The 229,223-nt window shown below is 67.9% G+C and carries 195 protein-coding genes, 1 tRNA gene and 47 pseudogenes (1 of these 243 running past the window's edge); 106 read left to right on the top strand and 137 right to left on the bottom strand.

Going from position 1 to position 229,223, the window contains the following annotated elements; genetic code table 11:
- On the top strand, positions 1–617 hold the 3' end of the coding sequence (locus OG395_RS01190) for a VCBS repeat-containing protein (protein ID WP_327241206.1). Its footprint begins 841 nt before the window's first position; only the last 617 of its 1,458 coding nucleotides appear in the window; its start codon lies off the left edge, out of view; the stop codon is at positions 615–617.
- Positions 618–622: 5 nt separating this feature from the next.
- Here OG395_RS01190 and OG395_RS01185 read toward each other — a convergent pair.
- Positions 623–811, bottom strand: a pseudogene (locus OG395_RS01185) (alpha/beta fold hydrolase); the annotation flags it as partial.
- A gap of 67 nt (positions 812–878) precedes the next feature.
- On the opposite strand from OG395_RS01185, the pseudogene OG395_RS01180 reads away from it, so the two are divergent.
- Positions 879–1,199: pseudogene (locus OG395_RS01180) on the top strand (transposase); the annotation flags it as partial.
- Positions 1,200–1,417: 218 nt separating this feature from the next.
- Positions 1,418–1,642, top strand: coding sequence for a hypothetical protein (locus tag OG395_RS01175; protein WP_327241205.1), 225 nt, complete (start codon positions 1,418–1,420; stop codon positions 1,640–1,642).
- Here OG395_RS01175 and OG395_RS01170 read toward each other — a convergent pair.
- Positions 1,639–3,267, bottom strand: coding sequence for a transposase (locus OG395_RS01170; protein ID WP_327241178.1), 1,629 nt, complete (start codon positions 3,265–3,267; stop codon positions 1,639–1,641). The genes OG395_RS01175 and OG395_RS01170 overlap by 4 nt on opposite strands.
- Positions 3,260–3,838, bottom strand: coding sequence for an IS607 family transposase (locus OG395_RS01165; protein WP_327241179.1), 579 nt, complete (start codon positions 3,836–3,838; stop codon positions 3,260–3,262). The genes OG395_RS01170 and OG395_RS01165 overlap by 8 nt, the downstream gene beginning before the upstream one ends.
- Positions 3,839–3,931: 93 nt before the next feature.
- On the opposite strand from OG395_RS01165, the gene OG395_RS01160 reads away from it, so the two are divergent.
- The 4 genes and pseudogenes from OG395_RS01160 to OG395_RS01145 all read left to right on the top strand — a co-directional run bounded on the left by OG395_RS01160 (position 3,932) and on the right by OG395_RS01145 (position 7,654).
- Positions 3,932–4,192 (top strand): hypothetical protein, encoded by a 261-nt coding sequence (locus tag OG395_RS01160; protein WP_327241204.1) that lies wholly within the window; start codon positions 3,932–3,934, stop codon positions 4,190–4,192.
- A gap of 143 nt (positions 4,193–4,335) precedes the next feature.
- Positions 4,336–5,724: pseudogene (locus OG395_RS01155) on the top strand (Helicase associated domain protein); the annotation flags it as partial.
- Between the two features lie 113 nt (positions 5,725–5,837).
- Positions 5,838–6,881 carry an IS630 family transposase gene (locus OG395_RS01150; RefSeq protein ID WP_327244963.1) on the top strand — a complete coding sequence of 348 codons (1,044 nt, stop codon included), beginning with the start codon at positions 5,838–5,840 and terminating at the stop codon, positions 6,879–6,881.
- 41 nt (positions 6,882–6,922) lie between these two features.
- Entirely contained in the window at positions 6,923–7,654 is a 732-nt protein-coding gene (locus OG395_RS01145) for a helicase associated domain-containing protein (protein WP_442818492.1), read from the top strand.
- Positions 7,655–7,763: 109 nt separating this feature from the next.
- Here OG395_RS01145 and OG395_RS01140 read toward each other — a convergent pair whose 3' ends face one another.
- On the bottom strand, positions 7,764–9,383 hold the full coding sequence (locus OG395_RS01140) for an IS1634 family transposase (protein WP_327241203.1): 1,620 nt from the start codon (positions 9,381–9,383) through the stop codon (positions 7,764–7,766).
- A 201-nt stretch (positions 9,384–9,584) separates the two neighbouring features.
- Here OG395_RS01140 and OG395_RS01135 point away from each other — a divergent pair, with 201 nt between their 5' ends.
- Both OG395_RS01135 and OG395_RS01130 read left to right on the top strand, forming a co-directional pair.
- Complete coding sequence (locus OG395_RS01135) at positions 9,585–10,088, top strand: hypothetical protein (RefSeq protein WP_327241202.1); 504 nt, start codon at positions 9,585–9,587, stop codon at positions 10,086–10,088.
- A gap of 431 nt (positions 10,089–10,519) precedes the next feature.
- Complete coding sequence (locus tag OG395_RS01130) at positions 10,520–10,942, top strand: YjbQ family protein (protein ID WP_327241201.1); 423 nt, start codon at positions 10,520–10,522, stop codon at positions 10,940–10,942.
- A 77-nt stretch (positions 10,943–11,019) separates the two neighbouring features.
- Here OG395_RS01130 and OG395_RS01125 read toward each other — a convergent pair whose 3' ends face one another.
- From OG395_RS01125 to OG395_RS01095, 7 genes are all read right to left on the bottom strand, one after another.
- Complete coding sequence (locus OG395_RS01125; RefSeq protein ID WP_327241200.1) at positions 11,020–11,148, bottom strand: hypothetical protein; 129 nt, start codon at positions 11,146–11,148, stop codon at positions 11,020–11,022.
- 87 nt (positions 11,149–11,235) lie between these two features.
- The gene (locus OG395_RS01120; RefSeq protein WP_373302700.1) at positions 11,236–11,451 is read right to left on the bottom strand and encodes a hypothetical protein; all 216 of its coding nucleotides are present in this window, start codon (positions 11,449–11,451) and stop codon (positions 11,236–11,238) included.
- 387 nt (positions 11,452–11,838) lie between these two features.
- Positions 11,839–12,507 (bottom strand): hypothetical protein, encoded by a 669-nt coding sequence (locus OG395_RS01115; RefSeq protein WP_327241199.1) that lies wholly within the window; start codon positions 12,505–12,507, stop codon positions 11,839–11,841.
- 191 nt (positions 12,508–12,698) lie between these two features.
- Positions 12,699–13,229: a hypothetical protein gene (locus tag OG395_RS01110; RefSeq protein WP_327241198.1), complete on the bottom strand. Its 531-nt coding sequence runs from the start codon at positions 13,227–13,229 to the stop codon at positions 12,699–12,701.
- A gap of 76 nt (positions 13,230–13,305) precedes the next feature.
- Positions 13,306–13,971 carry a nitroreductase gene (locus tag OG395_RS01105; RefSeq protein WP_327241197.1) on the bottom strand — a complete coding sequence of 222 codons (666 nt, stop codon included), beginning with the start codon at positions 13,969–13,971 and terminating at the stop codon, positions 13,306–13,308.
- A 19-nt stretch (positions 13,972–13,990) separates the two neighbouring features.
- A complete protein-coding gene (locus OG395_RS01100; RefSeq protein WP_327241196.1) occupies positions 13,991–15,736 on the bottom strand; it encodes a sensor histidine kinase in 1,746 nt (581 codons plus the stop codon).
- A gap of 123 nt (positions 15,737–15,859) precedes the next feature.
- Positions 15,860–16,351, bottom strand: coding sequence for a hypothetical protein (locus OG395_RS01095; protein WP_327241195.1), 492 nt, complete (start codon positions 16,349–16,351; stop codon positions 15,860–15,862).
- An 893-nt stretch (positions 16,352–17,244) separates the two neighbouring features.
- Here OG395_RS01095 and OG395_RS01090 point away from each other — a divergent pair.
- Positions 17,245–18,936 carry a zinc ribbon domain-containing protein gene (locus OG395_RS01090; RefSeq protein WP_327241194.1) on the top strand — a complete coding sequence of 564 codons (1,692 nt, stop codon included), beginning with the start codon at positions 17,245–17,247 and terminating at the stop codon, positions 18,934–18,936.
- Positions 18,937–18,941: 5 nt separating this feature from the next.
- Here OG395_RS01090 and OG395_RS01085 read toward each other — a convergent pair.
- A pseudogene (locus OG395_RS01085) lies at positions 18,942–19,169 on the bottom strand (ABC transporter permease); the annotation flags it as partial.
- Entirely contained in the window at positions 19,166–20,137 is a 972-nt protein-coding gene (locus OG395_RS01080) for an ATP-binding cassette domain-containing protein (RefSeq protein WP_327241193.1), read from the bottom strand. The gene OG395_RS01080 and the pseudogene OG395_RS01085, both read right to left, overlap by 4 nt.
- 308 nt (positions 20,138–20,445) lie before the next feature.
- Between OG395_RS01080 and OG395_RS01075 the strand changes: the two genes are divergently transcribed.
- From OG395_RS01075 to OG395_RS01055, 5 genes and pseudogenes are all read left to right on the top strand, one after another.
- Complete coding sequence (locus OG395_RS01075; RefSeq protein WP_327249220.1) at positions 20,446–21,084, top strand: response regulator transcription factor; 639 nt, start codon at positions 20,446–20,448, stop codon at positions 21,082–21,084.
- Between the two features lie 345 nt (positions 21,085–21,429).
- Positions 21,430–22,008, top strand: a complete 579-nt coding sequence (locus OG395_RS01070; RefSeq protein WP_327241192.1) for an AAA family ATPase — start codon at positions 21,430–21,432, stop codon at positions 22,006–22,008.
- Positions 21,995–22,366, top strand: a pseudogene (locus tag OG395_RS01065) (transposase); the annotation flags it as partial. The gene OG395_RS01070 and the pseudogene OG395_RS01065, both read left to right, overlap by 14 nt.
- A gap of 2 nt (positions 22,367–22,368) precedes the next feature.
- Positions 22,369–24,008, top strand: a pseudogene (locus OG395_RS01060) (Helicase associated domain protein); the annotation flags it as partial.
- A gap of 341 nt (positions 24,009–24,349) precedes the next feature.
- Positions 24,350–25,489, top strand: coding sequence for a serine hydrolase domain-containing protein (locus tag OG395_RS01055; protein ID WP_327241191.1), 1,140 nt, complete (start codon positions 24,350–24,352; stop codon positions 25,487–25,489).
- A 49-nt stretch (positions 25,490–25,538) separates the two neighbouring features.
- Here OG395_RS01055 and OG395_RS01050 read toward each other — a convergent pair whose 3' ends face one another.
- Complete coding sequence (locus OG395_RS01050; protein WP_327241190.1) at positions 25,539–25,691, bottom strand: hypothetical protein; 153 nt, start codon at positions 25,689–25,691, stop codon at positions 25,539–25,541.
- A gap of 38 nt (positions 25,692–25,729) precedes the next feature.
- On the opposite strand from OG395_RS01050, the gene OG395_RS01045 reads away from it, so the two are divergent.
- The 5 genes from OG395_RS01045 (at position 25,730) to OG395_RS01030 (ending at position 27,651) form a co-directional block, all read left to right on the top strand.
- Complete coding sequence (locus OG395_RS01045) at positions 25,730–25,984, top strand: hypothetical protein (protein WP_327241189.1); 255 nt, start codon at positions 25,730–25,732, stop codon at positions 25,982–25,984.
- A gap of 36 nt (positions 25,985–26,020) precedes the next feature.
- Complete coding sequence (locus tag OG395_RS01040; RefSeq protein ID WP_327241188.1) at positions 26,021–26,803, top strand: MmyB family transcriptional regulator; 783 nt, start codon at positions 26,021–26,023, stop codon at positions 26,801–26,803.
- A 245-nt stretch (positions 26,804–27,048) separates the two neighbouring features.
- On the top strand, positions 27,049–27,186 hold the full coding sequence (locus OG395_RS57945) for a transposase (RefSeq protein WP_442818491.1): 138 nt from the start codon (positions 27,049–27,051) through the stop codon (positions 27,184–27,186).
- A gap of 114 nt (positions 27,187–27,300) precedes the next feature.
- A complete protein-coding gene (locus tag OG395_RS01035) occupies positions 27,301–27,420 on the top strand; it encodes a DUF6126 family protein (protein ID WP_442818725.1) in 120 nt (39 codons plus the stop codon).
- 60 nt (positions 27,421–27,480) lie between these two features.
- A complete protein-coding gene (locus OG395_RS01030) occupies positions 27,481–27,651 on the top strand; it encodes a hypothetical protein (protein WP_327241186.1) in 171 nt (56 codons plus the stop codon).
- 70 nt (positions 27,652–27,721) lie between these two features.
- On the opposite strand, the gene OG395_RS01025 is transcribed toward OG395_RS01030, so the two are convergent.
- The 7 genes from OG395_RS01025 to OG395_RS00995 all read right to left on the bottom strand — a co-directional run bounded on the left by OG395_RS01025 (position 27,722) and on the right by OG395_RS00995 (position 32,138).
- The gene (locus tag OG395_RS01025; RefSeq protein WP_327241185.1) at positions 27,722–28,090 is read right to left on the bottom strand and encodes an ArsR/SmtB family transcription factor; all 369 of its coding nucleotides are present in this window, start codon (positions 28,088–28,090) and stop codon (positions 27,722–27,724) included.
- A gap of 274 nt (positions 28,091–28,364) precedes the next feature.
- The gene (locus OG395_RS01020) at positions 28,365–28,721 is read right to left on the bottom strand and encodes a zinc ribbon domain-containing protein YjdM (protein ID WP_327249218.1); all 357 of its coding nucleotides are present in this window, start codon (positions 28,719–28,721) and stop codon (positions 28,365–28,367) included.
- A gap of 5 nt (positions 28,722–28,726) precedes the next feature.
- Entirely contained in the window at positions 28,727–29,176 is a 450-nt protein-coding gene (locus OG395_RS01015; RefSeq protein ID WP_327241184.1) for an STAS domain-containing protein, read from the bottom strand.
- Positions 29,177–29,225: 49 nt separating this feature from the next.
- Complete coding sequence (locus OG395_RS01010; protein WP_442818490.1) at positions 29,226–29,597, bottom strand: ATP-binding protein; 372 nt, start codon at positions 29,595–29,597, stop codon at positions 29,226–29,228.
- 50 nt (positions 29,598–29,647) lie between these two features.
- Positions 29,648–30,064, bottom strand: a complete 417-nt coding sequence (locus tag OG395_RS01005; RefSeq protein WP_327241182.1) for a pyridoxamine 5'-phosphate oxidase family protein — start codon at positions 30,062–30,064, stop codon at positions 29,648–29,650.
- Complete coding sequence (locus tag OG395_RS01000) at positions 30,064–31,728, bottom strand: SulP family inorganic anion transporter (RefSeq protein ID WP_442818724.1); 1,665 nt, start codon at positions 31,726–31,728, stop codon at positions 30,064–30,066. The genes OG395_RS01005 and OG395_RS01000 overlap by 1 nt, the downstream gene beginning before the upstream one ends.
- Positions 31,729–31,796: 68 nt before the next feature.
- The gene (locus OG395_RS00995) at positions 31,797–32,138 is read right to left on the bottom strand and encodes an ArsR/SmtB family transcription factor (protein ID WP_327241180.1); all 342 of its coding nucleotides are present in this window, start codon (positions 32,136–32,138) and stop codon (positions 31,797–31,799) included.
- Positions 32,139–32,494: 356 nt separating this feature from the next.
- On the opposite strand from OG395_RS00995, the gene OG395_RS00990 reads away from it, so the two are divergent.
- Together OG395_RS00990 and OG395_RS00985 are read left to right on the top strand one after the other, a co-directional pair.
- Positions 32,495–33,073, top strand: a complete 579-nt coding sequence (locus OG395_RS00990) for an IS607 family transposase (RefSeq protein WP_327241179.1) — start codon at positions 32,495–32,497, stop codon at positions 33,071–33,073.
- Positions 33,066–34,694 (top strand): transposase, encoded by a 1,629-nt coding sequence (locus tag OG395_RS00985; protein ID WP_327241178.1) that lies wholly within the window; start codon positions 33,066–33,068, stop codon positions 34,692–34,694. Before OG395_RS00990 ends, OG395_RS00985 begins: the two co-directional genes overlap by 8 nt.
- A 160-nt stretch (positions 34,695–34,854) precedes the next feature.
- On the opposite strand, the gene tnpA is transcribed toward OG395_RS00985, so the two are convergent.
- Positions 34,855–35,283 carry an IS200/IS605 family transposase gene (gene tnpA, locus OG395_RS00980; RefSeq protein ID WP_327241177.1) on the bottom strand — a complete coding sequence of 143 codons (429 nt, stop codon included), beginning with the start codon at positions 35,281–35,283 and terminating at the stop codon, positions 34,855–34,857.
- A 50-nt stretch (positions 35,284–35,333) separates the two neighbouring features.
- Between tnpA and OG395_RS00975 the strand changes: the two genes are divergently transcribed.
- From OG395_RS00975 to OG395_RS00965, 3 genes and pseudogenes are all read left to right on the top strand, one after another.
- Positions 35,334–36,533 carry an RNA-guided endonuclease InsQ/TnpB family protein gene (locus OG395_RS00975; protein ID WP_327241176.1) on the top strand — a complete coding sequence of 400 codons (1,200 nt, stop codon included), beginning with the start codon at positions 35,334–35,336 and terminating at the stop codon, positions 36,531–36,533.
- A 710-nt stretch (positions 36,534–37,243) separates the two neighbouring features.
- A pseudogene (locus OG395_RS00970) lies at positions 37,244–37,875 on the top strand (reverse transcriptase domain-containing protein); the annotation flags it as partial.
- A 33-nt stretch (positions 37,876–37,908) separates the two neighbouring features.
- Entirely contained in the window at positions 37,909–38,418 is a 510-nt protein-coding gene (locus OG395_RS00965; protein WP_442818723.1) for a group II intron maturase-specific domain-containing protein, read from the top strand.
- Between the two features lie 2 nt (positions 38,419–38,420).
- On the opposite strand, the gene OG395_RS00960 is transcribed toward OG395_RS00965, so the two are convergent.
- The 5 genes and pseudogenes from OG395_RS00960 to OG395_RS00940 all read right to left on the bottom strand — a co-directional run.
- Positions 38,421–38,684: a hypothetical protein gene (locus tag OG395_RS00960; RefSeq protein ID WP_327249217.1), complete on the bottom strand. Its 264-nt coding sequence runs from the start codon at positions 38,682–38,684 to the stop codon at positions 38,421–38,423.
- Positions 38,642–39,217: a hypothetical protein gene (locus tag OG395_RS00955; protein ID WP_327249750.1), complete on the bottom strand. Its 576-nt coding sequence runs from the start codon at positions 39,215–39,217 to the stop codon at positions 38,642–38,644. Before OG395_RS00955 ends, OG395_RS00960 begins: the two co-directional genes overlap by 43 nt.
- 43 nt (positions 39,218–39,260) lie before the next feature.
- Positions 39,261–40,193, bottom strand: coding sequence for a helicase associated domain-containing protein (locus OG395_RS00950; RefSeq protein ID WP_327241173.1), 933 nt, complete (start codon positions 40,191–40,193; stop codon positions 39,261–39,263).
- Between the two features lie 820 nt (positions 40,194–41,013).
- Positions 41,014–41,283: a hypothetical protein gene (locus OG395_RS00945; protein ID WP_327241172.1), complete on the bottom strand. Its 270-nt coding sequence runs from the start codon at positions 41,281–41,283 to the stop codon at positions 41,014–41,016.
- 1,021 nt (positions 41,284–42,304) lie between these two features.
- Positions 42,305–42,547, bottom strand: a pseudogene (locus OG395_RS00940) (transposase); the annotation flags it as partial.
- A gap of 308 nt (positions 42,548–42,855) precedes the next feature.
- On the opposite strand from OG395_RS00940, the gene OG395_RS00935 reads away from it, so the two are divergent.
- The gene (locus tag OG395_RS00935) at positions 42,856–43,395 is read left to right on the top strand and encodes an effector-associated constant component EACC1 (protein ID WP_327241171.1); all 540 of its coding nucleotides are present in this window, start codon (positions 42,856–42,858) and stop codon (positions 43,393–43,395) included.
- A gap of 2 nt (positions 43,396–43,397) precedes the next feature.
- Positions 43,398–47,891, top strand: coding sequence for a caspase, EACC1-associated type (locus tag OG395_RS00930; RefSeq protein ID WP_327241170.1), 4,494 nt, complete (start codon positions 43,398–43,400; stop codon positions 47,889–47,891).
- A 293-nt stretch (positions 47,892–48,184) separates the two neighbouring features.
- On the opposite strand, the pseudogene OG395_RS00925 reads toward OG395_RS00930, so the two are convergent.
- From OG395_RS00925 to OG395_RS00910, 4 genes and pseudogenes are all read right to left on the bottom strand, one after another.
- A pseudogene (locus OG395_RS00925) lies at positions 48,185–48,604 on the bottom strand (transposase domain-containing protein); the annotation flags it as partial.
- Between the two features lie 160 nt (positions 48,605–48,764).
- Positions 48,765–49,252, bottom strand: a pseudogene (locus OG395_RS00920) (IS6 family transposase); the annotation flags it as partial.
- A 16-nt stretch (positions 49,253–49,268) separates the two neighbouring features.
- Positions 49,269–50,465, bottom strand: coding sequence for an IS110 family transposase (locus tag OG395_RS00915; RefSeq protein WP_327241169.1), 1,197 nt, complete (start codon positions 50,463–50,465; stop codon positions 49,269–49,271).
- A gap of 226 nt (positions 50,466–50,691) precedes the next feature.
- Positions 50,692–50,922: pseudogene (locus OG395_RS00910) on the bottom strand (IS6 family transposase); the annotation flags it as partial.
- A gap of 284 nt (positions 50,923–51,206) precedes the next feature.
- On the opposite strand from OG395_RS00910, the gene OG395_RS00905 reads away from it, so the two are divergent.
- Both OG395_RS00905 and OG395_RS00900 read left to right on the top strand, forming a co-directional pair.
- Positions 51,207–52,049, top strand: coding sequence for an IS5 family transposase (locus OG395_RS00905; RefSeq protein WP_327241168.1), 843 nt, complete (start codon positions 51,207–51,209; stop codon positions 52,047–52,049).
- Between the two features lie 454 nt (positions 52,050–52,503).
- Positions 52,504–54,789: a SpoIIE family protein phosphatase gene (locus OG395_RS00900; protein WP_327249216.1), complete on the top strand. Its 2,286-nt coding sequence runs from the start codon at positions 52,504–52,506 to the stop codon at positions 54,787–54,789.
- Between the two features lie 133 nt (positions 54,790–54,922).
- Here the strand turns inward: OG395_RS00900 and OG395_RS00895 are convergent.
- Positions 54,923–55,192 (bottom strand): annotated as a pseudogene (locus OG395_RS00895) (transposase); the annotation flags it as partial.
- 113 nt (positions 55,193–55,305) lie between these two features.
- Positions 55,306–56,745, bottom strand: coding sequence for an NF041680 family putative transposase (locus tag OG395_RS00890; RefSeq protein ID WP_327241167.1), 1,440 nt, complete (start codon positions 56,743–56,745; stop codon positions 55,306–55,308).
- Positions 56,746–56,902: 157 nt separating this feature from the next.
- On the opposite strand from OG395_RS00890, the gene OG395_RS00885 reads away from it, so the two are divergent.
- On the top strand, positions 56,903–57,484 hold the full coding sequence (locus OG395_RS00885; RefSeq protein WP_327241166.1) for a Uma2 family endonuclease: 582 nt from the start codon (positions 56,903–56,905) through the stop codon (positions 57,482–57,484).
- Positions 57,485–57,539: 55 nt separating this feature from the next.
- Here OG395_RS00885 and OG395_RS00880 read toward each other — a convergent pair whose 3' ends face one another.
- Positions 57,540–58,802, bottom strand: coding sequence for an IS110 family transposase (locus OG395_RS00880; protein WP_327241165.1), 1,263 nt, complete (start codon positions 58,800–58,802; stop codon positions 57,540–57,542).
- A 310-nt stretch (positions 58,803–59,112) separates the two neighbouring features.
- Between OG395_RS00880 and OG395_RS00875 the strand changes: the two are divergent.
- Positions 59,113–59,382 (top strand): annotated as a pseudogene (locus OG395_RS00875) (DUF6192 family protein); the annotation flags it as partial.
- A 10-nt stretch (positions 59,383–59,392) separates the two neighbouring features.
- Positions 59,393–59,549 (top strand): annotated as a pseudogene (locus OG395_RS00870) (RacP protein); the annotation flags it as partial.
- Between the two features lie 50 nt (positions 59,550–59,599).
- Here the strand turns inward: OG395_RS00870 and OG395_RS00865 are convergent.
- Both OG395_RS00865 and OG395_RS00860 read right to left on the bottom strand, forming a co-directional pair.
- Positions 59,600–59,983 (bottom strand): hypothetical protein, encoded by a 384-nt coding sequence (locus tag OG395_RS00865; RefSeq protein WP_327241164.1) that lies wholly within the window; start codon positions 59,981–59,983, stop codon positions 59,600–59,602.
- Between the two features lie 118 nt (positions 59,984–60,101).
- Positions 60,102–60,296, bottom strand: a pseudogene (locus OG395_RS00860) (transposase); the annotation flags it as partial.
- Between the two features lie 47 nt (positions 60,297–60,343).
- Here OG395_RS00860 and OG395_RS00855 point away from each other — a divergent pair.
- The gene (locus OG395_RS00855; RefSeq protein ID WP_327241163.1) at positions 60,344–60,940 is read left to right on the top strand and encodes a hypothetical protein; all 597 of its coding nucleotides are present in this window, start codon (positions 60,344–60,346) and stop codon (positions 60,938–60,940) included.
- A gap of 136 nt (positions 60,941–61,076) precedes the next feature.
- Here the strand turns inward: OG395_RS00855 and OG395_RS00850 are convergent.
- Positions 61,077–61,238, bottom strand: a pseudogene (locus OG395_RS00850) (DUF4259 domain-containing protein); the annotation flags it as partial.
- Positions 61,239–61,400: 162 nt separating this feature from the next.
- Between OG395_RS00850 and OG395_RS00845 the strand changes: the two are divergent.
- Together OG395_RS00845 and OG395_RS57940 are read left to right on the top strand one after the other, a co-directional pair.
- Positions 61,401–61,826 (top strand): annotated as a pseudogene (locus OG395_RS00845) (transposase); the annotation flags it as partial.
- A gap of 218 nt (positions 61,827–62,044) precedes the next feature.
- Positions 62,045–62,311: pseudogene (locus OG395_RS57940) on the top strand (IS110 family transposase); the annotation flags it as partial.
- Positions 62,312–62,359: 48 nt separating this feature from the next.
- Here OG395_RS57940 and OG395_RS00840 read toward each other — a convergent pair.
- The 3 genes and pseudogenes from OG395_RS00840 to OG395_RS00830 all read right to left on the bottom strand — a co-directional run.
- Positions 62,360–62,844 (bottom strand): annotated as a pseudogene (locus tag OG395_RS00840) (transposase); the annotation flags it as partial.
- 151 nt (positions 62,845–62,995) lie between these two features.
- Positions 62,996–63,334, bottom strand: coding sequence for a TetR/AcrR family transcriptional regulator C-terminal domain-containing protein (locus OG395_RS00835; protein ID WP_327241162.1), 339 nt, complete (start codon positions 63,332–63,334; stop codon positions 62,996–62,998).
- 68 nt (positions 63,335–63,402) lie between these two features.
- A complete protein-coding gene (locus OG395_RS00830; RefSeq protein WP_327241161.1) occupies positions 63,403–63,549 on the bottom strand; it encodes a hypothetical protein in 147 nt (48 codons plus the stop codon).
- 36 nt (positions 63,550–63,585) lie between these two features.
- On the opposite strand from OG395_RS00830, the pseudogene OG395_RS00825 reads away from it, so the two are divergent.
- A pseudogene (locus OG395_RS00825) lies at positions 63,586–63,900 on the top strand (transposase family protein); the annotation flags it as partial.
- 295 nt (positions 63,901–64,195) lie between these two features.
- Positions 64,196–64,606: pseudogene (locus tag OG395_RS00820) on the top strand (ISAs1 family transposase); the annotation flags it as partial.
- A gap of 280 nt (positions 64,607–64,886) precedes the next feature.
- Here the strand turns inward: OG395_RS00820 and OG395_RS00815 are convergent.
- Positions 64,887–65,972 (bottom strand): helix-turn-helix domain-containing protein, encoded by a 1,086-nt coding sequence (locus tag OG395_RS00815; protein ID WP_327241159.1) that lies wholly within the window; start codon positions 65,970–65,972, stop codon positions 64,887–64,889.
- 102 nt (positions 65,973–66,074) lie between these two features.
- Here OG395_RS00815 and OG395_RS00810 point away from each other — a divergent pair, with 102 nt between their 5' ends.
- Positions 66,075–67,319, top strand: a complete 1,245-nt coding sequence (locus tag OG395_RS00810; protein ID WP_327241158.1) for an MFS transporter — start codon at positions 66,075–66,077, stop codon at positions 67,317–67,319.
- Here OG395_RS00810 and OG395_RS00805 read toward each other — a convergent pair.
- From OG395_RS00805 to OG395_RS00795, 3 genes and pseudogenes are all read right to left on the bottom strand, one after another.
- Positions 67,282–67,613, bottom strand: a pseudogene (locus tag OG395_RS00805) (site-specific integrase); the annotation flags it as partial. The gene OG395_RS00810 and the pseudogene OG395_RS00805 overlap by 38 nt on opposite strands.
- A gap of 279 nt (positions 67,614–67,892) precedes the next feature.
- A complete protein-coding gene (locus OG395_RS00800; RefSeq protein WP_327241157.1) occupies positions 67,893–68,270 on the bottom strand; it encodes an integrase core domain-containing protein in 378 nt (125 codons plus the stop codon).
- A gap of 27 nt (positions 68,271–68,297) precedes the next feature.
- Positions 68,298–68,954 (bottom strand): hypothetical protein, encoded by a 657-nt coding sequence (locus OG395_RS00795; protein ID WP_327241156.1) that lies wholly within the window; start codon positions 68,952–68,954, stop codon positions 68,298–68,300.
- A 143-nt stretch (positions 68,955–69,097) separates the two neighbouring features.
- Here OG395_RS00795 and OG395_RS00790 point away from each other — a divergent pair, with 143 nt between their 5' ends.
- A complete protein-coding gene (locus OG395_RS00790; RefSeq protein ID WP_442818489.1) occupies positions 69,098–70,417 on the top strand; it encodes an IS256 family transposase in 1,320 nt (439 codons plus the stop codon).
- A 137-nt stretch (positions 70,418–70,554) separates the two neighbouring features.
- Here the strand turns inward: OG395_RS00790 and OG395_RS00785 are convergent.
- Together OG395_RS00785 and OG395_RS00780 are read right to left on the bottom strand one after the other, a co-directional pair.
- Positions 70,555–72,159 (bottom strand): annotated as a pseudogene (locus tag OG395_RS00785) (DUF4158 domain-containing protein); the annotation flags it as partial.
- A gap of 316 nt (positions 72,160–72,475) precedes the next feature.
- Positions 72,476–73,093 carry a TetR/AcrR family transcriptional regulator gene (locus OG395_RS00780; RefSeq protein ID WP_327241154.1) on the bottom strand — a complete coding sequence of 206 codons (618 nt, stop codon included), beginning with the start codon at positions 73,091–73,093 and terminating at the stop codon, positions 72,476–72,478.
- A gap of 154 nt (positions 73,094–73,247) precedes the next feature.
- On the opposite strand from OG395_RS00780, the gene OG395_RS00775 reads away from it, so the two are divergent.
- Complete coding sequence (locus OG395_RS00775) at positions 73,248–74,108, top strand: enoyl-CoA hydratase/isomerase family protein (RefSeq protein WP_078641296.1); 861 nt, start codon at positions 73,248–73,250, stop codon at positions 74,106–74,108.
- 294 nt (positions 74,109–74,402) lie between these two features.
- Positions 74,403–74,513 (top strand): annotated as a pseudogene (locus tag OG395_RS57935) (IS5/IS1182 family transposase); the annotation flags it as partial.
- A gap of 359 nt (positions 74,514–74,872) precedes the next feature.
- Here the strand turns inward: OG395_RS57935 and OG395_RS00770 are convergent.
- Positions 74,873–75,493, bottom strand: coding sequence for a plasmid pRiA4b ORF-3 family protein (locus tag OG395_RS00770; RefSeq protein ID WP_327241116.1), 621 nt, complete (start codon positions 75,491–75,493; stop codon positions 74,873–74,875).
- A 104-nt stretch (positions 75,494–75,597) separates the two neighbouring features.
- Between OG395_RS00770 and OG395_RS00765 the strand changes: the two genes are divergently transcribed.
- On the top strand, positions 75,598–76,656 hold the full coding sequence (locus tag OG395_RS00765; RefSeq protein WP_327241115.1) for an IS630 family transposase: 1,059 nt from the start codon (positions 75,598–75,600) through the stop codon (positions 76,654–76,656).
- An 11-nt stretch (positions 76,657–76,667) separates the two neighbouring features.
- On the opposite strand, the gene OG395_RS00760 is transcribed toward OG395_RS00765, so the two are convergent.
- Both OG395_RS00760 and OG395_RS00755 read right to left on the bottom strand, forming a co-directional pair.
- Positions 76,668–77,153, bottom strand: coding sequence for a hypothetical protein (locus OG395_RS00760; RefSeq protein WP_327241153.1), 486 nt, complete (start codon positions 77,151–77,153; stop codon positions 76,668–76,670).
- 142 nt (positions 77,154–77,295) lie between these two features.
- Positions 77,296–77,871 (bottom strand): hypothetical protein, encoded by a 576-nt coding sequence (locus OG395_RS00755; RefSeq protein WP_327241152.1) that lies wholly within the window; start codon positions 77,869–77,871, stop codon positions 77,296–77,298.
- 392 nt (positions 77,872–78,263) lie between these two features.
- Between OG395_RS00755 and OG395_RS00750 the strand changes: the two are divergent.
- Positions 78,264–78,419 (top strand): annotated as a pseudogene (locus OG395_RS00750) (sugar ABC transporter permease); the annotation flags it as partial.
- A gap of 78 nt (positions 78,420–78,497) precedes the next feature.
- Here the strand turns inward: OG395_RS00750 and OG395_RS00745 are convergent.
- From OG395_RS00745 to OG395_RS00735, 3 genes are all read right to left on the bottom strand, one after another.
- Positions 78,498–79,073: an amidohydrolase family protein gene (locus OG395_RS00745; RefSeq protein WP_327241151.1), complete on the bottom strand. Its 576-nt coding sequence runs from the start codon at positions 79,071–79,073 to the stop codon at positions 78,498–78,500.
- Positions 79,074–79,143: 70 nt separating this feature from the next.
- Positions 79,144–79,716, bottom strand: a complete 573-nt coding sequence (locus OG395_RS00740) for a hypothetical protein (RefSeq protein WP_327241150.1) — start codon at positions 79,714–79,716, stop codon at positions 79,144–79,146.
- A gap of 13 nt (positions 79,717–79,729) precedes the next feature.
- The gene (locus OG395_RS00735; RefSeq protein WP_327241149.1) at positions 79,730–81,904 is read right to left on the bottom strand and encodes a DUF3289 family protein; all 2,175 of its coding nucleotides are present in this window, start codon (positions 81,902–81,904) and stop codon (positions 79,730–79,732) included.
- A gap of 154 nt (positions 81,905–82,058) precedes the next feature.
- On the opposite strand from OG395_RS00735, the gene OG395_RS00730 reads away from it, so the two are divergent.
- The 7 genes and pseudogenes from OG395_RS00730 to OG395_RS00700 all read left to right on the top strand — a co-directional run.
- A complete protein-coding gene (locus tag OG395_RS00730) occupies positions 82,059–82,808 on the top strand; it encodes a carbohydrate ABC transporter permease (protein WP_327241148.1) in 750 nt (249 codons plus the stop codon).
- A gap of 386 nt (positions 82,809–83,194) precedes the next feature.
- A complete protein-coding gene (locus tag OG395_RS00725) occupies positions 83,195–84,007 on the top strand; it encodes a phytanoyl-CoA dioxygenase family protein (RefSeq protein ID WP_327241147.1) in 813 nt (270 codons plus the stop codon).
- A gap of 330 nt (positions 84,008–84,337) precedes the next feature.
- Positions 84,338–85,111: pseudogene (locus OG395_RS00720) on the top strand (AraC family transcriptional regulator); the annotation flags it as partial.
- A gap of 90 nt (positions 85,112–85,201) precedes the next feature.
- A complete protein-coding gene (locus tag OG395_RS00715; protein WP_327249214.1) occupies positions 85,202–86,287 on the top strand; it encodes an integrase core domain-containing protein in 1,086 nt (361 codons plus the stop codon).
- Positions 86,288–86,755: 468 nt separating this feature from the next.
- Complete coding sequence (locus OG395_RS00710) at positions 86,756–87,706, top strand: endonuclease/exonuclease/phosphatase family protein (RefSeq protein WP_327241146.1); 951 nt, start codon at positions 86,756–86,758, stop codon at positions 87,704–87,706.
- 132 nt (positions 87,707–87,838) lie between these two features.
- The gene (locus OG395_RS00705) at positions 87,839–89,881 is read left to right on the top strand and encodes an alkaline phosphatase family protein (protein WP_327241145.1); all 2,043 of its coding nucleotides are present in this window, start codon (positions 87,839–87,841) and stop codon (positions 89,879–89,881) included.
- Between the two features lie 489 nt (positions 89,882–90,370).
- Positions 90,371–91,558: pseudogene (locus OG395_RS00700) on the top strand (IS110 family transposase); the annotation flags it as partial.
- Here OG395_RS00700 and OG395_RS00695 read toward each other — a convergent pair.
- The 4 genes and pseudogenes from OG395_RS00695 to OG395_RS00680 form a co-directional block, all read right to left on the bottom strand.
- Positions 91,509–93,395, bottom strand: a complete 1,887-nt coding sequence (locus OG395_RS00695) for an NACHT domain-containing protein (RefSeq protein ID WP_442818488.1) — start codon at positions 93,393–93,395, stop codon at positions 91,509–91,511. The pseudogene OG395_RS00700 and the gene OG395_RS00695 overlap by 50 nt on opposite strands.
- Positions 93,396–93,832: 437 nt before the next feature.
- Positions 93,833–94,996, bottom strand: coding sequence for an ISAs1 family transposase (locus tag OG395_RS00690; RefSeq protein ID WP_327241144.1), 1,164 nt, complete (start codon positions 94,994–94,996; stop codon positions 93,833–93,835).
- 631 nt (positions 94,997–95,627) lie between these two features.
- On the bottom strand, positions 95,628–97,253 hold the full coding sequence (locus OG395_RS00685; RefSeq protein WP_327241143.1) for a hypothetical protein: 1,626 nt from the start codon (positions 97,251–97,253) through the stop codon (positions 95,628–95,630).
- Positions 97,254–97,578: 325 nt separating this feature from the next.
- Positions 97,579–97,838 (bottom strand): annotated as a pseudogene (locus tag OG395_RS00680) (IS6 family transposase); the annotation flags it as partial.
- A 37-nt stretch (positions 97,839–97,875) separates the two neighbouring features.
- Between OG395_RS00680 and OG395_RS00675 the strand changes: the two are divergent.
- Positions 97,876–98,595, top strand: a complete 720-nt coding sequence (locus OG395_RS00675; RefSeq protein WP_327241142.1) for an IS6 family transposase — start codon at positions 97,876–97,878, stop codon at positions 98,593–98,595.
- 148 nt (positions 98,596–98,743) lie between these two features.
- Here OG395_RS00675 and OG395_RS00670 read toward each other — a convergent pair whose 3' ends face one another.
- From OG395_RS00670 to OG395_RS00660, 3 genes are all read right to left on the bottom strand, one after another.
- Positions 98,744–99,751, bottom strand: a complete 1,008-nt coding sequence (locus tag OG395_RS00670) for a DNA-directed RNA polymerase subunit alpha (protein ID WP_327241141.1) — start codon at positions 99,749–99,751, stop codon at positions 98,744–98,746.
- Positions 99,752–99,912: 161 nt separating this feature from the next.
- A complete protein-coding gene (locus OG395_RS00665) occupies positions 99,913–100,275 on the bottom strand; it encodes a hypothetical protein (protein ID WP_327241140.1) in 363 nt (120 codons plus the stop codon).
- A gap of 207 nt (positions 100,276–100,482) precedes the next feature.
- Positions 100,483–101,274, bottom strand: a complete 792-nt coding sequence (locus tag OG395_RS00660) for an FCD domain-containing protein (RefSeq protein ID WP_327241139.1) — start codon at positions 101,272–101,274, stop codon at positions 100,483–100,485.
- A 248-nt stretch (positions 101,275–101,522) separates the two neighbouring features.
- Here OG395_RS00660 and OG395_RS00655 point away from each other — a divergent pair, with 248 nt between their 5' ends.
- From OG395_RS00655 to OG395_RS00640, 4 genes are all read left to right on the top strand, one after another.
- Positions 101,523–102,881 carry an MFS transporter gene (locus tag OG395_RS00655; protein ID WP_327241138.1) on the top strand — a complete coding sequence of 453 codons (1,359 nt, stop codon included), beginning with the start codon at positions 101,523–101,525 and terminating at the stop codon, positions 102,879–102,881.
- A gap of 21 nt (positions 102,882–102,902) precedes the next feature.
- The gene (locus OG395_RS00650) at positions 102,903–103,910 is read left to right on the top strand and encodes an arginase family protein (RefSeq protein ID WP_327241137.1); all 1,008 of its coding nucleotides are present in this window, start codon (positions 102,903–102,905) and stop codon (positions 103,908–103,910) included.
- Between the two features lie 286 nt (positions 103,911–104,196).
- Entirely contained in the window at positions 104,197–104,358 is a 162-nt protein-coding gene (locus OG395_RS00645) for a hypothetical protein (protein WP_327241136.1), read from the top strand.
- Positions 104,359–104,648: 290 nt separating this feature from the next.
- Positions 104,649–106,130, top strand: coding sequence for an aspartate ammonia-lyase (locus OG395_RS00640; RefSeq protein ID WP_327241135.1), 1,482 nt, complete (start codon positions 104,649–104,651; stop codon positions 106,128–106,130).
- 200 nt (positions 106,131–106,330) lie between these two features.
- Here OG395_RS00640 and OG395_RS00635 read toward each other — a convergent pair whose 3' ends face one another.
- Entirely contained in the window at positions 106,331–107,410 is a 1,080-nt protein-coding gene (locus OG395_RS00635) for a hypothetical protein (RefSeq protein ID WP_327241134.1), read from the bottom strand.
- 614 nt (positions 107,411–108,024) lie between these two features.
- Between OG395_RS00635 and OG395_RS00630 the strand changes: the two genes are divergently transcribed.
- Genes OG395_RS00630 through OG395_RS00620 form a run of 3 tightly spaced genes read left to right on the top strand, consistent with a single transcriptional unit; the run spans position 108,025 to position 109,621 of the window.
- Positions 108,025–108,186, top strand: coding sequence for a hypothetical protein (locus OG395_RS00630; RefSeq protein WP_327241133.1), 162 nt, complete (start codon positions 108,025–108,027; stop codon positions 108,184–108,186).
- Entirely contained in the window at positions 108,183–108,752 is a 570-nt protein-coding gene (locus OG395_RS00625) for an RNA polymerase sigma factor (RefSeq protein ID WP_327241132.1), read from the top strand. The genes OG395_RS00630 and OG395_RS00625 overlap by 4 nt, the downstream gene beginning before the upstream one ends.
- On the top strand, positions 108,749–109,621 hold the full coding sequence (locus OG395_RS00620) for a hypothetical protein (protein ID WP_327241131.1): 873 nt from the start codon (positions 108,749–108,751) through the stop codon (positions 109,619–109,621). The genes OG395_RS00625 and OG395_RS00620 overlap by 4 nt, the downstream gene beginning before the upstream one ends.
- Positions 109,622–110,108: 487 nt before the next feature.
- Here the strand turns inward: OG395_RS00620 and OG395_RS00615 are convergent, their stop codons facing one another.
- The 5 genes from OG395_RS00615 to OG395_RS00595 all read right to left on the bottom strand — a co-directional run bounded on the left by OG395_RS00615 (position 110,109) and on the right by OG395_RS00595 (position 113,680).
- A complete protein-coding gene (locus tag OG395_RS00615) occupies positions 110,109–111,086 on the bottom strand; it encodes a transposase family protein (RefSeq protein WP_327241130.1) in 978 nt (325 codons plus the stop codon).
- A gap of 75 nt (positions 111,087–111,161) precedes the next feature.
- On the bottom strand, positions 111,162–111,539 hold the full coding sequence (locus OG395_RS00610) for a nuclear transport factor 2 family protein (protein WP_327241129.1): 378 nt from the start codon (positions 111,537–111,539) through the stop codon (positions 111,162–111,164).
- 274 nt (positions 111,540–111,813) lie between these two features.
- Positions 111,814–112,287, bottom strand: coding sequence for a lamin tail domain-containing protein (locus OG395_RS00605; RefSeq protein WP_327241128.1), 474 nt, complete (start codon positions 112,285–112,287; stop codon positions 111,814–111,816).
- 396 nt (positions 112,288–112,683) lie between these two features.
- Positions 112,684–112,845 (bottom strand): hypothetical protein, encoded by a 162-nt coding sequence (locus OG395_RS00600; protein WP_327241127.1) that lies wholly within the window; start codon positions 112,843–112,845, stop codon positions 112,684–112,686.
- 409 nt (positions 112,846–113,254) lie between these two features.
- Positions 113,255–113,680, bottom strand: a complete 426-nt coding sequence (locus tag OG395_RS00595; RefSeq protein ID WP_175262200.1) for a winged helix-turn-helix transcriptional regulator — start codon at positions 113,678–113,680, stop codon at positions 113,255–113,257.
- 139 nt (positions 113,681–113,819) lie between these two features.
- Here OG395_RS00595 and OG395_RS00590 point away from each other — a divergent pair, with 139 nt between their 5' ends.
- The gene (locus OG395_RS00590) at positions 113,820–114,695 is read left to right on the top strand and encodes an aldo/keto reductase family oxidoreductase (protein ID WP_327241126.1); all 876 of its coding nucleotides are present in this window, start codon (positions 113,820–113,822) and stop codon (positions 114,693–114,695) included.
- Positions 114,696–114,836: 141 nt separating this feature from the next.
- On the opposite strand, the gene OG395_RS00585 is transcribed toward OG395_RS00590, so the two are convergent.
- Positions 114,837–115,238 (bottom strand): hypothetical protein, encoded by a 402-nt coding sequence (locus OG395_RS00585; protein ID WP_327241125.1) that lies wholly within the window; start codon positions 115,236–115,238, stop codon positions 114,837–114,839.
- Between the two features lie 591 nt (positions 115,239–115,829).
- On the opposite strand from OG395_RS00585, the gene OG395_RS00580 reads away from it, so the two are divergent.
- Positions 115,830–117,080: an IS110 family transposase gene (locus OG395_RS00580; RefSeq protein WP_327241124.1), complete on the top strand. Its 1,251-nt coding sequence runs from the start codon at positions 115,830–115,832 to the stop codon at positions 117,078–117,080.
- A 76-nt stretch (positions 117,081–117,156) separates the two neighbouring features.
- On the opposite strand, the gene OG395_RS00575 is transcribed toward OG395_RS00580, so the two are convergent.
- From OG395_RS00575 to OG395_RS00565, 3 genes and pseudogenes are all read right to left on the bottom strand, one after another.
- A complete protein-coding gene (locus tag OG395_RS00575) occupies positions 117,157–118,167 on the bottom strand; it encodes an SRPBCC family protein (RefSeq protein WP_327241123.1) in 1,011 nt (336 codons plus the stop codon).
- Positions 118,168–118,173: 6 nt separating this feature from the next.
- Entirely contained in the window at positions 118,174–118,911 is a 738-nt protein-coding gene (locus OG395_RS00570; RefSeq protein ID WP_327249213.1) for a histone protein, read from the bottom strand.
- Between the two features lie 7 nt (positions 118,912–118,918).
- A pseudogene (locus OG395_RS00565) lies at positions 118,919–119,162 on the bottom strand (gas vesicle protein GvpG).
- 508 nt (positions 119,163–119,670) lie between these two features.
- On the opposite strand from OG395_RS00565, the pseudogene OG395_RS00560 reads away from it, so the two are divergent.
- Positions 119,671–120,071: pseudogene (locus OG395_RS00560) on the top strand (IS30 family transposase); the annotation flags it as partial.
- 91 nt (positions 120,072–120,162) lie between these two features.
- On the opposite strand, the gene OG395_RS00555 reads toward OG395_RS00560, so the two are convergent.
- The 4 genes from OG395_RS00555 to OG395_RS00540 form a co-directional block, all read right to left on the bottom strand.
- Positions 120,163–120,609, bottom strand: coding sequence for an SRPBCC family protein (locus tag OG395_RS00555; protein WP_327241122.1), 447 nt, complete (start codon positions 120,607–120,609; stop codon positions 120,163–120,165).
- Positions 120,610–120,769: 160 nt separating this feature from the next.
- Positions 120,770–120,925, bottom strand: coding sequence for a DUF6131 family protein (locus OG395_RS00550; protein WP_266749788.1), 156 nt, complete (start codon positions 120,923–120,925; stop codon positions 120,770–120,772).
- A gap of 735 nt (positions 120,926–121,660) precedes the next feature.
- A complete protein-coding gene (locus OG395_RS00545) occupies positions 121,661–121,894 on the bottom strand; it encodes a hypothetical protein (protein ID WP_327241121.1) in 234 nt (77 codons plus the stop codon).
- A gap of 219 nt (positions 121,895–122,113) precedes the next feature.
- A complete protein-coding gene (locus OG395_RS00540; protein ID WP_327241120.1) occupies positions 122,114–122,716 on the bottom strand; it encodes a hypothetical protein in 603 nt (200 codons plus the stop codon).
- Positions 122,717–123,009: 293 nt separating this feature from the next.
- Between OG395_RS00540 and OG395_RS00535 the strand changes: the two genes are divergently transcribed.
- From OG395_RS00535 to OG395_RS00525, 3 genes are all read left to right on the top strand, one after another.
- Positions 123,010–123,561, top strand: coding sequence for a hypothetical protein (locus tag OG395_RS00535; protein WP_327241119.1), 552 nt, complete (start codon positions 123,010–123,012; stop codon positions 123,559–123,561).
- 73 nt (positions 123,562–123,634) lie between these two features.
- On the top strand, positions 123,635–124,114 hold the full coding sequence (locus tag OG395_RS00530) for a hypothetical protein (protein WP_327241118.1): 480 nt from the start codon (positions 123,635–123,637) through the stop codon (positions 124,112–124,114).
- 56 nt (positions 124,115–124,170) lie between these two features.
- On the top strand, positions 124,171–124,587 hold the full coding sequence (locus tag OG395_RS00525) for a CBS domain-containing protein (RefSeq protein WP_327241117.1): 417 nt from the start codon (positions 124,171–124,173) through the stop codon (positions 124,585–124,587).
- 488 nt (positions 124,588–125,075) lie between these two features.
- Here the strand turns inward: OG395_RS00525 and OG395_RS00520 are convergent, their stop codons facing one another.
- Positions 125,076–125,696: a plasmid pRiA4b ORF-3 family protein gene (locus tag OG395_RS00520; RefSeq protein ID WP_327241116.1), complete on the bottom strand. Its 621-nt coding sequence runs from the start codon at positions 125,694–125,696 to the stop codon at positions 125,076–125,078.
- A 104-nt stretch (positions 125,697–125,800) separates the two neighbouring features.
- Between OG395_RS00520 and OG395_RS00515 the strand changes: the two genes are divergently transcribed.
- On the top strand, positions 125,801–126,859 hold the full coding sequence (locus tag OG395_RS00515; RefSeq protein WP_327241115.1) for an IS630 family transposase: 1,059 nt from the start codon (positions 125,801–125,803) through the stop codon (positions 126,857–126,859).
- A 173-nt stretch (positions 126,860–127,032) separates the two neighbouring features.
- Here the strand turns inward: OG395_RS00515 and OG395_RS00510 are convergent.
- Positions 127,033–128,209, bottom strand: a pseudogene (locus OG395_RS00510) (IS701 family transposase).
- Positions 128,210–128,411: 202 nt separating this feature from the next.
- On the opposite strand from OG395_RS00510, the gene OG395_RS00505 reads away from it, so the two are divergent.
- Complete coding sequence (locus OG395_RS00505) at positions 128,412–129,809, top strand: IS1380 family transposase (protein ID WP_327241114.1); 1,398 nt, start codon at positions 128,412–128,414, stop codon at positions 129,807–129,809.
- 45 nt (positions 129,810–129,854) lie between these two features.
- Complete coding sequence (locus tag OG395_RS57930; RefSeq protein ID WP_442818487.1) at positions 129,855–130,655, top strand: transposase; 801 nt, start codon at positions 129,855–129,857, stop codon at positions 130,653–130,655.
- Here OG395_RS57930 and OG395_RS00495 read toward each other — a convergent pair.
- From OG395_RS00495 to OG395_RS00445, 11 genes are all read right to left on the bottom strand, one after another.
- The gene (locus OG395_RS00495) at positions 130,632–131,807 is read right to left on the bottom strand and encodes an ABC transporter substrate-binding protein (RefSeq protein ID WP_326793525.1); all 1,176 of its coding nucleotides are present in this window, start codon (positions 131,805–131,807) and stop codon (positions 130,632–130,634) included. The two genes, OG395_RS57930 and OG395_RS00495, sit on opposite strands and share 24 nt — an antisense overlap.
- A 53-nt stretch (positions 131,808–131,860) precedes the next feature.
- Positions 131,861–132,838 (bottom strand): branched-chain amino acid ABC transporter permease, encoded by a 978-nt coding sequence (locus OG395_RS00490; RefSeq protein ID WP_326793524.1) that lies wholly within the window; start codon positions 132,836–132,838, stop codon positions 131,861–131,863.
- On the bottom strand, positions 132,835–133,716 hold the full coding sequence (locus OG395_RS00485; RefSeq protein WP_326793523.1) for a branched-chain amino acid ABC transporter permease: 882 nt from the start codon (positions 133,714–133,716) through the stop codon (positions 132,835–132,837). The genes OG395_RS00490 and OG395_RS00485 overlap by 4 nt, the downstream gene beginning before the upstream one ends.
- Complete coding sequence (locus tag OG395_RS00480; protein WP_326793522.1) at positions 133,713–134,474, bottom strand: ABC transporter ATP-binding protein; 762 nt, start codon at positions 134,472–134,474, stop codon at positions 133,713–133,715. Before OG395_RS00480 ends, OG395_RS00485 begins: the two co-directional genes overlap by 4 nt.
- Positions 134,471–135,265, bottom strand: coding sequence for an ABC transporter ATP-binding protein (locus tag OG395_RS00475; protein ID WP_326793521.1), 795 nt, complete (start codon positions 135,263–135,265; stop codon positions 134,471–134,473). The genes OG395_RS00480 and OG395_RS00475 overlap by 4 nt, the downstream gene beginning before the upstream one ends.
- Positions 135,214–135,558, bottom strand: coding sequence for a hypothetical protein (locus OG395_RS00470; RefSeq protein WP_326793520.1), 345 nt, complete (start codon positions 135,556–135,558; stop codon positions 135,214–135,216). The genes OG395_RS00475 and OG395_RS00470 overlap by 52 nt, the downstream gene beginning before the upstream one ends.
- 161 nt (positions 135,559–135,719) lie before the next feature.
- Positions 135,720–136,412, bottom strand: a complete 693-nt coding sequence (locus OG395_RS00465) for a GntR family transcriptional regulator (RefSeq protein WP_326793519.1) — start codon at positions 136,410–136,412, stop codon at positions 135,720–135,722.
- Between the two features lie 45 nt (positions 136,413–136,457).
- Positions 136,458–137,441 (bottom strand): cyclase family protein, encoded by a 984-nt coding sequence (locus OG395_RS00460; protein WP_326793518.1) that lies wholly within the window; start codon positions 137,439–137,441, stop codon positions 136,458–136,460.
- A 76-nt stretch (positions 137,442–137,517) separates the two neighbouring features.
- A complete protein-coding gene (locus tag OG395_RS00455) occupies positions 137,518–138,393 on the bottom strand; it encodes a 3-hydroxybutyryl-CoA dehydrogenase (protein WP_326793517.1) in 876 nt (291 codons plus the stop codon).
- Complete coding sequence (locus OG395_RS00450; protein ID WP_326793516.1) at positions 138,390–139,553, bottom strand: CaiB/BaiF CoA transferase family protein; 1,164 nt, start codon at positions 139,551–139,553, stop codon at positions 138,390–138,392. The genes OG395_RS00455 and OG395_RS00450 overlap by 4 nt, the downstream gene beginning before the upstream one ends.
- Entirely contained in the window at positions 139,550–140,332 is a 783-nt protein-coding gene (locus OG395_RS00445) for an enoyl-CoA hydratase/isomerase family protein (RefSeq protein ID WP_326793515.1), read from the bottom strand. The genes OG395_RS00450 and OG395_RS00445 overlap by 4 nt, the downstream gene beginning before the upstream one ends.
- 333 nt (positions 140,333–140,665) lie before the next feature.
- On the opposite strand from OG395_RS00445, the gene OG395_RS00440 reads away from it, so the two are divergent.
- From OG395_RS00440 to OG395_RS00415, 7 genes are all read left to right on the top strand, one after another.
- Positions 140,666–141,691, top strand: coding sequence for a dihydrodipicolinate synthase family protein (locus OG395_RS00440; RefSeq protein ID WP_326793514.1), 1,026 nt, complete (start codon positions 140,666–140,668; stop codon positions 141,689–141,691).
- Positions 141,692–141,693: 2 nt separating this feature from the next.
- Complete coding sequence (locus OG395_RS00435) at positions 141,694–142,677, top strand: ornithine cyclodeaminase family protein (protein WP_327241113.1); 984 nt, start codon at positions 141,694–141,696, stop codon at positions 142,675–142,677.
- Positions 142,674–144,089 (top strand): NAD-dependent succinate-semialdehyde dehydrogenase, encoded by a 1,416-nt coding sequence (locus tag OG395_RS00430; protein ID WP_327241112.1) that lies wholly within the window; start codon positions 142,674–142,676, stop codon positions 144,087–144,089. The genes OG395_RS00435 and OG395_RS00430 overlap by 4 nt, the downstream gene beginning before the upstream one ends.
- 18 nt (positions 144,090–144,107) lie before the next feature.
- Positions 144,108–145,022, top strand: a complete 915-nt coding sequence (locus OG395_RS00425; protein ID WP_326793511.1) for a VOC family protein — start codon at positions 144,108–144,110, stop codon at positions 145,020–145,022.
- The gene (locus OG395_RS00420; RefSeq protein ID WP_327241111.1) at positions 145,019–145,744 is read left to right on the top strand and encodes a GntR family transcriptional regulator; all 726 of its coding nucleotides are present in this window, start codon (positions 145,019–145,021) and stop codon (positions 145,742–145,744) included. The genes OG395_RS00425 and OG395_RS00420 overlap by 4 nt, the downstream gene beginning before the upstream one ends.
- A gap of 62 nt (positions 145,745–145,806) precedes the next feature.
- Positions 145,807–146,073 (top strand): SAV_6107 family HEPN domain-containing protein, encoded by a 267-nt coding sequence (locus OG395_RS57925; protein ID WP_442818722.1) that lies wholly within the window; start codon positions 145,807–145,809, stop codon positions 146,071–146,073.
- Entirely contained in the window at positions 146,070–146,243 is a 174-nt protein-coding gene (locus OG395_RS00415; RefSeq protein WP_326793509.1) for a hypothetical protein, read from the top strand. The genes OG395_RS57925 and OG395_RS00415 overlap by 4 nt, the downstream gene beginning before the upstream one ends.
- Before the next feature lie 74 nt (positions 146,244–146,317).
- Here OG395_RS00415 and OG395_RS00410 read toward each other — a convergent pair whose 3' ends face one another.
- Positions 146,318–147,469, bottom strand: a complete 1,152-nt coding sequence (locus tag OG395_RS00410) for an ISAs1 family transposase (RefSeq protein WP_327241110.1) — start codon at positions 147,467–147,469, stop codon at positions 146,318–146,320.
- Positions 147,470–148,024: 555 nt separating this feature from the next.
- On the opposite strand from OG395_RS00410, the gene OG395_RS00405 reads away from it, so the two are divergent.
- Both OG395_RS00405 and OG395_RS00400 read left to right on the top strand, forming a co-directional pair.
- A complete protein-coding gene (locus OG395_RS00405) occupies positions 148,025–148,531 on the top strand; it encodes a zeta toxin family protein (protein WP_327241109.1) in 507 nt (168 codons plus the stop codon).
- Between the two features lie 94 nt (positions 148,532–148,625).
- Positions 148,626–149,048, top strand: a complete 423-nt coding sequence (locus tag OG395_RS00400; protein ID WP_327241108.1) for a DUF4277 domain-containing protein — start codon at positions 148,626–148,628, stop codon at positions 149,046–149,048.
- Here OG395_RS00400 and OG395_RS00395 read toward each other — a convergent pair.
- Positions 149,015–149,239, bottom strand: a pseudogene (locus OG395_RS00395) (barstar family protein); the annotation flags it as partial. The gene OG395_RS00400 and the pseudogene OG395_RS00395 overlap by 34 nt on opposite strands.
- A gap of 564 nt (positions 149,240–149,803) precedes the next feature.
- Between OG395_RS00395 and OG395_RS00390 the strand changes: the two are divergent.
- The 3 genes from OG395_RS00390 to ltrA all read left to right on the top strand — a co-directional run bounded on the left by OG395_RS00390 (position 149,804) and on the right by ltrA (position 154,913).
- Positions 149,804–151,195: a Mucin-2 gene (locus OG395_RS00390; protein ID WP_327241107.1), complete on the top strand. Its 1,392-nt coding sequence runs from the start codon at positions 149,804–149,806 to the stop codon at positions 151,193–151,195.
- A gap of 217 nt (positions 151,196–151,412) precedes the next feature.
- Positions 151,413–152,810 (top strand): IS1380 family transposase, encoded by a 1,398-nt coding sequence (locus OG395_RS00385; protein WP_327241106.1) that lies wholly within the window; start codon positions 151,413–151,415, stop codon positions 152,808–152,810.
- Between the two features lie 708 nt (positions 152,811–153,518).
- Positions 153,519–154,913, top strand: coding sequence for a group II intron reverse transcriptase/maturase (ltrA, locus tag OG395_RS00380; protein ID WP_327241105.1), 1,395 nt, complete (start codon positions 153,519–153,521; stop codon positions 154,911–154,913).
- 625 nt (positions 154,914–155,538) lie between these two features.
- On the opposite strand, the gene OG395_RS00375 is transcribed toward ltrA, so the two are convergent.
- The 8 genes and pseudogenes from OG395_RS00375 to OG395_RS00340 all read right to left on the bottom strand — a co-directional run bounded on the left by OG395_RS00375 (position 155,539) and on the right by OG395_RS00340 (position 164,510).
- Positions 155,539–156,345 carry a hypothetical protein gene (locus tag OG395_RS00375; RefSeq protein ID WP_327241104.1) on the bottom strand — a complete coding sequence of 269 codons (807 nt, stop codon included), beginning with the start codon at positions 156,343–156,345 and terminating at the stop codon, positions 155,539–155,541.
- Between the two features lie 246 nt (positions 156,346–156,591).
- Positions 156,592–157,092, bottom strand: a complete 501-nt coding sequence (locus tag OG395_RS00370; RefSeq protein WP_327241103.1) for a hypothetical protein — start codon at positions 157,090–157,092, stop codon at positions 156,592–156,594.
- A gap of 52 nt (positions 157,093–157,144) precedes the next feature.
- Positions 157,145–158,848 carry a Mucin-19 gene (locus OG395_RS00365; RefSeq protein WP_327241102.1) on the bottom strand — a complete coding sequence of 568 codons (1,704 nt, stop codon included), beginning with the start codon at positions 158,846–158,848 and terminating at the stop codon, positions 157,145–157,147.
- Positions 158,845–159,111, bottom strand: coding sequence for a hypothetical protein (locus OG395_RS00360; protein WP_327241101.1), 267 nt, complete (start codon positions 159,109–159,111; stop codon positions 158,845–158,847). Before OG395_RS00360 ends, OG395_RS00365 begins: the two co-directional genes overlap by 4 nt.
- A 1,002-nt stretch (positions 159,112–160,113) precedes the next feature.
- Positions 160,114–160,778 (bottom strand): annotated as a pseudogene (gene cas6e / locus OG395_RS00355) (type I-E CRISPR-associated protein Cas6/Cse3/CasE).
- A gap of 55 nt (positions 160,779–160,833) precedes the next feature.
- Positions 160,834–161,721, bottom strand: a complete 888-nt coding sequence (locus tag OG395_RS00350) for a hypothetical protein (protein WP_327241100.1) — start codon at positions 161,719–161,721, stop codon at positions 160,834–160,836.
- On the bottom strand, positions 161,718–162,854 hold the full coding sequence (locus OG395_RS00345) for a tyrosine-type recombinase/integrase (RefSeq protein WP_327241099.1): 1,137 nt from the start codon (positions 162,852–162,854) through the stop codon (positions 161,718–161,720). The genes OG395_RS00350 and OG395_RS00345 overlap by 4 nt, the downstream gene beginning before the upstream one ends.
- Before the next feature lie 450 nt (positions 162,855–163,304).
- Positions 163,305–164,510, bottom strand: coding sequence for a DUF4241 domain-containing protein (locus OG395_RS00340; RefSeq protein WP_327241098.1), 1,206 nt, complete (start codon positions 164,508–164,510; stop codon positions 163,305–163,307).
- A gap of 463 nt (positions 164,511–164,973) precedes the next feature.
- Here OG395_RS00340 and OG395_RS00335 point away from each other — a divergent pair, with 463 nt between their 5' ends.
- Both OG395_RS00335 and OG395_RS00330 read left to right on the top strand, forming a co-directional pair.
- On the top strand, positions 164,974–165,357 hold the full coding sequence (locus OG395_RS00335; RefSeq protein ID WP_327241097.1) for a hypothetical protein: 384 nt from the start codon (positions 164,974–164,976) through the stop codon (positions 165,355–165,357).
- A gap of 20 nt (positions 165,358–165,377) precedes the next feature.
- Complete coding sequence (locus tag OG395_RS00330; RefSeq protein ID WP_327241096.1) at positions 165,378–166,385, top strand: IS3 family transposase; 1,008 nt, start codon at positions 165,378–165,380, stop codon at positions 166,383–166,385.
- A 13-nt stretch (positions 166,386–166,398) separates the two neighbouring features.
- On the opposite strand, the gene OG395_RS00325 is transcribed toward OG395_RS00330, so the two are convergent.
- Together OG395_RS00325 and OG395_RS00320 are read right to left on the bottom strand one after the other, a co-directional pair.
- Positions 166,399–166,569: a hypothetical protein gene (locus tag OG395_RS00325; RefSeq protein ID WP_327241095.1), complete on the bottom strand. Its 171-nt coding sequence runs from the start codon at positions 166,567–166,569 to the stop codon at positions 166,399–166,401.
- A 174-nt stretch (positions 166,570–166,743) separates the two neighbouring features.
- Positions 166,744–167,142 (bottom strand): peptidase inhibitor family I36 protein, encoded by a 399-nt coding sequence (locus OG395_RS00320; RefSeq protein ID WP_327241094.1) that lies wholly within the window; start codon positions 167,140–167,142, stop codon positions 166,744–166,746.
- 96 nt (positions 167,143–167,238) lie between these two features.
- On the opposite strand from OG395_RS00320, the gene OG395_RS00315 reads away from it, so the two are divergent.
- Positions 167,239–167,709, top strand: coding sequence for a helix-turn-helix domain-containing protein (locus OG395_RS00315; RefSeq protein ID WP_327241093.1), 471 nt, complete (start codon positions 167,239–167,241; stop codon positions 167,707–167,709).
- Positions 167,598–168,246 (top strand): annotated as a pseudogene (locus tag OG395_RS00310) (IS630 family transposase); the annotation flags it as partial. The gene OG395_RS00315 and the pseudogene OG395_RS00310, both read left to right, overlap by 112 nt.
- 271 nt (positions 168,247–168,517) lie before the next feature.
- Here OG395_RS00310 and OG395_RS00305 read toward each other — a convergent pair.
- The 4 genes from OG395_RS00305 to OG395_RS00290 all read right to left on the bottom strand — a co-directional run bounded on the left by OG395_RS00305 (position 168,518) and on the right by OG395_RS00290 (position 171,902).
- On the bottom strand, positions 168,518–169,780 hold the full coding sequence (locus OG395_RS00305) for an IS701 family transposase (protein WP_442818486.1): 1,263 nt from the start codon (positions 169,778–169,780) through the stop codon (positions 168,518–168,520).
- A gap of 220 nt (positions 169,781–170,000) precedes the next feature.
- Positions 170,001–170,123, bottom strand: a complete 123-nt coding sequence (locus OG395_RS00300) for a hypothetical protein (RefSeq protein ID WP_327241090.1) — start codon at positions 170,121–170,123, stop codon at positions 170,001–170,003.
- A gap of 85 nt (positions 170,124–170,208) precedes the next feature.
- Positions 170,209–170,880 (bottom strand): hypothetical protein, encoded by a 672-nt coding sequence (locus OG395_RS00295; RefSeq protein ID WP_327241089.1) that lies wholly within the window; start codon positions 170,878–170,880, stop codon positions 170,209–170,211.
- Between the two features lie 35 nt (positions 170,881–170,915).
- Positions 170,916–171,902 carry an AlbA family DNA-binding domain-containing protein gene (locus OG395_RS00290; RefSeq protein ID WP_327241088.1) on the bottom strand — a complete coding sequence of 329 codons (987 nt, stop codon included), beginning with the start codon at positions 171,900–171,902 and terminating at the stop codon, positions 170,916–170,918.
- A gap of 311 nt (positions 171,903–172,213) precedes the next feature.
- On the opposite strand from OG395_RS00290, the gene OG395_RS00285 reads away from it, so the two are divergent.
- Positions 172,214–173,059 carry a DUF6414 family protein gene (locus tag OG395_RS00285; protein WP_327241087.1) on the top strand — a complete coding sequence of 282 codons (846 nt, stop codon included), beginning with the start codon at positions 172,214–172,216 and terminating at the stop codon, positions 173,057–173,059.
- Between the two features lie 81 nt (positions 173,060–173,140).
- On the opposite strand, the pseudogene OG395_RS00280 reads toward OG395_RS00285, so the two are convergent.
- The 3 genes and pseudogenes from OG395_RS00280 to OG395_RS00265 form a co-directional block, all read right to left on the bottom strand.
- Positions 173,141–174,337 (bottom strand): annotated as a pseudogene (locus tag OG395_RS00280) (helicase associated domain-containing protein); the annotation flags it as partial.
- 688 nt (positions 174,338–175,025) lie between these two features.
- Entirely contained in the window at positions 175,026–175,424 is a 399-nt protein-coding gene (locus OG395_RS00270) for a DUF6233 domain-containing protein (RefSeq protein ID WP_327241086.1), read from the bottom strand.
- 2 nt (positions 175,425–175,426) lie between these two features.
- Positions 175,427–175,771: a hypothetical protein gene (locus OG395_RS00265; protein WP_327241085.1), complete on the bottom strand. Its 345-nt coding sequence runs from the start codon at positions 175,769–175,771 to the stop codon at positions 175,427–175,429.
- A 546-nt stretch (positions 175,772–176,317) separates the two neighbouring features.
- Between OG395_RS00265 and OG395_RS00260 the strand changes: the two genes are divergently transcribed.
- The 4 genes and pseudogenes from OG395_RS00260 (at position 176,318) to OG395_RS00245 (ending at position 178,473) form a co-directional block, all read left to right on the top strand.
- Positions 176,318–176,572 carry a type II toxin-antitoxin system Phd/YefM family antitoxin gene (locus tag OG395_RS00260; protein WP_327241084.1) on the top strand — a complete coding sequence of 85 codons (255 nt, stop codon included), beginning with the start codon at positions 176,318–176,320 and terminating at the stop codon, positions 176,570–176,572.
- Positions 176,569–176,820 carry a type II toxin-antitoxin system RelE family toxin gene (locus OG395_RS00255; protein ID WP_327241083.1) on the top strand — a complete coding sequence of 84 codons (252 nt, stop codon included), beginning with the start codon at positions 176,569–176,571 and terminating at the stop codon, positions 176,818–176,820. The genes OG395_RS00260 and OG395_RS00255 overlap by 4 nt, the downstream gene beginning before the upstream one ends.
- 57 nt (positions 176,821–176,877) lie before the next feature.
- Positions 176,878–177,747 (top strand): annotated as a pseudogene (mobF, locus tag OG395_RS00250) (MobF family relaxase); the annotation flags it as partial.
- Between the two features lie 159 nt (positions 177,748–177,906).
- The gene (locus OG395_RS00245; protein WP_442818721.1) at positions 177,907–178,473 is read left to right on the top strand and encodes an AMIN-like domain-containing (lipo)protein; all 567 of its coding nucleotides are present in this window, start codon (positions 177,907–177,909) and stop codon (positions 178,471–178,473) included.
- A gap of 320 nt (positions 178,474–178,793) precedes the next feature.
- On the opposite strand, the gene OG395_RS00240 is transcribed toward OG395_RS00245, so the two are convergent.
- Complete coding sequence (locus OG395_RS00240) at positions 178,794–179,564, bottom strand: hypothetical protein (RefSeq protein WP_327241082.1); 771 nt, start codon at positions 179,562–179,564, stop codon at positions 178,794–178,796.
- Positions 179,565–179,636: 72 nt separating this feature from the next.
- Entirely contained in the window at positions 179,637–179,843 is a 207-nt protein-coding gene (locus tag OG395_RS00235; protein ID WP_327241081.1) for a hypothetical protein, read from the bottom strand.
- Positions 179,844–179,865: 22 nt separating this feature from the next.
- Here OG395_RS00235 and OG395_RS00230 point away from each other — a divergent pair.
- Positions 179,866–180,956: pseudogene (locus tag OG395_RS00230) on the top strand (integrase core domain-containing protein).
- A gap of 55 nt (positions 180,957–181,011) precedes the next feature.
- Here the strand turns inward: OG395_RS00230 and OG395_RS00225 are convergent.
- Entirely contained in the window at positions 181,012–182,718 is a 1,707-nt protein-coding gene (locus tag OG395_RS00225; protein ID WP_327249211.1) for an IS1182 family transposase, read from the bottom strand.
- A gap of 483 nt (positions 182,719–183,201) precedes the next feature.
- On the opposite strand from OG395_RS00225, the gene OG395_RS00220 reads away from it, so the two are divergent.
- On the top strand, positions 183,202–183,489 hold the full coding sequence (locus tag OG395_RS00220; RefSeq protein ID WP_327241080.1) for a hypothetical protein: 288 nt from the start codon (positions 183,202–183,204) through the stop codon (positions 183,487–183,489).
- Positions 183,490–183,638: 149 nt separating this feature from the next.
- Here OG395_RS00220 and OG395_RS00215 read toward each other — a convergent pair whose 3' ends face one another.
- Positions 183,639–185,942, bottom strand: a complete 2,304-nt coding sequence (locus tag OG395_RS00215; RefSeq protein ID WP_327241079.1) for a hypothetical protein — start codon at positions 185,940–185,942, stop codon at positions 183,639–183,641.
- A gap of 3 nt (positions 185,943–185,945) precedes the next feature.
- Positions 185,946–186,017 (bottom strand) — tRNA-Gln (locus OG395_RS00210).
- A gap of 202 nt (positions 186,018–186,219) precedes the next feature.
- Here OG395_RS00210 and OG395_RS00205 point away from each other — a divergent pair.
- Positions 186,220–187,503 carry an IS701 family transposase gene (locus OG395_RS00205; protein WP_327241078.1) on the top strand — a complete coding sequence of 428 codons (1,284 nt, stop codon included), beginning with the start codon at positions 186,220–186,222 and terminating at the stop codon, positions 187,501–187,503.
- A 7-nt stretch (positions 187,504–187,510) separates the two neighbouring features.
- Here the strand turns inward: OG395_RS00205 and OG395_RS00200 are convergent.
- Positions 187,511–187,837, bottom strand: a pseudogene (locus OG395_RS00200) (DDE-type integrase/transposase/recombinase); the annotation flags it as partial.
- Between OG395_RS00200 and OG395_RS00195 the strand changes: the two are divergent.
- Positions 187,818–188,651 (top strand): annotated as a pseudogene (locus OG395_RS00195) (IS256 family transposase); the annotation flags it as partial. The pseudogenes OG395_RS00200 and OG395_RS00195 sit on opposite strands and share 20 nt — an antisense overlap.
- A 636-nt stretch (positions 188,652–189,287) precedes the next feature.
- Positions 189,288–189,824: pseudogene (locus OG395_RS00190) on the top strand (GNAT family N-acetyltransferase); the annotation flags it as partial.
- 423 nt (positions 189,825–190,247) lie between these two features.
- Here the strand turns inward: OG395_RS00190 and OG395_RS00185 are convergent.
- Positions 190,248–190,916 (bottom strand): hypothetical protein, encoded by a 669-nt coding sequence (locus OG395_RS00185; RefSeq protein ID WP_327241077.1) that lies wholly within the window; start codon positions 190,914–190,916, stop codon positions 190,248–190,250.
- 379 nt (positions 190,917–191,295) lie between these two features.
- Positions 191,296–191,424, bottom strand: coding sequence for a hypothetical protein (locus tag OG395_RS00180; RefSeq protein WP_257548903.1), 129 nt, complete (start codon positions 191,422–191,424; stop codon positions 191,296–191,298).
- Between the two features lie 5 nt (positions 191,425–191,429).
- On the opposite strand from OG395_RS00180, the gene OG395_RS00175 reads away from it, so the two are divergent.
- Positions 191,430–192,014: a DinB family protein gene (locus OG395_RS00175; protein ID WP_089014494.1), complete on the top strand. Its 585-nt coding sequence runs from the start codon at positions 191,430–191,432 to the stop codon at positions 192,012–192,014.
- Positions 192,015–192,165: 151 nt separating this feature from the next.
- Here OG395_RS00175 and OG395_RS00170 read toward each other — a convergent pair whose 3' ends face one another.
- The 6 genes and pseudogenes from OG395_RS00170 to OG395_RS00145 form a co-directional block, all read right to left on the bottom strand.
- Complete coding sequence (locus tag OG395_RS00170) at positions 192,166–193,602, bottom strand: IS1380 family transposase (RefSeq protein WP_442818720.1); 1,437 nt, start codon at positions 193,600–193,602, stop codon at positions 192,166–192,168.
- Positions 193,603–193,692: 90 nt separating this feature from the next.
- Positions 193,693–194,220 carry a GNAT family N-acetyltransferase gene (locus OG395_RS00165; RefSeq protein ID WP_327241075.1) on the bottom strand — a complete coding sequence of 176 codons (528 nt, stop codon included), beginning with the start codon at positions 194,218–194,220 and terminating at the stop codon, positions 193,693–193,695.
- Positions 194,221–194,656: 436 nt separating this feature from the next.
- Positions 194,657–195,064, bottom strand: a pseudogene (locus OG395_RS00160) (IS701 family transposase); the annotation flags it as partial.
- 60 nt (positions 195,065–195,124) lie between these two features.
- Positions 195,125–196,208, bottom strand: a pseudogene (locus tag OG395_RS00155) (integrase core domain-containing protein).
- A gap of 148 nt (positions 196,209–196,356) precedes the next feature.
- Positions 196,357–197,351: pseudogene (locus tag OG395_RS00150) on the bottom strand (IS5 family transposase).
- Positions 197,352–197,486: 135 nt separating this feature from the next.
- Complete coding sequence (locus OG395_RS00145; RefSeq protein ID WP_266993456.1) at positions 197,487–198,440, bottom strand: helix-turn-helix transcriptional regulator; 954 nt, start codon at positions 198,438–198,440, stop codon at positions 197,487–197,489.
- Between the two features lie 72 nt (positions 198,441–198,512).
- Here OG395_RS00145 and OG395_RS00140 point away from each other — a divergent pair, with 72 nt between their 5' ends.
- The 3 genes from OG395_RS00140 (at position 198,513) to OG395_RS00130 (ending at position 201,123) form a co-directional block, all read left to right on the top strand.
- The gene (locus OG395_RS00140) at positions 198,513–199,661 is read left to right on the top strand and encodes an epoxide hydrolase family protein (protein ID WP_266993700.1); all 1,149 of its coding nucleotides are present in this window, start codon (positions 198,513–198,515) and stop codon (positions 199,659–199,661) included.
- A gap of 82 nt (positions 199,662–199,743) precedes the next feature.
- Positions 199,744–200,910, top strand: a complete 1,167-nt coding sequence (locus tag OG395_RS00135) for a winged helix DNA-binding domain-containing protein (protein ID WP_266993458.1) — start codon at positions 199,744–199,746, stop codon at positions 200,908–200,910.
- Positions 200,911–201,000: 90 nt separating this feature from the next.
- Positions 201,001–201,123 (top strand): hypothetical protein, encoded by a 123-nt coding sequence (locus OG395_RS00130; protein ID WP_266993460.1) that lies wholly within the window; start codon positions 201,001–201,003, stop codon positions 201,121–201,123.
- A gap of 57 nt (positions 201,124–201,180) precedes the next feature.
- Here the strand turns inward: OG395_RS00130 and OG395_RS00125 are convergent, their stop codons facing one another.
- On the bottom strand, positions 201,181–201,600 hold the full coding sequence (locus tag OG395_RS00125; RefSeq protein WP_266993462.1) for an SRPBCC family protein: 420 nt from the start codon (positions 201,598–201,600) through the stop codon (positions 201,181–201,183).
- A 26-nt stretch (positions 201,601–201,626) separates the two neighbouring features.
- The gene (locus OG395_RS00120) at positions 201,627–201,989 is read right to left on the bottom strand and encodes a VOC family protein (protein WP_266993464.1); all 363 of its coding nucleotides are present in this window, start codon (positions 201,987–201,989) and stop codon (positions 201,627–201,629) included.
- Between the two features lie 127 nt (positions 201,990–202,116).
- Between OG395_RS00120 and OG395_RS00115 the strand changes: the two genes are divergently transcribed.
- Positions 202,117–202,938, top strand: a complete 822-nt coding sequence (locus OG395_RS00115; protein ID WP_266993466.1) for a helix-turn-helix domain-containing protein — start codon at positions 202,117–202,119, stop codon at positions 202,936–202,938.
- A gap of 191 nt (positions 202,939–203,129) precedes the next feature.
- Here OG395_RS00115 and OG395_RS00110 read toward each other — a convergent pair whose 3' ends face one another.
- The 6 genes and pseudogenes from OG395_RS00110 to OG395_RS57920 all read right to left on the bottom strand — a co-directional run.
- Complete coding sequence (locus OG395_RS00110) at positions 203,130–204,362, bottom strand: tyrosine-type recombinase/integrase (RefSeq protein ID WP_327241074.1); 1,233 nt, start codon at positions 204,360–204,362, stop codon at positions 203,130–203,132.
- Between the two features lie 264 nt (positions 204,363–204,626).
- Positions 204,627–205,088 (bottom strand): hypothetical protein, encoded by a 462-nt coding sequence (locus OG395_RS00105; protein ID WP_327241073.1) that lies wholly within the window; start codon positions 205,086–205,088, stop codon positions 204,627–204,629.
- A 74-nt stretch (positions 205,089–205,162) separates the two neighbouring features.
- Complete coding sequence (locus tag OG395_RS00100; protein WP_327241072.1) at positions 205,163–207,625, bottom strand: tyrosine-type recombinase/integrase; 2,463 nt, start codon at positions 207,623–207,625, stop codon at positions 205,163–205,165.
- Complete coding sequence (locus OG395_RS00095) at positions 207,622–208,818, bottom strand: tyrosine-type recombinase/integrase (RefSeq protein WP_327241071.1); 1,197 nt, start codon at positions 208,816–208,818, stop codon at positions 207,622–207,624. The genes OG395_RS00100 and OG395_RS00095 overlap by 4 nt, the downstream gene beginning before the upstream one ends.
- Positions 208,757–209,404, bottom strand: a complete 648-nt coding sequence (locus OG395_RS00090) for a Tn3 family transposase (protein WP_442818719.1) — start codon at positions 209,402–209,404, stop codon at positions 208,757–208,759. Before OG395_RS00090 ends, OG395_RS00095 begins: the two co-directional genes overlap by 62 nt.
- Positions 209,381–209,698, bottom strand: a pseudogene (locus OG395_RS57920) (helix-turn-helix domain-containing protein); the annotation flags it as partial. The pseudogene OG395_RS57920 and the gene OG395_RS00090, both read right to left, overlap by 24 nt.
- Positions 209,699–209,783: 85 nt before the next feature.
- Between OG395_RS57920 and OG395_RS57915 the strand changes: the two are divergent.
- Both OG395_RS57915 and OG395_RS00085 read left to right on the top strand, forming a co-directional pair.
- Positions 209,784–209,880 (top strand): annotated as a pseudogene (locus tag OG395_RS57915) (helix-turn-helix domain-containing protein); the annotation flags it as partial.
- A gap of 241 nt (positions 209,881–210,121) precedes the next feature.
- The gene (locus tag OG395_RS00085; protein WP_327241070.1) at positions 210,122–210,499 is read left to right on the top strand and encodes a transposase; all 378 of its coding nucleotides are present in this window, start codon (positions 210,122–210,124) and stop codon (positions 210,497–210,499) included.
- A gap of 759 nt (positions 210,500–211,258) precedes the next feature.
- Here the strand turns inward: OG395_RS00085 and OG395_RS00080 are convergent.
- Together OG395_RS00080 and OG395_RS00075 are read right to left on the bottom strand one after the other, a co-directional pair.
- Positions 211,259–211,729, bottom strand: a complete 471-nt coding sequence (locus OG395_RS00080; protein WP_327241069.1) for an NUDIX hydrolase — start codon at positions 211,727–211,729, stop codon at positions 211,259–211,261.
- A 124-nt stretch (positions 211,730–211,853) separates the two neighbouring features.
- Positions 211,854–212,108, bottom strand: coding sequence for an ATP-binding protein (locus OG395_RS00075; protein ID WP_327249209.1), 255 nt, complete (start codon positions 212,106–212,108; stop codon positions 211,854–211,856).
- A 20-nt stretch (positions 212,109–212,128) separates the two neighbouring features.
- Here OG395_RS00075 and OG395_RS00070 point away from each other — a divergent pair.
- Positions 212,129–212,395 (top strand): annotated as a pseudogene (locus OG395_RS00070) (ATP-binding protein); the annotation flags it as partial.
- Between the two features lie 14 nt (positions 212,396–212,409).
- Here OG395_RS00070 and OG395_RS00065 read toward each other — a convergent pair.
- Entirely contained in the window at positions 212,410–212,865 is a 456-nt protein-coding gene (locus OG395_RS00065) for a hypothetical protein (protein ID WP_327241068.1), read from the bottom strand.
- A 256-nt stretch (positions 212,866–213,121) separates the two neighbouring features.
- On the opposite strand from OG395_RS00065, the gene OG395_RS00060 reads away from it, so the two are divergent.
- Entirely contained in the window at positions 213,122–213,985 is an 864-nt protein-coding gene (locus tag OG395_RS00060) for a hypothetical protein (protein WP_327241067.1), read from the top strand.
- Positions 213,986–215,430: 1,445 nt separating this feature from the next.
- Here OG395_RS00060 and OG395_RS00055 read toward each other — a convergent pair.
- Positions 215,431–216,909, bottom strand: a complete 1,479-nt coding sequence (locus OG395_RS00055) for an ISKra4 family transposase (protein WP_442818718.1) — start codon at positions 216,907–216,909, stop codon at positions 215,431–215,433.
- A 44-nt stretch (positions 216,910–216,953) separates the two neighbouring features.
- A complete protein-coding gene (locus OG395_RS00050) occupies positions 216,954–217,457 on the bottom strand; it encodes a hypothetical protein (protein WP_327241065.1) in 504 nt (167 codons plus the stop codon).
- Positions 217,458–217,780: 323 nt separating this feature from the next.
- Here OG395_RS00050 and OG395_RS00045 point away from each other — a divergent pair, with 323 nt between their 5' ends.
- Positions 217,781–218,716 carry an SMI1/KNR4 family protein gene (locus OG395_RS00045; protein ID WP_327241064.1) on the top strand — a complete coding sequence of 312 codons (936 nt, stop codon included), beginning with the start codon at positions 217,781–217,783 and terminating at the stop codon, positions 218,714–218,716.
- 71 nt (positions 218,717–218,787) lie between these two features.
- On the opposite strand, the gene OG395_RS00040 is transcribed toward OG395_RS00045, so the two are convergent.
- Entirely contained in the window at positions 218,788–220,587 is a 1,800-nt protein-coding gene (locus OG395_RS00040; RefSeq protein WP_327241063.1) for a hypothetical protein, read from the bottom strand.
- Between the two features lie 327 nt (positions 220,588–220,914).
- Between OG395_RS00040 and OG395_RS00035 the strand changes: the two genes are divergently transcribed.
- A complete protein-coding gene (locus OG395_RS00035) occupies positions 220,915–221,289 on the top strand; it encodes a hypothetical protein (RefSeq protein WP_327241062.1) in 375 nt (124 codons plus the stop codon).
- 293 nt (positions 221,290–221,582) lie between these two features.
- On the opposite strand, the gene OG395_RS00030 is transcribed toward OG395_RS00035, so the two are convergent.
- Entirely contained in the window at positions 221,583–222,338 is a 756-nt protein-coding gene (locus OG395_RS00030; RefSeq protein WP_327241061.1) for a hypothetical protein, read from the bottom strand.
- A 455-nt stretch (positions 222,339–222,793) separates the two neighbouring features.
- On the opposite strand from OG395_RS00030, the gene OG395_RS00025 reads away from it, so the two are divergent.
- Positions 222,794–224,128 (top strand): hypothetical protein, encoded by a 1,335-nt coding sequence (locus tag OG395_RS00025; RefSeq protein WP_327241060.1) that lies wholly within the window; start codon positions 222,794–222,796, stop codon positions 224,126–224,128.
- Positions 224,129–224,163: 35 nt separating this feature from the next.
- Here OG395_RS00025 and OG395_RS00020 read toward each other — a convergent pair whose 3' ends face one another.
- A complete protein-coding gene (locus tag OG395_RS00020) occupies positions 224,164–224,703 on the bottom strand; it encodes a helicase associated domain-containing protein (protein WP_327241059.1) in 540 nt (179 codons plus the stop codon).
- A 37-nt stretch (positions 224,704–224,740) separates the two neighbouring features.
- Here OG395_RS00020 and OG395_RS00015 point away from each other — a divergent pair, with 37 nt between their 5' ends.
- A complete protein-coding gene (locus OG395_RS00015; RefSeq protein ID WP_327241058.1) occupies positions 224,741–225,376 on the top strand; it encodes a hypothetical protein in 636 nt (211 codons plus the stop codon).
- 139 nt (positions 225,377–225,515) lie between these two features.
- Here OG395_RS00015 and OG395_RS00010 read toward each other — a convergent pair.
- Positions 225,516–226,020: pseudogene (locus tag OG395_RS00010) on the bottom strand (IS5 family transposase); the annotation flags it as partial.
- 207 nt (positions 226,021–226,227) lie between these two features.
- Complete coding sequence (locus OG395_RS00005; protein ID WP_327241057.1) at positions 226,228–228,678, bottom strand: DEAD/DEAH box helicase; 2,451 nt, start codon at positions 228,676–228,678, stop codon at positions 226,228–226,230.
- Between the last annotated feature and the right edge of the window lie 545 nt (positions 228,679–229,223).

Here is a 229,223-nt window from a genome sequence, read left to right as displayed (position 1 = left end):
GATTCGCCGATCTCGTGGTCGGCGACCCGGACGAACCCGAAGTCGCCGGGGTCGACGGCGCGCTGGGCGGTCGCATCCTGGTCTGGTACGGCTCGGCGCTCGGCATCGCGGCCGACGCGGCACCCGTTCAGATCACGCAGAACACTGCTGGCGTCCCCGGCGGGAGTGAGAAGTACGACGCCTTCGGCGGCGCTTTGGCGGTGGCCGACCTTAACCGTGACGGGCTTGCCGACATCGTGGTCGGGGCGCCGTACGAATCCATTGGCAAGGTCGGCCGGGCCGGGCAGGTGACCGTCATCCCCGGACGGCGCACGGGCGCCCTCGGCACCGGGGCGTACGCTTTCAATCAGGACACAGCAAGTGTCCCCGGAGGCTCAGAGGTCGACGACTTCTTCGGTACAACGGTCGCCGCGGGTGACGTGAACAAGGACGGCAAAGCCGAGTTGTTCGTCGGAGCGGCCGACGAGAACAACTCCACGGGCGCCGTTTGGGTCCTCCCCGGCGGCACCTCCGGACCAACAGCCGCGGGCAGTCGCATGTTCACCGCGTCCTCCGTCGGACTCACCCAGCAAAACGGCACCCTCCTGGGCGGCAATGGGCTGCTTTGGGTGATATGACACTTCGGGCCTCCTGGGCCGGCCTCGACAAGGGCGATCGCGCGGATGAGGTCGGGGTGCCTGGCGGCTGTGAGCAAGGCGGTGTGGCCGCCCGGCGATTGGCCGACCAGGGCAGGCTGGTGCAGTTCGAGCTGATGAATCACGGCGACGACGTCACCGACGTACGCAGCCCGGGAGACATCGCGCACCGACCGCGAGCAGGGCGTGGCAGAGTTCCGAGTCGCCCTCGACAGGATCGTCCTGCACCCCGCCTGAAACCCCGCCCTGGAGGGTGAGATCACCGATCACCTCGGGTACGAGAAGCACGACACCGAGGGCCGTAACAGCGGCAACAGCAGGAACGGAACCCGGGCGAAGACCGTGTTGACTGACGTCGGCCCGGTCGAGGTGAAGGTCCCCCGGGACGTGGCCGGCACGTTCGAGCCGCAGATCGTCAAGAAGCGGCAGCGGCGCCTGACCGGCGTGGACGAGATGGTGCTGTCGCTGTCCGCGAAGGGGCTCACGCACGGGGAGATCTCCGCGCACCTGGCCGAGGTTTACGGCGCGGAGATCTCCAAACAGACCATCTCGACGATCACCGACAGTGATAGTGGTATCCGGGTTCCCGGTGGTCGTGACTCGATCACTGACTGACGTCCTGCTGGGCTGTCTTCGCCTTGGTCTGTCCGGCTGCCGGGGCCCGTTCCCGAGGCCCCGGCCGGGTGGATCATGACCTTATAGGAGCCTGGCCAAAGGCCCCATCACTGTCCTGTCTGCCCCGCCCGGCCGGAGCCACCTCCGGTCAGGAAGGCATCTCCAGCATGACAGGAACGGACACCGAAGCCGTCGTCGAACACGTGGTGATCGGCGGAGTGGACTCCCACGCCGACACCATCCACGTCGCCGTGGTGACTGACCGCGGCGGGCAGCTCGCGGACGCCGAGTTCCCCACAACGGCCGCTGGATACACGGGCAAGGCGAGCTGGCCCGACTCGGACACCCCATCGCCGCATCCACGCGTGCAAAGGTTCGGCGACCGTTCCTAAACAGTGTCCAGGAGTGAGCCTTGTACCCACGTCCCGGAACTGCGCGCATCCCGAACGGTTTTGGATGCGCTGGTCCCCCGCGTTCTCGTTGTCCCTGTCCGGTGACGCGCATCGTGTGCACGCTCCGCGACGGGGCGGCGGGTTTCCTCACGCCCTCGGTCACCATGATCGGCCTGGAGGGTCCGATGCCCAGCACCATCACTCTGGTGATGCTGGGGCGGTGCCGTCCGTCGCCGGATCGGGTGCCCGAGGGCGCGTCTGCCAATGGCCACCGAGGCGGCGTCATGGCGAGTCATGCTGATCAGGGGCTTGCGCCAGTGCTGGTCGCCCCACATCGAGGTGTATGCCGGGTCGACGGCGACGATCGCGATGCCGTGTTCGGCGGCCATGGAGACGATGCGGGCCTTGAGCTTGCCGGTAGGCATACCGCAGATGAGTTGCCGGAACCGCTTCTTGCGGCCGTGCTTCTCGCGGGTCTTCTCGGCGGCGAAGTCCAGGTTTTCGATGCCGATCGCCTGCGCGCCGGTCTGCTTGGTCCAGTGCAGGAGGCGGGTGAGAGCGTGCCGGATCTGGGCGTCGCGGTGGTCGGCGGTGCCGGACAGGTCGTAGTGGAAGCGGCGCGGGTCGCCGACCGGGTTGCCGTGCCGGTCGAGCCGGTAGGCGGCGAAGTGGTCGGCGTTCGTGTCGACGCCGACCATGCCCTTGGCGCGGGCGGTGGCCGGCGGCATCGTCTGCACGGCGGGCCTGGTCCACGAAGCGGTGAGATACCAGCGGCCCCGCTCAACGTGGTAGTGGATGCGGTAGGCGACGGCACGGTTGGCCTCGGTGCGGTCGCGCCACTCGTCCCCACGGTGCGCGAACGCGACCTTGGAGGCAAGAACGTACCGGCCATGCTTACTGTTGGCCAGGTGGGCGAGCGGGGCGGGCATCTTGATCGACACTTCGCCGTCAGGAGTGACGCGGATCGTCTCGTTCCCGAAGCGTTTTCCGGACTCGCCGTCCGCGGCGAGGAACCAGCGCTCAGCCTCCCAACGCTGACGCCACTCGCGCTCGGTGAGCTGCGCGGCCTGAAGGTTGTGCCGGTTCTTGAGCAGCCGCCGGCCGCCGCGAACGACACGGACATGTCCGGTCTTCCAGTCGTCGCGGGCCACGTCGAGGCGGTGTTCCAGGGTGGCCAGGCGGCGGGACTTGTGGAACCACTCGCCCTTGGACCGGTACCCGCCCGGCCCCCGCTTGCTGCCTTTCTCCCCGATCGGGAGGGACAGGCGGTGTCGCAGCGTGCGGATACCGGCCTCAAGGTTCTGGACATGGGCGAGCAGGCAGCGTCGGGCCAGGCCGTACTGGTCATGCGTGGCCTTCGTGATCGCACCCGCGATACGCGACGACGACTGCTCGGTCAGGTCACGCTTGCGGGACGCCCACGCGTCGTTGTCGTGCTTGTGCCCGGCTTCGCAACGGGCCTTGAGATCGAGACAGGCCAGGCGGCCCTGGTGCTCGCCGACCAGACGCAACACCTTCTCGTCCTTTGGCGCGAGGTGCTTGAGGCGGTCGCGTAACGCCACACCGGACGGGCCGACAGCAACGAACGGCAAGTCGATGGTGCGGAGCTGCTTCTTGTCAGCCATCGGCAGCCGCCGCTTCCAGTGCCTTCCTGGCACGGTTCTTCGCACTGCGGCGGCCGTACAGGCGAGCACAGAACGAGGTCAGAACCTCCACCATGTCGCGCACCAGGTCGTCTTCGACCTCGCCGTCATCCAGCACAACGAGTCGACGGCCGGTTGCAGCCAGAGCGGCCTCAACGAGTTCGACGTTCATACGGCCCAACCGGTCTTTGCGCTCCACCACTACCGTGGTCACCGCCGGGTCGGCCAGCAGGCGACGGGCCTTGGCGCGGGCGCCGTTCATGCCCGAAGCGATCTCGGATTCGACGCGCACGACCTTATGCCCGGCCTTCGCGGCCCATGCCGACAAGCGTGCGGTCTGCCGCTCCAGATCGGCCTTCTGGTCATGGAAGGAGACACGGGCGTACAGGCCCACGCCACCGGTCACGGACGGTGAGGTGTTCGCGTCGATGTTCACCAGGATCGTGCGCGGCCCCACTCGCTCCGCAGGGACCGGCAGCGTGCCCTCACGGAACCAGCGGTACGCAGTACGCGGGGCGACCCCCTGTGCGCGTGCCCATTCCGTCAGGTTCATACACCAGATCATACGACACTCGTGACACCTGAAGGACACTCATGGACACTTAGTCGAGAGCAGTTCCTGACCCCCCGCCCACTGGGGAACAGAGTGCCCCTCGCCCATCTGCGCCGCTCCGGCGCCTTCCACCCCCCACAGAGCTACCGCTATCTCACCCCCGAGGCCCTGCGCAGCCTCGTGGACGGGCACGAGACCGCCAACGAACTCCTCGACCGTCTCGCCGTGCCGCAGACGCCCAGCGATGCTGGCCTCACCGCTCTTCCACCCTCCCCCCGGACGGCCCGCCCTTCGCGTGCGTCCGACGGCATGCGATCCGCCACCGTCCTTCTCACCGCCGCACCTTCACACTGAGGGCCCTTAAGGAACAGCGGGCTCACCGCCTTACACAGGTACGGCATGAGAGTCAGGGCGAATAGGCGTCCCCACGTCCCCAACCTCGCGAACATGTACGGCACGTGAAATGCCAGCTCAACAACACTTCTCACACGACCTCGCTCAGTAAAACGGACGAAGCCCACGGGACCGCCGGAGACCTCGGCCGGCCCTGGGCCGCGATCCACGACAACGCCCGCATCCCTGCCGACTTCAGGTTGTACCTGACCGCGACCCTGCGGATCCTGGCCGCGCCGCGCCCCCAGAAGGGCGTCGGCGGCGAGGAGCTGGAGATCGCCTCCATGCTCAGTGATCTGGCAGGCCCGTACGGCGAATGGATTTTCGAGCTCGGGCTCGCGGAGAGCATCGAGCGGGGTATTTTGGCAGGTTTTGAGATTGATGTTCTAGAAGTTCGGGATCCGGACCCGGTCCTCGGACTGTCCGAGGAAGCGCTGAGGGGGCGTCGGCTCGCGCTGCTCCAGGCCGCGCTCCTGGAGCATGCCACGCGCCACAACCTCAAGACCGTGATGACCTTCCACCAGCGGGTGGAGGAGGCCGCCGCGTTCGCTACGAGGCTGCCGGAGACGACGGCCGAGCTGTATGCGGCCGAGGCGTCCGACGCCGCGATCGCCAACGCGGAGCGCCTGCCCGCCTCGACGATCGACGCCGAGTTCTACGAGCTGGAGCCTGGCCGCCATGTCCCGCCGGACCGGGTGTGGTCGGCATGGCTGTGCGGCGACCACCTCGTCTCCGAACGGCGCGAGACCCTGAAGCAGTTCGCCAACGGTGTGGACGCTGACGGCCGGCGGGTCCACCGCGCCTTCCTCGCGAGCGTTCGCGTCCTCGGCGAAGGCGTCGACATCGTGGGCGAGCGGGGCGTGGAGGCCGTGTGCTTCGCCGACACCCGCGGCTCGCAGGTGGAGATCGTGCAGAACATCGGCCGCGCGCTCCGCCCGAACCCGGACGGCACCACCAAGGTCGCGCGCATCATCGTGCCGGTCTTCCTTCAGCCGGGCGAGGACCCGAAGGACATGGTCGCCTCCGCCTCGTTCGCGCCCCTTGTGGCCGTGCTCCAAGGCCTACGCAGTCACTCGGAGCGCATGGTCGACCAGCTCGCGTCGCAGGCGCTGTCGCGCCAGCCGCGGGCCAAGCTGCACCACCTGGTCCGCGACGAGGACGGGCAAATCGTCCGGGCCGGCAACGCAGCCGCAAGCGAGGGACAGGAACACAAGGACGGGACTGATGCGGCAGCCGAGTCGGCGCTGCTGCACTTCTCCTCCCCCCGCGACGCGGCCACCATCGCGGCGTTCCTACGCATCCGGGTGTACCGGCCCAAATCACTGGTGTGGCTGGAGGGCTACCAAGCCCTTATCCGCTGGCGGGCCGACAACGGCATCGAGGGCCTGTATGCCGTGCCCTATGACGTCGAGACGACGGTGGGCGCCACGAAGGCATTCCCACTGGGGCGCTGGGTGCACCAGCAGCGCAAAGCGCTGCGGGCCGGAGAGCTAGTGTCCTGCGCCGGTAGTTGATCGTTAGTTGTTGTGTGACTTCTGCAGCTGGTACATCCATTCCTCGTCGTGGTCCGAAGCTGGAACCGTTACTGCTGTCCGCCGAGGAGCGGATGGCACTGGAGCGGTGGACGCGTCGGGCTACGACGGCTCAGGCGTTGGCCCTGCGGGCCCGGATCGTGCTCGCGTGTGCCGGGCCCGAGGTCCCGCCGATCGTCGTGGTCGCCCGCGAATTGCGGGTGACCGCGGACACGGTCCGCAAGTGGCGGCGGCGGTTTCTGGCCGAGCGGCTGGATGGCCTGGTGGACGAGCCACGGCCGGGCCGGCCACCCACCATCGGCGTCGATCAGGTGGAGGCGGTCGTGGTCGCGACGCTGGAGGAGATCCCGAAGAACGCCACGCACTGGTCGCGGAAGTCGATGGCCGACCGCAGCGGCCTGTCGAAGTCGAGCGTCGGCCGGATCTGGCGGAAGTTCCAGCTCAAGCCACACCTGACGGACACGTTCAAGCTCTCGACAGACCCCTTGTTCGTGGAGAAGGTCTACGACGTCGTAGGTCTGTACTTCAACCCGCCCGAGGGCGCGGTGGTGCTGTCGGTGGACGAGAAGTCCCAGATCCAGGCGTTGGACCGGTCTCAGCCGGTGCTGCCGATGATGCCTGGAATGCCCGAGCGGCGGACTCATGACTACGTGCGTAACGGTCTGACCACCTTGTTCGCGGCCTTCGACGTCGCCACCGGCGAGGTGATCAGCTCCCTGCACCGGCGGCACCGGGCGGCGGAGTTCAAGAAGTTCCTGATCAAGATCGACAAGCAGGTGCCCGCGCATCTGGCGGTCCACCTGATCGTCGACAACTACGGCACCCACAAGACCCCGGCGATCAGAACATGGCTGGCCAAACACCCCCGGTTCCAACTGCACTTCACCCCGACCGGCTCCTCATGGATCAACCAGGTCGAGCGGTGGTTCGGCTTCCTGGCCGACCAGATGATCCGCCGAGGCGCGCACAAGAACGTGCAGGCCCTCGAAGCCGACATCCGCCGCTGGGTCAAGAACTGGAACGAGGACCCCACGCCGTTCATCTGGACCAAGACCGCCGAAGAAATCCTCGACTCCCTCGCCCACTTCTGCCGACGGATCTCCGGCGCAGGACACTAGACGACCACCGCAAGAAGCTGCTGGACGCGGACGACGCCGGCATGGTGTGGGAACCCGGGGAGGAGGCGTGGGAGGCCAAGCTCGCGATGCTGCGCTCCTACCGGCACGCGCACGGGCACCTCGCCCCCCGCCAGGACACGGTCTGGGGCGAAGGCGAAGGCGAGCAGGTAGCCATCGGACAACTGCTCGCCAACCTCCGCCGCACTGACGGCCTCGGCAAAATCCCCAAACGCGCCACCGCGCGGGCCGCGCAGCTCGCCGAAATCGACCCCGACTGGAACTGCCCCTGGCCACTGGACTGGCAACGCCACTACAAGGTGCTCGCCCACCTGGCCCAAGACGAACCCCACGGCCTCCTGCCCGACATCCAGCCCGGCGTTCTCTTCGAGGGCGACGACCTCGGACGATGGCTCGCGCGGCAAAGGGAAGCGAGCACCTGGGCGCAGCTGTCCACCGAGCAGCAGGAGCGGCTGTCCGGGCTGGGTATCAAACCCTCTGAGCGCCCCACTGCGGCCCCAGCCTCCAAGGGTGCGGCGAAGGGTCAGAGCAAGGCGTCAGCGGCCTTCCAGAGGGGCGTCGCGGCCCTCGCCCAGTACATCGCCCGCGAAGGCACCACTGCGGTCAAACGGCCCCACCGCGAGACGATCGTCCTCGACGGCCAGGAGCACGAGCTCGCGCTCGGCATCTGGTACGCCAACCAGAAACAACGCCGGAACAAGCTCACTGCCCCGCAGCGCACCGCCCTCACCGAACTCGGAGTGGAGTGGACGTAGCGCCCGACGACGAGGGGCCAGCCGGAACAGCCCGCGGCTGGCCCCGAGGGGCTTCTGGCACTGGTCGAGTCTTCGCCGGCTGCTAGGCGGTGACTTCGCACATGGGGATTTAGGTCTCCAGCCAGCGGGGTCTGGTTTCATCGATGCCGAGGAGTTCGAGCAGGTGTGCTTGGACTCCTTGGCTGATGAGGATGGTGGGCGGGTCGGTGGCGGTGCCGGGGCGGAGCATGAGGCTGTCGAGGTGGTAGAGGATCATGCGTCCGGTGGGGCGGACCCTGCGGTTGTCGGGGTAGAGGCCGCTCATAGTCTGCTCGGGGCCCAGGGCCTGGCGTACTTGGCGTTCGATCAGGCAGAACACCAGCAGCGCGAGGCAGATCACACTGATCAGGGCGGCGATGCGTCGATTGTGTTCCAGGAAGACCGGCGCGACCGCGAGCGGGCCCTTGAAGTCGCTGTAGCGGCGTTCGACTACGCCTTGGCCCTTGTAGCGCCGTAAGGCCTCGGCGGCGTCGGCCTGCTCGGGAGTGAGTCGGGTGACCAGGGCGTACCAGCCGTCGGCGGCGGCCTGCGCGTCCAGGACGTCCTGGTCGAAGTGCCAGGTCAGCGACGGGCGGCCGTCGGTATCGGTGGTGACGGTGGTGCGCAGGCAGCTCGCCACGCGGCGGGTCTTGGCGATCACGCCGATCCGGGCCTCGACCTTGGCGGCGGTGTTGTAGTAGCGGCCGCCGGCGGAACACTGCAGTTTGTCCAGGTCCTCCGCCGCCCTGGCCAGGCGTTTGGCACGGGCGGCCTGCTGGCCTTTGGCGTTGCCGGTGGAGTGGACCAGGATCCGCCGCAAGGTATGTACGGGATCACGCTTGCGGGGCCCGGCCATGACGTGGACGTCTTCCAGAACCCGGTAGGACTCCCGCTGATCGGCGGGGGTATTCCGCTCGCGGTCGCGGTCGTTGACGTAGCCGACCAGCTGAGCGGAGTCCACGTCCAAGGCGGCGTAGACCTCGTCCTTGACCTGGGCGGCCGGGAGCGGGGCGATGAAGTCGACCTTCGCGTCCAGCAGCGCGGTGATGTTCGGGTACGACACGAGCTTGGAGTCCGCGACCAGCAGGAAGTCCTTGCGGTCGGCGATCTTCCGCAGGGCCTTCATCGCGCCGACGACCTGGGCGACCTCGCCCGCGCCGCCGTCGTAGACCCGGTGGAAGAGCGGGATGCCGCCGTCGCGGCTGACGGCCAGCCCGGCCTGGATCTGCTTCAGGTCCACTCGCCGGTCCTTGGGGTGACCGTACCTGACCTGCGGGAAGCCTTCTTCCTGGTCCTCGTAGGCACCGAACAGCGACAGCGAGGTCATGTCCCAGTGAATCTGAGTGACATCGACGCCGAACTCCGTGATGGCCTGCGCGCCGACCGAGCCGGTGATCTCCTCCAGATTCGGCGCGATCGCGTCCAGCGCACGGACGAGCCGATCATCGTTGAGCAGCCCAGGCTCTACGCCGAAGACTTCCTCCACGGCCCACTTCCGTGCCCAGTCCTCCACCCGGACCATCGACGTGGGCGAGGACAGACGGTTGGCGACCAGCACCTCGATGACCTGCCCGTGGGTCAGATGCGCCACGTCCCGCACCGGGCACAGTTCGTCGATGATCCCGGCCACGTCCAGCCGGCGCAGAAACTCGGCAGAGGCAGGCAGAGCGCCCAGACGCCTCTCCACCACAGAGGTCAACTCCACCGCCATGCGGGGACGCTGGACCCGGGAACGACGTGTACGAGATATCGGCACATCCCACTCAACGAACCACACCCGTCCAGGTACCGGCCACATGACCGGATCATCCGATCCGGTCATGTGCGGAGGATGGGGCTAGGCGCTGTTTCTCGGATCAGGTTCGGAGCCAGATCATGAGGGCTGCGAGTGTGACGGTGCCGAGGCGCGTACGTGCCGCGGCTTCCTCCGACCGCCTACACGCTGCTGCTGCACATGATGACCGAGCAGGAGACCGGTGGCCTCGTGGTCGCCACACACGACGAACTCGCCACTGGACTCGCTATGGAACGCGGCATGATCAGCCGGGCCATGCCGCACCTGGTCGCCGCCCGGCTGATCACTGTGGTCCGCCGCGGCCGTTTCCAGCTCCACCCGATGATCGCCGCCTTCAACGACCCGCGCGAGCAGCAGCGCGCCATCAAGGCCCTGCCCAAGGACATGCGACTGGACGCCGGCGACTTCGAGGACGAGTACGAACGCCGTTTCTGCAGGAGAAGGCCTGCAAGGCCGAGGCGAAGGCCAAGGGCAACGTCACGCCCATCACCAAACTCAAGCGCGTTCCCTGACCAGCCAGCCGAAGTGAGACGGCGCTGCAGCAACTGTGCAGCGCCGTTTCTCGTGCTTGGGGAACACGTCAGAGGACGGTGCCGTGCAGGATACGGCGGTCACCGGTGAGGGCGTAGCGGCGGGCCGTGATGCCGTTCTCCAGGTTCTCGCAGCTTGCTTCGCGTAGTGGGCGTTCCGAGCCGTGCAGATGCGGCTCGGTAAGGAATCTCGCCGTTCTTTAGAACTGGTGTGGGAGCGCATCACAAGTTGGGGACGCTGTCCCTCAGTCGGACGACTGGGGGCGATGTGGGGTACACAGCCGTGCATCCGAGGTGGGGACGATTGGACGCGTCGCTTGACGACCTCGGCTGCGGACACGACTGGGCGGATATTCACCGTGTCCGGGGAGCGGAGTTGACGTGTCCGGAGTGCGGTGGCCGGGTCTTCGCCCGGATATCTCACTACCGCGCCCGGCGAGCACGTGCCCCTACCGGCGGAGTCCCGGAGGAACAACCCATCCAGCCCTTAGTGCTTTGCTCCGCGATGGGTACCGGTGAAGTATGACCGGCACCTTCACCACCCGCACCATCAACATTGCAACCGGCGGCACTGAGACCATGCACGACCTGACCAACGCATGCTCCGCGTTCCTCCGGGAGGTCGCTCATGGGCGAAACGGACTGCTGAACGTTTTCACCCCCCACGCGACATCCGGCCTGGCGATCATCGAGACCGGCGCGGGCAGTGACGATGACCTGTTGGCAGCCCTCCGCGAAATTCTTCCCGCGGACGACCGTTGGCGAGCCCGCCACGGTCGTCCAGGCCACGGCAGTGAGCACGTGCTCCCGGCACTGGTACCACCACACGCCACGCTGCCCGTAGTCAATGGTGAGCTGGAGCTGGGGGCCTCGCAGTCCGTTGTACTGGTGAACTCCAACCGGGAGAGCCCCGAACGCCAAGTCCGGCTGTCCTTCCTCGGCTGACCACACCACCCACGCGGTCCTGCGGCAGGCGGCGAGGGCGAATCCGGCCAGCAATGCGGCCGTGTCGCGGAGGCCGATCAGGTAGGGAGCTGCGGCGCGGTCATCTTGCGGAGCAGCGGCACCCTTGTCCCGCCCGGGTCGTGCAAATGCTGCGCTGCGCCACGAACCACCATCCCAGCCACCACCACGACGATCAGCAGCACCATGCAGCAGCCGCAGGTGACCTCTGACAAGTGATCTTGACCGATTGCCAGGCGACTTTGACCGCCCGGTTCAGGCCGCTTCGTCCGTTCCTACTCGCCGTCGCTGGTGGTCCGGTTCAGACTCCGGCGCCGGTTCTTCTCGGAGCGACGCACCAGCTCGCTCGCGGCGAGCGTCACGGTCGCCACGCCGCGGACCCAGCGGGGCCCGCCGCGCTCCGCCCACACCACACACGCACACCCGCCGGCGGCGAGCACCAAGACGCCGAGCAGCACCAGGCCGACCATGTTCCCCACCTCTGCGTTCATTCGTACGGTCCCGCTGATCATCTCAGGCCGGGAAGGGGCCCAACGGGATGTCCGACCAAAACGACACCTGGCTCACGGAGGACCATCGGTCAAGATCAGGTGGCAGGGAACTGCTGGTCGTCAAAATCTCCTGGCAAACGGCCAAGATCACTTGTCAGAGGACAGCAGGCCCTGGCCGACGGCTGCTCTCACAGCTATCACACCTCACAGAGCAGCGCGCCTACCTGGGGAAATGGGCTGCGAGACTCACAGATTTCAAAGCGCGCGGGGGCGGCCGGCGCACACCTACGATTCCTGTCTCACTGGACGCGACCGCGCATCTGACCTGCCGCACGGGCGCGCGAAGCGATCTCAGCCGCGACGGTCAGGGGGACGGGAGCGTGCTTCTCAGGAGTGGGGTGTCATTCCTTGCGGGTCGCTCTGCGGGGCGTACGTCTTCATTGCCTTGTCTGTCATGAGTGCTGAGATCCGGAGCCATTCCTGGTGTTCCACTTCGGCGGTGCGGAGCCATTCCTCGGCTCGGTAGCTGTCCAGTGCCTGCCCGGCGATGTCGCGCTGGTATTCCTGTGCGTCCTCAGCGGCGCGAGCGACGTCCTGGACCGTCATCCCGGTGGCCTGTGCCTGTACCCGGGCGCGGTAGAACCGGGCGGTGCTGGAGGCGAGGGGGACGGGTTCTTCGAGGGGATGCAGCCAGACGGCGGGCAGGACGGTGTAGGTGATGGCGGCGGGGAGGGTGACCTCGTTGCCGTCGGTGTCGGTGACGAAGCCGTCGATCTCGTACTCGGGGCCGGCGGGGAGGTCCAGAAGTTCGATCTGGTCGGCGGTGAGGCGCAGGGTGACCCGGTTGGTGGTGGCCTCGTAGCCGTCGACGGTGGCGCCCTCGGGGTCGATACCGGTGACGGTGAGGTCGAAGCGGTCGCCGCGGCGCAGGTTCAGTCGCATGTCGGCGGCGAAGTCGGCATGGGTGCGGGGGATATGGTGGCGGAGGGTCGGCGGCAGTCGCTGGGGGACCTTGACCTGGTAGGTCTCGCCGATCTGGATGTCCTGGACGCGCATGACGGCCTCCTGCCCCCTCTCCAGCCTCCCCCGGGGCATCCCGAACCGCCAAGGCCGGGGCGGGGAAGCGCCGCGTGGCGGCCCGGTAGAGCCCGCGGTCGGAACGTAGGAGAGTGCAGCCGCGAGCTCCGTCTCACACCCTCACAGCCTTGCTGCGCAACGTGTCTACCTGCGCAAATGCGGTGTGAGGCTCACAATCTCCGCGTCTTCTGGGGGTTCAGGCGCTCCTTTCGCGGGCGTGGCAGAGCCGGAACGGGGCCGCCGGGGAGGAGACCCTTGCGGCGCATGGCCTGGTCGCGGCTGCGGCACCAGGTGGTGCAGTACTTGCGGGGGCGGCGGGTGGCCTCGGGCAGCGGCTGGGCACAGGTGGGGCAGTGGCCGGCCTCGATGACCGGGGCCAGGTTCTGGAGCAGCCGCCGGACACGGTCTTCGTCTTCCGGGGTGTACGGCTCAGCGTCGGCCCGGCAGCCGGCGAGGAGTTCGGCGAAGACGGAGCGCAGTGCAGCAAGCTCGCGGCGGCAGGTGCCAAGGAGGTCGAGGTAGCCCTCCACCGGCCAGGTGGCCAGGACGGCGGAACGGGAGAGGTAGAAGCCGACGGTGTCGATCCGGTAGTGGTCGGCGGTGTCGAGCAGGAGGTAGCCGAGCAGTTGCCAGGCGCTCGCCTTGGGGAAGCGGTGCGGGTGCTTGTCGCTCTTGAAGTCGATGAGGAGTCCGTCGACCACGAGGTCGGCGTCGGCGAGTACGAGGACATAGAGACGGTCGCGCCTGCTGATCCTGCGGATCTTGACCGCCTGATGGTCACATTCCGATGAAGCTCACTGTTTCCGTCATGTCCGCCCGCCCAGTGCGCAGCCGTGGCGCGCCTTCCTTCTCGAATCCCACCGAGACACCGCAGAACAGCACGAGCCCGTCGTCGGCCCCGACCATCTGGCTGACGGTCTTGCGATACATCGTCCACATCACCTGGGGGCAGCTGTGCAACCCTTCCGCCCTCAGCAACAGCATGACCGTCTGCAAATACATCCCCGCGTCCGCCCACTGCCCAGGGCCCATCGTCCGGTCGAGGTAGCAGAACAGCACGACCGGCGCCCCGAACGCCTCCGAGTTCAAGGCGGCGATCTTCATGGGCCTGTCGGGGTCGTCGCGCTCGATGCCCAACGCTTCGTACCGCTGGGCGGCTGCGGCGGCGAAGCGGTCCATATACGGCGAGGCCAGTTCGGCCGGGTACATCGGATGCTCCCGCTCGTCGCCCGGGTCGCCCGCCAGTGCCCTGGCCGTCGCGCGCCTCTTCAGTTCAGCCAGGGGCTCGCCGGCCACGACATAGGCATGCCACGGCTGGAGGTTCCCACTCGACGGAGCCCGCGTCGCTGCAGTCAGCACTCGTTCGAGAACCTCTCGGGGTACCGGCTCGTCGCTGAACGCCCGCACGGCCCGGCGGCCGTCCACGGCTTCATACACATCCACGTGGTTCTCGTCCTCTCGCTCAACGTAGCTCGACCTGCTGGTCGGTAATGATCTTCACCAGTCCTGGATCGCTGCGGTTCAGCTCCTCCTCGACGGTGCGGAAGGTGGCCACGGGGCTGTCGGTCGGCTTGCGGGCACGGTGTCCTTCGTCGCCAGCGTGTTGCCTGACCAGCAGAGCCGGTAGAGGTCGACCTCGGTCAACAGGTCGCGGCCGGATCGGTAGAACTCGCAACGGAGACCGGGCGGTTGAGGTGCGGAACGGGCGTGGTCGGGCGGGTAGGGGTAGGCGTGGGCCGGCAGCAAGGAAGCGAGTTCGGCGCGGGGCCGGCCGGTGGTCAGCTCGTCGAACCGGGACGGCGGCAGCACGCTGGTTGTCAACTGCCAGGCCAGGTAGACGGCTGAGGGTACGAAGAAGGCGGCTGCGACGACAGGAGCCGCGAAGGCGGCGACGGGCGGCATTCCGTACGGAGGCGAGCCGTTTGACGGACTCCGGTACGACGGTGTCCGTACCCGGGTGAGCGGATCCTGCGTGCGGCCCGCAGGGTGCGGGCGCCGTCTCCGGTTGCGGCGTCGGCGTTCCCGGGCAGGCCGCGACCTGGTGCGGGAGGACGGCGGTGACGCGGAATCCACCCTGGTATGGGCCGGTCCACAAGGAGCCGCCGAGTACCGTCACCCGTTCCCTGAGCCCCGTCAGGCCCCGGCCACCGGCGCCGATCATCGGGCCTTCGGCCGCGAACGCCGGCCGGTCGGCCGGCGGAGCGGCGTTCACGACGTTCACGCGGGTACGGTCGGCCTCGTGTGAGATCCGCACCCGGATCTCGCCGTCCGGCGCGTGCTTCACCGCGTTGGTGAGTGCCTCCTGCACCGCCCGGTAGATACCCCGTTGGACCAGGGCGGACAGTATGGGCATCGCCCCGTGCTGCTCCCAGCGCACCGGCACTCCGGAGGCGGCCGCCCGCCCGAGGAGGTCCTCGACGGTGTCGGTGACGGGCAGGCCCGTTCCGGGTTCCGTTCCGGCCGGGTCGTGCAGGACCGCGACGGTCTCGCGCAGTTGCTCCACGGCGTCCGCGATCGTCCCGCGCAGCTCGGCGAGGTCGGTGCGGTCGCGGTCGGTGAGGTCGGGAGAGAGTTCCAGGGCGCCAGCGCACAGGGCGACCAGGCTCAGCGCGTGCCCGAGAGAGTCGTGCATGTCGGCCGCGATGTCCGCGCGTTCGGTCAGCCGCGCCCGTTCCGCGACCAGGTGCTGGCGCTCCTCCAGGCTCCGGGCCAGCCGCCAGCCCTCCCGTACGAGTTCGCGTCGGCCGCGCCAGTGCCGTCCGGCCAGCCAGGGCAGCAGGAGAGCGGCGGGCAGCACAGTCAGCGCGTAGAACCACCACACGGCCTGCGTCCGCAGCACCGCGCACGTCGCGAGATCGACGGCAAGGCAGCTGGCCAGCACCAGGAGCGGGCGCCGTGCCGCGGCGACCCGGGCCCCCAGCAGACAACTCAGGGCGGCCAGCGAGAGAACGTGGGCGTTGGCGGGGGTCGCGGAGTCGGCCATGCCCAGCGCGCACAGCCCGTTGACCAGGACGACCGCGGTCCCCGGCCGGCGGCGGGACAGCGGCACGGCCACCGCCAGGACGGCCAACGGGAGACACAGGTCCTGGACCGGCGAGGGTGCAACGCCCGCGTCCCTGAACCCGTAGCCGGTGGCAGCGGCGAGCACGCTCCACAGGGCCACGTCACCGCACACGAGTCTGGCCGGGGGCATGTGTATGTACGGCATGGTGCGTCGACCGTCCTTCTGGTGGATGTCCTCACCTTTCCGAGTCGATTCTGCGGGACGGGCCCGGACGTCCGGCGCGAAAGCGGGCCCGGCGAGGGCTTCGGGCCGCCACCGGCGTCGGAGTCAGGCGTCCCGTCGACGCAGCACGTACAGGCCGATCAGGTGCGCGGTCGCGGCCCACGCCGCCACGATCAGGACCCCCGTCACCGGCCCGTACGGTGTCTCGGCGGCGGGGCGCATGAAGTGGTCCCCTGCGCCGTGCGGCAGCTGGTCGTTGAGGTCCGCGAGCGTCGGGCCTCCCAGGCCCAGGAGGATGCTGGGCAGCGCCCACAGAAGGGTGACGAGGATCGAAAGCGCGCCTGCCGGATGACGCGTGGCGAACGCCACCCCGACGCTCAGCACAGCGACCAACGCCTCGTAGAGACCGACCGCGAGGACCTGACGGAGGCTCGGGCCGGCCGCGAAGGAGGCCCGTCCGTCGAACCCCACCCAGGCCACCGCCGCGCCCACGACGGCGAACGTGGTGCCGGCGACGAACGCCACCACGGCCGCCACCAGTGCCTTCGCGGCGTGGACCCGGTGCCGCCGAGGAACTGACAGGAGGGAAGCCCGCACGCTGCCCGTCGCGTACTCGGAGGTGACCGCGACCGTGGCCAGGACGACGACGGTGAACTGGACGAGGACGGCGGAGGAGGCCGCCGCGTTCCCGACAGGGTCTTCAACTGTTGGGGGTTTGGCTTAAGCAGGCTGGTTGATGCTGCTTCGCGTTATTGGGACGGTTCCTCGGACTCTCCCACCCGTTTCCTCCTTCCTGGTAACGGTTTCCGCTGTTGTTGTGAGGGGGGTTCCTCCTTCTCTGCGTCGTGGGACGTCGACGATCTTGGTTTCCCCGTGCATTGCGGTGCCCCGGGGTGCGGAGGGCTCGGGCGGATCGACGGGACACGGTAAGGCCGTGTCCTTGTGTGAGGGTCGTTCGTTAGTCCGATCAAAGCGCCGGGGGTGGCCGCTTCGGGGGACTGACCGGGATCGTGCGGAAAAGGAAGGGGGGATGGGTGTGGCCAAGTTGATGGCGACGGCCACCTGTACCGCCTTCCGTGGTGTCCTGGAGAGCAGCGGTGAGCGGGTCGGGCAGGGCTTGCTGTTCGAACGGGTGGGGTTTTGGGCCCGGTTGAGTCAGGAGCTGACCGGTGCTCTGGTGGCTTCGCGGTGGGACGAGGACTCCCTGGACGTGCTGGCCGCCGGGGTCGACGAGCGGGGCGAGGCGCTGCCGTCCAAGGGGTGGATGGCGATGCGCCGCCTGGACTGGCCGCAGGCCGTCACACTCCCGGCCGGGGTGTATGTGTCGGACCGGGTGCGCCGCGGTGCCGAGGAGTACGCGGCCAGGACTCTGCGCCTGGCCCTGCACCGGCGCACCATCGTGACCGCGATCCTGGCCACCTGGCCCACCGATCCGAGGCGGCGCACCGAGGCGGAGTGGGCGGCGCTGCGGAAGCTGCTGCCCGCCGGACGTGAGCGGTGCCGAAATCCGCAACCGCACCCGCCAGATCCGTGCGTACGTGACCGAGCACGGGTACCTGCCCGCCGGATTGTGCGTGCTGGAGGGACCACCGCAGGTCGGCGAGTTGGTGCTGCTTGCCGCGATGGACCGCCAGCAGGTCACCCTGGCCAGGGTGGACGAGACCACCGCCCGTTTGCGTCTCAAGCTTCCGCTGTGTGCGGCTCCCGCCTCGGGCCGTGACTGGGCCTGGCACGGGATCGACATCCGCCTGCCCGGCACCGTCACCACGGACGCGGTGCTGCACACCCCCACCCTGCGCCCCACCCGGGCCGGAAGGATCGCGGTGGACCTGCCGCACTCCCGGCCCGCCCCGGCCACCAAAGCGAGCGGGCATACCGTGGCACTCGGCTTCGACTGGGGTGTGGGCACCCTGCTCACCGGCACGCTCGGCCGCCTGACCGGCAAAGGACAGACCCGGCGGGTTCTCACCGACGGGCGGCCCCTGATCTTCGACGCCACCACCGTCAGCGCCGCCCTGCACCGGCTGCGCGGCGTCCGCGAGCACCTCGCCGCCAAGCGCGATCACCACCGGGCCCTCGCGGATGGCCTCGGCTCCCCGCACCTTCGCTGGGGCGAACACCTCGATCGGGCCCGGGTGCTGGAGGTCGAGCACGGGCGGGTGTGTGCCCGGATCCGGCACCTGAACGACGCACTGGCCCGGGCGGCGGCCCGCTGGGCCGTCGACCAGGCGGCAGCGCTCGGCGCGAGCGTCATCTACCTCGAAGACCTGGCCACCCTGGAGGCGCGTGGCCACCGGCGTGGCAATGCCCGCCTGTCGGGGCAGGTGCGCGGCACCGTGGCCCAGGCGATGCGGCACCTGGCCGCGAAGGCGGGCATCGCGGTGGTCACCGTCCCGGCCCGCGGCACCTCCAGGCTGTGCCCCGGCTGCCTGGCCACCCTGACCCACCACCCCGCCCCCGACCGGCTGGCCGAACGCGGCTGGAAATGGGCGCACTGCACCCGGTGCGGGCTGTCCATGGACCGCGACCATGCCGCCGCCCGCCGGATCGTCTCCCGCGGCCTGCTCGCCCAGACCCACACCACCACCGACCCCACCACCCACACCCGCACCATCCGCACCACCGTCGACGGCACCGTGACCCCGGTCCGCCGCCCGAAGAAGACCACCCACCGCATGCGCCGCCAACACCAAGCACAGACGGCCCCGCCCCGCCCGCACGGGCCGAAGACCACCCCGGGCAAGGGTCACCCCACCCCCAGCAGACCCACCGGCCCTGGTGGCCGAGACACCCGGCACGCCGCCCAAGGGCAGGCCCCGGGCCCGAAGACTTCCCGCCGTATGCCCGACGCGCGTACGGTCCCCGCCACCACCCCCACCGGGATGGTCCAGCGTCCGGCGGGGCATGACACCACGACACCCACCCCCACCGGGCCGGTGCCAGGTCATGGAGTACCCGCCCACGCCCGGCCGGAGGAAGACCTTCCTCCACCCGGACGCACGCGGCTCTCACGCAGAACCTGTCGACGACGCACCCGCGCCGCCGAGCGGACCGGCTTCCACCACCTGCACGCCACCGCAGTCCACCCCCTCACCCCAAGGATCGGACCACCGGACGGCAACCGCACACGGCCACGCCGCGCCCGAAAAGCCCGGAAACCACAGGCACACACAGAGTTCTAGAGACGCTGCACCGGATGCTCGTTGATGCGGGCGATCGAAGCGCAGTAGTAGGTGAAAACACCGGTGATCGCAAGGCCCGCCAGAAGACAGAGCCAGGCGGCTCGGACGGACCACAGTTTGGTCCACTCGGCGGCGACGGCCCCGGCGAAACCTCCGGGTGCGCCCCAGCCAGGAGTCTCAGGGACGGCGTGTGGCGGGTCCGCGCGCCTGACGGGTGTCGTCGGGATGGTCACGGTCGTCCCCCTTCATTCGGCGCCGCGAGCGCAGCAGTCGTGTCCGCGGCGCTGCTGCCCGTCGTGTACTCGACGCTGCGTGCGGTCAGGTCCATGTACGCCTGCTCCAGCGAGACCCGAACGTCGCTCAGCTGGTGCAACCGGACTCGGCAGTGGTGGGCCAGGTCACCGATCTCGGCGGCGGTGCGGCCCTCGACGGTGAGTTCGCCGGACCCGGAGGACTCGACGCTCACCCCGTCAGCCGCCATCAGACGCCGCACCAGCGTCGCTCTCTCCTCGGCGTCGGGCACCACGGCGCGCGCCGACGCGGGAGAGGCAGCAGCCAGGAACTCGGTCATGGAGGTATCGCTCAGCAGCCGCCCGCGTCCGATGACGATGAGATGGTCGGCCGTCAGCTGCATCTCGCTCATCAGATGGCTAGAGAGGAACACGGTGCGTCCCTCCGCCGCCTGGTCCCGGACGAGCCCGCGAATCCACCGCACGCCGTCCGGGTCGAGGCCGTTGACCGGCTCGTCCAGGACGAGCACCGGCGGATCGCCGAGCAGGGCACCCGCCACCCCGAGCCGCCCGCTCATGCCGAGCAAGTACGTGCCCGCAGGCCGACGGGCCGCCTTGGCCAGGCCCACCCGCTCCAGCACCTCGTCCACGCGGCGCAGCGGGATGCCGTTCGACCGGGCCTGGGTGACCAGATGCGTGCGGCCGGAACGGGCCGGGTGGACGGCCCGGGCATCCAGCATCGCGCCGACCGAGCACAGCGGCCTGCGCAGGTCCGCGTAGGGGCGCCCGGCGATCAGGGCCTGCCCGCGCGTGGGATGGTCCAGGCCGAGAATCATGCGCATGGTGGTGGACTTCCCGGCCCCGTTGGGGCCGAGGAAGCCGGTCACGCGGCCGGCCCGGACATCGAATGTCAGCTCGTCCACGGCGAGGGTGTCGCCGTAGCGTTTGGTCAGTCCTCGGAGGGTGATCACGGAATTCCTTCGTGTCGGTTACGGACCGCGGAGTACAGCTCGCGAAAGGTGACGGCGGCGGTGACGGGGGCGCACATCGACGTGCGGTCGGCCCGGAGCGGCTGTCCCGTTTCCCGTACGGAAGCGACGCTAGGAGTCCGCGGCGCCCGCTCCCACCGGTCGAACGGCAGCGGCGTCCTGCCTTTCGTCAGGGGTGCCCTCCGCCCCTGGGCGGATCTGCGGCACTCGACGTCCGCACGGCGGCGCACCGGCCGTAGGCTCGCTGCGTGGAAGAGACGACACCCGGCAGTCGGCCGGTCCGGGTCCTTATGGCCGACGACGAGGCGATGGTCCGAGCCGGGGTGCTGGCCGTCCTGGCCAGGGACCCGCACGTCGAAGTGGTCGCCGAGGCGAGCAACGGGCACGAGGCCCTCGCGCTCACCCGCCGGCACCGGCCGGACGTGGTCCTGTTGGACATCCAGATGCCCGGCATGGACGGGCTGACGGCGGTCGCGCGGCTCCACCAGGAGCTGGCCACGGTCGGTGTGATCATGCTGACCACCTTCGGCCAGGACGAGTACATCACCCGCGCCCTGGAAGAAGGCGCCGACGGCTTCCTGCTGAAGGCCGACGACCCGAGGGAACTCCTCAACGGCGTACGGGCGGTGAGCGCCGGTGGCGCCTACCTGTCCCCCAGAGTCGCTGGCCGCGTCATCACCGGGATGCGCGCCCACCGGGCGGCACACCCCCACCGCTCGCTGGAGCGGCTCACGGAACGGGAGCGCCAGGTACTGGCCGGACTCGGGGCTGGGCAGTCCAACGCAGAGATCGCGAGCAGTCTGCACCTGGTCGAAGGCACGGTGAAGGCCCACGTCAGCGCGGTGCTCTCGAAGCTGGGCGCGCGCAACCGAGTGGAGGCGGCCACCGTCGCGTACGAGGCCGGCCTGGCGCCGTCACGCCGCGCCTGACCCGGTGTCAGCGTTCCCCACTGCCGATCCGTCTGAGCTGTTCAGTGCTTCCAGCGACTGTTCTGCCCGGACTGACGACGGGACAGGTTGAGCTGAGGAAGGCGCGGGAGACAGCGACGCAGAAACGGACCCTGTGATCAGCACGTCACGACGTGCCCTCGACCGCTCCCGAGGTATGAGGGAGGGCCGCGGGGGCGATCTGTACGCGGACGTACGCCGCCAGCCGGACCCGGCCGACTAGGCCGTGTATCGGAAGTGGATCAAGTGGTCGACGGCCCGGGGCTATGGGGCGGTGTGGTCATCTACCCTCTCAAGGCCTTGATCGCTGCCACACGGAGGATTCTCATGAACTTGCATCCGGTATCCATCGACCGCGAGCCGGCTGCCGGTGCTGTCCTGCTCACCGGCATTCCCGGGAGCGGTAAGTCCACGGTGGCCGCTGCGCTGGCTGCCCGGCTTGGGATGTCGGCCCATGTTGAGGTGGATGCCCTCCAGCAGATGATCGTCAGCGGTGGCCAATGGCCCTCAACGACCGCGAACGCGGAAGCCGACCGGCAGATCTTCCTGCGGGCCCGCAACGCGTGTCTTCTGGCTGACAGCTTCGTAAGAGCGGGCTTCATCCCCGTGCTCGACGACGTCGTGGTCCGCCGTTCCCACCTTGACTTCTATCGCACGACGCTCACGACCAAGCCGCTCCACATCGTCATCCTGGCTCCAGGCCCGGCCACCGCGTGGCACCGCAACCAAGCGCGGCAGAAGGCCTTGGCTACTGATTGGGCGCCCCTGGACGCGGCGATGCGCGCAGAGCTCAAGCAGGAAGGAACCTGGATCGACAACGCGGCGCAGACACCCGAAGAAACGGTCGAGGCGGTCCTGTCCATGACCGGCCTGGCATCCACTTCCACGATGGATCAAGCTCCGTGATGATCACCGGTCGACGCGTGGAGATCTGACGGATACACAGTGGGTGCGGCTGGAGACGTTGTTGCCCATGAACAAGAAGCCAGGCCGACCGGCGATATGGACGCGGCGACAGCTGATCGACGGCATACGGTGGCGGACCCGGACCGGGACACCGTGGCGGGATGTCCCGGAGCGATACGGCCCCTGGGGCCGGGTGTACGACCTATTCCGCCGCTGGCAGCGGGACGGCACCTGGAAGCAGATATTCACCGACCTGCAGGTCCAGGCCGATGCGAAGCACCTGATCACCTGGGACATCAACGTCGACTCCACCGTCTGCCGGGCCCACCAGCATGCCGCCAGGGCGAGGAAAAGGGGGATCTGCCGAAGTCGTCGATCGATGCGGAGTTCTACGAGCTAGAGGCCGGCCGCCACGTACCCCCGGACCGGGTGTGGTCGGCCTGGCTGTGCGGCGACCACCTCGTCAGCGAACGGCGCGAGGTCCTGCGGCAGTTCGCCAACGGCATCGACGCGGCCGGGCGCCGGGCGCACCGCGCCTTCCTCGCAAGCGTTCGCGTGCTCGGGGAAGGCGTCGACATCACCGGCGAGCGGGGCGTTGAGGCGGTCTGCTTCGCCGACACTCGCGGCTCGCAGGTGGAGATCGTGCAGAACATCGGCCGCGCGCTCCGGCTCAACCGGGACGGAACCACGAAGGTGGCCAGGATCATCGTGCCGGTGTTCCTGGAGCCGGGCGAGGACCCGACCGACATGGTCGCCAGCGCCTCGTTCCACCCCCTTGTAGCGGTGCTCCAGGGCCTCCGCTCGCACGATGAACGACTCCGTCGAGCAACTCGCCTCCCGCGCACTCACCAGCGGACAGCGCAAGGTACACATCCGGCGCGACGAGGAAGGACGGATCGTCGGGACCGGCGGCGAGGGTGACGGCGAGGACCAGGAGCAGGACGACACGCAGGCCGCCGCCGAGGCGGCGCTGCTGCACTTCTCCAGCCCGCGCGACGCGGCGACCATCGCCGCGTTCCTGCGCACCCGGGTCTACCGGCCCGAGAGCCTGGTGTGGCTGGAGGGCTACCAGGCACTCCTCCGCTGGCGGGCCGAGAACGAAATCACCGGCCTGCACGCCGTCCCCTACGACACGGAGACCGAGGTCGGCGTCACCAAGGACTTCCCCCTCGGGAGGTGGGTCCACCAGCAGCGAAAGGCGCTACGGGCGGGCGAGCTGGAGCAGCGGCGCAAAACCCTGCTCGACTTGCCGGAGGCCGGGATGGTCTGGGAGCCCGGCGAAGAGGCGTGGGAGGCCAAGCTCGCCGCGCTGCGGTCCTACCGGCGGGCCACCGGACACCTCGCGCCCCGGCAGGACGCGGTCTGGGGCGAGGGCCAGGCAATGGTGCCGGTCGGACAGTACATGGCCAACCTCCGCCGGAAGGGCGCGAAGAACGGCCTGGGCAAGCACCCGGAACGGGCCGCCGCGCGCGGCGCAGCTCACGGCGATCGACCCGGACTGGGCCTGCCCGTGGCCGCTGGACTGGCAGCGGCACTACCGCGTCCTGGCAGACCTGGTTGACGCCGACGGCCAGCTGCCCGACATCGCCCCCGGCGTGCTGATGGACGGCGACGACATCGGTAAGTGGCTCCAGCAGCAGGCGCAGCCGGGCACCTGGGCGCGGCTTCTGCCCGAGTAGCAGGAGCGGCTGACCACGCTGGGTGTCAGGCCCGCCCATGCGCCGCCTCCCGCCCCGGCGGCCGGGCGTGCGGCGAAGGGCCCGAGCAAGGCGCAGCAGGCGTTCCAGCGGGGCCTGGCGGCGCTCGCGCAGTGGGTGGAGCGGGAGGGCGCGGGCCGGTCGGTGCCGCGCGGCCACAGCGAGGAAATCGCGGTCGACGGCGAGGCGAAGCCGGTGGTCGTGAAGCTGGGCGTATGGGTCTCCAACACCAAGACCCGGCGGGACAAGCTCAGCGCGGAGCAGCTGGACGCACTACGGGAACTGGTCGTTGAGTGGGCATGACCGTCTGCGGGCCGGTGAGGCGCGGCCGAGCCCTCACAGGTGCAAGACGCCAGGGGGTACTCAACCTTGCCGTACCACTGCCAGTTACTACTCGGGGGCGGTCCCGTGCAACGTGCGACCGGCACGGGACCGCCAAGCCCTGCCGTCCTGTCCGAGCCGGGCACTGAAAACCGTACGAAGACACGCTGCCGAGCGCACCCTCAACAGCGCGCAGGAGCGGCCTTCGATACCGCGTATGCCAGCGCGAAGCCAGCGACCGCCGGAACGGTTCCGGTCGCAACCGCGTTGAAGTCGGCGGGCGACCGTGATCGCGGTCCCCCGGGTCGGAGGGAGGAGGGCCTGTGCACACCAGCACAGTGCCGGACAACCCGGCGCAGCGGCGCGTCGGGGAAGTCCTGGCGGAGCTGACGGGATCGGGCGCGGAGGCCGGGGTGCAGGTGGCGGCCTGGTGCGACGGCGAGTTGGTGGTCGACGCGTGGGCGGGGACGGCCGACGTCGCCGAGGGGCGGCCGATGGGGCCGGACACCTTGGTGCCTGCCTGGTCGACCGGCAAGGGCGTGGCGGCGGCCCTGGTCGCGGTGCTGGTGGACCAGGGGGTGCTGGCGTACGACGCGCCGGTGGCGCGGTACTGGCCGCGGTTCGGCGCGGCGGGGAAGGAGCGGATCACCCTGGGGCAGGTGCTCGGTCATATGGCCGGGTTGCCCGGACTGTCGGCGGACGTGACCCCGGAGCGGTTGCTCGACCTGCCGGCCATGGCCGACTGGATCGCCGGGCAGCGGCCGCGGTGGGAGCCCGGTAGTGCGTTCGGTTACCACGCCTGGACTTACGGGGTGCTGCTGGCCGAGATCCTGCGCCGCGCTACCGGCCGGACCTGCGACCAGCTGCTGCGCGAAGAGCTGGCCGGTCCGCTCGGGATCGGTGACGAGCTGCTCTTCCACGTCCCTGAGCACCTGGCGTCGCGGGTGGCCACCTGTTACGACGGCGGCTGGGCAGCGCGGCTGGAGCGGATACCACCCGAGGCGCCGTTCTTCGACTGCGTCCCCCACGGGGTGCTGCCGGTGGCGGAGTTGGGTAACCGCGACGATTTCCGGCGTACGGCACTGCCTGCAAACGGGATCATGACCGCGCGCGCAGCCGCCCGTCTGTACGCGGTGCTGGCCTGCGGCGGTGAGCTGGAGGGTGTACGGCTGCTGTCGGCGGCGACCTTGAAGGAGGCGACCACGGGGTGGGCGAGCGGGGTGGACAGGATGATGGGCACCACCTGCACGATGGGCGGCGGCTTCGTGATCGGGGACAGCGGAGCGAAGCCGGTGCGCCCGGCGGGCGGCTTCGGCCACAGCGGGTCGGGCGGCAGCACGGCCTTCGCCGACCCGGCGCATCGGTTCTCCTTCGCTCTGATCAAGAACCGGATGACCACGCCCGGCCTGGACGCGCGGCTGACAAGCGAGATCCGTACGGCGCTCGGCATCGCGAGCAACTGAGTACCCGCGGGCAGCGGGAACCACGAGATCGTCGCCGGCTCTCGCACGTCTACAACGGCCCGACGATGCTGACCGGGCGCTGGTGGCCGCGCTGGGCGAGCTCGAAGCCGATCCTGTCGGTACCGCGCCGGGAAGGTTCGGGTTCGATGAACCGGAGCTCGCTCTCCACCAGGCAGAAGCCGATCTCGTTCTCGGACGTCATCAACAGGCCCGTACCCGTGCCGAAGCGTCCGCAGCAGCGTGCCCGAACGGTACGGCGGCTGGGCGGCTGCCACCCTCGTCCTCGCACAGAGCGAAGCTCTCGGCCAGCCCCAGTACGCCGTCCAACGCGCCCTTCACGTTTTGGACCACGTCCCCGCTGCCCGGCTCCGCTCCACAACCCGCACCCGCCTCCACAAACTTGCCACAGCGCTCCCCGCCGGACACGCAGCCGACCTCACCGAACGGCTCGGTACTCTCCCCGTAGCCATCGACCACCACGGACACGCCCTCTGAGTCCCTCAGCGACGTTCAGCTCGGCATATCCGCTTTGTGCCCATCCGCGTGTTCGGCAAGAGCGTCGAGCGCGCCGGCGGTGAGCTCTCGATGACGACGGCAACGACGAGTGAGCCCGGCTCAGCGCTCCAGTTCGCCAGGCATGGTGCTCAGCCCGGCACGAGCCGACGGAAGCGGCGCAGTGGCAGTCATCCGACGGGCCAAGTCAACGAGGTGCTGACGCAGGTCAGTATGCTCGTCGGCCGTGGAGCCCGGCTGCACCGGCGCGACGTCCGCCCCAGCATCCTCGGCCTGCTCGAGCGGCTGCCGCAGACGGCCGGCTTCGTGATGTCCGCCGCGTTCGAGGTCCTCGCGTGGAACGACCTCGCGGCCGCGCTCATGGAGGACTTCGCCCCGCTCGACCCGAAGCACCGCAATCTCGCACGCCGGGCCTTCCTCGGGCCGCAGGGCGCCGGTGCGGCGCTGTACGGGGTCTCCGACGCCGCCGAGTTCCGGCTGAGCGTCGTGATGCAGCTCCGCGCCACCCTCGCCCGCTACCCGGCGGATCCCGCAGTGAGCGGCCTCGTCGACGAACTCCGCGACGCCAGCCCCGACTTCGCCCGGCTCTGGGAACGCCACGACGTGCAGGCCGCGCCGATGCTCACCAAGACCTTCCGCCACCCGGCCGTCGGGGAGATCACTGTCAACTGCGACGTGCTCACCCTCACGGACCGCGATCAGTGCCTCGTGCTCTACAGCGCGCCGCCGGGATCCCCCAGCGCCGAGGCCCTGGCCTTGCTGAACGTCCTGGGAACAGAGGCCACTCACTACCTGCCGTAGCGCAACAGCCAGCCACCGTGAGCACCATCGCCGACAGGGCGACTTCCTGATCCGGTCGGCCGGGGTCTCCTCGTCCGACACCGCTACCGGGAGGTGTGCGCCGAATTCGGCCGACGTCTGCCTGGCCTGGGTCTCACCCCCAGGGGCTCTTTGACGAACATCTGGGTCACACCCCCACTGAAGCTTCCCCTTGATCGTGGACACCTGGAGACCGGGACGCGAGAGCCCAGAGGAAGCAGTGCCAGGTGGGAAGCAAGTACACGAATCGGTACTCGGACGAGTATAAGCGGGACGCGATCGAGCTCGTCCGTTCGTCGGGACGGACAGTGACCGAGGTCGCCCGGAGCTCGGGATCAGTTCGGAGTCTCTGCGGGGCTGGGTGAAGAAGGCCCGCGCCGCTCAGGACACCGGATCAGTCCCCGCCGGGCGGGGAGGGAAGGCACACCGTGAGCAACGACAGCAAGGATCAGGCCGCCCGGCAGGAGGGCGGGCGGGACATCGAGTCGTGGAAAGAGAAGGGCGTCGTCCTGCGGGCGTTCTTCTATATCTTCGGCACACACCTGTTCGCGGGATTCATCTGGCTGCTGTTCTATGTGGACCAGCACGCCGACAAGTGAGCGCTGCGACACTGGAGTTGATCAAAAGGACATACTGCCGCCGATGATCACCGTGGTGAGGTGCGAGGACTCGAGCGCATCCTGAGCGGCTACGAGCAGAGCCTGGACCGTGAGCGCCAGACGGCGGGACTGGTCTGGCCTCTGGAGTCGGCCCTTCTCTTCACCGGTCTGAAGGCCATGGCTCTGCCCTGTACGCTCCACCACGCCTGGTGGGACGACTGGCTCCTGTAACTGACTGGGCGCAGCAGGGAGCGGCCGTCTCCCCGCCGCCCAGAGCGCGGAAGAAGATTCCGGCCGCCGTTCACTGAGGCGCTGACCTGCGCCGCTGGGGCACGGTGTCAGGTTCGGCGGCCTTGAGGTCCGCCAGCAGTTCGGCCTGGCCCGTCAGCACGCCGGACAGGATGGTTCGCGCCACCCGCAACAGCTCCGCCACCTGCGGGTTGGTCAGCGAGTAATAGACGGCGGAGCCCTCACGGCGGGAGACGATCAGGTTGGCCCGGCGCAGGACGGCCAGCTGCTGAGAGAGGTGGGCCGCCTCTACACCGATCTCGGACAGCATCTCGGAGACCGCGTGCTCGCGCTGACTGAGGAGTTCCAGCACGCGGATGCGCACCGGGTGTCCAAGGGTTTTGAAGAATTCCGCTTTCAGCTGGTACAGCGGCGCGCTCACCGACGGGTCCCCGCTGCACGCCGGGCCGCCGGACGGCCGGGCCGCCGGATGGGCGCTGTCGTGCGAGTACCGTGCATCGCATCCACCTCAGAAGTCTTCGCCATGGGGACATCATCGCGCCCTCACGCCACGGTCGTGACCTCGGGAATTGTCAAGATTAGCAATGCCGAAAGGCGCGAATGGGAGGTTCGGTGCCCGGTTCCGGGCTGCCCGGATCGCACGGAGCAGCGCGGCGGCGCATCGCTTGTCCGCCGCCGCGTGCCGAGGCGCCCGGTCAGGCTTTCTTGACCACGCTGGACTTGAGCTGCATGGGGCCGAACCCGTCGATCTTGCAGTCGATGTCGTGGCCGTCCACACCGTCCACCAGGCGGATATTGCGTACCTTGGTGCCGGCCTTGATTCCGCTCGGGCTGCCCTTGACCTTCAAGGTCTTGGTCACCGTCACCGTGTCGCCGTCGGCGAGTACGTTGCCGACTGCGTCCCTGATCATCCCGTCGTCCTCGGTGCCGCCGGCCGGTTCGGCGGACGCGGGCGACCACTCATGGCCGCATTCGGGGCAGACCAGGAGCGCGCCCATCTCGTAGGTGTACACGCTGGAGCACTGGGGGCACGGCGGCAGCGTCTCGGTCACATCGCTCATGGTGATTCCTTGCTTGATCGTTCCTGTACATCTCTTACATCAGGCCCCTGGGGTGCCGAACTGCGCCCGGGCCGCGCATCGCTGCGCCACTGCCGCTGCTCCCCAGTCACCGTCTGGTGAGCTGTGAGGGCAGCGTGCAGGTCTGCGTGTACGGGGATCGGTGGCTGCGCGGGGTCGGGGACAAGGGAACCGTCCGCGGGGATCGCTGCCAGCTCCAGGCTCCGGCCCGCGTCGGCGAGCTGTCGGGCGGCCTGGGCGACTGCCACCTGCCCGCCGGTTGACCAGCCGCGCAGTTCGGTCAGGTCCAGGATGACAGGACCGGTGCCACGGGCCAGCACCCAGCCGACCGCACCGGTGAACCGGGCGACGGCTTCGGGGCCCAGGTATCCGGCCAGGGAGAGAACGCCCAGGTCGGGGTGGGTGGTGTAGCGCCACTCAATGGTCATCCGCTGCTGCCTCGGTCTTTCGTGCGGGAATCTTTCCTGCGGGGATCTTTCACAGGGGGAGGGTGATCCAGATGCTTTTGCCCTTGCCGTCCGCGTCGCCCCTGATGACGGCGGTGCCGCCCAGGCCGAGGGTGAGCTCCATGACGGTGTCCAGCCCGCCGCTGGTCGCCCTGGTGCTCGCCGAGAAGAGCAGGGGTTGATAGGGGTGCCGGTCGTGCACGGCGAACGCGAACGTGTCCGGACCGGCCGCGTAGATCACGGTGAGGTTCGGGGACAGCACGGCGGCGTGCTGGACGCTGTTGGTGACTAGCTCGGACAGGATCAGCAGCGCGGGATCGACCGTGGGGTGACGCCTGCTGACGCCCCACTCGGTCAGGACCTGTTCGGTGGTCTCACGCGCGATCCGCACCGCGGAGCCCATCGTGGGCAGGGTCAGTACGTGCCGCCACGGAAGCGTTTCGAGCCGGCCACTCACCGGGCGGCCTCGGCGTGGGCCAGGCGGAAACCTGCGACGGTCTGCGGGCGGATGCGCACGAGGGTGTCGTGCGGCCCGTCCGTCCAGCCGTGCAGGGTGCGGCGGTAGTGGCCTGCCTCGTCCGGATCGGTGATGACCTCGGCAGGGCCGGTCACGGTCACCGTCCAGCCGATGCCGCCTGCCACCTTGATTTCGTGCGCGTGATAGGTGAGCGACGAACGGGAGGCCAGGGCCGCGGCCTGAGCGGGCGTGCGGACGATCAGGCGCCCGTACTCAAGTACGTGGAAGGCCGGGCGGAGCACGGGAACCTCGCCCCGGACGTACACCAGCTGTCCCTGGGCCGCGCTTTCGAGCAACCACAGCGCCTCGGTACCTGGCAGCTCGATCATGCGACCGGAGACGGGCGTGGTCATCAGGGAGCCTCTTCGGTGACGAGTGCGGAGACAGGTGCGGTGACGGGTGCGGCGGGCAGGAGCCCGGCCTGGTGCAGGTGGGCGCGGGCCCCGGCGATCGCCTCCGGTGTGGTGGCGTACTCACGGCCCTCCCGGCGCAGCAGGTCCAGCGCGCCGACCGATTCGAGGGCGCGTCGCTGGCCGGGGCGTATCCCGGAGGTCAGTACGGCGATGCCGCGCCGGTTCAGCTTCTCGACGGCGTCCTTGAGCACCAGGGCCCCGGTGGCATCCATCGTCGTGATCCGCGACATCCGAAGGATCACGACGCGGACGTCGGCGACCTCGGAGAGCTCCAGGAGGAAGCGGTGGGCACCGGCGAAGAACATCGGCCCGTCGATGCGGTAGGCGACGATGTGCTCTGCCAGCAGCGCGTGTTCCTCCTGGCTGTGCTCGCCCTGCAGATCAGCCGTGAAGTCGACCTGGTCCATTCGGGCCTGGTTGGCAACCGCCCTCAGCGCCAGGGCACCCGCGACGACCAGGCCGATGATGACCGCGTAGACGAGGTCCAGGGCAAGCGTGGCCACGGCGGTCAGCACCAGCACGATCGCGTCCGAGCGGGTCGCCCGGACCATCGCCCGCAGTGCGCCGACCTCGACCATGCGGATCGCGGTGGCCAGCAGCACCCCGGCGAGAGCTGCGAGGGGGATCTTGGAGACGAGCGGGGCGGCGGCGAAGACGATGACCGCGAGGACGGCGGCGTGGGTGAGGGCGGCGAGGCGGGATGCCGCGCCGGTGCGGACGTTGACGGCGGTACGGGCGATCGCCGCGGTGGCGGGGACGCCGCCGAACAGAGGAGCGGCCAGGTTCGCGATGCCCTGTCCGAACAGTTCCTTGTCCGGGTCGTGCTTCTGGCCCACCGTCATGCCGTCCGCGACCGTGGCCGACAGCAGCGACTCCAACGCTGCGAGCGCGGCGACCGCTACGGCCGGGGCAAGCAGCGAGCCAAGTGCGGACAGATCGAGGAAGGCCAGCGACGGCGCGGGCAGACCGGACGGCAGGTCGCCGATCGGAGCCGCCGCGTCCAGGTGGAAGAGCTGAGCGGCCAACGTCGCAGCGACGACCCCGACGATCGAGAACGGGATCGTTGGCCGCCACCGGGCACCGAGCAGCATCACGGCCGCCACAGCGAGGGCCAGGGCAGCCGCGGTCCAGTTCGGATTGCGTACGAACTCCTCGACGGCCCGCCAGGTCACCACCAGGACCGTGTCGCCGTCGGGTTTGACGACCCCGAGGGCGTTCGGGACCTGCTGCAAGCCGATCACGCACGCGATGCCGAGGGTGAAGCCCTCCACCACCGGCGCCGGGATGTACCGCATGTACCGGCCGGCCTTCAGCAGGGCCAGCGCGATCAGCAGCACGCCAGCCATCAGCCCGACCGTCAGCACCCCGCCCGGCCCGTGCTGGGCAACGATCGGCACCAGCACCACCGTCATCGCACCGGTCGGCCCGGAAACCTGGAGGTTGGAACCGCCGAACAGCGCTGCGAGCGCACCGGCGACGACGGCGGTGGCCAATCCGGCCTCGGCACCCAGCCCGGAGGAGACCCCGAAGCCGAGCGCGAGCGGCAACGCGACGATCGCCACGGTGAGGCCGGCGAGCAGGTCACGGCGCGGATTGCGGGCCATGACGGCGAAGTCCGCACGGGCAGGCAGCAGAGACCGCACCCGGTCCCACGACCGGGCAAGCGACCCGCTCACCGCGCCGAACCCTCGGCTTCCCGTAGCTCCACGAGAAGCTCGTTCTGCCCGGCCAGCATCTCCGTCAGGATCCGCCGCGCCGCCCGCATCAACTCCGCGACGTCCCCGCCCGCCAGCTCGTACACCACCGTCGAGCCCTCACGGACGGAGGAGACGATGCCCGAGCGGCGCAGCACCGCCAGCTGCTGAGACAGCGCCGAGGGCTCCACCTCGATCGCCGCCAGCAACTCACGGACCGGCATCGGACCGTCCTGCAACAGCTCCAGAACTCGTATGCGGACGGGGTGCCCGAGCATCCGGAAGAACTCGGCCTTGGCCTGATACAGCGGAACCGCCACGGTCGCGGACCCCTTTCGCCACCCCGACGGCCCGGGGCTTCGCTTCGTGCTGCGCCCACGGCTACCTACCGACACAACCAACACAGCATGTAGTGAATTGCCGAATTTCGCAATTCGTAGATTCGTTGAGAAAGCTCGGCTGCGCGAGGAAGGGACCGCTGGTGTCGCAGCGCCATGCAGTGTCCTGTACCTGAAGGAACTGGGCACGCCGAAGCTCCAGCCTCAGGACACCCTGTTTACCGAGCTCGCCTGACCTAACCGCGCTCTCGATCTGTGCCGGGCGGGGTCAGGAACTGCTCTCGACTAAGTGTCCATGAGTGTCCTTCAGGTGTCACGAGTGTCGTATGATCTGGTGTATGAACCTGACGGAATGGGCACGCGCACAGGGGGTCGCCCCGCGTACTGCGTACCGCTGGTTCCGTGAGGGCACGCTGCCGGTCCCTGCGGAGCGAGTGGGGCCGCGCACGATCCTGGTGAACATCGACGCGAACACCTCACCGTCCGTGACCGGTGGCGTGGGCCTGTACGCCCGTGTCTCCTTCCATGACCAGAAGGCCGATCTGGAGCGGCAGACCGCACGCTTGTCGGCATGGGCCGCGAAGGCCGGGCATAAGGTCGTGCGCGTCGAATCCGAGATCGCTTCGGGCATGAACGGCGCCCGCGCCAAGGCCCGTCGCCTGCTGGCCGACCCGGCGGTGACCACGGTAGTGGTGGAGCGCAAAGACCGGTTGGGCCGTATGAACGTCGAACTCGTTGAGGCCGCTCTGGCTGCAACCGGCCGTCGACTCGTTGTGCTGGATGACGGCGAGGTCGAAGACGACCTGGTGCGCGACATGGTGGAGGTTCTGACCTCGTTCTGTGCTCGCCTGTACGGCCGCCGCAGTGCGAAGAACCGTGCCAGGAAGGCACTGGAAGCGGCGGCTGCCGATGGCTGACAAGAAGCAGCTCCGCACCATCGACTTGCCGTTCGTTGCTGTCGGCCCGTCCGGTGTGGCGTTACGCGACCGCCTCAAGCACCTCGCGCCAAAGGACGAGAAGGTGTTGCGTCTGGTCGGCGAGCACCAGGGCCGCCTGGCCTGTCTCGATCTCAAGGCCCGTTGCGAAGCCGGGCACAAGCACGACAACGACGCGTGGGCGTCCCGCAAGCGTGACCTGACCGAGCAGTCGTCGTCGCGTATCGCGGGTGCGATCACGAAGGCCACGCATGACCAGTACGGCCTGGCCCGACGCTGCCTGCTCGCCCATGTCCAGAACCTTGAGGCCGGTATCCGCACGCTGCGACACCGCCTGTCCCTCCCGATCGGGGAGAAAGGCAGCAAGCGGGGGCCGGGCGGGTACCGGTCCAAGGGCGAGTGGTTCCACAAGTCCCGCCGCCTGGCCACCCTGGAACACCGCCTCGACGTGGCCCGCGACGACTGGAAGACCGGACATGTCCGTGTCGTTCGCGGCGGCCGGCGGCTGCTCAAGAACCGGCACAACCTTCAGGCCGCGCAGCTCACCGAGCGCGAGTGGCGTCAGCGTTGGGAGGCTGAGCGCTGGTTCCTCGCCGCGGACGGCGAGTCCGGAAAACGCTTCGGGAACGAGACGATCCGCGTCACTCCTGACGGCGAAGTGTCGATCAAGATGCCCGCCCCGCTCGCCCACCTGGCCAACAGTAAGCATGGCCGGTACGTTCTTGCCTCCAAGGTCGCGTTCGCGCACCGTGGGGACGAGTGGCGCGACCGCACCGAGGCCAACCGTGCCGTCGCCTACCGCATCCACTACCACGTTGAGCGGGGCCGCTGGTATCTCACCGCTTCGTGGACCAGGCCCGCCGTGCAGACGATGCCGCCGGCCACCGCCCGCGCCAAGGGCATGGTCGGCGTCGACACGAACGCCGACCACTTCGCCGCCTACCGGCTCGACCGGCACGGCAACCCGGTCGGCGACCCGCGCCGCTTCCACTACGACCTGTCCGGCACCGCCGACCACCGCGACGCCCAGATCCGGCACGCCCTCACCCGCCTCCTGCACTGGACCAAGCAGACCGGCGCGCAGGCGATCGGCATCGAAAACCTGGACTTCGCCGCCGAGAAGACCCGCGAGAAGCACGGCCGCAAGAAGCGGTTCCGGCAACTCATCTGCGGTATGCCTACCGGCAAGCTCAAGGCCCGCATCGTCTCCATGGCCGCCGAACACGGCATCGCGATCGTCGCCGTCGACCCGGCATACACCTCGATGTGGGGCGACCAGCACTGGCGCAAGCCCCTGATCAGCATGACTCGCCATGACGCCGCCTCGGTGGCCATTGGCAGACGCGCCCTCGGGCACCCGATCCGGCGACGGACGGCACCGCCCCAGCATCACCAGAGTGATGGTGCTGGGCATCGGACCCTCCAGGCCGATCATGGTGACCGAGGGCGTGAGGAAACCCGCCGCCCCGTCGCGGAGCGTGCACACGATGCGCGTCACCGGACAGGGACAACGAGAACGCGGGGGACCAGCGCATCCAAAACCGTTCGGGATGCGCGCAGTTCCGGGACGTGGGTACAAGGCTCACTCCTGGACACTGTTTAGGAACGGTGTCTAGGAGGAGGGCGGAGGCCTGGACGGCGCCGTCCATCCGTCTTCTTCGGAGGGAATCCCCGTCTTCAGGCGGGGAGGGAATCCGATCCTGAACCCTGCGGCGCGGAGCGCCGCAGTTTCGCTCCGGAGTGCCTCGCCCGCGGAGCCGCGCTCAGTCGGGCCGCTTCTGGTTCTCGATGTAGTCCTTCACCATCTGGAGTGGTGCGCCGCCGCATGATCCGGCGAAGTAGGAGCCGGACCAGAAGCGGCCGTGCATGGTTGCGCGGTTGATGCGGTCGGGGAACTCGGCGCGCAGGTAGCGTGAGCTGACGCCCTTGAGGCTGTTGACCAGGCTGGAGAGGGCGACTTTCGGGGGGTAGTGCACGAGCAGGTGCACGTGGCCTTCTTCGCCGTTGAACTCGATCAGGTCGGTCCCGAAGTCGGTACAGACGTTCCGCATGATCTCCTCGCAGCGCGTCAGCATCTCGTCATTGAAGACGTTGCACCGATATTTGGTGACGAACACCAAATGTGCGTGAAGGTTGTAAACTACGTGACGGCCGCGCCGCACATCGGGGTTGGGTTCCCAGCGTGGTGACATGCACCAAGTCTAGTGCGGTCGATGGAATCGACGCGGAGGAGGCGGGCTGGATGATCCGTGCATACAAGTTCCTCCTGCGGCCCACCGCCCGGCAGGAACAAGCGCTCGGTGAGATGCTCCGCGATCACGGTTCCCTCTATAACGGGGCATTGCAGGAACGCCGCGACGCCTACCGGCACGCCTCGAAGACGACGGTCCGATACGGGCAGCAGTCCGTGCAGCTCAAGGAGATCCGGGCATGCGACCCGGAGCGTCAGGGCCGCTGGTCGTTCTCCTCGCAGCAGGCCACCCTGCGCCGGCTGGACAAGGCGTTCGCCGCGTTCTTCCGGCGCATCAAGGCCGGGGACAAGCCGGGCTGTCCGCGCTTTAGGGGGATCGGCCGCTTCGACACGGTGGACTTCCCCAAGGACGGTGACGGCTGCCGGTGGGATGCCACCGCGCATGACCCGGTCACCCGCGTCCGCTTTCAGGGCGTCGGGCACGTCAAGGTGCACCGGCATCGGCCGGTGGTCGGCCATGTCAAGACGGTCTCGGTCAAGCGTGAGGGCAAGCGCTGGTATGTGGTCCTGACCGCTGAGCGGCCCCGGCCCGAGCCGCTGCCCGCGACCGGCAGCGTGGTCGGCATCGACCTGGGCATTGCCAACTTCCTCGCCGACTCGAACGGCGAGTTCGTGCCCAACCCGCGTCACGGGCGAAAGGCCGCAGCGAAGCTCGAAGCAGCTCAGCAGGCACTGAGCAGGTGCAAGCGCGGAAGCAAGCGCCGCCGCAAGGCGGTAGAGGCTGTGGCACGTCTGCACCGCAAGGTGCGGTGCCAGCGCCTCGACCACGCCCACAAGACCGCCCTCGGCCTCGTGCGGGAACACGACCTCATCGCGCACGAAGACCTCAAGATCCGCAACATGAGCAAGGCCCCCGAACCGAAGCCCGACCCCGACCAGCCGGGCAGCTTCCTGCCCAACGGGGCAGCGGCCAAGGCCGGACTGAACCGCTCGATATCGGATGCCGGATGGGGGGTGTTCCTCGCGATCCTGAATGCCAAGGCTGAGAGCGCCGGGCGGGAAGTGATCGCCGTGGACCCCCGCAACACCTCCCGGCGATGCCCCGAATGCGGGCACACCGCCAAGGAGAACCGGCCCACCCAGGAGAAGTTCCACTGCGTCGCCTGCGGCCACACCGCGCACGCGGACACAGTCGGAGCACTCAACGTCCTACGGGCCGGGCTGGTCCGTCGCGAAGCCCAACCGGCATAGCGAGAAGCCACCCCGTTCACGGGGTGGAGGAGTCAGTACGCCCGACATGGGCAGCAGCTAAAGGGTGAAAGTCCCGATGAGAAGAGGTGAGACTAACTCGCTAGCCGAACGGCAAGGGCGTCATCGCGAGGTGGGGTCCGAAGGAAGCCGGAGGCAAAACCGGGTACCGATGTACAAGAACCGCATTTGAGGCTAGGCGTCTTGGGCAAGGTGGCTGACTGCATCGAAGCCCGTTCTCACCAAGAAAGACGCAGAGTATATGCGGCGGCGATCCGGGGAAAGTTGCTGTTCTTATTCGGGGAGGTCTGCCCGGGTGTCACCTGTAACGGTGTGTCGGCCGCGATTGTGACGACCGATGCCAGCAATGGCACTGGTTTGCCGGACAGAAGTCAGCAGAGGTCATAGTACCGAGACGGGAAGGCAGTAGGCCGACAAGGACTCGGGAAGGGCCGAACGTTTAGCGGATTGGAAGAAGGGTGTCTGCTCGCGCAGGTCACGATGACCGCCGTAAATCTGCCCCGGCAGACCCTGGGGTGACGGGGTCGGTGCATACGACCGCCCAGCCCAAGGGGCGCAGTGACCAGCCGGCGCTACACGCGGACAACAATCACCGCGAGGTCTCCCTCTGGGAGACGGTGTTCTCGAAGGAGAACCTTCTCGCGGCGCTCAGGCGCGTCGAAGCAAACCGGGGTGCCCCCGGCGTTGATGGGATGACGACGGATGAACTCCGGCCATGGATCGCCCAGAACTGGCCCAAGGTATGGGCTGAGCTCGATGCGGGGACATATAAGCCCGCTCCTGTCCGTCGGGTGACCATCCCTAAGCCGAATGGTGGGGAGCGGATGCTAGGTGTCCCACGGGTGCTGGATCGCTTGATCCAGCAGGCAATTGCGCAGGCCCTCGTGCCCGTCTTCGATCCCCACTTCTCTGGGGCGTCGTTCGGGTTCCGACCAGGGCGTTCGGCCCACCAAGCCGTAAGGGTTGGTCGCCGGGCCGTCCAGGACAGAAACCGTTGGGCCGTGGACCTGGACCTCGACAAGTTCTTCGACCGAGTGAATCACGATGCGCTTATGGCGCGGGTGGCTCGCCGGGTGAGGGACAGAAAGGTCCTGAAGTTGATTCGGCGGTACCTGGAAGCCGGGATTATGAGCGACGGCGTGATGGTGAGGAACGAGGAAGGGACCCCGCAGGGTTCCCCTTGTCCCCGTTGCTGTCGAACATCATGCTGGACGACCTTGACCGCGAACTCTTCAAACGCGGACACCGGTTCGTGAGGTACGCGGACGATGTGATGATTTTCGTCCGGTCCGAGCGAGCGGCGCAGCGGACCCTCGCCTCGGTCACGGCCTTCATTGAGAAGACCTTGAAACTGAGGGTGAATCGTGAGAAGTCGAAGGCGTGCCCCATCTGGTGGACGTCACTCCTGGGATTCGGGTACTACCTCGCCAAAGGGCAGGTGAAGATCCGGGTGGACCGGAAGGCCGTGAGACGGCTAAAGTCCACCGTTCGGCGAGTCACCTCCCGGACGTGGGGCGTATCGATGGCCCACAGGATGGACAAACTCAACCGTTTCTCGGTCGGCTGGGTGGCCTACTTCAGTCTCTCCGACAGCCTTCGGGTTTTCGAGGAGATTGATCACTGGACCCGCCGCAGGCTACGGCAGGCCCAGTGGGTGCAGTGGAAGACCAGTCAGCGCAAGAACTCCATGCTCCAGAAGCTCGGTTACGAATTTGGAGACCAGGAGCAAGGCGTTGCAGTGCAACGCAAGCGATACTGGCGGGCCTCCCACCTGAAACCACTGGAAATCGCTATGAATAAAGCCTATTGGGATGCGCAGGGCTACAAGTCGTTCAAGGGCTCGTGGTCCCGCCTGAAGCTCGCCTGAGATCAGCTGGACGAACCGCCGGATGCGGGCCCGCATGTCCGGTGGTGTGGGGGGCGGGCCGGGCAAACCGGCCCGCCTACCCGATCGTAGGCGGTGTACTCGGCGCGGCTGATGCCACAGGCTGCGCGGTGCCGGCGCCATACCTGGGCGGGTGTGGCGGTATCCACGCCGGTGAGGCGGGCCGTTCCCGTCAGGGCCATGACGGGGGAGGTGGCGTAGATGATCACGGGGGTTCCGGGCGGGACGGCGACACGCTGCCGCCGCAGTTCGACTGTCTTCTCACCGTTGAGGATGGCCGTGGCGAACCGCGGGTGGAGCGAGAGCAGCAGGGCTCGTTGGGGTGCGTTCGCCGCGGCTGGTGGCCTTCCTCGTACAGGGAGTGGAACAGGTCGGGCGAGATCTTGAGGACCGACTGTACGTTGATGCGCTGTCCGTAACGAGCGCCGAGCTGCACAAGTCGCTTGTAGGTAACGGCATATGGGAAGAGGCTGGTGTCGGAGAACCGCAGTGCCATTGCCTGCCCGTGCGCGTCGCAGGATTCCATGATGTCGCTGCGCCGGTATACGCCGAGGTGTTTGAACTGCCGGTACAGCTGATGGCCGCTGTCGCTCACGCACTGATCCAGCCGGGAGCAGCCGATCACGGCGGACAGGCTGTGCGTCTTGTCGGTGCTGGCGTACCAGAGGATGCGGGCGGGCGCCGTCTCGCCCCGGGAGCGCGGGGGACGGTAGTAGACGTGTTCGCGGCTGAGTCCCAGCCGGTCGTCGCGGGACAGAATGCCCGCGGGAATCCCGAACAACTCATAAGCTCATTTGGGGCGGATGGGGACAAGGAAGGTTCCGTCAGGCAGCCCATTCCACTCCCAATCCGGCGAGTGTGCGGAATTGCTCGGCGTCGAGCTTGTCGCGGCGGGCTTTTTGGTTGCCGATCCAGACGCCGGTGCGGTGCTCCGTGCCGTCGGGGAGTTCTTCGACGTGGCCCCGGCCGGGCATCGTGCCCTCTCTCTCGATGTACTGCTGGAGGGCTGTGACGCCTCGTGTGAAGGCGTCGGAGCCCTTCGCTGCGCCAGCCTTCTCAGTGACCCGTGCTGCGGTCTTCTGGGGTCGTGCAGCCGGTTTCACGCCCGCCTCGCCCAGCCGCCGCCGCTGCTCCTCGTTGAGGCGTGTCCAGTCCCGTCGCTGCCGGATCAGCCAGCGTCCGATGTCGTCTCCGTGGTGGGTGACGCCGGGCACGATCTCCTTGAGGCCGGCACCGCTCGCGAGGAGGGCGGTGAGGCCGGTGTAGTGGCGTTGCCAGTCAACAGTCCACCCGAGCTGTCCCGGATTCCAGTCCGGGTCGATGGCGGTGAGTTGCTCGGCGCGCCGTGCTGCGCGTTCGGGGTTTTTGCCGAGTCCGTCGGGTCGTCGGAGGTTGGTGAGCCATTGTCCGACGGGTTTGTCGAGGGCGGTGGCGTGGCGGGGCGCGGCCAGCGTGCCGGCCTCTGCGTAGTACGCGCGGGCCGCGGCGAGGTTTTCGGCGAATGCCGTGTCGGCGGTGTCCCAGATCATGCCGAGTTCTTCGAGCTCGTCGGTCCGGGTGCTGGGCATGGTGCCGGCCCGGTAGGCGCGCCGTTGGTCGGACAGGCACCTGCCCAGTGGGTAGGCGCCTTCCTGGTGTTCGTAGGGCACGTCCAGCGAGCCCTCGCGGTCGAAGTAGCGGCGGGCGGTGTCGTAGCCGCGGGTCCAGTCCTGGCGTTCGGTGTCGAGGATCTGGAACTTGATCCACTTCGCGATCATGACGGGGTCTCTGGGGGCGGCGAACCGGAGCAGCAGCCGTGACTCTTCCTCACCGTCTTCCGGCTCCGGGCCGATGGTGCGATCTCTTGGTTTCGTGGCAGTGGTGTGAGAGACAGTGGGCTTTGGTGTGTTGGTGCTGGGCGGTGGCTGTTTCGGGGTATGGGGTCACTGTCGTGGATGTGAGAGATCGGTGTGGGATTGCTGTCCTGGGCGTTTATCGCAGGTGGGGTGATGCTGTCTCAGTTTCGTGAGTTCTGATCCATGGCCGGCCGGGGGGTTGGTGTGATCGTGGGGTGGATCAGGAAGTACAGCCACCAGCCTCGGAGGGGTCGGGCTCGGCGTTGCCGGTGGTGTCGGTTCGGGCGTTGCGGGGGCCGGCGGTGCGGCGTTTGCTGGCTCTGCGTCGGGAGGGGAATCTCACCACCCGGCATGTCAGATCGGCGGCGGATGCGTTGGGTGTGCGGGAGCGTGCGGTGTGGCGGTGGCTGGCCGCCGCCGAGCAGGATGAGTCTGCGGCCGCGGCGCCGGGGGAGCGGACCCGGTACTACGGGCGGTTCACGGTCACCCCGGAGGTCCGGGCTCTGCTCGGGCTGTGGAGGGGCAACGTTGCCGCTGTCCACCGTGAGCTGACCGCTCGCGCGGCCAGGGGCGAGGGTGAACCTCCGCCGTCGATTCCGACGCTGCACCGCGCGATTCGTCGGGATCTGTCGCTGGGGGAGCGGGCAGGGCTCGCGGGTGGGGAGCGTGAGGCCCGCAGGCACGATGTGTTTCTGTCCCGGCCGCGGGGGCGGCGGAACCAGGTGTGGGAGGCTGATCACGTTCAGGCCCCGGTCCTGGTCGATGTCGAGGGCACCGCCCTGCGGCCGTGGATCACCTGGTTCGTGGACTGCGCGACGAACGCGATCATGGGTGTTGCGGTCACGCCCGGGTCCCCGTCCCGGGAGTCGGTGCTGACCGCGCTGCGCGCGGCGGTGGTGCGCGAGAGGCCGTTCGGGCCGCAGGGCGGGCTGCCGGAGCGGGTGCGGGTGGATCGGGGCAAGGACTTCTTGTCGAGGACGGTGACTGCCGCGTTCAACGCTCTCGACGTCACGGTTGAGGACCTCCCGGCCTACACCCCGCACCTGAAACCTCTGTCATCACACTGCACCTCATCGGGTCGTTGCGGAGTATTCGGGGTCGAGGACGCTGCGGCGTGGTCGGCCGATGACGGGCCGAACGAGTTCGGGGCCGGGCAGCGGGTAGACGTACTCGCCTTTGTCGTTGGCCAGGACGCCGGTGATGATGCCGTCCCGTCGCCAGTGCTTGACGGTCTGGAAGTGGATTCCGAGGTGGCGGGCGAGTTCGGAGACGGTCAGCATGCCGGCATCGAGGAGGCGTTGGCGGTGGCTGCGTAGTTTGTAGGCATTGCGCAGGTGGACGATCATGCCGCGGGTGAACGGGCGGTTCATGCCGCTGGGCAGGCCGCGTTCGTTGAGGATCGCCGCGCTCTGGCCGTCGGTGTGTTCTTCGAGGAGTTCGTCGAGTGCGGCGATGACGGCGGGGTCGGTCTGCCGCAGTTCCCAGCCGGTCAGTGGCCGGGGCAGGGTGAGCCGGTGGCTCTGGCCGCCGTGCAGGACGACACCGACACTGATGTGGTCGGTCTTGGTGAGGGTGACGTCGGTGACCAGGAGCCGGATCATGCGCTTGCGTTCCCGCATCGGGGTGGCCGGGTCGTTCCAGAGCCGGGGAAAGTCGGCGGCCAGCGCGGTGATCCTGGCACGGGTCTGGGGCGAGAGTGGGCCGATCGCGGTGTTCTTCGCGCGCTCGTACTCCTTGGTGGCTTCGGCGAGTTCACGCAGGGAAGCGTTCCAGTCGGCCTCCAGCGTGTCGGCGACCAGCCGGTTGGCGGGATCGACAGCCAGGTAGCGGCGCCTGGCGAGGTCGGCGCGGTAACGGGCGCGTTCGACGCAGGCGGCGCGGAGCTGGTCGGCTTCCTCGACGCGGCCGGCGAGCTCGTCGCTCACCCGCAGTGCGACCTCGAGGGTGAGCGGGGTGAGGGTGTCGGCAACGAGTTCCTTGATGCCGTCCATCAGAGCGGGGCGCGGTTCCTGGTGCGCTCCGGGGCCCGCCGTGCCCTTGCCGCCGAGCAGGGCGACAGGTCTGCGGCGGGGCCGGCCGATGCGGCCCGCGATGGACGGGATTCCGTCGACCAGGGCGAGGGTCTGAGTGACGTCGTTGACGTTCGCCGCAGTCGTGATGACCTTCAGCGGGGTGCCGCGCCCGTCGCAGATCAGGTGGTGTTTACTGCCCGTCTTCCGTCGGTCGACCGGCGACGGGCCGGTGTCGGCGCCCCCTTTCTTCGCGTGGGAACCATCGTCTTGCCGCCTGACCTCCAGCAGCTGCCATGAGAAAGCGTCCGGGATGAAGAACAGTCCGATTGTCCCCAAGCCGATCACCGTCACGCTCATCAGACCCGACGACACGGTGGGGTCGTCCACCGACTGACCGTCAGCGCCCCGGTGCGGGAGATCCGCCCCGATGACGGCAGGGACCGCATCCTCCTAACGACACCCGTCACGGGGGCGTGCGAGCAGGCCACCGCAGGGTGTTGCGATCACGACGTCGAACGGCCGGGGAACACCTGGTGGGCCTCGCCGGGTGTCGCTATTCTTGCCGAATCTGCATGCAACACCCCCACCGCGGAGGGGATTTGAGAATCACCTTGGAGGCCGGTGGGCCCGCCGAGACAGAGGATCTGCGCCGGTGGCTGAGGCGCGACCCAGCGCTTCGCAGCGCTGTCGGCCAGGCACCGCCCGGGGCGCCCGCCCCGGACAGCATGAGCGGAGGTGCGGCCGAGCTCGTCCCCGTTCTGCTGGCGCCCGGCGGGCTCACCGCAGCCGTGGCTGCGGCCGTTGTCGCCTGGCTGCAGAGCAGACGCGGGAACCAGACCGTCACGATTACCCGGCCGGATGGGACACAGGTCACGGTCACGTCCGAGGGGGTGGCGGGGCTGACGCCTCAGGGGACCGCCGATGTGGCGCAGCGGGTGGCCGAGATGCTCCAGCAGCCGCACCCGGCCACGGCTGACGGGCCTGAGGGCCACCAGCCGGGCCCTGTCCCGCAGGCGCACGAAGCGGACGGGCGTGAGGGGCGGCAGCCGCCATCCGCCCCGCGGACGGATGGCCCTGACGACCAGCAGCCGCCTGTGGCGAATCGCACCTAGGCATGGCCGTCGGACGGGGGGACCTGAGCGGCGTCAACTGCCACGCGATCGTGGTCGGTACAGGGTGTTACGGCGGTAGTGGCCAAGGAGCGCTGTCGGACCTGCCGAGCGCAGCGCGCTCGGCGCGGGCGGTCGCCGCAGCACTGGAAGAGAAATGCGGTCTCAACGGTCGGGTCACCGCGATCATCGACCCGCGGGGGCCGACCGAGGTGCTCGCGGCCGTCCAGGCCGCCATCGACGCCTCGGAGGGCGGCGTCGTCCTCTTCTGCTTCGTAGGCCACGGTCTGGTCGGACCTGGACAGCAGTTGTACCTTGCCACGTCGGATACCTCCTCGGCCGTCGACACTGTGCACGCCGTCCCCTTCGACCAGGTGAGCAAGCGACTCGCCGACGCCGCGGCGAGTACCGTCGTCGTCCTCGACTGCTGCTTCTCCGGTCTCGCACAGGTCGCGCCGCGGGAGTCGTATCGCGAGGTCTTGGCCTCAGCCCGTCCGGAGGGCAGCTTTCTGCTGGCCTCGGCCACGCACTACGCCGCTTCGTTTGCACCACCGAATGCGGAACACACGCTCTTCAGTGGGGAGTTGCTCCGACTGCTGACGGAGGGCGATCCGGGCGGTCCAAACTGGTTCACCCTCCTCGACGTCTACCGCATCCTCGACCACCGCTTCCAGGGCAGCGCCGCACGCCCGCACTCCGACGGTGTCGGACGGGCCTCCGATCTCGTCCTCGCCCGCAATCCCGGCAGGCGCGTCCACGACGACACCGCTGCGCCGGAGACAGAGCAGGGCGGCGGCCCGTGCCCTTACCCAGGAATACGCCCATTCCTGCCGGAGCAGCACCATCTCTTCTTCGGACGGGAGGAGCTGACGCGCAGCCTGGTACGCCGGGTGACCGCCGGCCCCCACCCGAGCCCGGTCGTCCTGGTGGGTGCGTCGGGAGCCGGAAAGTCCTCTCTGCTCCGAGCCGGACTCATAGCCGGTCTGGAGACCGAGCGGGTCCTCCTGCTGCTGGGACCCGGCGCGCGGCCGTTCCGTTCGCTCGTGGAAAGCTGGGCGACGGCAATCGGGCGGCCGTTTGCCGAGGTGGAGAAGGACCTGGCCACCGGACGGTTCAGCCCCCTCGGGCCGGACGTCCTGGTGATCGACCAGCTTGAGGAGATCTTCACCGAGTGCCAGGACCCGGAGGAGCGGGAGCTCTTCGTCCGCGCACTCGCCGCAGCGGGAACCGACGGTCCCCGCATCGTGCTCGGCCTTCGCGCCGACTTCTACGACCAGGTCCTGAACGACACACGGCTCGACGCGATCGTCAGGTCCGGACAGTTCACCGTCTCCGCCATGTCCGACACTGAACTGCGAGCGGCCATCGAACGCCCCGCAGCACAAGCCGGGCTGCGTCTGGAGGACGGCCTGTCGGACCACATCCTGCGCGAACTGCGGCAGGAGCGCGCCGCCGAAGGGGACGCCGTCCCGCTGCCGTTCCTCGCCCACGCTCTGCGCCAGACCTGGGCCGGGCGCCGCGGCACCACGTTGACCTTCACCGCCTTTCAGACCGCCGGCGGGATCCGCACAGCCGTGGCCCGGACGGCCGACGAGGTCCATGACGGGCTCGGCGCCGACGACCGGAACCGACTGCGGGAACTACTGCTGCGCATGATTTTGGTGGTCGACGACAGAGGCCGTGCCGTGCGCCGCCGCGTCCCCGTGGCCGAGCTCGACCAGGATGCCGATCTGCTCGGACTGCTGACCGCGGCACGGCTCGTCGTCGTGGACCAGGACGAAGCGCAACTCTGCCACGACTCCCTGCTCCATGCCTGGCCACGGCTTCAGGACTGGATCATTGAGAACCGGGCCGGACTACTCGTCCGCCGGAGACTCGGTGACGCCGCCGACGGCTGGCACGAGGCGGGACGCCCGGAGAGCGGCCTGTACGGAGGCGACCAATTGGCGTCCGTGCGCGCGCAACTCGCCGGTAACGTCGGTGCGCTCCACATGCGACGCGTCGAGCACGACTTCCTCGACGCGAGCCACCGCGCCGAACACCACAGGACGAAGCTGCGCCGGATCGTCGTCTCCGTCGTCACCGTACTGGCCCTGCTCGCGACCACCCTCGCCGTACTGGCCCGCGGCGCTCAGCAGGATGCGGAGGGCCGCGAGACGATCCTGATCGCCAACGAGATCGCGGCCCAGGCGGACGCCATGCGCGCGCGCGATCCGCAGACCGCGCTACGGCTCAGCCTCGCGGCGTACCGCACAGCAGATACCCCCGACACCCGGTCGAGCCTCTACGCCGCCTATCTGACAGAAGCACCGGTCGATATCCCCGGCGGACATCGCGCGGCAGTGCTCAACCTCGCGTTCAGCCAGGACGGGGATGTGCTGGCAACCAGCCAGGCCGGCGGGCAGATACAGCTCTGGGACCTTTCCCACCGGAACATACCGGTCAAGGCGGGGGCCCTGAAGCTACATGGCAGCGCCGCCATCGCCTTCCACCCGCGCTCCCGTCTGCTGGCGGCACAGACGGCCACGGACCTCACCCTCTGGGACGTCAGCGAACCCGAGCGGCCCGAGCGGCTGTCCGAACGGGAGATCCCGAAAGGCATGACGTACGCCCTCAGGTTCGCGCCGGACGGCCGCACGCTGGCGGCGGGGGGTGACCAGGGGCGGCTTCGAATGTGGGATGTGTCGAATCCGACGGCTCCTGCACTCAGGACGGACCGGTCGGTAGCTGCCGAAGCACTGATGTCACTGGCGTTCCGCCGCGACGGCCTGATGGTCACGGGCAACGGCATCAGCGGGACGGGCAGGGCCGAGCGGCCCGCGGAGGTGAGATTGTGGGACGTACGGGATCCTGCGGATGCCCGGCTGCTGGACACCGCCGAGGCCCCCTCCGTGATGGCGGTGGCCGCTCATCCGACGCGGAATCTGCTGGTCGCGACCGGCGCGAAGGGTGTGATGGCCTGGTGGAGGGTGGAGAGTGGCCATCGGCTCGTACGCGCCGAGCCCGATGCCCGGGACAATACCTGGGGTTACCCCGACCTGCCTTCGCTGAGCTTCCGTCCCGACGGGGAGCGGTTGGCCGCCGCAGGCAATTCGGCTCAGGGAGGCGCCCTGATCCGTGCGACGGTAGCGACCGATTTCGAGCTTTTCAGCTACTCGGCCGAACAGGGGACGGCCCCCTCGGCTGAGCCGGCCCAGTCGGTGGCCTACAGCCCCGACGGGGACCAGCTCGCGGTGGGCGACGTGGCGGGCAACGTACGCGTGTGGCCGCAGCGCACCCCCGCGCCCCGGGTCCGAGGGACCATGACCACACCGGACCCAGGCGCCAGCCCAATCAACGGCGACGGCACGCTCATGGTGGTCGCCGCGCCGGCAAAGACCTTCCAGGTCTGGGACCTCCGCTCCGCGGACACGGCCAAGGGAAGGGATCCGCGCGTGCGGTTCACCCTGCCCAAGGGGTGGGAGGCCCGGTACTTCCTTCCAGGGACCGACCGCTCCGTGCTGCTGGCCCACCGCTGGACGGAAAGCACGGGGGACCACGCGTTCCGGTTGTGGGACTTCGGCGGCGACGAGAACAAGCCTCCGGTACCGGGTGAGGAAATCCATCTGCAGGCGGAGGACGTACGGACGGCCGTCTCCGCGGACGGTGGCCTCCTGGTCCTCGGCGACTGGTTCACCGCAACGGTGCGTGTATGGGACATTCGGGACCCCCTCCGACCGGTGCGCGGCGGGACCATGACCGCCGCGCAGATCGCGGAACCGCAGAGCATGTTCTTCATGGGCGACCGGGGATTCGCCATCGTCGACCGGGGCGAGCCGGGGCAGGGCAGACCGAGTGATCTGCGCATCTGGGACCTCACCGACCCCGCCCGACCGTTCAAGGTCCGTCTCCTCCCGGGCGCTGCCACGGGACAAGCGGTCTACGTGCCCTCGTCGCATCTGCTGATGCACGACGCACTTCCCGAGCGGACCCAACTGTGGGACATGCGCGACATCCGCAGGCCCCGGAAGGCCGACTTGCTGCCCGCCGCATCCGGCGGCTATCTACCGGTCGGAAAAGGCGTCCTGGCGACGACGCTCACCGACGGAACCGTGCAGTTTTGGGACGTAGGGAACCCGTACCAGGCCCGTAAGACTGGTGCGATGCGCTTCGACACCCGCCTTGAGGACATCAGATTGTCGCCCGACGGGAAGCGGGTCCTCACCAGTTCCCCCTACCGCGTCTGGGATTCCGGGGCAGGTGGCATGTGGCACACCCCCGCCATCGCCACCCTGGCAGACATGCAGGACGTGAGGCTGCTGCCTGGGAACAACCCGTTCGCAGCCGTGGTCCCGCACAATTCTCGGGAAGGACGAGTCGCGTCGGGACTCACCTATCTGATCGACCTCGACACCGACCGGATCTACGAGTGGCTGTGCACCACCCACCCTCTCAACGTCGACAAGGGCCTGTGGAAAGCCCTGATCCCGCACCTGGACCGCCGGCGGTCCTGCGATTGACTGACGATTGTGGAACGTTGGCCCGATTGCTCAGTAGGGTCGGGGACTGGCGCGGTGGCCTGTGAGGGCTCCGTTTCCAGCCCCCGCCCGTCAAACCGTGCATGCGCTTCTCGCGCACACGGCTTACCGACATCGTTCACCGGCTGGCGTGCACCGCCACCCTGCGCACGTTTCCAGACAGGCGAAAGGCTCCGAGCCTGGCGAACCACGCGCCGTCGTGTCGCTTGCCCCACTTTCTGCCCGGGATGCCGCGCTTGCGATTGTCGAAGATCGCGAGACGCTCGTGGACGTAGCCGATACGGGCCGAACCGTACCCCTGGCGTGGTCGGCTGGGCCAACGGCCCGGCCAGCACCTCGAACAAGGCCCGCACCGGCGCGCTGCCGAGTCTGCGGCGCAGATCACGTAGCGCTTTCGTGCTCGGGCAGACGATCGGCATCCCCAACAAGCCGGCGGTCAGCTTGTCCCAGACCAGTCGATAGCCGATCTCGGGGAACAGGCACATCGCCAGGAGGAAGTAGACGCCGACCCGCGAAGGCAGATCACGCAGCCGCCGCTGCACGGTCCTGGTCTCGGACAAGACCGCGTCGACGAGCTCGAACGGCATGATCGGCGTCAGTTCTCCCAGATGGCCGGGCGCGAACCGGCCCGCGGCCACAGTCACCGTACGGGTGATGGCCGTCAGCGCCGACGGCGAGACACAATGAACAGGCAACGGAGCTCCTTGCGGTACAAGCTGTCTTGGACGACTGCCTGTACCAACGAGCTCCGTTGCTCTGTGTCAGAAGTCCTTCAACTGGCGCTGTCAAATTGTTGAGTATGTCGGTGTGTGACGGCGCGTTGGGGCATGGTGGGCTTGCGGTCCGGGCCTGTGGTCAGGCCGTGGTGGGCCGGCTGGCAGCTTGGGTGATCTGGTCCCAGATCGCGAAGCGGACGGTCATCTCGGCTCGGTGGTCGGAGGCTGTCATCAGGTGGCGGTGAGGGCGGAAGTGGGGCGAGATGCCGCTGAACGCGGCCAGGAACCGCTGGGCCCCGCCTACGGAACGGAATCCCTTCATCGCGCGTTCACGCTGCCGCGTGGGCTGGTGGGAGTTCTCCGCCCGGTTGTTCAGGCCCTTGTGGGAGCGGTGTTCCACCGAGGGCATGACCTCGCGGTGCGCCGCGCTGTAGGAGCGGAGTTTGTCGGTGACGACCACCCTCGGCACCGTACGGGTCTTCGTCATCAGACGGCGGAAGAAGCGCCTGGCCGCGCCTTGTCCCGCCGGCTCTGGACGAGGATGTCGAGGACGTTGCCATTCTGGTCGACGGCCCGCCACAGATACTTCAGCTCGCCGTTGACCTTGATGAAGACCTCGTCCAGGTGCTTCCCAATGCTGATGTCAAGCCGTCGCTGTCACTGAGGGTGTGACCTGGTAGCACCGTCGGTCACGAATCAGGGCCCACAGGACGTTGACGCGACGGCGTGCGAGCGCGAGGACGGCCTGGACGTGGCGTTTCCCCTCGGCGCGCTTGCGGTCGTAAAACTTCCGTGAGTTGGGGTCTCGTTGGACGCTGACCAGCGCGGAGATGTAGAAGACGCGCTGCAGACGACGGTGGTATCTCGTCGGTCGGTGGTCGTTACCGCTGACCTGGCCGGAGTCGCGTGGGGCGGGGGCCGTTCCGGCGAAGGCCGCGAGCCGGTCGGCCGTGGGGAAGGCGTCCAGGCTGCCGCCGACGGCAACGAGGAACTCGGCACCGAGGATCGTGCCGATGCCGGGCATGGACTGGATCACGTCGGCCAGTTCGTGTTCGCGAAACCGGCCCTCGATGAGTTTGTCGGTCTCGGTGATCTTCTCGTTGAGGGTCATCACCTCCTTGGCGAGGGTGTGCACCATCGTCGCGATGGCCTTCTCACCCACGACGGCGGTGTGCTGGCGCTCGGCGGCTTCAACCACCTTCTCGGCGAGGGAAGCAGCGTTGCAGACCTTGCGGTTGCGCAGCCAAGCGGTCAGCCGCCGGCTGCCCACGCGGCGGATCGCTGCCGGTGTCTGGTAACCGGTCAGCAGCACCATCGGGCCGATGTTACCGAGGTCGAGGGCCCGTTCCAGGGCCGGGAACATGCTGTTCAGCAGGGCCCCCAGCCGGTTGGTGGTGCGGGTGCGGTCGGCGACCAGATCGACGCGGTGGTCGGTCAGCAGCCGCAGCTCGAGTGTGGCTTCGTCGCTGGGGCGGATCGGCTGCAGGTCGCGGCGCATCCGTGCCTGGTCGGCGATCACGCGGGCGTCACGGGCGTCCGTCTTGCCCTGGCCTCGGTAGCTGTCGGTGGCCCGGTTGACCGCGATACCGGGGATGTAGACGAGCTCCTGGCCATGGTTGACCAGCAGGGCGATCAGCAGGCCGGGCTCGCCGCCGGTCATGTCCAGCGCCCAGGTCGTCTTGCCGCCGTCGGCGAGGTCCAGGACGTCACCGATCAGCTTCAGCAGTTCCGGCTCGTCGTTGGCCACCCGACGCGACAGCAGCGTGTCGCCCTCGCTGTCCAGGACCAGGCAGTGGTGGTGGGTCTTGCCGCAGTCGGTCCCCGCCCATATCCGGCTCATCGTGCTCCATTCGGTCGTACTTGCCTTGCGTACCACGGACGACCTCGCCGGCATTGCTCTACACAGCGACTTGTTCGCACTTCCCAATCGGCGGCCGAGTCGTCGTGGGGAGCCAGGCGGCCAAGCACCTGAAGCCACGAACGGCAGCCACTTGTCAGCCACACCCAGCTCCCCTGGGTGTCCTCACCCTACGAACGGGAGGATCAACCCGTTCAAGAAGGTAGAGCCACTTGTCCCCGGGCCTCGGCCGCCGGCGGCGCAGTCCGGCGGCGTAGGCCTGCCCAAACTTGGCGCACCAGCGGCGGACCGTCTCATAGGAGACGAGCACGCCGCGCTCGAGCATCAGCTCTTCGACCTCGCGGTAGGACAGAGGGAAGCGGAAGTACCGCCACACGCAGTGGGAGATCGCCTCGACCGGGTACCGGCGGCCCTTGTACGACGGCGGCGCGGACGACACGAGTGAACCCCTCCCCGGCACGATCAACTCCAAGATCATCCCAGGCCGGTCAACTAACGTGACAACGCCCCGCGAAGGCCACGGCACCGCCGCCGCATGGTGGCCCTGCGCCCCCGCCACAGCCGACCCCGTCGCCGCTCTCGTCGCGGCCCGCACCGCCGCCACGCGGAACTGACGGATTAAGAGCTCGCGCAGATAGGCGGCGTGGGCAGCCCCGGCAACAAGGTGGGCACAGGTCCCGGTGATCATGGAGTTGCGACGCTCTGTGACCACTGGGGAGATCTGTGCCCGTCCTTCCATCATGGCTGACCGACCCGCTCTGGGATCAATTCGCGGCACTGCTGCCCAAGCGCCCTGCGGTCGATCCGGCCCACCCGCTGGGTTGCCACCGCAGCCGTATCAGCGACCGGATCGTGTTCGACAAGCTGCTCCAGCTCCTGCGGTTCGGCTGCTCCTACCAGGCGGTCTCCGACACGACCTGCTCGGCGACCACGATCCGCAACCGCCGCAACGAGTGGATCCGGCTCGGCGTCTTCGCCCGGCTCAAACAGATCGCGCTTGAGTCCTACGACCGGATCGTCGGGCTCGTGCTCGACCAGATCGCCGTCGACGGCTCCATCACCAAGGCCCCCGGCGGCGGAGAAGCGGCCGGGCGCTCGCCGGTCGACCGCGGCAAACAGGGCCTGAAGCGCTCCGGCATGACGGATGGCTATGGGATCCCGCTCGGCAGGGTCCTCGCCGGAGCGAACCGCCATGACTCTCCGCTGCTGGCTCCGACCCTGGACCTGCTGGTGGACCTGGGGCCGCTGCCCGAGGCCATCACCGTGCACCTGGACGCCGGCTACGACTCGGACAAGACCCGCGCCGAACTCGCCGCGCGCAGTCTGCACGGCCGCATCGCGCACAAGGGCGAGAAGGCGCCCATCCAGGCGAGCCAGCGGTGGCACGTCGAGCGCACCCACGCCTGGCAGAACGCCTTCCACCGGCTCGCCCGATGCTACGAACGCCGCGTCGCGGTCATCGACGCGTTCTTCGACCTCGCCGATACGATCATCACCGTCCGTAGCCTGCTCCGCAGGGCGTGGACGACCCACCGCTGGGACAACCGTCCGAACCGCCGCCCATGAGCGAGTGCCGATCTACGCAGCGTCTAAGTGCAGCAGTTTGGGCATCTTGATGCCGACATGATCGGTACGTATGCCTGCCGACGTATAGGTACGGCCGCCACCGCCCTGGTGGACGTGTGCAGCACGTCGTCACGGCAGTAGAGCATATTTTCCCTATATGGGCGACGATCGGTATATGGGTGACGATCGGTGTGGCTGGTGCGGAGCTCCACTGCCGGAGTCGGCAGGCCCGGGTCGGCGGTATTGCCGTCAGGCGCATCGGCAGGCGGCCTGGCGGGCCAGGCGTCGCTGGCAGGCGGCGGCGGAGGCGCGGCAGGCGCTGGTGTTCGCGGAAGCGGATCTCCTGACGCAGGTGCAGGCCGCAACCCAGCAGGCGAGCGACTCGCGCCCGGGGCGAGGAGCGGAGGGCTGCCATGTTGCCGCCGTGGCGGAGGTGCCCGGGCTGGCCGGGCAGATGGTGCGCTGTGCGGTGTTGGCGGACCGACGAACCGGGGCGAGCTGGGCGCAGATCGGTGCTGGCCTGGGCATCAGCGCGGAGGCGGCCAGATGTCGCTTCAGGCGCCTGGAGGGATCCCTTCCTGGTGCCGCTCGGGAGGGTGAGAGCACGAGGGACCTTGCCGGCTTCGGCACTGGCACAGGCTCGGGCACGCATCTACTCTGCGCTGCTTTGGAACAGTTCATGCGGGAGACAGGCGCTTCCGGGGGCCTGGTATACCTGCTGCCGCCGGGTGAGCGGGTGCTGCGACTTGCGGTGCTGAGGGGGGTTCCCCGGCAGATCGCCGCGCACTGGACGCAGGTGCCGCTGACGGCCCGCACCCCGGCGACCGACGCCGTGCGCGAGCGGCGTCTGGTGTGGATAGGCGGCCAGGAAGAGATGGCGCGGCACTACCCGCAGATGGCGCTCGCGCTGCCCTACCCCTTCTCGGCGGCCGCTGCCCCGATCACCACCGGCACCACAGTCTGGGGCGCCCTGGTGGTGCGGTGGCCCAGCTCGCATCCATCGCCGCTGACCCGACACGAACGCAACGCGGTCCGTACCTCCTGCCGCCGCCTGGGCCTTCTCCTGCGGCAGGCCGCCGACAGCGGCCACCCGCTGCTGCCCGGGTCCGAGCCGCAGGTCCTGGCCCCCCTGCGTGCCCGCGCTCGCGGGCCAACCCAGGAGGCGGCAGCGGCGGACTTCGCCGAGCGCCTGCCCGGAGGATGCTGCACCTTGGACCTTGACGGCCGGATCACCTTCATCACAACCACCGCCGCCGACCTCCTCGGCGCCAGCGCCGCCGACCTGCTGGGCGTCCTGCCACGGCAGGTCCTGCCGTGGCTGGACGACCCAGTCGTCGAAGACCGCTACCGGGCCGCGGTGCTCAGCCAGGAGGCCACCTGCTTCACCGCCCTGCGCCCACCGGACCGGTGGCTTGCCTTCCACCTCTACCCGGACGTCTCCGGCATCAGCGTCCGCATCGCCCCGGCCTCCCCGTCCCCTGCCTCGGAGACGTCAGAGGTTCTGCACCCCGCACCGTCGGCCGCACCGGGCCGGTCGACCGCCCACCACCTCCTGATGCACCTCGCCGCCACGCTGACCGAGGCCGTCGGGGTCATGGACGTGATCGCCCGGATCGACGACCTGGTCCCGACCGCCTTCGAGGCCCAAGCCCTCGCCCTGATGATCGCCGAGGAGGGCCGGCTGCGGATCATCGGCTACCGCGGCTACCCCGCCGAACTCATGGACCGCTTCGACGGCACCCCCCTGGCCTCCAACACCCCTGCCGTGCGTGTCCTGACCAGCGGCGTCCCCAGCTTCTACGCCACCTTCGCGGACCTCAAGCGCGCTCATCCCCCCGCCGTCCTGCAGGACGGCAAGGCCGCCTGGGCCTTCCTGCCCCTGATCACCTCCGGCCGCCCCGTCGGCTCGCTGGTCCTCGCGTACGACCGGCCGCATTCCTTCACGCCCGAGGAACGAGCCGTCCTCACCTCGACCGCCGGGCTGATCGCCCAGGCCCTGGACCGCGCCCGCCTCTACGACGCCAATAAGGCGCTCGCCCACAGCTTGCAAGCCAGCCTGCTGCCCCAAGCACTGCCCCGCGTCCCCGGCCTGGACGTGGCTACCCGCTACCTCCCCACCGCTCACGGCATCGACGTCGGCGGGGACTTCTACGACCTCATCCATCTCGACACCGACCTCGCCGCCGCAGCAATCGGCGACGTCCAAGGCCACAACGTGAACGCCGCCGCCCTCATGGGGCAGGTCCGCACCGCCGTCCACGCCACCGCCGGCGCATCGCCCGGCCAAGTCCTCGCCCGCACCAACCGCCTGCTCACCGACCTCGACCCCGGCCTGTTCACCAGTTGCCTCTACGTCCAGCTCGACCTGGCACGCCACCGCGCCTGCCTGGCCACCGCCGGCCACCCGCCCCCACTCCTGCGCCACCCCGACCTACACACTGAGATCCTCACGCTGACGCCCGGGCTCCTGCTCGGCATCGACCCCGCCGCCGACTACCCGGAGACCGACATCCCCCTACCGCCCGGGGCCGTGCTCGCCCTGTACACCGACGGACTCGTCGAAACCCCCGGCATCGACATCGACGACGCCACCGCCGACCTCGCCGCCCAGCTCGCACAGGCCCGGGGCCAGACCCTGGACGCCCTCGCCGACACACTCATTCACCACGCCCAACGGTCCGCCCCCCGCAACGACGACATCGCCCTGCTCCTCATCCGGCCTCAACAACACGGCCGCTGACACCACGGCCCGCCCAGCTCGGCGGGGCTCCTGTCCCCGCCACGTCGACGCCGCCGGACTCGGTGAAGCATGCCTCCCTTTCCGAGCCCACCGCCGATCGGAGCCGGTGGACGGCGCTCTGCCAGGTGTGCGCGATCTGTTTGAGCCGGGCGAAGACGCCGAGCCGGATCCACTCGTTGCGGCGGTTGCGGATCGTGGTCGCCGAGCAGGTCGTGTCGGAGACCGCCTGGTAGGAGCAGCCGAACCGCAGGAGCTGGAGCAGCTTGTCGAACACGATCCGGTCGCTGATACGGCTGCGGTGGCAACCCAGCGGGTGGGCCGGATCGACCGCAGGGCGCTTGGGCAGCAGTGCCGCGAATTGATCCCAGAGCGGGTCGGTCAGCCATGATGGAAGGACGGGCACAGATCTCCCCAGTGGTCACAGAGCGTCGCAACTCCATGATCACCGGGACCTGTGCCCACCTTGTTGCCGGGGCTGCCCACGCCGCCTATCTGCGCGAGCTCTAAGCTTGATCTTTAAGCCTCCTCCTCGGCTCCGCCGCATCGGGGTGTGTCCGCTTTACGTTGTTTCTTGCCGACTGGGTGGCGGGGTGCGGGGGTGGAGGTGCGGCCCTTGGGGCGGCCGGGCCCGGGGTGGGTGGCTTTCGGCGTGCTGGCCGGGGTGCCCAGGATCCGCCGGATGCGTGGATAGCCTCGCCGGACCCGGCCGGGGGTCAGCTGATCCGGCGGCAGCGGCTTCTCCCAGGGCCGGCGCAGGTCCTCGGCCAGGGGGCGGGCGAGGCGGAGCTGGGCGTAGGCGGAGAGGATCAGCCACACCCACCGGTCGGCCTGCTCGGGAGTGCGTAGGCGGGGGCGGGTGAGGCCGAGGGTCTGCTTGAAGAAGCGGAATGTGTGCTCGATGTCGAATCTCCTGAGGAAGATCCGCCAGAGGCGGTCGACGTCGTGCGCGGTGGCGTCGGGGTCGCTGTGCCACAGCCATAGCGGCTTGGGGTCGCGGTTTCCGGGTAAGTGCTCGATGGCCAGATGGACCAACGTGCCCTCGACGAGGGGTAGTTCGCCTTCATGGTCGGCCCAGGAGCCGCGCCGGTCCGGCTTGGGGTGCATCCGGCCCCAGCAGCGGGCGAGGACCTGGCCGAAGCGGTCGTGGACGCCGGCCGACTCCTGGACCGGGGCCAGGTGGGTGGCGGGGTCGGCGAGGCGGAACTGTGCTCCGTGGCGGGGCGGGCGTCCGGGGTTGGTTCCGCGGCGCTTGCCAGCCGGTGCATACATCACCCGGTCCGCGCGGATGCGGCCCAGCAGCCGCACCGGTTCTTCGCGCAGCAGCCAGGTCAGGCGCACGAGGTCGTAGCCGGAGTCCAGGACGAACAGGACCGGCGGGTCGCCCGGTCGCCATTGCCCGGCCCGCTGCAGGCGGGCGCGCAGGTCACGGATCTGAGTCGCGGTGACCTCGGTGGGATCGTCCTCGGGCCCCAGCCGGACTGCGTCCAGCGGCCCTGTCCACGAGGAGCGGCCACCGCCCAGGGCCGCGGCCACCTGGTAGGGCCAGCCCGGGATGGTCTGGCGAACCCCGTCGCAGCGACACGGACGGTGGCAGTGCAGGCGCTCCGGCGAGCACTCGGCGTCCGGACGCGGCCATGGAGTGACGTCCAGCGCGATCGACAGCTGCCGGTCCGCCCCGCGCGGCAGCTCAAGGCCTGCCAGCGCCATCCGCAGGCGGGACACGGCGATGTGGCCCTGGGCCAGCGCGTCGTACATCGCCCCGTGCCCACGCCGGTGCACTGCCTCCAGCGACAACTCCGGCAGCGAGACCACCGGCCCGCCGGCACACAGCACCGCGTCCGCCAGCTCGAACAGAGCATCCGCCCGCAGGGTCAGGCACTCGTAGAACTCGCGGCGAAACCGAGATAACCCGGTCAATGCCTCGACGCGCGCAGCGTCGTCTTGCAGACTGTCCATCACGGCCTTTGGGTTGATCGACTGTCGACTTCAGCGAGAAGACACGATCACGCAAAGGCCGCCCAGCTGTCAGGCGAACGACGAACCCCACCAAGACACGATCTTGGTGGGGTTAATAGTCAAGCTAAGCTGACCAGAGCGCCCGAAGGAGGACACGATGACGACCGCATGGGACGCGCTCCCGCCCTGGATGCTGCCGCCCCGGCCGAGTGGGTGGGAGGCCGATGACCTCGACAACGCACCCGCCCTCCCGCGACACACCGAGCTGATCGATGGAGCGCTGATCTTCATGATGTCCCCGCAGCGGTCCTGGCACGCCCGCGTCGTCACCCGGCTTACGACCGCATTGGACGATCAGGCTCCCGAGGGATTCGAGATCGACCGGGAAATGACGATCAAGCTGAACGAGAAGAACCGGCCCGAGCCCGACGTCCTTGCTGTCACGGTCCCATACGACCCGAACCGCACGCGCTACCTCCCCGACCAGGTAGCCCTCGCCATCGAAGTCGTCTCGGATGAGTCCGCCGACCGTGACCGGTCGCTGAAGCCGTTCAAGTACGCGCAGGCGGGTATTCCGCACTACTGGCGTGTCGAGGAGGAAAACGGCCTCCCCGTCATCCACACGTACGAGCTGGACAACACCACCCGCGCCTACGTCGCCACCGGTATTAACCGCGATCGCATAAAGACAGCAGTCCCTTTCGGTATCGAACTCGACTTGCTCCGTCTCGTTCGCTGATCACAGTGGCGTTTGGCATCCTGTGGGACTCTGGTCCGAAAATAACGTCTGAGCATCAGCCCGGTAGGTGGGTTGAGGTGGCCTCGATGGGTTCGAAGCGGACGGTAAGGCCGAGGGCGTTGGCCTGGCGGGTGATCCGGCGCAGGGCGCGTTCGGGGTCGTGTTTGGCGTAGTAGTCACCGCCGAGGTCGTGGAAGGCGGTGTCCTGGGTGAGCATGTGCCAGACCGCGGTCAGGGTCGAGTGTTCGAGTGCGACCAGGGCTTTCTTCTTGCCGAGGCGGGGCATGAGGCGCATGTAGCGGGCGCCGAGGTAGGTGGTGTCGCGGGTGCGGGAGGCGGCCATGGCTGCGGTGCCCAGGGCGGCGCCCAGCCAGCGGTTGCCGTGGCGTCTGCGGCCGGACTTGTGCTTGCCGGCGGACTCGTGGTGGCCGGGACAGACCCCGGCCCAGGAGGCCAGGTGTCCGGCGGTGCGGAAGCGGGACATGTCGCCGCCGGTCTCGGCGATGAGCACCTCGGCGGTGGTGCGGCCGACTCCGGGAATGGTTTCCAGCAGTTCAAGCTGGCGGGCGAAAGGGCGCATCTCCTCCTCGATCCGCGTGGACAGCTCGGCGATGGCCGCCTTGAGCTGGTCGATGCGTTCCAGGTGCAGACGGCACAGGAAGGCGTGGTGCTCGCCGAAGTTGCCGGTCAGCGCCTCGACCAGGGCGGGGATCTTGGGCCGCATGCGGGCCTTGGCCATCTGGGCCAGGGCGTGGACGTCGCGTTCGCCGTCGATGAGCGCGGTCAGCATCGCCCGCCCGGAGACGCCGAGGATGTCGATGGCCACCGCGGAGAGCTTGATGCCGGCGTCCTCCAGTTCCTTCTCCAGCCGCTGGGCCTCGCGGCCGAGTTCCGCGGCGAGGGTGGAGCGGTAGCGGGTCAGGTCGCGCAGGTGCCGGATCGGCTCCGGGGGCACGAACGATGCCTTCAGCAGGCCGCACTCGCCCAGCTGGCACAGCCAGGCCGCGTCGGCGACATCGGTTTTGCGCCCGGGCAGGCCCTTGGCGTGTGCGGCGTTGACCAGGATCACGTTCAGGCAGTCTTCGAGGAGGTAGAACGCCCCGCGCCAGTAGTCGCCGGTTGCTTCCATGACCACCAGGGTGACCTGTTCGGAGATCAGCCAGTCACGCAGCTCCAGGAGCGCGTTGGTGGTGGTGGCGAACGTGCGGGTCTCTTGTCGGCGCGAGCGTCGCCCGCTCGGGCTGGGGGTGCGTACGCACGCTTTTAGGTCCTTCTTGCCGATGTCCAAAGCGGCGCACCGCTCGTGCAACACGTCCATGAACCCCTCCCGGGCGACGAGGCGCCGTCCGGAGGGGCCACAGGGCTGAAGAGTCTGGTCCGCGTGCTGCAGCAACAATTGACGGTCCCTGTCAGCGGCCCCCAACGCCATACTGACGCGCGAGCTCGATGGCATCACAGATAGATCGGCGTCCCGGACGGACACGGGCCCATTTTCCCGCCTCCACGGAGGCCCGCGCAGCGGGCCTGGATTACTGACGCGTAAATAACTGCAGGTAGGAGCTGTCTTGGGCAGGGCCTTGCGCCCGGTCGGGACCTCGTCCGCCGGGTTTCGTTCCCGCTCGTTCATCCACTTCGACCGGACCAGCCCCGTCGCCCCCGTAGTCCGCCAGATCGACCGGACCGTTGAGTTCCTCGACCTGGTTTCTGCCTGCCACTCCTTCGTCGCGGCCGCAGGCCGCACCGTCCCCGGCCTGCGGGACCGGCAGCTGGGCGAGGACGAGCGCGCCATCGTGCACGAGAACGTCGCCAGGGTGAGGGCCACGCTGGACTGGATCGAGACCGCGGTCGACACCGGCAAGGTCGACGTCGACGGCGAGTTGGCCCGTCTCCTGGCCGGCCCCAAGCCATGCCCCCAGGCGCCGGGGCCAGGCTGCTCGGCGGCGCGCCGACACACTCCGCTTCATCCTCTTCGAGGCCCGCCCCGCCGGGCTGCTGGGCCGCTGCCGGTGAACTCACACCCAGCCAGGTGCGGGCAGGGCTGGCCTGCCTGCGCGACATCATCGCGGGCCCGGCCCTCACCCCGACTGAGCTGGCAGAAGCCGCCTGAGCCGGGAATTACGCAGGTCGTCGGGCCCTCTCAAACGCGGCCCGGACTTCTGCGAAGCGTTCTTCGCTCTGCACCTTGCCGGCGGCCATGTCGCTGAGCGCATACGCAGTGGTCTTGAACCCGTCAGTGTGATGGAACTCGGCACCCCAGTTGCCGAGCGTCACATGTGTGACCTGCTGCAAGGGCAACCGCTGAGTACCCCACGGGTTCACGGCGACAACCAGCTCCGGACCAATCTCCAGCCGGACTCGCAGTATCACCCACCAGAAGAAACAGCAGGCACCGACCGCCAGGCCCGTCCACAACCCTGCCCGTGTGAAGCCCACCCACGTCGGTGCAAGCACCCACCAGAACCAGCACCGAGCGGCTGCCACCACGACAACAGCCGACATGACATACGCCGCGGGGCGAGCACCCCCGCCGACGCGCCACACCGCGACCTCATCCCCACCCCGGTCTCCCATGGCGACATTGTGGCTCTCACCGCCCACGATGGCCCCGTTATTTCGTGGTGATCGTCGCCTTGGACACCTCCGCGCCGTAGACCTCGGCGAGGTGCGCGGAGATCTCCCCGTGAGTCAGGCCCTTCGCGGACAGCGACAGCACCATCTCGTCCACGCCGGTCAGACGCCGCTGGCGCTTCTTGACGATCTGCGGCTCAAAGGTGCCGGCCACGTCTCGCGGGACCTTCACCTCGACCGGTCCGGGCATGTCATGGGAAGATCCAGTTCGACGGACAAGGGGTGGAGCGTATGGGGCTTGACTACAGCTACAAGATCTTTGTGCCTGCCAAGAACGTCGCCAGGGCGCTGCTCGAGCTCACCAAGCTGGCGCCGCCAACCCGTCGAGTGACGCCGCTTACGGTCACCATGCCCGGCGGTGACCGGGTCGTCGTCCCGTTCACGTCCAACTTCAAGAGCGAGCCGGTGGATTGCTCCACAAGCGGCAGGCTTGAACTCGACACCTCAATCATGTTCGGCGTCGACGACGCGGTGCGCGAGTTCTGCGGGGACCGTGACTCCGAACCCGACGAGTTCGGGAGAGTTCAGATTGGGTACGTCTACCTCACGCTGCGGTTCGCGCCCGCGCCACACCCTCGCTTCGCGTCGCTAAAGTTCACCGCAGCCACGTCGGGGATGAGTCGGCTGTTTGAGCGATCCGCAAGCATCGGAGCCGTGTTTACCGGCCTCACCGCCGCCAGCGGCGGAGTGTGCTGTCTACTCGACACCGAGAGCGACACCTTCCAAATATGCTGGCTGAACGGTCAGCCGATCCAAGACACGGTTCCCGGCCCTCGCTTCGCCAACTACCGCGATCTTGTGACAGTTTGGCCCGGCCAAGACCAGTGAGGAAGCATCTCACCAGAGGCCCTTGGACTGCTGGCCGAACGCGGAGGAACCCGCCGCGTTCGAAACGCAATGAGACGCCGACCCTGGCACAGGGACCAGCCCAACTGACTTGATCCACAGGTCTTGACTATTACTCCACCGCCTCTTCCGCTTCCGCGAGGTAGCCAGTGGCGTCGATTGTCCGGATGAGAACGCCTCGGATCAGGGCCTCGCGTGCCTCGGGCTCGGCGTCGTCGAGAGCGCTGGCGAAGTCCGCAGCTGTGTCGTTGTCGAAAGGACCAGTATCCCAGGTGCCCATGCTGATCTCCTTGCGTAGCTTCGCCGGGATCCTCGCATCAGGCTCGACAGGGTCTGTACGGTCAACGGTGGATCTTCGAACAGGAAGTGACACCTGATGACAGACGTGATCGTCTCGGCTGAGGCCGTGCAGGAAGTGCAGCCCCTGGGGGTGCCGGACGCCATGGACGACCAGCTGATCGGCCAGCTGGTGGACCGGGCGAAGGCCAGCGGGATCAAACTGACCGGTGAGGGCGGGCTGCTGCAGCAGCTGACGAAGAGGATCCTCGAGTCCGCCCTCGAAGGTGAGATCACCGACCATCTCGGGCACGAGAAGCACGAGAGGGCCGTCGGCGGCAACACCCGTAACGGCACCCGCTCCAAGACCGTGGTGACCGAGGTTGGGCCGGTGGACATCGAAGTCCCCCGCGATCGTGAGGGCAGCTTCGAGCCGCAGATCGTCAAGAAGCGACAGCGTCGGCTGACCGGAGTGGACGAGATGGTGCTCTCGCTGTCCGCCCGTGGCCTGACCCATGGGGAGATATCCGCCCACCTGGCGGAGGTCTATGGCGCCGAGGTTTCCAAGACGACCATTTCCATGATCACGGACAGTGATAGTGGTATCCGGGTTCCCGGTGGTCGTGACTCGATCACTGACTGACGTCCTGCTGGGCTGTCTTCGCCTTGGTCTGTCCGGCTGCCGGGGCCCGTTCCCGAGGCCCCGGCCGGGTGGATCATGACCTTATAGGAGCCTGGCCAAAGGCCCCATCACTGTCCTGTCTGCCCCGCCCGGCCGGAGCCATCTCCGGTCAGGAAGGCATCTCCAGCATGACAGGAACGGACACCGAAGCCGTCGTCGAACACGTGGTGATCGGCGGAGTGGACTCCCACGCCGACACCATCCACGTCGCCGTGGTGACTGACCGCGGCGGGCAGCTCGCCGACGCTGAGTTCCCCACAACGGCCGCTGGATACACGGCTGCTATCGCGTTCATGGCCGCTCATGGCACTGTCGTCTCCGTCGGGGTGGAAGGCACATCGTCCTACGGCTCGGGGTTCACGCGAGCGGCCCGCAAGGCCGGCCTGACCGTGATCGAGGTCAACCGGCCGGACAAGGCCGAGCGCCGCAGGATCGGCAAGTCCGATCCCATCGACGGTGGTCTTGGAGACCTCCGTGCCGTAGACCTCGGCCAGGTGGGCGGAGATCTCGCCGTGGGTAAGGCCCTTCGCGGACAGGGACAGGACCATCTCGTCCACGCCGCCCAGGCGCCGCTGGCGCTTCTTGACCAGCTGCGGTTCGAACGTGCCCGCCCGGTCCTGCGGCACCGTGATCTCCACCGGGCCGACCTCGGTGGTCACGGTCTTGGACCGGTGGCCGTTGCGGCAATTCTCCCGGCCGCCCTCGACCCGTTCACCGGGCTCGTGTCCGAGGTGGTCGGTCAGCTCACCCTCCAGCGCGGACTCCAGCACCTTGCGCGTCAGCTCCGCCAGAAGGCCGCCCTCGCCGTTCAGCTTCACTCCGCCGGCCTGGGCCCGGGCCACCAGTTCGGCAACCAGACCGTCATCCACACATCCAGCGCACCCACGGCGGCCTCCCCGGCCTTGATGTCACTCATCACGTCAGTCATCAACTGTCGCTTCCAGCTCGGGAGTTACACCGGTTACCGTACAGACCCCCCGCATGAGACTGAGCACTACAGATGGCGGATGAGCACTGGATCTGTCGGGCTGTGCATTTGAGTTGGTGTGACTGAGCTCCTCAGTCGGCGGCTGAGCGCTTCAGGTGGCGAGTGGACACCCTGGAGACGATGCCCAAGCAGGGTTCATACGGTGATGCGCCAGGCCGTCCAGAAGGGCCTGGAGGCCGAACTCGAAGGTCCTGTCGGGGGCAGCGGCATATTCGGCGGCCGCCTGGGTGTCCAGCCGGGCGCGCAGGCGCGGGTAGTGCATGGCGATCTCCTGCGCCTTGGTCATGGCGTCCTGGAACTGTGCTTCGGTGGTGACGCGGCCCTGGTTGAGTCTCCGGGTGAGTGCGGCGGTCGCGGCGGCGCTAGCCGCGTGGCCGAGGACGTAGGTGAAGACGGCGGCCGCGGCCTGCAGGGGGTGGGCAGCGGCCACCGGACCAGGGGTTGATACACCGTCACGGTGTGGGCAGTCTGCTCCTCCCACGACACCCGCAGGAGCCGTCACCCGGTGCGTGCCGTCGGTGCGCACGAACCTCTGGGGGCGTTCAGTCGCGCCGGTACCAGGGCTTCGGCGTAGTCGACGGGCATCCGGTTCATGACGGTCTGGTCGGCCGGGGAGAGCGGAACAGGCACGGCCTCCAAGATCATGGAGTTCTCGACGCCCCGTGACCTGTCTGGAAGACCGTGCCTGCCGAAGCATCATCGCTGATCCCGCCTGCCCTTGACCAACTTCGCGAGCATCCCGAGGCCGCGCCGGAAGAAGTGCCCGGACTGCTGGACCGCCTCACCCAGGTGCCCGATCCGCGTGATCCCCGCGGAGTGCGCCACGCGCTGGTCGGCGTTCTTGCCCTGGCCGCCTGCGCGGTGCTGGCCGGGGCAACGTCGCTGCTGGCGGTCGGCGAATGGATCGCCGACGCTCCGCCCCACGTGCTGGAACAAGTCGGCATGCGACTCGATCCCTTGTTCCCCAAACGGTCTCTGCCTGCGGAAACAACGGTTCGACGACTGCTGGCCCGGATCGACGGCGACACGCTGGACCTGGCGGTCGGCCGCTGGCTCGCCGACCGCCGCAACCGAGCCGAGGGCCGGCTGCGCGGCCTGGCGGTCGACGGCAAGAGCCTGCGCGGAGCGGCCAGGGCCAACGGCCGCAGGATCCACCTGCTCGCAGCCCTGGAGCACACCACCGGCCTGGTCCTGGCCCAGCTGGACGTGCAGGAGAAGACGAACGAAATCACCTGCTTCCAGCCGCTGTTGGAGACCCGACCTGGCCGGGGTGGTCGTCACCAGCGACGCCATGCACACCCAGCGCGAGCACGCCGACTACATCCTCGGTCGCGAAGCCCACTACATCGTGATCGTCAAGGGCAACCAGAAGAAGCTCCGCAAGCAGCTCAAATCCCTTCCGTGGACAGAGATCCCGCTGCAGGGCCGGGTGAGGGGCACCGGCCACGGACGCTCGGAGATCCGACGGATCAAGGTGGCCACGGTCAACGGCCTGCTCTTCCCCGGAGCCCGGCAAGCCGTCCAGGTCAAGCGCCGCCGCACCGACCGCAAGACCGGCAAGACCACCATCAGGACCGTCTACGCCGTCACCAGCCTCACCGCCGAGCACGCCAACCCCGCCCAGCTTGCCACCCTGATCCGTGACCACTGGCAGATCGAGGCCCTGCACCACGTCAGAGACACCACGTTCGCCGAAGACGCCTCGCAGCTGCGAACCGGCAACGCGCCCCGCGCGATGGCCACCTGGCGCAACCTCGCCATAGGCGCCCTGCGGCTGGCCGGCGCGACCAACATCGCCGCCGCTCTGCGACACAACGCCCGCAACGCGGACCGCCCGCTCGCCCTGCTCGGGCTCAAGTGATCACGAAACGGACGCCCGCCGACTACGCCGAAGCCCTGGCGCCGGTACTGCTCGGCGGCCTGCCGAGTCGGATGATGCTGCGAAGGCGGTGGTCGCCCGCGTTCTGATAGTCGGAAGCTACTCAGCGCAGTACGGCCGACAGGAGGTCGGTGCCCAACGCCGCCAGATCGGGCAGATTGAGGGTGTAACGGACGTAACGACCGTGCCGCCGAGCCGTGAGCAGGCCCGCGCGGCGCAGGACGGCAAGGTGGCGGGACACCTCCGGGGGCGAGAGTTCCCAGAAGTGGGACAGCTCGCCGGTGGTGTGCGGGCCGCGGGCCAGAGTGCGCAGCAGCCGCAGCCGTACCGGATGCGCGAGCGCCTCCAGCCGGAGGGTGACCGTCTCCAGAGAGACCGGATCAGCCGGACTCAGCTCGGCGACAGGGTACTGCACCACCGGATGCCACCCGGGCGCGTGGACCGCCACCAGGTGCGGGCGGCCGAAGACGCTGGGGATGAAGGTGACCCCGGCGCCACGGGCGGCGGTCGCCTTGTCCTGCACCTTGTCCACGATGATGCAGTCGCCGTCCGGTGCCAGGGTGACCGCGCCGGAGACCGAGGCGAGTGCCGCCCCGACGCCGTGGCGCCTGAGCAGTTCGTTCTTCAGTCGCAGATCGGTGGCGAGCTGCACCGCGACGCCCGCCCAGGCGCCGTCGAAGAAGGCTCCGACGCATTCTTCGAGGGTGTGGCGCACCCGCGCTCGCACCGCGGCCGGGTCCGCGAGCAGCCGTTCCGCGAAGGCCTCCTGCGGCGCGCCGCGGGCCTGGGCCACGTCCAGGGCCCGCTCGCGCGCTGTCGTGTCGGTGAGCGGCGACGCCCCGGGGAAATGGACCCGGTTGCTGCCGCACGTGGTGACGAGCGCGGCGGTCACATACGTCTCGTCGTCGATCCGGTCCACGTCGTCCAGCTCCTCGGCGAGGGTCGGCCGGGGCCGCGCGGGGATCAGGAAGTCTGCCTGTGAGGAACGCCAGAGGAACTCCGCCTCCCTGAGCCGCTCGGCCAGTTCCGGCCGCAGCCCGGCCCAGACGTCCGCGGCCCAGCCGGCGAACTGCGGATGGTGACCGGGTTCGGCCAGCACGTGCAGCATCGCGGTCAGCTCGGCCAGCGGGGAGGCGGCGAACCGCACTCGCTCGGACGGCAGACCGCTGATGTCGATCCTCAGCGTCATCCCCTCATCATCACCGCCCGGACAACCTGGCGACGGCGTCGATTGACGATGTGCGTCAACCGACGTGCCCTGCCCCAGCGGCCGAACGCACCGTCTGACGCCATGGCAACCATCACCAGAATCCAGCCCCGCGCCCTCGTCCGCGCCTCAGGAGGCCCCCGCTATGCCGTCGCCCTGGCCGTGGACGCGCTAGGCACCGGCCTGCTGCGGCCCTTTCTACTGCTCTACGGCGTGACGGTACTGAGGCTGTCCGCTCCGGTCACCGGCACCGCCATGACGGTCGGCATCGTCGCGGGTCTGGTGTGCATGCCCGCAGTGGGCCGATGGCTGGACCGCGGCGCACGCAGCACGGTCGTGGCGGCGTCGATGCTGGTGCGGGTGCTGGGCGTGGCGCTGCTGCTGGCCGCCCCAGCGGGGCACGTCTGGCTTTTCGCGACGGCGGCACTCTTCCTCGGCATCGGCAACCAGGCATGGCCGGCCGCCCACGCCGCGCTCGTGGCCACGGTCGCCCACGGCCGAGAACGCGACACCGCCCTCGCAGGGGCCCGCGCCCTGCGCAACGCCGCCCTGGGCGTCGGAGCACTCCTTGCCACCGTATGCCTGGCGGGCGGCACCACCGCACTGCGGGCGCTGGCAGCTGTCACTGCGCTCGCCTACCTTGCCGCAGCCGCCTTGGCGTGGTCGGTCCACGTGCACGCACATCCAGCGGAGGCCGCCCCGGCCAAGGACCGGGACGATGAGCCCGCACCCCGGATGCTCGCGCTACTTGTCGCCAATGTGGTCTACGTCTTCTGCCTCAACGTCCCCGAGATCGCGCTCCCTCTGGTCCTGGTGACGCAGCTCCACGCGTCCCCGGCGTGGCCGGCAGCCGTCTTCGTGGCCAACACGGCGCTGGTCGTCACCCTGCAGGTGCCGGTCACCGTCCTCATGTCCCGCTTCTCCCGGCGGACCGTGCTGGCCCTCTCTGGCGTGGTGCTGGCCGCGTCCTACCTCGGCTTCCTCGCGGCCACCTCACTGGGACACGGCTGGGGTACCCCGGCCATCGCCACGGTGTCCGTGGTCTGCACGGTCGGCGAGATCATCTACGCCGGCAGCGCCACCGCGCTCGTCACCGCACTCGCCCCGGCCCATGTCCTGGGCCGCACCCTCGCTCGCTTCCAGCTCTCCACGGGCTTCGGCCTCGCCGTCTCCCCGGCGGTCATCACCACGCTCGCACCCCACGGCCCAGCCGCCCTCTGGGGCAGCCTCGCCGCCGCGACACTCCTCTCCGCTGGCGCCGTTGCCACCGAGAAGGATCAAGGAACGCGGCTCAGCGGTTGCTGCCCCCGGGAGCGAGCAGGCTTGTGAGCTCGGCAATCGCCTCGCCTCTGGTGACGGTTTGACGTAGCGGCGGACGTTCTCCGCTCTCTTGTGCCGGGACTTCGCCATCAGCATCAACAGGGACGCGCCCTGCTCGCCGAGGTAGGTCAGCGAGGAGTGGCGGTACTCGTGCAGATCCCAGCCTGTGCCCGGCCCCCGAAGTGCGGTGTGCTCGTCCAGCAGGGCGCGCGCCTGGCCGTAGGAGAGCCGGGCAAGCCCGGTGTCCGGGCATATGCCGCGCGGGCTGACGACCTTGCCAGGCCCGGGGCGGCGATGGGCGACATCGTGGAGGCGGCGTGGAAGGTGCAGGCGGCTTTTCGCCGGAGCCATGCACCCCGTTCAATGCGGTGGCGGTTTCGGGTCCAGGGCGTTGCCGACGGTGCATCCGCCGGGCATCCGCTGGATCCGGGGCGGCACCCACACCTCGGTGGCGCCGGGGCTCACGCGGGCAAGAAGGCAGTCCTGCGCGTCGAAGCCGTTGCTGTCCCGCTCGAAAATACGATTCGGTGCTGTGAGCTGCGGTGGTGTCGTTTGGTCAGGCGGCGCGGTGATACTGGTTGATCAATCCTTTGAGGATGGGTTGTCGCCGGATCTGGTGGGTCTGGAGGTCGGTGATGGCGGCCGGGTTGGACGGTTGGTCGCTGTCCGGGGTAGCTGCTGGCGGGATTGGTGGGGACGGTGTCCGTTGTAGTGCTGGATGTACTCGGTCAGTGCTTTCACGGCGTGGGTCTCGTTGTAGATGAGCATGCGGTCGAGGAGCTCGCGGCGGAGGGTGCCCACGACTCGCTCGCAGATCGCGTTCGCTTTGGGTGTCCGTGGTGGGCTGAGCGGAATCTCCACGCTGTCGGCCTCGAGGACGGCGTCGAAGGCGTGGGTGTACTTGCTGTCCCGGTCCCGGAGGAGGAATCGCAGCGAGTCGATGGGGCGGTCCGGGATCACGGCGGGGTTCCTGGCCTGCTGGACGGTTCATTGCGCGGTGGGATGGGCGGTGACGCCGGCGAGGTGGAGGCGCCGGGTGCCGTGCTCGATGACGACCAGGGCGTAGAGGCGCTTGAGTGACACGGTGTCGAGGTGGAGGAAGTCGGCGGCGATGATGCCGTGGGCCTGGGCGGTGAGGAACTGGCGCCAGGTCGGCCCGGAGCGCTGCGGGGCGGGGTCGATGCCGGCGGCATGCAGGATCTCCCAGACTGTGGACGGGGCGATCGCGTAGCCCAGGCGGGCGAGTTCGCCCTGAATCCGGCGGTGGTGGCCCCAGGTGCTGTTCTCGCGGGCCAGGCGCAGAATGAGCTGCTTGACGGCGGGCGCGGTGGAGGGTCGGCCGGGGCGGCGGCGTTGGATGAACGCCCACTTGCGGGCGAGGAGTTGACGGTGCCAGGCCAGCAATGTGGTGGGGGTGACCGCGAAGACCTGGCGCCGGCGTTCGCGCGGGATCAGCCGGGAGAATGCGGCGAGCCAGATCCGGTCGGCGAGCTCGTAGCAGACCCGGGCGGTCTGCCGGCGCAGCACCGCGTTCTCATGCCGGAGCGCGAGAACTTCCGCATCCTTGGCCATACGGCTGCGCAGTACGGCAGCGGGCACGGTGATCAGATTCCGGACGAGCGTGGCGACGACCGACAGCGACATCCGCAGATCGTCGCAGGCCAGTCGAGGCCTTGTCGCCAGGATCAGCAAAGAGGGTGTTCACTCCTATGTGTAAGTGATGGTCTTGCTGGGTGCTGGTCGGGCCCGTCCTGACCTGGAGTTTGTGACACACAGTGAGTGACTTGATGAACGAGATCAGCCCGCAGGCCGCGCCCATGGACAGCCGTGAGGAGGCCGCCCGACGCCTGGCGGGGGCACTGTCGCCTGCGGCGATCGACCGGATGCTGGCGGACGCGGAGGAGGCCGGGGTCGGCATCGACGGGGCCGGCGGGCTGCTGCAGCAGATGATGAAGGCGGTCCTGGAGCGGGCTCTGCAGGTCGAGATGGCCGACCACCTGGGCTACGAGGCCGGCGACCCGGCCGGTCGGGGCAGCGGGAACTCCCGCAACGGCAGCTTCCCCAAGACACTCACCACGACGGCGGGGCCGGTCACGGTGGACGTGCCCAGGGACCGCAAGGCCGCCTTCGAGCCGGTCATCGTGCCCAAGGGGCGACGGCGCCTGGCCCAGGTCGACGACATGATCCTGTCCCTCTACGCCCGCGGCATGACCACCCGCGACATCACCGCGCATCTGAAGGAGGTCTACGGCTCCGAGGTCTCCCCGGCCCTGGTCTCCAAGATCACTGATGTGGTGGCCGATGAGATAACTGCCTGGCAGAACAGGCCAGTTGACGAGGTCTATCCCATCCTCTATATCGACGCACTCAGCGTGAAGGTCCGCGACGGCGGCATGGTCACCAACAAGTCCGCCCACCTGGTCATCGGCGTCGACGTCGACGGCATCAAGAACGTCCTGGGCATCTGGATCCAGGACACCGAAGGCTCGAAGTTCTGGCTGAACGTGCTCAGCCAGCTGAAGAACCGCGGCCTGCGCGATGCGCTGATCGTGTGCTGCGACGGCCTGACCGGCCTGCCCGAGGCCATCAACACCGTCTGGGACAAAGCCCTGGTCCAGACCTGTGTGACCCACCTGATCCGGGCGTCGATGAAGTACGTCTCCTACAGCGACCGCAAGAAGGTCGCCGCCGCCCTCAAACCCATCTACACGGCCGCGACCGAGTCCGAGGCGCTGTCCGCCCTGGACGAGCTGAGGGCGAACTACGGCAAGAACTACCCTGGTTTGATTGCCAGTTGGGAGCGGGCCTGGGAGGATTTCATCCCCTTCCTCGCCTTCGACCGCGACATCCGTCGAGTGATCTACACCACCAACGCGATCGAATCCCTGAACTACCAGCTCCGCAAGATCACCAAGACCCGCGGCCACTTCCCCTCCGACGACGCCGCCATCAAGCTCCTCTACCTCGGCATCCGCCGCATCGAGGGCCGGCACATCGACGGCGACGGCCCCATCCCCCAAGGCCGCGTCCGGGGCACCGGCACCCTCGGCTGGAAGCGCGCCATGAACCACTTCATGCTCGCCTTCCCTGACCGCCTCCCCCTCTGACCCCAGCAAGATCACCCTCAGTAACCACCCCACGGGCCCGACCAGCAAGAACACGCATCACGACATACACAAAGGAATTGACAACCTCTCAGCAAACGTGCAGGCCACAGCCGCGAAATCGTATTTTCGAGCGGGACAGGCAGGCCCAGGGATGCCAGCACGGTGGGCTTGGCCTGCTCCCATGCCCCGCCGGCCAGCAGCTTCGCCCTCGGGTCGCCCCACTTAGAGGAGTTCTTCGCGAAGATCTCCCGCCTGCGCAGCATGCGGTGGAACTGCTCCAGCACGCAGAACACGTACGCCTTCCAGTCCACGCACCCCGGCTCAAGGTTCGGCGCGGCCAGTACCAGCCGCCGCCAGGACCCGGCCAACAGCTCGGTGTCGATCTCGGCAGGTCCCACCTTCTTGCGGCCCATCAGCTCCGGCAGCGACTTCAGCGCGGCCAGCACCGGGGCGCCCTCCGGAGTCGCGCCGAAGTCCACGACCTTGATCAGGAGCTTCAGGAACGGCCGCACCGTGCCGAACCGGGTAACCAGCATCGCCCGCCATGCCTGGTCCGCATCGGAGTCCAGCGGCGGCGTCAGCTCGAACAGTGCGGCGATCGCGGCGGCCAACTCGCTGCGTGGCACCACCGCCTCGATCTGCTCCCACATCGCCGCCAACGTTTCCACTTTCGGGGCGCTGATCTCGCCGGTGTCGGTGTCGACCTGCTCGGAGGTGGTGTCGAAGACGACCTGGAACGCGGTCGCCAGTTTCGCCCCGGCCCGCTCGACCCTCGGCAGGGTCTTCATCTTTTCCTTGGCCGTCTCCCGCTCGGCCCTGGCCAGCAGCTTGGTGGCGATCAACACCTCCAGGAGATCCAGGGCGTCATCGACCGCCCGCGTCGTCAGGTGCACCGCGGTGGCCAGCAGGGTCGCCAGCCGGCGCGCGTCGTTGTGGCGCTTGAGCAGCGTTGCCTTGCCATCCACCCCGTACCGCGACAGCTCAGCCAGCCGGCGCGGCGGTATCCCCGACACGTCCAGCTCACCCATGCCCAGGTCGGCGATCTCCTCCGCCCGATCCAGCGACCACTTCATCTGCGGACCCGACACCCGCACCGGCCCGCGCCGCAGCCGGTCCAGCTCCGAGACCCGCGAACCGGCCGGCACCGTCAGCAGCGAGTCCAGCACCGCCCGCTGCCCGGTGTTCAGCAGCCCGTAGAGGGTGTCCCACAGTCGCTGGTTCGCCGCCTCCCGGACATTACCTACCAGCCTTGACAGGCGGCTCGCCCCGGGAAGAAGCACCCTGCGCTCGCGCAGCCACCCGGCCGCCGCGTCGAACAACGCCTTCGGCCCGTCCCCGGTCGTCCAGGCCCGCGCATCGAGCCACTCACCCAGTTCGGCCGAGACCTCGGTGAAGTCCCGCCAGCCCCCGGCTTCCTGGATCTCCCCGGCGTGGCTGCGGGCCGTCCCGTCCCGCTCGCCGTACTCCTTCAGGCACGAAGGGTCCTCGATCTCCAGCTGCTCGGCCAGATACTCGGCCACCTCCGCCGGCACCTGCCGCGGATCCGGCATGAACCGGCCCAAGTAGCGCACGCTCGTGAGCTGGACCGCGTATCCGAGCCGATTGTGTGCACGCCGCTTGGCCTGCGCCACATCCCGGTCCGCGTCGTCCAGGAAGAAGTACCGCTCCAACTCCGCACGGGACCGCGCCCCGACAAACGCCCCGTACCCAGCCTGCTCACCCGACAGAAACTCGACCGCCACAACAACTCTCCGAAGATCGACTACAGCGACCCGCGAAGGCTCCGGTACGCAATCACACCAGGTCAAAGCGCCAATCAACGCCCGGAGGGCTTAGCGCACGATCTGACACAGATGTTCCTCAAGCCCCAGATAGGCGCTATGGGGGCCTCGGCGGCCCCGCACGGCTGCGCGTGGACACCGTCCGCTTCGGCCGGATCGACACCCCACTCCTGCACTCGCGGCCGGAGCTGGACTCCGACGACGCGATCACCGCCGCCGGATCGACCACTCCTTTCGGCCGCTTCGGCACCGCCGAGGAAGCCGCCGCCTCGGCCCTTTACAACGGAGCGTCCGTCTGCTGGCATGCCGGGGTCGAGAAGGCGGCGAACGCAGCGTCCAGCAGTTTGCCGAGGTCCTCTTGGCCGTCGCTCGCACTCCATTGCCCGAGGACGATCCACAAGATTTCGAGCGCCGCCGCTACGCGAACGTTGGCGATGACCAATGACCCGTCGGTCGAGGAGGTTGTCTTCTGCAGTCGGGCGACGATCTCTGGTCGCCATTCAGCCTGCTTCTCGCGGAGGCGTGCGCACAGGGCTGGGGTCTGCTCGATGAGGCCGAGGATCGTCACGAGTTCCTGGACGTCGCGCACGAGGAACCTCACGGCTGACTCCAGGGCGTTGCGCAGCCTGCTCCAATCGTCCTGGTTGGCCCGCTCGGCATCGAGCGCGTCAGTGATGACGTCACCGACAGGGTCGAAGACGAACAGGACCACGTCTTCCTTGGTGCCGAAGTAGCGCAGGAAGGTGCTCCGCGACACTCCGGCGGCTTCGGAGAGGTCGGTGAAGGTGACCTGGTTGAAGCCGGTGAGGCAGAACCGGTTGAACGCGACGCGGGCCAGCTCTGCTCGCACCGCGTGGCGGCTGATCTCACGGGTACCGACTGGCGCTGCGCTCATGGGGACGAGTGTACTCCGACACACTCGTTTGCTTCTTTGGATACAGGTTTCTAACCTGATACTCAGTGTCAGTTGCGATGCTGAGATTCGCGACGCTGTCCCCAGCCGGCGGCCCGGTCACGGGCCGTCCCTTACTGCGAAATGGAGCCACCTCATGAGCTACGAAGACCTTCCCGCCCTGACGATCGACGTCTCGGACGGGGTCGCGACGGTGACAATCGATCACCCGCCGCTCAATCTGATGGACGCGGTCCTCCTGCCGTCACTCCGGGCATTCGTCGCGCGTGTGCGGGACGACGCCGACGTCCGCGTCATTGTCTTCGAGAGTGCTGACCCGGAGTTCTTCGTTGCGCACGGTGACATGGCCTACCTCACCGACCCTGACGCGCTGCCTGCAGCCACTCGCGCTGCGATCGCGGCCGCGCCGGGCTCGACCGTCCCGGAAGGCCTGAACATCCTCCAGGCGATGAGCGAGGAGGTCCGCTCGCTGCCGCAGGTCACCATCGGCAAGCTGGCGGGCTTCGCGCGCGGCGCGGGCAACGAGTTCTTCATGTACCTGGACATGCGATTCGCGGCGATCGGCAAGTCGGGGCAGGGGCAGCCGGAGTCCTTGATGGGGATCCTCCCCGGAGGCGGCGGCACGGTGAACATGACGCGCCTGGCAGGAAGGGCCCGCGCGCTGGAGCTCATCCTCGGCGCCGAACTCGTGGGCGCGGAGCTCGCGGAACGGTACGGCCTGATCAACCGTGCCCTGCCCGCCGCAGAACTCGATTCCTTCGTCGACACCCTCGCCCGACGGATCGCCGGCCTCCGGCCGGAGGTGATCTCCATCACGAAGGCTGCGGTCGACGCGGTCGCGCAGCCGATTCCGCGTGCGGCGTACGCCGTTGAGAACGAGGGCCTGTTCGCGGCGTTCGGCGATGAGGTCACCGAGCTCGCCCACAAGCTGCTCGCCGCTGGTATCCAGACCCGCGAGGGCGAACGGGACCACGAGCGCATCGCCAACAGCATCTGAGTGCCCAAGCTCTCGCCATCCGTGCAGAGGCTCCGTAGGAAGAGTTCCTCAGCCATTGCCGGCACGCGCGTTGTCGAGTGGTCAGGTCGACCACCCTGGTTCGCCGGGCCTGTCGGGAACACGACCGGCTGAAGCGCCGGAAACGGCGGGCAGGGGAGTGGATAGCGCAAAGCCGTAAGCTTGACAACGCTGTTCGGCCGCGCGGATAGGCGCGGTTGGGAAGGTAGGTAGCCGAGCGGGCACAGGTCTCGTTGATCACGGAGTTGTGACGCTCTGTGATCACCGAGGAGACCTGTGCCTGCGCTTCCATCATGGCTGACCGAGCCGCTCTGGGACCAATTCGCGGTCCTGCTGCCCGGACCCCCGCCGGCCCAGCCCGGACAGCGCCCGCTTCCGCAACACCGCCCGGCACCAGTACGACTGGCAGGACCAGGCCGCGAACAACGTGTTGCACCTGCTCGACGCTGAGGGCAACACCCTGGCCCGAGCCGAGTACGACGGCCCTGTGTGGATGCCCGGCGACCCGGACGCCGACGCGGAGGCGACGCCGGACCCGGCTTAGCGCACGATCCGGCATGGCCGTTCCCCGCGTCCCGCCTAGCGGGGCAGGCGGCCCAGTACGGCACGGAACCTCTCCCGTCCTGCCGTGACGCTCGCGTCCCACAGACCTCCTGCATCACTAGTGCAGCGCCGCACTGATCCTGCGAGGGTCAGGATCGCCCCTGCCGTGGTGGCTGGGGCGATCGATGCTGCATGGTGGAGCGTCAGTTCTCGATCAGGATGGCTGCGAAGCCGGACAGTGCGCTGTTGACCTCTGCCAGGTCGAAGGCGGCGGGGTCGAACTGGTCTGCGGTGTCGAGGCCGAGCCATTCGAGCCGTTCGTCGTGTTCTTCGTGGCCGGGGTCGGCGAGGATCTCGATGAGGTACTCGTATCCCCACATCCCGCCGCAGTCCTCGGGCGGGCAGGCACGGCGGCCGGTGAGGCAGCGTGGGTAGGGGGTACCCGCTTCGGCGTCGGTGATGGCCTCGACGAGGATGTCGTGCTCCCAGTCGTCGCCGAAGTCGTAGGTGTAGCTGAGCTTGTCGCCGACGCTCGGGGCGACCTGGTCAAGTCGCTTGGATGCCGCGCTGCGGATCCCCAACTCACGGTCGGCGACTCCATAGCGGTCCTGCGGGGTCTCGAAGGCCCACATGTGGTAGCCCTCCCAGCCGAAGGCCGCCTGGATGAGGTGGTGAAGCTGCTGCAGCGTGGTGCCCGACGGCACTTCCAGGCGGCGCCAGACCGGGGGCCGGGAGCCACGCAGGGTGACCTTGATCTTGTGGACGACCTTTCCGGGTGCCGTCCGGGAGCGGGAGATCGGCTTCGCGCGCCTGGTATTCGCCATGGCCGTCATCCTGCCACCGGCCCCCTTCCCGCGAGGCCGTCCGCCGCTGACCCCGTTCGTCCGCGCGACAATGACCGCCGCTCGTCGAATCCAGGGGTGGGGTCATGCCAGCGCACAGCCCGTTCACGGTGGTCTGGGACAAGAGCCAGCGCGCGGTTCTGGAGCAGTTGGCCCGCTCGCGCACCGCGCCGCTGCGGCGCATCCAGCGAGCCGAGGTCGCCCTGGCCGCCGCCGACGGTGTCTCCAACGCGGCCATCGCTCGCAGCCACCGGTTACACATCGCCACCGTGCGACGCTGGCGCAAGCGGTTCCACCACGAGGGCATGGCCGCTCTGGACGACCGCAGGAGGCCGGGCCGCCCGCGTCGGTACGGGCCCGAGGTGCACCTTGCGATCGTCGCCACGGTCACCTCCGCCAAACCGGCCCCCGACAGTCAATGGACCCACAAGTCGATCGCCAAGTCCCTTGCTGCCCACGAGATCTCCGCCTCCCAGGTCGGGCGGATCCTGGCCGACCTGGACCTCAAACCCCACCTCGTCCGCGGCTGGCTCACCCGCCCCGACGACCCGGACTTCCACGTCAAGGCCGCCGAGGTGTGCGCCCTCTACCTGCATCGCCCGCCCGGGTCGGTCGTGCTCAGCGTGGACGAGAAGACCGCCATGCAGGCCCGCTCGCGTCGCCACCCCACCAGGCCCGTACGGCCCGGCCATGCCGAGCGCCGCGAGTTCGAGTACCGACGCCACGGCACCGCGTCCATCGTCGCGGCCCTGGACGTGCACAGCGGACAGGTCTTGGTCGAGGACATCGCCCGCAACGACTCCGTCACCTTCATCCGGTTCCTGCGACTGCTGGACGGGAGTATCGACCCTGCCCTGGCGATCCATCTGGTCCTCGACAACGGATCGTCACACGTCTCGAAGGCCACGCGGGCCTGGCTCGCGGCCCACCCGAGGTTCACCGTCCACCACACGCCCAAGCACGCCTCATGGTTGAACCAGGTCGAGATCTTCTTCTCGATCCTGGCCCGCCGACTGCTGCGACGAGGCGAGTTCACCTCACGCCAGGACCTCATCGACCAGATCCGCGAGTTCACCCTCGCCTACGACAAGGAAGCCCGCCCCTTCCGATGGACCTACGACGGCACCCCACTCAAGGCCACCTGACCCCCGCAGGATCAGTGCGGCGCTGCACTAGTCAGCAACAAGGACTGGAGCCGTTGCTCCTCGGCAAGAAGGCTGGCCCCCGCCACGTTCTGGTCCAGCATCCCCATCGCGGTGAGCGCCACATGGCCGCAGGACACCGCGTCATCAGCGTCTCCCGTGCCATGGGCTAGCAGGGCATACCGCAAGGTGAGGACAGCGAAGAAGGCGTAGGTGTCGGCGACATCGGTGATCCCCTCCTCGTTCGGCTGAAGCTCCGGGAACTGCTCCAGCAGGCGTACGCGCTCGGCGGTGTCGGCGAGCGGCCGGTCGGCATGCCAGAGGTCGCGTACGGACTCCGCGTAGAAGTCCAGGTCGGATTCCCGCCCCGGTGTGTTCGCTCGCAAGCCCATGAACAGTGGTGCCATGCGTTCGGTGCAGGCGGCGACGTACAGGCAGATCGTCTCGCTGCCCCCGTCACGAAGCACCTCCATGACGGCCCTCTCTACCAGCTTGGCCACGTCCCGCCCTCCCGTTCGAACAGATCGCCAGATTACATAGCGGCCTGAGCGCCCAAGCTTGACGAGTTAAAGCCCTGAGGTGTCTGTCCGGTCCTCGCCAACCGCGAACGGGTGGGCGAGGACCAGGCAGAGCGGCCGGAGGTCAGCGCTGGTGGAGCGGGTGGATGTTGTCGGGGGTGTCGTCGGTGGGCGGGGTGGCCTGGGCGGGGATGCGGATCTCGATCTGGGGCTGGAAGGCCGGGGAGGTCGGGGGGAAGTTGTGGATGACGGGGCGCAGGCTCAGGCCGCGCAGGGCGCGGGTGGAGGCGAGGGTCCAGGCGAGGACGGCGAATCCGGTGGCGATGGTGCGGTCGTCGGCCGGGGTGGCGCCCCACACTGCGGCGATGCTGGCCGCGCCCCACACGGTCCAGGTGATGCGGGCGCCGGTGCTGCCGATGAGGCCGCCGATCAGGCCGAACAGGCCCGTCAGCTGCCAGAAGGTGTAGACGGCGGATCCGCTATCGGTGAGGCCGGCGGTGTGCTGGGCGATGTAGGAGCGGATCGGGTTGTCGACCACACCCCAGAAATCGTCTGAGCCGCTGGTGCCAACCTGCGTGGCGGGAACCGCGTCGGCCAGGCGGTGAAGGGCGGCATCGAAGATGTCGCCCGCGGTGTCCAGCAGGATGATGACCGCGCACACTCCGGCGAGAACCAGCAGCGCCTTGATCCAGTTGGCCATGCCGTGCCACCCGGCCTGCGGGACCTGCCGCAGCTCCTCCCACCGTCAGGCCGACGGGTTCGCGGATTCCTGGAGGAGAAATCCAGGGAACCGGAGGGAGGTTCCTCCTCTTGAGGCAGAGTAGCCCGTGGGTTTGGCTTCGTTCACTTCAACCGAAAGAGCGGCAGCATCCCTGCGCTGCCCACCCGGCTCGTCGGCCTGCTTCGCAGATCGGCGCGATCGTTCCGCGGAAAAGAAGCCGCGCTGTCTGCCGCAGAGCTGACACCATCCGGTGTCATGGCAGATGACAGCACTAAGAGCTGGTCTCATTTGGTGTGATCGTCGCTACGCTGCGGGGCATGGACCTGGTTCAGCGGCTGGTGCCGGATGAGTTATGGGAGCTGTTCCAGCGGGTCGTGGACACCTACCTCTACTTCCACGGCGTCGTCGATGGCGACTGGGGCATGTCCACCGCGGCCGGCCTGATGAAGGGCGTCATCGGCTTCGTCCTCATCTACCTCGCGAACAAGGTCGCACACCGCCTCGGCGAGCAGGGGGTCTATCGATGAGCACCGCTTCCTTTACGGCTCTGCTGCGCCGCGACCGCCGCCACGCCGAGCGCCCGGTCTGGATGGAGCGCCCGAGCGTTACGGCGCAGGGGCTGAAGTTCCGGTCATCGTCGTGATGACGTCGGCGCCGAGCGAGGCGTTGTGCGCGATGCGGGCGCGAATGTCGTCGTCGGTGGTGACCTCGCCGCCCAGGAAGCCGCAGTTGCCGCCGTGCGAGGTCAGGGGGGCGGTCGCGGTGAGGATGCGGGGGCCGGGGAGGGCGCCGGAGGTGATGGCGGAGCGGAGGGAGGCCGCGAGGGCGTCGCGGTCGCCGAGGTCGCGCAGCGTCGTCACTCCGGCTGTCAGGAGCTGCCGGGCGCGTTCCGCCATGCCTGCGGAGAGCTCTGCCGGGGTGGCCTGCGCCGTCGTGCCGATGGGGTCGGGGCCGGAGTCGAAGGCGAGGTGGACGTGGCAGTCCGTCATGCTGGGCAGCACCGTCGCGCCCGGGCAGCGCAGGCGGGGCACTTGGGGGTCCACCGTCGCGTCCAGCTCGGCGGCGGGGCCGACGGCGGATACGGCGCCGGTGCTCTCGTCGACGAGCACGGCGCCGTCGGCGGTCACCCGGTCCGCGGGGCCTGCGATGACACGGTCGGCGGTGATCAGTAACGTGTTCACGGGGGTGGGGGTCTCCTCTCGTGCCTGCTGCTTCCCTGCTGCTTCCCGGCGAAGCGTTCCGCGAGCCCTCCTACGGGAACTGCTTCTCCTCGCGGCCGATGTCGTCGATCGGGCCGAGGATCGTCCAGCCGGGCCCGAGGGGGCGGGTGGAGCGGAAGCCGTGGGCGTCCGCGTACTCCTCGGCCTCCTCCGCGGTGTCCTCGGGGGCGCGCATGATCGTGTAGCGCGGGGGGTCCTCGTGGTAGAAGCGGTAGAACGTGCGGCCCTCGTCCTTGGGCTGGTAGAGGATCACGCTGACGCCCCAGAGGGCGTCGTACACCTTCTGGTCGCGCGGGGGCGTCGTCGTGCACGTGTCGGAGGGGCGGCCGGGCTCGCGGACGCAGGTCCGGTACCGGCTCCAGTCGATGCGTTCGGCGCGGGGGTGTTCCGCGATCAGCTTCCGCATCCGGGCGTCGGCCCGGGCGAAGGCGCCCTCGCGGCGGTCGTACTCCTGCTGCAGCCGGTTGAAGCGCTGCTCGTCGAAGCCGCTGCCGAAGTGGGCCTCCAGGCCCGCGAGGACGGCGACCCGCCAGGCCAGGTACCCGGCCGTCACGACGAGCAGCGTGACGACCAGGACCCGGCCCGGCGAGCGCCTGTGGGGCATCAGGTCGGCGAGGTCAGAACGTGCCGCTGATGGGGATCTCGATGTCCGCCTGCGCGATCGGCGGGGGGTACTTCCCGTCGAACCGGTCATAGTGCTGGAGCGTAAACCAGTCGATGAAGCCGTACTCCGTGATCTCGTCGTCCGGGTCGAGACCGAAGTGGTCGTAGGAGTGGAAGACGAGCTTGCCGGAGAAGGCGTTGCCCTCGACCTTGTAGTCCTTCAGCGCGATCGTGTGGCCTTGGAACTGGTGGATCGCGATGGAGAGGGCGCGCTGGTTGGCGTCCCAGAGCGAGAAGTCGTACACCGGGTACTTCACGTCCTGGCGGAGGAACTCCTGGAAGAGGAGGTTCTTGGAGAGGTCCTCCTGGACCTTGAGCTGATCGGTGCGGCCCTTGTTGTCGATGAGGGACTGCTTGATGATCTGGCCGGCCTTGTCGGTGTACGTCTTCTCCTGTGGTGAGGCGCCGACGGCGCGGGAGAGGGCCGTGCCGGAGCCGCGGTAGAGGTAGCGGCCGGGGTCGAAGTTGTCGTCGACGGTGACCGTGCCCGCGCTCTGGCCGCCGCGGCCGTAGCGGAAGGCGTTGCGGAGGTCGTCGACGGACTGGGCGTAGTCGGCGTCGGCGCCGAGCTTGCCGAAGTTCATGATGTCGTTGAACTCGGCCCACATCCAGGACTCGGGCGTGATGCGGGCGACCCAGAACTCCCAGCCGAGGTCGGTGAGTTCGTCGAAGTTGTAGTCGTTGAAGGTGAGGTCGTCGGCGACGCGCGGGTCGGCCGGGACGGGCGGCTGCTGGGGGTCGGGGGCCTTGCGGCGGCCCTCGCGGAAGGACGACTGGTGGATCAGCATGTCGGTCGGGGGCGGGTCGCCCGGGTCACCCGGGTCTCCGCCGTCGCCGGGGCCGTCGGAGAGGATTCGCTTGCCAGGGGCCTTGGGGCCTGCCTTGTCGAAGGCGTGGCTGTCGAGGACGACGTACTTGGCGGAGCCGTCGGCCGTGGCGGTGGCCGTGATCGTGCTGCCGCTGCGCTGCTGGCCCGACTGCTTGACGAGGTGGCGGGCCTTCTCGTCGTAGCGGTAGAGGGCCGGTGCGGTGCCCTCCGTACGGTCGGGGTCCAGGCGGAAGGTGAGCCTTGCGGCGCCGTCCGCGGGGGCGGAGACCTGGAAGCCGTTGCCGAGGTAGCCCGGAGTGGACTCCGGGAACTCCCGCTGCTTGGCAGGGAGCCTGGTGACCTGGAAGCCGCCGACCTGCTTGGCGCGCAGGCCTTTGAGCGTGGCCTCGGCGGCGGTGGCGCCGCCGTCCGCGCGGCGGGTCACGTCGAAGGCGGAGTTCTTAGCGCGGGGGGAGGCGTTGAGCCTCGTCTCCTCGCCGTCCTGGACGCCGTCGCCGTCGGTGTCGGCCTTGGTGGGCTCCGTGCGGAGCTTCAGCTCGCGGGCGTCCGCGAGGCCGTCCTGGTCGGTGTCGGCGCGGGTGGGCGTGGTGCGGAGCTTGAGCTCGCGGGCGGTCGTGAGGCCGTCCTTGTCGGGGTCCTCGGCGCCGTCCTTGGTGCCGTCGCCGTCGGTGTCGGCCTTGAGCGGGCTGCTGAAGCGGTAGCCGAGCTCGGCGAAGTCGGAGAGGCCGTCGCCGTCGGTGTCCTCGGACTTGGGGTCGAGCTTGGCGCGCACCTCCAGGTCGTCGGGGAGGCGGTCGCCGTCGGTGTCCTCCGTCGGCGAGATGCCGTGCTTGGCGAAGGACGCCCAGGTCGGGGTATCGGCCTTGGCGCCGGGCTCGGCGCGGTACCAGACGGTCTCGGTCCTGCCCGGCTGGAGGGTGTTCGTGGGGCCGACGCCCTGGAGCGTCGTGCGCGCGTCCTGGGGGGCGGCGAGCTTCGCGGCGGAGGTGTCCGTGATGCGGTCAGAGAGCTCGAAGGTCAGCGACCATTTGGAGACGGGGTGATCGGAGACGTTCTCGAGCTGGAGCCGGGCGACGTACGAGCCCTCCGTCGCTCTGCCGCGGAGGGCGGCCGGGACCTGGCTCCACGCCGCGTCGCCGGGGGCGACCTGGCGGTAGGAGACGTCGACCGTGTTGTCGCGGTAGAGCGTCGCCCCGTCGGTGGCCGCGCCGTCGCCGGGGGTTCCCGCGGCGGCGGGCACGGCCGTGCCGAGGAGAAGGAGTAAGGCCGCGCCGAGGGGCACGGCGGCGCTTCTGTTCATGGGGCCTCCCATGTCTGAAGCCATGTCTGAAGACATGCCTGTTGTCTCGAAGCTGCCGTTGTGTCACGGCAGTTCGGAATCGAACGGGGAAGCTAGCAGACGTGGGGGATGGTTCCCAAGGTGTGGTGGAGGCGAAATTGAGACGTTTGGGAGATTGGTAAGCCCTGTTCCGCTTGTGTTCCTGCTCTGCCTGGGCACCAGCCTGGCGACCAAGGAGGAGCTCGCGGCCAACGGCGGCTACGTGCTCTTCCCGAGCAATCCGACCTTCGAGTCCTACAACGTGGTCCTCTCCGGCGGCGTGGTCACGCGGGCCGCGGTGGTCAGCGTCGTCATCACCCTGGTCGGCACGGCGCTCAGCCTGCTCTGCACGGTGGCCCTGGCGTACGGGCTGTCGCGGCCGGGCACGGTGGCGGGCAAGCCGCTGCTGATGATCGTCCTCGGGACCTTCCTCTTCACCCCCGGCATCATCCCCAACTACCTGGTCATCCAGGAGCTGGGCATGATCGACACATACGGGGCGCTGATCGCCCCGATCATGCTCAACGCCTTCAACATCGTGGTCGTACGGGCCTTCTTCCAGGGCATCCCGGACGAGCTCCACGAGGCTCGTGGCCGCCAAGGACCGGCCGGGCTTTCTGCGAGTGGAGCGGTACGAGGAGCCACAGGTCCGCGGCGTGCTGCCGGGCGGAAACTGGAGGCTGCGGAAGGAGAACGACGCGTCCCGTCTCGGGCGCCCGGTCATCGCGTTCTTGGTCTACGACAAGTACGTCCGGCCCGTATCCAACCTCCCCTCTCCCACAGGCCGACGGCGGGTCACCTCGGCAACGCATCACCTTTTCGAGACGGACTGATCAAGCCTTCCTGTCTGATCACGGCGTCCCTGCTGAGTGACCTCTCGCAGTGAAGATTGAGCGATTCTCACTGAAGGTTGAGTGGTTGGTTGGGGGCTTCGCGGTTCGAGTGTGACTGCGCCCTTCAGCTGGTCTCTGAGCAGTTGGCCCGTCTGAGTGCCGGGCGTGGCCGACGAGAAGTGGCAACCGGCTGCTGCTCTTCAAAGGGAGAGCGAGCCGGGCCGACCGCTGCCGCTCGGCTTTCCGGGCTGCCTCGTGCACCCGACTTGATCGGGCAGGAGGACGCGGAGTGTTTGCCCGTCGTCGGCAATGTGGTCCTGTGACCGCAGGGCGGTTGCCTCCGGCCTCAGAGGGGCAAGAAGGGGCTCGGTGAACACCCGACAAAGGCGGTGCGGAGAATGTCGGGTGATCGGGACCGGTGTCGCCGCACGATGGGGGCATGGATGACACGACCTTGGTATCCCGCTTCCTCCGTGACGGCTTCGTGAAGTTGGAGGGCGCCGTCGCGCCGCGCGTGGCCGCGGACTGCGCGCGGCTGCTGTGGCGAGAGACGGGATGCGACCCGGACGATCCAGCGACGTGGACGCAGCCCGTGCACTGGGTGGCCGGCATGGCGCAGGGGCCGTTCGCCGCCGCGCCCAACTCCCCGTCCCTGCAGCGCGCGTACGACCTGCTCGTCGGCGCGGGATGCTGGGAGCCGCGCTACTCGCTGGGCACGTTCCCACTGCGCTTCCCGCACGAGGAGGAGCCGGACGACGCGGGCTGGCACATCGAGGGGAGCTATCTGCCGGAGGGCGAGAGCTGGTACTTCACAAATCTGCGCTCCCGGGGCCGGGCGTTGCTGATGCTGTTCCTGTTCAGCGAGGTCGGTGAGGAGGACGCCCCGACCCGGATCCGGGTCGGCTCACACCTCGACGTGCCGAAGGTGCTGGAGAAGTACGGGGAGGACGGGGCGAGCGGGCTGGCCCTTGCGCCCGATCTGGTGGCGGCGTCCGACCACCGGCCACTCGCCCTGGCCACCGGGTCCCCGGGCGACGTCTTCCTGTGCCATCCGTTCCTGGTGCACGCGGCGCAACCGCACCATGGGGTGCGGCCGCGCTTCATGGCCCAGCCGCCGCTGATGCCGGCCGCGCCGTACGAACTGGAGCGGGCCGACGGCGCGTACTCACCCGTGGAGATCGCGATCCGTCGGGGCCTGGGACAGGACACGCCCGGTCCGGACGGGGACGGCGCCGACTGCAGCGCCGGGTAGACATGCTTCATCCGTTCCTGGAACCGGGCGGAGAACCAGTGCCCGGGCAGCGGCACATCCGGCAGCGCCGTGCCAGCCGTTATTGGCCATCGGGCAAGTGCTGTCCACAACACACCGGCCTCACGACGACATGCCGGACAAGATCACAGGAAGAGACCGAACACCGTCACCCGAAGGACGGTGAGATCCACAGAGCAGGTCTCACCAACTCCCCGAGTACCAACGGCCGAAATAAAGAGCGCCGTCAATGTCGGGTCCGGCATGGTGGGCGCTGCCTGGCGTGGTGGTCGTCAAGAGGAAGGAGACCGGGCATGCTGGAGCGGCTGAACCATGGAGCACATCGAGCGCCATCTCGACCAGTCCGTCGAGGTGGCGGAGCTGGCACGCATCGCGGCCACCTCGGAGTACCACCTGCGTCGGATGTTCTCCGCGCTCGCGGGCATACCGCTGTCGGAGTACATCCGGCGCCGTCGGCTCACCCTCGCGGGCGCCGAAGTACTCGCGGGACGTGAGACGCTGCTGGAGATCGCGGTGCGCTATGGCTACAGCTCCGGCGAGGCGTTCGCGCGGGCGTTCCGTGCCATGCACGGCATCGGACCGGGCGAGGCCCGGCGTACCGGCGCCGCGCTCAACTCCCAGTCCCGGATGGCCTTCCGCCTCACCATCGAAGGGAGTAGCAGTATGCGATACCGCGTTGTGGGCAAGGCGGACTTCACCGTCGTCGGGCTCAAGACCCGGGTACCGCTGGTGCATGCGGGGCCGAACCAGGCGATCACGGACTTTGTCCGCGGGATCGACCCGCAAACCCTGGAGCGCCTGGAGAAACTGTCGGACCAGGAGCCGCACGGCATCGTCGCGGTCTGCGACGACCTGGACCCCAGCCGCGCCGAGGGCACCGAACTCGACTACCACCACGGTGTGATCACCTCCGCGGCCGCTCCGGAGGACACGACCACGTTGGCCGTCCCGGCCGGCACCTGGGCAGTCTTCACCACCTCCGGGCCGGCGCCGCAGGCCATCCAGGAGCTGTGGCGGGACGTGTTCACCGAGTGGTTCCCGTCGAACCCGTACCGCACCCGCACCGGCCCTGAGATCCTGCGCACCCTGTCCCGCTCGGAAACACGATTCTGGGGCCTGACCTGGAAGTTCCCAGATCACAGGACTGGCCGGCACAGCATCTGCGACGATCCTTCGATGCCGCTATCCGTCGTCACCGCGCTGGTCCGGAATCTGATCACGGTGCCCGCTGCCGTACTGCGCAGCCGCGTAGCGAAGGATGCGGAGGTGATGGCGTTGCGGCACGAGAAAGCGGTGCTGCGCCGCCAGATCGCCCGGGTTCGCTACGAGCCCGCCGACCGGATCTGGCTCGCCGTGCTCTCCCGGCTGGTCCCACGCGAGCGCTGGCGTCAGGTGTTCGCGGTCACCCCTACCACGCTGCTGGCCTGGCACCGGCGCTTCGTCGCCCGGAAGTGGACGCATCCTCAGCGCAGCCGCCCAGGACGGCCTTCCACCGCGCCCACCGTCAAGCAACTCATCCTGCGCCTGGCGAAGGAGAACCACGCCTGGGGCCACCGCCGGATCCAAGGCGAACTCGCCCGCCTCGGCTACTCGATCGCCCCGTCCACGGTCTGGGAGATCCTGCGCGCCGCCGGCATCGATCCCGCTCCGCAGCGCTCCGGCCCGCCCTGGCGTGAATTCCTCACCGCCCAGGCCCACGGCATCCTCGCTGCCGACTTCCTGCACCTCGACACCATCTCCCTCAAGCGCCTGTACGCCCTGGTCTTCATTGAGCACGACACCAGACGAATCCACCTCGCCGGTGTCACCGCGCACCCGACCGCCCAGTGGACCGTTCAACAGGCGAGGAACCTCGCCATGGCACTGGACCGCCGCATGGATTCCCTGCGCTTCCTTCTCCGCGACCGGGACAGTAGGTACACCAGCGCCTTTGACGCCGTCTTCGAGGCCGACGACGTGGAGGTCCTACTCAGTCCACCGCGGGCACCCAAAGCGAACGCGATCTGCGAGAGAGCCGTAGGCACCCTGCGCCGCGAGGTCCTCGACCGCGTGCTGATCTACAACGAGGCCCATTCCGTAAAGGTGCTGACCGAGTACATCCAGCACTACAACCAGCACCGGCCGCACCAGTCCCGACGGCAACTATCCCCCGATAGCGCCGAACCACCCGCCCCGGCCACCGTCACCGATCTCCAGAACCACCGGATCCGACGAGAATCAATCCTCGGAGGATTGATCAACCAGTATCACCGCGCCGCCTGACCGAGCGACATCTCCACAGCTCACTGCACCGAATCGTATTTTCGGACGGGACAGGGTCGGGAACTGGCCGAGGAGAAGGTGACGGATCTGTCGCGTCTGACGTTGCCGGACCTGATCCTGCTGTCCGCCCGGGCCCGCGGACGCCTCCGCACCGCTCAACTTTGAAGACCCCCTTACGGGCCTTCCTGGCCACGACCAACGGCGGGCGGCATGCCGGCTGCTTGTCAGGTCTTCGCCGACCGCCCGGTGACAGCGGGACCTGGCCCACCGGCGGCGCAGCCGTCGTGCAGCGGTCAATGAGTGCGCCTTGATGCGTGATCTGATGCGCAGTCATGACTTAAAAGCGACTGTATCAAACATGTTCACGCACATTTTGTTTCATGGTCTCTCTTCCCGGACAAGCTCCGCGGGGCGCGCACGCGCCACCAGCCCTACGACTAGGGCTTTCCCACCCCCAGCGGAGAAACCTTGAAAACGATCAAATCCCTCCTCGCGGCGATAGGCTGCGCTGTGCTCGCACTGACCGGTGTGTTGATCGCGCCGTCGTCCGCGAGCGCCGACACCGTGACACGGGTGACGGCGCCGCAGTTGCGGTTCACCAGCTACAACATCTGCGGCAACATGTGCGGCAACCCGAACCACTACGACAACCAGCGCCGCATCGACCAGGTGGTCGCCGAGACGTCGGCGGATGTGTGGGGCGCGGACCAGATCTTCCTGTCGGAGGTGTGCCGCTCGCAGTACGACGCGATCCTGGCCAAGCTCGCCCCCAAGGGGTTCAGCGGCCTGTACACCGCGACGCTGTCGGGCTATCCGACGATCTGCCACGGCAGCGACTACGGAATGGCGGCCTTCGTCAAGGGGCCGGCGCTGGAGACCACCGTCCTGGACCTGACCCAGGGCGGCGAGTCGGAGCCGATCAAGAACCCCTGCATCAAGTCCCGGCTGCAGGGCCGGATCACCTGGTCCTGCTCGATCCACCTGTACTGGTCGGCCTCGCCGACGCTGCGCGACGCCGAGGCGCGTGAGCTCGCCGCGCAGGCCAAGGCATGGGAAGACGCGGGCATCCCGGTGGTGCTGGGCGGGGACTTCAACGCCCCGCCCGCCAGCACCATGGCCTCGTATTTCTACGAGCCCGCCCTGGGTGGCGGCGCCAAGGGAACCATGATCGAGGTCGACGAGACCGACCGCGACTACTTCACCCCCGCCTGCCTCTCGGCGGAGGTGTCTCAGTGCCGCTCGGGTCAGGACAGCAAGGACGGCGGCAAGATCGACTACGTCTTCCTCAGCGCCAAGTACTTCGCCAACCCCAAGGCCGACGTGCTGCCGATGGACACCAAGGTCTCCGACCACAAGCTGCTGCGCGGTGCAGCAACCTGGAAGCACAGCGGCCAGACCACCGGCAGCCTGTCCAGCTAGGCAGTCGGCGATGCCCTGGATCAGCACGCGGGCAGCGGATACGCCTCAGGCGAGCTGATCTTCTAGACACGCGGTCACGACGAGATTGTCACACCGCTCGAACCCCAGTCGCACTAACAAGGAAGCACCAGCATGCGCATTCCGCGCCCAAGCATCCGTGGCCTGATGGCCTCGGCCCTGCTGGCATGTATCGCCCTTCCGGGTACGGTCTCCGCGGCCGCGGCGACCCCGGACGCCGGGTCTTCGGACACCAAGACTTCGGTTGTCGTGGGATCCACCGCGGTTCCCAAGCCTGACCACGTGGTCATGGTGATGATGGAGAACAAGGGCTACGACGACATCCTCCGGAACCCGTCCACCAAACCTCAGGACCAGGTGCCGTACATCAAGTCCCTGGAGGCCCAGGGCGCGTCGTTCACCAATTCGTACGGTGTCACGCACCCGAGCCTGCCCAACTACTATGCGCTGCTGTCCGCCTCGGACATCGTGAAGTCCAGCGACTGGCCGGAGCCGCAGTCCGTCGACACCGACAACCTGCCCAACCAGCTGACCACTCACGGGTACAGCTTCGCGGACTACGCCAACCAGGGCCTCCCCACCCAGTGGCTCCGCTACAAGAACATCCCGGGCGTACCGGGCAACCTGAACCCGATGGACAAGCGGCAGGAGGAGTTCCCGACCACGCCGGACGGGTTCGCCAAGCTGCCCACCGTCTCCTTCTACGTGGGCAACGGCCAGCAGAGCATGCACGACGGCTCCCTCGCGCAGGGTGACGCCTTCGTCAAGAACACCTTCGAGTCGTACATCCAGTGGGCCAAGACGCACAACAGCCTGTTCGTGCTGACCTGGGACGAGGACGACTTCACCCCGGCCAACCACATCCCGACGATCATGGTCGGGCCGATGGCCAGGGCCGGCGAGTACAGCGAGAAGATCAACCACTACAACGTCCTGCGCACACTGCTGGACATGTACGGCCTGGACCACATCAACCACACGGCCGACGCAAACGTCTCGACGATCACCGACGTGTGGGACACGTCGAAGACCGAGCGCCTGCGCGGCATGGCCGGGCGATGCCTGGAGAACCACCAGACCGACCCGGCCAAGGCGGGCGCGCTCGGCCTGTGGCCCTGTGAAGCCGCCGCCAACCAGCAGTGGATCAGGCACGCGGACGGCACGATCCGCCAGTCCGACAAGTGCCTGACCGCCACCGCGGACGGGAAGACCGGACTCGCCGACTGCGACGGCACGCCCGCGCAGACCTGGCGGCCCAAGGCCAACGGTTCCCTGCTCAACCCGGCGTCCGGCCGCTGCCTGACCGTCCCCGGCTCCGACATCGCCAACGGAACCCCCGCGGAACTCCGGAACTGCGACGGCAAGCTCCACCAAAGGTGGGAGGTGCCCGGCTTCATGGGGGTGCACCACTCGCTCACGGTCGACACGCCCTCGGTCTTCAAGCCCGGCTCCGCCGTCACCGTGACGACCACCTACACCAACGACAGCAGCCCGGCAGCGCTTTCGGACGCCTCCGTCAGCCTCACCGTGCCCAGCGGCTGGACGGCCGAGGCCACCTCGCCCGCCACGTTCACCACGGTCAAGCCCGACCAGTCGGTGAAGACCACCTGGGCGGTCACCGCTCCCGCGGACGCAAAGCCCAGTGCCTACACACTGTCCGCACAGGCCACCTACAAGAACGCCAAGAGCACCGACAAGGGCACCGGCACCACGTCCCACCCGGCGATAGTCCCCCAAAGCCAGATGCGGGTGGTCGAGGTGGACAGCGAGGAGACCGTCGGGGAGGACGGCCGCGCAGCGAATGTCCTGGACGGTGACCCGGCCACCTTCTGGCACACCCGCTGGTCGGGAGCAGCCGACCCGCTGCCTCACCACATCGTGCTCGACCTCGGTGAAGAGCTCGACGTCACCGGCCTGCGTTACCTGCCCCGCCAGAACAGCGCCAACGGCCGGATAGCCGGATACGAGGTCTGGGTGAGCACGGACCGCACCGCGTGGACCAAGGTCACTACCGGGACCTTCGCGAACACCACGGCCGAGCAGACCGTCACTTTGAACGGCACGCCGGCCCGCTACCTCAAGCTCGTCGCCACGTCCTCTCACGCTGGACCGTTTACTACGGCCGCCGAGCTGAACGTCACCCGAGCAGTGCGCTGACCACCTGGAAGGGCCGGTCCGCCGCACGCGGCGGGGCGGCCCCTCCGACGATCTCAGGTCATTCCTCGGCGGTTGGAGTCCGTACGGTCCCAACAACGTGACAACCCCCGCCCGGCTTCCCTGATGGCGATATCTGAATCTCCCCGCCCGGTGCTCGCGGCGGCCTCGGAGTTGCTCGGCTTGATTCCCAGGCAGGTCAGCGCGGACCTGGGCAACGTTCCCCCCGTTATGTTTTTCGCGGTCCTGCAACGGGACCGCTGGCCTCCGGGCCCGGCATGACTGTTGCCCCCTGTCGAACGGATGACCTGGGGGTGGTGTCACCGGGCCTGGAGGTGTCGTCACAGACGCTGATGAGAGGTCCGGCCACCGCCCGGTCCGGCGCAACGCCGGACGGCTTGCGGGCGGCAGGTCTGCATAACGTGGATGCGCGAGCACGACACCAACGCCGAGGCCGGCACCGTGAACACCCCTTGGGGAGAGGGAATGACGATGTTCGACACGACCGAGGTGGGCGTCTTCCTGGGGCTGGACGTCGGCAAGAGCGCCCATCACGGGCACGGGCTGACCCCGGCGGGGAAGAAGGTCTTCGACAAGCCGCTGCCCAACAGCGAACCGAAACTGCGGGCCGTATTCGACAAGCTGGCCGCGAAGTTCGGCACCGTGCTGGTGATCGTGGACCAGCCCGCCTCCATCGGCGCCCTCCCGCTGACCGTCGCCCGGGACGCCGGCTGCAAGGTCGCTTACCTGCCCGGCCTGGCCATGCGGCGGATCGCCGACCTCTACCCGGGCGAGGCCAAAACCGACGCGAAAGACGCCGCGGTCATCGCGGACGCCGCCCGCACCATGCCGCACACCCTGCGCTCCCTGGAACTGACCGACGAGATCACCGCCGAACTGACCGTCCTGACCGGCTTCGACCAGGACCTCGCGGCCGAGGCAACCCGCACGTCCAACCGGATACGCGGCCTGCTCACCCAGTTCCACCCCAGCCTCGAACGCGTCCTGGGCCCGCGCCTGGACCACCAGGCCGTCACCTGGCTGCTGGAACGCTACGGGTCCCCGGCATCGCTGCGGAAGGCGGGCCGCCGTCGACTCGTCGAAGTGATCCGGCCCAAGGCGCCACGCATGGCCCAGCGGCTGATCGACGACGTCTTCGACGCCCTGGACGAGCGGACCGTCATCGTCCCCGGCACCGGCACCCTGGACACCGTGATCCCGTCCCTGGCCCACTCGCTGGGAGTCGTCCACGAACAGCGTCGGGCCCTGGAAACGCAGATCAGCACCCTGCTGGCGGCCCACCCTCTTTCCCAGGTCCTGACCTCGATGCCCGGCGTCGGCGTCAGGACCGCCGCAGTCCTGCTGACCACCGTCGGCGACGGCACCAGCTTCCCCACCGCCGCCCACCTCGCCTCCTACGCAGGACTTGCCCCCACCACCAGACAATCCGGCACCTCGATCCACGGCGAACACGCGCCACGAGGAGGAAACCGGCAGCTCAAACGCGCCATGTTCCTCTCCGCCTTCGCCTGCATGAACGCCGATCCCGCCTCCCGCACCTACTACGACAAACAACGCGCCCGCGGAAAGACCCACACCCAGGCCCTCCTCCGCCTCGCACGCCAACGCATCAGCGTCCTGTTCGCCATGCTCCGCGACGGAACCGGGTCCGTTCCTCGACGCGCGCGTGTCCGACCGCCATGCGTACCACGTCGTCCCACTGGTCGTCGTGGGCGTTGCGGACCAGGACGCCGAAGTCGCGGGCTTCTACCGCCGCTTTTGCGCCCAGGTAGTCCTGGAAGGTGCGGTGCACGAAGTCGACGTAGCCGGGGACTGGTTCGCGTAGCAAGCCGCTGCGGATCAACAGGTGGGAGAAGACCTGGCCGGCGTCGCCCTGTTCCCGTACCTGTGGCATGGCGGCCAGCCACTCGTCCAGCATCGCGACGACCTCGTCCTGGGCGGCCTCCGCTTGGCCGTTACGGATCAGCCAGTACGCCAGCCGCTGGAGCAGCGCCGTCAGCTCGTCCCGGGAGAGCGACACGCCCTCTACCGAGGTGATCTCCCGCTCCGTGTCCCGGCGGACCAGCAGCATGTCCAGCGCCGCGTCGTACAACTCCTTGCGGGCCCGGGGCAGCTGCATGCGCCGGTCGCGGTTCAGCGCGCACAGCAGTGCGCACATCAGCGGGTTGGTCGCCAGCCGGCCCAGGTCACGGCGCGTCGTCACTGCCTGGTTCAGGCTCGCCTCGTAGCGGTCCAGCGACTCGAGCTCGGCGTCCGGAGGACACTCCTGGCGGACCGCGTCGTGCCAGTGCCGGATGAACCCCCGGACGTCGTCCCGCTCCATCGGCTGCAGCGTGTGCACGGTGAAGCCCTGCGCTGCCAGCCAGTCCTCCGGCACAGCGGACGGACGTGTGGTCACTACGTACCGTGTCTGCGGGAACGCGGTGATCAGTGACTTCAGCCATTGCTCCGTGCGGTTGCGCAACCGGGGCGGCACCTCGTCGACACCGTCCACGAGCACCAGCGCCCGGCCGCGGGCGAGGAGTTCTTCAACCCAGCCCCGAGGCGCTCGTAACGGTACGCCTGACACCGTCAGGAAGTCCTCCGGCATGGGCAGTCCCTCTGGGGTGTTGAAGGACCTCAGCCGCAGCACGAACGGTACGCACCGGTTCCAGTCCGCCAGCTCCGGGCCGAAGCTCTGCCGAGCCGCGTTCAGTGCCAGCCACTGCACCAGCGTCGACTTCCCCGACCCGGCCGGTCCTCGCAGCACCAGCCGGTCACAGCCGGCGAGAGCCTGTTCCACCTTCACGGGGGTCCGCGTGGCGCCTGGGACACCGAGTCCTTCGCGGTGCGGCTCATAAGCACGCTCGTTGTTCACCGCCAGGCTGATGTACGCGGTGTCCAGCGGCCATTCGGCACGGCGTCGGCCGCCCAGGGTGACCCCGAACAGTTCCAGGCGGCAGTGCGTGCTGGCGACGAAGTCGGCGTACTGCTGCTCGAAGCCGAGCGCGGCACTCTCCGCTGGTCCCGGAACGACCTGTGCCCGTATCAACGCCCCGGTCCGCCGTGTGTGCTCCACCGCCGCTCGCGCCGGGAACGTCGGATGGGCCGTGAGCTGTTCCACCAGGTGCGCACAGCACAGCCGAAGCAGTTCCTCGTACAGGTCGCGGGCGCGGTCCGCCAGGTCCGCCACAGGCCGCCGCAGCTCGTTGACCAGGCGCTCCGGATCGAGGTCCGTGGCGAACAACCGTTCCGCGTCGAGCGGGCCCGCGGCGGCGAACGTGTCCTGGACAGCAGCTACCGCCGCCAGCCTCTCGTGCTCCGGTACCGAGGCGTACCCGGACACGATGCGTTGCTCGAGGACCCGCGCCAGCTTCTCCGGCCCCGCCGGCTTCGGCAGCGGCCGTACCGGATCGGTCACTAGACCCGCCCCCGGCTTCGGCGTCAGCATCGACTTCGCGACTGTCTGGACCACCGTCGACGCCAGCCGGACGACCACCGCTTCGAGCCCGTGCATTCCCCGACCTCCCCGTTATCCCGCAGACGGAATCGTAGGCAGATGACCGGCATCGATTGGCGAGATCGCCAGGATGCGGATCGCCCTGCCGACCGGGCGGCCTCTTGGACATCCGAACTCGGTGTACTACGCCCACTTCACGCCCAGCGTCGCCGCGACCGAACAGCCGGGCCACCCCGCTGCGGATCCCGTTCTGCGCGTCCGTTCCCGCGGCTTGCACGACCGCGCCGCCACCAGCGGCCGCCGCAGCGATGAGTCCCTCGATCAACACCGCATTCCCCCACATCACCAGAAAGACCACCAGCCTAGTTCGCCCACCCCGCTGCCGACCCCAGGTTCGTAGCACCTGGGTACACCGCCCAGTCGTATCCGAGGTTGGCGAGCTGCGTGCAGCACCAAGAGAAGTGGGTCAAGCAGGGCTGCCGCAAAGTCGCATTTCATGAGGAAAGCTGCTGGTCAGCGGGCACTCCGAAGAGGTCGAGTGGGGCCTTGTGCGGTGCCAGTGCGAGGCGTCGTTGCGCGTCGGCGATGGAACTACCGGTCCAGCGCAGGAAGTTGATGGTGATCGATCTCAACGTGGAGACGTTTTGCGGGCCGTGGCCAGTGCGGATCCGCGCGGCGTCCTCGCCGAAGGTCACATCCCGCACATAGTGGATCTTGTTTTCCACTCCCCAGTGGCCCCTCGCGTACCGCGCGACGACCTCGGGAGCCGCCCGTTGCGAGGTGAGGTCGGTGATCAGGTAGACGATCTCGCGGGTCCGTTTCCCCGACGCCTCCACGGTGCGGTGTCGGACGACACGGGCGACCTGCCGCACATAAGGGAAGGCCAGATCGCCCCAGGTCACCACCTTGGTCACCCGAGTCTCCAGCCGGCCATGCCCTCGCCCGCTCTCCTTGTGCACGGCCGTCACCTCGTGCCACGGGATCGAGCGGCACGTCTCCCACAAGGTCGGCTGGTTCCGCTTCACGGTAAGAACGAAGTGCGCGCCCATCTCTTCCACCAGCACCTTCGCGGTCTCCGCCTGGGTGTGCAGGGCATCGGCCGTGACCACCACACCCCGCAGGTCCAGGACGCTGAGCAGCGGGGTCAGGGCCGGGATCTCGTTGCTTTTGTCCGCGACTCGCTGCTGAGCAACCAGCGTGCCGTCCTGAGCCATCGCGCCGATCAGCATCACCGCGCTCTCCGTTCCCCGCCGTGATCCCCGCAGGGCCTTGCCGTCCGCCGCCACCGTTTCCAGGGCCACCTCCCGCACCCGCAAGAGAACCTCCAGCTCACCCGGCCTCACCGCCGACAGCACCCTCCGCAACGTGTCCGCCCCCGGCGCCCTCACCAGCCCGAACGCGCCGACGGGCACCAGCCCCAGCCGCAACTTCTCCTGCGGCTCCGCGGCAGCGGCCCACTGCGCCATTGCCCGCCAGGACCCGAAACCCGCCGCCGTCGCGCACAACGCGATCACGAGCAGGACCGACAACGGGAAACGACGCCCCCGTGCCTTGCGCGGATCGCTCACCTCGCCGAGCCGCTGCCACAACGCCACCTGCGCCGACACCAGCGACAGCGACTCCGACCGGGGCACGGACGTGACAGACTGACGTTTCACCGAAGCTCCGTTGGGTCAGGGCGACTTGCGAGGTCACCCACCCCAACGGAGCTTCGGTCTTTCCAGGCACGGGCCTCTCACCAGCGGAAACGCGTACACGCAGGACTTTGCGGCAGCCCTGGTGGGTCAAGGCGTGGAACAAGGTCATTTCCTCCAGGATGATGGGCGTCACCGAAAAACTGTATGGAGTAGCCGCTGAGATTAGTGTCGATTCCGCTGTAGCCGCATCCGTGGCCAGGGAACTGACTGCTTAAATGCAATTCTGAGCTCCTATAAGAATGTCTCGGAACGTGAATGCGTTCCGAGACATTCTTATAGGAGAGGGGCGAACAACCAGGACGGAGGGGGAGCGGATCGTTCGTGTCCGATTTCTTCTATGCCCGTGTGTCACGGCCCCTTGGATGTGCTGCCCGAACTGCTGCGCCGGTGAAAGCGGTGGCAGGGGCCGTTGTCAACCTGAGCGCCGAGCAGGCCACACCCGCTCAGCTCGCGAACATGATCCGCTCGCACTGGCAGATCGAGGCCCTGCGCCACGCGATTCTTGGGCCAAGAGCCGATCGGTCACTCCTCTCGCTACGCGCCGTCGCTGATCGTTGCGAGACCAGATCTGGTGAGAAACGATGGGTGCGGGTTACGGCTTGACGTACTTCAATGGGCGAACGTACAGGTCGCCTTGGATTGCCCAGAGCTTCGCCTTTTGCATCGTGATCCTCATTGCGTAGAAGGACTCACGATTGAGATTCATGACGGATGAATTGTGCCAGGTGAGTTGGTGCCACCCATTGCCGAGATCTCGGAGTGTGCTGTTGTCGGCTTCGAAGCCGTTTTGGACGACGGTGCCTCCCTGGTTCATCAGGTCCACTTTGACCCAGCCGCCGTCTTCGATGTCGACGAGCAGCTCGACGTTCTCGCCGAAGAAGTTGAAGCCTTGCGATGTGAGGGAGGAGGGTCTGTTCCCTGTTCGGCTGCCGTAGCAAGCGAACTTGTCCTTCTCGATATAGCCCCTACCGAGTGCGGACTCGCGCCAGCCGGTGTGCTGGCCCTTCCCGCCCATGTAGTAGAAGTACAGCTTGTCTTCGATCTCTACGGGGACCGAGGAGAATATGACGCTGCTGTCGAAGTCGCCGCGCGGGTACTTCCCCATGCCCTTGCCACGCGGAATGAATGTGCTGTCCTCGGGTGCGACGTTGTTCCACTCAGTTAGATTGATGGACCACTGCAGTGCCTGGTCGACGGTGTCGTAGTGCGGAAGCGTGGTGTCGCCGTCGCGGTACAGCGAGGCAAGCCCGACATAGAGGTCGCCGTACTCGAAGACCGGCATCGAGTAGATCTGAGAGTCGAATCCGTTGCCCCGATGGACCTCGACCGGCTTGGACCAGTTGATGAAGTCGGTGGACCGCGACATCGCGGACACGCGGATGTTGCTGTCCCACAGCCGTGTGATGAGTACGTACTCATTCGTGCGCGAGTCGCGGAAGACGAGGTTGTGGCAGTCCGCACCAGGGGACGGGCTGTTGGCCGGCCAGGGTTTGAGATCACTGAAGTGGATGCCGTCGGAGGAGAAGGCCACGCACAGCGACGTTCCCCCCGCCTCGCGCAACGTGATCAGCTTGTACCGGCGGGTTGGGTCCGGGTCCGCGGGGTCGTAGAGCACGGACGTTCCCTGGACGTGCTCGAACAGGATGTTGTTGTCCTTGCTGCCATCGAAGCTGACCAGACCCAGCTTGGGCTTCGCCCAGTGCACGCCATCGGTGGACTCCGCGTAGCAGCAGCCGGTCTCCCTGTTGGCTATGACGTAGTCCCGCCCGGACCTTTCCTCCGGAGACGTGTTGAGCGACGCCGGATCGCGGAGGAAGAGCGTGTAGTAGCAGCGGAACTTCTTGTGCTCCGGGTCCCAGAAGACGTTCGGGTATCCGTTGTCGAAGCGCGGCTCCCAAGGCAGTCGGGGATTCTCGAAGATCCCCTCCCTGAAAAGGGGATTGTGGTCTACGTCTTTGACGAAACTGCCCATCTTGATCTGGCAGTTCGCCATTCCCCGGTGGCCGTTCCATATACCGGTGTCGAACGCGAAGTACTTGTGCGGCCGACTCGTCGGGTCAGCCAGCGGAGAACCGCTGGCTGTGGGAGTTGCGACCAGTGGCCCGGCACTTGACGGTCCTGCTGCGGCCAGGGTGCCCGCAGCGCCCATCGCCGTCGCAGCCAGGCCGCCGAGCAATACACCCCGCCTCGTCATCGGTCTGAAGGTCTCGTCGCTCATGTGCTCTCCTTGCCCTGACGCAAAGGGATGACTCGGACAGCAGACGTAAGACGTCTGCTGTTGCGCACAGGCTGCCAGCGCCCAACGTGCGGCGCAAGACTCAGGGCACGTACTTCTTGCCCGTCGACCGTCCACACACCGAGGCCCGTTGCACCCTTGATCCCTTCCAGCTGTGCGGGCTTGCCTCCGCGAGGCCGGAGCAGCCGCGCCGCGTGGTGCGGCTACCAGCAGCGTGAGGTGTGCCTGGACGGGCATTGTCAACTTGTTGGTGTGCGGTTACTTGAGGGTGTGCGGGGGTGTGCTGGGCTTGGTTTCCGCCTCTGGTTCAGGCCTCGGTGGGCATGGCGGTAGTGCCGGTGGTCTCGTTCCAGGTTCCGAAGCGGTGGCGCCTCTCGGTGCGGTAGCCGGTGGCGGTCATCCGGTGGCGGTCATCCGGTGGCGGCGGGGCCGGAAGTGCGGTGAGATCTGGCTGAACGCGGACACGAACCTCTGGGCTATGCCGACTGTGCGGAAGCCCTTCATCGCGCGTTCGCGCTGCCTCGTCGGCTGATGGGAGGGTGCTGTCGCGTTGACCGGTGGGTGAGATGATCTTCAGGTTGATCGTGGCTGGGAGGGGCCTGTCGTGGAAAGCGCGTCGCCGTCGTACAAAGGCCATCGCTACCCGGCAGAGATCATCGCGCACTGCGTGTGGCTGTACTTCCGCTTCCCGCTCAGCTACCGCGAGGTCGAGGAGCTGATGCTCCAGCGCGGTGTGATCGTCTCCTACGAGACCGTGCGCCGCTGGTGCCTGAAGTTCGGCCAGGCATATGCCGCAGGGCTGCGGCGCCGCCGGCCCCAGCCCTGCGATAAGTGGCATCTCGACGAGGTCTTCGTGAAGATCGACGGCGAGCGGCAGTACCTGTGGCGGGCCGTCGATCAGTATGGCGACGTCCTGGACATTCTCGTGCAGTCCAAGCGTGACGCGAAGGCCGCGAAGCGGTTCATGGCCAAGCTCATGAAGAAGCAGTGCCGCGTCCCGCGGGTGCTGGTCACCGACAAGCTGAAGAGCTACGGCGCTGCCCATCGGGAACTCATGGCCTCGGTCGAGCACCGCTCCCACAAGGGACTGAACAACCGGGCCGAGAACAGCCACCAACCCACCCGCCAACGCGAGCGGGCCATGAAGTACTTCCGCTCACCCGGCGCGGCCCAGCGGTTCCTGTCCGCGTTCAGCGGCATCTCGCCCCACTTCCGGCCCCGACGCCATCTTCTGACCGCCACTCAGTACCGCTTCGAGATGACCCTCCGCTTCACTCTCTGGGACCACATCACCGGCGCGACCGTCCGGCCCACCGCGGCCTGACCCAGGGTCCCACCACACCTCGGCACACCGTCAGACGATCACGCGCCCGACAACGTGACAGCACCCGTCCGTGTCCCGGACGGTGGTCCGTAGCTCATCCCTGCCGACAGCGCAGCGACCCCCGGTTCCGTGCGACCCGGCGCAGCGTTCAGTACTGTTCGGTCTCGATGAAGCTCGCGTCCGCGTCGCCGAAGGCGGCGGCGATCGGGTCGAATCCGGGCGGGCTGTCCTTGAGGCTCATGCCCATGCCGGCCAGCTTCGCCTTGACCTCGTCGATCGACTTCGCACCGAAGTTGCGGATGTCGAGGAGGTCGGCCTCGGAGCGGGCCATGAGCTCACCCACCGTGTGGACACCCTCGCGCTTGAGGCAGTTGTACGACCGGACGGTGAGCTCGAGCTCCTCGATCGGCAGGGCCAGATCGGCAGCGAGAGCGGTGTCCGTCGGGGAGGGGCCCATGTCGATGCCCTCGGCGTCGGTGTTGAGCTCGCGGGCCAGACCGAACAGCTCGACCAGCGTCTTGCCGGCCGACGCCATGGCGTCGCGGGGACGCATGGCCTGCTTGGTCTCGACGTCGACGATGAGCTTGTCGAAGTCGGTGCGCTGCTCGACACGGGTCGCCTCGACCTTGTACGTGACCTTGAGCACCGGCGAGTAGATGGAGTCGACCGGGATACGGCCGATCTCCTGGCCCGCCTGCTTGTTCTGGACGGCGGAGACGTAGCCGCGACCGCGCTCGACGGTCAGCTCCATCTCCAGCTTGCCCTTGCCGTTCAGCGTGGCGAGGACCAGGTCCGGGTTGTGGACCTCGACACCGGCCGGCGGGGCGATGTCAGCAGCGGTGACCAGGCCGGGACCCTGCTTGCGCAGGTACATCACGACCGGCTCGTCGTGCTCCGAGGAGAGGTCCAGCTGCTTGATGTTGAGGATGAGGTCGGTGACGTCCTCCTTGACGCCCGGCACGGTGGTGAACTCGTGCAGGACACCGTCGATCCGGATGCTGGTGACAGCGGCGCCGGGGATCGAGGAGAGGAGCGTGCGACGCAGGGAGTTGCCGAGGGTGTAGCCGAAGCCCGGCTCCAGCGGCTCAATGACGAACCGGGAGCGGAACTCGTCGACGACCTCTTCGGTCAACGCGGGACGCTGAGCAATCAGCATGGGGTGGCGCCTCCAGATTTCGGCGCCCGCTATTTGACGCCATAGACACCGCACAGTATCGGCAATACGACCTCACAAGAGGCCGCACCGCCCGACGCCGCCAGGTGCCGGCTCAGTCGGCGGGACAGGAGAGTTGCCCGAAGCGCGCGGCACCTTTGCCGTCAGGCCGCAGACCAGCGCGGTGGTGAGACGAAGAGGCCGAGTGCCTGCTGCCACGGGCCGGTGCACATCCGTGCCGCCAGCGCCTCCGCCGCCTTGCGGGCCGAGCCTGCGTCCGCGTGTTCTACGGCGTGTCCAAGGACCGTGAACCGGGCGCCGTCGCCGGCTGGCGCGAACCACGCGAGATAGGGGCGCCATCCGGGCCGGGGCGCCATGCGATGGGCGATCAAGAGCACGCCGCGCCCGCAGAACAGGGTGCGGGAGTACGACTCGTCGACCAGGCCCTGCTCGAAGAACGGGTTGCCTGCCTGCCACGCGGCGAGGCGTACGTGCTTGAGGTCGTCCATCGAAAACGGCTGCTGCACGGGGACCACCTCAGCGACGGGGACGGGGCGGCGGTGCCGCCGTGATCTTCTCCTGCTCATGATCTGGTCACGCCTGATCGCGCACCAGGACCCCCGACAGCTCGAGTTGGACTTTGGTCTGTGGACCAGGGAGCGGGTGCGCGAGGTGATCCGCTCCCGCTTCGGCGTGAAGATGCACGTCCCCGTCCAGTGGACGGGGAGGAGATCTCAAGGCAGGCGAAGGAGGCGTTCGAGTAGCTCAGAGTCGTAGCGGGTGATGAAGGTGTCGACCTCTTCGAGTAGCCGGTCGAGGTGGGCTCGCATCAGGTCGGCGGCGCGCTCTGCGTCACGCTGGGCCATGGCTTCGATGATGGCTTCGTGTTCGGACACGCTGACGGCACTGTGGTGATGCGCCTCCAGGATGACGTCCAGCGCCGCCTCGACGTGATCATGGCTGTCATCGAGCACGATGCCGACCATTGCCTGCACCAGGGGGTTTTGTGCGGGCGCGCTCAGTAGGCGGTGGAATGTGAGCGCGATGTCCCGGGGAGGCCGCTCTTTGGCGCTGGCCCGGTTGCGATGCTCGGCCACGACCGTGCTCAGGGCGGCGAGTTCGGCATCGGAGATGTGCGTAGTGGCGTCCCGTACGGCCTCGGGTTCGATCGCCCGCCGGGCCTTGAGTAGGTTGACCACGTCCTGAGCGGTGCGCACCTCGGACGCCGACACCAGGCTTGCACTGCGGGAGGTGCGTCGCAGACGCTCGACCGCTCGGTTTCCCGCATCGGTGAGGACGCGGCCCTTGACCCCGATCTGCAGGGTCAGGCCCTCGGCATCGAGGTGGCGCAGTCGTCGTGCAACGGTGGATTCGGACAGGTGCCGTCCCCGCTCGGCCAGCGCGGCACTGATCTGCCGGGCGCCCACCGGGCTGCCGACCTCGTCGATGGCGATGAGCAGTGCGTCGCTGGTGTTGTCGTCCAGCCAGCTCGGCATAGAGGGTGCGTCGTGTACCGCTTCGCTCACAGTGCTCCTTATTGCGGCGGTTTGAACCGTTGTGCAGTCTCAAGAGTCCAGTAGTCAGTATGCCATTTCTGATTGCTGACCACCAAAGGAGACAGTAGTCAGTCACTATTGACGGACATCTGTCGCTCGGGGCAGACTCCTCGCCATCGAGTGAGCGCCGCCAACCTTGCGGAGGCGGCGGACCGGATGACCGCCTGACGTCGGTACGCATACGTGGCGGCTCAGACGTCTCTCCAAGAGGAGATGTGATGACCACTTCTACTGGGGCTGCGGCCCCTCCCACGGAGCGCCGCTCCCGTGTCAGGTGGGTCATGATCTGGCTGGCCTTTGCCGGTCTGACCATTGCCTATGTGGACCGGGCCAACATTTCGGTCGCGCTTCCGTACATGACCAAGGACCTGCACATCGATCCAGCGCTCTCGGGTCTACTGCTCGGCGCCTTCTTCTGGACATACTCCCTTTTCCAGATACCGATGGGCTGGCTCGTCGATCGCTTCGGCAGCCGAATGCTGTATGCCGTAGCCGTCGCGTGGTGGTCGCTCATCACTGTCGCCATGGCAGCCGTCCGCGGGGCCGGCTCGCTGATCGGCGCCCGGCTGCTGCTCGGCGTCGGCGAGGCAGCTGCGTTCCCGGCCTGCACCAAGGTCGTGGAAAGATGGTTCCCCCGCCAGGAGCGGGGCACAGCTTCGGGGATCTACGACAGCGGAGCGCGAGGCGGCACACTGCTCGCCACCCCGGTGGTGACCGCGCTGATCGCGGCTTTCGGGTGGCGCGGCTCGTTTCTCATCACTGGTGCGTTCGGCCTGATCTGGGTGGTGTTCTGGCTGAAGATGTACCGCGATCCCCGCAAGCACCCGAAGGCCAATGAGGCGGAGCTCGCCTACATCGAGGCTGGCCAAGACCAGGACGCTGACGAATCCGACGACGCGCCGCAGCTGCGCTGGCGCGACTTGCTGCGGTACCGAACGGTATGGGGGATGGCGCTGGGGTTCTCCTGCCAGTCCTTCGTGATCTACTTCTTCATCACCTGGTTCCCGTCGTATCTCGTCGAGGCCCGCGGTTTCTCCCTGCTCTCGCTGGGCGTGTTCGGCATGATCCCGGCAATCGTCGCTTTCATCGGCAACTTCGCGGGCGGCTGGGCCTCGGACGCACTGGTCCGGCGTGGCCACAGCCTGACGTTCGCCCGTAAGTCCTGCATCATCGCCGGCATGCTGGTGTCCGCGCTCATCGGCCTGGCCGCCGTGGTCGACAGCAGCATCGTGGCGCTCGCCCTGCTGTCCCTGTCCTTTGGCGGGGTCACCTTCGCTACGTCGAGCATCGTGACGCTGCCCGCCGACATCGCGCCGCTCTCGACACGGTCGTGGGCGTCCACCATCCAGGGCGTCCAGAACTCGGTGTCCAATCTCGCGGGCGTCGCCAGCCCGTTCGTCATCGGCCTGATCTACAGCAGCACCGGCTCGTTCGTCGGCGGACTGCTTGCCGCTGCGGGCATCGCCATCGTCGGCTGCCTCATCTACCTCTTCATGGTCGGGGACATCAAGCCACTCGAGATCAAAGCGGACCCCGCCGCAGCCACCCGTCCGCTGACATCCACACAGATTCGCTGACAAGCACAACGGAGAAGCACAATGTCCGAAGCCAAGCTGAACCTCCCGTTCACCGGTATCCCGTCCTTCATGCGGGCGCCGATCGTGGGCAACCTCGACGAACTTGACGCCGACATAGCCATCCTGGGTGTTCCCAGCGACGAGGGCTCGCCGTGGTACCCCGGTGCCCGCATGGCACCGCGCCAGATCCGCGAGATGTCCGTCCGGTACGCCGAGTACGGCCCCACCCAGCGTCACGGCGGCTACTACGACCTCGATGAAGACCGCCGGTACCTGGTGCACGAGACCAAGAACAACCGCATCGTCGACTGCGGCGACGTCGACATCGTCTACACCAACCCCGAGCAGACGATGAACAACGTCACCCGCTCGGTCCGCAAGATCCTGGACGCCGGCGCGCTGCCGGTCATCTACGGCGGCGACCACGCCATCTCCTACGGCGTCGTCCGCGCCTACGACCAGCCCGTCATCTTGCTGCACTTCGACGCGCATCTCGACTTCAGGCCGTTTGTGCACGGTGCCCAGTACGGCAACGGCAGCCCGGTGCGGAAGATGTCCTCCCTGAACCAGGTCGGCCAGATGGTGCAGGTCGGCATGCGCAGCATGCGGATGAGCCAGGACGACCTCGCTGACGCCCGGCGCCACGGCAACGACGTCATCACCATGAAGCAGTACCGTCGCCACGGGCTGGAGCGGCTTCTGGACAAGATCCCTGCGGGTGCCGCCGTCTACGTCAGCATGGACATCGACGTCCTCGACATGCCGCTCGTCCCGGGATGCGCCTCGGCGGAGCCCGACGGATTCGGCTACGAGGAGATGAAGCAGACGCTGTTCGGCATCGCCCGGCACGCCGATGTGGTCGGCTTCGACATCGTCGAGATCAACCCGATGATCGATGTCCGGTCCAACAACACGTCCCTGCTCGGGGCCCAGCTGGGCGTGGAGTTCATGGCGCGAGTGGCCGACAGCGAGCCGTACCTGCGCAGGAACGGCCGGCTCGAGGCTGCCGAGCCCTCGCACGCGAGCTGAGCCCACCCAGTCCACGGGACCCGGCCGCGCTCCCAGGCGCGGCCGGTTGGGCGCGCTCGGCATGGTCGTTGAGCACCGGGTGCGGACCTCGCGCGCAGGCGACAGCCGGTACCGAGGACTGGGTGACCCCGTTCGACCTGTCGACCGTGGACGCCGTGGACATGGCGTCGGCAGAGATCGTTTCCAGCTATGCCCAAGCCGACGCCTTGCCGATCAAGGCCTAGGCCGACCAGTGCAAGGTGGACGGGATCGTCACAGCCGGCACGGTGCCGGTGACATCTCCGTTGTGCAACAGGCAGCGCGTGGGCGGGCGGTCGACAAGGGCGGGGTGTTCGTCTCCACCACTCGCGCCGGGTCGGGGTCGGTCTACGACGACGGCACCCCGGGCGTCGTCGTCGGCGCTGACCTGCAGCCGTCGAAGGCTCGGTACTGCTTCAGCTCGGCCTGACATTCACCGATGATCCGGAGCAGGTGCGCGAATGGTTTGCCACGTTCGGCTCTCCGGAGTTCGACCTGACCGGCTGAACCGGCCCGAAAGTAACCACAACACGGGGCCGATGTCCGGCTGTCCCCAGTCCGCGACGGGCTGCGGAGTCGCTCGATATGGACCACACCAGCGGGCCAGGTGGGCCGGCTCGGCGGCATCCTCGCCCGTGGCCTCACATTCATCAGCCCTGACACGGCCGCATGAGCGGACTGTCCGTCCACCTCTGATCGGCATCGAGGAAGCGAAGCACCATGACTGCCCCAACCACCCACACGACCACCGGCAACGCGGACGCCAATTCCCGGCCAGGCCGGATCCGTGTCGAGCACGACCTGCTCGGCGACCGGTCTGTTGATAACCACGCATACTTCGGCATCCACACCCTGCGCGCCACCGAGAACTTTCCGATCACCGCGATCCCGATCAGTACCTATCCCGACCTGATCGTCGCGCTGGCGTGCGTGAAGCAGGCCGCGGCACGCAGTAACGCGGAACTCGGCCTACTCGACACCGACAAGGCCGACGCGATCGCTGCCGCCTGCGAAGACATCCGGGCAGGCTCCCTCCACGAGCACTTCGTCGTCGATGTCATCCAGGGCGGAGCCGGTACCTCGACGAACATGAACGCCAACGAGGTCATCGCCAACCGCGCCCTGGAGCACCTCCACCGCGACCGCGGGGACTACGCGGTGATACACCCGCTCGAGCACGTCAACATGAGCCAGTCCACCAACGACGTCTTCCCAACCGCCGTCAAGATCGCTTTGCAGTTCGCCACCCGTCGCCTGCACGGCACGATGGCCGAGCTGTCCGAGGCCTTCAACACCAAGGCCGTCGAGTTCGCCGGCGTGGTGAAGATGGGCCGAACCCAGCTGCAGGATGCGGTTCCGATGACCCTGGGACAGGAATTCGGCGCCTACGGTGTCATGGTCGCCGAGGACGCCGAGCGCCTGCTCGAAGCCGCAGAGCTGATCAGCGAGATCAACCTTGGTGGCACAGCGATCGGCACGGGGATCAACGCCCATCCCCGCTACGCCGGGCTCGCCTGCCGATACTTGCGGGAGATTTCCGGTGTGTCGGTCACCACCGCCGCCGATCTCGTGGAAGCCACGCAGGACGTCGGGGCATTCGTGCAACTTTCCGGGGTACTGAAGCGCACCGCCGTGAAGCTGTCGAAGATCTGCAACGACCTGCGCCTGCTGTCCTCGGGCCCCCGCACCGGCCTCTCGGAAATCAATCTCCCTGCGGTACAGGCCGGATCGAGCATTATGCCCGGCAAGGTCAACCCGGTGATCCCCGAGGTCGTCAACCAGGTCGCTTTCGAGGTCGTCGGCAACGACGTCGCCATCAGCATGGCCGCCGAGGGTGGGCAGCTGCAGCTCAATGCCTTCGAGCCGATCATCGCGCACGCACTGTTCGAGTCGATCACCCACCTGACCAGTGCCTGCCGCACTCTGACCAGTCGCTGCATCGCCGGAATCACGGCGAACGAGGCGCACCTGAGCCGTGTCGTCGAACAGTCCATAGGAGTCGTGACCGCTCTCAACCCCCACATCGGCTACGCCGCTGCGACCCAGGTAGCCGCCGCCGCGCTCACCACCGGGCGCAGTGTCCGCGCTCTGGTCGTCGAGCAAGGCCTGCTCACCGAACAGCAAATCGCCGACATCCTCCGCCCGGAGGCCCTCATCCCGACCCTGCAAAGTGAACACGCCGTCGAGGCCAGGGATGTCTGATCCGGTCATGCCTGCTGACCCAGCTGCTATGCCCAGCGCATGCGATTGTGGACACCGCCTCGGCGGTGGCTCTGCTCACGAGAACCGGCAGCAGATGTTCAGCAGTTCCGACAGCACCCCGGCGCACTCCGTGTTCGATAGGGGTACCGGGTCCGGGCTCCGACTTCTGGCCACCTCGCAGTGGCGGCCGGTTCATTGAGTCAGGAAGCCTGAGAGGTCCCGTTGCCGGACGAGGTGCGGGCGAACCAGGTTCGCGCCTCGTCGTCGGACAGGACGCGGGTCAGCTCGGCCGTACCCGGGAGATGGGGGAAGAACCGGTTGGCGTTCCAGCTGCGTTGGTACAGCGGTTCGTCCAGCACGAGCAGGCGGTATCCCTCCACGACGGGGATGTCGTCGGGCAGCCCCTCGTTCCAGATCCGTTCGCCGTCCGGGGCGAGGAGTTCGAAGGCCCCGGTCGTGACGGCCTCGGTGCGTTCTCGGGCGGGCTCGGGGTCGGTGGCCAGGCGGACGCTCTCAGCCGAAGGGGTGGTACCGGGCACGTGGCCGCCGCCGACGAGTACGTGGGCGAGCAGCGTGTGCAACTGGAAGTTGTCCCCGATGCCGCCGATGCGTACCTCGAACCCGCTCCCGGTGGGCCGGTGCAGCACCACCAGGGGCTCGTCGTCCAGGACCGCCAGCGCGTAGGCCAGGCACTTGAGGTCATGCCGCTCCAGGGCTGCCAGGTCGCGGCAGGCGGGGAGGAGCGTGGATGCGTGCCGACGGCGCACCTTTGTGCTGCGGCACAGTACGGCCAGCGCGGGCGGCTGCCATTCCTCGACCGAGCACCAGGCCAGCGCCAACCGCGTGGTCTCGTACGCGTCGCCGCCCAGGCGGGCCAGCAGCGCATCATCGATGATCTTCTCGTCGGGCTCCGGCAGTTCGTCCGCGGCTTCGCCGGCGGCGGTCCAGCGGCGGGCGAACTCCAGGGCGTTGAGCAGGTCTCGGTGGATGCCGCCGAGGATCGGCTCCGCGCAGGCCGCCGGATCGGCGCCGCTCTCGACGCAAAAGCCGGCCGCCGATGCCAGGAGCGGGCGCGGGCCGGTGGGCGGGAAAGTGGGGAGCAGCGCGGCCAGCCGGGGCCCCGCCAGGACGCGTTCGGTGTCTGTCGCCTGCTGCAGAGCCTTCAGCGCGGCGGTGAAGGCATGTTCGGTGCGGGCACCGTCGCGAGCGTCAACGGCCTGCTCCAGCTCGGATATGACGGCGTCGAGGTCCGAGGCCTTCTGCTTCCTCTTGAAGATCACTGGCACACCTTAGGCCCAAGGGCTGACAGGCGTCACCGTTCGAATCTTCCGGACCGCTCTGTGCTGTCGAAATCGGTGAACATCCGCTGTCGGTTCTCGTGGACAGGGCCACTGGGGCTCTCTACGGGTGCGCCGACTGGAACATCGGCCCGTGCGCCGGCTGCGCAGCTCCAATTCACCGATACGGCCCCGGCGGCGCGCATGCGTGCCGGAGTTGCCGTGCCCGGGTGGCTGGCCGCCCGGTGCGCGGCAGTTGAGCGCCGGAGCCGAAGGGCGGCGAAGCCGGCCCCGTTAGGTGATCTGGGTCACTTCCGCGTGATGCGGTCCGTTTGCTGACTTTGCGCAAATTTATGTTGCGTGATGAACGCGGGTGGGTGCGTGCTGGTGGGGGTGGTGGCGTAAGGGGTGGCGAGGGGTGGCTGAAGGTGCTGGATAAGCGATGGCGAACGCGTGTGCGTCGCCAAGGTTTTCGCTCTCGGTAATCTTCCTGTGGTTGCCGCTGCACACATGGGTGCTGACGGACGTCGTTCTGGGTGGAGGCGCACAACGGCGCACTCCCGGGAGCCTCCGGCAGTGGGGGAGCCCGGTGGTTCACAAGGAAGGAGCCGTCGTCTGTGACCACTCGACTCGCGGGTGACCTGATGATCCTGGCCGTTACGCTCCGGGTGTTCGGCCGCGACGCGGTCGTTCTCCTGCGCCGTCTCGCGGCCGCCGGTGTGCGGGCCGGCGTATCGGAGATGAGCCGCCGTCACGAGGCGGACGGGGACGGCCGGTGACCCAGAGCCGTAACCGCAGCAAGCCCGTCGCGCCGCCCGTGGCGAAACAGTCACCGGATCTTGCGTTCAAGGCCTTCCACCAGATGTACCGGCCGCAGTACGTCCGCTACGCGCAGACCCTGCTGCGCAACCGGCACGATGCGGAAGAGGCGGCGGATTCGGCGTTCGAGCAGCTTTACCGCAAGTGGGACCAGGTGCTGCTCAAGGAGAGCCCGGCCGCGTATGCCTGGACCGTCCTGCGCAACAAGATCACTGACCATGCCCGGGCCAGCAAGCGGCGCCCGATGATCGACGACGCGGCCTTCGACACCGTCGCCCTGCACGATGCTGTCGACCCCATGGGGCAAGTCACCGAGTCCCTTGCTCTCTTCAGTGCCTTACGTCAGCTCACCGAACGCCAGCACGACGTGATGGTCATGACCTTCCTCCACGGACTGAACGCGACCGAAGTCGCCTCCGTCCTCGGCATGACCAGCGCTACCGTCCGCTCCACCGTCCGCCACTGCCTGCGCCGCCTGAGCGAGATTCTCGGTCCGGACCGCACCACCATGGAAGGACTGCGATGACCCCCCACATCGAGGCATTCCTGTCCCGGGCCCGGCTCACCGCCACGCCCTACACCCAGCAAGACATCGACGCCGCCGAGGCACGCGTCCTCGCGCGGCTCGAAAATCCCTCCACACCATTGCCCGTCCCGGCGCCCGCGGCCCACCCGGTGATCCCGGAGACCCCGGAACACGAAGCCGCGCAGAGCCTGCAGACCCTGTGCGAGACCGTCGTCGCCCGGACCGGTCTGCAGACCCTGGACGACTTCATCACCCCGCAGCTTCCCGAACCGCCCGGGGCGCGGGTGCTGGGCTGCATCCTGCAGCTCGCCGAATCCGAGGAGAACGCCCGCTTCTGGTGGCAATACGCCGCAGGAGCCGGAGACCCCGCCTCCTCCTACTGCCTCTACCTCCACCACCTGGCCCTGGGAGAACAGGGCGAAGCGCGCTGGTGGCACGACCAGACCGAACTCGTCCAGGACGCACTGCCCGCCACGGACAGCACCGACAACACCCCCATCCCGCCCGCCGAGGACGTCCCCTCCGCTGTTACCGCCGCGCTCAAGCAAGTGACCACGACCGACGCGAGCCTGCTGCCCACCGCCCTGCGTATCCTCGGCGCCCTCAAAACCGAGCCCACCCCCATGCCCGCCGCCGTCGGCGCCGTCATCGACTACGTCCCCGCCGCCGTCGGCTACGTCGACGGAATCGACCTCCCCCTCACCGACCCCGACTTCACCGACCACATCCGCACCCTCACCGCCGACACCAAGCCCGCCCGCACCACCCGCCCCACACCCACCCACCTGGAACGCCGCCCCAAGAAAGCTGGGCCCGGCATCTCCGCAGCGCGTCGGCACGCCCTGCGCGAAACCTTGCCCCGCGAGTGAACAGCCATGGCCCGCAAGGGCTTTCCCCTGCCCCGGTGGCAGCAGACTGAGGGACGGGGTCACCGCATCCGCACCACCGTGAGCGTTCCGTGCTGGCCCGATCCCGCCAGGACTCCACCGTCAGGTCGGTCTGGATCCGGGTGTACGGCTCGCCTTCCGTCCGCCGCTCACTCATCACCTCCGCGCCCGCCAGGGCGGCACCGATGTGTGCGGCGAGGACCGGCTCGAGGCGGGCCGACAGCCTTACCTGGCTGCCATCGTCGCCCGATGGCCAGCTGGCGTCACCGGGCTTGGGCTGTGGCACCCGTGACTTGCCGCTCGTCGCGGCTGTTGGGCCCTGTGGTGTGCGTACCTTCGACCCCTCGGGATGCGTACGCCTGGGCCCTGGACCCTCAGGCCAGGGCCCTTCAGCTTCTTCCAGGAGCTAACGACCTCGGGGAAAATTGAGGTCGGGACGTGCTGGCCTGGCGGTTCGGCTGGCGTGTGATCAGCAGGTGCTGTTGCGGACGAGGACGAGTTCGGTGCTTGTCCGGCGTCGGGTGGGGCGCTGCGCGGACCGGTCGGAGACCAGCCCGGCGATCGCCAGATGTGTCTCGGCGTAGATTTCACGGCGTCCGGTGAAGCGCCGCAGGGGTGCCCACTGCCGAAGCTCGGCGTTGGTGTGCTCGACGCAGATCCGGGCCGAGGACTGGCGCCGCCGCGCTTCGCTCCAGGCCCGCTTGTCGCCGTCGCACGCGTCGTCCTTCGGCTTCTTCGGCGGGGCGGTGACCTGGTCGGGGAACTCCTTGGCCAGTCCTGCATACCCGGCATCGGCCTGGGACTTCACCGATGGGTGGAGGCGGAGTTGTTCGGCGATGCCCTCGGTGCGTACGGCAGTCTGGTCGTGCATCCGGCCGGGTCGCACGACCCCGGACAGCAGGATGCGGCCCTGCCCGTCGCTGAATGTGGTGGTCTTGATCGTGTTCTGGCGGCGCTTGCCCGAGACGAAGGCCCGGCGCCCGGGTCGGCCCGCCTGTGGGCGCCTGACCTGGGTCTCGGCGCCATCGAGTCGAGGCTCGATGCCTTCGGCCTCGGCGTAGGCAAAGAGATCCTCCAGTGTCCGCAGTCTCATTCCGGGCCGGTCGGGCACTGCGAAGCCGCGGGCCGCGAGCAACGGACGGACCTGTCGGATCGCCGTCGAAACGGTCGAGCGGTCGACGTCGTACAGCTCGGCCAGGACCTCGTGCGGCAGCTGATGGCGCAGGTGTACCAGGGTGAGCAGCAGCCGGTCGCAGAAGACCAGCTTCGGCTTGCGCCCGGCACCAGCCGCCCTGCGGCGTTCACCGCCCCTGGCTTCGCGAAGTCCGGACTGACGTGCCGCCTCCCACGGGGCGGCGAGTTCGGCGAACAACTCGCCGAAGTGTGCGCGGGAGACACCGGACAGGGCCGGATGGGAACAGGCCGCGCGGGCCCAGGTCAGCTTCACAACTCACCCAACCAGCACGGCCCTTCTCATGTCACGGCCAAATCAGCCGGAACGTCGCCGCGAGCGGCAGCCGCTTCACATGGGTTCAACCAGAGCCGCCCGCCACTCCGGGCGCGGATCAGCCCCAACACTCGTCCAGTACTCCCGGCCACGCACGATCCGTCCCTGCTGGACGGTCCAGAATGAGGCCGCGCGGAACACGCCGAACTCGTCATGCGGCACCTCGACCTCGGAGACCACCTCGTTGCCGTCAGCCACGATCCGCAGTACCCGAATCGACCAGCCCCCCAGGTATTCGCTGTTCACCGCGACGAAGTTCTTGTTGCCGACGATGCGCTCCGCGCTGATCGGCCACTCGACCACGACGTCCTCCGCGACCAAGTCGGCGACAGCTGACCAATCGCGCGCCTGGATCCGATCCCACAATGCCTCGACCACTCCTGAAGAGTCCATGGGGGCACCCTTGCACGGGCCACTGACATCCCGGCCCTGGGGCCCCGGGCGACCTGGCACGCCGACCCCAAAGCAGCAGCCCCCTCACTGCCGCTAATAGATCCCAAGGTCGTAAGGGTGTGCACCGTGCCAAGCGGTAAGAACCCGGAGGCTGTTGACGTACGAGAGCGGCGTGCCACCACCCTGTGTGGGTGGTGGCACGCCGGCTCACAAGGGTTGCACCCCGGGGGCGGAAGGTGCGCCCTTGGTCAGTGGCGGGGCAAGGTCAAGTGGGTCAGCGGCGGTAGCCCCAGGTGTGGGTGTCCACGGTGCGGCCGTGGTCGTCGCGCAGGGTGGCCTTGTCGGCGTTGTTGCTCCAGATGTAGTTCCGGCGGTCCTGGTAGACGTCCCGGCGGGTGTCATGGCCGCGCCCGGTGTGGACACGGACGGTGGCACGGCCGGCCAGGCGCAGGTCGTCGAAGCGGTACAGGTTGCCGTCGCGGTCCGAGAGCGTCCATCCGTCCAGGTCGACCGCGCGGCGGCCGGTGTTGGTGACCTCCACCCACTCCCTGTTCAGGGACCGGTTCGACCAGTCGTCACGGCCGGGGCTGTCGTACTGGATGTCGCCGAGCACGACGTTGGAGTACGACTGGTGGCGGCCGTGTCCGTGGCCGCTGTCGGCGGCAGCCGGCATCGCCGCCACGGCGACGACGGAACCGGCCGCCAGAGCGGTAGCGGCGATGCGGCGGACGGTACGAGAAGCAGACATTGATGTCCCCTCAAGTAAGGGCGCCCAGGACCCGGTCAGGGGCCATGCTGCGCGGTGCGGGTCCCGGCCCCTCAGGCCGAGAACCACAGCCTGGAGTACCTCCGCCATCACCAGCAGCGACATCGTTTCGTGTTACTTAATGCGGACATTTCCGTAACTCGCGATTGTGTTGATCACAGACCCCGCCCGAGCGTGTCCTGACATCGACTGCTGGATGCACGCATCCGCCCCACAGCTGGGAACAAGCCCTATCAGCTCGCCCGCGCGCCCCACCGCACCACCCCGTCAGTCACCCATCGAACAGCACACTCATCGGTAACAGTCATAAGACCCCGCAATTCAGACACGGATGGCCGGGTCGAACATCTGCTCGCAGAATTGTTCGCCCCGAGGTGATCAGTGGATCCGTGTGATCGTGAGGGTGCCGTGGCGCCCTGCCCCGGCCAGGACCTCAACCACAAGGCCGGTGTCCAGCCTTGTGGAGGACTCGCCACCGGCCTCGGCCTGTCCCAGGACGCCAGCTTCGGCGACTGCGGCGCCGATCCGTACGGACAGCACCGGGTCGATCCGCGCCGACAGCCGTGGTGTGCTCTCACCTTCGGGTACCAGGGCGAGGTTGCGGGGCCGCTTCCGGGGGCCAGTGAAGCCGACGACCGCGGCGTCGATGGTGTCGGCGTGACACTGGTGGAGTGTCGGTACTCGAGAGTTGCAGTATTCGCCCGCGGGGCGAGCAGCTCCGCACCCGGCCCGGTCACGTCAGCGGTGACAAGGCGTACAGCTCTCGCCCAACAGGCGCTGTCCGCGAAGACGCCGGATGTCTGCCAGAGGGCACGCCGAACCTGCTGGCGTTCAACAAGGCGTCGACCGGCTGACCATCTCCCCACAGAAGGCCGTGCTGTTCGTCGTCGGCACTCAAGGCCAGGCACATTTCAGCCTGCAGAGCCGAGACAGGAGAACTCCGTCGTCGCTAGCAAGCTCGTGCGTCGTGCTTCTCGCGGTTGGCGAGGACTTGGTCCATGTGAGTCTGCGCCCACTGACGGAGCCCGCGCGTCAGGTGGTGGAGTGAGAGGCCGAGGTCAGTCAGCTCGTAGGTAACGGTGACGGGGACCGTCGGCGTCACAGTGCGGGTGAGCAAGCCGTCGCGTTCGAGGGCTCGTAGGGTCTGAGTCAGCATCTTCTGGCTGACGCCGGCCAGTAGCCGGGCGAGCTCCGAGTAGCGCATCGCCTTTGGGACATGCGACGCGCCGGACTGTTCGGACGCGTCACCGCCCAGCGCGCACAGGATCAGGACGACCCACTTGTCCGAGATCCGGTCGAGAAGCTGACGGCTGGGGCATATCGCTAGAAACGCGTTGTACTCCGCCTTGGCCTGCGCCTTCTTGTCGGCCTTCATCGTCGTCACTGAGGTCGCCTCTCACTCTCTGGGGTGGTTACGCACTTCATAGTGCCTACTTCCCGTAAGGAAGTAACTCCCCAACACTGATGCAAGGGGTCGGAGACACCACCCCTGGCAAGAAGCGAAAGGCACTGTGATGAACACGCCCTCCACATCACCTCTTCCGGGCGGAATCTGGACGCTGGGTGACTCGACCGTCACCCGGTTCGGATACGGCGCGATGCAGCTCGCCGGCCCGTGGGTCATGGGTCCGCCCGCCGACCACGACGGCGCCCTGGCCGTCCTGCGCGAGGCAGTCAGTCTCGGGATCACCCACATCGACACCAGCGACGCCTACGGACCACGCATCACGAATGAGCTGATCCGCGAAGCACTGCACCCGTACCCGGAGTCGCTGTTCATCGCCACCAAAGTGGGCGCGACCCGCGACGCACAGGGCGGCTGGCCCACGGCCCGGCGCCCCGAGGACCTGCGCAAGCAGGTCCACGAGAACCTCGAATCCCTCGGCGTCGAGGCTCTCGACCTGGTCAACATGCGGATGGGCGATGCTCAGGGCCCCCAGCCCGGCTCGATCACCGAAGCATTCGAGACGCTTGTCGACCTCCAACGAGAGGGCCTGATCCAACACCTCGGCGTCAGCAATGTCATGCCGGAGCAGGTCGCCGAGGCACGCGGTATCGCCCCGATCGTGTGCGTGCAAAACATGTACAACCTCGCCCACCGCCATGACGACGACCTCGTAGACCGCCTCGCCGCCGATGGCATCGCCTATGTGCCGTTCTTCCCCTTGGGAGGCTTCACGCCGCTACAGTCCGAGGCCCTCTCGAAGGTCGCGAGTCGGCTGGGGACGACGCCGATGTCGGTCGCGCTGGCTTGGCTGATGCAACGCTCGCCGAACATCCTGCTCATCCCCGGTACGTCGTCCACCGCCCACCTGCGCGAAAACATCGCAGGCGCCGGACTCTCCCTTTCCGACGAGGATCTGGCCGAACTGGATAGCATCGGCCACTGAGTAACACACAGGTCACCGACCGAGACCAGGCAGTTCCTTCCACTCGGACTATCGGGCAGACCATAGGAATATGATCACAGCGCGGATGCTGCGTTTCCGCAGGTGATCGCGGCAACGATCCGATGATCTAAACGAAACGGCCTACCCCTGCGGTGCGGCCCGTCGCACTGCCAAGTAGTCGGACCAGTTCCCGCCGGCGAGGGTGGCCCAGCGTTCGGCTGTCTTGGGGTGGATGCCGAGCAGGTCGGCGATGACCATGGGCGGCAGGTCTACCAGGGCGTCCATCATGGCGGTGTTCCGTGCTGCGCGGGCGGGCAGACCGTGGTGTCTCAGGGTGTCGGCGAGGCCGAGGGGGTTGCGCGGGCGTCCGGGGCTGTGACCAGGCAAGAGATATCGGCGCCTGGCCGTGTTGCTGTGCCGGGGGCCGTGCTGGAGCTGATCGTCGATAAGACGGGCGAGCTTCGGCGGGAGCACGAAGGGGTGCTGGTTGACCGCCAAGTAGGTGTGCTCCTGGTCGCGGCATCCTCGGATCACAGAGGCCATCCCGGTGACCGCTCAGCCGCGCAGGTCTCAGTAGCACCGGGCGAGCCACGCAGCTACATGCTCAGAGCGCGCCTTGCCGGCCCCCGCCCAGGTAGTGCCGTCACTTCTCGTCGACATCCACGACTCTGTTGATCACCAACTGACTCCCGAACGCGTCGATAATCGCTGTCCCTAGAGATGAACGAAGCCACATGGTCGATGTTCCTAATTCGTGTGTAGGCGGTTCCAGATCAGCTCGTGGGTGAGCTGCTGGACTGTTGAAGCGGGTTGGGTTCGTAGCGGCCGCGTGGGCACCGGGCAGACTCCTGTCGGTTCCCGGCCCGTCGAGGCCTTATGAGAGAACGGTGGCGCCCGGTGTCTTCGGGCCGCTGCGGAACCCAACCCGGCCTCCCGTACGTAGATCGTTGTGGTGTGAGCCCGTCGCAGGGCGACCTCTTCGCTTCCTCCCGAGCCGCCGAGCTCTTCGTAAGACGGAGGCCCCTGCGGTGCGCTGGTGCCGCGAACGGCTAGTGAGATGGCGGACCGAAGAGTCCTGGAATTAGGTCGCCGCGTGGCCCGCACAGGCTCACCACCTGCGCACACAACAAGTGAATGGAGAACCGTGTGACCGTGTTCTGCGGGATCGACTGGGCCGAGAGTCACCATGACGTGGCTCTGGTCGATGACACCGGACAGCTGCTGGCCAAGCGCCGCATCACGGATGACACGGCGGGCTACCGGCTGCTGCTGGACCTGCTCGCCGAGTACGGCGACACCGCCGAGGAACCGATTCCCGTGGCCATCGAGACCGGGCGGGGTCTGCTCGTTGCCGCCCTGAACACCGGAACACGGCCGATCTACGCGATCAACCCCCTCGCCGCGGCCCGCTATCGCGACCGCCACAGTGTCTCGCGCAAGAAGTCCGACGCCGGCGATGCCCTGGTCCTGGCGAACATCCTGCGAACCGATGGACACGCGCACCGCCAGCTGCCCGCCGACACCGATCTCGCACGGGCGATCACTGTCCTCGCCCGTGCCCAGCAAGACGCGGTCTGGGCGCGTCAGCAGCTGGTCAACCAGGTCCGCTCGCTGCTGCGGGAGTTCTTCCCTGCCGCCCTGGACGCTTTCCTGGGCAAGCAGTACGGCCTGGCCCGCCCCGAGGCCCGCGCGGTGCTGACCTCGGCACCGACCCCGGCCAGGGCCGCCAGACTCACCCCGGCCCAACTGCGGGCGGCACTGAAACGCGCGGGCCGCACCCGGGGCATCGACGCCGAGGCCGATCGCCTGCGAACCATTTTCCGCGCTGACTACGCCCACCAGCCGCAGGCCGTCGAGGATGCCATGGGCTATCAACTTCTGGCATTGATACGCCAGTTGCACGCAGCCTGCCTGGCCGCCGAGGAACTCACGACGGCGGGGGAGGAACATTTTCGCCGGCACCCGGACGCTGAGATCCTCCTCAGCTTTCCCGGCCTGGGAGTACAGCTCGCCGCCCGGGTGCTCGCCGAGATCGGAGACGACCGCAGCCGCTTCGCTGACGCCCGCGCTTTGAAGGCCTACGCGGGATCGGCTCCCATCACTCGCGCTTCGGGCAAGAAACGCTACGTCGGACGGCGCTTCATCAAGAACGACCGACTGATCACCGCTGGATTTCTCTGGGCCTTCTCCTCGCTGAGAGCCTCTTCTGGGGCTGACACGCACTACCGCCGACGACGCGAGCACGGGGACTGGCATGCCCAGGCCCAGCGGCACCTGTTCAACCGCATGATCGGCCAGCTCTACCACTGCTTGCAGACCGGACAACTCTTCGACGAACAGCATGCCTTCACCTCCTCGGCAGCGGTGTTGACCGTCGCAGCTTGACTTCTTAGGCACGTGAGATGTCTCTCATGAGTCCCATCTGACCCGCTGTCACTTCTTTCCGCATCTCGGGGGAACCTCACCCCCGTCCTCTTTGCTTCCTGGAGGGGGTTACATCCTCTTCCTCTCCTTCTTCCTCTTCATCTTCCTCGTATTCGCCTCCTTCCTCGTCCTCGGGCTCGTCTTCGTCCTTGTAGTCTTCGTCCTCGGGCTCGTCCTCGTAGTCCTCGTCCTCGGGCTCCTCGCCTTGTGCGTCCTCCTGCTCAGCGGCCTCTTCTTCCATGGCGTCTTCGTGGGACACGACGACTTCACCGTCCCGGATTTCACCGCGCCAGCCCTCGGGCTCTTCCTGAGCGAGGGACACGTATCGCTGGAAGTGCTTGAAGTCGAGTCGCATTCGGCGCCCTTGAGCGCGCCACAGGTTGCCCGTCTTCTCGAAGAACCCGGACGGGTAGTACTCCACGACCAGGACGATTCGAGTCAGGCTGGGTGCCAACTCATGGAAGCTGACCGCACCACGGGTAGTTCCCTTGGCTCCCTCGGATGTCCAAACGATGCGGTCGTCGGGAATCTGTTCCTGGACAGTCGCTTTGAAGCTGCGCGAGGAAGGTCCGACTTTGACCTTCCAGGCACTGGACATCTCGTCGCTCTTCGAGACGTCGCGAACGCCCTTCGCGAAGCTGCTGAACTGGTCGTACTGCGTCCAGTGGTCGTACGCGACACGCAGGGGCACTCCCACATCGAGAACCTCGATGATGTTCATGACCTTGCCGCCGCTCGACTTGCGTTTCCCCTTTCCGCCGCCGAACGCTTCCTTGACCTTCCCCACGACTTTGTCCTTGACGCCCTTGGCTTTCTCCCCGACGAATGCCTTCAGCGGGGATTCGCCCTGGAGAATACGGGAGGCGATCGCGGGAAGCGATCCACTCTCGGCCACATCAGTGAGCTGCCCAGTGACATCGGTCAGTTTGTCGCCCGCTTTCTCGGCGAGACTCTCCACCTGTGCACTGAGGAAGTTGGACGCCTCTTCGCGAAGCCGGTCCGCACCCGACTTTTGTGCCGTGGGCTGGTCTGATTCCGTCCTGGTCATGACTGACTACCTCCGACGATCGGCGCGCTTGGACGCTGCTCGCTTCGAGGACGTCGTTTTCCGGGCTGTGGACTTCTTGGCCGGAGCAGTTTTCTTCGCAGCTGTCTTCTTCGCCGGAGCGGTTTTCCGGGCTGCGGACTTCTTGGCCGGAGCAGTTTTCTTCGCAGCTGTCTTCTTCGCCGGAGCTGTCTTCCGGGCTGCGGACTTCTTGGCCGTCCGAGACTTCTCTCCGCGGCGTCGCTTCGGCTGCGTCTCTTCCGGCTCTTCCTCTTCCTCTTCCTCCTCCTCGTATTCGTCTTCCGGCTGTTCCTCCTCTTCCTCTTCTTCTTCCTCGTGCTCGGCCTCCGGCTCTTCCTCTTCCTCGTACTCCGCACCTCCCTCTTCCGGCTCGTACTCCTCCTCGTCCCCCTCTTCCTCCGCCTCATCCTGCTTCTCACCGAGCCGGGCCGTACGGTCGCTGAGGGCATCGGCCAGCGAACTCATGCCCCGGTCGGCGGCGGCAGCCACTGCCTTACGGCCCGCGTCGAAGACTTCCCCTTTGAGCTGCTCCTGCAGCTCGGCGAACTGGGGAATCTCTCCGAGTCTGCGCATCCCTTCGGCGGCAAGCTGTCGGGGTTCAAGGCCGAATCGTCTCCCAGCCAGATACGTCGCAATGGTCAGCGCCAGCCGGCCCTTCTTCGTCCGGCCCAGCACATAGCCGCCCACTACTGCGGCCGCGAGGGTCACCTTGGCTGTGTCATCCATGAGTGCGTCACCTTCGATCGTTCGGTGCGGGGCCGACATGTGCAGCATGCAGCCGGTCCAGCAGCCTTTCCTCTTCCCGGTTCGAACTCCTCCGTGCTGCTATCTCTGTCTTCAAGTTCCCGGTTCAGTACAGCCAGCTGGGCACGGTGCACTCCTGGGGCGTGCAACTCGCGCTCGGCAGCATCGGAGAGCTTCTCCGCCACCCAGATCACACCGCGGACCGGTGCGTTGGGGAGCGTGAGCAGTCCCATGTCAGACTCTGACAGCCTGAACGTGAGTGCCTGCAGCGGCGACGAAGTTGCAACAGGGCAGCGGGCCCGCAAAACGCAGCTTGACGTGCGCGGTGCACGCTTCCGAATCGCTCCGCCGCGCTGCGGGAGACGTCGCTTTCGCCGCGCGGCTGTCGTCGAGGATTTCCCGCCGCGCGGCCGACGTTCTTCTGCCATGCATTCAAGTCTGATCGGTATCGGGTGCCTCGCACCTTGAGGAGCTATCGGGCGCACCAACCGGGGTGGGCGGCTGCTGTGGTGATCGATGTTTTGGCGGTGTAGCGGGCGACGGTGCACGAGCCCATCCTTTTCATGGCTGCGGGGTCCAGGTGCCGGTCGTGCGGTCACGGTGTCGGCCGGGTGCACGAAGGGCTGTTCCACGTCTGTGGTTGCGGCGTGCGCGAGTCCACGCCGGGCAAGGGCAAGACGCTCCGTGTAATGCGGCGCGCGACGTTGCAGCCAGGAGCACCACTCTCGTCGCCACCTGGCGGTCGAGCGCTCCACCCGCTATCTGATGCTTGTACATCTGCCGCGTGGCCACAGCATCCTGGCCACCCGCAACGCCTCGCCGCGACCGTCCAATCTCTTCCGCCGCACCTGTGGAGTTCCCTGACCTGGGACCAGGGCGTGGAGATGGCGGCCCACCAGTCGTTCACCAAGGCCACGGACATTCCGGTCTACTTCTGCAACCTGGCGAGCCCTGGCAGCGCGGCTCGGACAAGAACGCCAAGGCCTGCTGCGCCAGTAGTTCCCAAAAGGCATTGACCTCTGTCCCACACCCCTCAGCAGGTGGAGGTGGTGGCCGCCGAACTCAACAGCCGACCACGAAAGACGCTCGGCTGGGAGACCCCGGCCGAGCGTCTCGCTAAGCTGGTGGACCCAGTCAGCTGACCAGCAGTGTTGCGACGACCCCTCGAATTTGCCGGACACCAGGCATGGGCGGGAGGATGAACTGTTGGGGCTGGTCCTCTCGTCCTGCCGCTCACTGTGTGTTTTGGGGCATTCCTTCGACGACTTCCGCAAGTCGCCGGAGCATGCTGCGGTGTCGGATCTGCGCAAAGACGTCGAGGGCTGTGTTGTGGAGACTCCCTCCCAGTCCGCGCAGCGGATGCTCGTCGAGAATGACCAGGGTCTTGTCGCCCCACGGCCGGATGTCGAAGGCGATCCGTGCCGTACCCAACGGCCCTCCGTGCGCTTCGAGTTCCAGCGCGCGCGGCGCGTCGAGGCGGCGGACCGTCGTGCGGCCGTGGAACTCCTTCGGCCCCACACGTACCGTGTATGTGATCGACGATCCGACTTCCGGCCAACGCCCGTTACCCGGGGTGGAGTCGAAGGTCCCCACCACCCAGTCCGCGTAACGGCTCTCATCCTCCAGAACCGCCCAGAGTACGGACGGTTCCCGGGCGATGAGCTGATGACGTACAGCCATGTGTGCTCCCATCCGGGATATTGGAATTCCCGACTCTGGCAGCGATCTGCGGGCCGGCACCGAAATCCACATCGAGCACGCGGCACCCGAACACACCGAGATCACAGCCGCCGCTGGCCATCACATTGGCCGCGTGCACGGGGAGCCGGAACAAGCAGCCCTACCAGTAATGCCGTCGACCGCCCACCGCATGCCCGACGGCACCCAGGATCCAAAGAACGATACCGATCGCGACGAGCACGATACCGATGGTCCATAGGATCGATATGCTGGCCACCAGACCGATGACCAGCAGAATGACGCCGAGAATGATCATGGCGTCCTCCGTTCTCCCAGGTCTTTTCAGTATGCGCCTCGCATATACACACGGCGATGCAGACCGTGCGAGGCGATCGTCCACCAAACCGGGAGAGGGCCTTGCCGCGAGGGCAGGCACATCCTGCGTTTCCGCCTGGTCGTCATCATCGCCAGTGCGCTCGGCACCATCGGTGTCGTGACGCAAACCATCAGCTTCCGACAACCATCCTTAAAAAGCGCGGTCCCGATATGGGTATGGCCCCGTCTGCACGAGGTTCTATGGCGGCATCTCCCGCAGTGGGACCCGCTCCAAGACACCGTACTGACCGACGTCGCCCTATGGAGATCACCGTGCGCAGGGACCGTGAAGGCGCGTTCGAGCCGAGGATCGTACGCCAGCGGCAGAAGCCTCTGCCGGGCGGTCAAGGCACGCGGTCACTTCCCCAACGAAGGCCGCACTGAAGCGCGTCCGCTGGCTGCGCACGACCGGAAGGCGGTATGCGTCATGCGCGCACGCCGGGCGAGGCGATTCCCGCGCCCGGCGCGCTATCCCTTACGGGGCTGCGCATGCACTCCACCCATACGCCCACAGCACCCTGCACGCCACCGCGAGCACGGGCACACATGCAGGACACTCGCGGAGAAGCCGTGGGGTGCGGCTGTGGGCACTGCTGACGGTCAAACGTGGCAGGATACGGCCACGGCGCGGCGTCTTGCCTCTTCGACCAGGCGGGAGGTCTCACGGGCCTCGTGTTTATGGCCCGTCGGGGTATCGGTGCTCCTGGAGTACCAGGAGGTGTTCGGCGAGTCCGGCCAGCTCGGCTGCCGCGGCGTGGATCTGGGAGACGAGCGCTGTGGCCACCACCGCTGCCCGGTCGGCGGTGTAGAGACCCGTTCCCGCTCCGTCCGCACCGAGCGGCCCTGTCCCGTGCTCATTGAGCGGCTCGTCAGCGTGGCGTGCGGGCTGGGGGAGGGGGCGCCGTTCCACTCGCCGTCTCTTCTCTTGTTCCTGGTTTCAGCGTGAGGCTCAACGATCGGGCGGTCAGGCTCGGCATCGGCCATCGGGTCAGATGCCCGCGCCGTGTGCGCAGACCAGCGGGTGTGCCGCTTTTCCTGCACCCAGGCACGGGTGAGCTGCGCGGCGACGTGGCGGGGTGGGCGTTTGTTCTGTGGACGCCCGCTTGTGCGGCGGCCCCCTGGCACTCAGTCAAAAAAATGCCGCGTGCCGGGGGCCGTCTGCGTGGCGGTGCGGGATATCCCTGCGGCGACCTTCGGGTGTACTCGGCGATTCCTCGGATGTCCCGCATCCCCGAAATTGTATGCCCGATATGCGGCCTTGGTTCGGGTGCTCGACGGTTTGGTCGTGGTCGTGGTCGTGGTCGTGGTCGTGGTCGTGGTCGTGGTTGTGGTCGTGGTCCGGTTCGGGCCGGTGAACTGTTCCTCTGCGTTCGCCGGGGCCGGCGATGCCAGGCTGTGGTCCGTCTCCGCGTTCGGCGTGGCTGCCGGTGATCGCGTCTGGCCGGGTGGTTGCGGGCCCGGTCCCCTTGATCTCGGTCCAGTTCGGGGAGTGCGGTCCGGACGACAACTGGGTGTGGGTGACCTCGGCGGGCCAGCGGGTCCCGGAGTCGAGGACCAGGGTGACGGTGCCCCGCAGCAGGAGTGCTTCGCCACCGGGTGCGGTCAGCCGGGCCGTCCAGGGCCGGTCCGTGTCTGCCGGGCTGTGCTCCTGGGCGACGGTGACCTCTGCCCAGACGCGGACCAGGGTCCCGTCCGTGCGCTCCACCGTGGCCAGCCCCTCGCAGGGGTTCATGCTCCCCAGTCTGCGCCGGCGCCGGGCTGTCGCGCAGCGTGGGCAGTGATTGGTTGGGTCTGCCCTGTTGACCGTCAGCAGTGCCCGCAGCCGCACTACCCACCGCTTCTGGTCCGGTGCCCTGTGTGTTCACCGCGCTGTCCCGGGTGGCGGGCGGGGCGTTGGGGGCGTATGGGTGGAGTGCATGCGGCGGCCCGGCAAGGCGTGCGGGGCGCGGGAATCGCCTCCCGGGCTGCCGCGCGCCTGGGGCCGGATGACAGGGATCTGAGCAGCGACATCAAGGGAGGCGTGCGATGTCGTCAGGAATTGTCATTGCGATCATTGTCGCGGTCGTCGTCATTGTCCTCGCGATCGGCTTGTGGACGGCAGTTCGTCGCCGTCACCTGAGGGACCGTTTCGGCGCCGAGTACGAGCGCGCGGTGGAAGCCGAGGGTGGTCACAGGGCGGCAGAACGTGATCTGCGCGCCCGCGAGGAACGGCATGACGACCTCGATCTGAAGCCGCTGGCCTCGACTGCCCGTCAGCAGTACGCGCAGGACTGGAACAGCGTGCAGGAGCACTTCGTGGACCGTCCGCAAGAGGCGGTCGGTGAGGCGGACCAGCTGGTGACCCGGCTCATGAAGGAACGTGGTTACCCGACCGAGGGGTACGAGCAGCAGGTGAAGGACCTGTCGGTCGAGCACGGGCGCACGCTGGAGCATTATCGCGCCGCCCACGAAGTCAATGCACGAGCCGGCGGCCGGCAGACGACCACCGAGGAACTGCGGGGGGCGATGGTGCACTACCGCGCGCTCTTCGACGACCTGCTCACCAACGGCGACAGGCCGGGACAGCAACGCGCTTGACCCGGACCCCGCGTATGCCGGCGGGCCGCGGATGAAGAGCCCGCCGAAATTGATTCGGACGAGGTGGACAAGCATGCAGCGCGAACACAGTGAAGCGGGCGACATGGGCCTGAGCACCGAGGATCTTGCCCGGCCCCGGGAGGACCAGGACGCAGATCGTGGGACGGCGCCGGCAGCGGCGGATGACGCTCCCCCGTCCGCCGAGGGTGCCACTGCGGACGCGGCGTCCCAGGAGCCGGCGGCAGGCGCACCGCATGGATCGGCGCCGGAAGACACCCAGGCGAACGAGCCGCTTCTCGGTCCCGAGGAAGCCGAGGCCTTCCAGTCCAAATGGCAGGCCGTCCAGACAGCTTTCGTCGACGATCCGCAGGAAGCCGTCCGTGCGGCCGACGCGTTGGTCGCCGAGGTCATGCAGACGCTGGCCGGGTCGTTCGCATCCCGCAAGGAAGGGCTCGAAAGCCAGTGGGGCCGGGGCGAGGAGGTCCTCACCGAGGATCTCCGCATAGCACTTCAGCGCTACCGCTCGTTCTTCAACCGCCTGCTCACCACCTGACCGCGGGAAGACCACACCAGTGTCCGAACCGAAATCCATCGGAAAGGAAGTGTGTGATGACTACGGCGCGCGACATCATGACGCCGGACGCCGAGTGCATCGGCGCGAACGAATCCGCGCTCCTGGCCGCCCACAAGATGGCCGAACTGGGCGTGGGTGCTCTGCCTATCTGCGGAGCGGACGAACGTCTCAAGGGCGTACTCACCGACCGTGACATCGTGATCAAGGTGCTTGCGGCGGACAAGGACCCCGCTGAGATCAAGGCGGGCGAGCTGGCGCAGGGTGAGGCCGTCACGATCGGCGCGGACGACGATGCGTCGGAGATTCTCCGCACGATGAGTGAACACAAGGTGCGTCGACTGCCGGTCATCGACGGACACGTGTTGGTCGGAATGGTCGCCCAGGCCGATGTCGCCCGGGCACTGCCCGATCCGGCCGTCGGCGACCTCCTCGAAGCACTATCCGCCGCCTGACCAATTCTGGGCTGTGCGCCAATCGAGGAGGCCTTGTGACAACACCACCGCCGGGACCACCCGGCCCGCACCCCGAGCCCGTCCCTCCGTCGCCTGGCCCTGTGCCGAGCCCGCCGGACCCGGTACCAGGCCCAATGCCCTCTCCACCGGACCCTGTTCCCCCGCCGCCACACCCTCCTACCGAACCCAAGCCTGTTGGCGGGAGGAGGAACGGCACCTGAGCTGCGAAGGCGATCACGAAATCTGAAGGCGCCGGCAAGTTTCCCCGCGGCCGCCTACCGGGGATACCTCGTCGCCCTTCAACCACGCGGAGACTGTTTCGCGGCCGGGACCGGTCTGGTTTGCGCGTGGTGCCTTCATTCGCCGCGGCCGGTGATGAAGTCGCGGGCACGATCGACCAGGCCTAGTGCAGCGCCGCACTGATCCTGCGAGGGTCAGGATCGCCCCTGCCGTGGTGGCTGGGGCGATCGATGCTGCATGGTGGAGCGTCAGTTCTCGATCAGGATGGCTGCGAAGCCGGACAGTGCGCTGTTGACCTCTGCCAGGTCGAAGGCGGCGGGGTCGAACTGGTCTGCGGTGTCGAGGCCGAGCCATTCGAGCCGTTCGTCGTGTTCTTCGTGGCCGGGGTCGGCGAGGATCTCGATGAGGTACTCGTATCCCCACATCCCGCCGCAGTCCTCGGGCGGGCAGGCACGGCGGCCGGTGAGGCAGCGTGGGTAGGGGGTACCCGCTTCGGCGTCGGTGATGGCCTCGACGAGGATGTCGTGCTCCCAGTCGTCGCCGAAGTCGTAGGTGTAGCTGAGCTTGTCGCCGACGCTCGGGGCGACCTGGTCAAGTCGCTTGGATGCCGCGCTGCGGATCCCCAACTCACGGTCGGCGACTCCATAGCGGTCCTGCGGGGTCTCGAAGGCCCACATGTGGTAGCCCTCCCAGCCGAAGGCCGCCTGGATGAGGTGGTGAAGCTGCTGCAGCGTGGTGCCCGACGGCACTTCCAGGCGGCGCCAGACCGGGGGCCGGGAGCCACGCAGGGTGACCTTGATCTTGTGGACGACCTTTCCGGGTGCCGTCCGGGAGCGGGAGATCGGCTTCGCGCGCCTGGTATTCGCCATGGCCGTCATCCTGCCACCGGCCCCCTTCCCGCGAGGCCGTCCGCCGCTGACCCCGTTCGTCCGCGCGACAATGACCGCCGCTCGTCGAATCCAGGGGTGGGGTCATGCCAGCGCACAGCCCGTTCACGGTGGTCTGGGACAAGAGCCAGCGCGCGGTTCTGGAGCAGTTGGCCCGCTCGCGCACCGCGCCGCTGCGGCGCATCCAGCGAGCCGAGGTCGCCCTGGCCGCCGCCGACGGTGTCTCCAACGCGGCCATCGCTCGCAGCCACCGGTTACACATCGCCACCGTGCGACGCTGGCGCAAGCGGTTCCACCACGAGGGCATGGCCGCTCTGGACGACCGCAGGAGGCCGGGCCGCCCGCGTCGGTACGGGCCCGAGGTGCACCTTGCGATCGTCGCCACGGTCACCTCCGCCAAACCGGCCCCCGACAGTCAATGGACCCACAAGTCGATCGCCAAGTCCCTTGCTGCCCACGAGATCTCCGCCTCCCAGGTCGGGCGGATCCTGGCCGACCTGGACCTCAAACCCCACCTCGTCCGCGGCTGGCTCACCCGCCCCGACGACCCGGACTTCCACGTCAAGGCCGCCGAGGTGTGCGCCCTCTACCTGCATCGCCCGCCCGGGTCGGTCGTGCTCAGCGTGGACGAGAAGACCGCCATGCAGGCCCGCTCGCGTCGCCACCCCACCAGGCCCGTACGGCCCGGCCATGCCGAGCGCCGCGAGTTCGAGTACCGACGCCACGGCACCGCGTCCATCGTCGCGGCCCTGGACGTGCACAGCGGACAGGTCTTGGTCGAGGACATCGCCCGCAACGACTCCGTCACCTTCATCCGGTTCCTGCGACTGCTGGACGGGAGTATCGACCCTGCCCTGGCGATCCATCTGGTCCTCGACAACGGATCGTCACACGTCTCGAAGGCCACGCGGGCCTGGCTCGCGGCCCACCCGAGGTTCACCGTCCACCACACGCCCAAGCACGCCTCATGGTTGAACCAGGTCGAGATCTTCTTCTCGATCCTGGCCCGCCGACTGCTGCGACGAGGCGAGTTCACCTCACGCCAGGACCTCATCGACCAGATCCGCGAGTTCACCCTCGCCTACGACAAGGAAGCCCGCCCCTTCCGATGGACCTACGACGGCACCCCACTCAAGGCCACCTGACCCCCGCAGGATCAGTGCGGCGCTGCACTAGTACTGCAACCGCATCTGGAGAATGTGGCCTCGGCGTTTGTAGTGGGAGCGGCGGGCTCGGGCCTGGCTGCGTCGTCGGAAGCGTGACCAGTGCAGATGGTGTTCGTTGGTGTGGCAGTGGCGTGTGACGGCGATGTGGCCCATCAACCGGCGGATCTCCGGGACGCTGAGGGGTATGAGGTCTTGCTCGTCGTCGAGAGTGCCCCTTTTGTGGCTTCTGCGGCGCGGATGGCGGTCAGGTAGGCGAGGGCGGCCATGGCCAGGGTGATGTGGCGGTACCAGGCCCGGTAGAGCCGTACCTGGTAGTGGTCCAGACCGCACTCTCCCTTCGCGGTCTGGAAGCACTCCTCCACGGCCCACCTCGCGGCAGCCACTTTGACCAGGTCTTTCAGTCGGGAGGCGACCGGGCCGTAGCAGACGTAGTAGGCGATCTCGCTCGGGTCGCTGACGCTGCGTCGGGCCAGTACCCAGTGCCCGAAGCCGTTCTCCCAGTACGGGCGGATCGCGACACGCGCCCAGTCGTAGATCCGCTCACCGTGCGCGCCGGCCCCGCCGGAGATCCGTTTCCACCGCTGGCGGGGCAGCACGGCGACCAGCTGGTCCACCCGCGCGTCCGCTCCGCGCGCGGTGATCACGGTGTCGTTGACCTTCGTGGCCAGCACGTGCGCGACCCGACGTTCCTCCAGCCACACGCGCAGGTGCTTGACCTGCCCGTATGCCTCGTCAGCGGTGACCCACGCGAACGGGACACCCGCGTCGATGGCGCGTTGCAGCATCCACTTGAAGTGCTCGTTCTTGGTCGCGAAGGGAACTCCGTCGTCGATCCCGGCCGCGCGGCAGCGGTCACGGTCATCCGTCCAGGAGACAGGGATGTAGAGCTCGCGGTCGATCAACGCCCGCCCTGGCGGAGGCGTAGGCCAGGAATGTTCCGATCTGGCTGTTCTCCGTGCGGCCGGCCGTGCCGGTGTACTGACGCTGGACGCCGGCGGACTTGGTGCCCTTCTTCAGGAAGCCGGTGTCGTCACCGATCAGCACCGCGTCCTTGGCACCGATGGTCTCCACGACGAAGTCCCGCACATCGTCGCGGACCGCGTTCTCGTCCCAGTCGGAGTGGTTGAGCAGCCGCTGGACGCCGTCGGGGCGCAACTGCCCGACCTGCTCCGACAGCGTCCACCCGTTCTTCTTCTCAAGCGGCGCGAGCAACCCGTTCAGGTAGTCCGACGCCCGCTCGCGGGGCTCCGACCTGCCGAAACGATGGGCGAACCGGGCATGGAACCCGGCTATCCCCTCGGACCACGACTCGACCTGCTCAACCGTCAACGATTCATCGCACAGACGGAACAACGAGCCACTCCGCCACCTGTCACGGCAGATGCGGTTGCAGTACTAGCCCAAGGCTAAGCCTGAATCCACCGGCTGTCCCGGGTCCTGTGGATAGAGAAATGAAGAGAGGTGCCTGCTGACCTGCGAAGATGGGAGTTACCACACCACCATCACGCGCTATCAGCAAGGCACCTCGTAGATGAAAGTTTCTCACACCCCGGCGGCGGTCTCCGCTGCGTTCGATGACCGGAATCTGATCGCGTATGCGGGGCTGGTCCCGGTGATGCGGCTGGCCGAGCGGTGCGGTCTTTCGCGCCTGGTGGCCGAGAAGGTGAAGCTGCCCGGGGCGGGCAACGGCGCGGGTGCGGCGGCGGACGCCAAGGTCACCAGCATCGTGGGCGGTATGGCCGCGGGCGCGGACAGCATCGACGACCTTCGCCTGCTGCGGCACGGTGCGATGCCGGCCGTGTTCGACGGTATCCGGGCCCCGTCCACGCTGGGCACGTTCCTGCGCGCGTTCACCCACGGTCATGCTCTCCAACTCCACGCCGTGCACCGCAGGTTCCTCGGCGCGCTGGCCGCACACACGCCACTGCTGCCGGGCGCCGGTGTGACGGCGTTCATCGACGTCGACTCCACTCATAAACGGGTTTACGGGCGGGCCAAGCAGGGCGCGGAGTACGGCCGGTTCAAGGGCATCCGCACTCTGCACCCGTTGCTCGCCACGATCTGCACCCCGCACTCCCGGCCGGTGATCGCCGCGGTCCGGATGCGACGCGGCAAGGCAGCAGACTCCCGAGGCGCCCCGAAATTCGTGAGCGAGGCCCTGGCCACCGCCGCCGAGGCGGGCTGCACCGGCATGCGGATCCTGCGGGCGGACTCACAGTTCTACAACGCCGGTGTGATCGCAGCCTGCCGCCGGGCCGGAGCCCGCTTCTCCATCACCACCGGCATGAACCCGTCCATCAAACGGGCCGTCCTCAGCATCCCCAACCAGGCATGGCAGAAGATCAGTTACCCGAACGCGGTGGAAGATCCAGACACCGGTGATCTCATCTCGGACGCCGAGGTCGCCGAGATACCCGCATACACCGCGTTCGCCAGCCGCAACAAGAGTGAGCGCGTCACGGCCCGGCTGATCGTGCGCCGGGTCCGTGACCTGGCCAAACCCGCCGTCGTGGGAGAACAGGGCGAGCTGTTTCCCGTCTGGCGCTACCACCCCTTCTTCACCGACAACCCCGCCGGGACACTCCAGGCCGAACGAGAACACCGCCACCACGCGGTGGTGGAACAGGTCATCGCGGACAGCAAAGCCGGAGCTCTGGCCCACCTGCCCTCCGGGCACTTCCACGCCAACTCGGCCTGGCTCATCTTGTGGGCGATGGCCTACAACCTGCTGCGGGCCGTCGGAGCACACACCTCGGCCTTCCACGCCAAGGCGACCACCGCCACACTCCGGGCCCACCTGGTCCACGTCCCGGCCCGGATCGCCCGCTCAGCACGGCGCATCACCCTGCACCTGCCCCACAACTGGCCCTGGCAGCAAGCCTGGACGCATATGTTCGCCATCACGCACGGCCCACCGGGACTGATCTGACACCCCTGTCCACCCCGCCCTCAAGGCCCGACCGGAACCGAACCCGTGGAAAAGCTGGGCAGACCAGCAGATACCACCTGCCCCAAACCGAGCACCGACCCGGCACCAGCTCAGAAAACCGTTAGAAGATCCTTTTCAATCCAAGCCGGTGGATTCAGGCTAAGGCCCTGGTGTCACTCGCATGGGGATCGTCGGTCGGGAAGCCCAGGCCGTTGCCGACTGGGTTCCACGTCTGCTTCTGGGTGCAGATCCAATGCAGCAGAGACCCGCGGCTGGCGCGGACGTGCCAGTGACCGGGAGTGGAAAGCCAGGCGGCGCCTGCTACGCAACCGCGAGGGCCTCACCAACGAGCAGTTCGCCACGCTGTGGAACGCTCTGCTAGACAAGGGAAAGATCGGACAGACACTGCTGACGGCTTGGTTCGCCGAGGGGAACCTCCGCAACCTCCTCGCGTGCGCCCGCACCGGCGCCGACCGTTACCAAATCGGTCAGGCTCGCTGGAGGTTTCTCACCTGCTGCGCGGACTCCGGCATCCCCGAAGTCCGCCAGCTCGCCACCACCGCCGGCCGCTGGTGGCCCGAGATCGAAGCGTTCATCAACACCGGTCACAGCAACACCAAGAGCGAGGGTGTCAACCGTGTGATCAAGCTCGTCGCTCGCAACGCGTTCGGCTTCCGCAACGCCGACCACCAGCGCCTACGGACACGCTGCGTCACCACCCGCCGGGCTCGCGGGCATCTCCGCACCGCTCAACTATCGTTGTCAGCCGGGCCCACCGGGGCGGATCGGGCTCTGAATCGCGCCCCGGTCGCACTGGTCGCCTCAGCCGGTGATGCCGGTCTTTGAGACGTTGATGATGTCACCGCGCGGCACCCAGCTCGTGCCGTCGAATTCATGCAGCTGATACTCGTGCACGAGTCGGCCGTCCGATTCGCTGGTGAGCGTCGCTCCGTTGATCAGGAGCGGGTTCGCTGTCTTGGACAGGGAGTCCCAGGCAGAGAGGAAGTTGCCGCTGGTGACGTCTTTGGTCTCCTTGAGGGCGGAAACGATCGCAGCGGCCAGCCCGTAGCCGGTCAGCGCGAACGACTGGTTCGCGTCCGCCTTGGGCGCGTACTTCGCCATGTCGGCGCGGTACTTCACCAGCGCCTTGTCGTCGTGCACCGCCGGGTTTTGGGGGTCCTTGAACCACTGGTAGGACAGGGCGCCCTTGACGTTGGCGGTGCCGGCGGGATTCACGGTGCTGGCGAAGTCCGCGTAGGCGCTGCCGATGAAGATCTTGGGCTTGTAGTGGATCTGGCCCATGTAGGTGAGCAGCGCGCCCAGAGTGGGCGGACTGAGGGTGACGACCAGCGTGTCGACCTTGGCCGCCTTGAGCTCCGTCACCTGTGAGGCGACGTCGCCCTGGCCGGGCGGGAGTCTGAGGGACTTGACCGGGTGGGCGCCCGCCTTGGCCAGCCCCGCGAGCTGGCTGTCGGCGAACTCGTTGTTGAAGCCCATGAAGCCGACGACGGCCTTCGGGGTCTTCTCCGCGATGTAGCGGCCCTGGAGCTCGCCCTCCCAGGAGATGTCTGGGACGAAGGCTCGGGTTTCGGGGAACTTCTTGATGTCGCTCAGTACGGTTTCGCCGCCCTGCACGATCTGGGCCACGCCAGCCGCGTTGAGCTGTGGCCGGGCCGCGACCGCGATACCGCCGAAGTTGACGACGATGGTGGCGTGGTCGCGCTTGACGAACTGGGTGTTGTTGGAGACCAGCCGGGAGGGGTCGAAAGCATCGTCCTCCACCTTGAAATCGATCTTCCGACCGTTGATGCCGCCCGCCGCGTTCACGGCTTTGAAGTACGCGGCGGCACCATCGGCCGAGACGCCCGCGGAGGACAGAGCGCCGCTGAGGGGGTAGCTGGCGCGTATCACGATGTCGCCGGTGTCGGATTCCGTACCGGCCGAGCGGCCGGAGCAGGCCGAGGCGGTGGCCGCGGCCACGGCGACGAAGGCGATCACTCTCGTTCGGCAGTTCCTCATTGAACTTCCATTCGTATCGAAGGTGGGGACACTCAGTGGGTGCGCGAGATCCGGCGGACGAGGCCCGTGAGGCCGCCGATGAGGCCGGCCGGCGCGAGGACCAGGGCGAGGACGAGACCGCAGGCGTAGACGAGTTGGGCCCAGTTGCCCGCGGTCTCGCCGCCGGCGACGTTCTCGGCGAGTGTGGGCAGGTAAACGACGATCGCTGCGCCGGCGACCGCGCCGGCCCAGGTCCGGCTGCCGCCGACGACACTGGCCGCGAGCAGGGTGATGGACAGCGTGATCTGATAGCTGTCCGGCACGGCGATCGCCGTGACGAGCGCGTAGAGCGCGCCACCGATTCCGGCAGCGGCCGAGCTGACGGCGAAGGCCATGAGCTTCGTCCGGTTGACGTTCACGCCGTTGGCCGCCGCGAGCAGGGGGCTGGTGCGAACGGCGGCCAGCGACCTGCCGGTCCGTCCGGTCACCAGGTTGTGTAGGGCGAGCAGCGTCAGGGCGAGGATGAGCAGGCAGACGAGGAACCCGAACTGCGCCGCGGTGAGGCCGAGTCCGGCGGGCGGCTCGATGCCGGAGTGCGCGAGCGAGAGGCCGAAGGTCCCCCCCGTCAGGGACTTCAGTCGGATGAGGACGAGGGGGAAGACGGCGGCCACGGCGATGGTGAGCAGTCCAAGATTGGCGCCGCCCATCTTCAGGGCGAGGACGCCGATCAGGAGACCGAACACCAGGCACAGGACACCGGCGAGGAGCACGGCGGCCGCCCACGGCCAGTCGTATGCGGCCACGGCGATGAAGGCCGCGTATCCGCCGAGGCCGAACACGGCGCCGTGGCCGACGCTGATCTGGCCGGAGTGACCGAGCAGGAGGTTGAGTCCGGCTACGGCCATGGCGATCGTGAGGACGCGGGTGAGATCGAGGAGGTCGTAGTCGGACACGACGAAGGGGACGACGAGTCCGGTCAGGAGGGCGGCACTCCAGCCTGTGGGGACGGCGTAGCGGCGCAGCGTGTTCATACCCGTACCGTCCTCGTCCTGCCGAAGATCCCGGCCGGCCGCAGCGTCACGACGACGGCGGTCAGCAAGAAGGGGGCGACGACCGCGAGGTCGCCATCGAGGCCGGGCACGTACCGGCCGGCCAGTCCGTTGGAGATGCCGATGAGTACACCGCCGACGACCGCGCCCACGCGGCTCGACAGGCCGCCAAGCGTGCCAGCGGCCAGGGCCAGGAGCAGCGGGAAGGTCATCATCCCCGGTGTGAGGGTGAGGACCGGGGCCGCGACGACGGCCGCGAAGGCGCCGACGCCCGCGGCGACGGCCCAGCCGATCATGAGCCAGAGCCCCTGGTGCTGGCCGAGCACGGTGGCGGAGGCGGGGTTCTGCGCAACGGCGCGCAGCCGCAGGCCCACGCTGGTCCGGTTGAACAGGAGCGAGGTGGCGGCCATGACGGCGAGCAGGGTGAGGAGCGAGCCCAGCTGCTGGGCTGTCATCCGCAGTCCCGCGAACTCGATCAGTCCCTTGCCGAAAGGGCTCGGGAAGGTCCGCGGGTTGGTGCTCCAGATGATCGTCATCAGGGCGTTGAGACCGAGCAGCAGGGCGACGCTGAGGGTGAGCAGCGGGAGCTCGCCCGCGCCCTCGACGCGCCGGACCAGCACCCGCTCGACGAGCGCTCCACCTGCCGCGGACAGGACGACGATCAGGGGCACCGCCGTCCAGAAGGACAGGCCCGCAGTGAGGAGTACGAGCGTAAGGTAGGCGGAGAGGGTCGCCATCTCGCCTTGGGCGAAGTTGAGCATGCCGGTGCCCTGGAAGACGACGCTGAGCGCGAGCGCGAGGATGCCGTAGACCAGTCCCGAGCTGAGCCCGTCCACCATCTGTTGGAGCAGTTCTGTCATTGCTTGACTCCGATCGCTTCCGCGCCACCCTCAGTGCTGCCGCCCAGGTATGCGCGCCTGATCAGGCCGCCGTCGCGGAACTCCTCGGCCCGCCCGGCGGCGGCAACCCGCCCTCCGGTCAGGACGATCACGCGTTCGGCGATCTCCAGGGAGAGCCGGGCGTTCTGTTCGGCGATCAGCAGCGACGTCATCCACTCCTCCTTGATCCGGGTCAGTACGTCGAACAGCTGGCGGGTGAGCAGGGGGGCGAGGCCCAGCGACGGCTCGTCGATGAGCAGCAGCCGGGGCCTGGCCATCAGCGCGCGGCCGATCGCGAGCATCTGCTGTTGTCCGCCGGAGAGCAGGCCGGCGGCGCGAGGCCGCATTTCGGCGAGAACGGGGAAGGTGTCATAGACCAGGTCGAGGTCCTGTCGGGTGAGCGCTCGTCGGTCGCGCGGGCGGGCCAGCGCGCCGAGGCGGAGGTTCTCCTCCACGGTGAGGTCGACGAACGTGCCCCGCCCGTCGGGCACGTGCCCGATGCCCGCGCGGGCGGTGCGCGCGGCGCTCAGGCCGGTGATGTCCGCGGCGCCGAACTCGATGGCGCCGTGGGTCGGCACCGTTCGGGAGATCGCTCGGAGCATGGTCGTCTTGCCGGCCCCGTTCGGGCCGAGGAGTACCACGGTCTCCCCTTGCGACACGGTGATGTCGATCCCGTGCAGCACCTCCACGGAGCCGTACCTCGCAACGAGGCCACGGGTTTCGAGCAGTACGGCTGTCATACCGTCACCTCCGACCAGTCGTCGCCGAGGTAGGCGGCGATCACCTGCTCGTCGGCGGCAACGTCGGACGGGGATCCGGCAACCAGGAGCTGCCCCGCGTCGAGGACAACGACGTGGCGTGAGACCCGCATCACGAGCCCCACGTCGTGCTCGACGAGCACGCAGGTCATCCCGATTTCCGCCGCGAACGCTTCGACGTCGCTCAGCAGGTCGGCGGCCTCGTCCGCACCGAGACCGGCTGCCGGTTCGTCGAGGAGCAGCAGCCGGGGTTCGCCGATCAGCGCCCTCGCCACCTCGACCCTGCGGCGGTCACCGTGCGGGAGGCTACCTGCGGGCCTGATGCCTGCGGCGGGCAGTCCGAGGCGCTCCAGCAGTTCGGACGCCCGTCCGCGCATCGTCCGCTCGGCCCGTACAATCGAGGGCAGCCGCAGGATCGCTTGCGTCAGCCCGCCCTTCATCCTGGAGTGGGCACCGAGGAGGACATTGTCGAGCGCGGAGAGGTCGGGCACGAGCAGCGGTGTCTGGAAGGTGCGCGCGATGCCCAGCGCGGCGCGGCGGTCGGCGTGCAGCCGGCTCAGGTCGCGTCCTTCGAGTTCGACGGTGCCGGTGTGCCGGACGACACCACTGACGCAGTTGAACAGCGTGGTCTTTCCCGCCCCGTTGGGGCCGATCACCGCCGAGACACCGCCGGCCGGGATCGAGAAGGAGACATCGCGGAGGGCTTGCACCCCCCGGAAACTCACTCCCAGCGCGTCGACGCGCAGGGCTGTGTCATGGACTGGATCGGCCATCGGCGGCACCATCCTTCTTTGCGTGAGGTGATGATTCGTGATCGGGGCACCGGCGGTGCCACCTGGAGAGCGGATCGCTCGGGTTCAGCAGCCGTGGAGAAAGTGCGGTGGAAGGTCATGCGGCCACCGCGGTACTGGGCCGGCCAGATGCCATGCCGCCCGTGAGCGAGGATGCCGTTCGGATCGACGGCGTCCTTGATCTTCTGTACGAAGCGTCGGTAGCCGTACTCGTGGAACGAGTACGGGTCGGCGGCGAGGTCCATGCACTCCAGGCGGGGGCGGGGACTCGCCATTCCCCGCGCACCGGCGTCCAGGACACCGAGACGTCAGCTGCGGTCTGCCCATCGCGCACCAAACAGGCGGCCCGGCGGCCAGCCCAGGACCGTAGCTGTCGGTGAAAACGCCACCGCAAAGTACCTGCGCCTGTGAGCGCGGAATTCGGCCCTACCTCCGGTCAACGGGCCGCCGGCGTAACAACTTCCTGGTCATTTTCGGCGGCGCCGCTGAGGCGAATACGGAGAGCATTCACCCGTTTCTGGAGGTGCAGGCGCATGGCCTCAACGGCACCAGCGGAGTCTCCACGGGCGATGGCATACAGAACAGCTTCGTGCTCCTCTTGGGCTTCATGCGCACTGGATGGGTCAACGCCCAGGAATGAGATGTAGGTCGCCACGGCTGCCTGCTCGGTGATGACGAGTTCCTCCAGACGCGGATTTCCCGATCCCCGAGCGATTTGTGCATGGAAATCGGCGTTGAGACGCAGGTACTCATCTGGAGGTACAGGTTCCTGGTGCATGCGCGCGACCGTCGCAGCAAGGTGCTCATGGGCGGCATTGGTCAAGCGCTCGGCCGCGAGCCCTGCGGCCATTGACTCCAATGCGATGCGCACTTCGTAGCCGTTGACCAGATCGGACACGGAGGGGCGGAAGACTTGCACGCCCCGCCGTCCTTCCCGGACGACGAGGCCGGAGCGCTCAAGGATCTGGAAGGCCTCGCGCACGGGAGTGCTGCTTACTCTTAGTCGGGCAGCGATCTCGTTCTGTCGCAGTGGTGACCCTGGAGCGAGCTGACCATGCTGTATCTCGTCCCGCAGGATCTTGGCAACCTGCTCGGCGACGGTCGGCCGTGTGCGGGCTGCGTCGGTCACGTTTCACCTTTCAGGGGCGGGTGTCCAGCGTTGGCGGACATATGGCTACTCGTTTCCAGCGATGGTCGCGTCACGCAGGAGGGGAAAGGCCAGAGGACGCATGGGCGATGCGGTCGCACCACGCAGCCGGAGGCCCGCCCCCACGAGGACGAACTCCCAGAGCTGTGCCGCAGCGATGTCTTCCAAATACACATTCTCCATGATGGGGATGCCGCACTCACCAAGCAGGTAGGTGTGCACCGGATGCCAGTTCGTCGGATCGACACTGGGCATCACTTCCAGCGCCACGTTGTCCGCACCGATGATCATCGCCCCTGCCTCGGCAAGAAGTTCGGCCGCGCCGCGGTCGAGGCCGGCCTCATTGTGCAGGTAACGGGAACCGTCGTGCCACAGATGCATACGCCCCGTCCGGATGAGGACAACGTCCCCGACCTGGATATGCGAGCCCTGCCGATCCATGACCTCCTGGAGTTCCTCAGCGGTAATGCGGTGGGAGTCGGGCAGCACGTCCACGCCCGCGGCCGCCGCGACGTCCAGCAGGACGCCACGGGCGATCACCGGCGGGTGCCGGTCGGCTCCGTTCTTCAGCCAATGGCGGCTGCCGAGATCACGGTCGGCTCGGACGTTGTTCCAGACCTCGCCGTCCAGTCCGAAGTGGTTGAGCGCGTCGAGGTGGGTGCCGGTGTGCGTGTACATCGCGATGCAGTCACCGGAGTAGGTGACGTGGCGGTTCTGTTCCTCCCCCAGGTTGAGGACGTCCTCATTGACGCTGCCGACCGGGGTGTGGGACATCCAGATCTGGTAGGTCGGATCCCCGAGACCGGCCCAGGAGGGCATACCCACGTGGTAGTCGACGGAGAGATCGTAGATCGACGTCGGGTCGGCGGCTGTCCACGCCGCTGCCCGCGACTCGTCGGTCATGAGGTTGAGCATCCCGATCTCGTCGGCCGGGCCGAAAGGGCTCGCGGTGACCCGGCCGGGCGTCACTGCCCGTGCCGCGATTACGTCCAGTTGACGCGCCTTTTCCATGATTTATCCCTTTCGTCGGTCTGCTTCAGGGTTCGATCGCGTGACGCTGATGCAATGGGCTGCGCCACGGGGGCACTTAGGGCCGGTAGTCGTAGAAGCCCCGGTCGGCCTTCTTGCCGACTAGGCCTGCCTCGACCATCCGTAGGAGCAGGGGTGCCGGGGAGTAGAGCGGCTCTGCAAACTCCGCATGCATGGCCTCGGCTATGGCCTTCACCGTGTCGAGGCCGATGAGGTCTGCGAGGCGGAGAGGCCCCATGGGATGCGCGCAGCCGAGCATCATCCCGCTGTCGATGTCTTCCGCGCTCGCAACCCCCGAGTCGAGCATCCTGATGGCTGCGAGGATGTACGGAACCAGCAGCGAGTTGACGACGAAGCCCGCTCGGTCCTGCGACGTGATGACGGTCTTGCCGAGCGTGTCGGTCACGAAGGCTCGCCCTCTGGCAATCGTGTCCTGCGACGTGAGCAGGGAGGGCACGACCTCGACCAGACGGAGCACCGGCACGGGATTGAAGAAGTGCAGCCCGATCACGCGGTCGGCTCGGCGTGTCGCCATGGCGATCTTCGTGATCGGTATGGAGGAGGTGTTGCTCGCCAGCAACGCGTCCGGCCGGGTGACCACCTCATCGAGCTGGCGGAAGACCCTCACCTTCGCGTCCGCGTTCTCACTGACCGCTTCCACTACGAGGTCGCACGGGCCGAGTTGGTCGATGTCGGTGTCGACACCGATTCGCGCGTACGCCTGCTCGCGTTCCTCGGCACTGAGCTTCCCTGCCTTCTCAGCACGGGCGAGGGACCGAGCGATACGGTCACGGCCTGCGCGGGCGGTTGACCTGTCGCTCTCGTGGACGCGCACGTCCAGGCCGGCGCGGGCACAGACCTCCGCGATGCCCGCGCCCATCAAGCCGGCGCCGACGATCCCCACCCTCTGGATGGTGTCTGCTGTCCTGGTCATGGGTTTTTCCCCGTTGCCCTGTGCTGGCCGTCCGCTTCCGTCGTCGATGGGGGACACGGATCGTCGCTTCCGGCAAGGCGCGGCGGGGGCAGGCGATAACTCGCAGGCGTCTTCTCCATCCGAAGGGGGTTGCGGGGCAGTGTGGTGCCCCCGATGTCGACGGTCGGTTCAAGCCCCAGCGACCGCGCGAAGTCGAACGCCGCGGCGAGGTCGTTGACCGGCCCGGCCGGTACCCCCGCGCGACTGAGCCGGTCGACCCATTCGGCCGTCGGGCCGAGCGACAGGCGAGCGGCCAGTTCCTCGCGCAGTGCTGCCCGATGTGCTACGCGGGCGGGGTTCGTGGCGAAGCGGGGGTCGTCGGCCATTCCCGGCGACTGCAGAACCTCGCACATGGAGCGGAACTGCTTGTCGTTGCCCACCGCGACAGCCAACTCACCGTCGCCGGTGGGCAGCGTCTCGTACGGTGCGATCGACGGATGCTCGTTGCCGAGCCGTGTGGGCACCACACCACCGGCGGTGTAGCCGGCCGCCTGATTGGTGAGAGCGGACAGGGCACAGCTGAGCAGGTCGACCTCGATCCTCTGCCCCTCGCCCGTCTGCTCCCGGTGCCGTACTGCGGCTGCGATACCGAGAGCAGCGAAAAGGCCGGTGATGACGTCGACGACCGCAACACCGACCTTCTGCGGCTCGCCGTCCCGGGGCCCGGTGATGCTCATCAGGCCGCCTGCCGCCTGAACGATCAAGTCGTAGCCGGGCAGCCGGGCTCCGGCTCCCGATCCGAAGGCGCTGATGGAGCAGTAGATCAGGTCGGGACGGAGCGCAACGAGGTCTTCGTAACCCAGGCCAAGGCGGTCCATCACTCCCGGGCGGAAGTTCTCCACCACGATGCCGGCCTCGACTGCCAGGTCCTGGGCCTGCCGTCGCCCCTGGGCTGAGGCCAGGTCGAGGACCACGCTGTGCTTGTTGCGGTTGACGGAGAGGAAGTAGGTGGCCGAGCCGTCGGACGCGTAGGGCGGTCCCCACGATCGGGTGTCGTCGCCTCCGCCTGGCCGCTCGATTTTGATGACCTCGGTGCCGAAGTCGGCGAGCAGCATCGTCGCGAAAGGGCCTGCCAGGATTCGTGAGAAGTCTGCGATTCGCAGTCCGGAGAACGCGGTCATCGGCCCGTGAACTTCGGTGAGCGCTTCTCGACGAAGCTGCGATACGCCTCCACTGAATCGGCGGTGCTGCGCACGATTCCCATGTGCGACGAAACGAGGTCCAGGCTCGTACGGAAGTCGATGCGCTGCGACTGGTAGGTGGTGCGCTTGATCATGCGCAGGGCGATCTGTGGCCCTGCAGCCAGTCGGGCGGCCAGTTCATAGGTTGCGTCGAGCAAGTTTTCCGGGGGGTGAACACTGTTGACCATGCCCAGCCGCTCGGCGTGTTCGGCGGTGATCGTGTCGCCGGTCCACAGCAGCTCCAGCGCGCGCGGCAGCCCGATCAGGCGAGGGAGCAGCCAGCATCCGCCGTCTCCCGGGACCAGGCCGACCTTGACGTAGGACATCGCCATCCGTGCGGTCGTGGACGCCAGGCGCAGGTCACACATGAGCGCCATGTCGAGCCCGGCGCCGACGGCAGCCCCATTGACGGCAGCGATGACGGGCTTGTCGATGGTTTCGAGGGCGAGCGGAACCCGATGGATGTGGTCGGTGAGGGTCTGCTTGCGCTCCAGTGGGCTCTGCTCGGTGTCGTCGAGCCAGGACAGGTCGATTCCCGAGCAGAAGCCCTCGCCGGTGCCTGTGACCACGATGACGTGGACCCTGTGGTCCCTCTGGGCTTCAGCGAGCCGTTCGGCCCACTCGTCGACCATGGGCAAGGTGAACGCGTTGCGTTGTGCCGGTCGGTTGAGACGGATGGTGGCCACCTGATCGGTGACTTCGTACTCGAGATCGGGCATGGGAGGTCGGTCTCCTTGCATTGCTCGGATCGAGCAAATATCGGGTGGAGCCTGTCTCAGGGGCTCGGCGGCCGGGCGGTGCCGTCGCGGTCGGCAGCACCGCCCGTAAGGCGGCTCGTTGCGGTATGTGGTGCGAACGCGGCTTGGCGGCACCTCGACCGCACAGTCAGGCCCTCCGGCCAGTATGCATAATCGACCATGCTTCCGCCAGGGTGGTGCAGGTCACACTGCTTTGTTCGGATTTAACGCTTCCGCCACCCTTGACTTCCCCAGAAGTTCACTGCTCGACTGAGTGCACCCCCGAAATGGTTCGATGCATAATCGAGGAGAGTCGTGGCAACGTATGAACGAGGCGACGCCCGGGCCTGGGCCCGGCAGGACATGGTGGGCATCTGCGGGTGTCTGCTGCCGACAATGACCAGCAGTCTGGCCGACATCAACGAGGCGGCGATCCGCCACGACGTGCGGCTGTCAAAGGAGTACGGCTACTGGGGCACGCTGCTTGTCCCTGAGACAGGGACGACCCTGGAGGAGTTCCGACGGGTCATCGACATCGCAGTCGATGAGGGACGCAACGTCGGCCTGCGGACCATGCTGCACACGTCCTTCCCGACCCTGGACGCGATCACCGACATGGTCCGTTACGCCGAGAAGGCCGGCGTCGACATGATCATGCCGTCCTATCCCGCCACGTTCTACCCTCAGACGGAGGACGAGGTGTTCGCGTTCACCAAGGCGATCGCGGACGCGACCAACCTCGGGATCATGCTGTTCACCATCCACCACTGGAACTTCGCCCGCCTGCACCCGAGCGGATTCTCGCCGCGGCTGATGCGACGGCTGGTGGACGAGGTGCCGAACGTCGTCGCGATCAAGAACGAGATCGGCCTGCCCGGCGTCGGCGGCATCGGTGAGGTCTTCACACGATTCCGTGACGAGGTCGTTGTCAGCGATCCGTTCGAGCAGAACGCGCCGGCCTGGACGTCGGCATTCGGGATGCAGTTCCTCGGCACCGCCAATTACGAGTACGCCGGTCCCAAGGTCGCCGAGTACTTCGAACTCCTGCGTACCGGCAAGGTCGACGAGGGCATGGAGATCTACTGGCAGATCCACCCGGCCCGTCAAGCGAACATCTCGCTCACCGCGGAGTACATGGCCGGATCGAACCTGATCAACCGGCTCGTCTGGAAGTACCAGGGCTGGCTCACCGGATTCAACGGAGGACCGGTCCGCCCTCCCGCCCCGCGGATCAGCGATGCCCAGATGCGCCAGGCCCGTTCGGCGCTGCTCGCCTCGGGCATCGAGCCCGCCCCCGGAGACGACGCCGAGTTCTTCATCGGCCGGAACCCGAAGGACTGACCATGACTGTGATCATCGACGACGCCACCGTCCGGCAAACCATCGACATGTCGACGGCGATCGAACAGCTACGAAGCGCCTACCTGAGCTTCGCCCAGGGCGACATCGTGGAGGCCGCCCGGGTCAACATTCCCCTGCCCACCGGCTTCCTCCGGCTCATGGCCGCGTCCTGGCCGTCCTGTGGCCTCGCCGGGTACAAGGAGTTCCACCGGTGCAACGGTCAGGTGCGCTACACCTACCACCTGATCGACCAGGAGTCCGGCGAGAACCTGGCCATGATCGACGCAAACCACCTGACTGCCCTGCGCACCGGCGCATGCGGCGGCCTGGCCGCCGATGTTCTGGCCCGCAAGGACGCCCGGAAGCTGGGAGTGATCGGTTCCGGCTCGGAGGCGCGCACCCAGATCGAGGCGATCCGCGCCGTACGCCCCATCGAGTCCGTGGTCATCTTCAGTCCTCGCGTCGAGCGACGCGAAAGCCTGGCCTCTGAACTACGGGCCGAAGGGATTGAAGCCAGGACTGCCGACGAACCCACAGCCGCGGTGGCCGATGCCGACATCATCGCGGTCGCCACGAACACCGGCACGCGCGGCCCTGCGTTCGCCGGCAACTGGCTGACGCGGCCGGGGGTGCACGTCAACTCCATCGGGTCGACATTGCCGTCGCAGCGGGAGATCGACGAGCACACCTGGTCCGCAGTCGACCGCATCGTCATCGACACAGCCCTGCTACTGCACGAGTCCGGGGATGCGATCGCCGCCGACAAAGCGGGCTTTCTCGACCGAGAGCGCATCGCCCTACTCGGCGACGTCGTAGCCGGCGTGGGCCGCGCTCGCGCTGACAGCGAACGCACCTTGTACAAGTCGGTCGGGTCGCCGCTGCAGGATCTCGCCCTCGCAGCGTTCGTGTATCGCGCCCTGGAAGGCCGGTCGGAATCCCTCGCCTTCCTCGCGGACTACCACCAGGTGGCGGTGATGGCTTCATGACCACTGCTAAGGATGCCGCCGTCCTCACCAACGCCCGGGCCTTCGTCTCCCGGAATCCGGCGACCGGCAAACTCATCGCTGCTCACGACACGGCCGACTGGCCCGCCGTCGAGGAAATGCTGGATCAGGCAGCCACAGCATTCACGAGGTGGCGCAGGACGTCCGTCGAGCATCGCGCCGCGCTGGTGCGCGGGGTAGCCGACCAGGTCCGCACGCGTCGGAAGGAGCTCGCCGCCCTTCTCACCGAGGAGATGGGCAAGCCCATCACCGAGGCGCTGGCGGAGGTGGACAAGTGCGTGTGGTCGACCAACTGGCTGGCCGACAACGCCCCCTCGATGCTGATGCCCCAGCCGATGGTTTCTCCCTACGACGATGCCTTCGTCGCTTTCCGTCCGTTGGGCACCGTGCTGGCGATCATGCCGTGGAACTACCCGCTCTGGCAATTCTTCAGAGCCGGGATCCCGGCACTCCTGGCTGGCAACTGCGTGCTCCTGAAGCACGCTCCCAACGTCAGCAAGTGCGCGCTCGTCATCGAAGAACTGTTCCTCGCCGCGGACTTCGCTCCAGGCGTTGTCAGCGCCGTGCTGATGGATACGGAACTCGCCGAGCGAGCCATCACCGATCCGCGCATCTCCGCTGTGACACTGACCGGCAGCGTCGGAGCAGGCCGCGCGGTCGGTGCCACCGCGGGCGCACACGTCAAGAAGGTGGTCCTCGAGTTGGGCGGCTCCGATCCGTTCATCGTGCTGCAGGACGCCGACATCGAGGCTGCCGCCCAGGCCGCCTGCCGCGCCCGGATGCAGAACAACGGGCAGTCCTGCATCGCCGGAAAGCGCATCATCGTCGTCGAGTCGGTGGCGGCACAGTTCCTGGAGCGGTTCCGCGCGGCAGTGGCCGCGTTGCGCGTCGGCGACCCTACGGATCCCGCCACCGACATCGGCCCACTCGCCCGGCGTGATCTGCGTGACCAACTCATCCGCCAGCAGAACGAGTCGATCGAGCAGGGTGCGCGCGTCCTGGTGGGCGGCCGGCCCATGGACCGCCCCGGCTGGTGGTACCAGCCCACCGTCCTCACCGATGTCACCGCGACGATGCCGGTCTTCAGCGAGGAGACCTTCGGCCCCCTGACCGGCGTAATGGTGGTTCCCGACGAAGCGGCGGCGGTGGCCGCGGCCAACGACATCGACCTCGGGCTCGGCGCCAGCCTCTGGACCGCCGACCTGGACCGCGCCAGACTCCTGAGCGCCGAGATCGAGGCCGGCATGGTGTTCGTCAACGCCATCGTCGCATCCGACGCGCGCCTCCCCTTTGGGGGGATCAAGCGCAGCGGCCTCGGCCGTGAGCTGTCGCAGTTCGGCGTCCGGGAGTTCACCAACATCCAGACCGTTACCCTCACCTCCAGCCCCCGATAGGGAGACGAGTGATTATCGATGTCGCTGATCACGCACGTCCGCTATGCGGCACAAGAAGTATCGAACTTCAAGCAGGCCTGTGACTTTTACGGAGGCATCTGGGGGCTGACCGAGGTCGCTCGTGACAGCGGGGTGGCGTTCTACGCCGCGGAAGGTAGCACCGAGCCCTACGTTCTCCGTCTTCGCCAGGGCGCCGAGAAGCACTTCGAAATCCTTGCCTTCGGCGTTCGCACGGAGGCGGACGTGGATACCCTCGCCGACAGCCTCCTGCGCAAGGGAATCCGCCTCGACTCCCAGCCTCACTCCCTCCAGACGCCCGGCGGTGGCTACGGATTCCGGTTCTTCGACTGCGACGGACGCCTCGTCGAGATCTCGGCCGGGGTGGAGGAACGGACGGCTCGGCAGTTGGAATCTGGAGAGTCCATCCCGGTCAAGCTCAGCCATGTAGTGATCAACACCGACAACATCCTAGCCACCAAGAAGTTCTACGAGGACAGTCTCGGATTCAAACTGACCGACTGGCTCAGCAGCTTCATGTGCTTCATGCGAGTCGGCCCCGCGCACCACATCATCGCCATCACCCAGGGCCCCCACGTCTCCCTGAACCACGTCTCCTTCGAAATGCGAGGGCTCGATGAGTACATGCGTGGAACCGGACGCATGATGCGCCACGGTCTGGCCCCGCTGTGGGGCCCCGGGCGGCATGGCCCTGGCAACAACACCTTCTCCTACTTCAGCGACCCCAACGGTAACGTGTGCGAATACACGACCGACCTCGAGGTCATCAAGGACGAGGAGAACTGGGTCCCCCGGTGCTTCGAGACGACGCCGGAGGAGAGCGACCTGTGGGGCACCGGCGGAAATTTCGAGGAGTACATACCATACGCCCTGAATGACCCGGATCGGCGGCTTTGGACTCCCTCCCCAGTGTGACCGATCGCCGGCGCGCAGAGAGTGGGAGAATGAGGCCTATGGTGACTCCCCCGAAACCCGAAGCTGAGAAGGCTGCCGATTCCCTCCAAGCCTCAGTGGTGGAGCAAGTCGCCGCACAGCTGAAGGCCGAGATTCGGCAGGGGCGCCTACCGGCCGGGACCCGACTCGTCCAAGGCGAGATCGCCACACGGCTCGGGGTCAGCGGCACGTCCGTCCGCGAGGCGTTCTACCTCCTCGAACACCTGGGCCTCATCCACTGGGACGGGCGGCGCGGGGTCCGTGTTTTCGCGCCGTCCGTTGAGGACCTGGTAGAGGTGTACAGCATCCGGGCTGCTCTGGAGTCACTCGCCGTCCGGCTCGCCACGCCGGGCCTGGGCAGCGACGACTTGGCGCGACTTGAGAAACTCCAGGATCAGATGGAGGCGCCTCCCCCGGAGGAGAACGCATTCCTGTCCCTCAACGCTCAGTTCCACACATTCCTGGCCGAGAAGGCGGGCAATCGTCGACTGGCCCGGCTTATCGACGCGGAGCAGACCGCAACGTCGGCCTACGTGATCTTCCTGGGCGGGGCGATACCGACCAGCCTCCGACAGACACACCTTGAGCACCGCGCTATTCTGGCCGCGATCCGCACCGGCGATGCGGACCTCGCGGCCAACGCGATGTCGGTTCACCTGACAGCACGGGCCTGGGCGCTGAAACGGCGCCTCAACTCATCCTGAGCGTGGGCTCGCTTCTGCACCACTTCAACCGCCTGACCGTCGGCTGAGAAGGATGCCTCGACCTGCACGACACCCACGTCCCTCTCACCGGCGGCCTCATCTGCAAGAGACACCTCAGTAAGTTCGGGGCCTGGAAACGGAGCGGCAGCCACCCCGCCCGTCCCCGACCCTACTTAGCGCCGCTTCAGGCCGCAGCCGCCGTGGTGACTGCCAAGCAACGACCCGAACACCGAATCGGACGCCGCGCACGAATCCGAACCTCATGGGATCTGCTACCCGAGATCACTCCAGAGTTCGCCGAGTATTCCAAAACACCACAGTCAAGATGATCCGCGCTGAGGCGGGCCTTGCCGACGCCGTCGACAGCCACGAGCCCGCAGACCTGCGGGGTACCACTACGGAGTTCGTGCGCAAGGTGGGGGCGCTCGACGACGTCAAGAGGCCCGCGGTGCAGACAGGCGACGGAGGCGGTGCCACAACCATGCACCGAACCAGCTGAGCGGGACCGCCAAGCCCGTCTCGGCGGCAGAGCCAGGGGCGCTGCAAAGTCTCTTGATCTTGTGAGTGCGCCGGTCAGGCGATGCCCAAGAGGTCGAGTGGGCGGGTGAACGGTTCGTAGGAAGCGTGGCGGAGACCGGCGGCGATGTTGCTGTGCCCGGCGTCGCGGAGCGTGTTGATCGCCAAGTTCCGCAGGCTCGCCATGTTGTCGGGCCCGTGGCCGGTCCGAACCTTCGAGGCGTCCTCGCGGAAGGTGGTGTCGCGGACGAAGTGCAGCCGGTTCTCGATGGTCCACTGCGACCTGGCGAGTTGGCCCAGGCGTTGGGGCGAGGCTTGATGCGAGGTCAGGTCGGTGATCGCGTAGACGGTCTGGCGGGTGCACGCGCCGGTCTTGAGGTCGGTGCGGTGGCGCAGGATCCGCACGGCCTGGACGGCGTGGGGGAAGTCGAGTCCGAGGTCGGTGACCGTGAGGACCCTGGTGACGCGGGTCTCCTTGCGTCCGTGGCCCCTCTCGCGGTCGTAGCGGCGTGCGGTGACGTCCTTCCACGGCAGTGACCGCACCTGTCGGTGCAGACCGGGCTGGTTGGCCTTGACCACCAGCAGGTAGTGCGCGTTCTTCTCCTCGACCAGGAAGCGCGCGTGGGCGCGCTGGGTGTGCAGAGCATCGGCCGTGACGGTGACCCCGGTCAGGTCGTAGGGCTCCAGCAGGGCGGCGAAGCAGGTGATCTCGTTGGTCTTGTCGGGCACCCGCAGCTGGGTGACGGTCCGCCCCTGGTCGGTCATCGCGGCCAGGAGATGGGCGGCCGGGCTCTGGTCGTGACGCGACCCGCGGGCGGCCTTGCCGTCCACGGCCACCGACTGTGCGCCTGCGGGATCGGCGCCGGTCAGGTCGGCCAGGCCGCCCGGGCAGACACGGCCGAGGACCCGTCGGATCGTGGCAGCGCTCGGCGGAACGCGCACGCCCAGCGCGCCTACGGTCCGGGCGCCCAACCGGGCCAGCGTGTGCTGCGGGGCGCTGGTGGACCACTGCCCGATCGCCGCGTACGACCGGGCGCCTGCCACCACCGCCGAGGCAGCGACCAGCAGCACCGCCACGAACGGGTGACGCACACCGCGCCGGCGCCGGGGATCAGGCAGCAACCGCAACCGCTCCACCAGCGGAAGCACTGCGACACCCGCCAGGGTGGGCGGCTTGACCAGACAGACGGTGGCAGACTGACGACACATCGAAACTCCGGCGAAGCAGGGCGACTTGGGAAGGTCACCCCGTTCAACCGGAGTTTCGTTGCTTCCGTGACGGGTCGCCCTCGACACCCTGCAGCACCATGACCTGCAGACTCACCTGATCATCGGGACTTTGAAACGCCCCTGGCGGCAGAGCGACCCACGTATAGTCAGGTTCGAGCAGATTGCGTCCCGTGATCTCCGTCACAACGGGGTCTCCGGAAAGGAACACGATGGCTCGTCGCAACGCGACACAACGCCGAGGCTCAGCCTCCGCGTAAAGCGACACGACCTGCGCGGGACACGGTCTTTGCCGAAACAACCGCTGCCGCAGCCGACGTCCAGAGCGGAGAGTCCGTCCCCCGAACCGACATGGCGTTCAAATACCGCCTGCTCCTCGCTCATCACGGGACGGAAATTACGGCCGGCTGCATAGTGTGCATCCCACTCGCTCACCGCAACGAACCCACTCATGATCGCTCCTCTGCGCCCTTACGGGCGGTCTCGACGATGTCGCATCGACGCCGTGCGCGCCGCAGCGCCCCGTCGCAGGGTGCCGTGAGCCAGGACCGGCCGCTCGTCGTCATCGTCGGCGGCCCGCCCGGAGCCGGGAAGACCGGGGTCGCAAACTTGGTCCAGGCCGCCCTGGACCACCGGGGAGGCGCCGTACGCATCGGCCGCGATCTCTACAAGCCCGCGCACCGCCAGTACGCCGCGCTTCTGGACGCCGACGTCCGCACCGCCGGTGCGAAGGTCCGTCCGGACACGAGCCGTTGGCAGGCCGCGGTCGAGGAGCACGTCCGGGCGCATGGGTTCGACGCAGTGGTCGAGTCCGCCCTCGCCGACGAGGACGAGCTCCGTGCGGTGTCGGCCGCGTACCGGCGGTCCGGTCACCGCATCGAGGTGGTGGTGGTCGCGACGGCCGAGGCGTTGGCCCAGCTGGGGGTCCTGGACCGTTACCTCGTCGGCGGCTTCCGGTACGTGTCGTGGGAGAACCAGGACGCGTGCACGGAGGGGATGCTGCGGACACTAGCCCCATCCTCCGCACATGACCGGATCGGATGATCCGGTCATGTGGCCGGTACCTGGACGGGTGTGGTTCGTTGAGTGGGATGTGCCGATATCTCGTACACGTCGTTCCCGGGTCCAGCGTCCCCGCATGGCGGTGGAGTTGACCTCTGTGGTGGAGAGGCGTCTGGGCGCTCTGCCTGCCTCTGCCGAGTTTCTGCGCCGGCTGGACGTGGCCGGGATCATCGACGAACTGTGCCCGGTGCGGGACGTGGCGCATCTGACCCACGGGCAGGTCATCGAGGTGCTGGTCGCCAACCGTCTGTCCTCGCCCACGTCGATGGTCCGGGTGGAGGACTGGGCACGGAAGTGGGCCGTGGAGGAAGTCTTCGGCGTAGAGCCTGGGCTGCTCAACGATGATCGGCTCGTCCGTGCGCTGGACGCGATCGCGCCGAATCTGGAGGAGATCACCGGCGCGATGTCTGAGCTCTGCCACTCCAGGGTGAACGGAGGCGCGGCACCAAAGCGTCCGCCGAGACAGTCGTCCACGGCGGAGAGGTTCCACCCGAAGTAGCCACCGGGACCGTTGATGGCCTCACCCAGCGCGCAGTAGAAGCTATCGGCATCAACGACCTGCTGGCCGTCCAAGATGAACACCTCCCCTGGCGCGGTGTCCTCGGGTTGGTCGCGGCGCTGGTACTGCCGCGACCACAGCGCTACGGACAACCAGGCTTTCCGGTCTTCCGGAGGGAGGGAGTGCCACATGCCCTTCCGATTCAGTTGTCCCGTTCGAAGCAATTCCCACACCCATGCCGAGCCGGGGAGGAGCTGGTCACACCACAGACGCACAGTGATGTCGAAAAGGCCCTCCTCACGAAGGGAAGGCTTGGCGGCGGTTGCGGTGACGTTGCCTACGAAGTAGGAACCCATCTCACTGCCTTCGGCGTCGAGAAGGGCCAGATGCGCGCTCCCTGCATATGCGCGGCGCCCGCCGAGATGAACCAGGGAGGTCAGCAGCGCTCCTCGCGGCGAGCATCCCAGAAGTTCGACCTGACGAAGACCGTCCTCACTCCCGTTGAACAAACCGCTGGCCTCCTGCGCGAAGCCCCAGAAGTCGCTCTCATCCTCGTCGCTGGTCAGGGCGTACTCAAACCCTTCCCCAGCGCGGTCCACCATCTCCACAGCACCTCCTGAGCTGAGGAGCCTACAAAGAGGCCGTTCAGCGGAGTTCAGCCAGCCGACAGGACGGCCCGACCGCCAGACGGCCTGACGGGCGTAGGGGGATCATGGTCGCGGACCAGCCGACGGAGACACAGGGGTAGGGGAATCATGGTCGCGTTCCACGCGTCCGCGCTGGACGGAGTCGCCCGCAACCCGGCGCTGCCGACACCGTTGCTGCTGCGCTTGCTCGCCTTCGACGGCGGCGGTGACGGCCCGCCCCGTCACGCCCTCCAGCGGGCTGGACTTCCCGAGCCAGCCATCGCGGTGATCCTGGCTCACCCGAACCCTGGCGCTCGGATCGACTTCGCGATGAGCACCAGGGCCGAGCCCGCGCAGCGGGCCCGGCTCGCGGACGACCCTTCTCCCAAGGTGCGGGCCGCTCTCGCGTACGGACCCGAGTGGCGCGACCCGCGTACGACGGTCGCGCCGCTGCCGGACGACGTGTGCGCCCGCCTGCTCGACGACCCCGACCTTTCCGTACGGATGGCCCTGCTGGACTCGCCCCATCTGGTGCCGTCGTTCGTGGCCTCGCTGGCCACGCACCGCGAACCGGCAGCGCGCCGGAGCGCGGCGCGCGCATGGGAGAAGCTGCCGCCGGGCGAGCGGTCGGCGCTGCTTGCCGACCCCGCCCCCGAGGTGCGACGGACCGCCGCGCTGAGGGAGTGCCGACGGGACGCACGCATCACCGCCGAACTCCTCCACGATCCGAAGTCCGCCGCCGAGGTGATGCGCCGTGGGCTCCTCCACCGCGCCGACGCCGAACGGTGCGTCGCCGAGCGGACGCACCTGGCCGCCCTCGCCGAGAACCCGTCGCTGCCCACCGACCTCGTGGAGCGGCTCGCCGTCGACCCCGACGAGGCCGTACGGCTCGCGGTCTCCCTGAGACCGGAACTGGACGAGACACGACGCATGTCGATCGACTTCACAGTGGAGGCCTTCGACAGGGGGGACGTGGAGTGGGTACGGGACGGGCTCGCCGACCCCGAGGTGCTGCGCAGGGCCGCGTCCTCCGCCCACCCGCTGCTCCGGCGCACCGCCGCCCAGAGCCCCCACCTGCCGCCCGACCTCATGCGCCTGCTCGCACGCACCGAGGACCCGCTGGTGGAAGACCTCTTGGGCATGTACCACCCCGACACCCCGGAGGAGGCCCTGATGCGTGTGTACGCGCGGCTCGGTGGCACGTTCTCCGCCTGGATGGCGGAGACGCACCCCCGCTTTCCCCGCGAGGGTCTCGCCGCGCGCTACGCGGACCACCCGGACGGCAACTACCGTCGGCTGGCCGTCCGGGACCCGGCCGCCACACCCACGCTGATCGAACGGCTCAGCCATGACCCTGCGGTCTGGACACGCCAGGCGGCGGTCGGCGACCCGCGCCTCCCGCTCCACCGGCTCCGCGAGGCGCTTCATGTCCCTGAACTGGCCTCCAGCGCGGGTTCCAACCCGGCGCTCCCCGAGGACGAGATCGCCGCTGTCCTAGACCGGGCCGACGTTCCCGCCTGACCGCCGAGCAGAACCGCCCGGCCCTGCGCCGCTCCCCTACGGCTCGTCCGAGCGGGCCCCAGATACGAAGGCCATGATCGACCGGACATCCCCTAAGCCTGGATCCACCGGCTGTCCCGGGTCCTGTGGATAGAGAAATGAAGAGAGGTGCCTGCTGACCTGCGAAGATGGGAGTTACCACACCACCATCACGCGCTATCAGCAAGGCACCTCGTAGATGAAAGTTTCTCACACCCCGGCGGCGGTCTCCGCTGCGTTCGATGACCGGAATCTGATCGCGTATGCGGGGCTGGTCCCGGTGATGCGGCTGGCCGAGCGGTGCGGTCTTTCGCGCCTGGTGGCCGAGAAGGTGAAGCTGCCCGGGGCGGGCAACGGCGCGGGTGCGGCGGCGGACGCCAAGGTCACCAGCATCGTGGGCGGTATGGCCGCGGGCGCGGACAGCATCGACGACCTTCACCTGCTGCGGCACGGTGCGATGCCGGCCGTGTTCGACGGTATCCGGGCCCCGTCCACGCTGGGCACGTTCCTGCGCGCGTTCACCCACGGTCATGCTCTCCAACTCCACGCCGTGCACCGCAGGTTCCTCGGCGCGCTGGCCGCACACACGCCACTGCTGCCGGGCGCCGGTGTGACGGCGTTCATCGACGTCGACTCCACTCATAAACGGGTTTACGGGCGGGCCAAGCAGGGCGCGGAGTACGGCCGGTTCAAGGGCATCCGCACTCTGCACCCGTTGCTCGCCACGATCTGCACCCCGCACTCCCGGCCGGTGATCGCCGCGGTCCGGATGCGACGCGGCAAGGCAGCAGACTCCCGAGGCGCCCCGAAATTCGTGAGCGAGGCCCTGGCCACCGCCGCCGAGGCGGGCTGCACCGGCATGCGGATCCTGCGGGCGGACTCACAGTTCTACAACGCCGGTGTGATCGCAGCCTGCCGCCGGGCCGGAGCCCGCTTCTCCATCACCACCGGCATGAACCCGTCCATCAAACGGGCCGTCCTCAGCATCCCCAACCAGGCATGGCAGAAGATCAGTTACCCGAACGCGGTGGAAGATCCAGACACCGGTGATCTCATCTCGGACGCCGAGGTCGCCGAGATACCCGCATACACCGCGTTCGCCAGCCGCAACAAGAGTGAGCGCGTCACGGCCCGGCTGATCGTGCGCCGGGTCCGTGACCTGGCCAAACCCGCCGTCGTGGGAGAACAGGGCGAGCTGTTTCCCGTCTGGCGCTACCACCCCTTCTTCACCGACAACCCCGCCGGGACACTCCAGGCCGAACGAGAACACCGCCACCACGCGGTGGTGGAACAGGTCATCGCGGACAGCAAAGCCGGAGCTCTGGCCCACCTGCCCTCCGGGCACTTCCACGCCAACTCGGCCTGGCTCATCTTGTGGGCGATGGCCTACAACCTGCTGCGGGCCGTCGGAGCACACACCTCGGCCTTCCACGCCAAGGCGACCACCGCCACACTCCGGGCCCACCTGGTCCACGTCCCGGCCCGGATCGCCCGCTCAGCACGGCGCATCACCCTGCACCTGCCCCACAACTGGCCCTGGCAGCAAGCCTGGACGCATATGTTCGCCATCACGCAGGGCCCACCGGGACTGATCTGACACCCCTGTCCACCCCGCCCTCAAGGCCCGACCGGAACCGAACCCGTGGAAAAGCTGGGCAGACCAGCAGATACCACCTGCCCCAAACCGAGCACCGACCCGGCACCAGCTCAGAAAACCGTTAGAAGATCCTTTTCAATCCAAGGCGGTGGATTCAGGCGTACGTCCAGCAGTCCGAAACGTCGGACGCGAAGGAGGTTCGATGTAATTCGGGCGACAAGTTCAGGGCAGCCAGCCGGTGCAAGTCCGGTCCGAGGAGACGCCAGAGTCCTCGGTAGCGGGGCTCCCGGCGTCGGTCGAGAGGCTGGCGTCGAAGTGGAGCGACGATCACCCCTTGGGGGTGCGCAACTGGCCGGTCCGCAACATCAAGTGAAGCCTGCAGCGTCGTCAGCACCGACCCGCGTGAGCGGGGCCAAGGAGGAGCCGAGCCCGTGCCTTAGAGGGCGAAGGCCAGGGAAGACGCCTGGGAATCTGGAGCGGGCGTCGAAGAACCTCCCGGCGTAAGGGGCGTGGAACGGTCGGAAGGTTGTCCTGGGAACTGGAGAGGGCCTACTCGGCCCCGGGTCTGCGGCCCGGGAAGCAGGGCCTGCCTATAACCGGTGGAGCCGGGAAGTGGCGGGCTGCCGAGAGGCAGTCGGAGGGGGTCGTAGTAGTGCCGATCGGCGGGACAACATAACCCGTCAGGAGCGAAGGGCCCCTGCTTCATCGATGCGTGTCGCGTGTGAGGAGGAGGCTCGGGTGAGTGCCGGATTGGCTAGTTCCGCCCGCCGGGAGGAAGGCGTCGCACGACTGGATGGCCGGCCTTTGGACAAGGTCCGTGCCTTGCAGTGGACGCTCTACCGCTGTGCCAAGCAAGATCCTGAACGTCGGTTCCATGCCTTGTACGGCCATGTCTCCCGCAGGGACGTCTTGTGGCGGGCCTGGTCCGGCGTGTGTGCGAACCGGGGCGCTCCCGGCGTGGACGGGTTGACCGTCGATGCCGTGGCCGCCGCCGGGGTGGAGGAGTTCCTCCGCGACTTGTCGCAGCAACTGCGGGCGTATACGTATCGCCCGTCACCGCTGCGGCGGGTCCTGATCCCCAAGCCGGGGCGGCCGGGAGAGTTCCGGCCGCTTTCGATCCCCACTGTGGCTGACCGGGTGGTGATGACCGCCGCGAAACTGGTTCTCGAACCGGTCTTCGAAGCGGACTTCCTGCCGGTCAGCTATGGGTTCCGGCCCAAGCGGTCCGCGATCGACGCGTGCGAGAGCGTGCGCGTGGAGGCGAACCGGGGCCGGGAGTGGGTGCTTGAGGCCGACATCCGTGACTGTTTCGGATCGATTCGGCATGACGCCCTCGTGGCCCAGGTGGCCCGGCGCGTCGTGGACGGCCCGATGCTGAAGCTGATCCGGATGTGGCTCCGGGCGGGGGTTCTGGAGGACGGGGCGACCGGCTCACCAGGAGCAGGGACCCCACAGGGCTCACCGATCTCACCGTTGCTCGCCAATATTGCTCTGCACGTTCTGGACGTGGCATGGCAGCGAGGCGGGCACCGGTACGGGGTGTTGGTGAGGTATTGCGACGACTTCGTGATTCTGTGCCCGACCAGGGAACGTGCCGTGCAGGCGCGGGAACTGGCCGGGGCGGTACTGGTCGGCCTCGGGTTGCAGCTGCATCCGGAGAAGACCGGCATCGTCCATCTCGCCAGGGGTGGGCAGGGTTTCGATTTCCTCGGCTTCCATCACCGGAAGGTGGAATCGTGGCGCCGCCGTGGCAGGTTCTACCTGCAACGATGGCCGTCTCAGCGGGCGATGGGGGTGCTGCGGGACAAGATCCGGGCGGCGACCGACCGTCGTCACGTGGGACGGTCGCTGTCGGCCGTGGTCGCCGACTTGAACCCGGTCCTGCGAGGCTGGGCGGCGTACTTCCGCAACGGCAATTCCGCAGGGAAGTTCTCCACGATCGACAGCTACGTCCACGAGCGTCTCGCGATCTTCGACAATCGCAAGCGCGGCATCCCGGGCAGAAAGTGGGGCAAGCGCCACGACGGCGCGTGGTTCGCCAGGCTCGGAGCCTTTCGCCTGTCTGGAAACGTGCGCAGGGTGGCGGTGCATGCCAGCCGGTGAACGATGTCGGTAAGCCGTGTGCGCGAGAAGCGCATGCACGGTTTGACGGGCGGGGGCTGGAAACGGAGCCTCACAGGCCACCGCGCCAGTCCCCGACCCTACTAAGCGCCCTTACCGTGCCACCGCATGACTTCGCTGACGGCCTGAAGCCGGGGAGGTATGCGCCAACCTTCACGGACCACCTGCCCCGCCACCTCGGGCCGTGGACGAGACGACGGCTGGCACTGCGACAGCCGTGAGGACACCAGCAGCGAGGCCAGTCAAGACACATGGGCAGCCCCTACTGAACACAGCATCGCCCGTAAAAGAATCGGGGTCTAGTCCATCTCGTTTCTCCAGCCCGTGATCCGATGCCGCCCCGATCTACGTGCGGCAGACCATCAGCGACATCCTCCGCGAGGCCGAGAAACGCCTTAACAGCCCCCGCCTCGTCGCTGCGTACACCCTGCGCACCGCGCTCGCGCTGTCGCTCGACGGAAAGCTCGACAGCACGGCCCTCAACAAGTACCTAGACCTCGCCCTGCCCCCGTCAAAGAACCAGAAAACACGACACTCGTCCAGCCCGCGCCCGTTGTACTCACGGCGCACGGCCGCACAAGGGCGCCGCGCTGCTTGCCGCCGAATATCAGTCTTGTGGTTGCCAGGCTCGGATCTCCAGGCCGACGATGGGTGCGTCGGGGGCGAGGCGGCCGGTCATGACAAGCCAGTTGCGGACCGCGGCGGCGACGTCGCCGCTCGCAGCATCGACCATGGCCTTGAACTGGACGGCGTCGAAGCCCTGCTCGCCGGAGCCGGGGCCGCCGGTGTTGTCGGCGTAGGCGCGTTCCTCGGTGCCGTCGCGGCGCTGGACGATGTTGCGCCGCACGCCGGGGGAGTCGGCCATCCTGCCGGCGTCATGGGTGAACGCACCCTTCCTGGCCCGTACGGTGAACGCGATCTTCCCTCGGTTCGCAGCGGCCTCGTCGACGATCGGCCGCAGTCGGGAGGCGCCGGACGCGATGTGCTGCTTGCCTGCTTTGGCTAGCGATGACGACCAGGCCTTGACCGGCTTGCCGTCCTTCCCGATCACCGGCTTGCCGCGCTGGTCCTTCACAACCTTTTCGGCACGCCCTTTGTCCTTGCGTCGCACCCGCGCTCTGTTGCCCTCTCGGTTCAAGCGCGGCTGGATGTAGCCGGCGGCCAGGGCTTTGAGGCTGGCGATATCGCGTGGCCCGCCGGCCTGCACTTCCTGCACCACGGCTCGCAGCGCCTCAACGAAGCTGGCGCCCTTGTTCTTCGCGGCGAACTGGCTGACCAGGGAAGGGTTGCGGCCGATAATCTCGCCGACCTGCTTCTTGTTGAACCCGGCGACCAGCAGCTCGTCGGTGAGCCTCGCAGCCTCGTTGCGCTGGGCGCGGCGGCCGCCAGTCGCTTGCCTCTTGCGCGGCGTCATGCGGCCATCTCCTGGTCCTTGTCACTGGCGCACTCGTGATCGGAGTACGCCGTGGTGTCGTCGTCGAACTGGTCGTTGCCCGAGGCGCGCCGCAGCCCTGGCAGTGCCACTCGGCACTCCAGGTGACCGCACCCTCGCCAACACAGTCGTGATCAGACGAGGCAGTGTCCTCGTCGTCCCACAGGGCATCCCCGGACGCGCCGCATGCCGCGTGCCCCCACGTTCCGCCCCATGCCACTTCTGCGCTCACTGGTCTTCAGCCTTCAACGCTTGGCGGCCCAGATCCTGCAGGACGTAGAACTCCTCATCGGCGGTGGGGGTCATCTGCTCCCAGGCCATTGCGCCCTTCAGTAAGTAGTCGCCGGGTTGGCCCTGGTACGGCCACTCGGGGCAGACGGTGCTGTAAATGGCGTCCGTACGGAAGGCGAGGGTGGACCCGGCGGGCAGGTGCAGCGCACCGGCCTTGACCGGCTTGCCCGTCTCCGGGTCTTTGGTGCCGGTGCTGGTCGACAGCAGCGCGGCCCGGGCCGCCGACCACACGCCGGCCGCCCACTCCGGATGCGCGTACGGGTCCCGAGCGAAGCCCGCGTTGCGCTCCCAGGTGACATGCGTGTCCGAGATGCCGGTCAGCCGCGCGCCGTCCGGAATCTCCGGGACCTCACCGCCGGTGCCGAGCTTCTCCGACCCCGTGGTGATGCGCGGCCGCTGCGCAAACGTACCGATGCCGTACAGCAGGATCGAACGCACGGCGCGCGAGGCCAGCCGCGCGGCCTGGCGCTGCCGCTCATCACCGTGAAGTTCAGCCTGCGCCCGCAGCGCCTGCCCACGCGTCCTTCAGCTTGTTCGACCAGCCCTTGAGCGGGTCACCCTTCTCCCAGACCAGGCCGTCCAGAATCTCAATCCGCCACGGCTGCAGCGGATTACGGAGCGCCAGGTTGACCTCGGCGCCGCCCGCCCAGGTGACGAAAGTTCGGCCGCCCTCGTACGGGTAGTGCCAGGCCCGCTCGCCCGGCGCGGGTGCGGGCAGCAGGCCCACGTGGTTCCAGGCCTTCGGGATGGTCACCCGCACCTGCCAGTGCGAGGGGGCGAACAATGCGTCCGCCTGCTCCTTCTCGCTCATGGCCGCGAATGCGGACGCTGTGACGCGCTGCGGCACCCCGACACCAGAGGACCAGGTGTGCTTGGCGTAGGCGAAGGTGCGGTCGACCTCGTACCAGGCAGGCACCCGCTCCGGTACGCGCGGCGGAGCGATCAGCTCGGTGCGGCCCTGACCTGCGGTGGCGTGCAGCAGACCACGGATCTCCTGACTCATGACAGGGAAACCGTCTGCCCAGCGGGCGCCAGCCTTCGTGGGGATGGTCCGTGACCACAGGTCCCGGCCCGTCTGCGACGGGGAGCCCATCAGCACGACATCGTCCCAGTGCCGGCGCAGCGCCTTCCACAGCAGCACAAAGGCCTCGCGGACGGTTGCCGGGTCGGCACCGGCCGCGTCGAACCACTCGCCTACGGACCGGATTTCGGTGTGCTGGTCCGTGCCGCGCTGCCAGCGGCCCACCGGGTTGCGCGGGTGGACCAGGTGGCCGGCCTGCCGGTCCTTGCCACGCGAGGACTCGACCTGCCAGCCCCCCGGCAGCGGCCCGTTCAGCCAGTCGGCGACCGCGTCCTTCAGGAACTGATGACGCGCGGCGTCCCGGTGCCACGGGTCGCCGGCCGTGACGTAGATGCGCTCCACATCCGCCGGGACTATGGCGTACACCGCGGTGAGGATCTCCGCGACGCTCGCGCGACCCAGGTCCACGGTGACCGTCCCGCCCTGCCAGACCAACGTGCCGGTCGCGGTATCCAAGAACGCCATCTGCCGCGTGGCCTGCTTGAAGTTGGGCCGGGTCGACGCCAAGTTCGGCTCGGCCCGGAACCAGCGATCGCCCACCGCCCCCTCGGGAATCGACGGCAGCGTCCTTTCCTGTACCTCGCCTTGCGCCGGCTGTGCGACGGGCGCCGCGGCAGAGTTGGGGGACGGGACCGCTAGGTCAGCGGGGAGGTTCTCGCCGACCCGCTGCTCCTGGTACTCGTCCTCGGCTAGCGGCTGCGACGGCTCGGCCAGGTCGGCAGCGGTCTCCGGCTGCATCGAAGTGCGGAGGTTGGGCGTCACCGCACCCTCCCGCTCCTTGATCGCCTGAGCAGGAGCGTGCGCCTCCGCGCGACTTTTGGTGATGGAATCATCGGTCGGTGACGGCTCTTCAGGCCCTCTGGCAGTCTCCTGGGGGCCCAGAGACGGCGCAAGGGCAACCACGTCGATCACGGAAACCCCGGCGGACGTCGCCAACCGGTCCGCCTTCGCCTTCTCATACGTACCCAGCACGCGGACCTTCTCGTCCCGCTGAGCGCGCAGCTTGCCGAGCTCGGTTTGAATCTTCGCAAGCTGCCGCTCCAGCGGCTTCATCGCGTCCCGCACCTCGCGAAGTTCAGCCAGCCCGTCCTGGTATCCCTTGGCGCTGATCACTGCGTCCCTCCACCCTCGGCGTCCGAGGTGTACCGCTTGACCTGCTTGAGAATGTGATCGCGGGTGTACTTCGTAGCCTCCGCAATGTCGGTCTGGGCCCCGTAGTAGCGCTGCCGCAGTCCGTCGATGGACCTCCAGAACTCCGCCTCGGCCGCCTCCTTGAGGCGCTCAGCCTCCGCTGATTGGTTGGCGCGCTTCTTCATGGCCGCCGCCACCTCCTCCTTCAGCTGCGTACGTACGTCTTCAGAAGGGCGAGGCGACATGCGGGCTCCCACTTGGTTTCGGTACCAGTCGGCAGCGGTGGTCGCGGCAGGCAGGGATGCGACAAGAAGGCACCCGCCCTTGCCTCGACGACCACCGCACACGATCCACAAGAATGCATTACTTCAAAATGCATGTCAATAATATGCATCGCTCTCGTGCCGACGAACGGCTGTGACGCATCTGGAGGTAGTCGGTGACGGCCAGGCCTAGGTTTGGGTCGGTGGGAGGGTCACCTCCGCTCGCGCGGAGAAGACAAGGACTGACCAATGCGCGCGTACGGGAGGTACGGCTCACCTCCGCTCGCGCGGAGAGGACTGGTAGGGCAGGAGGTCGAAGTCGTCGCCGTCCGGCTCACCTCCGCTCGCGCGGAGAAGACAGCGCGATCCACTCGAACGGAAACCCGATCTGCGGCTCACCTCCGCTCGCGCGGAGAGGACACCTCAGTCCGTTCTCCCCGGCCAGGGTGAACGGCTCACTTCCGCTCGCGCGGAGAGGACGGGGGTCTGAGGGGCCGACTCCCCAATTCCCGCGGCTCCTCTCCGCTCGCGCGGAGAGGACCACAACAAGGGCCGCCACCGAATCCACAACCACGGCTCACCTCTGCTCGCGCGGAGAAGACCTCTACCCGCGTCAGGCCACTCTCCTCAAGTGCGGCTCACCTCCGCTCGCGCGGAGAGGACTGTGCGCCGAGCTGCTGCTGTGTGCTACGAACCGGCTCACCTCCGCTCGCGCGCGGAGAGCGCTAGAAACGCTCCACCTCCTGCGGCCGCTCGATCGGCTCACTCCGCTCTCGCGGAGAGGATTTTGGCCGCAATCCTTCCCTGGTCAGCCAGTTCGACTCACCTCCGCTCGCGCAGAGAGGACGGGTCGACGGTGACGATGCGGGCCTTGAGCCGCGGCTCACCTCCGCTCGCGCGGAGAGGACTTGCTGATCTGCGGTGCAGCGAGCTTGCGCCGGGCAGGGGCGGGGATGCGTGGGCGTTTCGGCGTTGTGGGGGGCTTCATCGGGGATGCCTGGCGGGGGCGATGCTGAGCAGTCCGCAGCCGTAGGCCTTGCCTCGTCCGATGCCCTCGGTGATTTTTGTGCGGAGCAGGTCGGGATCAACGATTGCCGCGGTGCCGTCGAACTGTGTGCGGGCGTGGCGGATGCGCTGCGGTGCTTCGGCGGCGTTGCTGCCCCGACGTTGTCCTTGGGCGGCGTCCAGGGGGTGGGAGTTGAGAGTGAGTGACTTGAGACCTGCGGCGTCGGCTTGGCGGAACCACCATTCGTTGGCGGGGGTGCCGCTGAGGGGGACTACGCTGGGGGGGTTGTACAGGGCACGGGTGGTGGCGCCGGGTTTACGGACGGCGCTGGCCACGCACCGGTAGCGCACGGTCAGTCCGGGGCGGATCGCGTCCAGGAGTGCGTCGAGGGGCCGGGCGACGCTGGTGCCGTAACCCTCAGGAAGTTGGGTGAGGTCGGGCTCGTGCAGGGACTGGATGAGTACGTGCGGTCCGGCGGGGGTGTCCTCTACGCGGAAGAGGACCCCGAACCGGGCGCGGGGGTCGGGACCGGCGTCCGAGGGGAACAGGGACATGAGGCGTCGGTGTATGCCGACCGCGCCGCCCAGGTCGCGGCGGGCCTCGCGGGAGCGTCGGGGACGAGGCGGGTGAGCCAGATGGTCACTGACGACTCCCTTCGGTGGCGGTGAGGTGTGTGCCGAGGTAGCTGCCCAGGGCCGTCAGTTGTTCGACTCCCAGGCCTGCGAACTGACCGACTCCGCGCGGTCGCTGGTCTGCAACCGTCCCGACAACCAGCGCGACACCGGAGCGGCGAGCGCTGGTGGTGTCTCGGGAGGGGTGAGCTCTGTCCGCCACAGTTCGGCGGTCTTCAGGCCGTGGAACGGCGGCTCGGGCACCTGCCTGATGTTGAACAGCAGCACATGGACCCCGTGAAGCCTGGTCAGACACGCCTTCTGGTAGATCTCGGCGAGCTGGTCCATGGGCATGCGGCGGCGTGCGTTGGAGACATGGCTGGCCCGCACGAACCCGGCCTCCGGCCGGGCGCAGTAGCGCTTGATCTCTTCGGCGAGCGCAATGAGGTCGTCGAGCCGGATCCCGCGCAGATCGGGATCACCGCGCATCAGCAGAAGGCGGGTGAAGGCCCAGGTGAGGACGGACCGGCCACTGACAGGCGCATAGCCGAGCTGAAGCATGCGGGCCGAGAGCGAATCGAGCAGATCCAGGTCCAGCCCGAGGCCAGCGGCGACCTTGGGGACGAACAGGCTGTCGAAGTTCCGGCTGAGGACGTAGTCGGCGTCCAGCCGGAGGCCGTGCACCAGCGAGAGGTAGGCGAGATATGGGCCTGCCTCATGGGACGGCCCGATGCGTTTGCCGGGCTCGTGCGGATCGCGTCCGTGCAGGTCCAGGCGGACCAGCAACGGCTCGGCGAACCAGTCCTCCAAGTCCGGCCAGTGCTTGAGGAAACGGTTGTAGAAGTAGCGACGGGACTTGATCGACGCCGGAGCATCGGCGAACGTTGCCCGGACCCAGCCGAAATACTCCTCCCTTGGTGCGTGGCACCGGCGGCGGTCCGGTTCCAGAACGGGCGCCAGGGCGAGCGCGGTCACCGGTTGCTCTCCAGCGCGCGGGTGTAGTCGGCCAGCACGGCCTCGTCGGAGACCCGGGTGTAAACCTTGGTTGACTCTGGCGACGCGTGTCCCAATCGCTTTTGCAGCGACAGCTCCCGCATCCCGCCTTCCCACATCGCCGTGGCGTGAGTGTGCCGCAGCGCGTGCGGCGTGGTCTCCGGCGTGCGCAGGCCGAGCTTGTCCAGCCGCCGCGCGAACAGTCGCACCACCGCGTCGTAGCCCAGCGGCTCCAGGCGGCGGGTGCCCTTCCCTCCGACCAGGAACACGAACGGGCTGGTCGCGTCGAGCGGGCGCTCGTGCATCACGTAGCGGCTGACCGCGTCCAGGGTGCGAGGCTCGTGCAGGTCCACGACCCGTTCGGTGCGGGACTTGCCGCGGACCCCGCGCGGGTGGTCGTCGCGCTTGCGGACCGTCACCCGGCGGCGGCCGTAGGAGATGTCGTCCAGGTGCAGCGACAGCACTTCGCCCGGCCGCAGCCCGCCGTCCAGCATCAGCAGGAACACCGCCAGATCCCGCAGCCGCTTCAGACTGCCGATGAACTGCTCCAGCACCGCCTCGTCCACCGGACGCGGCAGTCGCCGCGGCTGCTTGACCGTCACCGTGCGGCGCATCGGCTGCTGACGGCTCGCGCGGCCCATGAACGGCTGATGCCGGTCCGGCACCCGGGCAAGTGCCGGGTCAAGGCGCTTTTGCATCGGGGAGTCGCCGTCGTACTCCTCGGCGACCACCGCCCAGTCGTAGAAACTGGAGACCGCCGCCAAGATCCGGTTCACCGTCGCCGGCGCGAGCAGACTGCCCGGCGCTTCCGGGCCGCCGACCACCACCGTCAGGCCCAGTCGCTGGGCCGGCCGCCGCGACGGTGCCCGCCGCAGGGACGCCAGCAGCCGCAAGGCATCCGGGCTCCGGAACTCGCGCCAGTCCATGCCCTCAGCAGCGAGGAAGGTGAACAGGCGCCGCAGGTCGTACGCGTACGCACAGATCGTGTGCGGCGAGAAACCCCGGTCGACCAGATGATCCAGGAACCGGCAGGCCGCCGCGACCAACTCACCGTCGCCGTCGACCAACCGCACTCGCCGAACGACACCGCCATCGCGTTCCTTGACCACCCGCACACCGGCCTCCCCGAGCCTGCACTCGGATGACCCAACGAAGCCCGCCCCTCGATCGCCACGGCGCCGGTTCAGGCGTCACTCGAAGGTGTCCAGATAAGGAGATCTACGGCCGGTTCGAGCTGGATATGAACCGCTGCCTGGATCTGGACCTGGTCACCCGCGCCGTACCGGGCCCGCGCACTCTTCAGGGGGAAGGGGCTGCCGTGCCGGGGTGAGGTGTGGGCCAGGTCCAGATGCGGGCCGCAAGGCAACCAGGGATGTTCAGCCGTTGTAGGGCACGGCTACGTCGCGTAGTACCGCTGGCGAGCCCTGACGTCCTCCGGGAAGGCGTCCACCAGGCCGAAGTCGGTGATCGAGTTGTCGAGCTTCTCAATCGCCGTGTGCACTCTGGAGGTTCGCCGTGGTCCCAGTCTCGGGCAGTGCGGCCTCGCGCCGATGGTCGGCGGCTCCTTACTCTTCCCCGTCGGCGGAATGGAGCTGGAAGTCGACGACGACGCAACCAACCTGTCCGTCATCGGTGCGGCCGATCCAGACGGGGTAGGTCCCGTCGCCCCGGCCGGCACGGAAGGCGATGAGGTTCGGCTCGGGCTCCGTGCTGGGCAGTTCGACGGTGAAATGGCTGTCGAGGGGTATGAACAGGTCCTCGTCCAGCTGGTCTTCGATCACTGTCCGAGTCGCGTCCATGAAAGCCGCTGTGCCGGTATCCACGCCAACCCCGTAGAACTGGCCCTCGCTGAGCAGCCCCAGGTCCTCGTCGGGCCGAAGGGCCATTTCCCACTCACGGGGCGAGATGTCCAGGAACCGCACCCTGGCCGCGGCGACACCGGCCCCGCGTGTCGTGCGCAAAAGCGACAGCGTGACCGGGAACTCGCCCGGTGGCACAGCGACGGTCCGCGAGGTCTCCCCGGCCCAGCCGGGGTCCGAGACCGCCAGCTGCCCTGACGTGATCCGCAGCAGGCCGGCGTCGACGAGCTCGACGACGGCCGGCCCATCCGGAGTGTCGCACGCACCCGGACTGAATAGTTGCTCGATTCCGGTGGCGTGCAGCGGTCCCGATCCTTCGTCCACCGACGCGTCGCTCAGGAGTACGGTCGTGGCGGGCTCGTGGCCCTGCTGGGCGAGGAACGGCGCGAACACCTGCCAGTCGCCGAATTCCGGTTCGGGGCAGAGGAAGCTTTCGACGGGCGCCTGGAACTGCCGCACGGGGGCGCTCGACGGGCCGGATGTTCGAGCGTGCAGTGGCTCCGTCGACGCTCCCCTCGACCTGGCGGACTCGGACTTCACCTCGACCTGCCCGTCGGCCGAGACGGTCGTGGTCTCCTGAACATCCCACTTCCCGAACGAGTGCTCCTGCTCGTTGGCAAACTGCCATCGAGTGTTCCAGCGAGCCAACAACATCCCCGTGCCGTGCGGCTTGAGGTCGATCATCTGCATGCGCCAGGACCTGTCGTCGAACAGATACACGCGCCACATCCGGCGCGGCCAGCGTTCGACCAGTGCCAGCGGTCGCTCCCGCGCGGACAGCAGAACGGCGTACTCCATCCCGGCAGCATGTCTGCGTGCGGCGACCGCGCGCGACATCGGTTCCGGATGGGTCATTCCCTGCTGGGAACCCCACATGTTGCCGTACGACACATCAAGACTGTCGAAGATCACAGCCGCGTATCTCCCCCCGTGGCACCAGCCACCCCTGAGCAGTGGCGCTCGACGGGTGACCCCTGCCGCAACGCCCTGCCCTTCCGAAGCTTCGTTGTGCCGCAGTCTGCCACTGAGGTGTGACACATCGGATTGTGGGAGGCCCGCAACCTGGGGTTACCGACGAAAAGGGCCGCCCCAGGTGACGAAACACAGTCGGTTCGGCTGGCCCCAACGGTGATGCGTGCGTTCGCGTCGGCGCCGACGCTCAGGGGCGGAAACGAGGGCACTCCTGCGCGGGAATCCAACCCGGCGGAAGCGACGTTACGACTGGTCAACGAATTCCGTCGGTTGCCCACAGAGACAGAGCGACTGACCGCCTGGCTCGCAGGCTTCCGCGTCCCCACCCTCTCTGTCAGCCTCGGGTGAGACGTCCCGTTCTGCGGGGTTAGCCTGAGAGGGCACGACAGGAGAACCGCCCCTTATGCCCAGCACTGAGCCCGTCGGGTCCGACCCGGCGCCGAGGCCGAAGCGCCGTACCTTCACCTCGGAGTACAAACTGCGGATCGTCGCCGAGTACGACGCCGCGCCCAGGAACGAGAAGGGCGCGGTCCTGCGCCGGGAACGCCTCTACCACTCGCATGTCAAGGAGTGGCGGGCCGCCCGGGATGCCGGGGCCCTGGAAAACCTGGTCGACCGCCGGACCAGCCCCGCCCGCACGAAGAAGTCCGCCGCGGAGGTGGAGAACGAGAAGCTGCGACAGCAGGTGGAGCGGCTGCAGAAGGACCTGGCCCGGAACAAGGCCGCACTCGAGGTGATGGGAAAAGCCTCCGCGCTCTTGGAAATGATCTCCGAGAGCGCGGACTGAAACACGCCACCGACCCCGTGGTGGACACCGCGTTCACCGGCGTTCAGGGCCAGCTGGGCATCACGGCCGCGTGCCGGCTGACAGGCCGCTCCCGGGCCACCCACTACCGCAGGCTCAAGCCCCCGACCGACCGCACGCCCCGCTCCCACGTCCAGGCCCAGCCCTCGGCGCTGACGGATCAAGAGCGTGCGGCAGTACTGGAGTTGATGAACAGCGCCGAGTACGTGGAGCTGCCGCCCGCGCAGATCTGGGCCCGTGAGCTGGACGCGGGCCGCTATCACTGCTCGGTCTCCACGATGTACCGGATCCTGCGTGACAAGGGCCAGTCCGGCGAGCGTCGCCGTCAGGCCACCCACCCGGCCAAGACCGTGCCCGAACTGGTCGCCACCGCCCCATCCCAGGTCTTCACCTGGGACATCACCAAGCTCGCCGGACCGGCCAAGGGCACCTGGTACCACGCCTACGTCGTCATCGACATCTTCAGCCGCTACATCGTCGGCCACACCGTTGAACGCGCCGAATCAGCAGAGCGTGCCGAGGAGTTGATCCGGGACACCATCGAGCGCAACGGCATCGTGCCCGAGACCGTCCACGCCGACCGGGGCACCTCAATGACCTCCAAGAAGGTCTCTCAGCTGCTGATCGACCTCGGCGTCACCCGCAGCCATTCCCGGCCGAAAGTCTCCAATGACAACCCCTACAGCGAGGCCCATTTCAAGACCACCAAGTACATGTCCGACTACCCCGAGCGGTTCGATTCCCTGGCCCACGCCCGTGATTGGTTCGACGCGTTCATCGCGTACTACAACCACGAGCACCGGCACTCGGGCATTGGATGGCACACGCCCGCCAGCGTCCACTTCGGCACCGCCGAGGAGGTCCGCGACCAGAGAGCCGTCACGCTCGCCGAAGCGTTCGCCCGCCACCCCGAACGCTTCGGTCGCCGCCCCACACCGCCCGAGATACCCCAGCAAGCGTGGATCAACGACCCCGCCAAGCGCAGGGAAACCACACCACAGATCTCATAGCCACACAAATGTCTCACTGGACTTGAAATTCACCGCTGACCTTCGTCTGGCCGAGTACCTCAGCCGCCTCGACCACTTCGTCGACGGTCATACCGAACCGGAGCGGTCCGACGCCGACTGCCGCCGAATAAGACCACTCATCCCGTTCGGCGACTCCGAAATCGGCTTCGGTTTCGAACGCCACAGTCGCTCCTCTAGAAACACCTGAGAACTTGCCGCCGCCCATCATGCCAATCGCCAACAGCAGACTGCGGGGTGCCGCCGAGCTCGCGCAGATCACTCAGCGCGAGCCTCATCTGGGCTCGGCCGCGAATACGCGACACCTGAACATGCGAGCTCACCAGTCCCGAGGCCGTGTTCAACCGCAGTCGTTTCGGTTGATTCGCAAGGAGCGGGTCTGGTCGTTGAGGTTGTAGCCGCGCAGGTCATGGATGGAGCCGCCGCTGCGGGTCACGCAGACCCAGCGGCCGCTGTAGTTCCGCTTCTCGTAGACGCGGGCGGTGCGGTCGGAGTTGTTGCGGATCGAGCTGCCGCGGTCACGGATCGCGGACGGCAGGTCCTTCACGCCGCCGTCCACGGCGCGCCGTACCCATGGCTGCCCGCCGAAGTTGATCTCGGGGTAGATGCACACGTAGCCGGACGGGCAGTCGATACCGGCCCGTACCGTGCCGGTGCTGCCGGAGGCGGAGGCGGGAACGGCCAGCGAGGAGAGGGCCAGGGCGGCGACCGCCGCGGCACGCCTCACGTTTTTGATCACGGCACTAGTAGCGTGTCGCTACTTAGTTATGGCATGTCTGGTTGGGAGGTTGGTGTCTGGCAGATTCCTTCCCCTTTGCCAGACAGGACTGTTGTCATGGGTTCGCAGAAGAAGCGGCCGGTCAGGTTGACCGCGCAGGATCGTGAGGAGTTGGTCCGGGTGACCACGACGGGTGTTCGTGGGGCCTCGATGATCATGCGTGCGCGGGTGCTGCTTGCGCTGGACAGCTCGGTGGGTGAGGTGGACACCAAGGAGGTGATCGCGGCCCGGCTCGGCGTCTCCGGTGAGACGTTGCGGCTGGTCGCCAAGCGTTTCACCGAGACCGGTGGCGATGTGCACGCCACGATTGCTCGGAAGAAGCGCGACCTCCCGCCGGTGCCCTCGCCGGTGACCGGTGAGGTCGAAGCCCGGCTGATCGCGATGGCGTGCTCACAGCCACCCCAGGGCTATACCCGGTGGTCGCTGCGGCTGCTGGAGAAGCACGTCGCGCTGGTCGAGGACATCCCCGACCTGGACCACTCCACCATCGGGCGGGTCTTAAAAAAACGGAACTGCGTCCTCACCTGAGAAAGTGCTGGACCATCCCGCCACGAGCGAACGCGGAGTTCGCGGCCCGGATGGAAGACGTGCTGGCCGTCTATGCCCGGCCCTACGATCCGGCACGCCCGGTGGTGTGCATGGACGAGAAGCCCTACCAGCTCCTCGACCATGCCCGCGACCCGCTCCCGGCCCGCCCTGGTCACGACGCCTGCCAGGACAGCGAGTACATCCGCTGCGGCACGTGCTCAATCTTCGTGTGGGCCGAACCCCTGCGCGGGTGGCGTCGAGTCCAGGCACTGTCCCAGCGGACCCGGATCGACTGGGCCGGCCAGGTCAAACAGTTACTGAGCGTGGACTACCCCGACGCCAAGGCCGTGGTGCTGGTGATGGACAACCTCAACACCCACGGCATCGCCTCACTGTACGAGGCATTCGAACCAGAAGAGGCCTTCGCCCTGGCCCAACGCCTCGAGATCCACCACACACCCAAACACGGGTCATGGCTCAACATCGCCGAGATCGAACTCTCCGCGCTGACCCGGCAATGCCTCGACCGCCGGATCAGCAACCTCGACAACCTCAACACCGAACTCTCAGCCTGGCAGAACGCCACCAACACCGACCAACGTCAGGTGAACTGGCAGTTCACCACCCACGACGCACGCATCAAACTGCGTCACCTTTATCCCAAAAATTAGCTGCGACGGTCTACTAGTTGGGCTTTGTTAGGTCCTTTGGTGGGGTTCGGGGGTTGGTGCGGGTTGGCCGCATATGGAGCATGCGCCGGTCCAGGTGGCCAGGAGGGCCTGGAGTTCGCGGAGGACCGCGTAGAGGGTCAGGCCGGCGCAGGGGCTTTTGGGTCGAGCCGCAGCAGGGTGCAGAAGGCCTGGGCGAGGGAGGCGAGGGTGACGTGGCGGTGCCAGCCGAGGTAGTTGCGGCCCTCGAAGTGGTCCAGGCCGAGGCCGTCCTTGAGCTCGCGGTAGTCGTGCTCAACTCTCCAGCGGATCTTGGCGATTCGCACCAGCTCGCGCAGTGGGGTGTCGGCGCGCAGTGTCGAGAGCCAGTAGTCGGTGGGCTCGGCGGAGTCGGGTGGCCACTCGACGAGCAGCCAGCATTCGGGCAGGGAGCCGTCGGCGGCGCGGCGGATGTGCCGGTTGGCCGGGCGGACCCGTAGGGCCAGGAATTGCGAGCGCATCTCGGCCCGTGGGTTGTGCTTGGTGGCCTTGCTGCCCTGGCGCCAGGTAACGGTGCGGGCGGCCGCTTGCCCGGCGGCCAGGGCCAGCACGCGCAGGGTGCTGTGCGGCTGGGGGTAGGCGGACACGGGAGGGCGGCCCTGCCCGGAGTACGGCGGACGCTCGGGCGTGGCGTCGCCCGGGTGCGCGGTCGTGGTGGCCTTGACCGCGACCGCGTAGGTCAGGCCTCGTTCGGTCAGGCCCTCCCGAAAGCCCGTGGCGTCGCCGTATCCGGCATCGGCGACGACCGGCAGGCCCGGCAACGCCCAGTCCCCGCGGACCTCGTCGAGCATGTCCAGGGCCAGGCGCCACTTCTCCCGGTGGCGAGCAGTCTCGGGGATGCCGGCCTTGGCGCGGCGCCGGCGGATCGCCGAAGCCAGCAGCGCGTCCTTGGTATGTTTGGTGTCGTCCCAGCCCTCGGGCAGGAATAGACGCCAGTCGACGGCCGAGGAGGCGCGGTCGCTGACCAGGTTCACACTGACCCCGATCTGGCAGTTGCCCCGCTTGCCCAGCGCGCCGCAGTACATCCGCGCCACCCCCGGCGAGTCGTAGCCGTCCTTGGGGAAGCCGACATCGTCAATCGCGTACGCCTCGGGCGAGATGTGCGCCGCAGCCCAACGGGCCAGCCGCTCACGGACCTTGGAGTAGTCCCAGGTGGAGGAGGACACGAACTGCTGGAGCTGCTGGTGGTCCACGCCCAGGCGCTCGGCCATCGGCTGCATCGACTTGCGCTTGCCGTCCAGCATCAGCCCACGCAGGTACAACTCACCCTTGGCCCGCTGGTCCCGACGCGCCAACGAGCCCAGCATCTCGGCCGCGAACGCCTCCAGACGCGGACGGACCTCTTCCATCTCCTCAGGAGTCACAACTGAAAGAAGATCACAATCTATCCAACGAAGATCACTTGGGGTACCTAACAAAGCCCTACTAGACATACGGGCTGCCGGGCGCAGGAAGAACGATTTGGCCTGCGGGTTCACCCTGGCGGAGGAGCGCAGCAGGGGTGCGACCGGCGTGAGCACGGTTGCGGGGACCGTCATCCCCTGTTCCGGATGCGGTGGGCCCGGTACGGGCGTGAGGATCGGTTCACGGGCGGCGGCCCTTGCGGGTGGCGTACTCGTCGACGCCGACCACCCGCGGCGCGGGAAGCTCCGGTTCGGGGATGGCGTCGACCAGAGGTGCCCGCTCACCTGCGATGTTGGCACGCACAGACAGCGCGTACGGCGGTCGGCGGGGAAACTCCCGTCGGCCGCCGCACTCGACCCTACCCGCCCGCACGCGGTCAGCGCCGGACTCAGATGGCTACTGGCCCCTGCCAGGGGCCGTTGTCCGTCTCCCAGGCCACGTGCAGATGGCCGTCGCTGCCGATGGCCATCGCGGTGAGTTGGCCGTCGTTTTGCCTGGCCAGTCCTATGCCGGAGCCGGGTTCAAAAGCGGCGTCTCCGAAAGCGACGGGCCCCTGCCAGGGGCCGTTGCCCGTCTCCCAGGCCACATGCATGCGTCCGTCGTGTCCGATAGCCACGGCTGTGAACTGGTTGTCGTTCTGCTTTTCCGCAGCGATTCCCGCGTAGGAAGGAAACAGACCCTGGTCTCCGAAGCCTACGGGCCCCTGCCACGGGCCGTTATCGGTTTCCCATGCGACGTACATGCGTCCGTCGGCTCCCACTGCAAGGGCCGTCAATTGGTTGTCGTTCTGTGGTTTAACCGCTACGCCTGACACCGGGGCCAGGGCGTCCTCTCCGAACGCAACCGGTCCTTGCCAGGGCCCGTTGTTGGTTTCCCATGCGACGCGCATGCGTCCGTCTTCTCCAACGGCGAGAGCTGTCAGCTGGTTGGGGTTCTGCCTGGCCACTCCGACTGGCGAACCTGCGATGAAGGACGCTTCGCCGAAAGCGACCGGGCCCTGCCAGGGGCCGTTGTCCGTCTCCCAGGCCACACACATGCGTTGGTCATGGTCGATGGCCACTGCCGTCAGTTGGTTGTCGCTCTGCCCGGGGCCGGTCAGGACAGCAGCCCTTTCCTGTTCAGTGTGTTGCTCAACTGTCTGTACAGGTCCAGGAACCTCTGCCTCGCCGTCGACAAGTCCTCAAGCGCCTTGTAGTAGCGGGTGGGGTCTGTGCCCTTCCACTCGACTGGGACTTCCGTGTACTTGTAGCCGCTCACTCCGCCAGGCGGGAAGGTCCCGATGAACTCAGCGTGGAGATCACCCAGCGCTTCTACCAGGGCCTGGTGCTCTTCAGCCGCCTCGGGGTCGATGAAGTCCACGACGTCGCCGGTGAGCGTGTCGTACGCGTCGTAGACGGCGTCCGCCAGCCAGGTGGGCACCCGATGCAGCGGGGCTCCTTCGGCCAGTACCTTGATCCATCGGGCATCGGGAGGAATCGCGTCGAAGACGCGGCCGCTCTTCGCACGGTCCGCCGTGTGCGGGGCTGCTGGTTCAGCAGGTGCACCGGTCACCGCCCACCCTGTGGCGAGCAGCGCCTGGATCTGGGCTCGGGGGAGCCATGTGGTGCGGTCTCCGCGCCGCATCGGTACGGCGACCGAATCGGGTGGTGCGCCCTTGGTCGGTCCCGGCACTACGAGAGGCTGGGAAGTGGGCGGCTGGGCTGGGATGTCGATGACCAGTACGCCCTTTTCTTCACCGCAGTCGATCCAGTTGACGCTTAGACCTCGCACCGTGGGTATCAGTTTTCCGTCGATCAGCTTGCGGTGCCGGTCGAGGTCGACGAGCTTCCGTGGGACGGGATTGAGCTCGGAAACGATCTCGACATCGTGGGGCTGCTCGGTCTTGAAGCCGACCACCAGCAGTCCACCGGTGGAAGTGTTGGCGAAGCCGGCCACGTCCTTGAGGAGTTCCTGTTCGTGCTCCGGATTGTCCAGGTGGTAGATCCCCTTCTTGACGTCCAGCCAGCTCGACTCCTCCAGCCCCAGCAGAACATCGAACCTGGACTCCTTCAGGGCACGGCGTACCTCATCAATGTTTGTCACCGGCAAAGCATCCACCCGCCCCGGCGTCCCCAGGCCCTGTTCACGATCAAGGCCACTTGCTCAGATGTGGTCTTCAGGTAGGAAGCAGGGCACGGTCTCCACGGAGCACTCCTCGATCCACCTGGCGATCATGCTCAAGTTCACCAGGCACTCCGGTGCCGCCTGCTCGGCTGTGGTGGTGCCCTCACCGGGAGACCGTTCCCTCAGTGTCGGCGCGCGCGAACCGTCGGCTCTCCGCACGCAGAGCTCCGCTGGACGCACTGGAGCGCGCACGGGCCGGAGTGTCAGAGGGCACTGAGATACTTCTGTGCATGGCACTACGGTCACCGATCTACCTCGACACTGAGACCCTGCTGTCGCAGGCGGAGTACTACGAAATCGAGATTCCTCGACAAGCCGAGATCGTCGAGAAATCCATTCGGAGGCAGACCGGCGGCGGTAAGGCTGGCATGGGCGGGTTCGCGCTGGAAGGCTCTAGGGGGACCGACGTTGAGTTCCAATCCACCTACAGCCTCGCCCCCAAGCAGAAGGCCACCTTCAGCAAGCTGATCGACGCGCTGATCAGCGACGCCGGCTCGGTCAAAGTCGACCCGGACGGCGAAACCCCCCTCGTCAGGGACGATCTGGTCCAGATCGAGGGAACGACGAGGATCACCGCGGCCAGCCTGGCAGGGAAGATGTTCTTCATCCTTCGTCGGCTGATGGACACCGTAGAGGCAGACCTGGAAAGCCTCCGCAATCTCAAGGTTGAGGATTTGCCGTTCGCCGAGCAGTTGCAGCAGGTGTACCTCCGGAACGAGCTCCTCCCCATTCCAACCCTCCTGGAGCTGACCGGGTCGAACCTGCCGCAGAAGGTCTACATCAATGTGCCGCCGGACCACTTCCTGGGCGAGGCTTCAGCGAACCGTATCGAAGGAGAACTCCGCGTCCTGGGAAGCGTCAGCAGGTTGATTCCAGGGGGCAGTGACGGTTACCTCAGCGCCGAACAGTGGCTCCTCCACGACTGGGAGCACATGATGCGGCGCTTCATGATGCTCGACGTAGACGATCACGTGCGAGAGCTGGTCAGCCACTTCAACCTGGATCTCCCCACTGAGGACGTGCACTCCCATATCGCCGGTCCCGCCATCATCGTGGACGCGATCGGGCTTTACTGATCTGCGAAACTCCTCTGATCTGCAGCAGAGCTGTGTCTTCGGGGCATCCGCTGGCAGCCGCCCCGAAGACCGGCTTTACACCTAATCGATGCCGAGCTTCCGCAGCGAATCCAGCTGCTCCGCCGTGAGCCTGTCCCGCCTCGCGCGGGTGTTCGATGTCCACACGCCCAGCTTTACGATCACCGGCTCCGTCTCGCCGTCGACTGCGATCGGCTCGCTGTGGCCCCTTGGCACCGGCCGGTCGCCTTCCCGTTCCACCCATTGCGTGAGGGCCGCAAGGCCCCGCTGGAACGCCTGCTGCGCCTTGCTCGGGCCCTTCGTCGCACGAGCGACTGCCGGGGCTGGAGACGGAGCTTCAGCGGCCTTGATGCCCAGCGCGGTCAGCCGTTCCTGCTGCTCGGGCGACAGCTGCGCCCAGGTGCTCGGTTCCTGCTGGCGCCACCGCCACGTGCCCACGTCATCGCCCTCGAAGACGACGCCCGGCGCGATGTCGGGCAGGTAACCGTCGGCGTCGATGAGGTCGGCGAGTACGCGGTAGTGCCTCTGCCAGTTCAGCGGCCATGGGCAGTTCCAGTCCGGGTCGATCGCGGTCAGCTGCTGCGCGCGCTTCGCCGCCCGCTCCGGGTCCTTGCCCAGGCCGCCCTTCCGGCGGAGGTTGGCCATGTGCTGCCCGATGGGCACCATCGCCTCGCCCTCGCCCCACACCGCGTCCTGACGTGGGGCGAGGTGCCCGGTGGCCCGCCGGTACGACCGCAGCGCGGACAGCTTGGTCTCCCACGCCTCCTCGCCGGGCTCCCACACCATCCCGGCCTCCGGGGCGTCCAGCAGGGTCTTGCGCCGCTCCTCCAGCTCACCCGCCCGCAGCGCCTTGCGCTGCTGGTGCACCCACCGCCCGAGGGGGGAGTCCTTGGTGACGCCGACCTCGACCTCGACGTCGTAGGGCACGGCGTAGAGGCCGGTGATCTCGTTCTCCTTTCGCCACCGGAGCAGGGCCTGGTAGCCCTCCAGCCACACCAGCGACTCCGGCCGGTACACCCGCGTCCGCAGGAAGGCCGCGATGGTCGCCGCGTCCCGGGGAGAGGAGAAGTGGAGCAGCGCCGCTTCGGCGGCGGCCTGCGTGTCGTCGTCCTGGTCCTCGCCGTCGCCCTCGCCGCTGGCGGACCCGACGATCTGGCCGTCTTCGTCGCGCCGGACGTGGACCTTGCGCTTGCCGCTGGTGAGCGCGCGGGATGCGAGCTGCTCGACCATGCGCTCATCGTGCGAGCGCAGACCCTTTATCTAGGGGTGGGGGAGTGTGAGGGATGTTTGCTCGGCGGTCCTGCGCGAGGAGCCGTACGGCCCGTTCGGCGGGCTGCCGGAGATGGTGCGCGTGGACCGGGGCAAGGACTTGCGCTGCTCAACTCCAGCTCGGTGAGGGTCCGTGCGGTGTCTTGTAGGGGACCGGTTGGCCGGTGTGCGCGTCGACCACAACGCGGTCGCCTACGGGTCGTGCCAGCTTCACAGTCACTTGTTGCAACCTTGCCTGCTTGGTGCAGAGGCCGCCGTCGTCTTTCCGGTGTTTGACGGAGCCCGAGAGCACCACGCTGCCCCGTGTTTCCAGCACAGCCACCACGGGGCCGTCGTCGCAGGCACCGTGGAGGGCAACCACGGTCACCGAACGCCCTCCTGCGGCACTGGACAACCGGCGGCTACGCCTGCCGAAGGTTGGAGAGGTGGGCTGCATCATTCCGGGAAGCGGATGGCGCGGCTGGTGGAGCGGGGCCAGGCGGTCGTGCAGTCCGTGAGGGTCCCGTGGGCCGGGCACCGCTGGTACGCGTCCGTGCTCTGCAAGGTCACCGCCGATCTCCCTGACAGACCCACCCGCCGTCAGAACCAGCCCCCGGCCCCTGCGGCAGCACCGGCACGGCACGGGTCAGCGCCACGCTGATCGGGAGTTCCACGCCTTCATGCTGCGACCAGACACCGGTCACAGCGCGCCGAGCACCGTGTCGGGCCGGCATACCTCGCAGGCCGGTGCGCCGTCGGCGAGAGCGGCGGCGGCCTGCTCCCGGCTGATGGCTCGCAACTGTTTTCCGGCGGCGAAACAGTCACCCCGGTGGACCTCGGACCGCGAGGTGCCGATCCCGATGTCGTCGATGCCCCAGTCCGGGGTACGCGGACGCCGCTCCTTGCTGCGCAGCTCCTCAGCCCGCGGCTTCCCCTGCTCGCGCTGCTCCCGTGCCCGCTGCTTCTCTTGCCGCTGCTCCTGTCGTTCCTGGGCCTCGAGCTCCCGGATCCGGCCCCGGGTCTGGCGCAGTTGCCAGTCCAGCCACTCCTGAAGAGCCAGGAGCTTGTCGAGGCGGGATATCGACCCGGGATCGGACACGGCTACGCCGCCTCGTCCGCTGTTTCGTGTGCGTGCTTGAGGGCCGTCCGCGCCGCCACCACACCGCTGTCGAGCGTTGTCCAGTACGGATGCGTGGCCACTTCGGTGCTCAGCCGGAGCAGCTCCGCCTGGAACCGGCGCACTTCCGCGGCCTGCTCGTCCGTGTAGCCGGGGCTGTCGGCCTTGCCGGAGCGGAAGCTGGTGTACGGCTGCTTCTCGCTCTCCCAGCCGGGCATCGGTTCGGCCGACCAGGGCAGGCCGGCGGCGTACTGCTCGTATGCGGCGCGGGTCTGGTGCAGCGCGAGCTGGGCGTCGCGCAGGTCCTCGGGAAAGTCGTACGTGGGCACACATGAATGGTACGTGTGTTCGATTTTCGAATGCGGCGGCGCGCCGCCCACTCGCGGCGAATCCCCTCCGTCGGAGGAGTGCAATCTGGCCCGAGCAGATACGGAGCACCACTTCACGACCCCGCACACCTCCGTGCCTGCGGGCTGCAGACAGGACTGCCCCGGCTGGTCCGGGGAGGCCAGTCGGGGCAGCCGTGCGCGGTACGAAGGGTGGTCGCCTCTCGGCGAAGGGCTCCATGGGGCTTCAGCCGAACGAACTTCCCCATGGGCAATAGGTGAGGCCCGGGGACACCGTCCCCTCCGTACCCACAGGCAGATGAACGGTCAACCAGCCGGGATCATTCCCCGTACAGGCTCCGGCCTCTTGCAACTGGAGCTCTGCCGGTCGCGGTGACCGGTGATGTTGCCTGCCGACCGCAAAGAACCCGCCTGATGCGCCCACGGCTTGCCTGCCGCAGATGAGGAGCAAGAAAGAGAGCCGGGCTAGCGGGTGCGGATCTCAACGCTGCCCACTTCAGAAGAGGTGTGAAGTGTACAGTTCTGTACATGAGTGACACTCTGCCGATCACTGAAGCGCGCGCCCGGTTCGGGGCGCTGGTTCGCCGTGCGTCCCACGCCCGTGAGCGCATCACGATCACCGATCACGGTCAGCCGGCGGCTGTTCTGATCAACCCCCAGGAGCTCGCCGACCTGGAAGACGCCCTGGCCCTGGCGCAGTACCGCGCTCGGCAGGCAGCCGGCCAGACGGCGGACGTTCCGCATGACGAGGTGCGCGCCCGCCTCGGGCTGGAGCGCGGTTGACGTACGCGATCACCTGGGACGAGGCCGCCATCGACGCGGCTGCCCGGTTCCTCAAGAACGACCCGGACGGGCTGCGTCAGCTGATGGACGCGGTCGACATGCTCGCCGAGCACCCGCGGCCGGCGGGCACCGCCGAGTACGGATCGCCGGACCTGCGCCGCATGCAGGTCGGCCGCTATCGCGTCCTGTACGAGATCACCGAAGCCACTGTCACCATCGCCGTCATCCACGTCGGCCGCCTCGGCTGACACCCCCGAAGACGCCACACTTGCCACGCACCGGCCATCTGCCGGTCCGCAGCCGGGGTGGGAAGTGCAGACACTAGCCGCCCGCCAGGCGGGACGCAGTCACATCCTGTCGACGTTTTCCTCCCGCCCGGCGGGAGCCCTCTCAACAAGCCCTTGACCAGCGCTTTTAGGGTGCTGGGCTGGGGCCATGATGACGTTCCAGCAAGTGAGCACGGGCTCCGCGTACCGGTATTACCTGCGCCAGGTCGCGGTGGGGGACGGTCGCCGGCCCCGGGGGAAGAACCTGGACCAGGCGCAGGAAGAGGCCGGGGTCCCACCCGGGTGTGGATGGGCAAGGCCCTGCCTGCGGTCGGCTTGACCGCGGGATCGAGGGTGACCCACCGGCAGACGGCGAACCTGTTTGGCAAGGGGCGGCACCCCGTCTCCGAGCAGATCATCGAGGACAGACGTGCTGCCGGAGACACCCCCGCGAAAGCCGAGCGCGCCACCCGCCTTGGTTACCTGATCCAGAAGTGGTCCGGGGCCGATCTGGTGTTCCGTGCGCCCGGCAGCGTTCAGATCCTCTGGGCCCTGGCCAGCGACGTGGTCAGGAAGGTCATTGAGGCCGCGCATACTCGCGTGATCGACGAGGTCGTCGACCAGATTGAGACGGGACTGCTGATCGTGCGCCGTGGAAGGGACAGCACCCCCGAGCGCGCCGAACCCGGGGTGATCGCCGCCCGGTTCCGGCACTACGAATCCCGCGACGGCCAGCCGCTGCTCCATGACCATCTCGTCCTGTCGGTCAAGGTCCGCCGCACCGACGGCAGTGGGGCACGCTCCATACCCGTATCCCTGCACCCGAAGGATGCCCCGGCCACTGTCGCGGCCGCCGCGGTCATCAGTCCTGCACGGCTGACTGTCGTCCCCGACGACGACCTTCGCTGGGCAACCCTCTCGGCGCAGTCGGCCGTTGGCGGCGCCGTCCGCGCCGGAGAGGTTGGTGGGCTGGTGGATCTCCACTTTCGGGGCGACCCGTACAACCAATCCCGTGACCGGCATGTCGTATATGGCAGGAAACCAAGAGCCGCAGCACAAGGGGGAACGATGCGCACGAGACGATACGGGGCGATGCTGGCCGCCCTGACGATGGCCGGTGTGGGCGTGGGAGTGGCCGCGCCCGCGACGGCGGGCGCGACCACGACGGCTGTCGCGTGCCCGACCGGCTGGGGCAGCCTTCCGAAGACTGCGGCGGACACCAGCGTCGGATCGCTGACCGACATTAGGACCGGCGAGCACGACTGCTACGACCGCATGGTCTTCGACGTACCCACGGCGGGCATCGAGCCGATCGGGTACACCGTGCACTACGTCGGCGCCTTCTATCAGGACCCTTCCGGCATGCGCATTCCGATCTCCGGCGGGGCGATCATCGAGATCAGGGTGTCCGCCCCCGCCTACGACCCGGAGACTCACTCGGCGACCTACCCAGGCCGGGGCAGCCGAGTGCTTCCGGGCGTCGACCTGACCGGCTACCGCACCTTCCGCGAGGCGAAGTTCGGGGCCAGCTTCGAAGGGGTCACGCAAGTGGGCCTTGGTGTGCGGGCCCGGCTGCCGTTCCGGGTGTCCCAGCTCTCCAACCGTTTGGTGGTCGATGTCGCTCACACCTGGTGAGGCAGTCACCTCAGCCGCATCGCCGGGTGGGCGCGGTGCCGTGACGCTGGCGCTCCCCCGCATGCGGTCGGCGGCGGGACGCTGTCGCTAGAGGGCCGCGGGGCATCCGGGGATCGCCTGCGCCGGCCTCGGCGGCCCCTTCCCACGAGCACCAGGGCGGCACGAATTGCCGCCCTGGTCTCAGGTATCCCAGTCCTTCTGCACTCGGCTGACCGGTATCGGCATACGACTGACAGCAGTCGCCACCATCCGATAGAGCCTTCTCCACGCAGGCGCGGGCATCACCTTGGGATCAGGCTGGCTGTTGGCTCCTGGTGGTGTCAGAAAGGCGGTTCGTCGCTGTATCCGCCCCATTCGAGGGGCTGGAGGCGTTGGGCGGCGAGGCGGGCGTAGCGGGTTCGTGCCGCGGTGTCGTCTGGTGTTTCCAGGGTGCTGGTGTCGTGGCCCCAGGCCTGGAGGGCGTCCAGGGCGCGGTCACGCTGGTACCGGTGGGTGCTGGTGTTCAGCAGGCGGTGGGCGTGGTGGGCGAGCAGGTCGTGGTGAGGGACGAGCTCGGGGTGTTCGGCCAGGGGTATGGCGGCGACGAGGGCTGCGTGTCGTACCGTTTCGTTTTCGTCGTCCAGGAGCGGGCAGATGGCGCGGAAGAGCTGCGGGCGCAGGTCCCGGAACCCGCGCATGGCCGGGTACCCGGCCAGGAACGTGCCGTCCCACATGCCTTGGCCGATCGCGACGGTTTCGTCGTCGGCGTCGTACGCGGTGGAACCGAGCCATTTCAGCAGCTCAGCGCGCATCGGCAGGTGTGGGGCCTGCCCAGTGGCTGAGTGGACTTCGTTCGTCGAGGTGGCGGGGTGCGACAGGATCGCCGCGACGTACCGTGCGACGGGCACGGTGGCCTCGTAGATGGTGTTCTGGTGGCTGGGCAGCGCCCTGTCGAGTGCCGCAGCCCGGACGGCTGGGTCAGGGTTCACAAGACCGGCCAGGGCGGACGGCAGGGATCCGCCTGTCGCAGGTCCTGCAGGGGTTTCGAGTGACGCCCACTCGGTACTTTCCAACACCGCCTGCCACTCGGGCACCTCACCTGCGCTGCTCACCCACGGAGGCTACAGGGCACCCGCAGGCCCCGGGAGGCGGGATGGCGCTCCGCCCCTGGGAAGGGCTGCTGGCTACCGAGCCCAGTCGATTCCCAGCTCGGCGAGCGCGCGGAGCTGGCCGGTATCGAGCCGGTCGCGGCGGGCTTTCTGGTTGGTGATCCAGATGCCGGTGCGGTGTTCGGTGCCGTCGGGTAGGTGTTCGACGTGGTGCGGGTGCCGAAATCCCCATCCATAGCCGTTGAACTGCGTGTTCTCGTGAGTGGCAAACGTTCGCCGCATGGGCGTGTCAGGCTGCTGGATCGTGCTGCTGCGACTGCCCTACCTCGCCGTGTCGAGCGTGTTCGCCTTCATGCGGCTGCTTCCGATGAGCGATGTTGACAAGGACATCGAGATATTGACGCTGCGCCACCAGTTGGCCGTCCTGCAGCGGCAGATCGACAGGCCGCGCGTCAACGCAGCGGACCGTGCCTTTCTTGCCGCGCTCCTGCACCGGCTTCCCAGACCCAAGCTGCGGCAGCTGCACCTGATCGTCTCGCCGGACACGATCCTGAGGTGGCACCGCGATCTCATGCGCCGCCGCCATGCCGACGCCTCCCGCCGCAAGCGGCCCGGCAGACCGCCGACCCGCCGCGCCATCCAGGCTCTCGTCCTGCGCCTGGCCCACGAGAACGCAGGCTGGGGCTACCGGCGCATCCACGGCGAACTCACCGTCCTCGGCATCAAGGTCGCACCCTCCACCGTGTGGAGATTCTGCGGGCGCACGGGATCGGGCCCGCGCCCGAACGCGACCGCCAGACCTGGGCCATGTTTCTGCGTAGCCAGGCACACGCGATCCTGGCTTGCGACTTCTTCACTGCCACCACCCTGAACGGCGCGAGCGTGTACGTCTTCGCCGTCATCGAGCACGCCAACCGTCGTGTCCGCATCCTCGGCGTGACCACCCACCCCACCGCGGCCTGGGTCATCCAGGTCGCGAGGAATATGGTGATGGACCTTCAGGATGCCGGCGCCACGGTCACGCACCTGATCAGGGACCGCGACAGCAAGTACACCCGCGCGTTCGACGCCGTCTTCGCCGCCGAGGGCATTGAGGTCGTCACTACCGGCATCCGCATTCCCCGGATGAACTCGGTCATGGAACGTTGGGTGCAGACCTGCAGGCGCGAACTCCTCGACCGTACCTTGATCTGGAACCAGTCCCACCTGCTGCACGCGCTCCGCGAGTTCGAGTCTTTCTATAACGGGCATCGGCCTCACCGCACCCTGCACAGTGCGGCGCCGCTTCGGCCAGTCCCCGAACCGATCACCGAGCCGGACCGAGTCGACCACCTCGAAGTCCATCGACGTGATCGACTCGGCGGCGTCATCCATGAGTACGCTCATGCCGGTTGACCTGCGAGGACGTAATATTCGGCACCCGCACGATCTTGGTGGCTAATCCCAACTGTCATGCAGCGAGGCGGAGTTGGAGTCTGGCGAGGTGGCTGTGGCTGCCGCGGTCGAGGGGGTGGCCGTTCCACCAGGCGTTGAGTCGGATGAGGTTGAGGGCGGTGGCGCTGGTGGTGTGGTCGAGGTGGGTCTTGGCAAGGCCGCGGTAGCGGGCTCGGCGTAGGCCGGTGGTGTGGGTGGCCTGGCGGATGGCACCCTCGACCCCGGCGCGGAGCGCATAGTCACGTTGCCAGGTTCCGTTCTGTTGCTGGGCGCGGGCGGTGCGGATGGCCTCGGTGAGCTCACGGGGGTAGAGGCTGAGCCGGCGGCCCTTTCGTGAGCTGGTGCACTGCTCCTTGGTCGGACAGGGGATGCAGTCCAGGGCGGCGAAGGCGACGACGGTCTTGGCCACGCCTTCCTGGGCGACGTTGTTCCAGGTGGCGCTGATCTTTCCGGCCGGACAGACGGCTCGCTTGCGATCCCAGTCGATGGTGAAGTCGTGTGCGGCGAAGCCTTGTTGGGCCTTGGCCTGGCGGGAGGTGTCGAGCAGGACCGGGGTGACCAAGGCGATGCCGTAGTCCTTGGCGGACGAGACGATCAGGTCGGCGCTGGGGTAGCCGGAGTCGAGGTAGTGCCGGGCGGGCAGCAGGTGGCGGCGGCGAAAGGCCTGGTGGATCGGGTCCAGGGCTTTGCTGTCCGGCAGGGTGGAACGGGTGGTCGTGACGTTGGTGATCAGGTTCGGGCGGGTCGGCCGGTCGCCGTCGGCCTGCGGGTGGCAGGTCTCCGAGACGTGCAGCTTGTAGCCGTTCCAGAACAGGTCACGCTTGGCGGACCAACGCGTGTCGGTGTCGTAGGGAGAGGCCAGGCGTATCGGGGCGGGCGGCAGGCCGTCGCCGCCGTCGTCGGTCCGCTCGCGCTGCCGGATCCGCAGCCTGCCGGCCCGGTCGGTGGTGCGGGTGTAGTTCTGCACCAGCACGCACCGTAGGGTCTGCACCGCGGGCAGCTCGCGCAGCCACCCCGGCGAGGCGGGCGCGTAGAGGGCCTGCAGCAGCGTGAAGCCGTCGGCGGCGTAGGCGAGCGCGAGTTCGTACTGCTTGGTCTTGGAACTCGGCAGTCGCCAGTTGTCGATCCGGTCCGCGTAGCGGTGGCTCCAGTCCTCCACCACCAGCACCTGATCGACCCATTCGGGGCATGCGGCGGCCAGCGCGTTCAGGGCAGCGCGGACGCTCTCGCCGACCAGCTCGAGCCGGTTCAGATCCCGCACCGCGGCAACGATGTGTGTGGAGTCGGTGCGCTGGCTGCCGCCCGCCTGCACCAGATCCAGGGTCTGCAGGCGCTCCAGCAACAGGTCCAGCACACGTTCCTCCAGGCCGTGGGCGACAACACGGGAGCGGAACTCTGACAGCACGCTGTGGTCGAAGCCCGGATCCTCCAGATCCAGGCCGAGTGCGTACTTCCAGGCGAGGTTCTCGCGAACCTCGTCAGCAGCCTGCCGATCCGTCAGGTTCGTAGCCTTCTGCAGCACTGTGACCAGCGCCAGACGCCCCGGCGACCAGCCCGGCTTGCCCACCTGGCCGAACGCGTCAGCAAAGGCCGCGTCCGGGAACAGCTCCCCGAGCCGGTCACGAACCTGCACCGCCAGAGGCGCCTCGCGCCTGCCCCGATACATCGCCCGGATCGCCGCCGCGACCTGCGGATCCGGCTCAGGCCAGGACTGCGGTTGCATCGACACGACACACACTCCGATCCCCAAGGAACCACGACAAGATCAACGACCAGCATGATCCCATCCGCTGGAACCACCGCTCCTACGGCGATCAACTCCGCGTCACAGCAACCGAATTCGAATTAGCCACCAAGATCCCGCACGCCGAGGGCTTGAAGCTCACCCACAAGGGGCGTGCCGTGCTCCGCCTGAGCGGAGCCGACGAGCAACTCCACACGGTTTCCGAGCCAGTCGTGAACGACGTTGCACTGAGCCCTGACGATCCACTCGTCTACACCGTGCTCACCCCTCGCCTGGCAGCCGCCGGCGAGGGGCTGCTGGTCGACCCGTACTTCAAGGCCGAGAACTTGCGATGGATCCTGGAGGCCACTTCCATCTGTCGCATCCTTATCTCGAAGAGAGCCAGCGCCAAGGAGCGGCCGATCATCGCCATCGCACTCGCCACGCTGCCCAACGGCCACAGTGTCGAGGTGCGAGCGACCGATGACACAAACCTGCACGACCGTCGCATCATCGCCGCGGACGGGTCTGTCCACCTTCGAACAGACCGTCCAGCTCCTCGAACTCTTCCTCCACCGCGAAGGGCGCGCCCCCGCCGCCCGCGAATCGATCACCGTGGACGGCGAGAGGGTCCAGATCGGCCCGTGGCTGGCCAAAGCCCGCACGAAGAAGCGGGCCGGACAGCTGCCCGCCGAGCACGACAGCCTGCTCGCAACCCTCTTCGAGGGAAACTGGGCCCACGAAACGGCCCAGCCCGTCACCCTGAGGTAGCCCGAAGGCGCTGGCGCGAGGACAGCACCACGCCCTGTGGTCCCTTCACCGAACACCGCTCTGCGTACTCGTACGGGCCAGCCCCGGCCATGCCACGCCCGTACGCTGTGCCGGTGGGGCATCATGAGATGCGGAGCCCGTTCGGCGCCTCACCGCATCCAGTGCCCGTCGGTGCTCCATCCCACAAAGCGCCGGGCACGTCCGGCGTCTGCCGTTCCGTCACTGCCGAAGGTGCCGCCCTCGGCGACCAGGGCCAGGCCCACCAGGGCGGGGGCAAGCCGGGTTGCGACATGGGCCGGGTGGCGGGCCGTCTCCTCCCTCAGGCCTGCGATGACCCGCCGCTGCTCCTCCGGTGGGCACAGGGACAGGTGGAATACCATCTGGCGCCATGCGTACGCAGCGTCCTTGATCGTGCCCAACGGCCGCGGGTTGCGGTGCACACGGGCGGTCAGCCGGCACACGGTCACGAAGCAGCGGCGCGCCAGGTCGGCCCACCCGGGTTGTGGGGCGATGCCCACCCGGTGGACCAGCGTGGCCAGGTTGTGCGTGGTGAGGATCTGCGCCTGCTCGATCACCGTCCCGTTCGCCGGGACCGACCAGCACCGGGACGCCGCCGTTCCTGCTCGCTCGGCGCACAGCCGCCCGAAACCGGGAGAGGTACGGACGCTGGTCGAACGGGTCAGGGCCTCGCCAATCTCGGTGATCGCCAGATTGCGGATGGCCGAGTAGTCGATGCCGTAGTAACGCTCGTACAGCGTGCCGGCGAGCAGTTCGCCCGCGACCCGCGCAGCCTTGAGGAACTTCGGGCTGAACGTGCCCATGAAGATGTCAGCAGCCAGCTCCTCCACGAACGGGGCCCCAAGGTCGCACTGGCGCTCAAGAACACCGAACTCGCGGACCAGCGGGTTGGGCAGGAGCGTACCCGGGAAGGCCTGCACGGCCAGCTCGCCCAGCTGTCGCAGCACGGCGAGGGCACCTTCGCCGTCCGACGTGCCCAGTACCGCCGATCGCTGCCCCGACACAGCTCGTACCCAGGGCAGTTCCTCGACGCGTACCTGCCGTTCCAGATTGAGCAGGAGCAATGAGCGGCGGTTGCGGAACGCCCGGTAGTTGGCGGCCATCACAGCTCGCAGCGTCTCGTCGCCGTACGTGTGTGCGGTGGTGGCGGCGACCAACTGCGGCACCAGCTCGGCCAGGACCTCGGAGGACGGGACGACGCCCCGCTCCACGAGCGTGCCGAGCGGTGCGCTCAGCGCGGACTCGACCACCTGGCCGATCGCGGCCGGTACAACGGCTCCGGCGGGCAGGCCGGTTTCCCGGCTCTCCTCCTCGGTCACCGTGCCCAGGAGCGGGGCGACGTCGGTGATGCCCGTCTCCTGCGGGAGTACAGCGAGCCGACGCAGCATCAGCTGGGCCAGGGCGTGGTGGGAGGGAAGCGCCGCCTGCCTGGCCTGGCGCCGGCGCAAGGCCGTGTGCATGACCGAGCCGGGCAGACCGCGCCGCCGCACCATGGACTGCACCGCGTGCCGCAGCAGACCGAGCCGGCGCGCCTCCAGCGGCCGTCCGGCGACGACCTCCTCCAGCGCGCCGCGCAGAATGCCCAGGTTCTTCTTGGGGTCGCGGTGTTTGGTGCAGCGGGTGTGTTCCGCGGCGAGCAGCCGGTAGCGGCCGAGCAGAACCTCGCCCTGCGCCAGCCAGTCGGCGTCCGGGACATGTGCGAGCACCTCCCCGTCCCGCGCCGTCCGCAGCCAGTGGACGAGCAGCTCGTCGCCGAACGGCTGCCACACGGCGAGCGCCTCGCGCTGGGTCTCGACGGCCGCGTTGGGACGCCGCCGTATCAAGGTGTCGACGGCCTCGGAGACAGTGTGCCGATGGACAGCCGCGGTGGCGTCCGGCGCGGGCCCGTCCGCCGGGCGCGGCAGGAACCGCAGCCGGTCGGCGAACGGCTCCAGTTCCGCCACGAGGTCGAGCGCCGCGCTGGTCTCACCATGGCGCACCAGCCAGGCCATGGTGAGCAGCGCGGCCTCCTCGGGCACACCGATCTCGTAGCTGCCGCTGTCCAACCGGTCCCACAACCAGGCGAGTCCAGGCTCGGTGAGGCAGTAGGCGAAGAGCGTGCGCCGCTCAGCGGGCACCCCGAAACTCCGCGCGGCCTCGGTCTCGTGCGTCTGGAGCGGGCCGCCCGCGCTTGCGGTCCCTGTGGCGAAGCCGCCCCGCATCACCTCAGGAGTTACCCAGGGCGGGAGCCCGACCACGGGCGTACGCGAACCGACCGACAGCCGGCCTGAGGCCATGGCCGCCAGAACCTGCCGCCAGCGCTGCCCGCGCACCTCGGCGCGGTGCCGGGTGCCTGTGTCCTCATGGGTCAACGCGGTCATGAAGGCCTTGGCCAGCTGGCCCTCCGGATAGGACAGGGCCGCGGTGAGAGGCTGCTGCTCAGCGTTGTCATTCATAAGCCGACGTGGCAGGTTCCGCCCCTGCGCCCTCCGGGTCCAGAGCCCGGTGCTCTACTGCTGAGCTACACGCCGATGAAGGTAGACGTTAGACGCCGGGGTGATCACCCCACAACCGGCTTTTCCTTGGGTTCGCAAGTCACTCGACTTTCGACGTTTCCGTTGATCGTCGTTGGGGTCGCTCGGGTGGGTGATGGGGGCCTGATCTGGCGGTGCGGGGCGGGACAGCAGAGAAGCATCGGCGGTGCTTGCGTCGCCTGCTGAGAGGGACCCGCCGATGCTTCCGGACACGACCGTACCCGCTTCGCTGCTGGCGGTGCTGACGTTCCTGCGGGGCTGTTTCACCACACCGACCTTCACCACCTTCGCCGCGCTGGTCACGGGCTTGATCGCGCAGACCGGCCGGGGCACGGTGACCGGCATGGTGACGGGCGCGGGATTGACGCGCGCCTGGTCCCACGACCGTGCCCACGCCTTCTTCTCCCGCGCGAGCTGGAACCCCGACCTGCTGGGCATCTCCCTCTCCCATCTGGTTGTGCGCCAACTCCTGCCAGCAGATGGGTTGTTGACAGTGGCGGTGGACGACACGCTGTTCAAGCGGCGCGGGAAGAAAGTCTTCGGCGCGGCCTGGCAGCACGACGGCGCGGCCCGGGGTCCGAAGCCGGTCGGGCGCGGGACCTGCTTCGTGGTGGTCGGCATCGTGGTCCAACTGCCGTTCCTGGCAAGGCCGGTGTGCCTGCCGGTGATGGCCCGGCTGTGGCGCCCGAAGCAGGAGCAGTCCAAGGTCGGCCTCGCCGCGTCCATGATCCGCCTGCTGGCCGCCTGCCACCACGGGCGGCGCATCCACGTCGTCGCGGACGCCGCCTACCACGGCAAGGCGCTCCGCGACCTGCCCGCGACCTGCACGTTCACCACCCGCCTGCCCGCGAGCGCGGTGCTGTACGACCTGGCCCCGCCGCCCACCGGGCGCCGCGGCCGACCCGCCCTCAAGGGCGAACGCCTTGGCACACCCAAGGACCTGGCCACCACCGCCGCCTTCACCAGGACCGAGGTCAAGCGGTATCAGCGGACCGACACCGTGCACCTGGCCGAGACCACCTGCCTGTGGTACGGCTCCTTCCACACCCGCACCGTCCGCGTGATCCTCCTGCGCGACGACACCACCGACACCGGCTACGACCTGGCGCTGGTCACCACCGACCTCACCACCCGCGCGGCCGGCCTGATCGCCCGCTACGCGTCACGCTGGTCGATCGAGGTCACCTTCGCCGAGGCCCGCGACCTGCTCGGCGTCGGTCAGGCCCAAAACCGCACCCGCTCGGCCGTCGAGCGCACCGTCCCGTTCGGTCTGTACTGCTACACGATCACCGTGGCCTGGTACGCGCTGCACGGCCACCACCCCCGCGACGTCGCCGAGCGCCGCGAGCGGGCCCCGTGGTACACCACCAAGGCCGAGCCGGCCCTGTCCGACATGGTCGCCAAGCTCCGCCGGGGGCTTTGTCAGGTTGAGCGAGTGCTCGAGGGTGTGAGCCGGTTCGACGCGTTTCGGCTTCGGTGGTGACAGCGGCTCAGGCTACGGCGGGCAGGCTGGCGACGCCAGTGATCTGGTCCCGGATCGCGAAGCGGATGATCATCTCGGCGCGGTAGTTCGGGGCGGTGAGGAGGTGACGGCGGGGTCGGAAGTGGGGTGAGATGCCGCTGAACGCGGCCAGGAACCGTTGTGCGGCACCCACCGATCGGAAGCCTTTCATCGCGCGCTCGCGTTGCCTCGTCGGCTGGTGGGAGTTCTCGGCCCGGTTGTTCAGGCCCTTGTGCGAGCGGTGTTCGACCGACGGCATCTCGTGGCGGTGGGCGGCGCCGTAGGAGCGGAGCTTGTCGGTGACGATCACCCGGGGCACCGACCGGGTCTTCTTCATGTGGGGCGAGGACCACGCAGCCTTCCAGGATCGGGACCTCTCCGACCGCGACTTCGTCTACGTATGGGCCGACGGCGTGCACCCCAAGGTCCGGCTCGGGCAGGCGCACTCCTGCGTCCTGGTCCTGCTTGGCGTCCGCGTAGACGGCACCAAGGAGCTGATCGCGCTGGCCGAGGGCCTGCGGGAGTCCACCGAGTCCTGGGCCGACCTACTGCGTGACTGCCGCCGACGCGGCATGCGCGACCCGGAGCTGGTCGTCGGCGACGGTGCCATGGGCTTGTGGAAGGCCCTGGCCGAGGTATTCCCCGCCACGCGCCATCAACGCTGCTGGGTTCACAAAGCCAGAAATGTCACGAACGCCCTGCCGAAGTCCGCACAGCCGGGCGCAACGAAGGCCATGCAGGAGATATACAACGCCGAGGACCGCACCCACGCCGAGAAGGCCATCAAAGCATTCGAGAAGACCTACGGCACCAAGTGGCCCAAGGCTGCCGCGAAGATCACCGACGATCGGGAGGAGTTGCTGGCGTTCTACGACTTCCCTGCCGAGCACTGGATCCACCTACGCACCACGAACCCGATCGAGTCGACGTTCTCCACCGTCAAGCTCCGCACCAAGGTCACCCGCGGCGCCGGCAGCCCGGCCGCAGCGCTCGCCATGGTGTTCAAGCTCGTTGAATCCGCCCAGGTCCGATGGCGCGCGATCACCGGCGCCCACCTGGTGGCCCTGGTCCGGGCTGGCGCGAGGTTCGAGAATGGGATCCTGGTCGAGCAGCAGGAGCGGGCTGCGTAAGCGGGAGGGCGGCCATCCTTCCCCTATCCACCACCGGAACAAGGGTGATCACACATGGTTCCTCGGATCGGCGACGAAGTGATCGTCTCCTGCCAGTCAGCAGTGGCTCGGGTGGCCAGAGTGGATCGTTACATCACGCTGGAATGGCCGTGGAGGGCGGTCGACGATTCCTCCAATTTCCGATGGAACGGGCAAGTCGCACTACCTCATGCCTATTCCCGTGAGGAATGGAGCCCATATCGTCTGGAACCATCTGGATCCACCCTCCGTATTGGAGACGACTGCACCGTTTCGATCCCGCCGACCCGGCTCTACGTGGGGCACTACGAGGAGTACCGCCCTCCCCGCAAGCTCGGCTGGGCTCCCGAACCCACCGCAGGACTCTACGTCGTGCCGCCGGAGAGGATGGACCTGGATATGGAGTACGCGGGGTACATGCTCTACCTGGGTGGATCTGATCCCATTTGCGTCGTACCACTCAACGCCTGAGTCGGCGCACACCAGCCTCTAGTATCACGCAGCCAAGAACGATCCGAGTCATAGAACTCGTCCACAAGTCTTGACTATTGCTCGGAGGAGACGGATGTGTTCGGCGAGTGTTGATCGCTTCTGAGCCTGCTGGTTAGGTTGGCTGGCATGACCGACCACAGAGCCGACCACAGAGCCCTCGCCTGGCCACCTGCCCCGATCAAGACCGAGCGGCTCGTACTCCGCGAGTCCGAGGCCCGGGACCGCGTGACGGTCATCGAGCTGAACGCCTCGCCAGAGGTGGGCACTTACCTCGGTGGCCCTCGACCGCATGCCGAGCTCGAACGCACGGTGCCCGAGGTACCTGGGCGGCGCCCTGGCTTCTTCGTGGTCGAGCTCGACGGAGCGACGATCGGCACAATCCAGCTCGACCCGCAAGACCCCGAGCGTCCAGGTAACCGCCGGGAGGCCGGGGAGACCGAACTCGGCTACCTGTTCCTGCCGGAGGCGTGGGGACGCGGGTACGCCACCGAGGCGTGCGCAGCGGCACTCGACTGGTTCGCCGACGCGCTTCCCGGTGAGCCGGTGGTGCTCTACACCCAGACCGCCAACGCCCGCTCGATGCGCCTCGCGGCGAAGCTCGGGTTCACCGAGCTGGAGCGATTCGAGGCGTACGGCGCCGAGCAGTGGTTCGGCGTGTGGTCTTCGACGGAACTCGCGCAAGCGTTGGCGGAACCGACGGCACTGCCCACACCGGAAACCCCAGCGGTGGTAAGAGCGGCGGCTTCAAGGGCTGGCTCAAGGGCGCCGCGGACACCGCCGAGCCCCCGGCGCCCTGGGTGGCGCATCGGAGTCCCGCGCCCCGACCCGCCCGTCCACGGCGAGACGGCTTCCGGCTTGCGTCCAGCGGCCTGTCGTTGACGCGGCGCCAGCAGGTTGGGCAGCCTTGACTAGGGAAAATGCTTCCCAGCGCGGACCGTAATAGACTCTCTTCAACTTGAAGGGGCACTCGCCACATCTTGGCCACTGCCCCTCTCTTCTTGCCCGCACACCGCTGCTGCGGGCTTTCAGTCCCGGGCGTGCACGGTATCCGCGACGAGCGCAGGAGATGTGCGCTGCTTCGGGTTGTCAGCCGGCCACTGCCTCCTGCTGAGGCTCGGCCGCAGCAGGCTCCGAGGCGGCCGTCGCGGTGTAGAAGACGGACGAGCCCTGCTTGGTGCGCTGAGCCTGGCTCTTGGCGACCAGCCCTTCGAGGGTGGTACGCACAACGGTGGTCTTGACGCCGCGGTCAGGGTGGGCCTGCGTGAGCGCGGCGGAGACCTCGGTGGCGGACCGCGGCTCGCTCTGCTGCTCCAGGTGGCCGCGGATCAGGTTGACGAGGGTCGGCTTGGTGTCTGTCTTGGGTGCCTTCGCGGAAGAAGCTTTGGCGGAGGAGGCCTTGGCGGACGGGGCTTTGGCGGAGGAGGCCTTGGCGGCGCTCTTCTTGGATGCCGTCGCCTTTGCGCTCGTGGCGGCCGCCTTCTTCGGCTTGCTCTGCAAGGGTTCGGCGGTGGCCTGACGCGGTACGGTCGGCGCGGCCGTGGTGTCTGCCTCGCCGGCTGCGTTCGCGCCGCCGAGTGCCTCCCGCATGCTCACCAGCACCGAGTGGTCGTGCTGCAGGGCACCCAACTGCTCCTGCAGCGCCTCGATTTCCGCACCGATACGTTCCTGCTCCTTGACGTTGCGCTCAAGGTCGCCCGTCACCTGGGCGATGTACTGCGACGTCAGTCCTGTGGCCTGGGCCTGAATTTCAGACATGTCATGGGCCTTTCTGCAGCTCGCGGGTACGGCGGTGAAAGGCACGAACCCGGTACGCGAGCGGGTGGAGGCAGGTGCCCAGGCTGTGCTGACTGGGACACCCGCAGGACATAACTGCCGCAATGTGCAGCAGTGCCTAGAGATAGTACGCACGAGTAGAGCCCTCATGTGCCAGTCGAGTGATGTCTCACCCTCCCCCTCAGGGTGAGGAACCAGCAGATGCGGGTCATGCAACAACGAGACTGACCGGGGCGCCGTCACTGCTGAACCGCCGTGCGGCGTACTCGGGCGTGCTCGGGAGACGGAAGCGGCGACCAGATCCAGCACTCGTCAACTTGCAGGCATTCGCGCGCAGTGAGGAGTCGGATAAGAGGTTGTCTCACGTGGCAAGTTTCGCGAGCTTCTTGTAGCAGGTCAGGGCGGCGGCCATGGCCAGGCCTCGGCTCTGCCAGTCGTTGCGGACCACGTACGGGATCTTGAGACCACGAGCAGCCCATGGCAGGCTCATGCCGCATGATCGATGAATTCGCGAAAGACAACCTGCACGGGAGACTGCGGCGGGACCGCAAGGCGCTGCTCTGGAAACTCGACGGCTTGTCCGAATACGACGCCCGCCGACCTTTGACAGCGACCGGGACCAACCTCCTCGGCCTGGTCAAACACGTGGCCACCGTCGAGGCCAGGTACTTCGGCGAGGTCTTCGACCGCCCTTCCCCGGAACCGCTGCCCCGGTGGCAGGACTCCAACGGCAGCGATCTGTGGGCGACCGAGGACGAGACCCGCGATCAGATCATCGGGTTCTACCGGCGCACGTGGGAACACTCGGACGCGACGATCAACGAGCTTCCCCTCGACGCCCCCGGCCACGTGCCGTGGTGGCCGGAGCCTTATGCCGACACGAACCTGTTCGCCATCATGGTCCATGTCCTCGGCGAGTCCATCCGGCATGCAGGGCACGCCGATATCCTGCGCGAGGGCCTCGACGGCCGGACCGGGTTGCGCGCCGAACACGAGAAGCAGATCGACGAGGAAGCCCGTGCAGCCTACTGCGCGAAGATCGAGCAGGCCGCCAGGTCGGCCGCACCAATCAAGGCTTAGCCTCGCCGTTTCGGTTGGGGTGATGAGTCGTCGCTGATCGTCAGCCGTCGGGTGGGCGAGGTGATTTGGCTGTTTGGGCATGGCGGAGGCCCGGCGCGGTGGTCGGGTTCTCCAGGGTCCTTCGGGTCGTGGGCGGGCAGGGGGTTGTCGGTCAGCCGGCTGGTCGGGGCAGTGCGGCAAGGCGATGGAGGGCGTCGGCGAGTTCGTGTCTCCAGGGCCAGGTCGCCGAGATCCGCAGGCGGAGGCGGCGTCCACCGCGGGTGAGGCGGGCGGCAACGTGTAGCAGCCGGTAGCGAAGTTTCTTGGGTTCGGCGGCGGCGAGTTCGCCATCCAGCAGGAGGACGCGGGCCCAGGCGAGGAGATCGATCGCCGTGAGGCTGAGTTCAAGCCAGGTGGCGTTGACGTCGAAATGGCGGGAGGGGAAGCGGCCGAAGCCAGTGTTCTTGCCGCACCGGATGTGGTCCTCGACGGTGGCGTGTCCGCGGTGGCGGACCTCAAGGAACTGTGCGGAGCCGCCGCCGGAGTAAGGGGTATCGGTAAGGAATACCTGGTGCCGCAGGCCCTCGTCGTGATCGAACAGGGACAGTTGGGCGCCGGGGTGCGGTCGCTCGCGCCGCACGGTGATGCGGGTGCCGACCGGGTAACCGGCGAGGTCGACCATGCCGGTCAGTTCGGCGACCTCGGCGCCGTCTCGCAGTGTCCCGTTCTGGTCCAAGGCGGGATGCCAGAGAGCTTCGGGCAGTGAGCGGATTGCACGACGGACTGGCTCGGTGACCGCGTATCCGACCGAGAACCGCAGGTTCAACCCGTGCTCGCGCAAGGTCCGGATGTGGGTGAGGAAGGCTTTCGCGGATCCGGCGCTGTCGGCGCGGACCAGGATCTGGGTGCCGTACCGGTGAGCGTCGGGGATCTGGGCGAGGGCGTCGTCCAGCACCGCGATGTGATCGGCGGCGGTGTTGGCTCCGGAGTTGCCGGGCCGCAGTCGGCCAGACATGGCCTCGCCGGTGTTCGCGAGGAAACACAGCAGCGGATGAAAGCCGAAGCCGCCTTTGTAAGTGGGCGCGGCCTGTTCCTTTTCCGAGTGGGAGGTGATCAGCGTGGCGTCGAGGTCCAGGACCAGGCCGGGAAGTTCTCGTCCGCCGGCCTGGACGGCGGGTATGCCCTGGCCGGTCTCGGCGGCCTGCATCCAGGCGACTTCCCGGGCTGAGGCGCGGGCCGCTCGCAGCGAAGCGAGTACTGCCCCGTCGGTGTCGGCGAGCAACCGCCAGGCGGTGGGCGTGGAGGCGACTGGTCCGAATACCTCGCCCTGGTCCCGCAGCACGGCCAGATCCGCTATCGCCTCACCGCCGTCGGCGAGCATCACCGCGAGATCGGTGGCGGTCCGACCTGGATCGTGCCCGGTGCCACGCGGTCGCAGCGGCCTGAGCGCAGTGGAGTAGGCGGTGGTCAGACCGGTGGCATCGGCAAGATCTGCCAGCAAACGTGCGCCCGCGTGCCCGACCACCCCCGAACCGTCAGTGGAGACATGGAGCTTGGGACGAGAACCGATACCCTGCACGCAGAAAGTGCCTTCCGCTTGGACCGACAGAACCCCTCGACAAGGTTCATCGTCCCAGCTCAGAAGGCACTTTCGTATTTCCTCCCCGCTTCCGGCCTCATCTCAACCGAAGCGGCGAGGTTAGTCGCCGAGGACCCGCTCCCACAGCAGCCCGTCCCGCCAGCTCCCGTCGAGAAAGATCGAGGAGTGCGCGACGCCGTACGGGCTGAACCCGTTGCGGCGCAGCACCCGCTGCGACGGCAGATTCTCCAGATTGGTGGACGCCTCGGCGCGGTGCAACCCGAGTTCGTCCGTCATCACCCGGAGTACAAGCCCGACGGCGTGCCCGGCGTGCCCTTGATTCTGGGCGACGCTGGCGATCCAGTATCCGACGGAGCCGCGGCGCAGGTGCGGCTGAGGCAGGATGCCTCCGACGGTGACCTGCCCGATCACCTGGTCGTCGGCGAGCACCACGCCCGGCCAGACCGCGCCGGCCCGGTATCCGGCCAGCAGGCTGTCGATCCGCTCCGCCTGGCCCTCCGGGGTGAAGAAGTCGGCCGGCTGGGCCGGTTCCCACGGCCGGAAAGCCTCGAAGTCCCGCACCCGATGCGCGGCGATCGGGGCGGCGTCGGTGGGCTCTATCAGGCGGATCCTGGTGCCGCTGCGCATGGGCTGATCCTCGTCGCGGTGCGTCGGATGAGACAGCCAGCCTATGCAAGGGTGCCCGCGCCGCCGCACCCTACGCCCGCCGGAGGATCGAGTCGATCGCGCAGCTCGTGTTCTCGATACCCTGCACGCAGAAAGTGCCTTCCGCTTGGACCGACAGAACCCCTCGACAAGGTTCATCGTCCCAGCTCAGAAGGCATTTTCGTATTTCCTCCCCGCTTCCGGCCTCATCTCAACCGAAACGGCGAGGTTAGTACTGCAACCGCATTTGGAGAATGTGGCCTCGGCGTTTGTGGTGGGAGCGGCGGGCTCGGGCCTGGCTGCGTCGTCGGAAGCGTGACCAGTGCAGATGGTGCTCGTTGCTGTGGCAGTGGCGCGTGACGACGACGTGGCCCATCAACCGGCGGATCTCCGGGACGCTGAGGGGTATGAGGTCCTGCTCGTCGTCGAGAGTGCCCTTTGTGGCTTCTGCGGCGCGGATGGCGGTCAGGTAGGCGAGGGCGGCCATGGCCAGGGTGATGTGGCGGTACCAGGCCCGGTAGAGCCGCACCTGGTAGTGGTCCAGACCGCACTCTCCCTTCGCGGTCTGGAAGCACTCCTCCACCGCCCACCTCGCGGCAGCCACTTTGACCAGGTCTTTCAGTCGGGAGGCGACCGGGCCGTAGCAGACGTAGTAGGCGATCTCGCTCGGGTCGCTGACGCTGCGTCGGGCCAGCACCCAGTGCCCGAAGCCGTTCTCCCAGTACGGGCGGATCGCGACACGCGCCCAGTCGTAAATCCGCTCACCGTGCGCGCCGGCCCCGCCGGAGATCCGTTTCCACCGCTGGCGGGGCAGCGCGGCGACCAGCTGGTCCTGTCCCGCTCGAAAATACGATTCGGTGCTGTGAGCTGCGGTGGTGTGGTTTGGTCAGGCGGTGCGGTGATACTGGTTGATCAATCCTTTGAGGATGGGTTGTTGCCGGATCCGGTGGGCTTGGAGGTCGGTGATGGCGGCCGGGTTGGACGGTTGGTCGCTGTCCGGGGGTAGCTGCTGGCGGGATTGGTGGGGACGGTGTCCGTTGTAGTGCTGGATGTACTCGGTCAGTACTTTCACGGCGTTGGTCTCGTTGTAGATGAGCATGCGGTCGAGGAGCTCGCGGCGGAGGGTGCCCACGACTCGCTCGCAGTTCACGTTCGCTTTGGGTGCCCGTGGTGGGCTGAGCAGAATCTCCACGCCGTCGGCCTCGAGGACGGCGTCGAAGGCACGGGTGTACTTGCTGTCCCGGTCCCGGAGGAGGAATCGCAGCGAGTCGATGGGGCGGTCCAGGATCACGGCGGGGTTCCTGGCCTGCTGGACGGTTCATTGCGCGGTGGGATGGGCGGTGACGCCGGCGAGGTGGAGGCGCCGGGTGCCGTGCTCGATGACGACCAGGGCGTAGAGGCGCTTGAGTGACACGGTGTCGAGGTGGAGGAAGTCGGCGGCGATGATGCTGTGGGCCTGGTCGGTGAGGAACTGGCGCCAGGTCGGCCCGGGGCGCTGCGGGGCGGGGTCGATGCCGGCGGCATGCAGGATCTCCCGGACTGTGGACGGGGCGATCGCGTAGCCCAGGCGGGCGAGTTCGCCCTGAATCCGGCGGTGGCCCCAGGTGTTGTTCTCGTGGGCCAGGCGCAGAATGAGTTGCTTGACGGCGGGCGCGGTGGAGGGTCGGCCGGGGCGGCGGTTGGGTGAACGCCCACTTGCGGGCGAGGAGTTGACGGTGCCAGGCCAGCAGTGTGGTGGGGGTGACCGCGAAGACCTGGCGCCGGCGTTCGCGCGGGATCAGCCGGGAGAGTGCGGCGAGCCAGATCCGGTCGGCGGGCTCGTAGCAGACCCGGGCGATCTGCCGGCGCAGCACCGCGTTCTCATGCCGGAGCGCGAGAACTTCCGCATCTTTGGCCATACGGCTGCGCAGTACGGCAGCGGGCACGGTGATCAGATTCCGGACGAGCGTGGCGACGGCCGACAGCGACATCCGCAGATCGTCGCAGGCCAGTCGAGGCCTTGTCGCCAGGATCAGCAAACGTGCAGGCCACAGCCGCTAAATCGTATTTTCGAGCGGGACAAGCGTCCACAACGTCACGGAGTGTCGTTGCAGTACTAGGGCGTGTTCCAGGTTCGGATCATGTGGGGCGGAGACTCCGGAGCCAGATGATCGATCCGCGTAGGTGGAGTCCGGCGAGGTAGCTGGTAGGAGTCTTGTCGTAGCGGGTGGCCAGCCCTCGCCATTCCTTGATCTTGTTGATGCCGCGCTCGACGGTGTTCCTCTCCTTGTAAAGCTCGGCGTCGTGAGAGAGGGGGCGGCCGCCCTTCGAGCCTCGCTTCTTGCGGTGGGCGGCCTGGTCCTTCTTCTCCGGGATCACCGCCTGGATCCGGCGTTTACGCAGGTAGGAGCGGTTCGCGCGGGAGGAATACGCCTTGTCGGCGGCGACGGCCCCGGGGCGGGTGCGGGGCCGACCGACCGGCCCACGGATCCTGACTCGGCCGAGGACCGCGGCGAAACGCGGACTGTCGGCCGCCTGTCCCGGCGTCACCACGAACGACAGCGGGCGGCACCGCCGGTCGGTGGCCAGGTGCGTCTTGACCGTCAGCCCGCCCCGCGAGCGCCCCAACGCGGCAGCTTTCAGGCGGGCCTTGTGGCGGCGGCGTATCCGTCGTCGTTCGGCACGTAACGCTTCCTCGACCGGGTCGCCTTCGACCGTCACCTGGGCGGATTGTCCCTTTGCTGGAGCCCCTTTTCCTCCTCGGCGGCTTTCACCAGTTCCTCCAGGAGCTCGGGGTCGACGGCCATGCCGGCCGCGTGGTGATGCGCGCGTGCGACGGTGGAATCGACGCTGACCAGGTCCAGATCGGCCTGTCCTCGCCGGGCCGCCTCGGCGATCATCCGCTCCATCAGCGTCTCGAAGGTGCCCGCAAGGGCCCACTTCTGGAAGCGGCCGTAGACGGTGGACCAGGACCCGTAGCGTTCGGGGATGTCGCGCCACGGGCTCCCGGTCCGGAACCTCCACATCACCGCGTTCAACTGTTTACGCAGGTCAGGGATCGGTCCGCTCACGCCGAGCGGCAGGTGCGGCTCGAACAACTCCCACTCTGCATCCGTCAGATCGCCTCGCGTCACCCCGGATGTCTACCGCCCCGAGCCACTCCGGCGGAGCGATTTGACCCAACAGTGATCTGAACCTGGAACACGCCCTAGTCCGCGGCCCAGGGCCCGCGGGGACGATGCGGTCAGGGCGGGGCAGTGCGGGCGGGGTCAGTCGCGTGTCGCCGCTGCGAGTCGGGCCGCGAGTTCCCGTACGTGTTCCACCAGTTCGGGTGGCTCGTGCACGGTGAACGGGGCTGCCAGCAGGCCCATCCACAGGGCCAGTTCGTCCAGGGAGTGCGCGCCGGCCGTTACCGTGCAGGATTGTGCGTCGCGTGGCTCGATGGTCGCCGCTGTGGCGGGCATGCGCTCTTGTACCTGGGCTGCCGGGGCGTGGACGGTGAAGCGGGCCTGGTGGCGGTAGGGGGCGGTGGACAAGGCGCGGGAGGTGTAGTCGGCGAGGTCGAGGGCGGGAGCCTGGCGAGGCGTGAAGCGGGGGCCGTTGGGGGTACGCAGGGTCAGGCGGTCGACGCGGAAGGTGCGCCAGTCGGCGCGCGCGGTGTCGTAGGCGAGGAGGTACCAGCGGCGCCCGGAGAACACCAGGCGGTGCGGCTCGGCTTCGCGGCGGGTTTTGGTGGAGTCATGGGAGCGGTAGTGGAAGCGCAGGGTCTCGTGGTCCCGGCAGGCCGCCGCGATCGCCGTCAGGGTGTCCGGCGCGACCATCGGTCCGCCCTGCGCCAGCGGCACCGTCACCGACTGGAGCGCTTGGACGCGGTGCCGGAGGCGGGACGGCAGGACGCCTTCGAGCTTGACGAGCGCGCGTACGGAGGTCTCGGCGATCCCGGCCACGGTTCCGCCCGCGGCCGTGCGCAGGCCCACGGCGACCGCCACCGCCTCTTCGTCGTCGAGCAGCAGCGGCGGCAGTTGCGTCCCGGCGCCGAGCCGGTAACCGGCTACCCCGGCACTGGCGTGCACGGGGTAGCCCAGTGCGCGGAGCCGGTCCACGTCCCGGCGCACCGTGCGTGGGGTCACGCCGAGCCGTTCGGCGAGTTCCGTGCCGGACCAGTCGCGGTGGCTCTGGAGGAGGGACAGCAGTTTCAGAAGGCGCGCTGAGGTTTCCCGCATAACGGAAAGTCTCCCTCACACCTAGGACCGTATCTGTCCTGGCTCACCCGTAGCGTTCTTCCCATGAACAGCATGACGAGCACCGGCCCCGCCATCCGCCCCTTCCGCATCGACATCCCGCAGGCCGATCTGGATGACCTGTGCGAGCGGTTGGCGCGCACGCGCTGGCCCGACGAACTGTCCGGCGTCGGCTGGTCCTACGGCGTCCCGGTCACGTACGCGAGGGAACTCGCCGAGTACTGGCGCTCCGGCTTCGGCTGGCGCGCGCAGGAGGCCGCGCTCAACCGGTTCGACCAGTTCACCACCGAGATCGACGGGCAGAACATCCACTTCCTGCACGTGCGGTCCTCCGAGCCCGACGCACTCCCGTTGATCATCACGCACGGCTGGCCGGGCTCGGTCGCCGAGTTCATGAAGATCATCGGCCCGCTCACCGACCCGCGGGCCCACGGCGGCGACCCCGCCGACGCGTTCCATGTCGTCGCTCCCTCCATCCCGGGGTTCGGGTTCTCCGGGCCGACCACTCAGCCAGGCTGGGACCTGCACCGGGTCGCGCGAGTCTGGGCGGAGCTGATGCGGCGTCTGGGCTACGAGCGCTATGGCGCCCAGGGCGGCGACAGCGGCGCCGTGATCTCGCCCGAACTCGGCCGTGTCGCCCCCGGGCACGTCGCCGGGGTGCACGTCAACGGCGGACTGGGCTTCCCGACCGGCGACCCGGCAGAGTTCGACGGATTGTCGGCGGTCGAACTGGAGCGGCTCGGGCAGTACCAGGACCAGGACCGCAGCGGCTATGCGATCATCCAGGCTACCCGGCCGCAGACCGTCGCGTTCGGCCTGACCGACTCGCCGGCCGCACAGCTGGCGTGGATCGCGGAGAAGTTCAAGGAGTGGACGGACCCCTCCCACGAGCTCCCCGAGGACGCCGTCGACCGGGACCAGTTGCTCACCGACGTGAGCATCTACTGGCTGACCGGCACCGCCGCCTCCTCGGCCCGGCTGTACAAGGAGAGCGCGAAGTCCTGGGGCTCGGCCGTCACCGCGTCCGCGGTGCCGCACGGCGTCGCCGTCTTCCCCGGTGACCCGGGAGTGCGTCGCATCGCCGAACGCGAGCACAACGTGGTGCACTGGTCGGAGTTCGACCGCGGCGGCCACTTCCCCGCGATGGAGGCCCCCGACCTGCTCGTCGATGACATCCGGGCGTTCTTCCGGCTGGTCCGCTGAACCGTCACCGCCCAGTGCCCGAGGAACCGGGGCTGTGCCGCCGGCCCCCCGTGAACCGCTCGCCCCCAGGAGTCCTGCCCGCATGTCCGAACGTCTGCCCAAGGTTCCACGTTTCACCTGGTCCCAGGTGTGCGCCCGCCGATTGGAACGCCACGCGCTGAGCGCCCCTTCGGCAACTGCCCGGCCCGCCGACATCGTCGGTGCCATGGCCGGTACCCACGCCCAGGTCCTGTCGGCCGCCGAACTCGCCATCGGGCTCCGCATATCCGGCGCCACCCGGGTCGACGTGCGCGAAGCGCTCTGGTCGGAGCAGAGCCTGGTCAAGACGTTCGGCCAACGGGGGACCGTGCACCTGTTCCCGACCCGCGACCTACCGCTGTGGGTCGCGGCCTTCCGTGCCGTCCCAGAGCCGAAGTCCTCCCTCCCCGCGCACGTCCGGGTCACCGAGGAACAGGCCGCCGAGGTGGTCGCCGCCATCGGGGACGCCCTGCGCGACGCGGAGCTCACCATCGACGAGCTCAGCGAGGAGGTGATCCGCAGGACCGGACCCTGGGCCGGCGACCTGGTCATCCCCGGCTTCCAGGGTCTGTGGCCACGCTGGCGTCAGGTGCTGCACGTGGCCGGGCTGCGAGGAACGCTGTGCTTCGGTCCCAACCGGGGCCGCAAGGTCACCTACACCAACCCGGCCCGCTGGCTGCCCAGCCTCCCACCGGCCGATCCCCGGGCTGCCCTGACCCATGTGGTGACCAGCTACCTGCACGCCTACGGCCCGTCCACTCCCCAGCGGTTCGCGCACTGGCTGAACGCCCCGGTCCGCTGGGCCAGCGAGCTCTTCGCGTCGCTGGCGGACGAGCTTCAGCCGGTGGAGGTCGAAGGGACCCCAGCCTGGGTGCTGGCCGACGACACCACCATGCCCGACACTCCGCCCCGCGGCCTGCACCTGCTCCCCTACTTTGACGGCTATGCCTACCGGGTTGGCAACCAGCCACCGGAACTCCTCTACCCGGGCCGCGTCGGTGAGCGGGTGCTGCCGGGCAACTTCCAGCTGCTGATCGTTGACGGCGTGGTCGGCGGACTCTGGCACCAGCGGCGCTCCGGCCACAAGCTCGACGTCACCGTGGAGTCCCTGGTGCGCCTCACCGCCGCGCAACGCGACGAGCTTGAGCACCGGGTGGCCCGGATCGGCGAGATCCTTCAGGCCAAGCCGCAACTCACCTTCGCCCCGGTCACCGTGGGCGGCCACGCCTAGTTAGGCGGCCTGTCCGAAGCCGACGGCAGTCAGTCCTGGTCGCGCAGCGGGGCCGAACCCACGTCCGGCTCCGTCTCGTACGCCTCGGGGATGAGACGCACGCCGGGTACCTTCGACGCCCGCGCCCGCCACGCGTCGACGCCGGCTGAGGTCAACGAGAGCCTGGGCTACGTACCCACGCACGAGACGGTCCAGTACCAGCTCGACCTGTGATCGGAACGCCGGGGGCCGGACCGAGAACCCCTCGGTCCGGCCCCCGGTGCGAGGGCCCTACCTGTCCGTCGGGACCGGGGTGGCCTTCAGCGTCTCCTGCATGATGCGCGCGCCCTGCTCGGCCATCTCGCTGATGGGCCCGGCGAGTTCGTCGGGCGTCACGTCGATCGTCCAGACGAACCGGCTGCGCCCCTCGGTGTCGGCGAGGACCTGCATCGAGGCGTGATGGTGCTTCGGTGCCATCGAGCCGCCGACCACCGCGTAGGCCACCCGGCGGGCCGCATCGTCGATGTCGACGATCAGCTCGTGCACGACGACACCGTTCGCGAAGGTCACGATCCTGGTGTCCGTCTCCATGCGGGTGTCCGTGACGAAGCCCGGCACCAGGCGCTGGTGCACGGCTCCGACTTCGCGCAGGGCCTCCCAGACGTTCTCCGGGCTGTTGTTGATCAGGAAGTCCTTGTGGATGTGAGCCATGTGATCTTCTCCTGTCGGGTGACTTGTCAGGCACCGGTGGTGAGGCAGAACGGGTGTCCCTCTGGGTCAGTGAGGACGACCCACTGGTCCTTGCCGGGCTGGAACTCGGGCCTCGACGCTCCGAGGGCGAGGATCCGGCTGGCCGCCTCCTCCAGGTCGGAGACCGTGAGGTCGAGGTGGGCGTGCTTGGCGTCGTCGGGCCAGCCGGGGGCCCGGTAGCCCTCGATGCGTACGAAAGCCAGGCCGGGGTGCTCCCCGCTGCCCAGGGAGGCAAAGTCCTCGCCGCTGTGGGTGATCTCCCAACCGGTGACCTTGCTGTAGAACTCGGCGAGCCTGACCGGGTCACCACAATCGATGACGACGGTGCTGATCTTCGCGAGAGCGGACATGACGGCGACTCCTTGAGCGCGGTACGGGGTTAAGTACGACGCCGCTGAGCTTGCTTGCCACGCCCCATCCCGGTCTTGAAGATCCTTGCGCGGGGCGACTGTCAGACCCCCGACGTACCGTTCAAGAGTGCTCACCTCCACCGTCCTCTCCACCCGGCCCGACTTCCGCATCACCACGGTCAGCTGCCGGGACGACCACACCCGCTGGTCGGAGGTGGCGGTGCGCGAGGACTACCGGGTGGTGCTCGTGCGGCGCGGCCGGTTCCGCAGGCAGGCGGCCGGCGCCCCGGCCGAGGTCGACCCGACCGTGGCCTATCTCGGCGTGCCGGGCGAGGAGGAGCGATTCGCGCACCCGGCCGCCGGGGGCGACGAGTGCACCTCGATCAGCCTGACGCCCGCTCTGTGGAGGGTTGTGGCGGGTGAGGACGCTCGCCCGGCTCGGCAGAGCGTGTACGTGGACGCCCGCCTCGACCTGGCCCACCGCCGCGTCCTCGCGTCCGCCCACACCGGCGACGTGGACCATGCGGTGACCGAGGAGCTCCTCGGACTGCTCTCCGCCGGCGTCGGCCAGGCCGTCGACGGTGCCATACCGTCCGGCGTCCGTCCCGGCAGGGACGAGGCGACGCTCGTCGCCGCGGCCCGGCACGCGATCGGCGAGGCCCACCCCGCCTCCGAGGGGCTGCTGCCGCTCGCGGAGCTCCTCGGCGTCTCGCCGTACCGTCTGAGCCGCTCCTTCACCCGCGAGCTGGGAGTCTCCCTGACCCGCTATCGCAACCGGGTTCGTGTCGGCCGGGCCCTCGACCGTCTGGACGCGGGCGAGGACAGCCTCGCCACCCTCGCCGCCGACCTGGGCTTCTCCGACCAGGCCCACCTCTGCCGGACCATGCGCCAATACCTCGGCCACACACCAACGGCACTGCGGCGGCTCCTCGCCCCAGAATCGCTTTGAGGAGCCGGAGGAGCGCGCCCGATACGTCTTACCGGCGCCCGTCCGGCCGTTAGGGTCAGGATCACGAGGCGGTTCTGGAGATGCCACCGGTGCCTCACGGTCACCGGCGGCCAGGTCGCGCACAACGTCGTGTTCGCAGATCCGCGCGTGTTCAAGGCATTTGATCTACCCCAGCAGATCCGCCGCCGACTCTACGGCCTACCCGACCGGGCCTGCTGCCCCTCCGCGGGGGCGCGCGGCCCGGGCACGGTGGCGCCGACGGTGAGGTCCAGGCGGCGTTCCATGTCGAGATTGACCTCGCCGTAGGGAGATTTATCTGGACGATTTCTGGGACAGTGCGGGCTCACCCGTAGAAGCAAGCCGCTCTCAACATGCTGGCGATCAAGCTCCAGTCGGGCCGGTCGGGAACGGGCTCTCCGCGGTTGATGAAGTAGCCGTCCATATCGTTGGTCCAGGAACTGAGCGCTTCGAGGTAGTGGTCCAGTGATTGGTTCTCCCAACCGCTGGAAGTGACCTCGGCCTCTTGGCTGAGCTGTCTGATGTAGGAGACGAGGTCCGCCCGTGTTGTTACCCAGGTGGTGTCGTTCAGCGAGTTCATAGCGAAGATCTTGCATCACGTAGCGGCTGACCGCGTCCAGGGTGCGAGGCTCGTGCAGGTCCACGACCCGTTCGGTGCGGGACTTGCCGCGGACCCCGCGCGGGTGGTCGTCGCGCTTGCGGACCGTCACCCGGCGGCGGCCGTAGGAGATGTCGTCCAGGTGCAGCGACAGCACTTCGCCCGGCCGCAGCCCGCCGTCCAGCATCAGCAGGAACACCGCCAGATCCCGCAGCCGCTTCAGACTGCCGATGAACTGCTCCAGCACCGCCTCGTCCACCGGACGTGGCAGTCGCCGCGGCTGCTTGACCGTCACCGTGCGGCGCATCGGCTGCTGTCGGCTCGCGCGGCCCATGAACGGCTGATGCCGGTCCGGCACCCGGGCAAGTGCCGGGTCAAGGCGCTTTTGCATCGGGGAGTCGCCGTCGTACTCCTCGGCGACCACCGCCCAGTCGTAGAAACTGGAGACCGCCGCCAAGATCCGGTTCACCGTCGCCGGCGCGAGCAGACTGCCCGGCGCTTCCGGGCCGCCGACCACCACCGTCAGGCCCAGTCGCTGGGCCGGCCGCCGCGACGGTGCCCGCCGCAGGGACGCCAGCAGCCGCAAGGCATCCGGGCTCCGGAACTCGCGCCAGTCCATGCCCTCAGCAGCGAGGAAGGTGAACAGACGCCGCAGGTCGTACGCGTACGCACAGATCGTGTGCGGCGAGAAACCCCGGTCGACCAGATGATCCAGGAACCGGCAGGCCGCCGCGACCAACTCACCGTCGCCGTCGACCAACCGCACTCGCCGAACGACACCGCCATCGCGTTCCTTGACCACCCGCACACCGGCCTCCCCGAGCCTGCACTCGGATGACCCAACGAAGCCCGCCCCTCGATCGCCACGGCGCCGGTTCAGGCGTCACTCGAAGGTGTCCAGATAAGGGCGCACGTGCGACCAGAACAGCGGATCAGGCCGCGCCGGTCGGCGGGCGTAAGGAGGTCGGCCCACTCCGGTTCGCCGAGGATGTCCTGGAGCATGAGGGTGTTCACGTATTCTCTGAACTTCGGGTTGAGGCCGGCGGGGAGCGTCTGATCGGCCAACAGCAGGTCAGGGCAGGAGTCGGCGGATCTCGGTCCAGAGGAGAAGTTGATCTCGTGTTGGGCCGGGCCGCAGGCGGTCGGTGAGCCTGTCCAGATGGGCCGTCAGGTTTTTGTGCTGCCGGAGCTCGCGGACCTGCTCGATGGGAAGATCACGCCAGTGGCTGGCGAGAGCAGTGGCTTGTGGTGGTGTGAGAGCCAGGGCGTCGAGTGTGTCGGACGCCAACTTCTCGGGGCTCCAGTCGGGATCCTTGTCGTCGGGACCGAGACGGTCGATGACCCACATTCGGAGCATGAAGTCCTGTTGGGCCTCGCGCGCTGGATCTCCCGGACCGTCACCGTGTGTGCGCCGGTTGGCCAGCAGTGACAGCTTGGCCCACTGCCGACGGGCTTCCTGCGGTTGGTCGGAGTAGTAGGCGTGTTGCTGTGCGACGACACGTACTGCTTCAAGCTGCCAGCTGCGGGCGTCCATTGCGAACGCTTGAAGGCGCTCGATCGGCCAAGTGCTGAGATCGTTCCCCGGTTCTTCCTGATCTGCGCCAGTGCTCAACGATCCTCGCTCCTGGTCGTAGGAATGCCGAGATCGACGACGGCTCCCTGGTGGGAACGCCGGTCGACCTGGGCGAGCTTATCCTCGGCTCCGGCCAGGCTGACCTTGAGCCCTTCGACCTCACCGAGCCAGCCTTCCTTCTCGGCTTCGGCGATCCGGTCGTGCAGGTTGTCGCGGATGGCCACGATGCGATGCCGCTGGCCAGGGTCGGGCCGCAGTAGGCTGCATCGCAGGCAGCTGTGCTCGTGGACACAGCTTGTTCCGTAGGCACGGCCGCAGTCACCCAGGGCGACCCGGCGGCGTTCGAAGTGGCCGAGGAACTCCTCCCATTCCTCGTCCGTCGGAGTCCGGTATTCCTCGCTGGGGCGGGTGGCGCGGCGGCGGGCGATGAACGCTCGGTGGCCGTTGATGACCTCCTCGGGGTAGACCGCCTTGTAGCCCATGGTGGTGTTGATGTCGCGGTGGCCCACCACGATCTGCGCGATGTGGGGCGGCATGCCGTTCATGATCGCATCGGTGATGAACAGTCTGCGGAAGTCGTGGGGGCTGAAGGTCAGCGGTCGGCCGGCGGTGTCGGCCAGTCCGGTGCGGGCGAGTGCGTCATTGAGCAACTGCCTTATCCCGGAAGGTGGGATGGGCCGGTTCTCCAACCCGACGTGCCGTTGGAACAGCAGGGGCATGGGCGGGTTCCAGACCCGTTCATGGCTGTCGTAGGAGAGCACGAGCGGGACGGCGCCGTTCTCGTCGCGGATCCGGCTGATGAGCGTACTGAGCACGTCGGCGAGCTCGGGGCTAATGACGAGCAGGCGCTCGGCGTCGGTCTTGGACGGGGCGATGTGCAGCAGCGGGATGAGCTCCCCGGTGCCGGGCAGCCGGTACTGGACCAGGCTGTGATGGGAGAGTTCGGTCAGCTCCTCGATGCGGATTCCGGTGTGCCGCAGGACTTCGACAATGGCCCAGGACCAGAAAGCGCGATGCTCCTCCAGCGTGAGGTCGATGCGCTGCCCGGTGTCGGGGTCCACCGCCCAGACCCTCGCAGCGGGATTCTTGGTGGCCGGCCGGTGCCAGCGCTTGCCGGCCACGGCGAAGTCGTTTCCCGGGCAGACGGCGCGGGCGCTGGCGAGCCGCTCGGCCGTCAGCCGGCGCTGAGCATCGACCGTCTGGGCCAGGACCGGCAGGACGGGCAACCGTTCCCGGGTCCGCTGGTCCATGCGCGATTTTCGGCTCGCCTTCTCCTTCCGGCGCGACATCTCCTCCTCCCGGATGGGGCAGGGCGCCGCCCAGACGCCCCAGCGTGCGGGATCGTCCATGGCCCACTGTGCGAGGTCGAGGTAGAAGGCCCGCACCACGGCCAGGTGTTGGAGGCCACGATCCGCGCGCGGGGCCTGCATCTCGACAGTGTCGCCGTCGGCGGTCGCGCTGCGGATCGTCTTCAGCGCGATCCTCTGCTTCCAACCGGCCGCGACGGCGGGGGACAGCCGCAGGGAGGCGATCCCGGGGTGGTGGTCCTCCAGGTCCTTCCAGAAGAGCTTGCCCAGGCTGAAGGCCACCGCTCGCAAGGAGGTGTAGTCGACGCAGAGGGCGCGTTCGCGCAGGTAGTCGACCAGCAGGTCCCGCACCGCGCGGCAGGTGATGCCGTAGCGGTCGATCATCTGCTCGACGCTGATCTGGCCCTGGTTCTTGGGATTGAAGATCCGGACGGTCGCCAGGGCGCCCTCCGGGAACACGCCGGCCGCATGCAGCAACTGGTAGAAGTACACGCTGGTGTCGACCGCGCGGCCGCTGTCGGCGCCGAGGCTGAGCAGGAGGTCCGCCATCTCCAGGCAGTCTCCGACGGTGATATCGCGGACGTTGCCGCCCTTGGCCGCCATCAAGGTGGCGATGCGACGCAGCGCGCCGTCCTTGGTGTGAGCGTTGGCGGGGTCGGTCCGGCAGACAGCCGCCAGGGCGCCGAACCCTTCCGGGTCGCGACTGCGTGCCATCTCGGCGGTCAGGATCTGCACGGTGCCCGGGGTAAGCAACCACGTCAGACTCGGCCGGAGGACATCGCCGCTGATCAGCGCGAGCATGCCGCTGCCGAGAGCGTCGAAGTCTTTCTTCGGGTCCTGGTAGGACCAGCCGCTGGACTGGAGCCACGCCGTCGCCGTGTGCCGCCAGGCGATGTTGCCCACCTCGTCCGCCCCGCTGGCGCGCCAGCGGTCCTGCCATGTCTGCCCGGGAGACTGCTCCAGCCAGGCCAGGGTCTTGGTCAGGCCGGTCCGGCGCCGGGACTGCGCGGCCGACGAGGCCAGCGTGAACGGAGGTGCGAGCAGCCGCTCCGCCACCTGCTCGCGTGTCTGCTCGGTGGCGGCCCAGCGCTGTTCACGGCGGCGGGGCGGGAAGCGCTTGAGCATCGCCGCCACCTCGGGACTGTGCTGCCGCTGCGGGGAGCGTGCCGCTGCCAGGACCTGCGCGGTCACGCGGTGCCCTCCCCGAACAGGATGTTCAGCGATTCCGGCCGGTAGGACATCGCCGACGGGCTGTATTTCGGTACCGTTGCCGCCGCGGCGGCGCCTGTCGCCACGCGGGCGTGGTGAGCCAGGGCCTGCGCGATGACGTCCCCGGTGAGCGGGTTTAGGTAGAGCTGAGTCGTACTCAGATGTGCATGACCAAGGACCCACTGCACGTCGGTGAGTGACATCAGGGGATCGCGGGCCATCCGGTAGGCCGCGGTATGGCGAAGGTCATGCAACGACCAGTTCGCCCCCAACGCGGCATTCGCACGGCTGAACATCCGGTAGGCAGCGTGGTAGCTGAGCGCCGCGAAGGGGCGCCGCAGCGTCCACCACAGCGGATCATCCTGGCCCGCAGGCACCAGGCCGTGCATCTGAGCCTGGTAAAGCCGAAGCCACACGAAAGCATCCGGCGCCGCCGGCAACTGCTGGATCGCCCGAGTGCCCTTGCGGATCACCGTGATCAGCTGCTGGCCTGGATCGGCATCGCCGTAGTGCGCGCCCAGCAGTTCCGATGCACGAGCACCCGTGGACACCCACAAGGCCACCAGGGCCCGGTCCCGGTTCGACCCGAGCCGGGCGAACACCTCATTGAACTTCTCGTCCGGGATGCAGCGCGGCACCCGCTGGACGTGCCGCGGACGGTACAGCCCCGACCGCTCGTTGCGGTGAAGGTCCATCGGGTTGTGGTGGGCATGGGCCCTGGCACCGCGTCGGACCAGCGGGAACGGATTGACCATCGGCCCCGACCCGGTGTCACGATGGAAGTCGTAGAAGCCCCGCAGGACGCTCTCGCTGTGTCCGCGCGTGGTCGGCGCGTACTTGCGGCCCGGCCCGGCTTTCCCCGTGACCGGGTTCGGGGCGGCCGGCACGACCGGAGCACCGGCACGGTCCGGCTTGTCGCTGATCTGGATCCAGCGGGAGAAGTCCCGGGCCTCGTCCCGGGTCGCCCGGTCCCATGGCACCTCGACCGCCCACAGAAACCGGAACCAACGCAGCAGGTCCATCCCGTACGACCGCTGTGTCGTCGCTGGTCGTCCGATGCCCTGCAGGTCCTTCAGGTACACCGTGACCGGCTCGACAACGGTTCCGGATGGATCAAGCAGCCGGTACGGCTCCCACACATCGCCGCTCTCCCGGAACGACCCGACCCGCGGCACGACCAACGTCCGCAGATCCCGACCCTGCCCATCTCTTTCGATCACGAGCCGGGACCATAGCCAGTCGCTTCAAAGGTTGTCCGCTGAACTGCGCAAACTCTCCCAGTAGTTCAGTCAACAGGTAGACCAGGGCGGACTGGAGGATGCGCAGGCACAGGACGAACATTTCCTGTTCGTCGCGCCGGTTCGACGCGATCTCCCCGCCCTTGCCGTAGGCAATCACGCTGTTGGCGCCGTTGGAGGATTCCATGACGTTCAGGCCCTCCTCGATCTCCCGCTGAAGGTCGCGCAGCCGCAGGTAGCGGGCTACGAAAATGGTCTTCTGCGCGCGTCCGACCTCCAGCATCGCCGCGTAGGTGGGGTGGGAGGCGTTGCGGGTGAAGCGCCGCAAGATCGCCTCGGTGGACGCGGTGCGGGTTCGGATCGCGGTGGCGTACTTGATCATCTGGTCGTACTGCTGGGCTATGAGTTCCCAGCGGATCGGGCGGGTCAGCGCCGGGGTCAGCCGTGGATCAGCAAACGTGCGGGCCACAGCCGCGAATTCGTATTTTCGAGCGGGACAGGCCACTTTCACGCCGAGGACCATCAGTTCGCCGTGGATGCGGCGGTAGCCCCAGCTGGGGTTCTCCCGTGCCAGGCGCAGGATAAGAACGCGGATGGACTGCACGGTACGCGGCCGTCCCGGTCGTTTCGGGTGTGACGTGGCAGCGTGGCGGTGTGCGACCAGGTCGCGGTGCCAGCGCAGCACGGTGTCCGGCTGAACGAGCAGCCGTAGTCGGCGCAGTACGTCCAGCGGGAGCCGATGCAGCAGCGCCGCCAGAAACACTCGATCGCTCGGGTTGAACCGCACCTTCGCCTTGCCGAGTTGACGCTCCAGCACCGAGGAACCGTCCGAGCCCTACCCGCAGGGGAAGTTCCTCGACCGGCTCCGCGACACCCACGCCGCCGCCCGGGCCCAGGTAGAGCAGGGCCTGAGTCTGCGCGAGATCGCCAGACGCCTCGGTCTCGGGCGCAACACCGTCCGCAAGTACGCCCGCGCGGCCAGTCCAGAGGCGATGCTGCACGGCCAGTGGCAGAACCGGACCAGCAAGCTCGACGCCTTCAAGCCCTACCTCGATCAGCGCATCGCCGAGGGCTGCACGAACGTGTCCCGGCTCCATCGCGAGCTGCAAGACGCGGGGCACGCTGCAGTTACAGCACCCTGCGCGACTACGTCCGGCCGCTACGTTCCGACCGTCGGGCTGCCGGGAGCCCACCACCGATCGCGAGGCCGCCCTCACCCCGCGAGGCCACCGGCCGGATCATGCGCCACCCGGACCACCTACGCCACGACGACCAGCAGCAGCTCAAGAACCTGCTGGCCCGCTCACCCGAGCTCACGGCCGCCGCAGGCCACGTCCGCACCTTCGCGACCATCATGACCAACCGCGAAGGAGACCGGCTGCGGCACTGGATCGCCGACGTCTGCGCGGACGAGCAGTGCGGCCTGGCTGGCTTCGCCGCCGGACTGATCCCCGACCTCGACGCCGTCGTCTACGGCATGAGCACCGACTGGTCCTCCGGGCCCGTCGAGGGCCGCGTCAACGACCTGAAAGCCCTCAAGCGCAGCATGTTCGGCAGAGCGAAACCACCGCTGCTGCGCAAGCGGCTCCTCCTGATCGCGGCCAGCCGCCGACCCTAACCTCTGCCGCCTCGGGCCTGGCGGTCCAGGAACTCGATCACTCGCGTTTCCGAACGTAGAAGCCGCTCTCGCTGCTCAGGAGGAAGAGAGGCGAGGAGGTCGACCAGGACTCGCTTCCGCGGGACGTACACCATGTTGCCGGAGTAGATCCTGCAACCTGCACACCAGGCGAGTCCGATGCAGCGCTCGAACATGGAGGACTCGGGCGGATGGAAGCGATACTGGTACGAGCAGGCGGACGTTCGGCAGGCGGCGCAGACCAGTCGGTCGCCGTCGGGAATCGTGTCCCAGCCCCCGACCTTTCGCCAATGCTGTCGCCCGGCCGGTGCTCTTCAAGTCGTCATGCCGAGCATTCTCTCTCACCGCGAGTCGCCCGGTCTCGGCGTCCGGGGAAGAATCGGGCCGACCACAGACCGTGACGGACCCTCAGGCGACCTGATCCACTTCACGGAATCCGTGCCTGAACCGGTGAACGGGAGCCACTGGGGCAACGGGATTGGGAGCCACGTTGGTCCGTCCGTGGAGGGGATGGACCTTAGCGCAGGTCCATGATCGGCAACGAACTCGGGAGCCACCCCTATCGGGTGACATGTGGCGGTGTCGGGATGGCCGGGAGTGTCCGGGGTCGCGATGCAGCGTGAGCCGATAGTTTGGTTGTCCCGGGTCCTGCTGGTCCGTGTCCCTGACAGGCGCGGTTCGGAAGGGCCCGGCCTCGCGTTCGGTCGGCTATTGGTCGGCGGTGTGCTTAAGGACGTGGGCTCAGCCGTCTACGGGGATCGGTCGGTCCGGTGGGCCGTCGGTCAGCAAGGACGCCAATAGTTTCGGCAGCTCAGTCGGCCGCAGCACATCCGAGGTCGCGGCCAGTTCCGCTATGGTCCACCAGCGGTGCCCGGTGATCGCGGCCTTCTCGATCTCCTCGAAAGCCGAGGTATCGACCTGGAACGCAGGCACCCGGGCCATGTAGTAGCGCTGGCGAACCTCATAAGCGACGCTGCCCCGGACCGCTGTCCACGGGCGCCCTCGCCAAATTTCCGGACCCAGCGAGAGGTTCGTCAGTCCGGTTTCTTCTTGCAACTCCCGCAGGGCTGCCTGCTCGTGGGTTTCGCCTGGCTTGAGCCCGCCTCCAGGGGTGAACCACCGGACGGAACCGTCCTCCTTGTTCAGGGCGGAGAACAGCAGTAGCCGACTGGCGTCGTCCAGCAACACCACGCGCGCGCTCGGGCGCGGCACCAGGCTCCCCTCCGGTTTCATCACCTCGTCAGATTAGAACCGCTGTCCCTGGGCGACCAACGGAGTTGGTCACCGAGCTGAGCTTTCACGCAATTCCGGTCAGAGCCGGATTCAGAGAGCCTCATCACCGTGCGGTGGCCTGGCGGTCGGCTTCGGTGGACTGGAAGGACTCGGTACCGGTCTGGATCAGCGTGCAGCGGAAGGTGATGCGGTCGGCGATGGCCGCGCAGAGCCTGGGGTCGGCGAAGATCTTGTCCCACTCGGCGAAAGGTGAGTTCGTGGCCACCGCGGTGGCCTTGCACTCCTCACGTTCGGTGAAGATCTGGAACAGCAGCCGAGCGCCCTTCTTGTCCAGATTGAGGTAGCCGAACTCGTCGATCTATGCGGATATCCGCATAGATTGACGAGCTCGGCTACATGGAACTCGACCGCCGCGGCGCCGAACTCCTCTTCCAGGTTTTGACCGAGCGGGAGGAAAAGAACAGCGTGGCGATCGCCTCGAACGAATCCTTCTCTGGCTGGACAAAGACCTTCACCGACCCCCGCCTCTGCGCGGCCATCGTCGACCGCCTCACCTTCGGCAGCAACATCATCGAGACCGGCACCGACTCCTACCGCCTCGCCACCACCCGAGCCCGTTCCGAGCAACAAGTCGTGGCCGGCTGACCCATGCGCGTGGCTCAGAGCGCGATCGGCCGGTACTTCATGGCCTCGCTGACGATCTCCTCCTCCGAGGCGTCCTGGAGACCATCCGAGGGATAGAAGACCAGGTCGCTGACCCGGGGATGCGACACATTCGCTTCGAGGAGCCGCAGGTAGTAGTCGCTCTCCGGGAAGGCGCCCCGAAGTCGTCGGACGATCTCGGCGAGTTCGTCCCGCGTGATGTCTGCAACCCGTGGGTGGACAGGCCGGGCTGCCTCCCTCGCGAACTCCTCCAGACTCCGAAATCCCTCGTACTCGGCGAATTCAAGGGCCTCGTAGTCGTGGCCGGTCGTCGAGTTGAAGGTCCGGATCGCCTCGCCCGCCTCCTCGGAACCACAGGTCACGAGGTCGGCAATCCGGGTGATCTCGCCGCTCAACTCGTCGAGCTGTTCCTGGCTCACAGGCGGGGGCAGCAACTCCGGTCTCAGGTCCACTCCCGAATTATGTCCCGCTGACACCGACACGCCACGGCAGAGCCCTCAGCCTGCTTCCAGTTCTCACCAACACATCGGGGCAGCTCGGTCACGAAGCGCTGCCCAGACTGAGCAACATTCGTTCCCCGTTCTCACCTACGCAGCCACCAGGCCCGACGCCGTCCGCGCGCCCATGGTCACGGGGCTGCGGCGCAGTGAGTCCGGGGGGCGCTCGATTGTCAGTGTCGCGCCTTCCCGGTCGCGGGCGGCGAGCACCGTGCGTCAGGACGACCCGGTCAAACGCGCGCTGATGCATCTCGACCGCGCCATGCGTGATCAGCCGGACCGTTTGTACAGCGCGGTGCGAACCATCCAGCAGCTCCTGGAGGCAGAGAAGGTCCCGGAGAACATCGGCCGGCTGCGCCTGGCTCTCGGCCGCGGTCAGGCGCAGCTCGAAGAACGAGCCCGACAACGCCAGGTCGTCCTGGCCCGGCTGCAGGAACAGCCCACATTTTTCCTCCTCACCGAGGCCACTCAGCTGATGAGGGATCTCGACGTGACGGCCGAGGAGCGGGAGGTGGTGCGTGTCGCGCGGGTCCGGCACGACCAGGAGCAGGCCGCGCTTCGGCGGGAGAAGGAGGAGCGGCGCGCGGCTCAGCGGGAGAAGGAGTGGCGCGAGCATACGGAGCAGCAGCGTGAGCGGAACGAGGCCGCCCGACGGGAGCGGGTGGAGCGGGCGTTGGCCGTGCAGCGTGAACAAGAGGAGACAGCGGAGCGCCAGGCGCAGCGAGAACGCGCCGAGAAACTCGGCTACCTGGCGCCGTTCGTTATGGGGGCGCTGAAGAAGGCGGCCCGTGAGGAGCGGGTCACCACCTGGCGCGAGATAGGGGACAAGACCGGGCAGCGTGAGCTGAGCCGCCTCACCCACCAGGACAAACTGACGCTGCTGGAGACAGCGGAGAACAAGACCCTCCCTGGCAGTCCCCTGTGGTCAGCGGTCCTGGCCGCCACCGGAAGCGATGACGCGCTGCGCCTGCACCGGGACCTGCTGCACCGCTTGCAGCGCCCCGCGCCCGCCGACGACGCCGACCTCCTCGCCCAGATCACTGCGGAGTGCGTCCAGCTGCGGCGCCAGTGGTAATAGCCGGAGCGGGGCTGGCAGTCAGAGGGGGCGTTGCTCCACAGCCGGCCGCCGACGATGGCGCCTTTGAAAGGCCGGTCAGGGGCGATTGTCGTACCTGGCCGACAGGGCCGGCCTGGTACGCGACGCCGTCTCGAAGAGGTACGACCTGGTCAAAGGTCGGCGACCACCGCACCCCCACCGCCCTGGACGCGGACAGATGGATACGACCCGATGCGCTTGTTCACCTGGAGAGTGCTTCTTTCCTTGCAGCGGACAGAAACCCTTGCAAGTGCCATCGTTACTGCTCAGCAGCACCCGCCTATCTGATCAAGACCGGCACAAGCCCGCTCGTGAAAGCCCGAGGCTAAGGGCCAGTCGAAGCGCTCAGGGGGGAACTGTGGAACCAGGGATCATGACTGCTCTCGCGGCAGTTGTTGGTACGTGCTCGGGCATGGTGGGTGCTCTCGGAGCCGCGCGGCTGAACGGCACCATGCAGCGCCGCTCGCAGCACGAGCACTGGCGCCGAGATGGGCGGCGGCAAGCGTACGCAGCCTTCGTGGAGGCGGCTGTGGATTACGGCGAAGCCATTGGCACTGTTCAGTACGAGGGTGCCGCCGGCGATCACCCCGGGGTGGAAGTGGCAGAGCTGTGCAGGCGAGTTGTTGAGCTGAGGCCGGCCACGAGCAAAGCGCTGGCTCTCGTGCTGGTGGAGGGGCCCGACGACGTGGCCCGTGCGGCTCACGAGGCCGTGCGGGCCATGACTGCTTGGGCATGCGCGACTGGCGTGTATCCCCCTGGTCATCCCGTGGCAGTCTCTCGTTCCGTGCAGAGAGTGCTCCGTGACGGGCCGACTGACGTCGACGGCCTGGCTGACGTGAGCTGGGAGCGTATTCGCGAGTTCGAGACGTGTGCCCGCACGGCTTTGGATCATCCGTTGTAGTCGGGCTCGTGAGCAGCCGGGGGTGAAGCTCACGCCCTGTCTGCCGCTCTTGGTCCTGGTCGTTGTCTTGGTTGGGCGCTCTGGGCTACTGGCCGACCGCCACCTCGTACATGCAGAAGCCCCCGGAGCTGACCGCTCCGGGGGCTTCTCGTGTGGTGGGGCGTGCGCCAACACGGGTCCCGCCGTATATGCCCTTGTTCTTGGTTGCACCCAGTGGACCAGGGCTCTCACCTTGACTCATGTGAGCCAAGGTTGCTTTGCCAGTGTTGCTCGTACCTGTAGTACAGCGCAAAGGCGAGATGTACTGGAGCGAGCCAACTACCCCATAGCTGGGGTAGCTGGTCGCTAAAACGATGCGCTCGGCTTAGTGCCGGACAGCCACGTTCGTGCAGGTGAAACCCTGTTTGGCGAGCTGCTACGTCGGTAGTACCGCAGTATGACGGGCCGGTACACGAATGAACCAATGAATCGACATAACGGACTTAAGGATTTGGGTGCAGTTCCTGTGAGGGTTCTGTTTTGATCACGCCGTGAGGCGGTATCGTGCCTGGTGGTTGCGGATGAACTCCTGCTCCTCGTGCCAGGCCCAGTAGGCGTCGAAGTCGCCGTTGGATCGCAGCGCGCGAAGCTTCAGCACGGCCTCGGCCCCGGCCAGGCCCCAGCGGGCACCGGTAATGTCCAGACGGTCTTTCACCAGATGGCGGCAGGCGCCCTCAATAATTCCAGTGGCGATGGGCCAGCCGGCCGCGAGCGCGGTGTCGTAGCGCAGGTATTCGGCCTTGTTGGTGAGGTAGGCCACGGCGTCGTCGATGCCCTTGTTCTTGCCCACTGCGATGCCGGCGGCCATCGCGGCCCCTCTGATCCGCTCGGCGGCCTGAACGGCGCCGCCGGCCAGGATGGTGCGGCCGGCGCGGGCGACCCATGCCTCGATGGTCTTGTCGCCGGTCTCGTGCAGGGCGTGGGCGGCGCCCCACAGATACTCCAGCACATGAATGATGTCGATGACGATGTGCACGCCGATGCCCCTGGCCGCGGACTGCTCGTTGATCAGGTCGATCTGGTGGGGTGCGCCGTCGACCAGGGCCACCCAGGTCCGCGCGTGTTCGGGGTCGCGGTGCTCGGCCTGATCGAACACCGCGGCAACGACTTCGGCGGCGGTGTCGTTCACCGAGCCGCACAGCCATTTGGAGCGGGCCTTCGGGCCTTTCCGGCGTTCGGGATCATCGCCGCCGCCCGCGCGGTCGGGGTCGGCGATGACGTCGTCGACATCGCGCACGGCCGGCTCGGCGTCATAGACGGTGCCCAGGGTCGCCATCCTCTTGCGGCCGTTCTTCTCCCCGGAGGACAACCGCTTGTCCAGCTTGTTGCCGCCTTTCGTGGCGGCCGCCTTGGCCGTGGCCTCCCGCAGCGCCTCCGGCCTTATCACCACGCCCTTGCCGTCCACCGACAACACCTGCAGCGTCGTGTCCGTGCACGGCACCGGGACGAGCGCGTCGTAGAACGCGTCGATGTCCCCGGCCGCGCCGACGGCCAATTCCAGGACCTGCCGGTACCCGACCCCGGCCCCGGTCAGGGCGTTGACCCGCTGGGCGGCCTCGGCGAACGAGCCGCGGGCGGCCTCGATCGCGGCCAGTTTCGCCACCCCGTGCGAATACATGCCGCCCGGCATGTTCAACACCGCGTCCGCGGGGTGCAGATCGGCCACGCCGCTCCCGCGGTAGGCGATCCTGGTCGCAGTGACCTTCCCGAACACCGTGCCCAGGATCCGGGTCCGGCCCCGCTCGATCCGGGTGCGCTCCACGCCGCGCGCGTCCACCACATCCGCAACCCGCACCTCGGTGAATGCCCGCAGCCGTAGATGGTCCTGGAACAACGACCGGGTCACCTCCCGCATCGCCAAGCCGAGCATGTCCTCCAACTGCGAGTGCGTCATCACCGCGGTGCCGGGACCCGCGAGGTCTGCTTTCACATGCTCGAACAAGCCGGTGGAGGCGGCGAACACGTCCTCGGCCGCGGCGAGCGCGCCACCGGCGGTCCCAGCCGCGCTCACCGGACACCCGCGGCGGAAAGCTCGAACAGCCCCGGCTCGGCCTCGACCAGGACACCGCGGGCGACCAGGCGCTTGAGTTTGCTCCGCATCGACTCCCGTTGCGAGTCCGTCGCCTCCGGCACCCCGATCGCGGCCAACACGTCCTTGCACCTCTTCACACCGGTCTGCTCGGCGAACACCGCAGCGATCTGCCGGTAGGCCGGCGAAATCACCGCCTGGTCCCCGCCCGCCTCCGCGGCCACCAGCAGCGCCGCGGCCTGCATCAACCCGGCCACCGGCACCGGCCCCAGGGACTCGAACACCTCCGGGACCTGCACAGACGACGCGGCCGGGGCGGACAGCACCTCGCTCATCGTCTCCCGCGTGATCTGCAGCCGGGACAACTCGATCTCGACCTGCGACAACGACTCCGAGAGCCCGCCGATCTGCTCACGCAACCCCTCGGCCCGCGACCGGGCTGCACTCTCCCTGGTCTCCAACGCGACGATCCACGACGGCACGACACCACCCACCCTCATCCGGCGTCCACCCGACGGCGAACGACTCACCGCCGAAGGTAGAAACCCGACCCGCCACGCATATACCAAACCCCCGCGAATCACCCCAACGAAGGACCCTCGCAGGAACTGCACCCAAGTTTGATCGACAAAAGCCCTGGTCACGAGAGCGCAGGTCTCGCGCCACATCTTGCCCTGGCACCTCGAAGTACACGCGCTACGGTGCCCGACTCCGACTGCATTGAGGCGACACAGCCGCAGCCGGGGAGCGTAGGCGCCCTACTGTGTGAGGGCACCGTACTCCAACTGGCAAGGAGCACCAGGCTGTGAACGTCGAGATCGCCGCGGACGTACGTGAGACTGCCACCCAGTTAGGTGCCGGTGTTCCGTACGCCCTGAAGGTTCTGGCCAGCCAGCTGGCCGATGATCCAGGCATGGGCCTTCCCTCGGGACTGCCGGGCATCCTGACCGTGACGGTGGATGGGGACCTGTTCGAGGGCTGCCCCGCCCTGGCCGTCGGCTACATCCGCGAGCCCGACCGGATCGAGATCCGGTACGTGGCCCTGGCCCCCTCCGCCGAGCCAGCCGCGAACAGCCGCGGGCAGGACCAGGACCAGCCGGCCGATCCCGCCGCCGACGCGGTCACCGGACGGGAGATCACCGACGCCTGGCAGCGCATCACCCGCTGGCTCCAGCGCAACGCCCCCGACTCCCACGCTGCGCTCCGTACGGGCATGAGCTCCACCAGCATCGCCGCCCTGGAAGACGATCTCGGTATCCAGGTACCAACAAGCCTTCGCGCCCTGTGGTTGCTGACCGCGGGTGACGACGGGGTCAGCGGGGCGGGATGCCTTCCCGGCAATCAGGCCCTGATGCCCGCGGACGCTGTAGCCGCCTTCTACCGGCAGCAGATGGACTCCCAAGCCCACGAGGACACCCTCAACGCCCGCCGCTCCGAGTACGACAGGATCACCGTGTGGAAGGCAGCCTGGATTCCGGTTGTCTCCTACGGTGCGGCCGACCGTACCTCGGGTCTGTACCTGGACGCCGCAACCGGCTACCTGGGCCGCTGGTCCCGCTACAACGAAGGTCCCGGTGACGAGCCCGACACGCTGGCCACCTACCTGGAAGACGTCGCCGACATGCTCGAAACCCCGGCCCTGGCCACGCGGGACAAGCCCGGACTGGTCGGCGGGGCGCTGGTGTGGGGCAGCAGGCTCGACCCCGCACGGGAAGACCGGTGGCAGCCCCTGACGGGCTGACCACACACGAGAAGGGGGGCCAGCCTTGTGGCTGGCCCCCCTTCCTGCTTCATGCCGGCGTTCAGGCTACGTCAGCCGATCTTGCGCCACGTGCAGGTCGTTGCGGTCGATGTGCAGTGTTCGAATCCCGGCAGGGTCACGAAGAATCCGTCACCGTCCAGCATCCGCCACGACGGAGCCGGAAAGCCGTTGAATGCCTGCTGGTTCTGCACGCTTGAGATTGCCGCACGCCCGCACCGCTCCGTGCCGCTCGGCCCGTTCGTCGCCGTTCGGGTATCCGCGAGGATGCCGAAGTTCGCCGAACCGTCGCCCATCTTGTCGGTGTACAACTGGGCGCACTTGCTGCCCGACGTCACCAGGTTCACGCTGTTCGGGAAGCCGCCGGACTCGTGGGTCGAGGCCATCGCGAACTCGTCGCAGTCGACCGACCCCACTGATGCATCGGATGGGTGGACGCTCCAGGTGCTGTCGCACACGCGGGTGCGGCTGTTGTCCGAGGTCCATGTTCCGCCGGCGCTGTTCTTCACCGGGGTGTCAGGGCCCAGGTAGTGCATCAGGCTGTCCCACCGCTTCGAGCCGGCGTGATCGGGCATCACCTGCTGCATGTACCAGTAGTACGCCCCAGCGGCGGGGTACAGGTTGGTGTCCACCGTCCAGTTCGGCACGAAGTACGGCAGCACACAGCCCGGCGCCGAACCCTTGACGATGTCGTCGCAGCGCGGGGCGAGTTCACGGACGCGCACGTCACCGCTGGTGCCGAAGTCGGCGGTCGCCGAGGAGGTCAGGCTGGCGTCCACGGTGGCCCGGATAGACCATCCGAGGTCGATGGTCTCCTTGCCGGTGCCGGACCAGATGGTCTGGACGGTGCCGTAGCGGGCATTGAGGGGACCTGCCTCGGAGAATCCCCAGTGGCCGGTGGCGGCGGCGCCGTAGATGTCAGTCCACCGCGTCTGTGTGGTGGTGCAGGAAGAACAGTTGTTGGTGGGCAGCCACGTGAGGTTGACGCCTTGGAGAGCTGCGTCGATGGTGCGGGGCATCGCGACGAGCTGCTGATCGAACTCGGCGAAATCCGAACCGGACGCACCCTTGTTCGGGTACGTCTTGATCCGCTGTTGCAGGTCGAACGTGGCCAGGCCGAGGGCGGGCAGCTCCGGGTCGGCGTCCAGGAAGATCAGCGTGGCGGAGCCGATGTTTTTCAGGCACGCCTCGGTGCGGTTCATGTAGTCCTTGCCAACTGGCTTGCTTCCGCACCACTCCACCAGGTCGACGGGCTCGGCAACCGCTGCCCGCGGGGATGCTGCGCGCTGCTCGCTCTGCTTGGACGGCGGGGTGATCTCGATGCACAGCTTGCGGCCTTGAGTATCGACCGTGGAGCAGGACCGCTCGCCGGTGGCCTTGAGGCCCGTGAGAGCAACGGCGCCGGGGTCAGTGCGTGTGAACTCGTTTTCGGTCTGGGCCAGCGGGTCGATCGTTGACGACGTCTGCGGCGCGGGGAACTTCATGTACGGGTCGATGCGGAAGTCCGCCCACGGCGACCAGTCCGTCTCGTACAGACCGCCGTCGTAGGCGGAGGTGCGGAACTTGTACAGCACGCCGGGCTTCAGCTTGCCGTACGGCACCGTCACCTTCGCCGTGCTGCCCGAGGCAACATACGGCGACACCAGCACCCCGTACTGGCCTGCCCCGTCGAGGTCGACCTGTGCCTTCGGGGTACCGTCCGCGTTCGTGGTGTACACCTGGAACGTCAGGTTCGCTGTGTCTCCGTCCGGGTCGGTCACGGTGTTCCGCAGCACCACCTCAGGAGTGATGACCCGCCAGACAGTGCCCGACTTGGAGAACTTGGGGCCGGCCGACGGGGCCGTACCCGACACCGGTCGGGCACCCCCCGCGGCTATCGCTCCCAGGTCCTGCGGCCCGGCCGCCCCCACTGCTGTCGGGGAAGCCCCCAGGCCGGGGACAGGCGGCCTCGGGGCCGCTGCTGCTGGACCCACCCCAGCCAGCACCGCCAGCACGGCACCAACAGTGGCAACAGAGCGCCACGCACGTAAGAGTCTCACTTCCTCAATCCCCTTTGCGGGTCGGTGAGTTGTACACGCCAACCCGTGAACTCCATCACGCCCGCACACAAAGCAACATGATCGGAATCATGGTTTGCTGACCGGGAACTCGTTCAGGCCAAAGGGGAACGCGAACACTGGGTGTGCGCGTCCCGGGGTCGGGTCGACGGCGGTGGGCGCGCACCCCACCAGATCGACCTGATCAACGAGCAGTCCGCGGCCAGGGGCATCGGCGTGCACATCGTCATCGACATCATTCATGTGCTGGAGTATCTGTGGGGCGCCGCCCACGCCCTGCACGAGACCGGCGACAAGACCATCGAGGCATGGGTCGCCCGCGCCGGCCGCACCATCCTGGCCGGCGGCGCCGTTCAGGCCGCCGAGCGGATCAGAGGGGCCGCGATGGCCGCCGGCATCGCAGTGGGCAAGAACAAGGGCATCGACGACGCTGTGGCCTACCTCACCAACAAGGCTGATGATCTGCGATTTTTTGGCGGTGGTGGTTCGGCATCGTGATGTCAGTGCGGTAGCTGCGGTGTCTGTGCTGTTCAGATGGTCGCGGTGATTAGTTCGGGTGGTGACACAGTTGCCGATTTGGTGCTGACGTTTTTGGTGATGATGCGGGTCGGTTTGTTGCCGGTCGGTACAGCATGGGTGTGTTGTTGCTGGTCAGGGCTGTGCTGGCAGGGACTGGTGTCCCGCCTCAGACGATCTGGTCCCTGTCTCAGATGACCTGGTCCGTTGGTGCTGCTGTCCGGTCTCACTGGGCCTGGGGGCATTTCACTTCTGAGTCCGGGCAGGCTGACGAGCTAACCGTCGTCGGAGTCCCCGCGCAGCGAGCGTGCCAGCTCGGAGACGTGTCGCGCCTGGTCAGCGGACAGCCGTCGCGCCCCCCACAGCAGCGCTGCGGCGTCCACGGCCTCCGGGGACGGAGGGGGCGGCACCTCACGCAGGGAAACGCCCGTCAGCGCGGCCAGTTCGCAGGCGTCGATCCCCAGCAGGGCAGCGAAGTCCGTCACCAAGCGCGGGGTCAGCTCCTTGCGACCGGAGCCGATCACGCCGTAGGTGGCCGCCGACAGGTACGTGGGCGTCACGAACGCAAGCGTCCTCGCTATGCCCATCCAGTTCAGGTTGCGGTACTGGAGCATGCGGATGACGCAAGCGCCCGGGCCGTCGGCGAGGGGCATAAGCGGCTTCGGGGCGAAGCTGGAACGCCGTTCCTCCTGCGGCAGCGAGCGGATCATCTGTAGAAGCTCACGGCGTCGCGCTTCGGGGAGGCGCACCGCATCCGTCACCATGGTCGCCGCCCACTTCACGGCCGTGGCGTCCAACGGCGCCAGGTCGTCCGGGACCGCTCGCCCCGCGAGGATGAACAGATCGACAGCGTGGAATCCCAGCGCGGGCGCAAGCCGTCGGAGCAGCCCCTCGCCGGGGCTCTCCCCCGCGAGCACCGCCCGGACCTCGTCTGCGGTCGACTCAGCGCAGTCGGCCAACTCCTGGGCGCTGAGCTCTCTGTGGTCCAGCAACGACGCCAGCATCGCACCGAACCCGGGATGCTCCATCATGCCCGCAGACTAGCCAGAACAGCGAGTACAGCGTCGGCTTCCACCCGGATCGGTTGCCTTGACCTCCTGCGCTCGGACTTCGATCTCAAGGCTGTCCGTCCTCGACCCGACTCTCACCTGGACCTGACACCTCGCAGGCTCATCGCCCGAAGCACCCAGCGCCTCGCCCAGCTCAGGACAGCCGCACTCCAAGCCTTCGACATCACCTTCGACGGCCGGCTCACCGCCGGACGCCGGTAGAAACAATCAACCGAGTCCCACCGTTCGCTGTACAGACCCCTCTGCGGGGCTGCTTGCACCCACCCGCGACGGCGCGCCCGCTGAGCCCGTTTCTGTGACGGACGCGGCGGCGGCCGGCCGGGGTCATCCCCGTGCTGCGCGCCCGTCACCCCCGGTTCGGACGCCCTTGCTCAATTCACTGGAGGAGAGGTTCCCTCCGCCAAGAGAATGTCCTTGTGCCTCCATTGCTGACCGATTTGCCCGCTGACCGGCTCGATGCGCTGGTCAAGCACCCCTTCCATCGAGAGAACGGTGAACGGCTGGTCGGATTCATCCAAGACCTGCGCCAGTGCCACGATTCCGAGGACTTCGTGGCCTTCCAGCGCGACCTCCTCCGCGCCGCGCTCAGGGCGAACCAGGCACGGGCGGAGCGCTCCCGGGTGATCAAGCGACTCCGGAAGGGAGAAAAGCTCCCGGCGGATGCCCCCGACCTGGTCGTCGGTCACCCCCATGACATCGATGACTGGCGACTGGAGTACGACGCCCTGGAGCGCGTGGGCCGACAACTACGCTCGATCGGGGACGCCTTGGCCTGGCGTGCCTTCCGATACGACCGCCGCTACATACTGACCCTGCGCCGCAACGAATCGCCGGGACCGATGACGCTGAGCAAGGAAGGCACCCTCCACGAGATCCGGTTCGCGGAGGAGCAATGGAGCGAGCACCGGCACTTTGCGCTGCTGCACGACCTCACCGACTGCCTGCGCATCGGCGACGTGACCGTGTTCCACGACCGGCACGCGGACAGCGAACAAGACATCTACCTGTACGAGCTGAAGACGAACCCCAAGCGGCGTGAGAGTACTCAGCTCACGCGGACCCGGATGGCGGCCGAAGCCCTGCACACGGGCAGTCCGCTGCCCGGGCCCGAAGGGGCCCGCCTCGTCGAAACAGGCGTGCCGTACGCCACCCATCTGTCCGCCCTCAACGACGCATTCGCCCGAGCCCACTGCGAGGGACTGAAGACGATGCGCGTGCCCGGGCAGCGCGGCCTGCTCGCCCTGGACATCGCAGCGGCAGACAACAGGTGGGGACTGCAGGAAGCAACCCGCCAGTTCCACTCGGCGTACGCCGCGCTGCTGCGCCGCACCCGACTGAGCGGAGAGAGCATCTGCTTCAGCAGCGGAGACAGCGCAGCACGCAACACTCTTGCCCCGCCGTGGGGCATCTACCCGCTCCAGCCCGCGCAGTGTGCCGGCCTCATCGCCGACGTCCTGGTCTTCACCGTGACGCTCTCGTCCGACAACTTCATCGAAGAACTCCGCAAGGTCGGCCTGGACGCTCACTGGGTCCTGCCGGACGGAGCCGACCTAAAGCCGGAGCAACCCGCCGTAGCGCTCCGGGGGCACGGACGCCGCACCCTGGTGGGCAGGGCGGAACTCGAGCGGATTTTGCTGGAACTGACCGACCTGCAGACCTGGGCGAGGGGCATGGACCAACTGCTATGCAAGGGCACAGTCGGCTCGCAGCCGTGGCCGTACTTCACGGACGAACACCGGGTATGGGCCTGACCGGGCTGGTGAAGCCGCGCGCGGTGCAGCAGTTGTTACTGCGCCCACCCCAGCCCGAGTGCGGCGAGGGTGGCGAGCTGGTCCTCGGTGAGTCGGTGGCGGCGGGTTTTCTGGTTGGTGAGGAAGATGCCGAGTCGTACGGAGGTGCCGTCGGGGAGTTCTTCGACATGCTGTCTTGCGACGATGATCTTCCCCTCCCGTGCGATGTACTGCTGGAGGGCCGCGACGCCCCGTGTGAAGGTGGCGGAGTCCTTTTCAGCCCCTGTCTTCGCGTTGGTTTGCGCTGCGGTCTTCTGGGGCGTGCAGCTGGTTTCACGCCCACCTCGCCCAAGCGGTGCAACGGCGCCGGATACGTCGCCGTTCTTCTCGGGCCGGGGCCTCTCCGGGGTCCTGCCCGACTTGTCCTTCCGGACCTCCCCCCTTTGCCGGGCCTTCTCCTCCTCGGCTGCGGTCTTCGTGCACCGACCGCTGCCGCCGCCGCGGAGCACCGCGGCTGACGCTCCGGGGGTGAACGAGACGGAACCGTGATCGCTCGCGTACAACCCCCGGGGCGGTGCGGGCGTCGGACAGATCATGGTCTCTTCTCAAGTCCTCGCCAGCGGACACGCGTCTGTGACTCTGGGATCCGAACGGCTCACCATCGACCGGGACCGGACGTGCACGACGATTCCCCTCGCAGTCGTCCAGGAAGTCCGGCAGGACGGTGACACGGCTCTGCGGATCGTCCTGACCGACGGTGTCGCGCACCGGATCGAGGGGGCGAACGCCACCGCCACGGGTGCGTTCCTCTCCGCCCTCAACGACGCGCTGCCCGCGGAGCGGGACCCGGCCGGCAGCGCGTCGGTCACCGTCGAGTCGCTGCCGCCGGAGATCAGGATGTGGCAGGTCGTGCTCGGGATCGTGGTCGCCCTGCTCCTCTGCGCCGGTTACGTCGCCTGGGCGGGTTCCCACAAGGCCGACAGCTGGCCCGTCGTGGCGATCACGCTCCTCCTCCTGCTCGCCGGCCTGCTCGGCGCGGTGCTCCTGGTAATCAGCGCGCGTGGTCGGGTGATCCTGGCCCGCCGCGGCCTTACCGTCCGGGCCGTCCGGGAGTACTTCCCCACGGGAAGAAGAAGGGCTCCTACGTCTTCACCGCCACCAACGGTCAGGAGTACCGGCAATGGTCCGGCCGCTCGACCGAGGGCATCCACATCGTCTACGACCCGCAGAACCCGAACGTCAAGGTGCCGAGGGGGCCGCTCACCCTGACAGTGTTGCAGTACCTCCTGGGCGTTGCCGTCACGGCCGGACTGCTCTGGCTGGGGGTGGCCGGGGCGATCGTGTTCCCCTTCTTCTGAGGTCCCCTTCTCGTGAAGTCGATTTTTCCTGAGATCGATTAGAGGTCGCTTCAGTTGAGTCGGCGGTAGTTGATGAGGGCTGCGGCGATGCCGACGAAGGCGAGGAAGTGGCTCGGCCTTGCGTTCGTAGCGGCGGTGCAGGCGTCGGCATCCGGCGAGCCACGAAGTTGGTCTTTTCGACGACCCAGTGGTGGCGGCCCAGCTGCTGCGAGGACTCAATGCCTTTGCGGGCGATGCGATGATGGATGCCCCGCTTCCGTAGCCATCGGCGCAGGTGGTCGTAGTCGTATCCCTTGCCTGCGTGGAGCTTGGCCGGTCGTCGGCGACGCGGGCCGCGCCTGGAGTGGATCGGTGGAATACCGCGCACGAGCGGTTTCAGGCCGAGGCTGTCATGCATGTTGGCACCCGAGATGCCCAGCGACAGGGGCAGACCGTTCCGGTCCGTGATCAGGTGGACTTTCGATCCCGGCTTGCCGCGATCAGTCGGATTCGGTCCGGTCAGTGGCCCCCTTTTGCCGCCCTGACGCTGACGGAGTCGATCGCGCACCGCGACCACACATCACGCCTCGCTCCTGAAGTATCCGGCACATCCCGCACCGCCTTGCGAAGACCAGACCGCCCAGACCAACGCCAGGTTGTACGCGGACCTCGCTGCGCTACGCCCGCGCCAACGACCCGACCTTCCCCAGTCTGGTCGACAAGCACGACGCCGAACTCCTTTACCGCCATGCCCGTAGACGATCAGGGCGGTGTTCTGCGCTGCTACACCGCCCAGTCGTATCCGAGGTTGGCGAGGGCTGTGAGTTGCTGGTCGGTGAGTCGGTGGCGGCGGCTTTTCTGGTTGGTGAGGAAGATGCCGAGTCGTACGGACGAGCCGTCGGGGAGTTCTTCGACGTGCTGTCTCCCGACGACGGTCTTTCCTTCTCGTGCAATGTATTGGGTGAGGGCCTGTACACCCCGTTGGAAGGCCTCGGCACCGCGCGCTGCGCCCACTCCTGCCGCACGCTGTGTGCGGGGCGCAGCGGGCCGTGTAGCTGGTTTCACGCCCAGTGCGTCCAGGCGGTGTTGTTGTTCCGGGTTCAGGCGTGTCCAGTCTCGTACTTGCCGGGTGAGCCAGTGTCCGATGTCGTCGCCACGATGCGTCACCCCGGGCACGATGTCGTCGAGGCCGGCCTCGCCCGCGAGGAGCGCGGCGAGGCCGGTGTAGTGGCGTTGCCAGTCGACGGTCCAGCCCAGTGCCCCGGGGTTCCAGTCCGGGTCGATCGCGACCAGCTGCTCGGCACGCCGTGCCGCGCGCTCTGGCTCCTTGCCGAGGCCGTCAGGCCGTCGGAGGTTGGTGAGCCATTGTCCGACGGGTTTGTCGAGGGCGGTGGCGTGGCGGGGCGCGGCCAGGGTGCCGGCTTGTGCGTAGTAGGCGCGGGCGGCGGCGAGGTTCTCGGCGAACGTGGCGTCAGCGGTGTCCCAGATCATGCCGAGTTCTTCGAGTTCGTTGGCCCGGTTGCTGGGCATGGTTCCGGCCCGGTAGGCCCTTCTCTGGTCGGACAGCCACCTGCCCAATGGGTAGGCGTCCTCGGTGTGTTCGTAGGGCACGTCCAGGTGTCCCTCCCGCTCCTGGTAGCGGCGGGCGGTGTCGTAGCCGCGGGTCCAGTCCTGGCGTTCGGTGTCGAGGATCTGGAACTTGACCCACTTCGCGATCATGACGGGGTCTCTGGGGGCGGCGAACCGGAGCAGCAGCCGTGACTCCACCTCACCGTCTTCTGGCTCCGGACCGATGGTCTGCGACGGATCAACGACCTGTTTCTGGTTCTCTTGCGGAATAGCGAGCATCTCGATGGCACGTTCATCGTGCGCCCGGAGCCCTTCAAGGACCTTTACCAAGGGGCGATACGAAGAGGAGGTGAACATGTCTTCCGGCTGCTCACCCTGCGCCAGAAATACGGGCACGATCAGCGTTGCAATCTTGCCCTGTCCGGGTTTTTGACGCAGCGCCCGGCCAATAGCTTGCACGATATCCACGGCCGACCCTTTCGGGTCCAAGAGTGCCACGGAGTCCACCGCTCGGATATCGACACCTTCACCAAGCACACGGCAGTTCGACAGCACGGCCCGCCCTGCTCGGCGCCCGAAGTCCCCCAGTACCTGGCGCCGGTGGCCTGTCTCGTGCTCCCCGCACAGCCAGTTCGCCCACACACGTTCCGGGTACCGCTCCGGATCCGACGCATACAGCCGGGCCGCGACCTTGGGCAGTCCCGTCGCGAACGCGGACGCCTCTATCGTCCGGTGATGGAACGTGATGGTGGTCTGCAGGTCATGGACCGCCATCGTCTCCAGCAAGGCGGCCTGCAACGCCCCCATCCGCTCCCCGCGCAGCTGCTCCTCACGTTTTTCGTCGCTGGCCAGGCGGGCTGGGGTGACGACGGGGTCGGTCAGCTCGACCACCACGATCTGATACCTGGCCAGAAGCCCCCGGGACACGGCTGATGCGAGCGAGAGTTCGTACACGACAGGGCCGTAGATTTTGGGGTCGTCCATGGAGCAGGCCAGCTCCTGCGGCAGACGATTCCGCGCGTTCTCGAAGCCCGCCTGGCGTTCCGCCCACTGGGCCCGGGGTGGGCGTTCTTTCCAGATGCGGGGTGTGGCGGTCATGTAGAGCCGGCGCATGGCGGGGATGACGTCCTGGTCGTGGATCGCGGCCCATGCCTTCCCTGCCGATCCGCTGGTCCGGTGCGCCTCGTCCACGACGACGAGGTCGAAGACGTCCATGGGAAGCCCGTACGCGCCCTCGTGAGCCTCTGCCAGCACCGGCAGGGAGGCGTAGGTGGCGTAGACGGTCACGGGTCCGCGGCCGTGCCAGAGCGCCAGTTGCGGCGGGCTGGTCGTGGACCGCACATCGAGGTCCCACAGATGCGGGTCGTCATCCAGTGAACACACCTCCACCGCCGGCCCGGTGTGCCCGGCTGATCGCCATTCGCGCACGGTCTGGGTCAGCAGGTCCAGGGTCGGCAGCAGTACGAGAACCCGGCCGTTACGGGCGAGCCGCAGTGCGGAGTGCGCGGCGATGAGGGTCTTTCCCGTACCGCACGCTGCCACGACCGTGGCCCGCAGACCATTACGCGGGATCAGCTTTCCAGGAGGGATATCAAGACCGCGCACCACAGCGTCAACGGCTTCAACCTGATGAGGTCGAAGCACAATCTTTTCTGTGCTCGTCATATCCGTACTCCAGAATTCACGGGAGGGGTGGCAAGTCCTGACAGAGGGGGTAGCAGTTCCCTCGGGATGCTACACACTGCATCCCGTGATGCATCATCGTGATGATGTGCGGGCAGCACTCTAGCGCAACAGGGGCTGACGGGTGGGGTTTCTGGCAAGCTCGTGCGCATACTGAGTGTTTTTCAGGAAGTGAAAGGCTGTCACGTATCGGACGGAGCGAAGCGGAGTCCGGTGAGCTCCATCCGACAGGGCCGGCATCCCTTCGGAGGGTGACGGAACGTCACCGGGTGGGGGTGGCCGTTTCTTCGGGATCCTACACAGGCCTGCACTGATGCATCCCCACCCGGTAGCCAGCCGTTCCGGCTTGCCGGAACCAGGGCGTGGGAGCGAAGCGGACACGCCTGCCTGTCAGGAATTTAAGCGAAGCGTAATTCCAATTCCCGTGCGAAGCACGGGAATTAAGGCGTGAAACGCCGTCAACTAATTGCGAAGCAATTCGTCACGCGGTGCGAAGCACCGCGTTTTCCTGCACAGCGCGCAGCGCT

Source organism: Streptomyces sp. NBC_01320 (assembly GCF_035974375.1).
Taxonomy (GTDB): Bacteria; Actinomycetota; Actinomycetes; order Streptomycetales; family Streptomycetaceae; genus Streptomyces; species Streptomyces yanii.
The sequence above is the reverse complement of the archived record's forward strand: the minus strand, read 5'-3'. Positions and strand labels throughout refer to the sequence as shown.

Bases quoted from the DNA above. Each gene is read 5' to 3' on its own strand.
- OG395_RS00260 (WP_327241084.1), top strand. From the start codon at position 176,318: ATGAGTGACACTCTGCCGATCACTGAAGCGCGCGCCCGGTTCGGGGCG.
- OG395_RS00795 (WP_327241156.1), bottom strand. From the start codon at position 68,954: ATGTCGCTGTCGGTCGTCGCCACGCTCGTCCGGAATCTGATCACCGTG.
- OG395_RS00505 (WP_327241114.1), top strand. From the start codon at position 128,412: ATGAAAGTTTCTCACACCCCGGCGGCGGTCTCCGCTGCGTTCGATGAC.
- OG395_RS00425 (WP_326793511.1), top strand. From the start codon at position 144,108: ATGTCGCTGATCACGCACGTCCGCTATGCGGCACAAGAAGTATCGAAC.
- OG395_RS00810 (WP_327241158.1), top strand. From the start codon at position 66,075: ATGGCAACCATCACCAGAATCCAGCCCCGCGCCCTCGTCCGCGCCTCA.
- OG395_RS00780 (WP_327241154.1), bottom strand. From the start codon at position 73,093: ATGAGCGCAGCGCCAGTCGGTACCCGTGAGATCAGCCGCCACGCGGTG.
- OG395_RS01130 (WP_327241201.1), top strand. From the start codon at position 10,520: ATGACCGGCACCTTCACCACCCGCACCATCAACATTGCAACCGGCGGC.
- OG395_RS00975 (WP_327241176.1), top strand. From the start codon at position 35,334: ATGATCCGTGCATACAAGTTCCTCCTGCGGCCCACCGCCCGGCAGGAA.
- OG395_RS01145 (WP_442818492.1), top strand. From the start codon at position 6,923: ATGGTGTGGGAACCCGGGGAGGAGGCGTGGGAGGCCAAGCTCGCGATG.
- OG395_RS00930 (WP_327241170.1), top strand. From the start codon at position 43,398: ATGGCCGTCGGACGGGGGGACCTGAGCGGCGTCAACTGCCACGCGATC.
- OG395_RS00790 (WP_442818489.1), top strand. From the start codon at position 69,098: ATGAACGAGATCAGCCCGCAGGCCGCGCCCATGGACAGCCGTGAGGAG.
- OG395_RS00610 (WP_327241129.1), bottom strand. From the start codon at position 111,539: ATGGACTCTTCAGGAGTGGTCGAGGCATTGTGGGATCGGATCCAGGCG.
- OG395_RS00140 (WP_266993700.1), top strand. From the start codon at position 198,513: ATGACGAGCACCGGCCCCGCCATCCGCCCCTTCCGCATCGACATCCCG.
- OG395_RS01050 (WP_327241190.1), bottom strand. From the start codon at position 25,691: ATGACGTCCGAGAACGAGATCGGCTTCTGCCTGGTGGAGAGCGAGCTC.
- OG395_RS00175 (WP_089014494.1), top strand. From the start codon at position 191,430: ATGATCGATGAATTCGCGAAAGACAACCTGCACGGGAGACTGCGGCGG.
- OG395_RS01115 (WP_327241199.1), bottom strand. From the start codon at position 12,507: ATGCGCGTCCAGGACATCCAGATCGGCGAGACCTACCAGGTCAAGGTC.
- OG395_RS00480 (WP_326793522.1), bottom strand. From the start codon at position 134,474: ATGACAGCCGTACTGCTCGAAACCCGTGGCCTCGTTGCGAGGTACGGC.
- OG395_RS00135 (WP_266993458.1), top strand. From the start codon at position 199,744: ATGTCCGAACGTCTGCCCAAGGTTCCACGTTTCACCTGGTCCCAGGTG.
- OG395_RS00725 (WP_327241147.1), top strand. From the start codon at position 83,195: ATGGATGACACGACCTTGGTATCCCGCTTCCTCCGTGACGGCTTCGTG.
- OG395_RS01140 (WP_327241203.1), bottom strand. From the start codon at position 9,383: ATGGCGGTGGAGTTGACCTCTGTGGTGGAGAGGCGTCTGGGCGCTCTG.
- OG395_RS00695 (WP_442818488.1), bottom strand. From the start codon at position 93,395: ATGCACGGGCTCGAAGCGGTGGTCGTCCGGCTGGCGTCGACGGTGGTC.
- ltrA (WP_327241105.1), top strand. From the start codon at position 153,519: ATGCGTGTCGCGTGTGAGGAGGAGGCTCGGGTGAGTGCCGGATTGGCT.
- OG395_RS00515 (WP_327241115.1), top strand. From the start codon at position 125,801: ATGCCAGCGCACAGCCCGTTCACGGTGGTCTGGGACAAGAGCCAGCGC.
- OG395_RS00165 (WP_327241075.1), bottom strand. From the start codon at position 194,220: ATGCGCAGCGGCACCAGGATCCGCCTGATAGAGCCCACCGACGCCGCC.
- OG395_RS01165 (WP_327241179.1), bottom strand. From the start codon at position 3,838: ATGAACCTGACGGAATGGGCACGCGCACAGGGGGTCGCCCCGCGTACT.
- OG395_RS00755 (WP_327241152.1), bottom strand. From the start codon at position 77,871: ATGGCCAACTGGATCAAGGCGCTGCTGGTTCTCGCCGGAGTGTGCGCG.
- OG395_RS00315 (WP_327241093.1), top strand. From the start codon at position 167,239: ATGGGTTCGCAGAAGAAGCGGCCGGTCAGGTTGACCGCGCAGGATCGT.
- OG395_RS00475 (WP_326793521.1), bottom strand. From the start codon at position 135,265: ATGGCCGATCCAGTCCATGACACAGCCCTGCGCGTCGACGCGCTGGGA.
- OG395_RS00220 (WP_327241080.1), top strand. From the start codon at position 183,202: ATGACACAAACCTGCACGACCGTCGCATCATCGCCGCGGACGGGTCTG.
- OG395_RS00555 (WP_327241122.1), bottom strand. From the start codon at position 120,609: ATGGCTGTACGTCATCAGCTCATCGCCCGGGAACCGTCCGTACTCTGG.
- OG395_RS00935 (WP_327241171.1), top strand. From the start codon at position 42,856: ATGCAACACCCCCACCGCGGAGGGGATTTGAGAATCACCTTGGAGGCC.
- OG395_RS00520 (WP_327241116.1), bottom strand. From the start codon at position 125,696: ATGGCGAATACCAGGCGCGCGAAGCCGATCTCCCGCTCCCGGACGGCA.
- OG395_RS00020 (WP_327241059.1), bottom strand. From the start codon at position 224,703: ATGATCTGTCCGACGCCCGCACCGCCCCGGGGGTTGTACGCGAGCGAT.
- OG395_RS00855 (WP_327241163.1), top strand. From the start codon at position 60,344: ATGGGGCTTGACTACAGCTACAAGATCTTTGTGCCTGCCAAGAACGTC.
- OG395_RS00585 (WP_327241125.1), bottom strand. From the start codon at position 115,238: ATGGCCTCTGTGATCCGAGGATGCCGCGACCAGGAGCACACCTACTTG.
- OG395_RS00375 (WP_327241104.1), bottom strand. From the start codon at position 156,345: ATGACGCCGCGCAAGAGGCAAGCGACTGGCGGCCGCCGCGCCCAGCGC.
- OG395_RS00400 (WP_327241108.1), top strand. From the start codon at position 148,626: ATGGCGGTGGAGTTGACCTCTGTGGTGGAGAGGCGTCTGGGCGCTCTG.
- OG395_RS00205 (WP_327241078.1), top strand. From the start codon at position 186,220: ATGCTTCCGGACACGACCGTACCCGCTTCGCTGCTGGCGGTGCTGACG.
- OG395_RS00670 (WP_327241141.1), bottom strand. From the start codon at position 99,751: ATGCTGATTGCTCAGCGTCCCGCGTTGACCGAAGAGGTCGTCGACGAG.
- OG395_RS00390 (WP_327241107.1), top strand. From the start codon at position 149,804: ATGGTCGCGTTCCACGCGTCCGCGCTGGACGGAGTCGCCCGCAACCCG.
- OG395_RS00285 (WP_327241087.1), top strand. From the start codon at position 172,214: ATGGCACTACGGTCACCGATCTACCTCGACACTGAGACCCTGCTGTCG.
- OG395_RS00650 (WP_327241137.1), top strand. From the start codon at position 102,903: ATGTCCGAAGCCAAGCTGAACCTCCCGTTCACCGGTATCCCGTCCTTC.
- OG395_RS00715 (WP_327249214.1), top strand. From the start codon at position 85,202: ATGCCGCTATCCGTCGTCACCGCGCTGGTCCGGAATCTGATCACGGTG.
- OG395_RS00385 (WP_327241106.1), top strand. From the start codon at position 151,413: ATGAAAGTTTCTCACACCCCGGCGGCGGTCTCCGCTGCGTTCGATGAC.
- OG395_RS00705 (WP_327241145.1), top strand. From the start codon at position 87,839: ATGCGCATTCCGCGCCCAAGCATCCGTGGCCTGATGGCCTCGGCCCTG.
- OG395_RS00535 (WP_327241119.1), top strand. From the start codon at position 123,010: ATGTCGTCAGGAATTGTCATTGCGATCATTGTCGCGGTCGTCGTCATT.
- OG395_RS00530 (WP_327241118.1), top strand. From the start codon at position 123,635: ATGCAGCGCGAACACAGTGAAGCGGGCGACATGGGCCTGAGCACCGAG.
- OG395_RS00145 (WP_266993456.1), bottom strand. From the start codon at position 198,440: ATGCGGGAAACCTCAGCGCGCCTTCTGAAACTGCTGTCCCTCCTCCAG.
- OG395_RS00490 (WP_326793524.1), bottom strand. From the start codon at position 132,838: ATGAACACGCTGCGCCGCTACGCCGTCCCCACAGGCTGGAGTGCCGCC.
- OG395_RS00415 (WP_326793509.1), top strand. From the start codon at position 146,070: ATGATCCGCGCTGAGGCGGGCCTTGCCGACGCCGTCGACAGCCACGAG.
- OG395_RS00245 (WP_442818721.1), top strand. From the start codon at position 177,907: ATGCGCACGAGACGATACGGGGCGATGCTGGCCGCCCTGACGATGGCC.
- OG395_RS01170 (WP_327241178.1), bottom strand. From the start codon at position 3,267: ATGGCTGACAAGAAGCAGCTCCGCACCATCGACTTGCCGTTCGTTGCT.
- OG395_RS00985 (WP_327241178.1), top strand. From the start codon at position 33,066: ATGGCTGACAAGAAGCAGCTCCGCACCATCGACTTGCCGTTCGTTGCT.
- OG395_RS01120 (WP_373302700.1), bottom strand. From the start codon at position 11,451: ATGAACGCAGAGGTGGGGAACATGGTCGGCCTGGTGCTGCTCGGCGTC.
- OG395_RS00890 (WP_327241167.1), bottom strand. From the start codon at position 56,745: ATGGACAGTCTGCAAGACGACGCTGCGCGCGTCGAGGCATTGACCGGG.
- OG395_RS00830 (WP_327241161.1), bottom strand. From the start codon at position 63,549: ATGATCTTGGAGGCCGTGCCTGTTCCGCTCTCCCCGGCCGACCAGACC.
- OG395_RS00455 (WP_326793517.1), bottom strand. From the start codon at position 138,393: ATGACCAGGACAGCAGACACCATCCAGAGGGTGGGGATCGTCGGCGCC.
- OG395_RS00885 (WP_327241166.1), top strand. From the start codon at position 56,903: ATGACGACCGCATGGGACGCGCTCCCGCCCTGGATGCTGCCGCCCCGG.
- OG395_RS01070 (WP_327241192.1), top strand. From the start codon at position 21,430: ATGAACTTGCATCCGGTATCCATCGACCGCGAGCCGGCTGCCGGTGCT.
- OG395_RS00540 (WP_327241120.1), bottom strand. From the start codon at position 122,716: ATGAACCCCTGCGAGGGGCTGGCCACGGTGGAGCGCACGGACGGGACC.
- OG395_RS00235 (WP_327241081.1), bottom strand. From the start codon at position 179,843: ATGCGGCGAACGTTTGCCACTCACGAGAACACGCAGTTCAACGGCTAT.
- OG395_RS00685 (WP_327241143.1), bottom strand. From the start codon at position 97,253: ATGAGCGACGAGACCTTCAGACCGATGACGAGGCGGGGTGTATTGCTC.
- OG395_RS00225 (WP_327249211.1), bottom strand. From the start codon at position 182,718: ATGCAACCGCAGTCCTGGCCTGAGCCGGATCCGCAGGTCGCGGCGGCG.
- OG395_RS00575 (WP_327241123.1), bottom strand. From the start codon at position 118,167: ATGACCAGGACGGAATCAGACCAGCCCACGGCACAAAAGTCGGGTGCG.
- OG395_RS00120 (WP_266993464.1), bottom strand. From the start codon at position 201,989: ATGTCCGCTCTCGCGAAGATCAGCACCGTCGTCATCGATTGTGGTGAC.
- OG395_RS00360 (WP_327241101.1), bottom strand. From the start codon at position 159,111: ATGTCGCCTCGCCCTTCTGAAGACGTACGTACGCAGCTGAAGGAGGAG.
- OG395_RS01100 (WP_327241196.1), bottom strand. From the start codon at position 15,736: ATGCCGTACATACACATGCCCCCGGCCAGACTCGTGTGCGGTGACGTG.
- OG395_RS00470 (WP_326793520.1), bottom strand. From the start codon at position 135,558: ATGGCGAGTCCCCGCCCCCGCCTGGAGTGCATGGACCTCGCCGCCGAC.
- OG395_RS00130 (WP_266993460.1), top strand. From the start codon at position 201,001: ATGAGACGCACGCCGGGTACCTTCGACGCCCGCGCCCGCCACGCGTCG.
- OG395_RS00590 (WP_327241126.1), top strand. From the start codon at position 113,820: ATGAACACGCCCTCCACATCACCTCTTCCGGGCGGAATCTGGACGCTG.
- OG395_RS00620 (WP_327241131.1), top strand. From the start codon at position 108,749: ATGACCCCCCACATCGAGGCATTCCTGTCCCGGGCCCGGCTCACCGCC.
- OG395_RS00880 (WP_327241165.1), bottom strand. From the start codon at position 58,802: ATGGACGTGTTGCACGAGCGGTGCGCCGCTTTGGACATCGGCAAGAAG.
- OG395_RS00460 (WP_326793518.1), bottom strand. From the start codon at position 137,441: ATGGAAAAGGCGCGTCAACTGGACGTAATCGCGGCACGGGCAGTGACG.
- OG395_RS00990 (WP_327241179.1), top strand. From the start codon at position 32,495: ATGAACCTGACGGAATGGGCACGCGCACAGGGGGTCGCCCCGCGTACT.
- OG395_RS00005 (WP_327241057.1), bottom strand. From the start codon at position 228,678: ATGACGAGCACAGAAAAGATTGTGCTTCGACCTCATCAGGTTGAAGCC.
- OG395_RS01150 (WP_327244963.1), top strand. From the start codon at position 5,838: ATGGCACTGGAGCGGTGGACGCGTCGGGCTACGACGGCTCAGGCGTTG.
- OG395_RS00570 (WP_327249213.1), bottom strand. From the start codon at position 118,911: ATGGATGACACAGCCAAGGTGACCCTCGCGGCCGCAGTAGTGGGCGGC.
- OG395_RS00090 (WP_442818719.1), bottom strand. From the start codon at position 209,404: ATGGTCCTCGGCGTGAAAGTGGCCTGTCCCGCTCGAAAATACGAATTC.
- OG395_RS01125 (WP_327241200.1), bottom strand. From the start codon at position 11,148: ATGGTGCTGCTGATCGTCGTGGTGGTGGCTGGGATGGTGGTTCGTGGC.
- OG395_RS00765 (WP_327241115.1), top strand. From the start codon at position 75,598: ATGCCAGCGCACAGCCCGTTCACGGTGGTCTGGGACAAGAGCCAGCGC.
- OG395_RS00180 (WP_257548903.1), bottom strand. From the start codon at position 191,424: ATGAGCCTGCCATGGGCTGCTCGTGGTCTCAAGATCCCGTACGTGGTC.
- OG395_RS00185 (WP_327241077.1), bottom strand. From the start codon at position 190,916: ATGTCTGAAATTCAGGCCCAGGCCACAGGACTGACGTCGCAGTACATC.
- OG395_RS00815 (WP_327241159.1), bottom strand. From the start codon at position 65,972: ATGACGCTGAGGATCGACATCAGCGGTCTGCCGTCCGAGCGAGTGCGG.
- OG395_RS00580 (WP_327241124.1), top strand. From the start codon at position 115,830: ATGGAGAACCGTGTGACCGTGTTCTGCGGGATCGACTGGGCCGAGAGT.
- OG395_RS00900 (WP_327249216.1), top strand. From the start codon at position 52,504: ATGGTGCGCTGTGCGGTGTTGGCGGACCGACGAACCGGGGCGAGCTGG.
- OG395_RS00410 (WP_327241110.1), bottom strand. From the start codon at position 147,469: ATGTGTCGTCAGTCTGCCACCGTCTGTCTGGTCAAGCCGCCCACCCTG.
- OG395_RS00030 (WP_327241061.1), bottom strand. From the start codon at position 222,338: ATGATGGAGCATCCCGGGTTCGGTGCGATGCTGGCGTCGTTGCTGGAC.
- OG395_RS00430 (WP_327241112.1), top strand. From the start codon at position 142,674: ATGACCACTGCTAAGGATGCCGCCGTCCTCACCAACGCCCGGGCCTTC.
- tnpA (WP_327241177.1), bottom strand. From the start codon at position 35,283: ATGTCACCACGCTGGGAACCCAACCCCGATGTGCGGCGCGGCCGTCAC.
- OG395_RS00865 (WP_327241164.1), bottom strand. From the start codon at position 59,983: ATGTCGGCTGTTGTCGTGGTGGCAGCCGCTCGGTGCTGGTTCTGGTGG.
- OG395_RS01000 (WP_442818724.1), bottom strand. From the start codon at position 31,728: ATGGCCCGCAATCCGCGCCGTGACCTGCTCGCCGGCCTCACCGTGGCG.
- OG395_RS00085 (WP_327241070.1), top strand. From the start codon at position 210,122: ATGCGCCACCCGGACCACCTACGCCACGACGACCAGCAGCAGCTCAAG.
- OG395_RS00770 (WP_327241116.1), bottom strand. From the start codon at position 75,493: ATGGCGAATACCAGGCGCGCGAAGCCGATCTCCCGCTCCCGGACGGCA.
- OG395_RS01075 (WP_327249220.1), top strand. From the start codon at position 20,446: ATGGCCGACGACGAGGCGATGGTCCGAGCCGGGGTGCTGGCCGTCCTG.
- OG395_RS00740 (WP_327241150.1), bottom strand. From the start codon at position 79,716: ATGCCCCACAGGCGCTCGCCGGGCCGGGTCCTGGTCGTCACGCTGCTC.
- OG395_RS00525 (WP_327241117.1), top strand. From the start codon at position 124,171: ATGACTACGGCGCGCGACATCATGACGCCGGACGCCGAGTGCATCGGC.
- OG395_RS01010 (WP_442818490.1), bottom strand. From the start codon at position 29,597: ATGGGCTCCGCGGTGCGGATCGCGCGTGAGACCACCGAACAGGTCCTG.
- OG395_RS00640 (WP_327241135.1), top strand. From the start codon at position 104,649: ATGACTGCCCCAACCACCCACACGACCACCGGCAACGCGGACGCCAAT.
- OG395_RS00775 (WP_078641296.1), top strand. From the start codon at position 73,248: ATGAGCTACGAAGACCTTCCCGCCCTGACGATCGACGTCTCGGACGGG.
- OG395_RS00605 (WP_327241128.1), bottom strand. From the start codon at position 112,287: ATGTCTGCTTCTCGTACCGTCCGCCGCATCGCCGCTACCGCTCTGGCG.
- OG395_RS00550 (WP_266749788.1), bottom strand. From the start codon at position 120,925: ATGATCATTCTCGGCGTCATTCTGCTGGTCATCGGTCTGGTGGCCAGC.
- OG395_RS00445 (WP_326793515.1), bottom strand. From the start codon at position 140,332: ATGCCCGATCTCGAGTACGAAGTCACCGATCAGGTGGCCACCATCCGT.
- OG395_RS00485 (WP_326793523.1), bottom strand. From the start codon at position 133,716: ATGACAGAACTGCTCCAACAGATGGTGGACGGGCTCAGCTCGGGACTG.
- OG395_RS00915 (WP_327241169.1), bottom strand. From the start codon at position 50,465: ATGAGCCGGATATGGGCGGGGACCGACTGCGGCAAGACCCACCACCAC.
- OG395_RS01005 (WP_327241182.1), bottom strand. From the start codon at position 30,064: ATGACCACGCCCGTCTCCGGTCGCATGATCGAGCTGCCAGGTACCGAG.
- OG395_RS00335 (WP_327241097.1), top strand. From the start codon at position 164,974: ATGCCCAGCACTGAGCCCGTCGGGTCCGACCCGGCGCCGAGGCCGAAG.
- OG395_RS00655 (WP_327241138.1), top strand. From the start codon at position 101,523: ATGACCACTTCTACTGGGGCTGCGGCCCCTCCCACGGAGCGCCGCTCC.
- OG395_RS00950 (WP_327241173.1), bottom strand. From the start codon at position 40,193: ATGATCGCGAAGTGGATCAAGTTCCAGATCCTCGACACCGAACGCCAG.
- OG395_RS00450 (WP_326793516.1), bottom strand. From the start codon at position 139,553: ATGACCGCGTTCTCCGGACTGCGAATCGCAGACTTCTCACGAATCCTG.
- OG395_RS00125 (WP_266993462.1), bottom strand. From the start codon at position 201,600: ATGGCTCACATCCACAAGGACTTCCTGATCAACAACAGCCCGGAGAAC.
- OG395_RS00105 (WP_327241073.1), bottom strand. From the start codon at position 205,088: ATGGACGCCCGCAGCTGGCAGCTTGAAGCAGTACGTGTCGTCGCACAG.
- OG395_RS00735 (WP_327241149.1), bottom strand. From the start codon at position 81,904: ATGAACAGAAGCGCCGCCGTGCCCCTCGGCGCGGCCTTACTCCTTCTC.
- OG395_RS00215 (WP_327241079.1), bottom strand. From the start codon at position 185,942: ATGAATGACAACGCTGAGCAGCAGCCTCTCACCGCGGCCCTGTCCTAT.
- OG395_RS01015 (WP_327241184.1), bottom strand. From the start codon at position 29,176: ATGACCATTGAGTGGCGCTACACCACCCACCCCGACCTGGGCGTTCTC.
- OG395_RS00595 (WP_175262200.1), bottom strand. From the start codon at position 113,680: ATGAAGGCCGACAAGAAGGCGCAGGCCAAGGCGGAGTACAACGCGTTT.
- OG395_RS00435 (WP_327241113.1), top strand. From the start codon at position 141,694: ATGACTGTGATCATCGACGACGCCACCGTCCGGCAAACCATCGACATG.
- OG395_RS01175 (WP_327241205.1), top strand. From the start codon at position 1,418: ATGACAGGAACGGACACCGAAGCCGTCGTCGAACACGTGGTGATCGGC.